Origin of the sequence: Bacteroides zhangwenhongii (assembly GCF_009193325.2) — a bacterium.
Lineage (GTDB): Bacteria > Bacteroidota > Bacteroidia > Bacteroidales > Bacteroidaceae > Bacteroides > Bacteroides zhangwenhongii.
The window spans coordinates 403,118-633,803 of record NZ_CP059856.1 but is presented as its reverse complement, the minus strand read 5'-3'; the positions used below and the strand labels follow the sequence as shown (position 1 = coordinate 633,803).

The 230,686-nt window shown below is 42.9% G+C and carries 151 protein-coding genes, 2 tRNA genes and 5 pseudogenes (2 of these 158 cut by a window edge); 90 read left to right on the top strand and 68 right to left on the bottom strand.

Features of this window, described 5'->3' with window-relative positions:
- The 8 genes and pseudogenes from GD630_RS02420 to GD630_RS02385 all read right to left on the bottom strand — a co-directional run.
- A pseudogene (locus GD630_RS02420) lies at window positions 1-458 on the bottom strand (MFS transporter); its annotated part reaches 307 nt to the left of the window's first position; the annotation flags it as partial.
- A 129-nt stretch (window positions 459-587) separates the two neighbouring features.
- Window positions 588-1,481, bottom strand: coding sequence for an alpha/beta hydrolase (locus GD630_RS02415; protein ID WP_143867378.1), 894 nt, complete (start codon window positions 1,479-1,481; stop codon window positions 588-590).
- A gap of 29 nt (window positions 1,482-1,510) precedes the next feature.
- Window positions 1,511-3,718, bottom strand: coding sequence for a beta-glucosidase (locus GD630_RS02410; RefSeq protein WP_143867381.1), 2,208 nt, complete (start codon window positions 3,716-3,718; stop codon window positions 1,511-1,513).
- 32 nt (window positions 3,719-3,750) lie between these two features.
- Window positions 3,751-5,313: a glycoside hydrolase family 26 protein gene (locus tag GD630_RS02405; RefSeq protein ID WP_143867384.1), complete on the bottom strand. Its 1,563-nt coding sequence runs from the start codon at window positions 5,311-5,313 to the stop codon at window positions 3,751-3,753.
- Window positions 5,314-5,337: 24 nt separating this feature from the next.
- Window positions 5,338-7,047: a DUF5018 domain-containing protein gene (locus GD630_RS02400; RefSeq protein WP_143867386.1), complete on the bottom strand. Its 1,710-nt coding sequence runs from the start codon at window positions 7,045-7,047 to the stop codon at window positions 5,338-5,340.
- Window positions 7,048-7,063: 16 nt separating this feature from the next.
- Window positions 7,064-8,707 (bottom strand): RagB/SusD family nutrient uptake outer membrane protein, encoded by a 1,644-nt coding sequence (locus GD630_RS02395; protein ID WP_143867389.1) that lies wholly within the window; start codon window positions 8,705-8,707, stop codon window positions 7,064-7,066.
- Window positions 8,708-8,717: 10 nt separating this feature from the next.
- Window positions 8,718-11,867: a SusC/RagA family TonB-linked outer membrane protein gene (locus GD630_RS02390; RefSeq protein WP_143867391.1), complete on the bottom strand. Its 3,150-nt coding sequence runs from the start codon at window positions 11,865-11,867 to the stop codon at window positions 8,718-8,720.
- 150 nt (window positions 11,868-12,017) lie between these two features.
- Complete coding sequence (locus GD630_RS02385) at window positions 12,018-13,163, bottom strand: XylR family transcriptional regulator (RefSeq protein ID WP_143867394.1); 1,146 nt, start codon at window positions 13,161-13,163, stop codon at window positions 12,018-12,020.
- Between the two features lie 234 nt (window positions 13,164-13,397).
- Between GD630_RS02385 and GD630_RS02380 the strand changes: the two genes are divergently transcribed.
- From GD630_RS02380 to GD630_RS02370, 3 genes are all read left to right on the top strand, one after another.
- Window positions 13,398-13,895, top strand: coding sequence for an HU family DNA-binding protein (locus tag GD630_RS02380; RefSeq protein ID WP_143867397.1), 498 nt, complete (start codon window positions 13,398-13,400; stop codon window positions 13,893-13,895).
- 300 nt (window positions 13,896-14,195) lie between these two features.
- Window positions 14,196-15,737, top strand: a complete 1,542-nt coding sequence (locus GD630_RS02375) for a glycine--tRNA ligase (RefSeq protein ID WP_007755582.1) — start codon at window positions 14,196-14,198, stop codon at window positions 15,735-15,737.
- Window positions 15,738-15,748: 11 nt separating this feature from the next.
- Window positions 15,749-16,327, top strand: a complete 579-nt coding sequence (locus GD630_RS02370) for an FKBP-type peptidyl-prolyl cis-trans isomerase (protein ID WP_143867399.1) — start codon at window positions 15,749-15,751, stop codon at window positions 16,325-16,327.
- A 36-nt stretch (window positions 16,328-16,363) separates the two neighbouring features.
- Here GD630_RS02370 and GD630_RS02365 read toward each other — a convergent pair whose 3' ends face one another.
- The gene (locus GD630_RS02365; RefSeq protein ID WP_143867552.1) at window positions 16,364-17,401 is read right to left on the bottom strand and encodes a LacI family DNA-binding transcriptional regulator; all 1,038 of its coding nucleotides are present in this window, start codon (window positions 17,399-17,401) and stop codon (window positions 16,364-16,366) included.
- Window positions 17,402-17,579: 178 nt separating this feature from the next.
- Here GD630_RS02365 and GD630_RS02360 point away from each other — a divergent pair, with 178 nt between their 5' ends.
- The 4 genes from GD630_RS02360 to GD630_RS02345 are packed head-to-tail and all read left to right on the top strand — an operon-like array spanning window position 17,580 to window position 21,800.
- Window positions 17,580-18,512: an aldo/keto reductase gene (locus GD630_RS02360; RefSeq protein ID WP_143867402.1), complete on the top strand. Its 933-nt coding sequence runs from the start codon at window positions 17,580-17,582 to the stop codon at window positions 18,510-18,512.
- Window positions 18,513-18,527: 15 nt separating this feature from the next.
- Window positions 18,528-19,451 (top strand): amidohydrolase family protein, encoded by a 924-nt coding sequence (locus tag GD630_RS02355; RefSeq protein ID WP_143867403.1) that lies wholly within the window; start codon window positions 18,528-18,530, stop codon window positions 19,449-19,451.
- Window positions 19,452-19,489: 38 nt separating this feature from the next.
- Entirely contained in the window at window positions 19,490-20,758 is a 1,269-nt protein-coding gene (gene fucP, locus GD630_RS02350; RefSeq protein WP_143867406.1) for an L-fucose:H+ symporter permease, read from the top strand.
- Between the two features lie 25 nt (window positions 20,759-20,783).
- Window positions 20,784-21,800: a zinc-binding alcohol dehydrogenase family protein gene (locus tag GD630_RS02345; protein WP_143867409.1), complete on the top strand. Its 1,017-nt coding sequence runs from the start codon at window positions 20,784-20,786 to the stop codon at window positions 21,798-21,800.
- A gap of 108 nt (window positions 21,801-21,908) precedes the next feature.
- On the opposite strand, the gene GD630_RS02340 is transcribed toward GD630_RS02345, so the two are convergent.
- Window positions 21,909-23,114, bottom strand: coding sequence for an ATP-binding protein (locus tag GD630_RS02340; RefSeq protein ID WP_143867412.1), 1,206 nt, complete (start codon window positions 23,112-23,114; stop codon window positions 21,909-21,911).
- A 257-nt stretch (window positions 23,115-23,371) separates the two neighbouring features.
- Between GD630_RS02340 and GD630_RS02335 the strand changes: the two are divergent.
- The 16 genes and pseudogenes from GD630_RS02335 to GD630_RS02265 all read left to right on the top strand — a co-directional run.
- Window positions 23,372-24,555 (top strand): annotated as a pseudogene (locus tag GD630_RS02335) (glycoside hydrolase family 3 C-terminal domain-containing protein); the annotation flags it as partial.
- Window positions 24,529-24,777 carry a fibronectin type III-like domain-contianing protein gene (locus GD630_RS21645; protein ID WP_455550316.1) on the top strand — a complete coding sequence of 83 codons (249 nt, stop codon included), beginning with the start codon at window positions 24,529-24,531 and terminating at the stop codon, window positions 24,775-24,777. The pseudogene GD630_RS02335 and the gene GD630_RS21645, both read left to right, overlap by 27 nt.
- A gap of 812 nt (window positions 24,778-25,589) precedes the next feature.
- Window positions 25,590-27,317, top strand: a complete 1,728-nt coding sequence (locus GD630_RS02330) for a glycoside hydrolase family 43 protein (RefSeq protein ID WP_143867414.1) — start codon at window positions 25,590-25,592, stop codon at window positions 27,315-27,317.
- A 67-nt stretch (window positions 27,318-27,384) separates the two neighbouring features.
- On the top strand, window positions 27,385-29,325 hold the full coding sequence (locus GD630_RS02325) for a glycoside hydrolase family 97 protein (protein ID WP_143867554.1): 1,941 nt from the start codon (window positions 27,385-27,387) through the stop codon (window positions 29,323-29,325).
- Between the two features lie 17 nt (window positions 29,326-29,342).
- Window positions 29,343-30,671: a glycoside hydrolase family 43 protein gene (locus GD630_RS02320; protein ID WP_143867417.1), complete on the top strand. Its 1,329-nt coding sequence runs from the start codon at window positions 29,343-29,345 to the stop codon at window positions 30,669-30,671.
- A gap of 50 nt (window positions 30,672-30,721) precedes the next feature.
- Window positions 30,722-32,305, top strand: coding sequence for a glycoside hydrolase family 43 protein (locus GD630_RS02315; RefSeq protein ID WP_143867420.1), 1,584 nt, complete (start codon window positions 30,722-30,724; stop codon window positions 32,303-32,305).
- 181 nt (window positions 32,306-32,486) lie between these two features.
- Window positions 32,487-34,220: a glycoside hydrolase family 43 protein gene (locus GD630_RS02310; protein ID WP_143867423.1), complete on the top strand. Its 1,734-nt coding sequence runs from the start codon at window positions 32,487-32,489 to the stop codon at window positions 34,218-34,220.
- 120 nt (window positions 34,221-34,340) lie between these two features.
- Window positions 34,341-37,490: a SusC/RagA family TonB-linked outer membrane protein gene (locus GD630_RS02305; protein ID WP_182505689.1), complete on the top strand. Its 3,150-nt coding sequence runs from the start codon at window positions 34,341-34,343 to the stop codon at window positions 37,488-37,490.
- A gap of 10 nt (window positions 37,491-37,500) precedes the next feature.
- Window positions 37,501-39,501 carry a RagB/SusD family nutrient uptake outer membrane protein gene (locus tag GD630_RS02300; RefSeq protein ID WP_143867429.1) on the top strand — a complete coding sequence of 667 codons (2,001 nt, stop codon included), beginning with the start codon at window positions 37,501-37,503 and terminating at the stop codon, window positions 39,499-39,501.
- Window positions 39,502-39,543: 42 nt separating this feature from the next.
- Window positions 39,544-42,378, top strand: coding sequence for a SusC/RagA family TonB-linked outer membrane protein (locus GD630_RS02295; RefSeq protein ID WP_143867432.1), 2,835 nt, complete (start codon window positions 39,544-39,546; stop codon window positions 42,376-42,378).
- 33 nt (window positions 42,379-42,411) lie between these two features.
- Window positions 42,412-44,199 carry a RagB/SusD family nutrient uptake outer membrane protein gene (locus tag GD630_RS02290; protein ID WP_143867436.1) on the top strand — a complete coding sequence of 596 codons (1,788 nt, stop codon included), beginning with the start codon at window positions 42,412-42,414 and terminating at the stop codon, window positions 44,197-44,199.
- A 26-nt stretch (window positions 44,200-44,225) separates the two neighbouring features.
- On the top strand, window positions 44,226-45,284 hold the full coding sequence (locus GD630_RS02285) for a DUF5627 domain-containing protein (RefSeq protein WP_143867439.1): 1,059 nt from the start codon (window positions 44,226-44,228) through the stop codon (window positions 45,282-45,284).
- A 19-nt stretch (window positions 45,285-45,303) separates the two neighbouring features.
- Window positions 45,304-47,502: an endo-1,4-beta-xylanase gene (locus GD630_RS02280; RefSeq protein ID WP_143867442.1), complete on the top strand. Its 2,199-nt coding sequence runs from the start codon at window positions 45,304-45,306 to the stop codon at window positions 47,500-47,502.
- 127 nt (window positions 47,503-47,629) lie between these two features.
- Window positions 47,630-48,943, top strand: a pseudogene (locus GD630_RS02275) (glycoside hydrolase family 5 protein); the annotation flags it as partial.
- Between the two features lie 33 nt (window positions 48,944-48,976).
- A complete protein-coding gene (locus tag GD630_RS02270; protein WP_143867445.1) occupies window positions 48,977-50,893 on the top strand; it encodes a sialate O-acetylesterase in 1,917 nt (638 codons plus the stop codon).
- Between the two features lie 7 nt (window positions 50,894-50,900).
- Window positions 50,901-52,289: a glycoside hydrolase family 43 protein gene (locus GD630_RS02265; RefSeq protein WP_143867449.1), complete on the top strand. Its 1,389-nt coding sequence runs from the start codon at window positions 50,901-50,903 to the stop codon at window positions 52,287-52,289.
- 21 nt (window positions 52,290-52,310) lie between these two features.
- Here the strand turns inward: GD630_RS02265 and GD630_RS02260 are convergent, their stop codons facing one another.
- The 10 genes from GD630_RS02260 to GD630_RS02215 all read right to left on the bottom strand — a co-directional run bounded on the left by GD630_RS02260 (window position 52,311) and on the right by GD630_RS02215 (window position 71,344).
- Window positions 52,311-56,330 (bottom strand): hybrid sensor histidine kinase/response regulator transcription factor, encoded by a 4,020-nt coding sequence (locus GD630_RS02260; protein ID WP_143867452.1) that lies wholly within the window; start codon window positions 56,328-56,330, stop codon window positions 52,311-52,313.
- A 158-nt stretch (window positions 56,331-56,488) separates the two neighbouring features.
- Window positions 56,489-58,921: a glycoside hydrolase family 95 protein gene (locus tag GD630_RS02255; protein ID WP_143867456.1), complete on the bottom strand. Its 2,433-nt coding sequence runs from the start codon at window positions 58,919-58,921 to the stop codon at window positions 56,489-56,491.
- Between the two features lie 232 nt (window positions 58,922-59,153).
- The gene (locus GD630_RS02250; RefSeq protein WP_143867458.1) at window positions 59,154-61,691 is read right to left on the bottom strand and encodes a glycosyl hydrolase 115 family protein; all 2,538 of its coding nucleotides are present in this window, start codon (window positions 61,689-61,691) and stop codon (window positions 59,154-59,156) included.
- Between the two features lie 261 nt (window positions 61,692-61,952).
- On the bottom strand, window positions 61,953-62,768 hold the full coding sequence (gene murQ, locus GD630_RS02245; protein ID WP_143867460.1) for an N-acetylmuramic acid 6-phosphate etherase: 816 nt from the start codon (window positions 62,766-62,768) through the stop codon (window positions 61,953-61,955).
- A 31-nt stretch (window positions 62,769-62,799) separates the two neighbouring features.
- Entirely contained in the window at window positions 62,800-63,651 is an 852-nt protein-coding gene (locus GD630_RS02240; RefSeq protein WP_143867462.1) for an ATPase, read from the bottom strand.
- 49 nt (window positions 63,652-63,700) lie between these two features.
- On the bottom strand, window positions 63,701-64,984 hold the full coding sequence (locus GD630_RS02235; RefSeq protein WP_143867464.1) for an MFS transporter: 1,284 nt from the start codon (window positions 64,982-64,984) through the stop codon (window positions 63,701-63,703).
- Window positions 64,985-64,999: 15 nt separating this feature from the next.
- Window positions 65,000-66,331 (bottom strand): SpoIID/LytB domain-containing protein, encoded by a 1,332-nt coding sequence (locus tag GD630_RS02230; RefSeq protein WP_143867466.1) that lies wholly within the window; start codon window positions 66,329-66,331, stop codon window positions 65,000-65,002.
- Window positions 66,328-68,793: a DUF4922 domain-containing protein gene (locus GD630_RS02225; protein ID WP_143867468.1), complete on the bottom strand. Its 2,466-nt coding sequence runs from the start codon at window positions 68,791-68,793 to the stop codon at window positions 66,328-66,330. The genes GD630_RS02230 and GD630_RS02225 overlap by 4 nt, the downstream gene beginning before the upstream one ends.
- Window positions 68,794-68,906: 113 nt before the next feature.
- Window positions 68,907-70,172, bottom strand: coding sequence for a lamin tail domain-containing protein (locus GD630_RS02220; RefSeq protein ID WP_143867470.1), 1,266 nt, complete (start codon window positions 70,170-70,172; stop codon window positions 68,907-68,909).
- Between the two features lie 164 nt (window positions 70,173-70,336).
- On the bottom strand, window positions 70,337-71,344 hold the full coding sequence (locus GD630_RS02215; RefSeq protein ID WP_143867472.1) for an aspartate-semialdehyde dehydrogenase: 1,008 nt from the start codon (window positions 71,342-71,344) through the stop codon (window positions 70,337-70,339).
- Window positions 71,345-71,544: 200 nt separating this feature from the next.
- Between GD630_RS02215 and GD630_RS02210 the strand changes: the two genes are divergently transcribed.
- Genes GD630_RS02210 through GD630_RS02200 form a run of 3 tightly spaced genes read left to right on the top strand, consistent with a single transcriptional unit; the run spans window position 71,545 to window position 75,061 of the window.
- Window positions 71,545-73,680 carry a cation:proton antiporter domain-containing protein gene (locus GD630_RS02210; RefSeq protein ID WP_143867474.1) on the top strand — a complete coding sequence of 712 codons (2,136 nt, stop codon included), beginning with the start codon at window positions 71,545-71,547 and terminating at the stop codon, window positions 73,678-73,680.
- Window positions 73,662-74,396, top strand: coding sequence for a tRNA threonylcarbamoyladenosine dehydratase (locus tag GD630_RS02205; RefSeq protein ID WP_143867476.1), 735 nt, complete (start codon window positions 73,662-73,664; stop codon window positions 74,394-74,396). The genes GD630_RS02210 and GD630_RS02205 overlap by 19 nt, the downstream gene beginning before the upstream one ends.
- An 8-nt stretch (window positions 74,397-74,404) precedes the next feature.
- Window positions 74,405-75,061: an ABC transporter ATP-binding protein gene (locus GD630_RS02200; RefSeq protein ID WP_143867478.1), complete on the top strand. Its 657-nt coding sequence runs from the start codon at window positions 74,405-74,407 to the stop codon at window positions 75,059-75,061.
- Window positions 75,062-75,244: 183 nt separating this feature from the next.
- On the opposite strand, the gene GD630_RS02195 is transcribed toward GD630_RS02200, so the two are convergent.
- Both GD630_RS02195 and GD630_RS02190 read right to left on the bottom strand, forming a co-directional pair.
- The gene (locus tag GD630_RS02195; protein ID WP_143867480.1) at window positions 75,245-76,159 is read right to left on the bottom strand and encodes a ComEA family DNA-binding protein; all 915 of its coding nucleotides are present in this window, start codon (window positions 76,157-76,159) and stop codon (window positions 75,245-75,247) included.
- A complete protein-coding gene (locus GD630_RS02190) occupies window positions 76,159-77,529 on the bottom strand; it encodes a sodium-dependent transporter (RefSeq protein ID WP_143867482.1) in 1,371 nt (456 codons plus the stop codon). Before GD630_RS02190 ends, GD630_RS02195 begins: the two co-directional genes overlap by 1 nt.
- A 103-nt stretch (window positions 77,530-77,632) precedes the next feature.
- Here GD630_RS02190 and GD630_RS02185 point away from each other — a divergent pair, with 103 nt between their 5' ends.
- Complete coding sequence (locus GD630_RS02185) at window positions 77,633-78,025, top strand: VanZ family protein (protein ID WP_143867484.1); 393 nt, start codon at window positions 77,633-77,635, stop codon at window positions 78,023-78,025.
- A 6-nt stretch (window positions 78,026-78,031) separates the two neighbouring features.
- Here the strand turns inward: GD630_RS02185 and GD630_RS02180 are convergent, their stop codons facing one another.
- Window positions 78,032-79,330 (bottom strand): UDP-N-acetylmuramoyl-tripeptide--D-alanyl-D-alanine ligase, encoded by a 1,299-nt coding sequence (locus GD630_RS02180; protein WP_143867486.1) that lies wholly within the window; start codon window positions 79,328-79,330, stop codon window positions 78,032-78,034.
- A gap of 92 nt (window positions 79,331-79,422) precedes the next feature.
- Between GD630_RS02180 and folP the strand changes: the two genes are divergently transcribed.
- The 7 genes from folP to GD630_RS02145 all read left to right on the top strand — a co-directional run bounded on the left by folP (window position 79,423) and on the right by GD630_RS02145 (window position 90,253).
- On the top strand, window positions 79,423-80,286 hold the full coding sequence (folP, locus tag GD630_RS02175) for a dihydropteroate synthase (protein WP_143867487.1): 864 nt from the start codon (window positions 79,423-79,425) through the stop codon (window positions 80,284-80,286).
- Window positions 80,276-81,040, top strand: a complete 765-nt coding sequence (gene cdaA / locus GD630_RS02170; RefSeq protein WP_007755507.1) for a diadenylate cyclase CdaA — start codon at window positions 80,276-80,278, stop codon at window positions 81,038-81,040. The genes folP and cdaA overlap by 11 nt, the downstream gene beginning before the upstream one ends.
- A 137-nt stretch (window positions 81,041-81,177) precedes the next feature.
- Window positions 81,178-83,517 (top strand): beta-galactosidase, encoded by a 2,340-nt coding sequence (locus tag GD630_RS02165; RefSeq protein ID WP_143867489.1) that lies wholly within the window; start codon window positions 81,178-81,180, stop codon window positions 83,515-83,517.
- 10 nt (window positions 83,518-83,527) lie between these two features.
- Entirely contained in the window at window positions 83,528-84,499 is a 972-nt protein-coding gene (locus tag GD630_RS02160; RefSeq protein ID WP_143867491.1) for a glycoside hydrolase family 43 protein, read from the top strand.
- A 39-nt stretch (window positions 84,500-84,538) separates the two neighbouring features.
- Window positions 84,539-86,998: an alpha-L-arabinofuranosidase C-terminal domain-containing protein gene (locus GD630_RS02155; RefSeq protein ID WP_143867493.1), complete on the top strand. Its 2,460-nt coding sequence runs from the start codon at window positions 84,539-84,541 to the stop codon at window positions 86,996-86,998.
- Between the two features lie 42 nt (window positions 86,999-87,040).
- Complete coding sequence (locus tag GD630_RS02150; RefSeq protein ID WP_143867496.1) at window positions 87,041-88,984, top strand: glycoside hydrolase family 97 protein; 1,944 nt, start codon at window positions 87,041-87,043, stop codon at window positions 88,982-88,984.
- Window positions 88,985-89,107: 123 nt separating this feature from the next.
- Complete coding sequence (locus tag GD630_RS02145) at window positions 89,108-90,253, top strand: AAA family ATPase (protein ID WP_143867498.1); 1,146 nt, start codon at window positions 89,108-89,110, stop codon at window positions 90,251-90,253.
- A gap of 667 nt (window positions 90,254-90,920) precedes the next feature.
- Here the strand turns inward: GD630_RS02145 and GD630_RS02140 are convergent.
- Both GD630_RS02140 and GD630_RS02135 read right to left on the bottom strand, forming a co-directional pair.
- On the bottom strand, window positions 90,921-93,401 hold the full coding sequence (locus GD630_RS02140; protein WP_143867500.1) for a glycoside hydrolase family 31 protein: 2,481 nt from the start codon (window positions 93,399-93,401) through the stop codon (window positions 90,921-90,923).
- An 84-nt stretch (window positions 93,402-93,485) separates the two neighbouring features.
- Window positions 93,486-96,077 carry a helix-turn-helix domain-containing protein gene (locus tag GD630_RS02135; protein ID WP_143867502.1) on the bottom strand — a complete coding sequence of 864 codons (2,592 nt, stop codon included), beginning with the start codon at window positions 96,075-96,077 and terminating at the stop codon, window positions 93,486-93,488.
- A 161-nt stretch (window positions 96,078-96,238) separates the two neighbouring features.
- Between GD630_RS02135 and GD630_RS02130 the strand changes: the two genes are divergently transcribed.
- From GD630_RS02130 to GD630_RS02110, 5 genes are all read left to right on the top strand, one after another.
- On the top strand, window positions 96,239-97,795 hold the full coding sequence (locus GD630_RS02130) for an ATP-binding protein (RefSeq protein ID WP_143867504.1): 1,557 nt from the start codon (window positions 96,239-96,241) through the stop codon (window positions 97,793-97,795).
- A gap of 230 nt (window positions 97,796-98,025) precedes the next feature.
- Window positions 98,026-99,282: a DUF2264 domain-containing protein gene (locus GD630_RS02125; RefSeq protein ID WP_143867506.1), complete on the top strand. Its 1,257-nt coding sequence runs from the start codon at window positions 98,026-98,028 to the stop codon at window positions 99,280-99,282.
- Between the two features lie 28 nt (window positions 99,283-99,310).
- Window positions 99,311-100,336 carry a glycoside hydrolase family 43 protein gene (locus tag GD630_RS02120; RefSeq protein ID WP_143867508.1) on the top strand — a complete coding sequence of 342 codons (1,026 nt, stop codon included), beginning with the start codon at window positions 99,311-99,313 and terminating at the stop codon, window positions 100,334-100,336.
- A 9-nt stretch (window positions 100,337-100,345) separates the two neighbouring features.
- The gene (locus GD630_RS02115) at window positions 100,346-101,641 is read left to right on the top strand and encodes an alpha-l-rhamnosidase (RefSeq protein WP_143867510.1); all 1,296 of its coding nucleotides are present in this window, start codon (window positions 100,346-100,348) and stop codon (window positions 101,639-101,641) included.
- A 4-nt stretch (window positions 101,642-101,645) separates the two neighbouring features.
- Window positions 101,646-102,779 carry a glycoside hydrolase family 88/105 protein gene (locus tag GD630_RS02110; RefSeq protein WP_052587983.1) on the top strand — a complete coding sequence of 378 codons (1,134 nt, stop codon included), beginning with the start codon at window positions 101,646-101,648 and terminating at the stop codon, window positions 102,777-102,779.
- Between the two features lies 1 nt (window position 102,780).
- Here GD630_RS02110 and GD630_RS02105 read toward each other — a convergent pair whose 3' ends face one another.
- Genes GD630_RS02105 through GD630_RS02090 form a run of 4 tightly spaced genes read right to left on the bottom strand, consistent with a single transcriptional unit; the run spans window position 102,781 to window position 105,838 of the window.
- Complete coding sequence (locus tag GD630_RS02105; RefSeq protein ID WP_143867512.1) at window positions 102,781-103,803, bottom strand: GNAT family N-acetyltransferase; 1,023 nt, start codon at window positions 103,801-103,803, stop codon at window positions 102,781-102,783.
- A 12-nt stretch (window positions 103,804-103,815) separates the two neighbouring features.
- Entirely contained in the window at window positions 103,816-104,733 is a 918-nt protein-coding gene (locus GD630_RS02100; RefSeq protein ID WP_143867514.1) for a DUF2156 domain-containing protein, read from the bottom strand.
- A gap of 56 nt (window positions 104,734-104,789) precedes the next feature.
- On the bottom strand, window positions 104,790-105,485 hold the full coding sequence (locus GD630_RS02095; RefSeq protein ID WP_143867516.1) for an LrgB family protein: 696 nt from the start codon (window positions 105,483-105,485) through the stop codon (window positions 104,790-104,792).
- Window positions 105,482-105,838, bottom strand: coding sequence for a CidA/LrgA family protein (locus GD630_RS02090; RefSeq protein ID WP_007763834.1), 357 nt, complete (start codon window positions 105,836-105,838; stop codon window positions 105,482-105,484). The genes GD630_RS02095 and GD630_RS02090 overlap by 4 nt, the downstream gene beginning before the upstream one ends.
- Before the next feature lie 197 nt (window positions 105,839-106,035).
- Between GD630_RS02090 and pta the strand changes: the two genes are divergently transcribed.
- The 4 genes from pta to radC all read left to right on the top strand — a co-directional run bounded on the left by pta (window position 106,036) and on the right by radC (window position 110,297).
- Window positions 106,036-107,055, top strand: a complete 1,020-nt coding sequence (gene pta / locus GD630_RS02085) for a phosphate acetyltransferase (protein WP_143867518.1) — start codon at window positions 106,036-106,038, stop codon at window positions 107,053-107,055.
- A gap of 26 nt (window positions 107,056-107,081) precedes the next feature.
- Window positions 107,082-108,281 carry an acetate kinase gene (locus GD630_RS02080; protein WP_007755020.1) on the top strand — a complete coding sequence of 400 codons (1,200 nt, stop codon included), beginning with the start codon at window positions 107,082-107,084 and terminating at the stop codon, window positions 108,279-108,281.
- Window positions 108,282-108,408: 127 nt separating this feature from the next.
- Entirely contained in the window at window positions 108,409-109,398 is a 990-nt protein-coding gene (locus GD630_RS02075) for a glycosyltransferase (protein ID WP_143867520.1), read from the top strand.
- A gap of 203 nt (window positions 109,399-109,601) precedes the next feature.
- Window positions 109,602-110,297, top strand: a complete 696-nt coding sequence (gene radC, locus GD630_RS02070; RefSeq protein ID WP_143867522.1) for a RadC family protein — start codon at window positions 109,602-109,604, stop codon at window positions 110,295-110,297.
- A 320-nt stretch (window positions 110,298-110,617) separates the two neighbouring features.
- Here the strand turns inward: radC and GD630_RS02065 are convergent, their stop codons facing one another.
- The 11 genes from GD630_RS02065 to GD630_RS02015 all read right to left on the bottom strand — a co-directional run bounded on the left by GD630_RS02065 (window position 110,618) and on the right by GD630_RS02015 (window position 136,089).
- Window positions 110,618-112,660: a polysaccharide lyase family 8 super-sandwich domain-containing protein gene (locus GD630_RS02065; RefSeq protein WP_143867524.1), complete on the bottom strand. Its 2,043-nt coding sequence runs from the start codon at window positions 112,658-112,660 to the stop codon at window positions 110,618-110,620.
- Window positions 112,661-112,873: 213 nt separating this feature from the next.
- Window positions 112,874-114,946, bottom strand: coding sequence for a polysaccharide lyase family 8 super-sandwich domain-containing protein (locus GD630_RS02060; RefSeq protein ID WP_143867526.1), 2,073 nt, complete (start codon window positions 114,944-114,946; stop codon window positions 112,874-112,876).
- Window positions 114,934-117,417, bottom strand: coding sequence for a glycoside hydrolase family 3 N-terminal domain-containing protein (locus tag GD630_RS02055; protein WP_143867527.1), 2,484 nt, complete (start codon window positions 117,415-117,417; stop codon window positions 114,934-114,936). The genes GD630_RS02060 and GD630_RS02055 overlap by 13 nt, the downstream gene beginning before the upstream one ends.
- A gap of 103 nt (window positions 117,418-117,520) precedes the next feature.
- Window positions 117,521-119,254 carry a BACON domain-containing protein gene (locus GD630_RS02050; RefSeq protein WP_143867529.1) on the bottom strand — a complete coding sequence of 578 codons (1,734 nt, stop codon included), beginning with the start codon at window positions 119,252-119,254 and terminating at the stop codon, window positions 117,521-117,523.
- A gap of 18 nt (window positions 119,255-119,272) precedes the next feature.
- Window positions 119,273-120,805: a glycoside hydrolase family 16 protein gene (locus GD630_RS02045; protein ID WP_182505687.1), complete on the bottom strand. Its 1,533-nt coding sequence runs from the start codon at window positions 120,803-120,805 to the stop codon at window positions 119,273-119,275.
- A gap of 51 nt (window positions 120,806-120,856) precedes the next feature.
- Window positions 120,857-122,521, bottom strand: coding sequence for a RagB/SusD family nutrient uptake outer membrane protein (locus GD630_RS02040; RefSeq protein WP_143867533.1), 1,665 nt, complete (start codon window positions 122,519-122,521; stop codon window positions 120,857-120,859).
- A gap of 11 nt (window positions 122,522-122,532) precedes the next feature.
- Window positions 122,533-125,541: a SusC/RagA family TonB-linked outer membrane protein gene (locus GD630_RS02035; RefSeq protein ID WP_143867535.1), complete on the bottom strand. Its 3,009-nt coding sequence runs from the start codon at window positions 125,539-125,541 to the stop codon at window positions 122,533-122,535.
- Between the two features lie 28 nt (window positions 125,542-125,569).
- Window positions 125,570-127,390 (bottom strand): RagB/SusD family nutrient uptake outer membrane protein, encoded by a 1,821-nt coding sequence (locus GD630_RS02030; RefSeq protein ID WP_143867537.1) that lies wholly within the window; start codon window positions 127,388-127,390, stop codon window positions 125,570-125,572.
- A gap of 12 nt (window positions 127,391-127,402) precedes the next feature.
- Entirely contained in the window at window positions 127,403-130,561 is a 3,159-nt protein-coding gene (locus GD630_RS02025) for a SusC/RagA family TonB-linked outer membrane protein (protein ID WP_143867539.1), read from the bottom strand.
- Window positions 130,562-130,728: 167 nt separating this feature from the next.
- Window positions 130,729-131,937 carry a glycoside hydrolase family 88 protein gene (locus GD630_RS02020; protein WP_143867556.1) on the bottom strand — a complete coding sequence of 403 codons (1,209 nt, stop codon included), beginning with the start codon at window positions 131,935-131,937 and terminating at the stop codon, window positions 130,729-130,731.
- Window positions 131,938-132,099: 162 nt separating this feature from the next.
- A complete protein-coding gene (locus GD630_RS02015) occupies window positions 132,100-136,089 on the bottom strand; it encodes a hybrid sensor histidine kinase/response regulator transcription factor (RefSeq protein WP_143867541.1) in 3,990 nt (1,329 codons plus the stop codon).
- A gap of 226 nt (window positions 136,090-136,315) precedes the next feature.
- Here GD630_RS02015 and GD630_RS02010 point away from each other — a divergent pair, with 226 nt between their 5' ends.
- The 5 genes and pseudogenes from GD630_RS02010 to GD630_RS01990 all read left to right on the top strand — a co-directional run bounded on the left by GD630_RS02010 (window position 136,316) and on the right by GD630_RS01990 (window position 145,148).
- Window positions 136,316-138,727 carry a polysaccharide lyase family 8 super-sandwich domain-containing protein gene (locus GD630_RS02010; RefSeq protein WP_143867543.1) on the top strand — a complete coding sequence of 804 codons (2,412 nt, stop codon included), beginning with the start codon at window positions 136,316-136,318 and terminating at the stop codon, window positions 138,725-138,727.
- A 21-nt stretch (window positions 138,728-138,748) separates the two neighbouring features.
- Window positions 138,749-139,747 (top strand): family 43 glycosylhydrolase, encoded by a 999-nt coding sequence (locus tag GD630_RS02005; RefSeq protein ID WP_143867546.1) that lies wholly within the window; start codon window positions 138,749-138,751, stop codon window positions 139,745-139,747.
- Window positions 139,748-140,260: 513 nt separating this feature from the next.
- Window positions 140,261-141,805: a sulfatase family protein gene (locus GD630_RS02000; RefSeq protein WP_143867547.1), complete on the top strand. Its 1,545-nt coding sequence runs from the start codon at window positions 140,261-140,263 to the stop codon at window positions 141,803-141,805.
- Window positions 141,806-141,815: 10 nt separating this feature from the next.
- Window positions 141,816-144,080, top strand: a complete 2,265-nt coding sequence (locus GD630_RS01995) for a glycoside hydrolase family 3 N-terminal domain-containing protein (RefSeq protein ID WP_182505686.1) — start codon at window positions 141,816-141,818, stop codon at window positions 144,078-144,080.
- 162 nt (window positions 144,081-144,242) lie between these two features.
- Window positions 144,243-145,148: pseudogene (locus tag GD630_RS01990) on the top strand (IS982 family transposase).
- Window positions 145,149-145,530: 382 nt separating this feature from the next.
- Here the strand turns inward: GD630_RS01990 and GD630_RS01985 are convergent.
- Window positions 145,531-145,878, bottom strand: a pseudogene (locus GD630_RS01985) (Arm DNA-binding domain-containing protein); the annotation flags it as partial.
- Window positions 145,879-146,294: 416 nt separating this feature from the next.
- Between GD630_RS01985 and GD630_RS01980 the strand changes: the two are divergent.
- Together GD630_RS01980 and GD630_RS01975 are read left to right on the top strand one after the other, a co-directional pair.
- Complete coding sequence (locus GD630_RS01980; RefSeq protein WP_007755015.1) at window positions 146,295-146,606, top strand: metal-sulfur cluster assembly factor; 312 nt, start codon at window positions 146,295-146,297, stop codon at window positions 146,604-146,606.
- A gap of 41 nt (window positions 146,607-146,647) precedes the next feature.
- On the top strand, window positions 146,648-147,412 hold the full coding sequence (locus tag GD630_RS01975) for a UDP-2,3-diacylglucosamine diphosphatase (protein WP_022276521.1): 765 nt from the start codon (window positions 146,648-146,650) through the stop codon (window positions 147,410-147,412).
- 135 nt (window positions 147,413-147,547) lie between these two features.
- On the opposite strand, the gene GD630_RS01970 is transcribed toward GD630_RS01975, so the two are convergent.
- From GD630_RS01970 to GD630_RS01950, 5 genes are all read right to left on the bottom strand, one after another.
- A complete protein-coding gene (locus GD630_RS01970; protein WP_143869013.1) occupies window positions 147,548-149,977 on the bottom strand; it encodes an alpha-amylase family glycosyl hydrolase in 2,430 nt (809 codons plus the stop codon).
- 26 nt (window positions 149,978-150,003) lie between these two features.
- Window positions 150,004-151,860, bottom strand: a complete 1,857-nt coding sequence (locus tag GD630_RS01965; protein ID WP_238482956.1) for a SusE domain-containing protein — start codon at window positions 151,858-151,860, stop codon at window positions 150,004-150,006.
- Between the two features lie 19 nt (window positions 151,861-151,879).
- Window positions 151,880-153,523, bottom strand: coding sequence for a RagB/SusD family nutrient uptake outer membrane protein (locus GD630_RS01960; protein WP_143869009.1), 1,644 nt, complete (start codon window positions 153,521-153,523; stop codon window positions 151,880-151,882).
- A gap of 12 nt (window positions 153,524-153,535) precedes the next feature.
- Complete coding sequence (locus GD630_RS01955; protein ID WP_143869007.1) at window positions 153,536-156,610, bottom strand: SusC/RagA family TonB-linked outer membrane protein; 3,075 nt, start codon at window positions 156,608-156,610, stop codon at window positions 153,536-153,538.
- A gap of 86 nt (window positions 156,611-156,696) precedes the next feature.
- A complete protein-coding gene (locus GD630_RS01950; RefSeq protein WP_007763856.1) occupies window positions 156,697-158,874 on the bottom strand; it encodes a glycoside hydrolase family 97 protein in 2,178 nt (725 codons plus the stop codon).
- 264 nt (window positions 158,875-159,138) lie between these two features.
- On the opposite strand from GD630_RS01950, the gene GD630_RS01945 reads away from it, so the two are divergent.
- Both GD630_RS01945 and GD630_RS01940 read left to right on the top strand, forming a co-directional pair.
- Entirely contained in the window at window positions 159,139-160,734 is a 1,596-nt protein-coding gene (locus GD630_RS01945) for a DUF6377 domain-containing protein (protein WP_143869005.1), read from the top strand.
- An 86-nt stretch (window positions 160,735-160,820) separates the two neighbouring features.
- Window positions 160,821-162,221: an alkaline phosphatase gene (locus GD630_RS01940; protein ID WP_143869003.1), complete on the top strand. Its 1,401-nt coding sequence runs from the start codon at window positions 160,821-160,823 to the stop codon at window positions 162,219-162,221.
- 85 nt (window positions 162,222-162,306) lie between these two features.
- Here GD630_RS01940 and efp read toward each other — a convergent pair whose 3' ends face one another.
- Entirely contained in the window at window positions 162,307-162,873 is a 567-nt protein-coding gene (efp, locus tag GD630_RS01935; protein WP_007763862.1) for an elongation factor P, read from the bottom strand.
- 191 nt (window positions 162,874-163,064) lie between these two features.
- Here efp and rpmH point away from each other — a divergent pair, with 191 nt between their 5' ends.
- The 7 genes from rpmH to GD630_RS01900 all read left to right on the top strand — a co-directional run bounded on the left by rpmH (window position 163,065) and on the right by GD630_RS01900 (window position 168,326).
- Window positions 163,065-163,226, top strand: a complete 162-nt coding sequence (gene rpmH, locus GD630_RS01930) for a 50S ribosomal protein L34 (RefSeq protein WP_005678985.1) — start codon at window positions 163,065-163,067, stop codon at window positions 163,224-163,226.
- Between the two features lie 142 nt (window positions 163,227-163,368).
- The gene (locus GD630_RS01925) at window positions 163,369-164,016 is read left to right on the top strand and encodes a PASTA domain-containing protein (RefSeq protein ID WP_143869001.1); all 648 of its coding nucleotides are present in this window, start codon (window positions 163,369-163,371) and stop codon (window positions 164,014-164,016) included.
- Window positions 164,017-164,041: 25 nt separating this feature from the next.
- Entirely contained in the window at window positions 164,042-165,115 is a 1,074-nt protein-coding gene (locus GD630_RS01920; protein ID WP_143869000.1) for an RluA family pseudouridine synthase, read from the top strand.
- A complete protein-coding gene (locus tag GD630_RS01915) occupies window positions 165,112-166,086 on the top strand; it encodes a D-alanine--D-alanine ligase (RefSeq protein WP_143868998.1) in 975 nt (324 codons plus the stop codon). Before GD630_RS01920 ends, GD630_RS01915 begins: the two co-directional genes overlap by 4 nt.
- A gap of 7 nt (window positions 166,087-166,093) precedes the next feature.
- Window positions 166,094-167,242, top strand: a complete 1,149-nt coding sequence (locus GD630_RS01910) for an acyltransferase (RefSeq protein ID WP_143868996.1) — start codon at window positions 166,094-166,096, stop codon at window positions 167,240-167,242.
- A complete protein-coding gene (locus tag GD630_RS01905; protein WP_143868994.1) occupies window positions 167,239-167,922 on the top strand; it encodes a NigD1/NigD2 family lipoprotein in 684 nt (227 codons plus the stop codon). Before GD630_RS01910 ends, GD630_RS01905 begins: the two co-directional genes overlap by 4 nt.
- A gap of 11 nt (window positions 167,923-167,933) precedes the next feature.
- Window positions 167,934-168,326 (top strand): rhodanese-like domain-containing protein, encoded by a 393-nt coding sequence (locus GD630_RS01900; RefSeq protein WP_143868992.1) that lies wholly within the window; start codon window positions 167,934-167,936, stop codon window positions 168,324-168,326.
- A 197-nt stretch (window positions 168,327-168,523) separates the two neighbouring features.
- Here GD630_RS01900 and GD630_RS01895 read toward each other — a convergent pair whose 3' ends face one another.
- The 3 genes from GD630_RS01895 to proB all read right to left on the bottom strand — a co-directional run bounded on the left by GD630_RS01895 (window position 168,524) and on the right by proB (window position 172,042).
- Window positions 168,524-169,480 carry a Rossmann-fold NAD(P)-binding domain-containing protein gene (locus GD630_RS01895; RefSeq protein WP_007763881.1) on the bottom strand — a complete coding sequence of 319 codons (957 nt, stop codon included), beginning with the start codon at window positions 169,478-169,480 and terminating at the stop codon, window positions 168,524-168,526.
- A 40-nt stretch (window positions 169,481-169,520) separates the two neighbouring features.
- The gene (locus GD630_RS01890; RefSeq protein ID WP_143868990.1) at window positions 169,521-170,777 is read right to left on the bottom strand and encodes a glutamate-5-semialdehyde dehydrogenase; all 1,257 of its coding nucleotides are present in this window, start codon (window positions 170,775-170,777) and stop codon (window positions 169,521-169,523) included.
- Between the two features lie 182 nt (window positions 170,778-170,959).
- Window positions 170,960-172,042, bottom strand: coding sequence for a glutamate 5-kinase (gene proB, locus GD630_RS01885; protein WP_007763888.1), 1,083 nt, complete (start codon window positions 172,040-172,042; stop codon window positions 170,960-170,962).
- A 105-nt stretch (window positions 172,043-172,147) separates the two neighbouring features.
- Here proB and GD630_RS01880 point away from each other — a divergent pair, with 105 nt between their 5' ends.
- Window positions 172,148-173,299: a pyridoxal phosphate-dependent aminotransferase gene (locus GD630_RS01880; RefSeq protein ID WP_143868988.1), complete on the top strand. Its 1,152-nt coding sequence runs from the start codon at window positions 172,148-172,150 to the stop codon at window positions 173,297-173,299.
- Here GD630_RS01880 and GD630_RS01875 read toward each other — a convergent pair.
- The 8 genes from GD630_RS01875 to ribD all read right to left on the bottom strand — a co-directional run bounded on the left by GD630_RS01875 (window position 173,268) and on the right by ribD (window position 181,889).
- Window positions 173,268-173,501: a DUF2007-related protein gene (locus GD630_RS01875; protein ID WP_143868986.1), complete on the bottom strand. Its 234-nt coding sequence runs from the start codon at window positions 173,499-173,501 to the stop codon at window positions 173,268-173,270. The genes GD630_RS01880 and GD630_RS01875 overlap by 32 nt on opposite strands.
- 75 nt (window positions 173,502-173,576) lie before the next feature.
- On the bottom strand, window positions 173,577-174,419 hold the full coding sequence (gene murI, locus GD630_RS01870) for a glutamate racemase (RefSeq protein WP_143868985.1): 843 nt from the start codon (window positions 174,417-174,419) through the stop codon (window positions 173,577-173,579).
- Window positions 174,420-174,529: 110 nt separating this feature from the next.
- On the bottom strand, window positions 174,530-175,045 hold the full coding sequence (locus GD630_RS01865; RefSeq protein ID WP_007754950.1) for an OmpH family outer membrane protein: 516 nt from the start codon (window positions 175,043-175,045) through the stop codon (window positions 174,530-174,532).
- A 56-nt stretch (window positions 175,046-175,101) separates the two neighbouring features.
- Window positions 175,102-175,617: an OmpH family outer membrane protein gene (locus tag GD630_RS01860; protein WP_143868983.1), complete on the bottom strand. Its 516-nt coding sequence runs from the start codon at window positions 175,615-175,617 to the stop codon at window positions 175,102-175,104.
- 23 nt (window positions 175,618-175,640) lie between these two features.
- Window positions 175,641-178,295 carry a BamA/OMP85 family outer membrane protein gene (locus tag GD630_RS01855; RefSeq protein ID WP_143868981.1) on the bottom strand — a complete coding sequence of 885 codons (2,655 nt, stop codon included), beginning with the start codon at window positions 178,293-178,295 and terminating at the stop codon, window positions 175,641-175,643.
- 30 nt (window positions 178,296-178,325) lie between these two features.
- Window positions 178,326-179,060, bottom strand: a complete 735-nt coding sequence (locus GD630_RS01850) for an isoprenyl transferase (protein ID WP_143868979.1) — start codon at window positions 179,058-179,060, stop codon at window positions 178,326-178,328.
- Window positions 179,061-179,086: 26 nt separating this feature from the next.
- Window positions 179,087-180,709 carry a DUF6242 domain-containing protein gene (locus GD630_RS01845; RefSeq protein WP_143868977.1) on the bottom strand — a complete coding sequence of 541 codons (1,623 nt, stop codon included), beginning with the start codon at window positions 180,707-180,709 and terminating at the stop codon, window positions 179,087-179,089.
- Between the two features lie 142 nt (window positions 180,710-180,851).
- Window positions 180,852-181,889 (bottom strand): bifunctional diaminohydroxyphosphoribosylaminopyrimidine deaminase/5-amino-6-(5-phosphoribosylamino)uracil reductase RibD, encoded by a 1,038-nt coding sequence (ribD, locus tag GD630_RS01840; protein WP_143868975.1) that lies wholly within the window; start codon window positions 181,887-181,889, stop codon window positions 180,852-180,854.
- Between the two features lie 54 nt (window positions 181,890-181,943).
- Here ribD and prmC point away from each other — a divergent pair, with 54 nt between their 5' ends.
- The 15 genes from prmC to GD630_RS01765 all read left to right on the top strand — a co-directional run bounded on the left by prmC (window position 181,944) and on the right by GD630_RS01765 (window position 197,218).
- Window positions 181,944-182,780, top strand: coding sequence for a peptide chain release factor N(5)-glutamine methyltransferase (prmC, locus tag GD630_RS01835; protein ID WP_143868973.1), 837 nt, complete (start codon window positions 181,944-181,946; stop codon window positions 182,778-182,780).
- Window positions 182,777-183,259: a regulatory protein RecX gene (locus tag GD630_RS01830; RefSeq protein ID WP_007763901.1), complete on the top strand. Its 483-nt coding sequence runs from the start codon at window positions 182,777-182,779 to the stop codon at window positions 183,257-183,259. Before prmC ends, GD630_RS01830 begins: the two co-directional genes overlap by 4 nt.
- A 78-nt stretch (window positions 183,260-183,337) precedes the next feature.
- On the top strand, window positions 183,338-183,976 hold the full coding sequence (gene pyrE / locus GD630_RS01825) for an orotate phosphoribosyltransferase (RefSeq protein WP_007754934.1): 639 nt from the start codon (window positions 183,338-183,340) through the stop codon (window positions 183,974-183,976).
- Between the two features lie 93 nt (window positions 183,977-184,069).
- On the top strand, window positions 184,070-184,480 hold the full coding sequence (locus tag GD630_RS01820) for an SRPBCC family protein (protein WP_143868971.1): 411 nt from the start codon (window positions 184,070-184,072) through the stop codon (window positions 184,478-184,480).
- Window positions 184,481-184,497: 17 nt separating this feature from the next.
- On the top strand, window positions 184,498-185,838 hold the full coding sequence (gene argH / locus GD630_RS01815; RefSeq protein WP_143868969.1) for an argininosuccinate lyase: 1,341 nt from the start codon (window positions 184,498-184,500) through the stop codon (window positions 185,836-185,838).
- 94 nt (window positions 185,839-185,932) lie between these two features.
- Window positions 185,933-186,005, top strand: a tRNA-Gly gene (locus tag GD630_RS01810).
- Between the two features lie 15 nt (window positions 186,006-186,020).
- A tRNA-Leu gene (locus GD630_RS01805) sits at window positions 186,021-186,105 on the top strand.
- A gap of 121 nt (window positions 186,106-186,226) precedes the next feature.
- Window positions 186,227-186,781: an RNA polymerase sigma-70 factor gene (locus GD630_RS01800; protein WP_007763904.1), complete on the top strand. Its 555-nt coding sequence runs from the start codon at window positions 186,227-186,229 to the stop codon at window positions 186,779-186,781.
- A gap of 57 nt (window positions 186,782-186,838) precedes the next feature.
- Window positions 186,839-187,825, top strand: coding sequence for a FecR family protein (locus GD630_RS01795; protein ID WP_143868967.1), 987 nt, complete (start codon window positions 186,839-186,841; stop codon window positions 187,823-187,825).
- Window positions 187,826-187,986: 161 nt separating this feature from the next.
- Window positions 187,987-191,310, top strand: coding sequence for a TonB-dependent receptor (locus GD630_RS01790; protein ID WP_143868965.1), 3,324 nt, complete (start codon window positions 187,987-187,989; stop codon window positions 191,308-191,310).
- A 15-nt stretch (window positions 191,311-191,325) separates the two neighbouring features.
- Window positions 191,326-192,966, top strand: a complete 1,641-nt coding sequence (locus GD630_RS01785) for a SusD/RagB family nutrient-binding outer membrane lipoprotein (RefSeq protein WP_117935555.1) — start codon at window positions 191,326-191,328, stop codon at window positions 192,964-192,966.
- Window positions 192,967-192,999: 33 nt separating this feature from the next.
- Complete coding sequence (locus GD630_RS01780) at window positions 193,000-194,121, top strand: glycoside hydrolase family 18 (RefSeq protein WP_117935557.1); 1,122 nt, start codon at window positions 193,000-193,002, stop codon at window positions 194,119-194,121.
- Between the two features lie 32 nt (window positions 194,122-194,153).
- Complete coding sequence (locus tag GD630_RS01775) at window positions 194,154-195,296, top strand: DUF1735 and LamG domain-containing protein (RefSeq protein ID WP_143868963.1); 1,143 nt, start codon at window positions 194,154-194,156, stop codon at window positions 195,294-195,296.
- Window positions 195,297-195,554: 258 nt separating this feature from the next.
- The gene (locus GD630_RS01770; RefSeq protein ID WP_143868961.1) at window positions 195,555-196,097 is read left to right on the top strand and encodes an RNA polymerase sigma-70 factor; all 543 of its coding nucleotides are present in this window, start codon (window positions 195,555-195,557) and stop codon (window positions 196,095-196,097) included.
- A gap of 149 nt (window positions 196,098-196,246) precedes the next feature.
- Window positions 196,247-197,218: a FecR family protein gene (locus GD630_RS01765; protein WP_143868959.1), complete on the top strand. Its 972-nt coding sequence runs from the start codon at window positions 196,247-196,249 to the stop codon at window positions 197,216-197,218.
- A gap of 363 nt (window positions 197,219-197,581) precedes the next feature.
- On the opposite strand, the gene GD630_RS01760 is transcribed toward GD630_RS01765, so the two are convergent.
- A complete protein-coding gene (locus GD630_RS01760; protein WP_182505685.1) occupies window positions 197,582-198,712 on the bottom strand; it encodes an ISAs1 family transposase in 1,131 nt (376 codons plus the stop codon).
- A gap of 310 nt (window positions 198,713-199,022) precedes the next feature.
- On the opposite strand from GD630_RS01760, the gene GD630_RS01755 reads away from it, so the two are divergent.
- From GD630_RS01755 to GD630_RS01730, 6 genes are all read left to right on the top strand, one after another.
- On the top strand, window positions 199,023-202,307 hold the full coding sequence (locus tag GD630_RS01755) for a SusC/RagA family TonB-linked outer membrane protein (RefSeq protein WP_238482955.1): 3,285 nt from the start codon (window positions 199,023-199,025) through the stop codon (window positions 202,305-202,307).
- 12 nt (window positions 202,308-202,319) lie between these two features.
- Window positions 202,320-203,921: a SusD/RagB family nutrient-binding outer membrane lipoprotein gene (locus tag GD630_RS01750; RefSeq protein ID WP_143867668.1), complete on the top strand. Its 1,602-nt coding sequence runs from the start codon at window positions 202,320-202,322 to the stop codon at window positions 203,919-203,921.
- A 42-nt stretch (window positions 203,922-203,963) separates the two neighbouring features.
- On the top strand, window positions 203,964-204,977 hold the full coding sequence (locus GD630_RS01745; RefSeq protein ID WP_143867666.1) for a glycoside hydrolase family 18: 1,014 nt from the start codon (window positions 203,964-203,966) through the stop codon (window positions 204,975-204,977).
- Window positions 204,978-205,001: 24 nt separating this feature from the next.
- Complete coding sequence (locus tag GD630_RS01740) at window positions 205,002-206,015, top strand: BT_3987 domain-containing protein (protein WP_143867664.1); 1,014 nt, start codon at window positions 205,002-205,004, stop codon at window positions 206,013-206,015.
- A gap of 11 nt (window positions 206,016-206,026) precedes the next feature.
- Entirely contained in the window at window positions 206,027-207,241 is a 1,215-nt protein-coding gene (locus GD630_RS01735; protein WP_143867662.1) for a DUF1735 and LamG domain-containing protein, read from the top strand.
- A gap of 124 nt (window positions 207,242-207,365) precedes the next feature.
- Window positions 207,366-209,717: a glycoside hydrolase family 3 N-terminal domain-containing protein gene (locus GD630_RS01730; RefSeq protein WP_182505684.1), complete on the top strand. Its 2,352-nt coding sequence runs from the start codon at window positions 207,366-207,368 to the stop codon at window positions 209,715-209,717.
- Window positions 209,718-209,913: 196 nt separating this feature from the next.
- Here GD630_RS01730 and GD630_RS01725 read toward each other — a convergent pair whose 3' ends face one another.
- The 9 genes from GD630_RS01725 to GD630_RS01685 all read right to left on the bottom strand — a co-directional run bounded on the left by GD630_RS01725 (window position 209,914) and on the right by GD630_RS01685 (window position 220,306).
- The gene (locus GD630_RS01725; RefSeq protein ID WP_143867661.1) at window positions 209,914-211,995 is read right to left on the bottom strand and encodes a BT4734/BF3469 family protein; all 2,082 of its coding nucleotides are present in this window, start codon (window positions 211,993-211,995) and stop codon (window positions 209,914-209,916) included.
- 733 nt (window positions 211,996-212,728) lie between these two features.
- Window positions 212,729-214,384 carry an AMP-binding protein gene (locus GD630_RS01720; RefSeq protein ID WP_007763940.1) on the bottom strand — a complete coding sequence of 552 codons (1,656 nt, stop codon included), beginning with the start codon at window positions 214,382-214,384 and terminating at the stop codon, window positions 212,729-212,731.
- 7 nt (window positions 214,385-214,391) lie between these two features.
- A complete protein-coding gene (locus tag GD630_RS01715; RefSeq protein ID WP_007763942.1) occupies window positions 214,392-214,946 on the bottom strand; it encodes a helix-turn-helix domain-containing protein in 555 nt (184 codons plus the stop codon).
- A gap of 47 nt (window positions 214,947-214,993) precedes the next feature.
- Window positions 214,994-215,767 carry a pyrroline-5-carboxylate reductase gene (gene proC / locus GD630_RS01710; RefSeq protein ID WP_007754833.1) on the bottom strand — a complete coding sequence of 258 codons (774 nt, stop codon included), beginning with the start codon at window positions 215,765-215,767 and terminating at the stop codon, window positions 214,994-214,996.
- Between the two features lie 139 nt (window positions 215,768-215,906).
- Window positions 215,907-217,028 carry an aspartate aminotransferase family protein gene (locus GD630_RS01705; RefSeq protein WP_007763947.1) on the bottom strand — a complete coding sequence of 374 codons (1,122 nt, stop codon included), beginning with the start codon at window positions 217,026-217,028 and terminating at the stop codon, window positions 215,907-215,909.
- A 13-nt stretch (window positions 217,029-217,041) separates the two neighbouring features.
- Window positions 217,042-218,010: an N-acetyl-gamma-glutamyl-phosphate reductase gene (argC, locus tag GD630_RS01700; protein ID WP_143867659.1), complete on the bottom strand. Its 969-nt coding sequence runs from the start codon at window positions 218,008-218,010 to the stop codon at window positions 217,042-217,044.
- Entirely contained in the window at window positions 218,007-219,215 is a 1,209-nt protein-coding gene (locus GD630_RS01695; protein WP_007754828.1) for an argininosuccinate synthase, read from the bottom strand. The genes argC and GD630_RS01695 overlap by 4 nt, the downstream gene beginning before the upstream one ends.
- Before the next feature lie 12 nt (window positions 219,216-219,227).
- Window positions 219,228-219,806, bottom strand: coding sequence for a GNAT family N-acetyltransferase (locus tag GD630_RS01690; protein WP_007754823.1), 579 nt, complete (start codon window positions 219,804-219,806; stop codon window positions 219,228-219,230).
- 26 nt (window positions 219,807-219,832) lie between these two features.
- Entirely contained in the window at window positions 219,833-220,306 is a 474-nt protein-coding gene (locus tag GD630_RS01685; protein WP_007763950.1) for an arginine repressor, read from the bottom strand.
- Window positions 220,307-220,542: 236 nt separating this feature from the next.
- On the opposite strand from GD630_RS01685, the gene rhaB reads away from it, so the two are divergent.
- From rhaB to GD630_RS01640, 9 genes are all read left to right on the top strand, one after another.
- On the top strand, window positions 220,543-222,000 hold the full coding sequence (rhaB, locus tag GD630_RS01680; protein ID WP_007763957.1) for a rhamnulokinase: 1,458 nt from the start codon (window positions 220,543-220,545) through the stop codon (window positions 221,998-222,000).
- A 45-nt stretch (window positions 222,001-222,045) separates the two neighbouring features.
- Window positions 222,046-223,302: an L-rhamnose isomerase gene (locus tag GD630_RS01675; protein WP_143867656.1), complete on the top strand. Its 1,257-nt coding sequence runs from the start codon at window positions 222,046-222,048 to the stop codon at window positions 223,300-223,302.
- Window positions 223,303-223,305: 3 nt separating this feature from the next.
- A complete protein-coding gene (gene rhaT, locus GD630_RS01670; RefSeq protein ID WP_007754791.1) occupies window positions 223,306-224,325 on the top strand; it encodes an L-rhamnose/proton symporter RhaT in 1,020 nt (339 codons plus the stop codon).
- 92 nt (window positions 224,326-224,417) lie between these two features.
- On the top strand, window positions 224,418-225,227 hold the full coding sequence (gene rhaD / locus GD630_RS01665; RefSeq protein ID WP_007754775.1) for a rhamnulose-1-phosphate aldolase: 810 nt from the start codon (window positions 224,418-224,420) through the stop codon (window positions 225,225-225,227).
- Between the two features lie 19 nt (window positions 225,228-225,246).
- A complete protein-coding gene (gene fucO, locus GD630_RS01660) occupies window positions 225,247-226,401 on the top strand; it encodes a lactaldehyde reductase (protein WP_143867653.1) in 1,155 nt (384 codons plus the stop codon).
- A gap of 144 nt (window positions 226,402-226,545) precedes the next feature.
- Entirely contained in the window at window positions 226,546-227,445 is a 900-nt protein-coding gene (locus GD630_RS01655) for an AraC family transcriptional regulator (RefSeq protein WP_143867651.1), read from the top strand.
- Between the two features lie 161 nt (window positions 227,446-227,606).
- A complete protein-coding gene (locus GD630_RS01650; RefSeq protein WP_143867675.1) occupies window positions 227,607-228,167 on the top strand; it encodes an RNA polymerase sigma-70 factor in 561 nt (186 codons plus the stop codon).
- Between the two features lie 84 nt (window positions 228,168-228,251).
- Window positions 228,252-229,229 (top strand): FecR family protein, encoded by a 978-nt coding sequence (locus GD630_RS01645; RefSeq protein ID WP_143867648.1) that lies wholly within the window; start codon window positions 228,252-228,254, stop codon window positions 229,227-229,229.
- Between the two features lie 156 nt (window positions 229,230-229,385).
- Window positions 229,386-230,686 carry the 5' portion of a SusC/RagA family TonB-linked outer membrane protein gene (locus GD630_RS01640; protein WP_143867646.1) on the top strand. The gene runs 2,068 nt beyond the window's last position, so 1,301 of the gene's 3,369 nt are visible here — the first part of the coding sequence; its start codon is at window positions 229,386-229,388; its stop codon lies off the right edge, out of view.

The window sequence follows — 230,686 nt, the reverse complement described above, 5'->3', positions numbered from 1 at the left end:
GCAAATTTGTTACATATCCCCATGATACTGATACGCCGGGCAGCACTGTCAATCGGACCGATAATGGTTACGTATGGATTGGCTGCTGTTTGCAGGATTGCCAAACCTGTTCCTATGGAAAACAAACCGATCAGAAAGATCTCGAATTGTCGGGCTAAAGCGGCCGGAACGAATATGAAAGCCCCCAATGCGGTTAGCATGAAGCCGTACATAATCCCTCGTTTGAAGCCTACTCTCTTTAACAGCACTCCTGAGGGAACGGCCATTACAAAATAGGCAATATAGAAAGCAAATGCTACAAAATAGGATTCGAAATGTGTCAGTTCGCAAGATATACGGAAATAAGGAATAAGTATGGAATTGACCCAAGAGACAAATCCAAAAATAAAGAACATTCCGGCGAGAATGGCTATTGAAATGTAGTAGGTCTTTTTATTTGAGGTATTATTGTTTTCCATTATTATAGATAAATTAGTTTACAGGGTTTTCTTATTTTCTATTTGCAAAGTTAGGTATGTAGAAGTGATGTTTTTAGAAGAAAAGCGAAAAGCTATATTCAAAAAACGTATTCTTATTGAAACAAATTCTCATTGTTTTAATTGACTATTTAAGAAATATATGATGTCATTGATATAATTAGTAGCAATATAACTATATTGTGCATGCCCTTTGCCTTCTAGTATTTGGAATCTGGAAATTGTGTCACCTATGTTTCTCATCCGTTGTTGGATGGCATGTCCATATTCAACACTGATAACATCATCGCAATCTCCATGAAATGTGAAAATAGGAGGTGCGGGGGCTGTGATCATACTTGGATTCTCCATAGCTCCCCAAAGATTAATAACTCCTTTTATTTTAATGAATGTAGGACATTCTACATAGGTCGTATGAAGGGCGGTTATTGCTCCGGCAGAGCCACCGCAAAGAAATACAGAATGAATATTCATGTTGTATTTCGTGGCATTCGTTTTCAGCCATTCCAATGCACTTATTGCATCCAAAGAAGCGTTCTTTATAGATTGTCTGATAAGTGGATGAAATTTGTGATTGACAGGTATTCCGTTTTTCATTTGCGATTCACATGATACCCCTTTATGGTGATGATATTTCATTGTGAGAAAATAGTTTATTGAGATAACGGCAAATCCCTTTTGAACAATAGCTTTGCAAATAGGATTAAGCCCGTTAGCCTCCACTTTATCTCCTCCGGTAAACCCTCCTCCATGTATGAATACAAAAACGGGGAATCCTTTCTTTGGCTTTTTTTTATCGGGTAGGTAAAGATCTAGCAGTCTGTCGGAAGAATGATCGTTTGGAGAAAGCTTTTTTCTTTGCAGCCCGTAGCGGATATCCTTGACGACTGTATAAGTTTGAGGCGTTCCCTGCTGTTTTTCCTGTGTTTCTTCAGCTTTTGTCATTGACAAAAATGCCAATAAAAAAATGTATATACACAATATTGCTTTTAAATAGCGATTCATAATGGATTTGTTAAAGTATAATCTTGATTCTACAGTTTTTCTAGCTTGAAATTTTTCTGTAATCTAATATCGCGGGAAGATGCACCAATCTGTATTGTAAAAGTGCCGGGATCTGCTTTCCAGCCTTTATTCTTAATATCATAATATTGTAGTGCACGCTTGGTTAGTTTAATCGTTACTCTTTGAGATTCCCCAGGTTGTAACGCTACTTTTTCAAATCCTTTTAATTCTTTCACTGGGCGTTGAACACTGCATTCCTGTTGATGTACATATAGCTGTGCAATTTCCTGGCCATATCGCTTACCGGTGTTGCTGACAGTGAAAGAAACATCGAAGGTATCATCTGCTTCATTCCATATCGGATTCATATCTAAATCTGAATATTCGAATGAAGTGTAAGAGAGACCGAAACCGAATTCGAATTGAGGCTTTATTTGGTATGTATCAAAGTAACGGTATCCTACCATGATTCCTTCTTTGAATCGGACGGTGTCATTTTTCCCAGGATATTCTCCAAAAATATGATCTGGCATATCTTCTAACTTTTTACACCAAGTTGTAGTCAGCTTGCCGGAAGGATTAACTTCACCTAATAAATTGCGTGCTAAAGCATTTCCTCCTTCCATCCCTGTAAAACTGCTGTAAAGTAATGCTGGAACTCGTTTTTGCCATTCTCCAAGTTCAATTGGACCTCCACTCGTTAATATCACTATTGTATTAGGGTTTACTTCAGTAATTCCATTTATCAGTTTATCCTGTTGGTATGGTAATTTAAGATTGGGTTTATCATATCCTTCACAGTCTGAACCATTCTCGTGATTAAGCCCTCCTACATAAATAACTAGATCTGCATTGGACGCAATGGAAATAGCTTCTTTATATAGAATCGGGTCGAATTTGTCAAATTCATTGGTAAACCAATGACCTATAGGATATACTTTATGATTGAGTTTATAGCCGGGAGCATATTCAATCTTGACTTTCCCATTGAAATAGTTGCGTATTCCTTCTAAAGGAGTAATTTCATATTTCGGTTTTAATTTGGTACTTCCACCACCGGCTGCGAATTTTTCTGTAGCATTGGCTCCTATGACCGCAACCTTCTTGTAAAGTGAAAGGTTCAGAGGTAATATATTATTGGAATTTTGCAATAGAATATATGATTCATCTGCTATTTTTAAAGCAGCTTTCTGGTGGGCAGGAGTGGCTAGTTTGGCCGCCATACCAGTGGTGTCATGGGATGTTTGTCCTATGATATCCAACCGAAGCATTAATTTTAATATATTACGAACCTTTTGATTAATAGCTTCTTCTGGAACTTCCCCGTTTTTTACTTTCTCCAATAAAGGGTTGGCTAGATAATATTCTTCAAAAGCATATTTTTTATTTCGCTTGACTTCTGTGCCCATTTCAACATCCATTCCGCACATTGCTGTATGAACTGTGTTATGCACGGCGTTCCAGTCGGATACTACCATTCCGTCAAAGCCAAGTTCCTTCCGTAGTAAAGTATCGAGTAGGTAAGAATTTTCCGTACACCATAGTCCACGTACTTTATTGTAAGCTGCCATTACAGATAGAGCACCTCCTTTTTGAATGGCTGCTTCAAAAGCTGGCAGATAAATTTCGTGTAGGGTTCGTTCGTCTACTTCGACACTAACTTTATATTGGTTGAATGCTTGACTGTTAAGCGCAAAATGTTTGACACAAGAAGCCACTCCCTGTGACTGTACTCCTTGTATATATGGAATAGCAAGTTCTCCACTTAAAAAAGGGTCTTCACTGAAATATTCCCAGTTTCTTCCATTTTGCAAAGAGCGGTGGATATTTACTCCGGGAGCCAGACTTACATGTTTGCCACGTGCTTTACATTCTGCTCCAAGAACTTCTCCATATAGTTTTGCCAAATCTCTATTCCATGTGGAAGCTAATGCCGTAAGAGCTGGCAGGTAAGTACATGAATCGTTGTTCCATTCTGCAGAAGTCCATCCGTCGGGAATAACTTCATGACGTACTCCATGTGGACCGTCGGAATATTGAAGGTCGGGAATGCCTAGTCGGGGTACTCCACCACTTGAGAACATTGTATTGCCATGTAACATTCCTATTTTTTCTTCTAAGGTCATAGCTGATAAAAGATTTTCGATTTGTTTATTCTCACAGGAAGATTTACTTCCTGTGAGACATGATGACAAACAAACGAGAAAACACAAACTATATGGAATTAATCTTTTCATTTTGTCAGATTTATACTTTAGTGATTTCTACTTTATTTTCTGCTTTCAAATTCTTGATATACTTCTGTTGGGATAGCATCTAACCAATATGGGTCCTGTACTAATTGCTTATATAATTCTAGTGCTTCGGGATCACTTTGGAGTCGTCGGTCTGAATTTTCAGTATTTGTATTTTCATGATTTTCCCAAATAACAGCCTTTACTCTCGGATATGCGGTTTTTATCTCAAACCATTCCCGTATCCATCGCTTGCGGTCACAACCGCCGGAATAACCTCCTTCGCTAATCATGATTGGCTTATCCGGAGAAATAGTATGTATATCCTTCATTAAAGTTAATGGATAACGTTTTTCTTCTGGGAAGGTTTCGCTTAATGATGGAGGATAGCAACTGACTCCCAACCAGTCTACATAAATGTCACCCGGATAGTAGTCTTTCATTTGGTTATCTGCAGTATTGGGCATACTGACACTGTTTGGGGACCAGACAAATACATTATATGCAGTTAAACCGAGTTGTTCAGCAATGTTGTACATACGCCTCCAAGCACGTACATAGTTTTTGGCATCTCTGAAATAAGATATCCATCCACCGTTCATTTCATTCATAGGACGAAACCATACAGGGCCCATGTCCTTCACAGACTGTGCTGTGACTTCAGTGAAGTAAGCTTTAAAAAAATCGTCCAGACTGCCTTGGGCAATAGGAGCTGACTTGGTGGGGGGAGTCCATCCATAAAGGAAGATACGTGATGTACCATTGAAGTTTTTACTCCAGTATTTTTCTCTTGCATCTTGCATTTCTGCAAAATTTCGTCCTTGCTCCATATTTTGATACCATAACATAATGGATAGCTGCTTCCCGACCATTTTTTCGAATAAGGTTACCGCACATGCATCAGTAATTCCTTCCCTGTCTTCAGGATCATAAGCGTATAATGGGCAGAAAGCACCATGGTAACAACCGTTTTTGGGAACGTATTTAGGATCTGTTTTATATTCTCCCATGACTTTGATTTCATCAATAGCTATTGCCACTCTTTCTCCAGCAGGAGGGACAAGAACTACTTTTACATATCTACATTCTGCTTTGTTTACAGGAATAGAACTCCAAATATGTTCTGTGGGTTCAACAGAAGTGAAGGTTGTACTATTAGGATTCTTTGTCCATGATTGATTATCTCTGCTGTAAGCTAAGGTGGCTTGTGAGGGTAGTTTCATACTGTAAAGCTGATCTGCAACGGCATGTATGGCAACCTCTTCGATTGTTCTTAAAGAACCAAGGTCTATCACTACCTCTACTGTTTGATTTTCCCAGCTAACAATGTAATCTTTAGGACTAGTACCGCCAATTTCCTCATCGGTCAGTTTACTTCCAGTACTCCAAGGAGTAATCGGGTATTGGTCTTGAAAGTTTTTGTGTGCCGTCGCATTCACTTTGTAAAATTTGCCGGCAGCAAAGTTTACTTTAGTTTGTACAATGGGTTCATCCGGTTGGTCAGGATTAAAGGTTACTTCTCCTGATTTGTAATCTTCAGCGTTGCAGGAAGCTAACGAGAGAATAAAAGCTGTGAAAATTATATTTTTGAGTCTCATATTTCTTGTTTTTCTGATTAATAATTACTGATCAATGCAATCATATTGTTTGCAAGCAACATATCCGTTAGCAAACATAAAGTAGACATATAGGTAATAACCGTCTTTGGAAGCTCTGAGAACCACATCACTGGCTCCTTCTGTATTCTGACCGTCATTTGCTATTCCACCGTATATTTTTGTTTCGCAGATTTCGATGGGAGTGGTTAGAGACTGAGTGCTTAAATCATACATATAGGCGATGTCACTTCCTGTTACAGCCCATGAGAAGCCATTGACTATTGTGTGGGCAACGTATGGAGTATTGTTAAATTCAATGTAATCTACAGCAGTGACAGGTCCATTGATTGAAGACGGCACTTCTTTTTTGGCTTTTATAGTATTGTCAGCGCCATTGAACCAGAGAAAATAACGTTTTTGGTCTACATCGTATTTGGCATAGCTAGCTAAGAAGTAATCGCTTTCAGTATTGCTTGGATCGGTGTAGATAATATCTGCTTGTTTGAACCAGGTATTGTAAACAAGAGATTTCATTTCAATAAATGTCGGAATTTGAGATTGCAGTACACCGTTTACTACCTGCCAACGTGCGAATTGAATTTTGCCATCTTTGTAGAATACGGGGGTTGTAATGAGTGCGTCTTTATCCAAGTTGCCTTGGATTGAGATGGACCATCCGAATCTTTCAGTTCCTGCTGTGACAGCTTTATAATCGATATATTTTTGGAATTGTCCATTTATACCGTTGGTTTTCCATACAGTAAACATAGTTGTACCATTAGGAGTATAATTACAGATAAGTATATTATTTGCATTGTCTGATGTCATGTAATAATTTCCGAAATCTCCTGTAACGGTGGTACTTATATCCATTTTACCGACAACTTCTCCGGATTGATTATTTAGGTAGATGGCTTCTCCATTACCTCTTTCATTGATGATGACGTAATCGTCAAGAATGCCCAAACTGGTTACTTTGTTTTTACTTGTAATTCCAATTTCAGATAATTTCTTTGCCCATAATAACTTACCACTGTTGGCACGAATGCCGGCTGCAATCTTATCAGGAACATTTTTCTTAATTGTATAGGTCAGGAAGTCTTTTCCGTTTTGAGCCACTACTTTTACAATTTGTTCTTGATCATAATTTAAAGACATATTTTGAAGATTGGGAGTACAAGTTGCTCCATGTGCTAATGTTATCTCGGCCACCTGTTCTCCAATGTCTGCTATGGAAATAATAGAAATGATATGGTTCTTTTCATCAATTACCCCCGTAAGCCCTTTTGACGGAATACTAAAGCGGTCTATGGTACATGCGTCATTTTTCCGGATTTCGGCTATGATTTTATATTTTTGGCTGGTATTTGCAGTTTGATCTTTTACTGTAATATAACAATCTTTTGTCAAGTCGAAATATCCCATTGACGGGGATATGATGATATTATTATCTACTTTCGCACTTAATTTGACTTTCTTTAGACATTCGTATGGTAATATATTATCAGATAATTTTGGATAATTATACGGAAAGACAATAGTTATAATTTGATTGGCGTAGTCAATCTCACCGGGAAAATTATTTTCCGTACTATACTCATAGGGGAAAGAAGCGGTGATACTATTTATTCCATAACGTTTTTCTGTATTGCTCGCTTCTTCGGGGCTATGGCAGGCACTGATTCCTGCGAAGAAAACGATTAGAACGATAACTAATACTATATTGTTTCTCATAATTATACTATTGGGGTTATTTCCATTCATCATATTGTTGAATCAGAGGGTTGTCTTTTAATTCTGCTGCCGGGACTGGCAATACATATTGTTTTTTTATAAATTTCCGGTCTTCTCCATCGCAATCTACATATTCATAGGTATTAGAACTTCCGGTAATTTTCAATCCATGTACGCGATAATTATTATACTCTATATGAGCAAGTTCCCAACGACGCATATCCCAAAATAGATGTCCTTCATAGGCAAGTTCTATTTTGCGCTCATTTCTATAGTCTTTAAACCATTCTTCTCCTGTTGATAATTTCTTTGGCAGATTAACATTTTTACGTTTTCGTACATCATTCATGGCAGATTGTGCCTCTCCAATTTTATTTAATCGATAGGCTGCTTCTGCTTTGTTTAATAAAACTTCGGCATATCGGATTTCCACCCAGGATTGAGAACTTTTGGTGTTTTCAATATCTGTTAATTTCTCATCCATAAGTTTTCTTAAAAAATATCCGGTTGTCGTTTTTCCATAAGTGTACACTTGTTCCCTATATGGAATGAAAACTCCGTTAGTTCCGTCAATGCTGCAATCCATCGTCTTGCCTTTCCATACAGAACCGCGATAAATAATAGTTGCATGAAAGCGTGGTTCTAGTTTGTCATAGGGAGGAGTTTCTGTTGTAGAACCGTGCCATTTCGACCAATCTACTTTTTTACCGTCTTTAGTTTCATACGCTTCCACCATTTCCTGGGTTGGAGTTCCTGGTGAAGCTTTCTCATAGCCATCACATGCCGGTACATAAAATTGGTCAAAGGTATGATTAGGACCGTTTTGCTTGTCATAGTCAAACTCTAGGATTGCTTCTTTATTGTTTCCTTTCCAAGCATCTTTGTAGTCATCCATTAAATCGTATTTATTTAACTTGATAACCTCATTCGCTGCGTCGTAAGCATCTTGCCAGCGTTTGGCATACAACATTGCTCTTGATTTAAAAGCATAAGCAGCTCCTTTTGTTATACGACCTTGATGATTGCTGTTCCATTCTTTGGGAAGATATTTAGCTGCGAAATCTAGGTCATCAGCTATAAATTGCCAAGTCTCTTCGGCACTACTGCGGGCTTTGCCGCCAACCGTCGGTAATGCATCGTATAGTATTACCCCTCCATGACGTTTTGCTAACTGAAAATATATAAATGCTCGGAAAAAACGGGCTTGTGCCTCCCAAATGTTATTTTGGTCATTAGAGAAAGTAGAATACTCTTTTTGTAAGGTTAGAAATTGATTTACTAGGCGTATATGCTCGTAAGCAGATCCGGAAACACCAGCCCATATGCTATATGAACAGCTTTCCGGAGAAATCATATTGGGATCCAATGCATAATTATTCGGAATCCCAGCTCTGGCGCCTATGGCATAGGAACCGTATTTTAGTGTTTCAGTCAGACTCTCAGTCAAACTTCCGGCAAACTGCACGTCACCAAATTGTCCATATTGGTGTAGGTATGGATAGAAACTATTTATGTATTTGTCAACTGATGCTTCGTCTTGCCAGACGATTTCGTCACTGACTGTTGATGTCTGTTTTACTCCGTCAAGCCAATCATTACAGGAACATAGAGTAAAAGCTAACATTAGCATTAAGCATGTATATGTTGATAATCTTTTCATATGAGTGTTTTTAGAAAGTTACTTTTAATCCCAATGTGTAAGTTCTTTGTTGCGGATAATATCCATTGTTGACTGCAGGAGATTCCGGGTCAATATTGTACTTGGATACCGCACTCCAAGTGAATAAGTTATATCCTTCTATATAGATCCGGAGTGCCTCTATTCCGGCAGGGGTTAACCATTTTTTAGGGAAGTTATAACCTATTTGTGCTGTTTTTAATCGTACATAATTACCGTTGCGATACCAAAAAGTTGAAGATATACTATTGTTGGTACTGCTAGGAGTAACTTCTAGGCGTGGAAAATCGGCATTCGGGTTTTCCGGTGTCCATGCATTTGCCACCAAAAAAAGAGGTGAATTTCCTCCTTGATAGAATGGACGGCTGAAAGAAGTGGCACCTTGTACCCATTTGGATCCTTCGGCTGTATACACTCCTGTCAAGGCGACACTACTACCAAGTCCCCATGAAAACAATAAGTCAAAATCGAATCCTTTCCAATTGCCGAATAAATTAAGTGAACCGGTATGTGTCGGTCTAGAACTTTTTCCAAAATATCCTTGGTCCTGTTCAAGAGTAATGATACCGTCTCCATTTAAGTCTTTGTATTTGATATAGCCGGGAAGTGCTTTGCGGTCTGGAAAAGTAGGAGAATCTTCGATTTCTCTTTCGCTTTGAAAGAGCCCTTCAGATATACACCCGAGTTTAGTCCCGATTTGTTTTCCGGTTAGTCTTTTATATTCTGGGGCATTGTCTGCATCACCTGCATATTTAAGCCATCTGCCATACGCATAAGACCAGATAAGCTTTGCTCCATAATTAAATGAATCTATTTTGTTATAATGTGTCAATGTTAGATCAAATCCTTTATAGTCTGCCTTGTCCACATTTCCTGTAGAAAAATAATATTTACCCATAGAGAGAGGATAAGAACCGGTGGTTTTTGATAATTTGTCATATTCATATTTGTAGAATACGTCTATTTCCAAGCCTAACAGCCCATTCCATAAAGTAGCATCCAGTCCAATATTATAATTTAAACATTGTGCCCAAGTCAAATTGGGATTGCCCAATACGGATGGATAGATGGACGACTGACTAGCTCCACCAATGACAACAGAATTTGCATTAACAGCCATTGTGTTTCTCCATTGAAATGCACTGATACCACTAGTTGCTGTTTTGCCGATACCTGCTCTTAATTTTAAATTGGTAATCCAAGGAATATGGAACCAATTTTCATTACTTACTCTCCAAGCCAATGAGGCACCTGGCAGAGTTACCCAGCGTTTATTCATTCCTCCAAACAGATAACTACCGTCATATCGTAATGAAGTTTCCAAATAATATTTGTCAGCGTAATTATAATTGATGCGTCCGACAAAACCTGCAACACGGGACTGTCCGCTTGCTCCATCTATGGTTGGGGCTTTATTTTCACCGTCACCTGTCAAATTAGTGATTTTCCCCAATTCATCCAACTGTAAATAATCTAATCCGTATCCAGTGGCATTAATTGAGTTCGTCTTTCGTTCTCGGGTCTCGGCAAGTAGCATGATACCTACTGTGTGTTTTCCGAACTGGTTGTTATAATTTACGCTTGTTTGAGTTGTGATATCATATCTTTTGGATGCGGCTTCTGCCAAACTTGCCGTATTTTTTAGTACGCCATAGCTCTTTTTGTAGGTAAGGTTGGTGGTGGTTGCATCAGGCATATTCATAAGCATCACTTCATAAGGCTTACTTAACATTTTACTCATCATATGCATCATATCATATGCACCTTGAAATTTAATACTTAATCCTTTTAACCAGGGAGCGTCGTATGTTAAGCTGAAATTGGATTGTATGTACGAATAGTTTTTCCTATTATATCCGGAATCGTAGATAGAGCCTAATGGAGAAACAGCAGAACCTGCCGCTAAACTAGCTACATTATATTCTTTTCCTTCAAAAGTATATGTTTCAGGCATATAGGGCACTGCCCAGATTGACTGAAGCGGTACATTCATATAGGCGTCTGGGTCTGCAGAGAAACGGGGCTCGTCTTTATCTTCTATGCGACCGGATATTCCTAAGGATAGGCTTAGCCCTTTTGTAATCTTTGCATCAATGTTAGACCGAAGGTTATATCTTTTATAATTATATTTGTCGATATTTCCTTTTTCTTCTAAATATCCGATTGAAGTAAAAAAATGTATTTTATCATTACCGCCAGAAGCTGATAGGTTGTGATGTTGCCGGGTACCTGTACCACACACTTTGTCATACCAATTTGTGTTTCCCCATCCATCAACACCCTCTCTCATTTTGCGAACCATTTCGGTAGTGAATATCTCACTGTCTCCTTGCATAACACGTGCTTTGTTATACCAATAAGCATACTCGGGACCATCCAGCCATCTCTGCTGTTCTGCATTTTGGCTGAAACCGATAGTTCCGGTATAGGTAATAGAAACTTTTTCAGATTTTCCCTTTTTGGTTGTGACAATAAAAGCGCCATTGGCATCTAAACCATAAACTGCCACAGAAGAAGCGTCTTTTAAAACAGAGATGGATTCTATTTCATTCGGGTCAATACCATTGAAATCTTCAGCAGTTCTTCTGATGCCGTCAATTACATATACAATTCCGCTTTGCCCGCGTACAGTAAGTGCCGCTTGGTCTGAACCAGGTTGTCCGCTTGCTTGCACTGCTGCAATACCGGACACACGTGAGCCTACCATGTTGCTGACGCTCATCGTTGGTGCTTTAAGTATTTCTTTGCTTGAAACACTGGAGACAGCACTGGTGAGGTCGGCTCGTCGTTGTGTTCCATAACCTACCACCACCACTTCTTCAAGGGATGCAATATCATCTTTCATGGTGATATTGATTTCTCGTTTGTTACCAATTTTAATCTCTTGGGTCAGCATTCCGATATAGGAAAAAATGAGTGTTTGGTTATGATTGGCATTGATTGTGTATTTACCATCAATATCGGTAATTGTACCAACATTAGTTGTCCCTTTGATAGATACAGATACGCCAGGTAATGGTTCATCATTACCATCTTTCACAAAACCTTTTATTACATTTTGCGCATAACTGTTAGTAATACACAAGAAGAATGTAATAACTAATAAGGTTAGCAACCTTGGGTTCCATCTGATTTTCTTCATTGCATGATAAATTTTTAAATATTAGATTTTTGATTTAAAAGATTTTTCCTCACAGTGATTCTTCTTTCGCTAATTAACGAAAACAAAGGTATGTTCTTTTAATAAGAGACTTAGGGGGAAAAACGAAAATCAATCTTCAAAAAACGAAATTTATAGTAGGCTACTCTTCTTTTGGCGATATTCAAGAGGTGAGCATCCTTTGTATTTCTTAAAGACGCGTGAGATATTATTATAATCCTTAAAACCTGCTTCTATGGCTAAATCGGCTAATGGGCGGTCGGTTGTGAGTAGTAAGTCTGCAAGATGATTACACCGGCAATTCAGTATATATTGATAGATGGAAGTGTTCAGTGCATTCTTGAATTTTACTTCGAAGTTTCTGCGGGATAGCGGAATGTTTGCAAGAAGGTTTTCTATAGTCAGGTCGGAATTATAATGACTATCTATATACTTCACCACCTCCAGGATATAAGGGTCTTTGATATTGTGCTTCTCCGTAGATTGTCGCAATTCGATGCGGATAGGGTTAATGACAATATTGAAAGTGCCCTCATGCTCTTTTTTTATTTGTTGATGAATAAGTCTGCCGATAGAATATCCACCTCTTTCTACTTCGAGTTCTATAGACGAAATGGGAGGGTCGGAGATATTACACATCAGTTCATCGTTATCCACGCCTAATAAAGCGATTTCTTCCGGAATCGGTATGTTTGTCATTCGGCAAGTTTCGGAAATGAACAGGGCATGTGCATCATCACAGCAAAATAAGGCAACAGGTTTGGGGAGTTCCTGTAACCATTGGCTGACTTCCATCCTTATTTCATCTTCCTGTTTATCAGATTCAAAACTGAAAAAGTCGCCTCCGATACGTTTCACTTCTTGGCGGTAGCCTTGACAGCGTTCATCGGACCAGACCACTCCTTTGATACCGAAATAGGCGAAATTCCGAAACATCCGTTTGGCAAAGAATTGAGCGGCCATCCTGCCCGTACCTTTATAATCGCCTGTCAGATTGGAGTAAGTAACGCTTCGGTGATGGTAGTTTTGCAATACAACAGGTATGTTCAGTTCTTTCTGCAAATCAATCGTATCATTGTTCCATTGCCCGATGATAGCATCCGCTTTCCATTCTTTGGCCCATTTCAAAATACCTTGTTCTCCATACATGGCACTGTAATAAGAAGGGAGGCGATAAAATAGCCAAGGGCCGTTCTCTTTGGAATATTGTACAAGACCTCGTAGCAGCTTTCTGTCGAACTCACTGGAATAGTCTATTAGCAGAAGTATTTTGATCATAGCTTTATATTTCTTACTTATATTGCAAGCATGGTGCAAATATAAATGAATATCTTTTGTTTTCCTATAATAAAGGCTTACTTTTGTAGAAAGAACAACTTGTATGACACCCGGATCTCGTGCTGTACGACATCCGGGTGTTGTTGTGCATGACATCCGGGTCTCGGTATGTATGACATCCGGGTGTCGTGCAACCAGTTATTGCTAAATAAATAAAGAAAGGAATATAAGCTTATGTCTATCCCTTATGTAGTGAGAAAGAAAGCGGATTTATCGTCCGGAGAGAGAAAAGAGTTATGGTATGGTGTGTCTAGTAAGATGCAACGAAGAGGCGGAGTGAAAAATAAAGAACTTGCAGTGCGTATGGCAAAGTCGACAGGTTTCCATCGTGGACAGATAGAAGGAATACTGTCGGAACTGGTTGAAAGTATTCAGGATTTGCTGTCTTCGGGACATTCGGTGACGATTGAGGGGCTTGGGACATTTCAGACGGCATTAACGAGTTCGGGATGTGAACTTCCGGAACAAGTGACACCAGGAAAGGTATCTATTTCGCGTGTGTACTTTGTTGCGAACTCCAAGTTCAGCCGGGAACTGAAGAGAACAAAGTGCATGCGTATACCTTTTAAATATTATATGCCGGAAAGTATGTTGACCAAAGAAATGAAAAAGGCGGATCGGGAAACGGAACTGGCGGAATTCGAGGTAGAAGAGCCGGAAATCGACGAATAATTAATTAAATATCCATATTGTTTTGTGAATTGAACGAAACTTGGCTATATTTGTTCAATGGTTAGAACAAAATGTTAAGAAAGTACTTGAATGTCGGCAATTATTGATAATAACATTTGATGACGAAGAACAGATTGAGCTAGAAGGATGTACGATCAAGGTAATACCGGTTTGGAAGTGGTTATTGGGTAAAGTAAGATAAATTAATACCCTCTCTGTCTTATTTATAAGATAAATCCCTATCTTTGTGGCACTTTTTACGAAAAAAGCAAATTCAAATTAATAGATATAGAAAAGAAAATGGCACAAGAAGACGTTTTTAAGAAGCTTGTATCGCATTGTAAAGAGTACGGTTTCGTATTTCCTTCGAGCGATATCTACGACGGACTAGGCGCTGTGTATGACTACGGTCAGATGGGCGTTGAATTGAAGAACAACATTAAGAAATATTGGTGGGACAGCATGGTGCTGTTGCACGAAAACATTGTCGGTATCGACTCTGCCATCTTTATGCACCCTACTATCTGGAAGGCTTCCGGACACGTAGACGCATTCAATGACCCTTTGATTGACAATAAGGATTCTAAAAAACGTTATCGTGCCGATGTACTGATTGAAGATCAGTTGGCAAAGTATGACGATAAAATCAATAAAGAAGTAGCGAAAGCTGCCAAGAAGTTCGGTGAAGCGTTTGATGAGGCTCAGTTCCGCTCTACTAACGGACGTGTATTGGAACATCAGGCTAAGCGTGATGCACTTCATACTCGCTTTTCAAAAGCTTTGAATGATAACAATTTGGAAGAACTTCGCCAGATTATCATTGATGAAGAAATCGTATGCCCGATCTCCGGTACTAAGAACTGGACAGAAGTTCGTCAGTTCAATCTGATGTTCTCTACCGAAATGGGTTCTACGGCCGATGGCTCTATGAAGATTTATCTGCGTCCGGAAACTGCACAGGGTATTTTCGTAAACTACCTGAATGTACAGAAAACAGGTCGTATGAAAGTTCCTTTCGGTATTGCACAGATTGGTAAGGCTTTCCGTAACGAGATCGTTGCCCGTCAGTTCATCTTCCGTATGCGTGAGTTCGAACAGATGGAAATGCAGTTCTTCGTAAAACCGGGAACAGAACTTGACTGGTTCAAGAAATGGAAAGAAATCCGTTTGAAATGGCATAAGGCACTTGGCTTCGGAGATGCAAGCTACCGTTATCACGATCATGATAAGTTGGCTCATTACGCAAATGCCGCTACTGACATCGAATTCCTGATGCCGTTCGGATTCAAGGAAGTGGAAGGTATCCACTCTCGTACTAACTTCGACTTGTCTCAACATGAGAAGTTCTCCGGCAAGAGTATTAAATATTTTGATCCGGAACTGAACGAGTCTTATACTCCGTACGTAATTGAAACTTCTATCGGTGTTGACCGTATGTTCCTCAGTATCATGAGTGCATCTTATTGCGAAGAACAATTGGAAAATGGTGAAAGCCGTGTTGTTCTGAAATTGCCTGCTGCTCTGGCTCCGGTGAAACTGGCGGTTATGCCGTTGGTAAAGAAAGACGGTCTGCCTGAAAAGGCCCGTGAGATTATTGATAATTTGAAATTCCATTTCCATTGCCAGTATGATGAAAAAGATAGTATCGGTAAGCGTTATCGCCGTCAGGATGCTATTGGTACTCCGTACTGTGTGACGGTCGATCATCAGACATTAGAAGATAACTGTGTGACATTGCGTAACCGTGATACCATGCAGCAGGAGCGTGTCGCTATCTCTGAACTGAATAATATCATTGCAGACAGAGTAAGCATCACTTCTCTATTGAAAACTTTACAATAAACCTTTGACGAATGAGTAAAAAGATCTATTTATTCTCCTTAGTATTGTTGGCTTTGACGTTTACCGCTTGTAGCGAAACGGAAGAGGCCGGACGTTATGACAATTGGCGTGCGCGTAGTGAGGCTTTTATTGACTCGATAGCCAATGTGTATGCTGGACAACGAAATGGCAGCATAACAGTCACGGATGAAAAAGAGAGACTTTATCCTTTTACGGATTTGACGAATGGGCAGACAATATATGCCAAGAAAAGAATTCCCAAAGACGACGTGAAGGATGAAGATAAACCTTTATATACTTCTAAGGTAAGTGCATATTATCGTATGTCTTATTTTAATGGTGACGTTGTTCAACAGAATTTTGCAGGAACAGAGCCTGACGAGTTTGATGTGCCTTCGGAATTCTTATTGAATGAAGTGATCTCAGGCTGGGGGTATACGCTAACTGAAATGACAGAAGGAGAATTTTGGACTTTGTATATTCCTTATCAAAGTGGATATGGTTCCGGTACAGGTAGCGATGGCTCTTTACAGGCTTACTCGGCACTAGTCTATGATGTAAAATTGGATAAGATTGTAGAACGATATTAATCTTCCCAAGAATAAGAAAAATAAATAAGGTGTTGGTCATAAGGGATACAACACCTTATTTGATTTTATACTACTTTCTCTCACCTGTAAATGAGTCGGAATGACCACTTGCTTGACAGCCTTATCTCCTTTAATCTGCTCAATCAATAGTCGGCAGGCAGTTTCTCCCATTTTATAAGTTTGATGGGACACAGCCGATAATTTAGGCTCTACGTAATTGGCGTGTTGTTCGTCCGTATATCCGATGATGGCAATGTCGTCCGGTATACGCAGTCCATGTTTTTTGATAACTTCCATAGCGGCAAAAGCTAAGGTATCATTCATGGCAAGTATGGCATCAGGAGGCTGGGGAAGCGACAGCAAGGTCTCTGTGGCAATTTTACCCTCCTCGTAATCAATCTTCCGGCAGACGACCAACTCTTTCTCGATGGGAATCCGGTTGTCACGTAGAGCTTCCAGATAACCATGCTTTCTTTTCTTGACGATGTCCAGATGATTCGCTCCACCTATAAACGCTACCCGTTTGCTACCATTATCCAGAAGATGTTGTGTTGCCATTTGAGCGGATTGCACCCCGTCCGCAACAACCGAAGAAAACTGTTCCGTCAGACAAACACGATCAAATAGAATAAGCGGCATATTGATATCTTTTAGTGCCGCAAAATGGGAATAGTCCGTAGTCTCCTGTGATAAGCAGGCGATGATACCCTCCACACGCATATTTACCAGGTTTTCAACGTTCCGTTTCTCATGTTCGTATGACTCATGCGATGTAGTGATAATCACAAAATATCCGTTGGCGATAGCCATATTTTCTATACCGTTCAAGATAGAGGCGAAGAAATGAGTTACGATATCCGGAACAATCACTCCGATGATACGCGGGGCATTTTTCCGTAAGCTCATGGCAAAAGGATTGGGACGGTAATTCATTTCTTTTGCCAGTTCCTTAGCCTTGGCGCAGAGCTCACGGCTGATTTCCGGGCTGTCTTTCAGTGCTCTGGATACAGTGGGAATCGATACTCCCAATGCTTGAGCGAGATCTTTGAGTGAAGTATGTTTCCGGTATTCCATTTGAAGGTCCTTTACTTTGATTCTTTTACAAAGAAAGCACATTCCCGGATAAATACGCATATCTGAAACAATATTTTTTACGTAAACCATTACGTTGCTTTTTAGTGGCTTTACCGCTATACGGAAATCATTCCTGACCTATTTTTGTCGCATACAAAACTATTTAAAACCTAAAAGTATGCAATACCATGAAATCGGAAAGACAGGGATGAAAGTGTCATCCCTTAGTTTCGGAGCCTCTTCCTTAGGAGGAGTTTTCCATGATTTAAAAGAACAAGAAGGCATTCAAGCGGTATTTACCGCCGTTGAATCGGGAATGAATTTTATAGATGTCTCTCCTTATTACGGACATTATAAAGCGGAGACCGTGTTAGGAAAAGCGTTGAAAGAGCTTCCGCGCGACCGTTATTATCTTTCTACAAAAGTAGGGCGTTATGGAAAAGATGGAGTGAACACCTGGGATTACTCAGCCAAACGGGTAACTGAGAGTGTTTACGAGAGTATGGAACGCTTACATATAGAGTTTATCGATTTGATAAATGTACACGATATTGAATTTGCCGATTTGAATCAGATTGTCAATGAGACATTGCCTGCCTTAGTAGCACTGCGTGAGAAAGGAGTGGTAGGCCATGTCGGAATCACAGATTTACAGTTGGAGAATCTGAAATGGGTAATCGACCACTCGCCAATCGGCACAGTCGAGTCCATTCTCAATTTTTGCCATTATTGTCTGTGCGATGATAAATTAGTGGATTTTCTGGACTATTTTGAATCCAAAGGAATCGGTGTGATTAATGCTTCTCCGCTTTCGATGGGATTGTTGAGCGAACGTGGTGTTCCTGCCTGGCATCCGGCTCCCCAATCGTTGGTAGAAGCCTGCCGTAAAGCAATGGAACACTGCAAAGCCAAGAACTATCCGATTGAAAAACTGGCTATGCAGTTCTCTGTCAGCAATCCCCGTATTGCCACCACCCTGTTCAGTACAACCAACCCGGAGAATGTGAAAAAGAATATCGCTTTCATTGAAGAACCGATTGATTGGGAGCTCGTTCGGGAAGTTCAGGAGATTATCGGGGAACAGAAACGTGTAAGCTGGGCAAACTCATAAAACGAACTTGTTGGTATGGACTACACAATCATTGATGCACATGCTCATTTATGGCTACGGCAAGATACAGTCGTAGACGGACTGCCTATTCGTACGTTGGAAAACGGACGTTCGGAATTTATGGGAGAGATTCGCCAGATGGTTCCTCCTTTTATGATAGACGGGGTGAATAGTGCGGAAGTCTTTCTTTCGAATATGGACTATGCACAAGTATCTGCCGCTGTTATCACTCAAGAATTTATTGATGGTATTCAGAATGATTATTTGTCGGAAGTCGTTTCCCGTTATCCCGATCGTTTCTTTGTTTGCGGTATGTGCGAATTTCGTAAACCGGGATTTCTGGAACAGGCAAAAGAACTGATCGCAAAAGGTTTTAAAGCCATCAAGATTCCTGCCCATCGTTTTTTGCTGAAAGAAGGAAGGGTGATGCTGAACAGCGAAGAGATGATGGAAATGTTCCATTATATGGAAGATAAGGGCATTCTGCTTTCTATTGATTTAGCCGACGGAGCCACACAGGTTCCTGAAATGGAAGAGATTATTCAGGAATGTCCGGATTTGCGGATAGCTATCGGACACTTCGGAATGGTGACTCGCCCCGACTGGAAAGAGCAAATCCGTCTGGCACGTCATTCCAATGTGATGATTGAATCCGGTGGAATCACTTGGCTTTTCAATGACGAATTCTATCCTTTTAAAGGAGCGATAAAAGCCATCCGTGAAGCGGCAGATCTGGTGGGAATGGAAAAACTGATGTGGGGCTCGGATTATCCGCGTACCATCACAGCCATCACCTACAAAATGTCTTATGATTTTGTGGTGAAGTCTTCTGAATTAACGGAAGAGGATAAAAGACTCTTTTTGGGAGAGAATGCCCGGAATTTCTATGGATTTACAGATCTTCCCGTGCTTCCTTACATCAAGAACATGTCCGAATGATTGAGAAAACAACCTTATCGTAAAACTATATTCATGCCATGAAAAAGAATACATATACAATACCTTTAGCTTTGGTTTTCTGCCTTTTCTTCTTGTGGGCGATAAGCAGTAATCTGCTTCCTACAATGATCCGGCAATTGATGAAGACCTGCGAACTGAATACCTTTGAGGCTTCTTTTACAGAGACAGCCTATTGGCTTGCCTACTTCATTTTCCCTATTCCGATAGCTATGTTCATGAAACGATACAGCTATAAAGCGGGAATTATATTCGGACTTATCCTGGCCGCTATCGGGGGGCTGCTCTTTTTCCCTGCTGCCCTACTAAAAGAATATTGGGCTTACCTTTGCATCTTTTTTATCATTGCCACCGGAATGTGCTTTCTGGAGACGGCTGCCAATCCGTATGTAACAGTGCTGGGCGCCTCTGAAACGGCTCCTCGCCGATTGAACCTGGCGCAGTCCTTCAACGGGCTCGGAGCTTTCATTGCCGCCATGTTCCTAAGCAAACTCATCCTTAGTGGGAATCATTACACACGGGAAACGCTTCCTGTAGATTATCCGGGTGGTTGGCAAGCCTATATCCAACTGGAAACGGATGCCATGAAACTTCCTTATCTGATATTGGCGTTACTGCTCATTGCCATAGCCGTTGTATTTGTCTTTTCAAAGTTGCCGAAGATTGGAGATGAAACAACCTCTTCAGATGCAATGGTGACTGATGCTAAGAAAGAAAAACTGATAGACTTCGGAGTATTAAAACACTCGCATCTTCGTTGGGGAGTGATTGCACAATTCTTCTATAATGGCGGGCAGACAGCCATCAACAGCCTTTTCCTGGTCTATTGCTGCACCTATGCGGGATTGCCGGAAGATACGGCTACCACTTTCTTCGGACTCTATATGCTGGCTTTTCTTCTGGGACGTTGGATTGGTACAGGCTTGATGGTGAAATTCCGTCCTCAAGATATGCTGTTGCTCTATGCCCTGATGAATATCCTCCTGTGCGGAGTGGTGATGATATGGGGAGGAATGATCGGACTATATGCGATGCTGGCTATCTCGTTCTTTATGTCTATCATGTATCCTACTCAATTCTCATTGGCTTTAAAAGGACTTGGAAATCAGACGAAGAGCGGTTCGGCCTTTCTTGTAATGGCGATCGTTGGTAATGCTTGTCTCCCGCAGTTGACGGCTTATTTCATGCATGCCCATGAACATATTTATTATGTAGCTTATTGCGTGCCGATGATTTGCTTTGTCTTCTGTGCCTATTACGGCTGGAAAGGTTATAAAGTAATCGATTAATAAAATTTTATCAAATACATATCAAATGAAAGCAGTTCAAATTATCAATCCCTCCGAAATGAAGGTGGTTGAACTGGAAAAACCGACCGTTGGAGCCGGTGAAGTATTAGTAAGAATCAAGTTTGTTGGTTTTTGTGGTTCCGACTTGAACACATTCCTGGGCAAAAATCCGATGGTGAAATTACCTGTGATACCGGGGCACGAAGTAGGAGCAATCATTGAGGAAATCGGTCCGGATGTTCCGGCAGGTTTTGAAAAAGGCATGAATGTGACCTTGAATCCATATACCAACTGTGGAAAATGTGCTTCTTGTCGCAATGGTCGTGTTAATGCTTGCGAACATAATGAAACATTAGGCGTGCAACGCAATGGGGTGATGTGCGAATATGCTGTATTGCCTTGGACAAAGATTATTCCGGCCGGTAATATCTCTTCTCGTGACTGTGCTTTGATCGAACCGATGAGTGTCGGTTTTCATGCCGTATCTCGTGCACAGGTGATCGACAACGAATTTGTGATGGTGATTGGCTGTGGTATGATTGGTATCGGTGCCATTGTACGTGCCGCTTTGAGAGGTGCAACAGTAATCGCTGTTGACTTGGATGACGAAAAGCTGGAACTGGCGAAAAAGGTAGGCGCTTCTTATGTGATTAACTCCAAGACAGAAAATGTGCACGGACGGATGCAGGAGATCACAGAAGGATTGGGGGCTGATGTCGTGATTGAAGCTGTTGGCAGTCCGGTGACTTATGTAATGGCGGTGGATGAAGTCGGTTTCACAGGACGGGTGGTTTGTATCGGCTACGCTAAAAGTGAAGTTGCTTTCCAAACGAAACTCTTTGTTCAGAAAGAACTGGATATTCGTGGTTCCAGAAATGCCTTGCCGGCAGATTTCCGTGCAGTCATCAATTATATGAAAGAAGGAAATTGTCCGGTAGAAGAGTTGATCTCGAAAGTTGCCAAACCTGAAGGAGCTTTAGAAGCTATGCAGGAATGGGCGGCTAATCCGGGGAAGGTATTCCGTATTTTAGTTGAGTTTTAAGTAGCTGTTTAGTCGGCTCTTATGATCTGGATTGCACGGAACAGAGATTTTTATTTGATCCGTGCAATCTGCATCTAAGAAGATGATCGATTGAGTTACTGCTGCAAGCTACTCCATTAAGAACTGGCGTATTGAACAGTGGCGTATCCCTTCATAGCTATTCCCGTTGAAGTTATCCTCTGTTATTACCATTTTAGGATAATTATCTTGTATTTTCAGTAGATTCCCGAATTCTCTTTCAGCGGTTTTTTCACTGTCTATTTTTAAGGCAACTTGTATGTAGAGTTTTTCTCCGTTTTTTTCTCCAATGAAATCAATTTCCTTATCTCCATAATAACCAACCTTTACTTCATATCCTCTGTATAAAAGATGGTTATAAACCAGATTCTCTAATATCTTGGCTTTGTCTGTAATGCGGTATCCAATAACAATATTGCGGATTCCCATATTTTCGAAATAATATTTCTCTCCTATTTCAAAGACACGTTTACCTATTAAATCATATCTTTCTACCCGGTGAATAAGAAAAGCGTTGCTTAGGTATTCTGTATAATTTTGAATTTGATTCACAGAAACCGTCGCATGTTGTGATTTTAAATAATCACTGATATTTTTAGCCGAGAACAGATTTCCTATGTTTTCGGATAAGAACTGGATTAACTTCTCTAAAAATAATGTGTTTCGTAGTTTATACCGACTGACTACATCACGAAAAACAATCGTAGAGTATACGCTTTTTAGATATTCATTTACTGTTTCGTCTTCGAGAGGAAGGTTCAACAAGTAAGGAAGCCCACCATAACGACTATATAGCTCATAGCTTTTTTCATTGTCAGTTAATCCATGAAATTCGAGGAATTCCAAATAAGAGAGACTGTATATTTTGAATTCAATATATCTGCCGCTTAAATAAGTTGCAAGTTCTCCTGAAAGCATATTGGCATTGCTGCCGGTAATGTATATATCGTTATCCTCATTGAGGAGAAGAGAACGAATCACTTTCTCAAATCCCGGAATGTCCTGTATTTCGTCGATAAATATATAGTTCTTGTCTTTCTTCTGACTTTGAGAAATGATGTAGGAATGTAAATCTTGGGCTGTTTGTAATGAACTGAATTCAAAGTCTTCCAGATTGATGTAAATGATATTAGCATTTGGCTCTTCACCTAAAATTTCTTCAATAAGTTGATAAAGGAGAAAGCTTTTGCCTACACGTCTCTGACCTGTCAGTACCTTAGCTACAGATTTCCGCATGAAAGGTTTTATCCGTTCGATATAGCCTTTTCTTTTTTTGAGAATTCTAGGAAAGTCCATCTTATTATAGGTTTTATTTGTATTTAAAACTTTTGCTAAGATAAGGAAAAGTTTTAAGTATACTTCAAACTTTTATTGGAAATCGGGAAAGTTTTAAGTCTATTTTAGTTCTGTTGAAATGTAATATCAGGAAATCTTGGCTTTTCTATGCGTATATGTAACACGAATACAAGTCTTTGATACATGATTATATATACTATTGGCTGAAATCCGTTAACTTTGCGTTGAAACAAGATAACCTACTAATATGTAATAACATGAATACAGGACTAAAATTTGCGCTTGGAGTATGCAGTCTCTCTTTGCTTTTTTCTTGCGCTCAAAAATTACCTTATCAAGACACTTCTTTAACGGCTGAACAGCGGGCGGAAGATTTATTGCCCCGATTGACTCTGGAAGAGAAAGTTGCACTCATGCAGAATGCCTCACCCGCTATTCCGCGTTTGGGAATCAAAGAGTATGACTGGTGGAATGAAGCGTTACACGGAGTCGGACGCGCAGGGTTGGCCACAGTTTTTCCCCAGGCTATCGGTATGGGGGCTTCTTTTAATGATTCGTTATTATATGAGGTTTTCGACGCTGTGTCCGATGAGGCTCGTGTGAAATCCCGTATTTTCAGTGAAAACGGTGTCTTAAAACGCTATCAGGGACTAACATTCTGGACGCCGAATGTAAATATATTCCGTGATCCTCGTTGGGGACGTGGACAGGAGACTTATGGTGAAGACCCTTATCTGACGGGACAACTGGAGATGGCCGTTGTTCGTGGTTTGCAGGGACCGGAGGATAGTAAATACGACAAACTGCATGCTTGTGCCAAACACTTCGCAGTCCATTCCGGACCGGAGTGGAACCGCCACAGTTTTGATGCGGAGAATATTGCTCCCCGTGATTTATGGGAGACTTACCTACCGGCTTTCAAAGACTTGGTGCAGAAGGCGGATGTAAAAGAGGCGACCGTACGGATATTGAACTTCCTGCTGTTCAGCGCGACTTGCTGAGGACCTTGAAGAAAGCTGGAAAGAAAGTAGTCTTTATCAATTATTCCGGTTCAGCCATCGGATTAGTGCCGGAATCAAATACTTGTGAGGCAATTTTGCAGGCGTGGTATCCGGGTCAGGCAGGTGGTACGGCTATTGTAGATGTACTGTTTGGAGATTATAACCCGGCAGGACGTTTACCGGTCACTTTCTATAAGGATGCCGGTCAGTTGCCGGACTTCGAAGATTATTCCATGAAGGGACGTACTTATCGATATATACAACAGCAACCACTTTACCCATTCGGGTATGGGCTGAGTTATACAACGTTTATTTATGGTGAGGCTAATCTGGGTAAGAATACGATTGGAAAAGGAGAAACAGCTATGTTAACTGTTCCGGTAAGTAATGTAGGGCAGCGGGACGGAGATGAAGTGGTTCAGGTTTATCTGCGATCTCCGGCAGATAAAGACGGCCCCCGTTATACCCTGCGTGCTTTCAAACGTGTCCATATTCCTGCCGGGCAAACAAAATCAGTAACTATTCCTCTTACACATGAGAGTTTCGAATGGTTTGATGAGGCGACTAATACAATGCATCCGGTGGCAGGTACTTATGAATTGCTGTATGGAGGCTCTTCCGATAAAAATAAATTGAAAGCGATAGTGATGAACGTGCAATAATCATACTTCCTGATTTTATCCAGTATATTGGAACTATCTACCTTCTACAACCAATATAAATTGAGCGCTGAATTCAAATTTAAATTCAGCGCCCTGCAAACGATTTTTCATTTTCATTTCTCATATTCTCATCATTTTATATAATATATAGATTATCAGGGAGATGCATTATGAGAAATACTTTCTAGAAATTCATTTCTCATACTTTTCTCCTATTTTAGTCCCGAAATCCTTTTATTCTCATCCTATTCTAGGGCATATCAAGGTATTTCTCATACTAAATGTTCTACTTCGCTTCTCTATCCAATGAGAAATATAGGAATACTGTACGCAAACCATTAATAGAAAAGTTTCTCTTCATTACCGACAAACATGTTTTTAGTTACCGGTAAAGTTGTTTTGCGCCTATTATAAACTATAAACGCAAGTTTTGTTTTTATAAATGAAGCTTGCAATTATAGATTGTAATTAGGGAAGAGTAAGTTTGTATACTGATCTACAGAAGTTTCCCCTTAATAGTGAACAAGTTTATTATTAATAGATTAGATTCTTTCTATTAATACTTATCGTGAAATCTTCTCATTCCATGGACAACTGTCCCTAGTTGTCTTTTCAATGCAACATTTCTCTTACCATTTTATGGATTTAAATGCTTGTGTAACACCAAGAAAGAAGAATGTTACATGTCTGTGATAAATGTAACCTCTATATAGAAGCCTGTATCGTGATTATTCAGATACGATGAAATCAAATCAATACATTTGCCATCACTACTATGGAACAGGAAATTATAGAAAATAAAAAGTGATAATATGAGAACATTAAAATTGATTTTGTCGGGCTGTCAATCCGTGGGCCTTGTCGTATTTATTATGCTGTTTTTTAATATGGAGGTGAGTGGCAAGGGTAAAATAACGAAAAATGCTCCTGTCTTTACGCAATTTATTTATCAGGGGGAGGATGCTATTTATCAAAACAATCCTTTAAAGCCGGGTGAGTTCTATAATCCTATTTTGCAGGGTTGCTATCCCGATCCGAGTATAACGCGGAAAGGTAATGATTATTATTTAGTATGCTCATCTTTTGCTATGTTTCCCGGGGTACCTATTTTTCATTCTAATGATTTGGTCAACTGGAAACAAATCGGTCATGTGCTGGACAGAACGTCACAATTAAAGGTTGAAGATTGCGGTATTAGTGCAGGTGTATATGCTCCTGCTATAAGATATAATCCCAATAATGATACGTTTTATATGATAACCACTCAATTTTCCGGTGGCTTTGGAAATATGGTGGTAAAGACAAAGAATCCGGAGAATGGTTGGAGTGATCCGGTCAAACTTCAATTTGAAGGCATTGATCCTTCTCTTTTCTTTGATGATAATGGCAAGGCATACGTGGTGCATAATGATGCTCCTGCTAAAGCAAATGAATGTTACTCAGGACACCGTGTCATAAAAATATGGGATTATGATGTGGAGAATGATAAAGTGGTTCCGGGATCGGACCGGATCATTGTCAATGGTGGCATCAATATAGAAGAAAAGCCAATATGGATTGAAGCTCCTCATATCTATAAGAAAGATGGACGTTACTATTTGATGTGTGCGGAAGGTGGAACCGGAGGCTGGCATAGTGAAGTGATTTTTGTAAGTGATTATCCGAAAGGACCTTATCTTCCGGCAAGTAACAATCCGATTCTCACCCAGCGTTATTTTCCTGCAAACCGGGTGAATAAAGTAGACTGGGCTGGTCATGCAGACTTAGTGGAGGGACCGGATGGAAAATATTATGGTGTATTTTTGGGGATACGTCCCAATGAGAAGAATAGAGTGAATACCGGACGTGAAACTTTTATTCTTTCGGTGGACTGGAGCGGAACATTTCCTGTTTTTGAGAATGGGCTTATTCCTATGAAACCTACATTGAAGATGCCTTCAGGAGTAGAGAACCAAACAGGGCAAAATGGTTATTTGCCTAGTGGTAACTTTGTCTTTAAGGATGATTTCTCCGATAAGACATTGGATTTTAGATGGATCGGTCTTAGAGGTCCTCGTGAGGAATTCGTGGATATTACCGGTAAAGGTTTGCGAATCATTCCTTTTACCACAAATATCAATGAAGTGAAACCTACTTCTACCTTGTTCTACCGCCAGCAGCATAATCAATTTACAGCGGCAGCGACAATGGAGTACAAACCGAAAAATGAGAAAGATTTTGCCGGTGTAACATGTTATCAGAATGAAAGATATCACTACGTTTTCGGTATTACTAAAAAAGAAAAAGACTATTATCTGATACTGCAAAGAACCGAAAAAGGGCAAACAAGTGTTCTAGGCGAGGTGAAGATAGAGATAGAGAAACCTGTGACACTGCAAGTAACAGCCAATGGAGATGATTATCGTTTTAATTATTCGACTGATGGCAAAAGTTTTATAAATTTAGGAGGAACCGTTTCCGGTGATATTCTTTCTACTAATGTGGCTGGTGGCTTTACAGGTGCAATGATCGGCCTGTATGCAACATCTGTTGGTAATTAATTAGAAACTTTATCATTCTGTAATTATGAAAATACATCCTTTGAAGAATCTAAAAAATAGAAATATGATGAAATTTTTTATAGCAATGGCTATGTTATTGGTTAGTAGCGTTGCGAGTGCAGAAGATAAACAGATAGCAAGTCCTGATGGGAAGCTGGTGGTAACAGTTTCGGATAGAGATGGGAGACCCTCTTATTCTGTTAGTTATGACAATGTTCTCTTTTTAGGGCCATCTCCATTGGGGATTGTTGCAAATATCGGAGATTTTTCATCCGGGATGTCGCTAGAGAAAAATGTTTCAATAAACGAAATAGATGAAACCTATGAGCTACCTTCTATTAAACAGAGCAAGGTTCATTATGTGGCGAATGAAGCTGTATTTTTGTTTACACAACAAGGGAAAACAGTTTATGATGTTATATTCCGCATAAGTAATAATGATATTGCTTTTAAATATAAGATGTATCCGCAAGGTGAGACACAAAGTTGCGTGATTAGGAAGGAAGCCACAGGATTTGCGTTTCCTGACGGAACCACCACTTTCCTTTGTCCGCAAAGTAAACCGATGGGGGGATTTGCCCGTACTTCTCCAAGTTATGAGACGTCTTATACAGCAGATGATGTCGCAGGGAAAAATGGCTGGGGAGAAGGATATACATTTCCCTGTCTGTTCCGTAATGGAGATAACGGTTGGGTGCTTGTTTCCGAAACGGGAGTAAATGGCGGATATTGTGCGAGCCGTCTGTTGGGACAAAAAGGAGGAGTATATACCATTGGATTTCCGCAAGAAGGTGAAGCGAATGGGAATGGTACGGTTTCTCCGGGGATAGCATTACCGGGCGAGACGCCTTGGCGTACTATTACTTTAGGTAAGACTTTGGCTCCCATAGTGGAGACGACCGTTCCTTTTGATGTTGTAAAACCGCTTTATCCGGCAAAAGGAGAGTATACGTATGGCCGGGGTTCATGGAGCTGGATTATCGGTATGGATGGAAGTACTAATTACAAAGAGCAACTCCGGTATATTGATTTCTCGGCAGCGATGGGGTATCAATCTGTGTTGGTCGATGCCTTGTGGGATAAACAAATTGGGCGTGATAAAATTGAAGAATTGGCTAAATATGGGAAGGACAAAGGGGTAGCTCTTTATTTGTGGTATAATTCGAATGGGTATTGGAATGATGCTCCGCAAACTCCGAGAGGTATTATGGATAATGCGATAGCCAGACGTAAGGAGATGAAATGGATGCAAAGCATTGGTATCCGCGGAATAAAAGTTGACTTTTTCGGAGGTGACAAGCAAATGACTATGCAGTTGTATGAGGATATCTTGGCGGATGCAAACGAGTACGGCCTTCTGGTTATTTTTCATGGATGTACTTTGCCTCGTGGTTGGGAACATATGTTTCCTAACTACGCATCGAGTGAAGCTGTGTTGGCTAGTGAAAATCTTCATTTCTCTCAAGGTAGCTGTGATCATGAGGCTTTTAATGCCACCCTGCATCCGTTTATCCGTAACACGGTAGGTAGCATGGATTTCGGAGGTAGTGCATTGAACAAATATTACAATGCGGATAATGCTCCACGAGGAAGTCGACGGGTGACATCAGATGTCTTTGCATTGGCTACGGCGGTTTTATTTCAAAGTCCGGTACAACATTTCGCTTTGGCACCGAATAATTTGACTGATGCTCCTGCGTGGGCAATTGATTTTATGAAAGAGGTCCCAACGACTTGGGATGAGGTACGTTTCATAGATGGTTATCCTGGCAAATACGTTATTCTTGCCCGTCGTCATGGAGATAAATGGTATATTGCCGGAGTAAATGCGCAGAAGGAAACACTGAAACTTAAAATTAATTTGCCGATGTTCTCCAATGGAGAAAAGGTGAGACTGTATGGTGATGATAAGGCATTGCAGGGTAGCGTAAAACAAATAGAAATAGGTAAGAAACAAGAATTGCAATTGGCCATTCCTTGCAATGGTGGAATATTAATAACCCAATAACTTTAAACTGATAGAATATGAAAAACTTGAATTTTTGGGGTGTATCACTCCTGTTGGTTATGATGGCTGTTTCGGGAACGGCACAAAATCCTATTATCCAGACAAAATATACCGCTGATCCGGCTCCAATGGTATATAATGATACCGTTTTTCTTTATACCACTCATGATGAGGATGATGCCGAAGGTTTCAAAATGCTGGACTGGCTGCTTTATACTTCTACAGACATGGTAAACTGGACGGATCATGGTGCAGTCGCTTCCTTGAAGAGTTTCAATTGGGTGAAGCGTGATAACGGTGCCTGGGCAGAGCAAGTCATCGAACGTAATGGTAAATTTTATATGTATTGCCCGATTCACGGTAATGGTATCGGCGTATTGGTATCCGACTCTCCTTACGGTCTTTTCAAAGACCCTTTGAATAAACCGTTAGTATGGCAAAAAGAGCATTGGGATGATATCGACCCTACCGTATTTATTGATGATGACGGGCAAGCCTATATGTATTGGGGCAATCCAAATGTCTATTACGTGAAACTGAATGAGGATATGGTTTCTTATTCGGGAGAAATCGTACAACTGGCTGATAAGCCGGAACATTATCAGGAAGGACCTTGGACGTATAAGCGGAACGGACATTATTATATGGCTTTTGCTTCAACTTGTTGCCCGGAAGGTATTGGCTATGCCATGAGTGACAAGGCTACCGGTCCATGGGTTACAGAAGGATATATCATGCGTCCTACGGAAAGAACCAGAGGCAATCACCCCGGAATTATTGATTATAAGGGGGACTCGTATGTGTTTGGCCTAAATTATGATTTGCTTCATCTGGAGACTTTCGATCATAAAGAGCGGCGTTCGGTATCTGTTGCAAAAATGCATTATAATCCGGATGGGACAATTCAGGAAGTCCCCTATTGGCAGGATACAAAACTGGAGCAAATCGGGACCTTTAATCCTTATCGCAGAGTGGAGGCTGAAACGATGGCTTGGGGGTATGGGCTGAAGACCGGGAATTTAGAGAATGGAGGTTTATATGTGACAGATATTGACAATGATGAATACTTGTGTGTGCGAGGTGTTGATTTTGGAGCAAAAGGGGCGAAGAAGTTTAGTGTCAGCGCTGCCTGCATTGAAAAAGGAGGAAATATTGAGATTCGTTTGGACGGTGTTGACGGACAGATAGTTGGTAATATCAGCATATCTTCTACAGGAGGAATGGATATCTATAAACTGATGTCATGCAAGATAAAGAATGCCAAAAGGGTGCATGATCTTTATTTTTGTTTTAAGGGAGAGAAAGGGAAGAAACTTTTCAATTTGGATTATTGGGAATTTAAATAGTTCCAATACACAGCAATTGTTTTTTAATTTTATATATCAAGAATATGGTCATGAGAAAACTGTTTGTTTTGTTTTTGTTACTACTATCCGGGATAATGGGATATGCAAGTGATACATTTCGTAATCCGGTTATTTATGCGGACGTTCCTGATATGTCTGTGATTAGGGTAGGTGATGATTTTTATATGATCAGTACTACAATGCATCTGATGCCCGGAGCGCCTGTCATGAAATCAAAAGATCTTGTAAATTGGGAAATTGTAGGTTATGTATTTGATAAACTGACGGATACTCCGAATTATGACCTGAAAGACGGTACTGTCTATGGACGGGGACAATGGGCGTCATCGATTCGTTATCATAATGGTAAGTTTTATGTATTCTTTTCCCCTAATGACAAGCCGCACAAAGGATATATTTATTCGACAACTGACCCGGCCGGTAAGTGGGAGTTGGTATCCCGTACACCGCATTTTCATGATGCATCTCTTTTCTTCGATGATGATGGTAAAGTGTATATTTTTTACGGGACAGGCTCTCTTGTTGAACTAAAGAGTGATCTTTCAGGAGTGCAACCCAATGGTGTCAATATGAAAATCTTCGAACGTGACGAGACGGAGAATGGACTGTTGGAGGGAAGCCAGGTGATAAAACATAATGGAAAGTATTATTTGTTGATGATTTCATGGCCGAGAAATGGCATCCGCAGAGAGGTATGTTATCGTGCTGATAATATAACCGGGCCATATAAAAAGAACGTGATTTTAGAAGATGCTTTTGATACGTATGGAGGAGTGGGACAAGGGAATATTGTTGATACACCGGACGGTCGTTGGTATGGCATGATATTTCAAGACCGTAACGGAGTGGGACGTGTTCCTACCTTGATGCCATGTCGTTGGGTAGACGGTTGGCCGATGCTGGGGGATGAAAATGGACATGTACCTTTGGTGATGGAGAAGCCGATTCAAGGCTATCCGGAAATCCCTTTGGTGGTAAGTGATGATTTTGATGTCTCCAAGTTAAAGCTTAACTGGCAGTGGAACCATAATCCGATGAACGATTTCTGGTCCTTGAGTGAACGTCCCGGTTACTTGCGACTTAAGACGGATCGGATAGTCGATAATTTGTATGCTGCTCCCAATACCATCACACAGCGTATGGAAGGACCTGCGTGTAGTGGAACTATTTCTATGGATATATCCCACATGAAAGATGGGGATGTCGCCGGATTTAGTGCATTTAACGGGGATTCGGGGTTATTGTCTATAATAATGGATGGAAATAAGAAATATCTCACAATGAGTACGAATGTTGTAGAATTGAATGATTCTGACAAAGCGATTCTGAAAGTTGACGCTGTTGAGGAAGAGCGGATAGGCTTGGATCAGAATATGATTTATCTGCGTATTGACTGTGATTTTAGTCAGCATCGTGATTTGGCTACTTTCTATTATAGTTTGGATAATCGCAAATGGATAAAGGTCGGACAGGATTTCAAAATGAAGTTTGATTTTACCAAGTTTTTTATGGGAACAAAGTTTGCCATATTCAATTATGCTACGAAAACGAAAGGTGGATATGTGGATATTGATTTCTTTCATTATAAAAAAAGTAGAAATGTAATACATTGATAATCAGTATGATTGTTTTACTGTGCTACAAGGGAAAAGATAGATGTAACATTGAAAATGAAGATGTTATTTTGGAAAAGAAGCTCGTAACATAATTATGTTTGTAGTTTTATGAGCTGGCATATCTTTGCAGAAAAAGATCAGTAATTCATATTTGATTATAAAGAAAATAAGAGGTATTATGAAGAATACACAGGTAATACAATTAATGTCAATCGTCCGGCTCTCCATATTTATGTTGGGGATAACAATGATGTCATGTAACTCAAAGAAAGAACAACAATTACCGGCTATTGGAAAATCTGTGGCTCTCTTTGATTATTTTTCCTATAAAGGAAATGATGATTTTTATATTTCCAATCCTCTGTCAGGTGAAGATTATTTTTATAATCCAATTTTGCCGGGATGGTATTCCGATCCTAGTGTTTGCACAAATGGAGAAGGTGATTATTTCCTGGTAACATCTACATTCACCTATTTTCCCGGTGTTCCTATTTTTCACAGCAAGGATTTGGTGAATTGGAAACAGATAGGACATGTGTTGAATCGTGCTTCGCAATTAGTGAAGATGGAAGGACAGAAAGTGAGTGGTGGTATTTTTGCCCCGGCTATTTCTTATAATCCGTATAACAAAACATATTATATGGTAACAACCAATGTAGGAGCCGGAAATTTCTTTGTTAAGACGCAAGACCCGTTTGGTGAATGGTCGGAACCCGTCATGTTGCCGGAGGTCGGAGGTATTGATCCTTCTTTCTTTTTTGATGAAGATGGTAAGGCATATATTGTTAATAATGATGAGGCTCCGGATAATAAACCTGAATATAGCGGACACCGTACTATACGCATACAAGAGTTTGATGTGAAGGCGGATAAGACGATCGGTCCCCGTAAAATTCTTGTAAACAAAGGAGCTCAACCGGCAGATAAACCAATTTGGATAGAAGGTCCTCATTTATATAAAATAAATGGAAAGTATTTCTTGATGTCCGCCGAAGGTGGAACGGGGAACTGGCATTCAGAAGTGATTTTCCGTGGTGATTCTCCGATGGGTAAATTTCTTCCATGGAAAAACAATCCGATTCTGACGCAAAGACATTTGAATTCTGACCGTCCTAATTCGGTAACCTGTGCTGGTCATGCAGACTTGATTCAAACAAAAGAGGGAGATTGGTGGGCTGTTTTTCTGGCTTGTCGTCCTATTAATAATCAGTTTGAGAATTTGGGACGTGAAACATTTATGATGCCGGTGAAATGGAGTGAAGACGGATTCCCGTACATGACACAAGGCGATGATTTAGTACCTATGATTGTAAAACGTGAGGGTGCGAAACGCGATACGACAGTTACTTATGGTAACTTCGAGTTAGTAGCGAACTTTGATTCTCCTGTACTTGACATGACTTGGATGACTTTGAGAGCTTCTGCATCCGATCTATATTCTTTGTCGGAAACACCCGGATACCTGACCTTGAAGTGTGCAGATATTAGCGCTACGGAAAAGAAAACTCCGGCATTTGTTTGTCGTCGGTTACAACATCATAAATTTGAATGTGCTACCCGTATGTTGTTCAATCCTTCTGACGATAAGGAAACAGCCGGAATGCTGTTGTTTAAAGATGAGACGCATCAATATTTTTTCTGCTTGAATAAAGTGGGTGAGAATAAAAATATTTCTCTGAAACAAATCGGTGAAAAGGAACAGACATTGGCTTCAGATGAAATAGACGCGGATACAAATGAGGTATATTTGAAATTAGTATCTCAAGGAATTGGTTACGATTTCTATTATTCTATTGATGGTGAAAAAAGCTGGAAACTGCTTTGTAAAGATGTAGATTCCAGTTATCTCTCTACTACAACGGCTGGTGGATTTACTGGTACTACAATCGGATTATACGCTACTTGCAAATAATTATTTTTTTTATATAAATCTAATACTAGTAACTATGAGTGGTATTTATAATGACGGCTAGTGCAATTAAAAAAAGAATGATGATTAGAAAACAATGTGGTTAATTAACATCTTAAACTAATGGTAATGAAAAATGTAACGAAGAAAATTCAAAAGATTCCTTACTTGTTTCTCCTTATGTTGTTTAGTTTTGTAACAGCACAAGCACAAAAAGAAATGACGGTGAGGGGAACAGTTCTTGACAGTAATGGTGAGACGATTATTGGGGCCTCAGTAGTTTTAAAGGGTAATAATTCAATAGGTACGATTTCAGATATAGATGGAAATTTTGTATTGACCGTACCCAATGAGAAGTCTACCCTTATTGTTTCGTATGTAGGAATGAAGCCACAGGAAGTAAAAGTGGTTTCCAAAGGTCTTATTAAAGTGGTGTTGGAAGATGATACTAAACAGCTGGAAGAAGTCGTAGTTGTAGGTTACGGACAACAGAAGAAAGCGAGTGTGGTAGGTGCTATCACGCAGACCACTGGAAAAGTATTGGAACGGGCGGCTGGCATTTCTGATATTGGTGCGGCGTTAACCGGTAACCTGCCGGGGGTTATAACGACTCAAAGCTCCGGTATGCCGGGTGAGGAAGAACCGAAAATCACAATACGTGGGACTAGTTCATGGAATAATAGTGACCCGTTGGTACTGGTGGATGGCATAGAACGTCCGATGAGCAGTGTGGATATTGCTTCTGTACAATCTATTTCTGTCTTGAAGGATGCTTCTGCAACTGCTGTTTATGGTGTGAAAGGTGCAAATGGTGTCATTTTAGTAACGACCAAACGCGGAACTGAGGGAGCTGCCCAAATAAACATTGCAGCCAATGCCACGATGAAGATACCTTCCAAACTTCCTAACAAGTTGGATTCTTATGATGCTTTGATGGCGCGCAATATGGCTATTGAGCATGAGTTGAGCTTGTATCCGGATTCATGGTCGTACATAAAGCCGCAGGCAATAATTAATAAGTATCGTAATCCGGCAAATTTGGAAGAAGCGGAACGCTATCCGAATGTGGACTGGCAGGATGTATTGTTCAAAGACTATGCGATGTCCTACAATACAAATGTGAATGTCAGCGGTGGTACTCGATTTGTAAAATATTTCGCTTCTGTCGATTATGTGCATGAGGGAGACTTGTTCGATGTATTTGATAATGGGCGTGATTATAATTCCGGTTATGGGTATGACAGAATTAATGTACGTAGTAATCTGGATTTCCAGATAACCAAGAGTACTGTTTTTAAGGTTAATGTAGCAGGTTCTAATGGATACAAGAAAACTCCTTATAATAATTCCAATTATGATAGTTCGGCCGACTGGTCGATTGCCCAGCAGTGGGCGGGGGCGTATAATATTGCTCCGGATGTATTCCTTCCAAAATATTCGGATGGTTCGTGGGGATATTATCCGAATATCTCGAATGTTACCAACTCTGCAGAAAATGTGTCATTGGGAGGTACGATGACTACCACTACTACACAGATAACAACTGACTTTGCATTGGAGCAGGATTTGAGCTTTATAACGAAAGGATTGAGTGCAAGAGCTATGGTTTCTTGGGATAATACTTTTGTAGAATGGAAGCGCGGTATCAATGACCTATATAACGACGCACAACATAAATGGATTAATCCGGATACAGGTGAGGTCAGTTATAAAAAGTCGTATGACAACAATACTGGTTTTGATTTTATGCAGGGTGTAATGTGGAATACGGAAGGTGGTGAAGTCAAGAATTGGGCGACACAGCGTAATCTTAATTATCAGGCACAATTAAATTGGGCCCGTAGTTTTGGAAAGCATAATGTTACCCTTATGGGATTGTTCAGTCGTCAGGAAACGGCTACAGGAAGTGAAATTCCTCACTATCGTGAAGACTGGGCATTCCGTACTACTTATAATTGGTCGGATCGGTATTTTATTGAATATAATGGTGCTTATAATGGTTCCGAGAAGTTCAGCAAAGAAAATCGTTTTGCGTTTTTTAATTCCGGTGCTATCGGATGGATGGTTAGTGAAGAACCGTTTATGAAATTCTTGAAAGAACGCAGAATTTTGGATATGTTGAAAATTCGTGCTTCTTACGGTGAAATTGGTGATGATAATGTAAAAACACGTTGGTTGTATATGAACCAATGGGCTTACGGCGGAACCTCGTCTTTGGATGTAGATCGTGGTGAAAGCCCATATACTTGGTATCGTGAATCAGCAGTAGGTAATTCTGATGTGCATTGGGAGAAAGTAAAGAAATTGAATTTTGGTATTGATTACTCGTTTTTGGATGGCTTGTTTGCAGGTAGCGTGGAAGTCTTTCGTGATAAACGTACTGATATTCTGGTGGGTGGAAGCGATCGGGCTATTCCTTCTTATTTTGGTACTACAGCAGTTACCGCTAACTTAGGTAAGGTTAGAACCAAAGGTTATGAGTTGGAACTTCGTATCAACAAGACATTTTCCAATAGGATGCGCGTTTGGGCTAATATGAGCATGACCCATGCGGAAAATAAGATACTTGAAAAAGACGATGCTCCATTGTTGGCTGGGTATCAAAAGGTGGCTGGTTATGCCATTGGTCAGAATAAGGCATATATTGATAATGGATATTTGAATTCTTATGACGATGTGATTGGTAGCCCGCAGCATGATACAAACAATTCACAACGTCTTCCCGGAGACTATTATATCGTCGATTTCAATGGTGATGGCGTAGTCGACAGCAAGGACCAAGCTCCTTACGGTTACTCTGATACTCCACAGAACACATATAATGCTACTCTTGGCTTTGAGTGGAAGGGATTCAGCGCTTTTGTACAGTTCTATGGTGTAAATAATGTGACTCGTGTCGTTCAGTTGACCAGTTTCGGCAGTCAGATGAATACGGTGTACGACCAGGGTAGTTGGTGGTCTGAGGCTGGCGATGCGGCCGATGTTGTAACTCCGCGCTGGTTGTCAAAGGTGAGCGGTTACAGTAATGGTACGCAATACTATTATGACGGTTCTTACATTCGTCTGAAAAATGCAGAGATAGCCTATACCTTTACAGATGGATGGGTGCGAAAACTCGGGGTGAAAAATTTGAAGATTTACTTAAATGGAAACAACTTATGGGTATGGTCTAAGATGCCGGACGACCGTGAATCGAATTATGCAGGTTCGGGCAATCAAGGGGCGTATCCTACGGTGAAACGTTTCAACTTAGGTGTTAAATTTACATTATAATCAAAGTACTATGAGAAAAATATATAGAACTCTTTTATGCGGTAGCTTATTGCTCTTCTCGTTGGGATTTTCATCTTGTGAGGACTATCTGGACAAGGAAGCTGACTCTACCGTGTCTGAAGAAGAAGCATTTAAGAACTTTAGGAATTTTCAGGGGTTTATCGAGGAAATATACAACTGTATTCCTGATAAGGAGAAGAACAATTATACTACTTCCTGGAACTGGGGAGATGATGAAATATTCAACCCGGAAGGTGACAGCCACATGACGCATCAGGTCGATTTGGGTAACTTCCGTGCATGGTCTACCAATAATCAATGCTGGCTCTATCGTACCGGCAGTGATCCTACGGCTACTTATCATCCGAACAGTGACGGCAATGCTAAGTTTAAACATTCACTGTGGCCACATGCATGGTATTGTATACGTAAGGCTAACATTGGCATCGCTAATCTAGAAAGGTTAACGGAAGCTACGGATGAGGAGAAAAATCTGATTGCCGGTCAACTTTATTTTTTCCGTGCATGGTGGCACTTTGAAATGATGCAATATTTTGGCGGATTGCCCTATATTGATACAGTCTTATCTGCTACAGAGAAAATGTCTTTGCCACGTCTGAGTTATCAGGAATGTGCGGATAAAGCGGCAGCCGATTTCCGTATGGCAGCGGATTTGCTTCCTATTAATTGGGATAACACAACTGTTGGCAAACAAACCGCGGGTAAGAATGATTTGCGTATCAACAAGATTATGGCATTAGGCTATCTGGGCAAGAATTATCTTTGGGCTGCCAGTCCTTTGATGGAGCATGGTGCGCAGCTAGGTGGAAGCAATACTTACAATTACAATACAGAATATGCAAAAAAAGCTGCAGAGGCATTCGGAGAGTTACTGACACTTGTCGAAAGCGGGCAGACGCAATATGCATTGGCGCAGTTTGATTATAGTGATATTTACAATCATACCAAATCGGCATCTGCTTCTGATAGTTATTCTGAAATATTCTATACTACTGGTCAGAACTGGAAAATGCCGGGTACTACAGAAGCTATTTTCCGTGGTCCGTCCGAAGACTTCAACGGTAGTAACTGGAATATGACCAAATTGTGGGGACCTAAAATTTATGGTTTGGTTGAACATGATAATATCATTCACCAGCCTACCGCCAACTATGTGAATTTGTATGGTATGGAGAACGGTTTGCCATTGAGTGAAGATGAAACAAAATCCGGTTTTAGAAAGAATTTTCCATTTAGAAATCGTGATGCCCGTTTTTATCATGACATAGTTTTTGACGGATTCCATTATGTCAATGCAGCTATTCCTGAAGCAGACAAGGAATTCTTGCGCTATTGCACCCTGTATACGGGTGGAGCTATGAGAGCCGTGGCCAATGCCAGCCGTACCGGCTATTTCATCCAGAAATTAGTACCGCATCAGGCTAATAAATATGATGGGCTCTATAATTGGTCGGGTAACCTGCATACATACTTACCTTACATGCGTTTGGCGGATATTTATCTGATGTACGCTGAAGCTTGTGCGGCAGTAGATGGTGCTGCAGGTAAATCTACGAATTTTGGTAAAACGGCCGAAGATGCGATCAATACTTTGCGTAAACGTGCGGGAGTAGGCCCTGTTGGTGGAGGAGAGCCGGGTGATGAAAAAGGTACTCTTTGTCCGGAATATATTTCTAATTCCCAGAAATTTATGGATGAAGTTCGTCGTGAACGTGCTGTCGAGTTGTCTTTCGAAGGTTTCCGCTTTAACGATTTGCAGCGTTGGTTGCTGCTGACCGAAGAACCCTATACTATTAAGACTTCACAAGAATTCGAACGTGTAGAGAATGAAGACTTTTATAAGAATAATGATCCGGCAGAGGCAGAAGTGAGAAACTTCCGTGAGGTGACTATTTTGAAACGGGTATTTGGAACGAAGCATTACTGGTTCCCCTTATTGGATAATGACGTGTATCTGTATGCTGAATTCCCGCAGAATCCGGGATGGTAATTCCTTATGGTTACTGAATGTATAATTATAAATGAATAAACAATGAAACATATATATAGAAGACTCATTCTCAGTGCAGTGCTTGTTTTTCCGGTTGTTATTTCTACCGGTGCACAAGAGTTGGCAGGGGATAATGCAAGTTCGCTGCAAAACGATTCGTTGGTGCAGGTAGCTTTCCGAAAGGTTTCTCAGAGCAATTTATTAGGAGGTGTCTCAGTAGTAAATGTAGAGGAATTGACGAAGAAAAATTACAATACATGGAGCTTGACCGATATGCAGGGATATGTCGGTGGTTACAATGGAAACTCATTGTGGGGAATGGATGAAAAGCTGATATTGGTGGACGGGGTACCTCGCAATATTGATTATATTTCTCCTACGGAAATCAGCCAAATAACCTTTTTGAAAGGTGCGCAAGCTGTGGTGCTCTATGGTAGTCGTGCGGCTAAAGGAGTAATTATGATTACAACCAAAAGAGGTAAGAGTACGGACCTTCAAGTAGATGTACGTGCTAATACAGGGTTTTATGTCGCAAAGAGTTACCCCGAATATTTAGGTTCGGCCGAATACATGACTCTTTATAATGAAGCACGTGCCAATGACGGGCTCGGTACTCTCTATAGCGCGGAAGATATTTACCATTATGGATCCGGTGAGAATCCTTATCGTTATGCTAATGTGAATATGTATTCGTCGGACTATATCAAGAAGGCATATAATCGTTCGGATGTTACAGCCGAAATTTCGGGTGGCAATCATCGTGCCCATTTTTATACGAATATAAATTATCTTCGTTCCAATGACGTTTTCAAAATCGGTGAAGCGAAGCATAATGGGACCAATGGTTTAAATATTCGCGGTAACGTAGATTTGACATTGAATGACTTTATTACAGCTTATGTGAATGCTAAAGTATCTTTCTATTCACGTCGTAGTGCCAATGGCTCTTATTATTGGAGTGCGGCATCTACATTGCGTCCCAATCGTATTTCTCCGTTGATTCCGTTGAGCTATATTGATGCAAATGCAGCCAGTGCATGGGATTTGGTGGCGAATAGCAATAATATAGTTGATGGAAAATACTTTTTGGCAGGAACACAATCTGATATGACAAATGTATTTGGCGATTATTATGCTTCAGGTTATAGCAAAGCAACAGATCGTTCGTTCCAGTTTGATGCGGGAGTGAACATTGGTTTGGACAAGGTGTTGAAAGGACTCTCTTTTCATACTCGGTTTTCTGTAGATTACTCTACTGCTTATATCACTTCTTATAATAACAGCTATGCCACATATGCTCCTACCTGGTCTAATAATGGGGGGAAAGATATTATTGTCGGTTTGACAAAATACAATGAGGATAAGAAGTCTGGTGTGCAGAATATCAGCGGCAGTTCGGATAACCAGACTGTTTTATTCTCCGGTCAGTTCGATTACGAGAACACTTTTAATGATGATCATCATTTGGCTGCCATGTTAATAGCCTCCGGTTATCAACAAAGTTATTCAGGAGAATATCATAAGACAAGCAATGTAAATTTGGGCATGCAGTTGGGATATAACTTCCGCAATAAATATTATGCCGATTTTGGTGGGGCTGTTATACATTCTGCAAAGTTGGCTCCGGGACATCGTAATGCTTTCTCACCTTCTTTGACATTGGGCTGGAGATTATCCAACGAGAGCTTTCTGGAAAAATCTCCGGTAGTGGACGAACTGATGTTGAGTGTGTCTGGCAGTATCTTGAATACGGATTTGGGAATTGACAACTATTATATGTATGATGGTTATTACAACCAATCAGACGGTGCATGGTGGGGATGGCGCGAGAGTGTATCACTACACTCTACTAACTCTAAACAAGGGGCGAATGAAGACTTGAGCTTTATCAGGCGTAAAGAGCTTTCTGTTAATCTGAAAACTTCTTTATGGAACCGGATGATAACAGCGGATGCATCTTTCTTTGTTAATTCAATCGAAGGTAAAATCGTGACTTCTACTACTCAGTATCCGGAGTATTTCTTCACTTATTATCCGACCGCTTCGTTTCGTCCGTACATCAACTACGATAATGACCGTCGCATGGGATTTGATTTCAACGTAAACTACAACAAACGTTTCGGTAAGGTTGATTTTACAGCGGGCGTTACCGGAACTTACTATACAACGAAAGCTACCAAGCGGGATGAATTGCATCAGGATAAATACCAATACCGTAAAGGATATGCTGTTGACGGTATTTGGGGATTACAGTGCATCGGATTCTTCAAGGATGAGCAGGACATCATAGATTCTCCTGAACAGCGTCTTGGCGGTACAATAAGACCGGGTGATTTGAAATATGTAGATCAGAATAATGACGGTATAATTGATGATAAAGATCAGGTTTATCTGGCTCGTGGCGGTTGGTATGGAGCTCCCTTGGCGTTGGGTATAAACTTGACTGCTAAATGGAAAGGATTAACTTTCTTTGTATTGGGTACAGGTGAGTTTGGCGGACATGCCATGAAAAACAACGAGTCTTATTATTGGATATCCGGTGAAGATAAATACTCGGCAGTAGTCCGGGGGCGTTGGACTCCGGAAACGGCAGCAACAGCTACTTATCCGCGTTTGACTACAGAAAGTGGAACTAATAACTTTTATTCTTCCGACTTCTGGATGTATAAGACGGATGCTTTCCGTTTGGCAAAAGTACAGGTCACGTATGACCTGCCTTCCAAGTGGTTTAAGAATAGTTTTGTTCATGGAGTATCCGCATATATCAGCGGTTCTGATTTGCTCACAATATCCAAGGAACGCAAGGCGCTGGAATTGAATGTTGGCTCCAGCCCGCAATGCCGCTTCTATAATTTAGGTGTGACTGCAACTTTCTAATACAGATTATTTCAATAATTAAAGAACGAAATTATGAAAAATATATTCAAATTATTGGCTTTCTTACCTCTGCTGACTGCTTGTGACGATTTGTTTGAACCGGCACTGGAGAACAACAGAGATCTTGAGGCTATGTATAAAGAACCGAGCTATGCGCAGGGTATACTTGCGAACGCTTATATTATACTTCCTTACGAAACTTCACCTACAAGTGACTTGGCTACGGATGATGCTGTGACTAATGAGATTTCCAGTAACTATCTGCGAATGGCTACAGGTTCCTGGACTGCCAATAATAATCCGGTTTCCCAGTGGCAGAATCGTTTCAATGCTATCCAGTATATCAATCTTTTTTTGGAGAATGTAGATAAGGTAGAATGGGCAAAAGATGAACGTATCTCTACCATGTTTCTTGATCGTTTGAAAGGAGAGGCTTATGGGTTGCGTGCACTGCATATGTATTATTTGTTACGTGCACATGGTGGCAAGATTGCGGACGGCACATTGATGGGAGTACCTATTATTTTGAAATCGGAAGGACCGGATGCGGATTTTAATCATGCTCGTGCCACTTATTCCGATTGCGTGAAGCAAATAATGGAAGATGCCGGTAAGGCTATCGAATTATTGCCGCTCGATTATAAGAAATTTGCAGATAGTGAGATACCGGAAAAATATAAAAACATCGGTGTGACGAATGCGAGTGATTATCGGCGTGTTTGTGGTGAAGAATATAGAGGGTTGATGAGCGGACGGATTGCATTGGCAGTCCGTGCACAAACGGCTCTGTTAGCTGCCAGTCCGGCATTTCAAAGCGGGTCGGGAATGACTTGGGAACAAGCTGCCGATTATGCTGCTGAAATTATAGAGAAAGCTAACGGTGGCGGCGGCTGCGGGCTGGATGCAGATGGATTGGAGTGGTATACACTTGCGGATAAAGATTATGGAACGGGCGGCAGTCCCGCTGAGGTTATTTGGCGTAGTAGTACAGATGATAATAATACATTGGAAACAGCTAACTTCCCTCCATCACTTTACGGAAACGGTCGTGTCAATCCTACCCAGAATCTGGTGGATGCCTTTCCTATGGCGAATGGTTACCCTATTTCTGAAACATCAGGCAATTACAATGCAGAAAACCCGTATGATAACCGTGATCCGCGTTTGGCAAAATACATCGTTTACAATGGTAGCAAGCAAGGTCCTAGTGATACGGAAATTATTACAGGGACTTACGGTACGAATACGGACGTTGTGAATAAGGAAAGCGGAAAGTCTACTCGTACAGGTTATTACTTGCGGAAACTATTGCGTAAAGAGTGTAACCCTAATTCACAGTATAATACAAAGAAGAAGCATTATACGGCACGTATCCGTTATACAGAGATGTTTCTGATTTATGCGGAGGCGGCTAATGAGGCTTGGGGACCACAGAATAATCATGGACATCTTTTTAGTGCTTATGATGTAATCAAAGCCATTCGTACGCGTGCCGGTTTAGGTCTGGATAATGGAGATGCTTATTTGGAGAGTATAAAGGATAATAAAGACAAGATGCGTGAACTAATCCGTAATGAACGCCGTATCGAACTTTGTTTTGAGAATTTCCGTTTCTGGGATTTACGTCGCTGGAATGTTGATTTGACCAAACTGAATGAAACTGCTCTTGGGGTGGAAATAAGCAAGAGCGGTTCTATAATGAACTACTCTCCGCTTACGGTAGAGAAAAGAAAGTATGAGGAGTATATGATTTACGGGCCAATACCTTTTGCTGAAGTAATGAAGTGGAGCAATCTGGAACAGAATGCCGGTTGGAAATAATTGTAAAATAATAAATAATGAAGCATATGAAATTAATTAAATTAATATTTGCCATGTCAGTTGGAGTTTTTGTTTCATGGACGATGACATCCTGTGAAAATCAAGATAATGAATTTCCTGATTATGAGGGCGGCACTTCAGTCTATTTTGCAACCCAGTATCCGGTGAGAACGTTGGTTATGGGTGAAGATGAGTATGATACGACGTTGGACAACGCTCATAAATGTAAGATTAATGCTACTATGGGCGGTGTTTATGCTAATAAGAAGGATATCACGATAGATATTGAAGTAGACAATACATTGTGTGATAACCTTTATTACTCGTACACTTCTACATCTGAGAATGTGCCGGTAAAAGCTATGCCTTCCAATTACTATACATTATCCGATGATAAGATCACTCTGAAGAATGTATTGATGGATGGTGTGGAAGTCTCATTTACTGATGCTTTCTTTGCTGATCCCGAAGCGCTGACCGCTACCTATGTCATACCTTTGGTAATGACAGGTGTGACTAATGCTGACCGTATTTTGAATGGTACTTTGTCCGAAGGGGCAGAAGCCGTCAGATGTAATTCGTCAGTGTGGTTGGTGCAACCACAGGATTATGTACTTTATTGTGTGAAATACATCAATAAATGGACTGGTAAGTATCTGCGTCATGGCGTGGACAAAGTGACAGAAAACGGGACAACTACCGAGAATGATCGTCATAACGAGTATGTAGAAGATGATGAAATATGTCAGACTGTAACAAAATCCTTGACTGAAACCATTCTTACAGTTACTACCAATTTGGGGACAACGGACAATCCGCGTAATATCAGTTATAAGTTACTGCTGGCTTTTAATGGCGATGAATGTGTGGTTTCCGGGTTGGACGGCGTTACGGCTACTGGTACAGGTAAGTTTGTTCAAGACGGTGAGAAGAATAGTTGGGGCAATAAAGATCGTGATGCCATTTATTTGAAGTATACTGTGGATTTCAGTAATGGATTAAAGTTTGAAACAGAAGATACATTGGTTGCGCATAGTCGTGGTGTGGCAAGAGAAGATTTTACGCCGGTCTATGTGAAGAATTAATCGTTAAATCTAGAAGAATATGAAATACTATAATAGAATTTTACTGCTTGCTATGGTTGTCGGAATAACTGTATCTTGTGCGGATGCGCTTTTTGCGGACTACAAGACGGAGAAACCGGAGAGTCTGAAAAAGTATGAGTACTTGAACGAATATGGTGATTTGAAAACATATATTGATCGTATCTCCCATCCCGATTTCAAGTTGGGAACGGGAGTCACGGTGAGTGACTTCTTGAAGCAAGATTTGGTTTATACTTTGACTGTCAATAACTATGACGACGTGACGGCTGGTAATGCCATGAAATATAGCTCCTGTGTAGATGCCAAAGGAAATATGGATTTCGGTACAGTCAAGAAGTTTGTGAAAACTGCTAAAGAAACGGGAATCAGTATTTACGGGCATACGCTCTGTTGGCATTCACAGCAGCAAAATGCTTATTTGAATGGGCTGATTGCGGATAAAGAACCGGAACCGGTTCCTGGTAGTTCAGAAATCGCACTTCATATAAAAACCTCGAAGCCTCAAGCGAATGTATGGGATTGGGAATTGTATTATGATTTGGATGAAGCATTAATAGCAAATCAAGAATATACTATAAGTGTGCGGATGAAGGCTTCTTCGGCTATAACCTTTCCGTTCTGGCCGGGGAAGAAAGATGGGACTGACACTCAATATGGTGCAGGGACCTTTTCAGCGGGTGAGCAATGGTCAACTAACACATTCACGTTTACGCCTTCTGCTGATATAGATAGGTTACGATTCTGTTTCGGTTTGTTTGGCGGTGATTTGTATTTTGATGATTTAACATTGACTGCCGCGGGCTCTGATAGGAATTTGATTATAAACTCTACTTTCGAAGAAAGCAAAGATTTGTCCCGATGGAGCAAAGCGAGTTGGATTGATTTTACCTATGGTATAGAGGAGGTTCAGGAAAGTGGATCCGTGTTAACTAATGTATATATATTAGAGGATGACTTTTCAAGTGGAACAGCTATGATGGGGTGGGGAAATAATTCGACTCGGCAGGTGATTGACGGAGTACATCAAATGACAAATTCGTCGGAAGTAAATCCTTGGGAAGCACAGGCTGGCTATGATTTTTCAGCTCCTTTGACAGAAGGGACTACCTATTTCTTAAAGATGAAGATTAAAGGCAGTGTAGCAGGTAGTATTGGGGCGGCCTTTCAAAAACCGGACGGATTTGCCGGGCGTGGTGACTTCCCTTCTATACCAATTACAACAGAATGGGAAGAAGTTACTGTATTTACCAACTGCACGGGAGATGCGGCTACTCGTATTCTTTTTAATTATGGGAAGTATGTCGGTACCATCTATATTGATGATTTGTCTATATATTGGCAGAAATCGGGTAATACGATTCCTCTGACTCCGGAAGAGAAAGAAGAAATCCTAACGAACGAATTGGAGCGTTGGATTAAAGGTATGTTGGAATCTTGCGGTGGTTATGTTAAGGCATGGGATGTCGTGAATGAACCTATTTCCGGAAAAGATTCGGATGGGGATGGCTATTACGATCTTCAGTCAGCTTCTCAAACAGATGATAATGGTGTTTCCGGTGAAAACTTCTATTGGCAGGATTATTTGGGTGATGATTACGCCCGTATTCCGATTAAGTTTGCGCGTAAGTATTTTGCGGAGTCCGGTGGTAACCCTGATGAGTTGAAGCTTTTTATTAACGACTATAATCTGGAATCCGACTGGGATCAGAATAAGAAGTTAAAGAGCTTGATACATTGGATCGAACGTTGGGAGTCTGACGGGGAAACAAAGGTGGACGGTATCGGTACTCAAATGCATGTGTCTTACTATATGAATCCTGCTACTCAGGCTAGTAAGGAAAACGCCATTATCAATATGTTTACCCTGTTAGCTTCTACCGGTAAGCTCATAAAGATCACAGAATTGGATATGGGTATTGTCGATGCAGCTGGTGAAACGATACTGACAGAGAATCTGACAGACGAAATGCAGCAGAATATGTCTGATTTCTATCAGTTCATTATTGAGAAATATTTTGAGATTATTCCAGTGGCACAGCAATATGGCATCACTCATTGGAGTCCGACAGACAGCCCTTCTGAAAACTCCTTCTGGAGAAAAGGACAACCAATTGGTCTGTGGGATTTGAATTACAATCGCAAACCTGTCTATGTTGGTTTCCTTGAAGGTTTGAAAAATGGTACTGCCAGTAAATAAATGAGATAGAGAACTATCATGTAGTTTATGCTGATTTAGATTAGGCACGCTCGTCCGGATAGCGGAGTCTCTCGATAGAGCTCCGCTATTATTTTAAATAGATGTAATTAAATAGATTGATGAAATTATGAAAAGAATAATAGGTATATTAACTTTGTCTTGTCTGTTGTTTTCTGCTTGTGGCAAGGATGAAATTCCGCAAGAGGAAAACGAAAAAAAAACAGAAGAAACAACACCCGGTGATGATACCGGCGGTGATGAATCGGATGATGATCCTGATTCTCCGAAGCTGGTTGTTCCTTTACATGTAGAGGGACGTTATCTGAAAAATGAACAAGGGAAAATTGTCAACTTGCATGGATTTACGCAGACTTATAGTCCTTATTTTAATAACAACGCATGGAGTAATTATGATGTAAGCAGTTGTCTTAGCTATAACAAAAGTATGGTGGATAAAATACTGGCTGCCGGATGGAAATTTAACTTTGTACGTCTGCACATGGATCCTTATTGGAGTGATGATACTACGTTGCCTTATGTGCGTTATGAAGGACATGAACGTTTCTCGGAAACACGTTTCAAGAAGTACCTGAAAGAGTTATTTGTCCCGATGGCGGAATATTTTATTTCTAAAGGGATGTATGTGGTGATGCGCCCGCCGGGAGTTTGTCCACATGCAGGTGATACTGAAGATAACAGGTATCTAGGTATAGAGTTGGGAGATTCTTATCAGGAGTTTCTGCTGAAAGTATGGGACATTGTATCGCAGAATGCTGTTGTGAAGAATAATCCCGGGATTATGTTCGAATTGGCTAATGAACCCGTTCATATAAAAGGTACAGACGGTAAATATGGTGGTGACGGTGATGCTTGCTTCATCAATATGCAAAAGTATTTTCAGGCGATTGTTGATAAAATACGTGGAAATGCTTGTAACAATATCATTTGGGTACCCGGATTGGGCTGGCAATCTCAGTATAGTGGCTATAAAGACCATCGTATCGAAGGAGAAAATATTGGTTTTGCCGTACACTGTTATCCGGGCTGGTATGGAAGTGATGCCGAACAGGACAGTGGTGAAGGAAATGGCTCCTCTACAGGAGGGGGATATGAACCTTTCCAACGTGGTTGGGACAAGCAAGTAGGTCCGGTAGCTAGTTTTGCTCCTGTCATGGTGACTGAGATAGACTGGGCACCGAAGAAATATGATGCAACATGGGGGAAAAGTATTACGGGAGTGGCGAAAGGCGAAGGTTTTGGAGCTAATTTCAAATACATAGCCGATCAATCCGGCAATGTTTCCTGGCTGTTCTTTACTACAAAGTCTCATGAACTGGCTGCTTTTAAGGATGTAGCGGGTGAACCGGGAAACTATACTTTTTTGAATGATCCGGAAGCGTGCCCGTGGGCTATTTATCACTGGTTTAAAGAGTATGCCGAAATGGATGAATAATAATATCAGTTTTGTTACAAGATGAAGAAGATTATATTATTAAGTTGTTTATTATGTGCAGGCATATTTGCCTTTGCACAAGACCCGAATTTCCATATTTATCTTTGTCTGGGACAATCCAATATGGAAGGGTATGCAAAGATCGAGGCCCAGGATACGTGCAATGTCAATGAACGCTTTCTGATGATGGCGGCTGTTGATTGTCCGTCTTTGGGACGTGTCAAAGGACAGTGGTATAAGGCTATTCCTCCGTTGGTACGTTGCCATACAGGGTTAACACCGGCCGATTATTTCGGACGTACGTTAGTGGAAAGGCTGCCTGATAATATTAAGGTAGGTGTCATCAATGTAGCTGTAGGTGGTTGCAGGATTGAACTGTTTGATGAGGAGAATTGCGAAGAGCATATTGCCTCTCAACCGGAATGGCTGAAAAATACCGCGAAAGCGTATGGTAATAATCCTTACCGTAGACTAAAGGAATTGGCTGTAGAAGCACAAAAAGCGGGAGTGATTAAAGGTATCCTCTTGCATCAGGGCGAGTCTAATACTGGTGATAAAGAGTGGCCTCAAAAAGTAAAGAGAGTCTATGAGAATTTGTTGGGGGATTTGAATCTTCAGGCAAAGGATGTTCCCTTACTGGCGGGAGAAGTAGTGCATGCCGACCAGAATGGCAGATGTGCAAGTATGAATGAGATAATCAATACGCTGCCACAGGTGATTCAGACTGCGTACGTGATTCCTTCTTCGGGCTGTCCTGCCGCAGAAGATAATTTGCATTTCACGGCAGAAGGATACAGAAAATTGGGAGTGCGGTATGCCGAGAAACGACTCCTTTTGTTAGAGAAAGAACCAAACTCCGGGATTACTACCGAACCGGCGTCCACTAATATTCCGGGATATGACTATCCTCGGGTGGATAAAGAGGGGCGTGCTCATTTTCGTTTCTATGCTCCGCAGGCTACCAAGCTACAAGTGGATTGTTGCGGAAAGAAGTATGATATGTGGAAAGATGCCGGAGGACTCTGGACAGCAACGACCAACCCTCTGCCTGTAGGATTCCATTATTATTTCCTGATTGCAGACGGGGTGTCGGTAACAGATCCTTCCAGTTATACGTTCTTCGGTTGTTGCCGTATGGCAAGTGGCATCGAAATCCCTGAAGGTGAGGAGGGGAATTATTATCGTCCTCAACAGGTACCTCACGGGCAGGTTCGTTCCTGTACGTATTACTCCGAAACGCAGAAAGAGTTCCGTCGGTGTATGGTATATACGCCGGCAGAGTATGCAACTCATCCGAAGAAGCGCTATCCGGTATTGTATCTGCAACATGGCATGGGTGAAGATGAAACCGGCTGGAGCACGCAGGGAAAGATGAATCATATTATGGACAACCTGATTGCATCCGGTCAGTGTGTGCCGATGCTCGTGGTGATGGATAGCGGTGATGTGGAAGCTCCGTTCCGGCCGCGTCCGGGAAAAGATATGAACGAGGAGCGGGCTTTGTATGGCGCCACCTTTTATGACGTTATTCTGAAAGACCTGATTCCTATGATAGACCGGACATTCCGTACGAAAACTGACCGCGAACACCGTGCTATGGCAGGACTCTCGTGGGGAGGACATCAGACTTTCAATACGGTTCTGCCTCATCTCGATAAGTTTTCTTATATCGGAAGTTTCAGCGGGGCGATTTTCGGTCTGGATATGAAGACTTGTTTTAACGGAGTGTTTGCGGATGCGGACAAGTTTAATAAGAAAGTGAATTATTTCTTTCTCGGCTGTGGCACGGAGGAACAAATGGGAACAAAGAAAATGGTGGATTCACTCCGGAAACTGGGTATCGAGGTTGATTATTACGAATCGCAAGGCACAGCGCATGAATGGCTCACGTGGAGACGTTGCCTGAAAGAATTTGTACCACATTTATTTAAACACTGAAAATAGCATGAAAATGAAATCTACATTTATCGCAGCCACATTGTTGCTCGTTTCGGTTATGACCGAAGGAGGACTGTCGGCACAAAACCCGATTGTGCAAACTTGCTTTACTACAGACCCGGCTCCTATGGTGCACGACGGCACCTTGTATGTGTATACGGGACACGATGAAGACAAGGCTGATTTTTTCTGGATGCAGGAATGGCGTGTGTATTCTACCAAAGATATGGTAAATTGGACTGACCATGGTTCTCCTCTTGCTATTGAATCATTTGCTTGGGCGGACGACCGTGCCTGGGCAGCACAGTGCATCGAACGTAATGGTAAGTTTTATTGGTATGTCTGTTTACACTCTAAACTGACCAATGCCATGGCAATCGGTGTGGCGGTAGGCGATACGCCTGTCGGTCCTTTTAAGGATGCCATCGGTAAACCCCTTCATGACGGAAGCTGGGACTATATTGATCCTACGGTCTTCATTGATGATGACGGTCGTGCTTATCTGTATTGGGGAAATCCCAATATCTATTATGCAGAACTGAATGACGACATGATTTCCTTGAAAGGTGAAGTGGGCAAACTGGAACAGACTATTGAAAGTTTCGGTGCACCCAATCCGGAAAAGCGTGTCAAAGGTGTTAAGTATAAAGATACTTATACTGAAGGTCCATGGCTTCATAAACGGGAAGGAAAATACTATCTTCTTTATGCTGCCGGAGGTGTACCCGAACATATTGCCTATTCCATGAGTGACGGACCTCTTGGACCGTGGAAGTATATGGGAGAAATCATGCCTTTACAGGATACGGGCTCGTTTACCAACCATTGTGGGGTGATAGACTATAAAGGCAATTCCTACTTTTTCTACCATACAGGTAAACTGCCAGGTGGCGGAGGCTTCGGGCGAAGTGCAGCGGTGGAGCAGTTCAAATATAACGCTGACGGCACTTTCCCGATTATTAATGCTACCCGGGAAGGGGTGTCACCAGTAGGCACGCTCAATCCTTACGAAAGGGTGGAAGCTGAAACAATCGCTTTTTCTGAAGGAGTGAAGTCCGAGCCAAATGTGAAAACCGGTATATATATATCTGAAATTCATAATGGAGACTATCTAAAGGTACGTGAAGTGGATTTCGGCAATAAATCTCCCAAACGGTTTACAGCTACCGTTGCCAGTGCCCTTCGTGGCGGGACACTTGAAGTACGTACAGACAGTATAAGCGGACCATTAATTGCGGAACTGACTATTCCTTCAACGGGAGGTTGGGAATGCTGGAAAACATTGCAGGCTGATATTGTAAAACCGGTCACAGGAATACAAGATATTTATTTTGTATTCAAAGGACGTAAAGGCTGTAAACTGTTTAACTTTGATTGGTACAAGTTTAACAGATAAACATGCTAGAGAGCAGTTGGGTTACTCTTCTTTTTTACTCAACTGCTCTTTCATATACATTGAAGGCGGCATTCCATACAATTCTTTGAATGTTGTCGAGAAATTATTAGGATCAGTGAATCCTGTTAACATGGCTATCTCGGATATGGTATGCTGTTTTTCGGACAATAGACGAGCGGCTTCTTTTAAACGTATATTACGTATAAAGTCACGGGTTGTCTGGTTGGTGAGCTCCTTGAGTTTCCTGTGAAGATGTACGCGGCTGATACCTACTTCGGTGGTGATTGTCTCTATTGTCAAGTTAGGGTTACTGATGTTTTCATTGATCACTTTCATAATACGTTCCATCAATTTCTCATCGGGTGATTTCACTTCTAGTTTCTGAACCTTGTTCTCCAGGTTTTGCTGGCCTGTAAATACTTTGCGTAACTGCTGTCGTGTATTAATCAGATTTTCTACAGTCTTTTGCAGAATTTCGATATTGAATGGCTTCATGATATAGGCGTCGGCTCCTGTATTCAGACCTTCAAGGTTGTCTTCTTCCCTCGTTTTCGCAGTAAGCAAAATGACTGGGATATGGTTGAGGTTTACATTTTGCTTGATCTTCCGGCATAAGGTGAGTCCGTCCATTTCGGGCATCATGATGTCACTAATGACTAAATCCGGAGCCTTTTTAAATATTTGCTCTAATGCTTCTTTACCATTACGGCTTTCCATGATATGAAATTTGTCCCCAAACTCCTTCGCTATATAATTTCGGATTTCTTCGTCGTCTTCTACAATTAATACGCGATATTTAGTTTTTACCCTGACTTTCTTTTCTTCCTCATTTTCTATAATGGAAGAGATGACAGGAACAGTTGGTACGGTAACTGTTACCTTTTGCTTATTGTTGTCAACTTCTTCAGGTCGTAGATGCTTGTTACCCAACGGTAATCGGATAATAAAACGGCAACCCGGTTGTTCTTTATTATTTTCTACATAGATAATTCCATGATGTAATTCCACTAATGAACGAGTCAGATGTAATCCTATTCCTGTTCCGCCTTTCGGATTCTGTTGGCTGTTACGGATCTGATAGAAACGTTCGAAGATATGTTCTTTTTCCTGTTCATCGATGCCTGTTCCGGTATCCGCGATAATTATTTCGGCATATTGTTTCAAGGGATCGGGCAGTGTATTATCTTCTCCCGTACGGATGGTAATATCTATGTTTCCTTTTTCAGGAGTAAACTTGAAGGCATTAGACAGAATATTCAGGATAATCTTATCAAAATTACCTGTGTCTACCCATACATTCAGTTCCCGGAGCGTACTGTGAAGTTGTAGCCGGATATTCTTTGTATTTGCCTGTTGACTGAAAGTTGTACATAAATCCTCAATAAAAGGAATAATGTTGGTTTCCCGGAACATCAGGAACATTTGTCCTTTATCAATTTTCCGAATATCCATTAGTTGATTGACAAGATTCAGAATACGTTCCGCATTTCTGTAGATAATATGATATATTTTCAGGCGTTCATTGTTGTCCTCATTCTTAATCAGTTTCTGTAGAGGGCTGATGATTAGAGACATCGGAGTGCGTATCTCATGAGAGATGTTGATAAAGAACTGCAATTTTGCTTCATTGATTTGTTCGGCATGGATATGTTGCAGCATTTCCTGATGCATTCTGTACCGATGTCTGATCTGAAGAATAATGATAAATATAATGGTCAGTAATAATAAGGAATAGATAACTTTGGCCCACCATGAAGCATACCATGCAGGAGATATAAAGATGGTAATTTCTTTTATATTTGAATACACAGTGTTGTCTTTTGCTCTGATTTTAAAGTTATAGGTACCGGGTTTCAGATTGCTGAATGAGATACGGTTTACACCTTTGGGCAAACTAATCCATTTTTCATCGTTGATAGAATAAAGGTAGTTGATGTGTTCGGGGGCATTTAATTCCAGAGTGGCAAACTCGATACTGAACACATTGTCTTTATGGGATAGATAAAACTCTTTTGCGTTGAATACAGGGCAGTTGATAATATTGTGAATACCGGATTTCATTCCTTTTCTAACCGGATTGTTATGCAGGAAAAAGTCGGTAATCCGGATATTCCATGTTTTTGCCGGATTGATAATGTCTTGCGGATTGAAATAGGTGATACCATTCATTCCGCCAAACCAGATAATACCTTGTTTATCTTTGAAGGAGGCATTCTTGTAGAACTCATTTCCCTGTAATCCGTCGCTGACATAATAATTGATAAATTTGTTGTTTTTCTTTTGGAATTGGGAAATTCCGGCATTGGTGCTTATCCAAAGAAAATCTTTTCCATCTCCTTGTATGGCATATATTGTATTACTGGGCAATCCGTCTGCAGTAGTATAAGTGGTTAGTTCTTTCGTATTTTTATTCCAACCGGATAATCCTTCGGAACTGCCCAACCAGACAACTCCTTCGTCATCTTCAAAGATTGAATAAATAACATTTTGTGAGAGTATCTTATGACTTTGAAAATCAGGACTGTCAAGGTCTATACAGTTGACGCCGTCATAAGTTCCGACATACAGTTTATTATCATCGGAATAGTGCAGACAACCTATCCATTCGTTGATTAGAGATGTCTGAGATTGTACGGATGTAAATTCTTTCGTTTTCAGGTCATAGTAGAACAAACCGAATCCCATTGTCGCAATCCAGAGACGCTTGTTTTTATCTTCTGCGAAATCATATACACGTTGTATATAGTTGTTGTTCTTATCTACCAGTTTGTACTGGTAATCGCATAATCCTGTCTGTTTGTTCAGCTTTCCCATACCGTTGATAAAGGAGCCAATCCACATATTGTGTTCGGAGTCTTCATACAATTTAATAACAGTTGAGGGTACTGAATGAGGATGGGTGGTGTGTGAGAAATGTTTTGCCGGTTCTAATTTTTCTGTAAGGGCATAAATACCGTCGTTATCCGTTCCTATCCATAAAGTTCCGTTATTATCTTTGCAGAACGAAGTAATACAACAGGAGCCTATGCAATTTTTATCTGTTGATTTATGTCCGATATACTTAAAGCTGTTGGTGCGGGCCGGAATTAATATAACTCCTTTCTGATAAACAGCTAGCCATAAGTTACCCGAATTGTCCTTTAGAATGGAGTGTATTTTTGAGTTTCCCGAATCGAAATAATTATTGTCAAACTTGTATTCGGAGATTTCGTGTGTTCGGATATTATAAATGGCTACTCCCTTGCCGTCAGTGCCGATATACAATTCATTGGGTATACCGGAATAAAGGAAGCAAACAGGAAGTTCTCCTTTCTCTTTCAAATCGACCGGAACAAAGGTTTTACGTTCTTTATCGTAAATGAATAGTCCTTTTCGTATACTTCCTACATAAATGTTGCCTCGTTGATCCTCACATATACTTTTGACGTATCCGTTGTCTTTAGACAAGTGTAACGTAAGCTGATTGTCGGGAGTGAGTTGATATACTCCTTCTTCCCCTTTTGCCATCCATACATTTTGTTTTTTATCTTCAAACAGGCTTCCGGGTGAAGTGACTGCAATATCGACTTTCCGGACAGTCAACAGATGGTCTTTGATGTCCAGCTTGCACAACACATTTCCGGATACCCATATCTCTCCGTTTTTTCGCTCGATGAAAGAATTAATGTTGCTTTCAAGCGTTTCTCCGGTATCTTCCAATTTGGCAAGTGGAGTAAAATTGTCCGTGGCCGGATCATACATTTGAATTCCTATATATGTGCCGATAAGCAAATGACCTTTGCTGTCTTCAAAAACAGTACGAACAAAATTGTGGGCTAACGAATGTTCGTTATTGGGCTCATGTTTGTATATGGTAAATTTAGCACCGTCATAACGGTTCAGACCATCTTCTGTTGCAATCCAAATGAAACCGTTCCGGTCTTGATATATTTGATTAATCAGACTACTGGAGAGTTCTTTGTCAGTAGTGAATAACTTAGGAGATTGTCCATTGCATAACAAAGAAAACAATAATAATAGAAAAGTGAATACATTTTTCATAGTTATAGATCGTTGTTTGTTGTACAAAGAAAACTAAAAACCTAAATATAACCTAATAAAAAATGAATATTTTCATTAGGCTCCGGGAGTACAATCGGATGTTGTAACATCGTTTGTAAATAATGTAACATGAGAAAAGATTTATCCCTTCTTCTGTATTATTGTTTTCCTTCGATTGTATTTACAATATAGGTTTTACCCGCCTTTGTTTCGATGTCATATTCATAAACCTTCTGCAGTTTGGGAGATTGCGCACTTACCCCTTTGGCTACAAGAGGTTGCTTGATAGGAGTGGTGGCGAATAATCTATTTGAGCACTCTTTCCCGTTTACTTGTTTTAAGCCTTTCCCTTTCAGGGGAACATAAGACCGGATGCGGAGCGTACCGCCTATATTCGACCGGATGATCGCTTTATTTAACACATTGTTTTTCCAGTCCATATCAACAGTAAAGTTTCCACGTGCCACCAGCCCCTTCACACTTCCTTCTTCCCATGCATCAGGCAATGCCGGCAATAAATGTACGGCACCGTCATGACTTTGGAGCAACATTTCCGCTACTCCGGCTGTATAACCGAAATTACCGTCAATCTGGAAAGGCGGATGGGCATCCAGCATATTGGGATAGGTACGCCCGTTCGGATATTCTTTAGCCAAGTGATCGTTGGGCAATAGTTGAATCATATTTTTGATGATTTGGAAGGCATGGTTTCCATCCAGCATACGTGCCCAGAAGTTGACTTTCCAGCCGATACTCCAACCGGTAGCCTTATCACCGCGTTGAAGCAATGTGTTTCTTGCTGCCTGGAATAACTCGGGATTTGAGTATGGAGAAATTTGATTACTCGGATATAGCCCGTACAAATGTGAAATATGACGGTGCTCGTCCTTGGGATTGTCAATATCTTCAAGCCATTCTTGTAGTTGGTTATGTTTTCCTATTTGCATAGGTGGCAACTTCTCTAGTGTTTGTTTGAGGGAGTCTTGGAAAGAAGGGGCTTCACCAGCGATGTATGAAGCCAATAAGGTATTATGCAGTGCATCAAAAGCAATCTGGTTATCCATGGTGCATCCGGCAGTGATGGGACCGTGTTCCGGCGACACAGAAGGCGACACTACCAACCATTTATACACTGGATGTTCTACCAAGAAATCCATGTAGAACTGCGCTGCTCCTTTCAGGATGGGATAATACTCTTTCAGGAACTCTTTATTTCCTGTAAAGAGGTAATGTTGCCAGATATGTTGAGCTAACCATGCGCCGCCGCTAGGCCACATGCCGGCTGCTGCAAAATCGACTACACCACAGATTCTCCATAAGTCAGTGTTATGATGTGCCACCCATCCCCGACAATCATACATGGTTCGGGCTGTTTCTGCTCCTGTGACGGATAAATCTTTCAACATAGAGAATAACGGACTATGTGTTTCACTTAAATTAGTGACTTCTGCCGGCCAATAGTTCATTTCTGTATTGATATTGATGGTGTATTTACTATCCCAAGGTGCATGAGTACTGTTATTCCATATACCTTGCAGATTAGCCGGTTGCCCACCCGGTTGCGAAGAAGAAATCAGCAGATAACGTCCATAATGGAAAAGTAGAGCTGCCATTGCCATGTCTTCCCCATTTCCGAAGTTTTCAATTCGTTTGGGAGTCTCCAGTTGGGAAGCTTTGCCTGCCGGTAATGTAAGGCGTACACGGTCAAATTGTTTTTTATAATAAGCGATATGGTTTTTGAGAGCTTTTTCGTAAGGTATTTGCATTGCTCTTTTCAGATATTCGCTGGTTCGGTGGGATTCATCGGCGCTGACATCCTGGTAGTTTACGTAGTTGGTTGCTGCCGATATATAAAGGGTGGCTTCTGTTCCTTCATTTATTTGGAGAGTATTTCCTGTCGGGCGGAGAGTGCCATTCGTTTTTACTTGGATTTGACATTCTGCCCGTAGTGCAGCTTTCAAACCTTCCTGCTCTTTCCCTTGACAGGTGACGGTCAGCTGATCATTCTGAACATTCACCTTATGTACTAGAGGGCAGTTATATGCAATAGTAAAGTTCAGTGCATTCGCTTTACTTGCTTTGATATGCATAATAATGACATCATCAGTAAATGAAGCAAAAGTGGTGCGGGTATAAGTGACGTCATCCACTTGATAACGGGTAGTTGTCGTTGCATTCTCTAGGTTCAGATCGCGGTAAAAGCCGGATGCATTTTGGGGTTCCGGAAATTCCAGATAAAGGCTACCTAATGTCAGATAGCTCATTCCGTGTTGCTGGGTTAAGAAGTTGGCGTCAATGAGTCTTTGCGCTTCCTTGTTTCTCCCTTCAAAAATCAGTTTGCGTACAACCGGTAGCACATGTACGGCATTCGGATTATTATTGTATGGAGAACCTGCCCAAAATGTTTCTTCGTTGAGTTGTAATTCTTCGCGTTCGATTCCGCCATATACCATGGCTCCAAGACGGGAGTTACCAATAGGGAGAGCTTCCGACCAATTTTGCGCAGGTTGACTATACCACAGTTTCAGGTCCTGTCCTGAAACAAGGTTGCTTATTAATAGGAATAATACAAAAAAAGTGTTTCTGTTCATATTATATGGATTTGTAGCAAAGGTAGCTCATTTCCCAATACAAAAGGCAAAAAACTGTTTCTGAAATCTACCTTGGAAGTAACTTCTTTCCATATAAATGTTACTAATATATATGGTGTATGTTCCACAGGATAAAATAATAGGCTGATAATAAGAACTGCAAAATTTGTATGTGAATACAATCAGTGATGTAGTTATTTACTCATCCCTGCATTGATTGGATTGAGCTTTTTTATCTACTTTCTCTCTTACTTTTCGATTCGTTCATAAACAGATAAGATTTCTTATAGCCTCCGTAGTCTACGATTAGCTTTTCCAGCACGATGCCCGGATCAAGAGGTTTGAAAGTGATTGTTTGCATACCGTCTGATGTATTCGGTACATTCAGTTTTGCTTTTTTCTCAACGATGCGTCGTGTGACTGTCGGATAGTATATGCTGTATACATTTTCAGGAAGCTCGTTTAAGTTATGATTGAAATTGATCGTCTGATCCTTTCCTCCTTCAAATCCGATACTATACTCATGTCCTTTGCGATCGTGGAAAGCAAGAGTTGATTTTACTATCACATGGACAGTCACCTTGTCAATTCCTTTAGGCAACTTTATCTTGTAGGAGATAGAAGCTCCGTCAGTTGGTTGTGTGTAAGGCATCAGAGCCATGCCACTAAGGGTACGCCCCATATAGGGAATCACTGTCCATTCCGTATCAGGCGCTGCTTTAGCGCTGTAGTAATGTTCGGCTTCTATGGCTATATATCCGTCTTGTCCGGTGAAGACGTATCCGCCGACAGCCTTTTCCGGATTTTCGATTCGGTAGATTTTAGGCAGTGTATCAGCGGGGAAGTTATCATTCCATGAGGTATAACCGATATGTTTCTGAATCATCATATTCTTCCATTTGCCGCCGGACATAATGTTGTTATAATCGTCACTCAACGCTTTATCCCGTGCAAAAGCCTGTTCCACTTTATCTGCCCATTCGTTAGCTTGCGGATTGTTTTCTTTGTACAATTTATGGTTTATGGCTTGTGCATAATACATTTCGTACAGGTTTGCCATGGCTTGAACGGGGAAGAGGATTAATTGCTTGTAGGCATCTTTATATTCCGGTTTCAGTGATATGTATTGTCTCAAAGCTTCCGCTTCCAGTTTCAGATATTCGTCGGAAACCTGCTTCCATTCACCGGTCTCCAGGTTATAAGTATTCCGGTCGAGCATTTCTCCCGTCACGCGGCCGTTGTATTTGCTGTACAGGTTTAAGATTCGCATGGCTTCATCCGCCTGGTCTTCGCCAAACTGCTGTGCGCAGAAACGACGGGGATGCTCCAGCAAGTTGGAGACGTTGAATTGCTTGGGATTCCATGCCATATCCATGAAGAGCGTGATCGGATATTCCATTGGTTTCAAATCGCCTACATTCAGTATCCACAGCTTTTCTACTCCGTAATCGTATGTGAGTTGAAGTTGCTCCCACATATTTTGTATAGGGGTTACGTTCAGCCATTTGGAGTTTCTCGGAGCACCTACGTAGTCTACATGGTAATACATGCCCCAACCGCCCGGATGCTTACGTTCCTTGGCATTTGGCAGGCGGCATACATTGCCCCAATTGTCATCACACAATAGCATGATAACATCATCGGGCACACGCATACCTTTATCGTAATAATCCAATACTTCTTTATACAACGCCCATACTTGCGGAGTCTCTTTGGCCGGACGTTTGGTGACTTCTTCAATAATCTTGCGCTGATTCTTGACTACATTCTCCAGAAGTTTCACATTGGTGCTTTTACTCATGGCTGCGTCACCGTCTCCGCGCATACCGATGGTTACGATATCTTCTGTACCCTGCATCCGTTCGATGCCTTCACGGAAAAACTGATCGATCACTTTTTGGTTAGTTGTATAATCCCATGCACCATATTCTTTGCGCTTGCGTGACCATTCCTGATGGTTGCGTGCCATCGGTTCGTGGTGGGACGTGCCGATAATGACTCCCATTTCACTTGCTGTTTTACTATTCTGCGGGTCGTCAGCATAGAAAGCCCAGCTCCACATGGCCGGCCAAAGGAAATTACCTTTCAGGCGTAGTATCAGTTCACACACCCGTGCATAAAAACGATGGTCGCCATAGTTGGTGCCGTATGTGTGTTTTACCCATCGGGTAAGACACGGCGCTTCATCATTCAGAAAGATACCGCGATAGGTTACGGCCGGCTCTCCGTCCGAGTATTGTCCGGGTTTAATATATACATTTGCTTGTTTCATGACGGGGACATCTGCCCACCAATACCAGGGAGATACTCCCATCTGTTCAGAAAGCTCGTAGATACCATAAATAGTGCCGCGTCTGTCGCTGCCGATGATAACTACCGCTTCATCTATTCCCTCACAAGGATTGGCGATGACTTGCAGGATGTATTTTTCATTTTTTCCATCCAATTCCTTTTTGTCTATTTTTCCTGCTGACATCAGCTTCTTTATAAAAGGAGTGCCATAAGTACCTGCAATGATACACTGTTTCGAACTTGTGCCTGTTAAGAGTTCGGGCTTTTTTCCGCATACCTGCAGTATGTCTTGTTGAAGATTGCCGGCAGCAATCATTACCCCTTTGTCTTCGGAAGAATCTATGTATATCGGACAAGGAACTCCGTTGGCAACCAACGGAAAATGATTACCGGCCGGTGTGAATATTACAAATTGTTCAGCGGCAAATGCCGCTATACTCACAACAGAGAGGTAGAAGAATAGAAATAACTTTTTCATGGTTTCAATATTTAATAATTTGTGGTTAATTATTTATTATTCCACTTGTATTGTGACACGATGCAAAGATAGTTGGTATTGATAAGAACGGGCTTTTGGTATGTTACAATTATTTATACTGTTGATACCTATCGACTTTTTGGGGAAGTTTTTTCTTTAGAAATAATATGAGGGAGTGTGAACAAACAGATTTGCTCAATAAATATTTTTGATTTTGTTTCAAAATCTTTTTATCTTGTATGTGTGGGGGCTTTAGTGTGCTTAATAGTCTTTTGAGTGTTGATAAGCGTCAATCACTTTTTTAACCGAACCGTATAACAGCAACAATTTTTGTGCATGGTCATGATCTAATCCCAGTTCCTCCATAATCATTCCGGTTCCTCTTTCTACCAGTTTATGATTGCTAAGCTGCATGTTTACCATCTTATTTCCTTTCACCCGTCCGAGTTGAATCATTACCGACGTACTAATCATGTTCAGAATCATTTTCTGTCCGGTGCCTGATTTCATTCTCGAACTTCCCGTGACATATTCCGGACCGACAATCATTTCGATGGCGACATCTGCTTCTGCCGCCATCGGAGAATCCGGATTGCTGGTGATGCAACCTGTCAGGATGCCATGCTTGCGGGCTTCCCGTAAGGCACCGATTACATAAGGGGTAGTGCCCGAAGCGGCAATGCCAATCACGGTGTCTTTGGGGTTGATATGATATTCGGTAAGTTCTTCCCATCCCCGGCCCATATCGTCCTCGGCGCCTTCTACCGGATTGCGCAGGGCGGTATCTCCACCGGCTATCAATCCGATAATCCAGGTAGGAGGCATTCCGAATGTCGGTGGTATCTCCGAAGCGTCCAGTACTCCCAAGCGACCACTGGTGCCTGCACCCATGTAAAAGATACGTCCACCCTGTTTCATGCGGGGCACAATCTGGTTGACGAGCAGTTCGATTTGTGGAATGGCTTTTTGAACGGCTAACGCTACCTTTTGGTCTTCCCGGTTAATGTCTTCTAATATTTCCCGTACGGACTTCTTTTCCAGATTGTCGTAGAGCGACGGTTGTTCGGTTATCTGCATATTGATAATGGTGATTGACTAAAAATATAAATTACAAGGATTGAGATGAAGCGGTATGATATAAAATTAATCCCTCCATCGGACTTTGCAGAATCTTTCCGATTCTGATTCCTGTCTCTTGTGCAGCTTCTTGTAATATCTCCTTGTAGCAGTGAGCCACTGATCCGATAAAGTGTGTAGGATACTGCGTGTAATCATATTGCATTACGTTTCTTCGGAAGAAAGCAATAAAACTGCCAAGCACTAATTGTCGTATCCCCGGCTCTTCCAGATGTTGCGCTATAAAAGGGGACAGACTTGCCAGAAAACGATTCGGGAAGGGCTGACGGTAAACCCGGTCGATGATTTCGGGAGCTGTCAGGTCGAATTGTTTTAGAAATGCTTCTTTGATGGCAGGCGAAAGTTGATTCTTCAGAATGTCTCCCACCAGTAATTTGCCAAGAACGGCTCCACTTCCCTCGTCGCCCAGGATAAAGCCTAAAGGGGAGATGTTGTTGACAATCTCTTTTCCATCATAGAAACAGGAGTTGGAACCTGTTCCCAGAACACAGGCAATGCCTGCTTCATGGCCGCATAATCCACGGGCAGCAGCCAACATATCCGAGTAGGCTTTGATATTTCCAACAATAGGTAAACTGTCGGCTATCGCCCGTCGGAGAACGGGAGCTTTCTCGGGTGTACAACCTGCACCATAGAAATAAACGGAGTTGATGGTCCCTTCCGGCAATTGTGGCAGGAGGGAATGTGTCAGCTCTTGCTGAATTTCTTCTTCTGACTGGAAGAAAGGGTTAAGCCCTTTCGTTCCAATCCGTTTGATAGGTGTGCCGTTGAGGATGACACACCAGTCGGTCTTGGTAGAACCACTATCTGCAATAAGTATCATATCTTACTATCTATTTTTCAGTTTAATACGTTCAATGATTAAGTGGGTTTTATTGTTTCTTCCCAAAAGATTCTTCCAGTCGGTTGCGAATCAGGAAAGCGGCAATAATACCGGGCAGGGTGCAAATACAAACCCATATAAAGAAATGGGTATATCCGATATGTTCCTGTATCCATCCTGCCGGCATACCCGGAAGCATCATTCCAAGCGCCATGAAGCCGGTTCCGATGGCGTAGTGGGCAGTTTTGTGCTCACCCTCCGCAATATAAATCAGATAAAGCATGTAAGCGGTAAAGCCGAAGCCATACCCTAGTTGCTCGATGGCTACGCAACTGGCAATCAGTATCGTATTATCCGGAGTAGTGGCTGCCATCCACACATATAATAGGTCGGGAATATTGATGGCTAATGCCATGGGTAATATCCACTTCTTGAAACCGTCACGGGAAACGAGAAAACCGCTGATAATTCCTCCCATTAGCAAAGCTATGACACCTATGGTTCCGTAGATCATTCCGACTGTTGCCGTAGATAAAGCCAGTCCTCCTTTTTCAGCGGTATCCAATAGAAAGGGAGAAGCTATTTTGGCTAGCTGCGATTCTCCCAATCGGTAGGTGAGCAGGAAAAAGAACATGAGACCCAGGTGTTTCTTTTTGAAGAAAGTGACAAAAGTCAGGAGAAAGTCTTCTAATAGCTTACCTGCCGTGAGTCCGGGACGTTTGACATCGGAATCGGGATGGGGGAGGATAAAGCGATGGTACAAAGTAAGAGCCAGGAATAATCCGGCCAAGAGGTAAAAAGTGATGCTCCATGCCAGAGGTATATTGCCTTGAGAGGTTTCCAACCATCCTGCCAGCATGACGAGAATTCCTTGCCCGAAAATATTGGCGAGTCGGTAGAATGTGTTTCGGATGCCTACAAAGAAAGATTGTTCCTTGTTGTTGAGGCCGAGCATATAAAAACCGTCTGCTGCGATGTCATGCGTAGCCGAACTGAATGCCAATAACCAAAAGAAAGCAAGAGTGAATTGTACGTAATGTGCCGTTGGGATAAAAAAGGCGATGCCTGCAAATCCGGCGGCGATGAACCCTTGCATGGCGATAATCCAGGAACGTTTCGTTTTTACCAGATCGACGAATGGACTCCATAACGGTTTGATAGTCCAGGGAAGATAAAGCCAGGAAGTGTATAAGGCTATTTCGGTATTGGATAATCCCAGACGTTTGTACATGATGACGGCAATAGTCATTACCGCTACATAAGGCAATCCTTCTGCAAAATAGAGGGTTGGAATCCAACTCCAGGGATTTCTTTTTATAGTGGGTGTTGTCATGGCATTCGTTTGATTTTATTTATATTGTTTTTCAAGTGTACTACCGGGGTAATAGTGAGATAGTATTTCTTCATACTTATAACCTTGTTCTCCCATCACGGCGGCACCGATTTGGCAAAGTCCTACTCCGTGTCCCCAGCCGGCTCCGGTGAGGATAAATCGGGAAGGAAGTTCATCTCCGTACTCCTTGTCTACTACAAAAGCGGAACTGTAAAGATGGGAAGTCGATAGAGTGCGGCGTATCTCCAACTCTTTTCCAATGATGAGTGTTCGTAAGGTTCCTACAATCTTTAGCCGGACAAGACGTCCGGATGTTCCCCGTTCTACAGGAATTAAATCAATGATTTGTCCGAAATCAATTCCTGAACGTTGATGAATCAGTTCTGAAAGCTCCTGTTGCGAATAACAGACTTTCCAACGATAGAAGTCTGCTGTTTCCTGATCGTAGTTGTTTAATACTTGACTTAGGATTTTCTTATCCTGTGTATTACAGAAAGCAACAGGCGAGGTACGTATCCATTTATCAGCTTCCGCCTCTATGGTCAAATCGGGAAGTTGTTTTTCAGTCTTGCTATCCCGTTGTCTGATTAGATAAGGGTGCTTAACGTTTTCCCAACAATTTTGGAACTCTTCAAAAGCTCCGCCACAACATTTAGAGAAACGGGCATCACAAATCGCTCCTTTATACATCAGTACTTCCCCCCGCGTGGCAGAGACTGCTTCGATGGCTTGTGGTGTTGAGGCTCGGGTAATTCCCTGATAACGCTGGCAATGATCGTCGGCACATACATCGAAATTCTTATGTGCTTCATGGTCATACCATTTTATAAGTTGAGAGTTGAGAATGGAGAGTTGAGAGTGGGCTGCGCTGTCCGGCTGCAGAGTAACTCTCCACTCTCCATTCTCAACTCTCAACTTATTAACTAGCCAGCTTCGGGAGATGACGGCGTGAGCCTTTAGTAGTTCCAAAGAAGCTGTTGCGCTCATTTCTGATGAAATGACACTGATGAGGTATTCCTCAATGGAAATCACATTGATGGCGGTTAGTTGTTCTCCTTCGACGATGATCTTTAATTCCCCTTTGAATTTTTGGACTTCTTTGCGTTCCCAATGGAAGTTGATTCCGATGGTCACATCTTTCAGTTCAAAGAAAGCATGTGCACTTTGTTGGGGAGTGAAAGATAATTCATTATATTCTTTCCCTTGCCAATGAATCTTCCCATCCCAGTAAATAGCCTTTTGCATACCGGAGCTTTCTGTTCCGTCGGAAGAGATAAATTTTATAGGGAAAGAGAATTCAATCTCTTTCCCGGAAAGAATACCAACTGCTATTTGAGGCTCTGTCATAAGGCGGCTTTAATGCGTTCTATTATTTCTTGTAGTTTTTCTTTAGATATGGATACTTCCCGATAGATATCATATACCTTTTCAGGAGTCAGTTTCTCCATATCCTCTTCACGTACTATAGGGAATATGCCGTTCATTTCAGCAATAGCAGGACTGATGAGAATTTGTTCCTCTCCTTTTGCGTAATAGCAGTCAGGGCGATGTTTGCTGCGTAAGAAGATAACACAACTGTAAGGGTGTTCGGCTACTGACTCAAATTCATCATCGTAGAACTTTCTAAAATCCTCTTTGGTGCGTTCCAAACCATACCAGGCAAGAATATTCATCATTGGTTCTTTTCCGTTATTATTGGAGGCTAAAATGTCGTAAATCAGATGAAAGGTTTTTGACATTGTTTCCTTATCTTCCGCCTGAATCCTGATGAAACAGCACGGGAAATCTTTATAATAAATTTGCACCTTATCGTCATCTATTAATAATATGCGATCGTAATATGGTCCTCGCATAGTTTCCTCTTTACTGCAAGCTTGAAAATGGGCATGATCGGGAGCGGAAGCTCCACATTCCGGTCCATTATACATAAGGAAGTATTCTTTCATTATGTCGGTGAGTTCTATCATATCTTTAAAACGCCCGGCTATGGATTGCGATTTGTGTTCCTTATCTACAATTGTAAAGTGGTGTTTAAATATGGGATATGGATTAACCAGTATCTGATAATTCCCATAACTGATGAACTCTTGTTCCTGCGGTCGGTTTGTTTGGCAGAGGAAGCAAGGCCGTGAGTGAATGGAGACAGTATCTGTCTGTGCGGCAGCCGAAAGAATACGTTTCGGATTAAGGAATAGTTCCGCACTTAAACAATTGTTACCAAACCATTTGGATATTTCTTTTGTTCGTGGTCGATACTGTTCCAGTGCTTGGTAATTCTCTTTGGCTAGTTCCCAAGAAAGAGTTTGCTTTTGGAATAACTGTTCGATTCTTTGCTGAATTTTCTCTAGTGTCGTTTCTTGTTGCAGAATGCGCTGTTCCAATTCCCACGTACGAAGTCGGTCTTTATATAGATTATTCTGGTTGATTTTCTCAACAGGCAGTGCGGCATCCGAATTGCCGTCCCAACGGCGGCAAAGGTAAATCACGTCGTATATTCTGCCTATCTGATAATCGTGTGAAATTTTCAATCCAAGGGCATAATCTTCTCCATAGCTTGTGTTCGGGGCTTTGATTTCCCGAAGAATGGGCGTGTAGAATGCACGGGGAGCTCCCAGGCCGTTGATACGTAATGCATTATTTCGTCCGTTGTCGGGCGTCCATTCCTTATGATCGATGATGCCGGGGGCAATTTCCTGCATATCAAAGTTAGTCATCATATAAGTGCCGATTACCATTGCACATTTCTGTTTATAGAAAGTATCAATGATGATTTGCAGGCTATGTTCGTCTTTATACACGTCATCGCTATCAAGTTGGACGGCAAACTTTCCGCATTTCTCGTGATGGATACCTATGTTCCAACATCCGCCTATACCAAGGTCATCTCTTTCGGGAATGACGTGAATCAGCCGCTTGTCCGAACTAAGTTCACGGAGAACTTCACTGGTTCCGTCTGTCGAATGATTGTCGATGACAATGACATTGAACGGAAAGGTCGTTTGCTGGTCCAGTGCCGAGCGTACGGCATCTTTGACTGTGCGAATACGGTTGCGTACGGGTATAATGACAGAAGCTTCATACTCAAAAGTGTGGGAAGAGAAGTCTACGGGATGGAAGATAGGATAAAGATATCCGCCAATTTCCTTCAAATGGTTGGTGCATGCCTGTTCCATTTCAATCTGTACCTGACGGTTTTTAGGGTCTACATAATCGAACTGCTTCTCACCGCTTTTCCGCTTGTCACTTTCTACTTCGGTATATAGATATTCGTTGATATGTACCAGTTTGCTCTTTTGGGATATTTTGAGTCTCAAATCATACAAGCCTGCATATTGATATTCCTCTTCCGTATTTTCTATAACTTCCTTGAATGCGTTGGCATTGAACAGTAATACCGAGCCGAAATTGAAGTCGTCACGCAGGCTGCCGGGTTGGTAATCAATGACCGGAGCAGGTTTTTGCACACCGTCCATCTGTTGGTAATGGTCTGCATATGCCATGCCAGCATGGGTCATTTCCATTACTTGAACCATTCTTTCAAGAGCGAACAGACCTATTTTTAGTGCGGTGCGTTTGGTATAAAGTAAAGTATATGCTTTATCAGAATGTTCTGCAATAGCCCGCATCGCTTGTGTAGACTGCATTTTCTCTACAGAAATGAGTTCGCATCCGGGAATACAGACATTGGTAATTGGTGATGCCAATAAATAAATTTTGTCTACCAGCGTCGATGCACGTAACTCCTTAACTGTTTGCACAGTTTCTTCCAACCGGCTGAAAGGAAGAAAACAGTTGATTGTTGTTTTCATTATTTTACTTCTTGTTTTGTAGTATGAGTTGTGTAAGATGTTTCTTATATATTTATCATAAACTTGTTTACTTTGCTACAAATGTAGGGAATTTATCATAGATATATATACTCTTACATATTTTTTATTCCAGGAGTTCCGCCGGTCGTATGTTTAGAGGAACGCCAATTCTTGTTGAGTGAAGGCAGTTCCGGGGATTTCTTTTCGAGTGAAATGCCGATAGTTTTGGATTTGTCGGTATCGTGCATTCCGTCCCAGAAACGACAAGTGTCAAATGTATGTCCTTTCCCAGTTTTGGGGGTGCTGGACAGTGCGAGATAGCCTCCTTCATTATCAAGTGCCGGGAATTTGGATATTTCTATTAGGTTCTCTCTATCGACATTGTGTTTTTGAATAATCTTGCCGGGATATTTAGAAAAGCAAAGATATCCTTTGGATGCAATGATCAGGGGTTGGGAGGAAGATTCATTTTGTAACGTAGTGGTACTGTACACTTTGCCGTCTTCATGCATCTTATATAAAAAAAGCTGTGGCAACACAATAGTCTGTTCAGTCGGATTATAGAGCTCTATGTATTCGGCACCGTCTGTGGCATTATCATACATTATCTCATTAAAGAGGAGCATACCTCTGACATCTTCCGGTAGTTCGGTAATATCCGGCTCTTCGGAATCCGGTTCGTCGGGAGTATTGTCGGGGTCGGTCGTTGTCTCTACACCGTTGGATAATCGTACATGATGGAATGTGAAGCCTTTACAGCGGGTTTTGGTGTAAACACAATAAATTCCCGAACAAACGGAACCTTGTATGCCGGTATCTTTCACTTGCTTTTCCAATGTATATCCGTCTTCGGATTCCAATCGTGTCCAAAAAGTCCAATACCCATTATTATCGCATTCTACTTTTATGTATAATTGGGGGGAGTTATTACCCTTCATCACTTCCCGACCCGAAGCCAGCAGCTTGGGCTGGTCTCCATTCTGACGATAAAGTGTCACATTGTCTTTTGCTCCTCCTATTTGTATAAAATACCCGTTTAGGCTACCGGAGAGAGTGTTGGAAGAAGAGGTCAGATAAAAACGTGCATAGTTATTGGCGGATGGGTTGAATGTAAGGTGAACTCCAAACTCCCAGCGGGTATTCTTTACTGACGTGGACGGTATGGTGACATAGGCTGTTCCACTATTTTCTGCCGGATCATTCAGATGGACTCCTTCTTTAGAATTGATAGTGAATTTATCTGTTTCTCCTTCCCAAGAAAGTCCGGAAGTTGCCGTATCTTCTCCTTCTGAATCTTTTTCATCATCGGCAGGAAGTGAACAATTATAGAATATGGAAATGAACAGACCTAAAAGTGCAAACACTTTGTAAATTCTCATACGGTTTAATTCTTAGATGATAATTAATGCTTGAACCGTATTTGTTTGTGTATAACGCAGAGGCAATTGCGGCTTAAATTCTATTTTGTGAATGCAAAGGTATATAAAAAGTCCGGTTTCAAGGGCGAAACCGGACTTTTCTTTCTTAAATCACCTTTTATGATTTAGACATTCTTTACTTTAATCAGATATTCTGCGATCTGTACTGCGTTCAGTGCTGCACCTTTCTTGATTTGGTCACCTACAATCCAGAAAGTCAATCCGTTTTCATTTGTCAGGTCTTTGCGGATGCGTCCCACATAAACCGGATCTTTCCCAGCCAGGAATAACGGCATCGGGTACTCTTTTTCCGCAGGATTATCCTGAAGCACCAGGCCGTCTCCCTTAGCGAATGCTTCGCGGGCTTCTTCGATAGAAATAGGGCGTTCGGTTTCTACCCAGATACTTTCAGAGTGAGCACGTAGTGCAGGAACACGTACGCAAGTCGCGCTGACTTTAATATCTGAATGCATGATTTTACGTGTTTCGTTATACATCTTCATCTCTTCTTTCGTATAACCGTTTTCTGTGAACACGTCGATCTGAGGTATGAGGTTGAAAGCCAATTGGTATGCAAACTTTTCTACTGTAACAGGTTCATTTGCCAATACTTGGCGATATTGCTCGTACAATTCGTCCATAGCGGCAGCACCGGCACCGCTGGCTGCCTGATAGGTAGATACGTGCACGGTTTTTATATGAGAAAGCTGTTCGATGGCTTTCAGTGCGACAACCATTTGGATTGTTGTACAGTTGGGGTTGGCAATGACACCGCGTGGACGCTCCAATGCGTCTTCGGCATTTACCTCAGGCACTACCAAAGGTACATCCGCATCCATACGGAAAGCGCTGGAGTTGTCGATCATCACAGCACCGTATTTAGTGATGGTCTTTTCGAACTCTTTGGATGTTCCTGCACCGGCAGAAGTGAAAGCAATGTCTACCCCTTTAAAGTCATCGTTGTGTTGTAAGAGTTTCACCTCGATCTGTTTACCGCGGAAAGTGTAAGTTGTTCCGGCACTACGTTTAGAACCGAACAAAACTAACTCGTCCAACGGGAAGTTTCTCTCATCGAGCACGCGCAGGAATTCCTGTCCCACGGCTCCGCTTACGCCAACAATAGCTACTTTCATCTTTTTCTTTTGTTAAATGTGAATACTGTAATTTCCTTTCTATACTGTTTAATAGGAAAGATTAGACTGCAAAATTATAACAATTTGTCATATAAACCGCATTTTTGTCGAAAAAATATTATTTGAATCTATCTACTTATGAATTGGAGGTATGCGAACTTTTTTGTTCCTTTGTAGTTGAATTCCTAAAACCACAGTCTATGAACCTGTTTGATCTCAATTTAACGTTGCCAATTTCTGATCCGACTTGGGTGTTTTTTTTGGTATTGATTATTATTCTTTTTGCTCCGATGATTCTCGGACGGCTTCATATACCTCATATTATAGGCATGATTCTGGCGGGGGTACTGATTGGAGAGCATGGCTTTCATGTGCTCGACCGTGATAGCAGTTTCGAACTGTTCGGTAAAGTCGGGCTTTATTATATCATGTTTCTCGCCGGTCTTGAGATGGATATGGAGGATTTTAAGAAGAACCGGACGAAAAGCGTTGTATTCGGCTGGCTCACCTTTCTGATTCCTATGGGGTTGGGTATATGGAGCAGTATGAGTCTGTTGGGCTATGGTTTTCTCACTGCCGTACTGTTGGCAAGTATGTACGCTTCCCATACGTTGATCGCTTATCCTATTATCAGTCGTTACGGATTGTCACGTCTGCGCAGTGTCAATATAACTATTGGCGGTACTGCTGTTACCGTTACCCTTGCTTTGATTATTCTAGCCGTTGTAGGCGGAATGTTTAAGGGAACTGTGGATGGTTGGTTTTGGGCGTTCCTGGTTGCTAAAGTCGCTTTTCTCGGATTTTTGATTGTTTTCTTCTTCCCCCGTATCGGCCGCTGGTTCTTCCGGAAGTATGACGATAGCGTGATGCAGTTTGTGTTTGTGTTGGCAATGGTCTTTCTGGGTGGTGGATTAATGGAATTTGTCGGAATGGAGGGTATCTTGGGAGCCTTTCTTGCCGGATTGGTCTTAAATCGGCTGATTCCTCACGTTTCTCCGTTGATGAACCGCTTGGAGTTTGTCGGAAATGCGTTGTTTATACCTTATTTCCTGATTGGTGTCGGAATGATTATTGATGTGAGAAGTCTGTTCACCGGTGGGGAAGCATTGAAGGTGGCAATTGTAATGACAGTGGTAGCTACTTTCAGTAAGTGGCTGGCAGCATGGGCTACGCAGAAGATTTATCGGATGCAGCCGAATGAACGGAGTATGATATTCGGTCTGAGTAATGCACAGGCAGCAGCCACATTGGCGGCGGTATTGATCGGACACGAAATCATTATGGAGAATGGAGAACGTTTGCTGAATGATGATGTGCTGAACGGTACCGTAGTGATGATTCTCTTTACTTGTGTCATCAGTTCTTTGGTGACGGAGCGTTCTGCCCGCCGTTTTGCTTTAGACGAAAATGTGCAGTCGGAAAAAGAAGGGGTGAAAAATAATAATGAACAGATATTGATTCCGGTTGCCAACCCGGATACGATTGAAGACCTCATCAATCTGGCATTGGTCATAAAGGACGTCAAACAGAAAAATGGGTTGATAGCATTGAATGTAATCAATGATAATAATAGCTCGGAAAAGAAAGAATTACAGGGAAAACGTAATCTGGAAAAAGCAGCGATGATTGCTGCGGCTGCCGACGTTCCTGTCACTATGGTCAGTCGTTATGATTTGAATATTGCTTCGGGAATTATCCATACGATAAAAGAGTATGAGGCTACGGATGTGGTGATCGGTTTGCACCGGAAAGCTAATATCGTGGATTCTTTTTTCGGGCATTTGGCGGAAAGCCTGCTGAAAGGTACGCATCGCGAGGTGATGATCGCAAAATTCCTGATGCCGGTGAATACCTTACGCCGGATAAATATTGCCGTTCCTCCAAAGGCGGAATATGAGACCGGCTTTGCAAAGTGGGTGGAGCATTTCTGCCGTATGGGAAGCATTCTAGGATGTCGTGTGCATTTCTTCTCGAATGAACGGACATTGATGAGGCTTCAGCAACTTGTGAAAAAGAAATATGTAGGTACTCCGACCGAGTTTTCTACATTAGATGAATGGGATGATCTTTTGCTATTAACGGGACAGGTTAACTATGACCATCTGTTGGTTGTTATTTCCGCCCGTCGGGGATCTATCTCTTATGATCCTTCTTTTGATCGTTTGCCGTCACAGTTGGGCAAATATTTTGCAAATAATAGTTTGATTATTTTATATCCCGACCAATTCGGTGAACCGCAAGAGATCGTGTCTTTCTCCGATCCTCGCGGGCATAATGAGTCTCAGCATTATGAGAAGGTCGGTAAATGGTTCTATAAATGGTTCAAGAAAAGCTGATGGAAAAAGACGACTGGCAACAAAGAACGGAACTTCTTTTGGGAGAAGAGAAGATGAATCGTATCCGGAACTCTCACGTATTGGTCGTGGGGCTGGGGGGAGTGGGAGCTTATGCGGCAGAAATGATTTGTCGTGCAGGGGTCGGACGAATGACGATTGTAGATGCCGATACAGTGCAGCCGACTAACCTGAACCGTCAGTTACCTGCATTGCATTCCACTTTGGGGATGTCGAAGGCGGAAGTGCTGGCTACCCGGTATAAAGATATAAACCCCGATATCGACCTGACCGTTTTACCTGTTTATCTGAAAGATGAAAATATACCGGAGCTATTGGATGTCGGCAAATATGATTTCATAGTGGACGCTATCGATACCATCAGTCCGAAGTGTTTCTTGATTTATGAGGCGATGAAACGGCGGATCAGGATTGTTTCCAGTATGGGAGCAGGGGCAAAAAGTGACATTACGCAGGTACGGTTTGCCGATCTTTGGGATACTTATCATTGCGGATTGAGCAAAGCGGTGCGGAAACGGTTACAGAAAATGGGGATGAAACGTAAACTCCCGGTTGTGTTCAGTACCGAACAGGCTGATGCAAAGGCGGTGTTGCTCACAGATGACGAACAGAACAAGAAATCGACTTGCGGAACGGTCAGTTATATGCCTGCTGTGTTTGGATGTTATCTGGCGGAATATGTCATTAAAAGATTATAAAAGCTATTATGATAAAGTTAGAAGGAATAACGAAGAGCTTCGGTTCATTACAAGTACTGAAAGGCATTGATCTTGAAATCAATAAGAGTGAGGTTGTCAGCATTGTAGGTCCTAGTGGAGCGGGTAAGACAACGCTGCTGCAAATTATGGGTACTTTGGATGAACCGGATACCGGTCTGGTACAAATCGACGGAACTGTGGTCAGCCGGATGAAGGAGAAAGAGTTGTCTGCATTCCGTAACAAGAATATTGGTTTTGTCTTCCAGTTCCACCAACTTCTTCCGGAGTTTACGGCGTTAGAGAATGTGATGATTCCTGCATTCATTGCAGGCGTGTCCTCAAGGGAGGCAAACGATCGTGCCATGAAGATTCTGGATTTTATGGGGCTGGCAGACCGTGCCTCCCATAAACCGAATGAACTGTCGGGAGGAGAGAAACAGCGGGTGGCTGTGGCGAGAGCCTTAATCAACGATCCGGCTGTAATTCTGGCGGACGAGCCTTCCGGAAGTCTGGATACTCAAAATAAAGAAGATTTACACCGCCTGTTCTTTGATTTGCGAGATCGGCTGGGTCAGACTTTCGTGATCGTTACCCATGATGAGGGACTTGCTAAAATCACTGACCGAACGGTTCATATGGTGGATGGTATGATTAAAAAAGATTAATTAAAGAACCTAACTTCTAAAAATGTATACCAAAAAGGTGGAGTATTGCAGGTATTCTATCTTTTAGTTATATATTTATAGTCGCTTCTCTACAGAAGTCTGTGAAGATGATAGTAGAGTGTTTGTTTTGTTTGTGTGTGATGCATTCTTGTCTGGTGTGATAGGAATGCATCTTTCTTTTAATTAATCATAACAGATATAGGGCTCTATCCGTTCAAGGTCGGCAGAAGTGAATTCTTCATAGAGTGATAACTGTTTCAAGCTCTTTAATCTTCCTTTCTTTTTCCGGTACTCTACAATCACTCTTGCCTGATAATAATTGATATACGGATGATGCATCATTCGTTCTACGCTTGCCTTGTTCAAATTGATACGGTGTATCTCATCGGGATTGATTGAGAACCATGGACGAAGCTTTTCTACCTTTAGATGAATCTCTTGCAATTGCTCTATTCTATAAAAAGCTCCCAGCCTCTTACGGTAATTTACAATCATCCGGGCGATACTACTCCCGACTCCCGGAATCTTTTTAAGTTCGGTTGTGTCTGCTTGGTTGAGGCTGATAACAGTACCAGACTGATACTTGAATACCGTGTCTTTTCGTACGTTTTGTATGGTGAGCAATCGTACTGTATCTTTTGGGCGGATCTTCTCTGCAATCCGGATGTAGGGAAGAAGAGTCTGATATTGTTCTTCCTCCAGCCCATATATTTTCCGGAAATCCTCCGGATGTCGGAATATCCCCTGTTTTCTTCGATAGTTCAGAATATTCTTTGCCATCCATGCCGGTAGACCGAGAGAGAGGAAAGTCATGGAATCAGCAGTGTTCGGATCGAATGCGAAAGGAGTGATTTCTTTCCTTACGGATGGCCGGGAAGTCGGATTTTTCGACTTTTTGTGAGACTCCACTTCTTCGAGAGAAGCGATGAACTCATTATATTCTTTCTGAAATTTCTCTTGTTTCAAGGTGTCTACCTCTTTCGGACGATTGAAAAGAGGGAAGAGGTTGGGGAGTAAGAGTACCCCTAAAATAAGAACGACAAGGACGATAATGCCTTGTCGTTCGGTTTTAGTGAAATAAAAAAAGTCTTTCCACATTATAGTTTGATGAATCCTAGCTCATTGATGAATATTAATGTAATAGCGATTGGTGCGATATATTTTAATATAAAGACAATCAGTCGGTATACGGGAATTTTAAGTGTACCGTTGTTGGTAATTTCCGACCATACCACTTTCTTGTCGAGATACCATCCGGTAAAGAGAGAAATGCACAGTCCGCCGAGGGGAAGCATGAGTTTGGCTGTTACAAAGTCGAATAGGTCGAACATCCCCAAGCCAAAAACAGTGAACTCTTTTGTCACTCCCAATGATAATGAACAGAATACTCCGAAGAATATGCATCCGCCGGTCACAAGTTTTGCCGCTTTCCCACGGGAGAATTTGAATTCTTCATGCAGATAGGCTGTCACCACTTCGTGTAGGGAAATAGTGGAAGTCAATGCTGCCATTGCCAGCAATGCGTAGAACATTACAGAGAATATATATGCCAATATAGGTACCCCGCTAAATGCTTGTTGGAATACGTTCGGTAGTGTAATGAAAATAAGGCTGGGACCGGATCCCGGTTGGATTCCGACGGAAAAGGCGGCCGGGAAAATGATAAATCCGGCTAGTATTGCTACGAAGGTATCGATAATACCCACGCTGAAAGCCGTTTTAGTCAGATTTGTCTCTTTACTGAAGTAGGAAGCGTATGTACAAAGGCAACCCATTCCCAGACTAAGGGAAAAGAAGGCTTGTCCCATAGCACTCAGAAATACATTGCCGTCCACTTTGCTGAAGTCCGGTTTCAAAAGAAACTCGATACCGGCACCGGCGCCCGGCAGTGAAACAGAGCAGCCTACCAATATAAGAATAATGATGAAAAGTGTGGGCATCATTATCTTGGAAGACTTTTCAATCCCTTTTTCCACCCCTTTTACAATGATGAAGTGGGTAATTAGCAAGAAGGAAACCAGCCAGACCACCGGTCGCCAGGGATTGCTGGAAAACTGTTGGAAAGAAGTGATGAACTCTTCGGGAGTTTTCCCCGCAAAACCATTTGAAGCAGCTTCAAATATATATTCAAGTGTCCATCCGGCTACTACCGAGTAATAACTGAGGATCAGAAAACCTGCCAATACACCCATACGGCCTACCCAACGCCAATGTGTATCGGGTGCTAATTTCTGATAAGCTCCTGCTGTGTTGGCTCTTGAACGACGGCCTATCAGGAATTCGGCAATCATAATGGGAAGCCCCAAAAGCAAGACACAGCCTAAGTAGATCAATATAAAGGCGGCTCCCCCATGATTTCCTGTCTCGTAAGGGAATCTCCATATATTCCCCAGCCCTACTGCCGAGCCTGCAGAGGCAAGTATAACGCCTAATTTACTACCGAAGTTCGCTCTATCATTTTTTGTCATAAATCTTGTTTTATCTTACAAATCGTTATAAAATACACGTATTAAAGTGCAAATATAGAAAATGATACTTATATTTGTGCTGAAACTGTAATTTTATTTAGATATGCTATCTTATATTAAGAAATATCCGATCTCGCTTTTTATTATCCTGACAGTGATTTACCTGTCATTCTTTAAACCGCCTAAGACAGATTTGAATGAAATACCTAACTTGGACAAATTAGTGCATATTTGTATGTATTTCGGTATGTCGGGGATGTTATGGGTGGAGTTCTTGCGTGCACATCGCAGAGATAATACTCCGATGTGGCACGCATGGTTAGGTGCATTTCTCTGTCCCATCCTCTTTAGTGGCGCGGTGGAGCTGATGCAAGAATATTGTACCACCTATCGTGGAGGAGACTGGCTGGACTTTGCAGCCAACAGTACAGGGGCTATTCTGGCCAGCCTGGTAGCCTATTATGGGTTAAGGCCGAGAATGAAAAATAGGAAATGAAGAATCTTACAAATGTTCTACCGTTGAACTAAGTTTGATTCCGTTGGAACCTTTGATGAGAATCGTATAGCCTTTGGGCTTTTGGGTTTCCAGTTCCTTGATAACTTCCTGTACGTTTGCGTAGGTCTTGAAGTTATGCTGTGTTGCTGCAAACTGTTCTCCAACAAGCCATACTTGCTCGAAGTTACTATCTTTAATGTAATCCACAATTTTCTGGTGTTCGATGTTGCTTTCGGCACCTAGTTCGCGCATATCTCCCAGTAGCAGCATTTTGTGGGGAACTGCCATATTGCGGAAGTTCTGCAGGGCAGCCATCATGCTAGTCGGATTGGCATTGTATGCATCGATAATCAACGTATTGTCTGTTGTCCGTTTGAGCTGCGAACGATTGTTTTGTGGAGTATATCCGGCTAGGGCTTCATCGATCTTTTGCGCTTCTACTCCGAAAAAATGTCCGATAGTTATGGCGGCTAAAGCATTGGGGAAATTATATTCTCCGATTAGCTGTGTCTGTATCCGGTGGATTTCGTTCCCGTTTCCCGCTTTCCATTCAAAAGTCAGATAAGGTGAATTATCGGTGATACGTCCATTGATATACAGTCCATCTTGTGTTCCGTAATAAATCCGATCTAGCTCTTCGGACATATTCATCAGATAGGGATTATCGTGGTGGATGAAGATGGTGGAATTTTCTTTCTTGCGAAGGAAATCGTATAATTCTCCTTTGGTTTTGATGACTCCTTCAAACGAGCCGAAGCCTTCCAGATGGGCTTTGCCCACATTCGTTATGATGCCGTAATCAGGTTCTGCTATTTCGCAGAGAAACTTGATTTCTCCCGGATGATTGGCTCCCATCTCAATCACAGCGAGGTCGTGCTCCGGTTTTAGACGGAGCAGAGTAGTCGGCACGCCGATATGATTGTTCAGATTTCCTAGCGTATAGAGTACGTTATGTGCTTGGCTAAGTACGGTAGATATCAATTCCTTTGTAGTCGTTTTTCCGTTTGTTCCGGTGATACCGATTACTTTGGTACCGAGTTGGCGACGATGGTAGTTGGCAAGTTGCTGCATTGTTTGCAGGCAATTGTCCACGAGTATATAGCGTTGGTCGCCTTCTACGGCATATTCGCCTTCATCAATAATTGCATACGCGCATCCGGAGTCCAATGCAAACTTGGCAAATGCATTACCGTTGAACGACTCACCTTTCAAGGCGATAAACAAAGAACCGTCCGGGCAGTTCCGGCTATCAGTAGTTACTGATTGGCATTCCAGGAAAATCTGGTAAAGAGCAGAAAGTTTCATAACCTGATCTTTTATTTAAAAACGCTGCAAAGATAGGTTATTCTTTCGGATTATTTCTCTACATTTGCAACAATCTAAAAGGAATACGATCAATGATAAAGCCAATGTCTCCTATTTATATAAATGTAAAAGGGCGGTTGCTTGACCTCGCTACTCCGCAAGTAATGGGGATTCTGAATGTAACTCCCGATTCTTTTTATTCCGGTAGCCGGATGCAGACTGAAGAAGAAATAGCCGCCCGTGCCCGGCAGATTCTGGATGAGGGCGCTTCTATTATTGATATAGGCGCTTATTCTTCGCGTCCGAATGCCGAACATATCTCTGCCGAAGAAGAGATGCGCCGACTTCGTACCGGGTTGGAAATCCTGAACCGGAATCATCCGGAGGCTATCATTTCCGTAGATACATTTCGGGCGGAGGTGGCAGAACGCTGTGTGAAGGAATACGGAGTTGCTATTATCAATGATATAGCAGCCGGTGAGATGGATGACAGGATGTTTGCAACAGTAGCCGAATTGGGAGTACCTTATATTATGATGCATATGCAGGGAACTCCGCAAAGTATGCAGAAAGAACCTCATTATGAGAATCTGATAAAGGAAGTTTTCTTGTATTTTGCCCGTAAAGTGCAGCAACTTCGTGATTTGGGAGTGAAGGATATCATCCTCGATCCGGGATTCGGGTTCGGTAAGACACTGGAGCATAATTATGAACTGATGGCGCATCTGGAAGAGTTCCACATCTTTGAACTTCCGGTACTAGTGGGAGTTTCCCGCAAATCTATGATTTACAAACTGTTGGGAGGCACTCCGCAAGACTCATTGAACGGGACAACCATATTGGATACTGTGGCGTTAATGAAAGGAGCGCATATTTTGCGTGTACATGATGTGCGTGAAGCTGTGGAAACAGTTCGGATCGTTGAAAAAATAAAAAAGGAGAGCCATGTTTTTTGATATTGGAATAAAAGATTTTATAGATGTCCTACTGGTCGCATTTCTGTTGTATTACACATACAAACTGATGAAAGCTTCCGGTTCCATTAAGGTTTTTACCGGTATTCTTGTTTTTATCTTGATTTGGCTGGTGGTGACCCAGGTGTTGGAAATGAAACTGCTTGGCTCTATCTTTGACACATTGATGAGTGTCGGTGTGATAGCTTTGATTGTTCTTTTTCAGGATGAGATACGTCGCTTCTTGTTGACTTTAGGCTCTCATCGCCATGTCAGTGCATTGTCACGGTTGTTTAACGGTTCGAAGAAGGAATCGTTGAAGCATGATGATATTATGCCTGTTGTAATGGCTTGTCTGAGTATGGGCAAACAAAAAGTCGGCGCATTGATTGTGATTGAGCATAATACTCCTTTAGATGAGATAGTCCGTACAGGGGAGGTGATTGATGCGGCAATCAACCAACGGCTGATTGAAAATATCTTCTTCAAGAATAGTCCCTTGCATGACGGGGCGATGGTTATCAGTAAAAAGCGTATTGAAGCGGCGGGATGTATTCTGCCGGTTTCCCATGATTTGAATATTCCGAAAGAGCTTGGTTTGCGTCACCGTGCGGCTATGGGAATCTCCCAGCAATCGGATGCCCATGCTATCATTGTTTCCGAAGAGACCGGAGCTATCTCCGTAGCTTATCGCGGACAGTTCTATCTTCGCTTGAATGCGGAGGAACTGGAAAGTCTGTTGACGAAAGAAAATTGAATTTGATTGCTAGTAGGCTGCTAGTAGGCTGTTTTTGCTTTATTTCCACCCCTTTTTGAATGATAATTATGCCTTTTCTTTTAGGTGAATCGCCTACCTTTGCCGTATACTATTAAAATTCTATTTTTGAATAAACCATGAAAAACAGATTAATTGCTTTACTGGTACTTTTTACAGTTACTTTTTTCGTTAGTAGTGCACAGGCACAAACCACTGCCCGTAAGTTTGAGGCAGGCAAGAACACTTTTCTGCTGGACGGAAAACCATTTGTGGTGAAGGCTGCCGAGTTGCATTATACCCGTATCCCGCAAGCTTATTGGGAACACCGTATAGAGATGTGCAAAGCGTTGGGAATGAATACGATTTGTATTTATATTTTCTGGAATATCCATGAACAGGAAGAAGGTAAATTCGACTTTACCGGACAGAATGACATTGCTGCTTTCTGTCGTGCGGCACAGAAACATGGTATGTATGTCATTGTCCGTCCCGGTCCGTATGTCTGTGCGGAATGGGAGATGGGAGGACTTCCCTGGTGGTTGCTGAAGAAGAAGGATATAGCTTTGCGTACACTCGATCCTTATTATATGGAACGGGTCGGTATCTTTATGAAAGAAGTGGGCAAGCAACTGGCTCCGTTGCAGGTAAATAAAGGTGGAAATATCATAATGGTTCAGGTAGAGAATGAATATGGTTCTTATGGAATCAACAAACCATACGTATCTGCCGTCCGTGATTTAGTGCGTGAGTCTGGCTTTACCGATGTGCCTTTGTTCCAATGTGACTGGAGCAGTAACTTCACAAATAATGCACTCGACGATTTGATCTGGACTGTGAATTTCGGTACGGGAGCCAATATCGACCAGCAATTTAAGAAATTGAAAGAGCTTCGCCCCGAAACTCCGTTGATGTGTAGTGAATTCTGGAGCGGATGGTTCGACCATTGGGGACGGAAACATGAGACACGTCCTGCGAAAGATATGGTGCAGGGCATTAAGGATATGCTCGACCGAAACATCTCTTTCAGTCTGTATATGACTCACGGAGGAACGACATTCGGACATTGGGGAGGTGCGAATAACCCGGCTTATTCCGCCATGTGCAGCTCATACGATTATGATGCTCCTATCAGTGAGGCGGGATGGACTACCGAGAAGTATTTCTTGCTTCGTGATTTATTGAAAAACTATCTTCCTGCAGGGGCTGCATTGCCGGAAGTTCCTGCCGCTCTGCCCGTAATGGAGATTCCTGAGTTCCATTTTACGAAAGTGGCTCCGCTCTTCTCTAATTTGCCGGAAGCGAAACACTCAACGGATATCCAGCCGATGGAACGGTTTAATCAGGGATGGGGAACGATTCTGTATCGTACGACCTTGCCGGAGGCTGTTGCTGTCGGTACGGTCCTCAAGATTACAGAGGTACATGATTGGGCGCAGGTTTATGCCGATGGCAAGCTGTTGGCGCGTCTGGATCGTCGTAAGGGAGAGTTCACAACAACGCTGCCTGTATTAAAGAAAGGTACGCAACTGGATATTCTCATAGAAGCGATGGGGCGTGTCAACTTTGATAAATCCATTCACGACCGTAAAGGAATCACAGAAAAGGTGGAACTTATTTCAGGAAATCAGACAAAGAAATTAAAAAACTGGACAGTGTATAACTTCCCGGTAGATTATTCCTTTATTAAAGATAAGAAATATAATGAAACCAAACAGTTGCCGACTATGCCAGCCTATTATAAAGGTACTTTTAAACTGGACAAAGTTGGAGATACTTTCCTGGATATGAGTACATGGGGTAAAGGTATGGTTTGGGTGAACGGTCATGCGATGGGACGTTTTTGGGAAATCGGTCCGCAACAAACACTCTTTATGCCGGGTTGCTGGCTGAAAAAAGGAGAGAATGAGATTCTCGTTCTTGATTTGAAAGGTCCTGCCAAAGCTTCTATCAAGGGTTTGAAGAAGCCAATTCTCGATGTGCTTCGTGAAAAAGCACCCGAAACACACCGCAAGGATGGCGAGAAGCTGAAACTGACAGGTGAGAAAACAGTATACGAAGGAGCTTTCACTCCTGGTAACGGCTGGCAGGAAGTACGATTTGATACTCCGGTGAAAGGACGCTATTTCTGTCTGGAAGCGCTTTCTCCGCAAGCGAATGATAATATCGCAGCGGTGGCGGAGTTTGATGTATTGGGGGCCGACGGTAAACCTGTGTCCCGCGAGCACTGGAAGATCCGTTATGCCGACAGTGAGGAAACACGTAGCGGTAACCGTACGGCTGACAAGATATTCGACCTGCAGGAGTCGACTTTCTGGATGACAGTAGACAATGTTGCCTATCCTCACCATTTAGTGATCGACTTGAGTAAAGTGGAAACGGTAACCGGTTTCCGCTATCTGCCCCGTGCCGAAAAGAATTATCCGGGTATGATTCGTGAATATCGTATATATGTAAGACCTGTGGATTTCAACTATTAGAGAATATCAAATGAATATGAAGAAATATATCACCCTCTTGGCACTCCTTTTCATAGGAGTGCTGACTGGCTACTGCCAGCAATCCGCTTATCTGTTTGTTTATTTTACAGGCAATCGCATGAGTGAAGAAGCCGTCCGGATGGCTGTCAGCCTTGACGGATACAATTATAAAGCCTTGAACGGGAATCAACCGGTACTTGATTCCCGTGTGATTAGTTCAACAGGTGGAGTACGTGATCCTCACATCCTCCGTTCTGAAGATGGAAAGACTTTCTATATGGTCGTTACCGATATGGTATGTGGAAACGGATGGGATTCTAACCGTGCCATGGTGTTGCTGAAATCGAAGGACTTGGTTCACTGGACTTCTAATGTTGTAAACATCCAAAAGAAGTATCCCAATCAGGAGAATCTGAAACGGGTATGGGCGCCGCAGACGGTTTATGATAAAGAAGCCGGGAAATATATGATATATTGGTCAATGAAACATGGCAACGGTGCGGATATCATTTATTATGCGTATGCCAACAAGGATTTTACGGATATAGAAGGTGAACCGAAACCTCTGTTTCTACCGGCAAACGGAAAGTCATGTATCGACGGGGATATTATTTATAAAAACGGACTTTACCATCTGTTCTATAAAACGGAAGGCAATGGAAATGGAATCAAAAAGGCGACCACTCCTTCTTTGACTTCCGGACAGTGGAAAGAATCGGATGGTTATAAGCAACAGACCAAAGAAGCCGTAGAAGGTTCGGGCATTTTCCCTTTAATAGGGACGGACAAATATATCCTTATGTACGATGTATATATGAAAGGTAAATACCAGTTTACGGAAAGTACCGACCTCGAAAACTTTAAAGTAATAGACCATGCTGTGAGTATGGACTTTCATCCGCGTCACGGTACTGTGATACCCATTACCGGAAAAGAACTGAAACGCTTGTTCAAAGCGTATGGTAAGCCGGTAGGTCTTTAAGCTTCGGTAGGTTGATAATCTTAATGAAATGTATATACCATGAGAAAATTATTCCTGTTTTTAGCTGTTCTGTTTGTGACGTTTCAGCAAGTCACTTTGGCTGCAATCAGAGAAGTGGCGAGTACCCCCGATTCTGTTTATCTCTTTTCCTTTGCCACTTCCGGTGATGACGGACGTAGCGGACTACGTTTTGCGTGGAGTATGGATCAAGAGAATTGGTTTGAGGTCGGTCGTAATTACGGCTATCTTCGTTGTGATTATAGCCGTTGGGGATCGCAGAAGAAAATGCTTGACCCTTGTTTGAAACAATCGTCCGAAGGCGAATGGATTTGTACATGGAAACTGAATGACCGTGACGGATATGGGCAAGCTACCTCTAAAGACTTGATTTACTGGACCAGCCAGAAATATCCCCGTACCACTCCGGATTTTGAAGGAATGAGAGTAAAAGCGATGGTTGCGGGAGAAGAGCAGAAAGGAAGTATCAACCGGGTAACTTGGGAGTTGGTAGAGGGGCTGAGCAAGCACTATGACTGGAATCAATATCGGAATTCATTATATGGAGAACGTCCGGTGCAGGATGGTGAACGTTTTGCCGGCTTGAAACCCGTGCAGGCAACGGTCACTGTGCAACCGGAACGTGCAAAAGAGATCAGTGAACTATTGTTGGGGGCTTTCTTTGAGGATATTAACTATTCGGCAGATGGCGGTCTTTATGCGGAACTGATTCAGAATCGTGATTTTGAATATGATCCTTCAGACAGGGAAGGGGATAAGAACTGGAACAATACTCACTCGTGGGCGCTGAAAGGAGAAAAAGCGGGCTTTACTATTGATACAGAAGATCCTATCCATCCCAATAATCCGCATTATGCTGTGTTGGATGTGGAGCAACCGGGCGCGGCTTTAGTCAATGCCGGATTTGACGGTATCGCGTTGAATATTGGTGAAAAGTATGATTTTTCCATGTTCGCCCGTGTGCCGCAAGGTAAATCCAATAAATTGAAGATTCGTTTGGTAGATGGAGAAGGGAAGGTATGTGGAGAAGCTTCTCTGTCTGTGTCTTCCCGTCAATGGAAAACATATAAAACGGTGATTACTGCAAAAGTGACTGCGGATACGCACCTTGAGATTATCCCTCAATTGGCAGGAGAACTGAATCTGGATATGGTTTCCCTGTTTCCACAAGATACCTTCAAAGGACGTAAGAACGGTCTCCGCAAGGATTTGGCTCAGACGATAGCGGATATTCATCCCCGTTTCATCCGTTTCCCGGGTGGTTGTGTGGCTCATGGCGATGGTTTGAAGAATATTTATCAGTGGAAAAATACGGTAGGCCCGTTGGAAGCAAGAAAGGCGCAACGTAACCTTTGGGGATATCACCAGAGTATGGGATTGGGATACTTTGAGTATTTTCAGTTCTGCGAAGATATTGGTGCGGAACCGCTTCCGGTATTGGCTGCCGGTGTCCCTTGCCAGAATTCTGCCTGTCACGGCAACTTGGGAGGAGGGCAGCAAGGCGGCATTCCGATGAGCGAAATGGGAGCTTACATTCAGGATATTCTTGATCTGATAGAATGGGCAAACGGTGATGCGAAGAAGACAAAGTGGGGAAAGGTGCGCGCTGAAGCAGGCCATCCGAAACCTTTCAATCTGAAATATATCGGCATCGGCAACGAGGACCTTATCACCGATATCTTCAAAGAACGCTTCACGATGATATTCAATGCCATCAAAGAAAAATATCCGGAAATGATAGTTGTAGGTACGGTAGGACCGTTCAATGAGGGCACGGATTATGTGGAAGGATGGAAGCTGGCGGACAAACTAGGTGTTCCGATGGTGGACGAACATTATTATCAGTCTCCGGGATGGTTCCTGCATAATCAAGACTTTTACGACAAGTATGACCGCAGCAAGAAAACAAAAGTATATCTCGGAGAATATGCCACTCACATACCGGGACGGAAAGCAAATATTGAAACAGCTTTGACGGAAGCTCTTTATCTGGCCTCTTTGGAACGGAATGGGGATGTAGTACACATGACTTCCTATGCTCCTCTTCTCGCCAAAGAAAGACATACCCAATGGAATCCGGATTTGATTTACTTCAATAATCGGGAAGTGAAGCCTACTACCGGTTATTATGTTCAGAAGCTTTACGGGCAGAATGCCGGGAGCGAATATTTGCCGTCTAAAATTGTTTTAGACAATAAAGACGATAAGGTGAGGAAGCGTTTTGCTTCTTCCATTGTTCGTGATTCGGCAAGCGGGGACGTGATTGTGAAACTGGTGAATCTGCTTCCGGCGGAGGTAAATACGAATGTGGATCTCTCCGGAATCGGTGCGGTACAACCTTCTGCGAAGAGAACCGTATTGACCGGTAAGCCGACGGATACTCCGTTACCTGTTGAAGACAGAATACAAATTGCAGAGAAGTTTGATTGTAATCTGCCCGCCTATTCTTTTACGGTGATCCGGATACAGAAGGCGAATTAGTGGAAAGTAAACTGACATATCCCTAATACCATAGTAATGATTATGAAGAAACTGATAGGAACAGTATTGGCAAGTTTCTGCCTGACCTCTCTGGTGGCGCAAGATATAGTGATGGACGGACCGGATGGGAAATTACAATTAGCGGTATTTGCTTCTTCGGAGGCGAAGCCTGCTTATTCTATTGTTTATAATGGAAAGACAATGCTGGAGAAATCTCCTTTGGGAATGACCACCAATATTGGTGACTTTACAAAGGGGATGAAACTGACAGGACATTCCGTCACTCCGATTGATACCGTTTATAATCAGAACCGTATCAAGACATCACAAATACACTATCAGGCGAACGAGCTGATTTGTAATTTTGAGAATCCCAAAGGACAGAAAATGAATGTAACCTTCCGTATTGGCAACAATGACGTAGCGTTTCGATATAGTTTGCCTCGCCAGAATGGAAAAGGAAGTGTGACGGTGACTGCCGAAGAAACCGGTTTCCGTTTTCCACAGCAGACTACTACCTTCTTATGTCCGCAAAGCGATGCCATGATAGGTTGGAAACGAACAAAACCCAGTTACGAGGAAGAATATAAAGCGGATGCGCCTATGAGTGAGCGTTCGCAATACGGACATGGCTACACATTCCCTTGCTTGTTCCGTATCGGAACTGATGGTTGGGCATTAATCAGTGAGACGGGAGTAGACAGCCGTTATTGCGGTTCACATTTGAGTGACGTGACTGAAGGTAGTCTATATACAATAGCTTTTCCGATGGCGGAAGAAAATAACGGTAACGGAACTTCTGCTCCGGCGTTTGCCCTTCCCGGTGCCACTCCTTGGCGTACCATAACTGTTGGCGAGACCTTGAAACCGATTGTGGAAACGACTGTCACTTGGGATGTGGTACATCCTCTTTATGAAACGAAGCATGATTATCGTTTCGGACGCGGCACATGGAGCTGGATTCTCTGGCAGGATGACAGTATCAACTACAACGATCAGGTCCGCTATATAGATTTTGCTTCCGCAATGGGTTATGAATATGTATTGATTGACAATTGGTGGGATACAAGAATCGGTCGTGACCGCATGAAATCTCTAGTGGAATATGCACGGAGCAAAGGAGTGGAACTCTTCTTGTGGTATAGCTCTTCCGGCTATTGGAATGATATTGAGCAGGGACCGGTGAATCGCATGGACAATACCATTATCCGCAAACGTGAAATGAAATGGTTGCAGAGTCTTGGAGTGAAAGGAATCAAAGTAGATTTCTTTGGTGGAGATAAACAGGAGACGATGCGTCTTTATGAAGATATCTTGAGCGATGCTGACGATCACGGTCTGATGGTAATCTTCCACGGCTGTACCATCCCTCGCGGATGGGAACGTATGTACCCCAACTATGTAGGCAGCGAGGCTGTGCTCGCATCCGAGAATATGGTTTTCAACCAACACTTCTGTGATGAGGAAGCTTTCAATACTTGCCTGCATCCGTTTATCCGCAATACGGTAGGTTGCATGGAATTCGGCGGTTGTTTTCTGAACAAACGGCTGAACCGCAACAATGACGGAGGAACTATCCGCCGTACTACTGATATATTTCAATTAGCCACTACGGTACTGTTCCAGAATCCGGTACAGAACTTTGCGCTTGCCCCTAACAACTTGAAAGATGTTTCTCCTGTTTGTATGGACTATATGAAAGCGGTTCCTACCACATGGGATGAGACACGTTTCATTGACGGGTATCCGGGAAAATATGTAGTCTTGGCGCGTCGCCACGGTGACACCTGGTATCTGGCGGCTGTGAATGCCGGAAAAGAAATCGTAAAGTTGAAACTGGATTTAGATATGTTTGCCGGAAAAACCGTCTCTCTGTATAAGGACGATAAAAAAGGAGAACCTCAACTTGTACCGTTGAAAGTAAAAGAGAATGGTAAAGTGCAGCTGGAAATCCTTCCACAGGGAGGTGTTGTATTGGTGAATTGAATCGTTACGGGATCATAAGGGAAATGATTCTCCGGCAAAAGTTTGGTAGAATCAATATTTATAGCGTAATTTGTGTAGCACAAAAAGTGCTACAACAATTACGCTATAAATAATTGCTTGAATATGAATGACGTAAATAATCCTTTTTTGATTTATGCCTATGCTGGTCCTAAGTATTTCTGTGATCGGATAGAAGAGACGGAACATTTGATTTCCGCTTTACGGAATGGAAGGAATGTGACCTTAATGAGTCCTCGCCGTATGGGTAAGACCGGATTAATACAGAACGTTTTTCATCAGATACGACGGGATTATCCGGAGGCAGTCTGTTTTTACATGGATATTTTTTCTACGACATGTCTGGATGACTTTATCATTCAGTTCGGGCAGACTGTGATTGGTAAATTAGATAATTTATCGCAGAAGACGTTGGCGGCAATCAGTGGCTTTTTTAAAAGTTGTCGTTTAGTATTTTCCCCCGATGTCTTAACGGGAGTGTCGCAAGCGACTCTTGATTTTCAACCTTCCCAGGCACAAGCGACATTAAAGGAGATTTTTGATTACCTGGAACATTCGGGAAAGGAATGTTATATCGCTATTGATGAGTTTCAGCAGATCACTGAATATCCGGAAAAAGGGGCAGAAGGCTTGTTGCGCTCTTACATTCAATTTTTACCTCATGTACATTTTATTTTTTCAGGAAGTAAACAACATCTGATGGCAGAAATGTTCGGTTCAGCGAAACGTCCTTTTTACCGGAGTACGGAAAAGATGAATCTGACATCCATCCCTTTAGAGCATTATTCTCTTTTTGCCATACGTTGGATGCAGGCCGGAGGAAAAGATTTGAGTGATGAACTTTTTCAGATGATTTATCAACGTTTTAATGGGCATACATGGTATATACAGTATGTGCTGAACCGACTTTATGAACAAAAGGAGCCCGTCTTGAATGAAACTATCTTTGAGAAATGTTTGGCGGATATAGTTCGTTCTGAGGTGGATGAATACCAGCGTTTATATGGTATGCTGACCGAGAACCAGTCTACTTTGTTGCGTGCTATCGCTCGGGAACGATTTGTAGCAGCTATTAATAGCTCTATATTTATTAAGAAGTATGGATTGAAGGGTTCGAGTAGTATTAATGCGGCTCTTAAGTTTCTGGTTAATAAAGAATATGTGTTTAAGGCAGAAGAGGGATATTGTGTATACGACCGTTTTATGGAGTTGTGGTTACAGACATTACCTTACGCCGGTATACTAAAATAATCATTTCGAGGAAATGCCCTTCACCCTTCACAATGCCCTGTTCATCGGTGTTAGCGGGTGAAGGGCAGGCCTTCACCTTCCTTTCACCTGTCTCTAATCTCCATTTTCATCAATGTCTATGTTCATGTATGCCGACTGTTGGTCTGATGTATATTGACTATTAGTCCACTGGATGCGGTATCTTATAGATCAACTTCTTCTTTATAAGCACTAAAGTTCCTGTCTATAGGAGCAAACTTTCTTTGGACTATAGATAAACTATAAACGAAGGCTTTGATTATAAAAACGAAGCCTTCGTTTTTATAAATGCAAGCTTTGTTTTTATAAACGCAGGTTCCGTTTATAGATTGTAATTAGTGAAAAAGAACTTTATATACGGATGAAGGGAAGTTTAGCTATAATGGTAAGGAAGTTTGTAGCCAATGAAGCGGAGACGTGTTGCTGATACTTTAGGGAGTTTGTAGAGTAGAAACAAGTGAAAGCTGAAAAGAGATGAAGGCTGGGTGAAAGGTAGGTGAAGACCTGCCCTTCACCCGCTAACGCCGATGGATAGGGTATCGTGAAGGGTGAAGGGCAATCTTGTAGATTTGAGTGATAAGTGTTTTAGAAATATTTTTTACTATGTCTACTTATGGTATTGGGTAATTCCGGAAACCGGCTCGAAACTTTATAATTTTAAGTCTACTCTCTTTCCCCTATAAGAAACAGATTGATCGAATGTCGTAGCATCACCGTCACCACAACCTTTTCCCGGTTCTACAATGATAATATTGAATTTACGATTCTTCAGCATTCCTTTGTAGTTACCTTGCCGGTCGTTAATCGTCAGGGTGCGGTCTTTATCATTCCATTTCATGGCAATGGTAGTGTATGCTCCCTTTTCGTAATTGTAGTTGTCGAACTCATCTTCGTAAAGAGTAAATTCAGCGTCGGCACCCGGATAAACGCGAAGTGTCAGATTATCCCATTTCTTTTCGGTGGAATATTGTACAGCCGGTCCCCAGGGTAGGATAGAACCTGCACGGACATAGACCGGCATGATGTCGATAGGCACTTCACGCTGGATGGTTTGTCCGCCTTTCAGGCTTTTTCCGGTCCAGAAATCAATCCATTGGGCACCTGCGGGTAGATAAACATCTGTCTTTCCTATCTTATTCATATTCTTCTGGTAGCCGTTCTGTTTGTCGTCCTGCCATGTATAAAGCGAATCAGTTACGGGGCGGACAAGGAAATTACGGCCAAACATATACTCTGTATCCATCTCAAGTACTTTCTTATCTTTAGGAAAATCCATCATGAGTGGTCGGATGATGCTGCCCGCTTTGTTGGTAACTTCCCATGAAGTGCTGTAGAGATAGGGCAAAAGGCGATAGCGCAGGTGAGTATATTTTTCGAGTGCGTCATACGCCCAGTCTCCTTTCTTGCCGAACTGGTATATTTCCACAGCTACCGGACTGGAATTGTGTGAACGCATGATCGGCTGGAATGCTCCCCACTGATACCAGCGCACGTGCAATTCATGATAAGCGATATTGTGTACATTATTGTTATATTTCCATGCGAAGAAGCCGCCTAGGTCGGTATTCCAGTATGGTATGCCGCATAGTGAGTAATTCAGTCCTGCCGCCAATTGTTTTTTCATCACTTCCCAGGTAGAGACTACATCACCGCTCCATGAATGTGATGCATAACGTTGTTGTCCCAGGAAAGACGAACGTGTGAGCAGGAATACTCGCTTGTCGGAAGTGGTAGCACGTTGATGTTCGTATACACCTTTGTTGGACATCAAAGGAAAAGCGTTGTGCACTCTGCGGAATGAACCCAGATAAGTGGGGGTATCGAAATCTTTGTCCTTGATTTCCAGATGATCCGGCTCGGTAGAGTCGAGCCACCAGCCATCCATTCCGAGATCGAAGATATTCTTTTTCATTTCTGCCCAATACATATCGCGTGCTGTCGGATTGAACGGGTCGTAAGGTTTTACTCCGGCTTTGGGAGGCCATGTCTCGAAGTGAAGCAATGCTTTCAGGCTATCCATTTTCTGGTACATCTCTGTCCACGGACCGAACGAGGCCCATACTGAAATCATGATATGTGCATTCTGTTTATGTACATAGTCGATCATTTCTTTCGGACTTTTGATGCGTGGCGTTCCATAATTAGCATTTCTGTCTTCTCCGTTCGGGAGGAATTTCATGTATTCCGGATCACCCATTTTGTTGATATAGCGTGGGTTTTGGAATTTCATCGAGTTCCAGTTTTCGTTGCATCCCCAATATTGCCAGTCTTGGATGATACCGTCCAGAGGTACTTTCAGTTCACGGTACTTGTCTACTACTTCGCAGAGTTCGTCCGGACTTTTATAGCGTTCGCGGCATTGCCAGAATCCCAGTGTCCAGAGCGGATAGAGCGGGGCCTGACCGGTCAGCTCGCGCACTCCGGCTATTACACCGTCTGCATTGCCACCGTAAATGAAATAATAATCAGCGCAATCGCCTACTTCCGAGTCGAACGACATCTCTTGCGGATTGTCGAGGAAAGTAGTAGGAGAGTAATTATCCCAATAAAGGGCATATCCTTTGACGGAATGAATAAACGGAATACAGATACTCATATTTTGATTGCGGAGGAGTAGTTTCTGGTTACGTTGGTTCACTTTACCCGTCTGCTGCTGTCCCAATCCGTAGATTACTTCGTCTTTATCCAGCAAAAAAGCCTGGCGGACATTGAAAGACGGAACACCTGCATCATTGAAAGGAGTGAATTGTGTTCCGTAATCCTTGTCCGTCAACAGACGTTGGCCGGACGAATCGAAAAAATGGATACCACCAGTCTCCGGGTTCACTTCCACTTGGATAAGACGGCTGCTTAATGTCACATTTTTCCCCTTTTCACCGAAAGAAACAGGAGTCGACTCGGGCGTTTTGACAATGACCAGACTTTCTTTATTGCAAGATTTCTGACTGGGCGTCTTATAAACCCTGACAATGGAGGGTGAATAAAACTCTACGTTGACATCCATCCCCTGTGTGGCACACTTGATGCCTTGTGAGGTACGCTGTACATTTTGTGCTGTACCATTGCCTGCTGCAACCATTGTTGCACATACAAGCAAGAAACCGGCTTTTCTAATAAGATTCATTTTCATGGTTTTTTTAAGTGCTTTATGATGCAGCAAAAGTAGGGCAGAGGCAAGTAAAACGGACAACAATCAGGTTGAAACAAACAGTAATCACGTTGATTTCTTCGCTTTTTCGGCATATTCTGACGGGCGGCATCCATACATTTCCTGAAAACATTTGCTTAAATAACTGGAACTGCTAAAACCTGTGTTTTCCGCAATTTCTGTAATACTTAGCTTGCCCTCTGTTATCAGTTGTGCTGCCCGTTGCAGGCGAATGTTACGGATAAAGAGGCTGGGAGACTGATCGAGCATAGTCACCAGTTTGCGGTATAATCCCGTTCGCTCCATACAGAGGTCGCGGCTTAGTTGCTCCACCGAATAGCCATTGACGTGCAGATTCTGTTCCACCAGTTTGATGGCTTGTGCCAGAAATGCAGATTCTTCCGTGTCCTGTTGCTGATGGTCGGGAGACGTTTCTTCTATGCCACAGGTTAGAGAATTATTTTGTTCGATCAGGTTGCGGATACGGAGTAATAGAATCTCTTCTTTATGCTTGCGTTCCATTTCCTTTCTGCTCCAATAGATATACAATCGGATACCGGTGAAAGCAATCAGTAATAAAATGACTGCATACAGGATATAAGCCGTGCTTGTTTTCCACCACGGTGCATGGATGGTTAATTTTATAGCTGTCACTTTGCCGTTCCACTGAAGAGGATTGTCCGAGGCCATGACTTTGAATGTATAATCTCCCGGTGGTAAATTGGTGTAAACAGCTTGAAGAAGACCTTTCCCCACAGTCGCATTTCCCTGTCTTCCTGCAAATGTACTCATCCATTGCGGGTCGATACCTTCCAGTTGATAACGGTAGTATGTGCGTTCATGATTGATATAATTCAATGCCGAAAATTCGAAAGTCAGGAAGTTTTGGTTATAGTCCAGTTCGATTTCGGTTGTATAAGGAGCAGCCTTGGACAGGATGATGCGGTTGCCATATTCTTTTCCTGTATTCACTTTTTCTCCATACAAGCGTAAGGCTGTGAAAACCGGCGGATCAGGAAGCATCGGATGAATGGAGTCCTTGTCGGGATGGAATATGCTAAAGCCATCAATACCACCCAAATAGAGAGTGCCGTCGGAAGAACTGAATACGGCATCTTTTATGTATTCGCCGTCCAAAGCACCGTCCAACTGATTGAACCGGGTGAAACTGATGTTCTTATTCTCCGGATTTATGTGGATGCGTGTGACACCGTTACTGGTCGTTACCCAGATGTCTCGATATTTGTCCTCAATAATGCCCTGGATAAAGTTATTGCTCAATCCGTTTTCACGATAGAAGATACGTGGGATAGAGTCGTTTTCGCTGGTAAAAAGTTCCAGCCCGTCAGGAGTTCCTGCCCATGTCCAGCCGCGTGTGTCGGTATATAATGTATTGTATACTTTATTTCTGAAATGATGGTTCTTGTTGGGGTTCAACCGATTCAGTATTTCAGGAGAGACAGACGGGATAGCTGCTGACTTTAATACATAGGATTTTTGTTCATTAGCTGTCAGTCGATAAATTCGGGAATGAGCTTTCAGATAGATATTTCCATCTTTATCTTCGGCGAAAGATTCAATATTGATTTCTTCTTCCGGGGAGACGGGAAATGCATTGCGACCTATATGAGTCAGTTTATGCATGGACGGGTGATGATATAATAAACCCCGATTGAAAGTTCCGAGCCATAACCCTCCTTGTCGGTCTTGAAAGACAGTGCTGATTTCGGTAGAGACAATCTGTCCGTTTCCGGTTTTCAATAGGGGGATGTATTTTTGTGTTCCTGTGTGGAGGTCAATCATCCAAAACCCGTGAACGCAACTGATATAGGCTTTCTCACCATTAGGGGTAATGATAAGGGTGTTGAGAGTATAGTTCTGTTCGAAGAGTTTTTTCCATGTGCGCTCGTGGCTATTGAAATAGAATAAACCGCCTTTACGCCCGTTGCGTAGTTGATAGAAGCCGTCTGCGCTTTTGACGACGAGAGAAGTATTTTGATATTCAGCTTGTTCGGATGCAGGATAAGCGGCTATATTGTATACTGTTTTTTGGTCGGCTATGTGGTAACAGGACACTTCGCCTGTGTCATAGAATAAATATAGGGAGGTACTGTCGGCATTCAGGTCCTGCAATTTTCCGGAATACTTGTCGGGCAAGGTTATACGGGTCTTGTTGTTTAATTCCAGTAATTCGTTAGCTATGAGTAGCCAGATGTGTCCTGAATCGTCTACAAAAAGGTCTTCTACGGGGGCTTGTATCTCTCTGTTCTTAAAGTAAGCATCTAAATCAGGAATGTATTCCTCTCTGTACAGGTCAATGCACATCAGTTTGTGAGTATCTTTAATCCATAACAGAGAATCCCCACTCTGGTAAATGCGGTAATGCCCGTTATATTGGTTTAATGGATATACGTATTCCGTGGTGCGGTGAAGATAGCTGAAATGTACACCGTCGTATAAATTTACATTACCGCTGGTGGTGAATACCATTCTTCCGTCGGTCAATTGGAGGATATAACGTATTTGGTTATCACTCAATCCTTGCGACGCATTGATGGTGGTGAACAGGAATTCACCGGCATATATGAACGGTGTCATCCTGAAACAGAAAAATAAGCAGAGCAGAATCCGTATGTTTCTCAAACTATTGGTAGTCATGGCTATTTCGATCTTACAAAGGTAATTGTTTCTTTCGGAAATAGAGAGGATAGAGGGAATAATTATGATATAATCATTCCTAATCTTTTAACATCCTTCACTTTGTCTACGCGAGGAAATCGTTTATCTTTGCGTAGTGAATACTTAAATACCATCCCATTATGATTTACCCCATAGGAATACAGAACTTTGAGAGTCTGATAAATGACGGTTATGTGTATGTGGACAAGACGGCGTTAGTCTATCAAATGGCTACTACCGGACGTTATTATTTTCTTAGCCGTCCCCGACGTTTTGGGAAGAGCTTGCTTCTTTCTACGCTGGAAGCTTATCTGAGTGGTAAAAAGGAACTTTTCAAGGGACTTGCCATCGAGAAGCTGGAACATAAATGGGAAGAACATCCTATTCTTCATCTTGACTTGAATACTGCCAAATATGATGCGATGGATAGCTTGAATCATGTTCTTGATGACAGTCTCAAAAAATGGGAAGAGATATATGGCACCTTTCCTACAGAAGTGACCTTCGCCTTGCGCTTAAAGGGAATCGTAGAACGTGCTTACGAAAAGACTGGTCATCGTGTAGTTATTCTTGTGGATGAATACGATAAGCCTATGTTGCAGGCTATCGGTAATGAGACATTACAGGCGGAATATCGTAGTACGCTGAAAGCTTTCTACTCTGTACTTAAAACACAGGATCGTTATATCAAACTTGCTTTCCTTACAGGTGTGACGAAATTCGGCAAAGTGAGTGTATTCAGTGACTTGAATAACCTGAATGATATCTCTATGGATGACCGCTATATCAATATTTGCGGTATCACAGACGGAGAACTCCACGAATACTTTGATAATGATGTGGCGCTGTTAGGTGAAAGAAACGGGTTGGCAAAGAAGGAATGTTACACGAAACTGAAGGAACAGTACGATGGTTATCATTTTGACTACAAAACCGAAGGACTTTATAATCCTTTCAGCATCCTCAATACTTTAGCTAAAATGAAGTTTGCCAATTATTGGTTTGAAACAGGCACACCTTCATTCCTTGTTTATCTGATGAAGAATTCGAATTACCAGTTGGACAAGCTAACCGAAGAGCAAGTTCCCAGTGACTTTTTGAATAGCATTGATTCCATGTCACGCAATCCTATTCCTGTCATTTATCAGAGCGGATATCTCACGATAAAGGGGTATAATGAAGAATTTGATATCTACCGGTTGGGTTTTCCAAACAAAGAAGTGGAGAGTGGTTTCATTAAATATCTGATACCTTTTTACACACCGGTAGAAGAAGAAAAGACGGGATTTTTCATCACTAACTTTATCATGGATATACGTCGTGGTGCTCCTGAAAGTTTTATGCAGCGAATGCAATCCATGTTTGCCGATACTGACTACAAGATAACGGGGAAGATGGAACTTTATTTTCAAAATGCGATGTATTTGGTGTTTAAAATGTTGGGCTTTTATACCGACGTAGAACGTACCACTAGTAATGGGCGTATAGACATTGTGTTGAAAACCAAAGACTATATTTACGTGATGGAACTGAAACTTGATGGTAGTGCCGACGACGCTTTACGTCAGATAGAGGAGAAGGGTTATGCTCTGCCCTTTACCAAAGACCCCCGCAAGTTATACAAGATAGGCGTTGACTTCTCTTCCGAGACACGAGGTCTTAAAGAGTGGAAAATAATCCCTGATGCTGATGCATAGCGCATTATGAAAAGTATAGTTGGTCATTGAAATATGCAATAATGGATAGGTGGAAAGTGGAGTAATGTCGTATTATATATAGTGGCAATGAGATTCATTTGCGAAAAGATAGCCTTATAAAAGCTTTTCATACGAATAATGGTCTTTTTGTATCCCTTTTTGACGTAAAATTGGACTCTATTTATCTAAGTATGGAGTACCTTTGTAGACGAAAAACCTAAAATAGTATCATGAATTTGAATAGACATTACTTACTACCGTTGCTGATAGCAATGTTGTTGATCCCTGCACAGGATCTGTCTGCGAAAAAGAAAAAACAAGTAAAAGAACCGACCGACCGCGAACTGTGGGCGGGAGTATTATATCGAATGGCTGAACCCGTGCTTAGTAATATGAGTGAGGGCAAGTTGCAACAGAACATGTTGGTAGAGTTGAGTCCGACATGGGATGGACGAAATAAGAATGTCACTTATATGGAGTGCTTCGGGCGTTTGATGGCAGGACTGGCTCCCTGGATTTCATTACCGGATGATGATACAGTGGAGGGAGCTCAACGTAAACAGTTGTGCGAATGGGCGTTAAAGAGTTATGTGCAGGCTGTAGATCCGGAAAGTCCCGATTATTTGTTATGGAGAAAAGAGGGGCAGACGTTGGTGGATGCAGCCTATATTGCAGAAAGTTTCATAAGAGGATATGATGCCTTGTGGGTTCCGCTGGACAGTATCACAAAACAGCGTTATATTACTGAATTTACACAGCTTCGCCGAGTAGATCCTCCTTATACTAATTGGTTGCTTTTTTCTGCTACGGTAGAATCTTTCTTGCGTAAGGCTGGTGCAGCTAGTGATACTTATCGCATTGCTTCGGCCCTGCGTAAAGTGGAGGAATGGTATGTCGGTGATGGCTGGTATTCGGATGGTAAGGATTTTGCTTTCGACTATTACAATAGTTTTGTGCTCCATCCTATGTATATAGAACCGTTGGAGATTATGACAAATGCCGGCAAGAATAAAGTGTGGAATATGCCGGACTGTGATTATAAACGTGCAGTCAAACGAATGCAGCGTTTCGGAATTATTCTGGAACGGTTTGTTTCTCCGGAAGGGACTCTCCCTGTATTCGGTCGTTCTATCACTTATCGTACGGGAACTTTGCAACCACTGGCGTTGCTGGCATGGAGAGAGTGGCTTCCTGAAGAATTATCGAACGGACAAGTACGTGCAGCTATGACGGCGGTTATTAAACGGATGTTCGGTGATGACCGTAACTTTAATGAAAAAGGGTTTCTGACTTTAGGATTCAATGGTAAACAGCCGAATATATCAGATTGGTATACTAATAATGGCAGTTTATATATGGCGTCACTCGCTTTTCTTCCGCTGGGGCTTCCCGCCAGTCACCCGTTTTGGACATCACCTGCTGAGGATTGGACAAGTAAGAAAGCCTGGGAAGGAAAAGACTTTCCGAAAGATCATGCCGTTCATTAAAAGAAATTAACCGATAATTATTTTGTATATGATTAGATTATTATTGCTGATTGTAGTTGGTATAGGAGCTTTCCCTCCGATATCAATACAGGCTCAAAAGAATACGAGTTTTATCCCCGGACAAGTTTGGAAAGATACGGACGGGAATCCGATCAATGCCCATGGTGGTGGACTTCTATATCATAACGGCACTTACTATTGGTATGGCGAATACAAGAAAGGGAAAACCATTTTGCCTGACTGGGCTACGTGGGAGTGTTATCGTACGGATGTGACCGGAGTAGGTTGTTACTCTTCTAAAGACTTGCTGAATTGGAAATTTGAGGGTATTGTACTTCCGGCAGTTAAAGACGATCCGAATCATGACCTGCATCCCTCCAAAGTATTGGAACGTCCGAAAGTGGTTTATAATAAGAAAACGGGCAAATTTGTAATGTGGGCCCATGTGGAAAGTGCTGATTACAGTAAGGCTTGTGCCGGAGTGGCAGTTTCCGATTCTCCTGTCGGTCCGTTCGTTTATCAGGGAAGTTTTCGTCCGAACAATGCGATGAGCCGCGATCAGACTGTTTTTGTGGATGATGACGGACGTGCTTATCAGTTTTATTCTTCAGAAAATAATGAAACGATGTATATCAGCCTTCTGACTGATGATTATCTGAAACCGAGCGGACGTTTTACACGCAATTTCGTAAAAGAATCGAGAGAGGCTCCGGCAGTATTTAAATATAATGGTAAATATTATATGTTAAGCTCCGGTTGTACTGGCTGGGATCCTAATATAGCCGAGATCGCAGTAGCCGATTCGATTATGGGAACATGGAAGACAATCGGAAACCCTTGTACGGGACCGGATGCGGATAAAACGTTTTATGCCCAGAGTACTTATGTCCAGCCCGTTGTCGGAAAGAAGGATGCATATATTGCCATGTTCGACCGTTGGAAGAAGAAGGATTTGGAAGATTCCCGTTATGTATGGCTGCCTGTGTTGGTAAAAGATGGGAAAATAACTATCCCTTGGCATGAAAAATGGAACCTTTCTATCTTTGACAAATAAAAAATAAATATGAAACGGATACTGCTACTACTTTGCGGAATAATGCTTGTCCCTGTTATTGCCTGTTCCCAGCATCTGGTTGAAGTGGGAAAGGGGTATAGCTGTACTTCGATCAATACGACGGTCTTTCGGAATAATTCGCTGGTTACACACGGTGATGAACAATATATCAGTTATTACGATAACGATGGCTATCTGGTACTTGGAAAGCGGAAACTGGATTCGGAACAATGGACATTACATCGCACCCAATATCAGGGAAATGTGAAGGATGCTCATAATATAATTAGTATGATGATAGATGGAGAAGGATACATACACGTATCTTTTGACCATCACGGACATCCATTGAATTATTGCCGGAGCATTGCTCCCGGTTCTTTGGAACTGGGGGATAAAATGCCTATGACCGGAGTTGACGAAGGAAATGTCACCTATCCGGAGTTCTATCCTTTATCCGGAGGAGATTTATTGTTTGTTTACCGCTCCGGTTCTTCGGGTCGTGGAAATCTGGTAATGAACCGTTATTCGCTGAAAGAACATAAATGGACTCGTGTGCAGGATATATTGATCGACGGGGAAAATAAACGGAATGCCTATTGGCAGTTATATGTTGATGAGAAAGGGACGATTCATCTTTCATGGGTATGGCGCGAGACTTGGCATGTGGAAACAAACCATGATATTTGTTATGCCCGTTCTTTTGATAATGGGGTAACTTGGTATAAGACGAGTGGAGAACGATATGAACTCCCGATCAAATTGTCCAATGCGGAGTATGCCTGTCGGTTACCTCAAAACTGTGAGTTGATAAATCAGACGAGTATGAGTGCCGATGCGGGAGGAAATCCGTATATAGCTACTTATTGGCGGGAACCCGATAGTGATGTTCCTCAATACCGCATCGTCTGGAATGATGGGAAGATGTGGCATCAACGGCAGATAACCGATCGCCGGACACCTTTTACCTTGAAGGGCGGAGGTACGAAAATGATCCCTATTGCCCGTCCGCGTATTGTGGTAGAAGGTGGAGAAGTCTTTTATATTTTCCGTGATGAGGAACGAGGAAGCCGTGTGTCGATGGCACATACGACTGATGTGGGTACCAGTAAGTGGACGATAACGGATCTGACGGATTTTTCGGTGGATGCCTGGGAACCCTCTCATGATACGGAACTTTGGAAAAAGCAGCGGAAACTGCATCTCTTTGTACAACACACCCGTCAGGGAGACGGTGAACGCACAGCGGAAATTGAGCCTCAAATGATATATGTATTGGAAACGAATATGGATACAAATAAATAAAGATATGAAGAAACTATATGCAACTCTTTTTTCTGCACTCTTTCTAGGCGGTGCAATCTGTGCAAGTTGTACGGATAAGAAGGATGCTTCTGCTGAAGAAGTGATAAACACCATTCATAAAGTGAATAATTATTGGCAGACGAATCATCCGGAACACGGACGTTCTTTTTGGGATAATGCCGCCTATCACACCGGAAATATGGAAGCTTATTTTTTGACTAAGCAGCCGGAGTATTTGGAATACTCGAAAGCCTGGGCGGAACATAATGAATGGAAAGGTGCAAAATCAGATCATAAGGAAAACTGGAAGTACAGTTACGGTGAAAGTGATGATTATGTGCTTTTCGGTGACTATCAGATTTGTTTCCAGACGTATGCCGATCTCTATAATCTGGAACCGGATACACAGAAAATAGCCCGTGCCCGCGAAGTGATGGAATATCAGATGAGTACCCCCAATCATGATTATTGGTGGTGGGCAGATGGCTTATATATGGTCATGCCGGTCATGACAAAGATGTATAACATTACTAAGAATCCGCTCTATTTGGAGAAACTGCATGAATACCTCGCCTATGCTGATAGTATTATGTATGATGAAGAGGCCGGACTTTATTACCGGGATGGAAAATACGTGTATCCTAAACACAAGAGTGTGAACGGTAAAAAGGATTTCTGGGCACGTGGAGACGGCTGGGTATTGGCCGGATTGGCAAAAGTCTTGAAAGAACTTCCTGAAACAGATAAGTATCGTCCGGAATATATAGATCGTTTCCGTACCCTGGCTAAGTCGGTTGCTGCTTGTCAACAGCCGGAAGGTTACTGGACACGCAGTATGCTCGACCCGCTACATGCACCGGGACCGGAAACCAGTGGAACGGCTTTCTTTACCTATGGTTTACAATGGGGAATCAATAACGGTTTCCTGGATGCTGCAGAATATCAGCCGGTGGTTGAAAAAGCATGGAAATATCTCTCAACAGTTGCTTTGCAGCCTGATGGCAAGATTGGTTATGTGCAACCGATTGGTGAGAAAGCAATACCCGGTCAGGTCGTAGACGCAAACTCTACTTCGAATTTTGGAGTAGGTGCGTTTCTATTGGCAGCTTGCGAACGGGTTCGTTATTTGAATAAATAATTTAATTCATCATCAAGCTCATATATGGCTTTAACGGCTGAAGTATTCTATTGGTTAATTCACTAATATTCATTCGTATATGTGCACCGGGCAGTCGCTCGGTGCTATACATACACTTTCCTTTGCGTAAGTAATAATAACCGTTATTTACAGGCAATTGTTTGTCCGATAATTCCAACTGCATTTCATCTTCAGGAAAAGCTGCGGCATAGATTTGCAGCACTTCTTTGGCATTGATGATACGTGCCATACCTAGCGGATGTTGAGGCTGTTTATCTTCAGGAGGCAATAGTTGAACCATGCGCTTGCATCCTGTATGTTGCTTGATAGCGTGCAGTAGACTATACTCTACATCTTTGTTCTCAGCCAAAAGTTCATTAATAATGATACTCTCCTCTCTTCTATAGATAAAGGCTATCCCTCTTATTTCATATTCTTGTCTGGCTAGAAAGAGCATTCCGTTGCTGACGGAGAGGTCTTCCATGATAACTTGAAAGTCCTCCGAAGTGTGTTGGATGCAACAAGAGTGTTCGGACAACTTCTTGTTTAAATAGGAATATACCTCATCTTGATATTCCACGATGATTTCAATGTTGATATCTTTAGAAGGAGAAGGAATAACCTCAGATAAGGCTATTGTTTTCGTAGAGTATTTGAATACTGAAGCATATCCCATGTGGGCATAATAGTCGAACAACCAAGGCTCTGCCGGTATCAATGTGCTGAAGTGTACCTCATTGCGTAACATTCGGGCAAAAGACTGGGATAAAAGCTCGCGCATGACCCCTTTGCTTCGGAAATCGGGATGAGTGCAAGCACCTGAAATATAAGAAGTTTGTACGGTCTTTCCACAGAAAGTCATCGGATAAGGAAGCATCTGAAGTGCCGAAACTACCTTGTCGCCATTTTGGATAACAGCATTTACCTCGTTCTTATAGCGGAGTCTGAAATACAGATCAATAAATTCTTCGCTATCTTGAAAGCAGATTCTCCATAAAGCTTTTACTTGTTCTTTAACTATCATGTTCGCCGAATATTACCATTTAACCATATCCATCGGATGACTCTTAAGACAAGCCATATACTTCTCCAAGATGGTGACCGGCTGATAAGATAATTTGGCTTTGCGTAAGCCTTCGATACCTAAATCCTCTTCCCGGTTGATATAAATATACTGTTCGGGGATTCGATTGGCAAATTCATAATTGATCATGGCGTATGCGCCATCAATGGTAGTGTCTGCTTTTTCCACGTGCACTCCGAAGGTTTCATGATTGATAGGCATACCGAAAGTAAATGCCACGATCTTGCCGTTCACGCGCAGGATACCTCCTGTCAAACCGAGCGCTTCGAAGTTGTGAAGAGCGTAAACCAATGCGCGGCGTTCATTGCCTGTCCCTTCCTGCTGGTCACAATTATTCACTTTACACCATTCGGCCTCCAAGTCCAAGCATTCCCGGATGCGGTCCGGAGTGATCGGAGCATATTCATAATCCGGATACGTGTTACGAAACCGGTTGATATGATTTCTCTTTGCCTGAAATTTTTTGCCTTTTAATGTAGACAGGTCACTCCGCAGATAAATATAATCCGCATAATCACGGTCTTCCGTAAATGTGAATTGTTCCGGGAGGATAGTCTCAAGCTCTGCACGCATATTGGCGCATACTCCCAGCATACAGAAGGGCTGGTTCTCCTTACCTGCATCCTCGATCAATTCTTTTAGAGCTGCTTTCAGGTCTCCTGTTCCTACCGGCATCATATACGCCAATTGTTCTCCGGCCCAGAATTTGAAAACTAAAAAGTTGTCGACTACTGCGAATTGAGTATTATATAAGAATCTCCAACTGCAAAGATTAGAGAACGACAGGTCGCAGTTACGTCGATTACTTTTCATTGTGAATGAGGTAATCGTGTCTTTGTCTGCTAATGTGATATCTTGAAATGGAATCATAAAGTTGCATTTTGCGTTTAACTCTTTATATAACGGATAATCAGGATATTTTGTTTTTATAGAATACCTAATAATCGAAGGATGGTAGGTGTTAATAATGCTGTGAATATACCATTCAGCGTCAGTCCCAGGCTGGCGTATGCTCCATATTTGCTACTGATATCCATTGCAGTGGAGGTTCCGACGGCATGGGCGGCTGTTCCCATGGAGAGACCTTGTGCAATAGGGCTGCCTACGTGCATGATTTTCATGGTCTTAAAGCCACAGATAGCTCCCAAGAGACCTACTGCCACTACAACTGCCGCCGTTAGTGACGGAATACCGCTGATGGCTTTGGTTACTTCCATCGCAATCGGAGTAGTAACCGATTTCGGAGCCAGTGACAGGATTACCTCTTGTGAGGCTCCCATAAATTTCGCAATCAGTACAACTGAAATAACTCCGACGATGCAGCCTGCCAGTTGAGACAGTAGAATAGGCAACAACTGCTTTTTTATCATTTCCAGTTGGAGATATAAAGGTACGCCTAAAGCCACAACGGCCGGGCGTAGCCAGAATTCGATCAGATGTCCTCCTTTATTGTATGTCTCATAAGAGATATTGGTCATTTTAAGGAAGATGATTAACAGTGCGATGGTCAGCAATATAGGATTTAATAATACCAGTCCTGTTTTCTTCTGAAGCAGTTTGGCAAAGAAGAAAATCCCGAAGGTAATGGCCAGCAGGAAGAAATTATTTTCTAAGAAGCTCATTTGGTCTTATGTGTTAAGTTGATTTTACGGACGATCTGATGTACCCATCCCGTTACGACAAGTACAAGTGCGGTACTGACAATGGTAGCTATCACAATCGGCCAGAATTCAGCCGCGATTACATCGAAGTACAACATGAGCGCCACACCGGGCGGAACGAAAAAGAATCCTAAGTTAGCAACCAGAAAGTCGGACAATCCCTGTACCCAGTGCAGTTTAATCCAACCTAATTTCAAAAAGAGGGTGAGTAGCAGCATTCCGATAATGCTGGAAGGAAGTTTGATTCCTGTAAAGTAAACGATTAGTTCACCCAAAGCCAAACAGCCAAATAAGATGGCACACTGACGTATCATATACTAATAACCTATTGATTTTGTTTGAAAACGCTGCAAAGGTATGAAAAATAGGAGTACAGTGTTAAATATTATAATATTTTAGATGTGGGGGAGAAAAATGGACTAAATTGTAATGTGGATATTACAAAATTGACTACTTTTGCACCGCAAATAACAAATTGTAAGCAGGTTTTATAATAATATTCAATATATCTATGCTCAATTTAATCAACCAAATCGTTGCGCGTGCAAAAGCAGACCGCCAACGTATTGTTCTTCCTGAAGGAACTGAAGAACGCACATTGAAAGCTGCCAATCAGATTTTGACAGACGAAGTTGCTGACCTTATTTTGCTGGGTAAACCGGCTGAAATCAATGAGCTTGCTGCAAAATGGGGCTTGGGAAATATCAGCAAGGCTACTATCATCGATCCTGAAACTTCTCCGAAACATGAAGAGTATGCACAGTTGCTGTGTGAGTTGCGCAAGAAGAAAGGGATGACTATCGAAGAGGCTCGTAATTTGACAAACGATCCTTTGTTCTATGGTTGTTTAATGATTAAGAGCGGTGATGCTGACGGTCAGTTGGCAGGTGCCCGCAACACTACCGGTAATGTATTGCGTCCTGCTTTACAGATTATCAAGACTGCTCCGGGAATCACTTGTGTATCAGGCGCAATGTTGTTGCTGACACATGCTCCGGAATGCGGAAAGAACGGTATTTTGGTAATGGGTGACGTAGCGGTAACTCCGGTTCCGGATGCTAACCAGTTGGCTCAGATTGCTGTTTGTACAGCACAGACTGCTAAGGCTGTTGCCGGTATCGAAACTCCGAAAGTTGCTATGTTGAGCTTCTCTACCAAAGGATCTGCTAAACATGAGGTGGTGGACAAAGTGGTAGAGGCTACAAAGATTGCCAAAGAAATGGCTCCGACTCTCGACTTGGACGGAGAAATGCAAGCTGATGCAGCTCTTGTTCCTGAAGTAGGTGCAAGCAAAGCTCCGGGCTCACAAGTTGCCGGACAAGCAAATGTATTGGTTGTGCCGAGTCTGGAAGTTGGTAATATCTCCTACAAATTAGTTCAACGTTTGGGACACGCCGACGCAATCGGCCCGATCCTTCAAGGTATCGCCTGTCCGGTGAATGACTTGTCTCGCGGTTGTTCTATCGAAGATGTATATCGTATGATTGCTATTACAGCTAATCAGGCTATCGCAGCAAAAGCTAACCATTAATCACTAACCCGTTAAACACTGAATACATGAAGATTCTGGTATTGAACTGCGGAAGTTCATCTATTAAATATAAATTGTTCGACATGACCACTAAAGAGGTGATTGCTCAAGGTGGTATCGAGAAAATCGGTCTGAAAGGATCATTCCTTAAACTGACTCTGCCGAATGGAGAAAAGAAAATCCTGGAAAAGGATATTCCGGAACATACAGTAGGAGTAGAGTTTATTTTGAATACATTGATTAATCCTGAATATGGGGCAATCAAGTCTTTGGAAGAAATCAATGCGGTAGGTCATCGTATGGTGCACGGAGGTGAACGTTTCAGTGAGTCTGTATTGCTGAACAAAGAAGTATTGGAAGCTTTTACGGCTTGCAATGACTTGGCTCCGCTTCACAATCCTGCCAACTTGAAAGGCGTGAATGCCGTTTCCGCTATTCTTCCTGACATTCCTCAGGTAGGTGTATTTGATACAGCGTTCCATCAGACTATGCCTGACTATGCATATATGTATGCTATTCCTTATGAATTGTATGAAAAGTATGCAGTACGCCGTTATGGTTTCCACGGAACTTCCCACCGTTATGTTTCAAAGCGTGTATGCGAGTACTTGGGCATAACTCCGGAAGGAAAGAAGATCATTACTTGTCATATTGGTAATGGTGGTTCTATCGCTGCTATCAAGGATGGTAAGTGTATGGATACTACGATGGGATTAACCCCGTTGGAAGGCTTGATGATGGGTACTCGTAGCGGTGATATCGATGCCGGTGCAGTAACTTTTATCATGGAAAAAGAGGGCTTGAATACAACCGGTGTTTCTAATTTGCTGAACAAAAAGAGCGGTGTACTGGGAGTTTCAGGCGTATCAAGCGATATGCGTGAATTGGATGCGGCTTGTAAAGCCGGCAATCCGAAAGCAATTCTTGCTGAAAAAATGTATTACTATCGTATTAAGAAATACATCGGTGCTTACGCTGCTGCATTGGGTGGTGTGGATATCGTATTGTTTACAGGTGGTGTTGGTGAGAACCAGTCACTGTGTCGCGAGGAAGTATGCAAGGGATTGGAATTTATGGGTATCGAGATCGATAAGTCTGTCAATGATAAGATTCATGGTGACGAAGCTGTAATCTCAACTCCTGCTTCTAAAGTGAAAGTTGTAGTAATTCCGACAGATGAAGAGTTATTGATCGCTTCTGATACAATGGATATCCTGAAGAAATAAGTTCATAAACTCCGGATATAGAAAAGGCGGCTCGGTGACGAAGCTGCCTTTTTTATTAGCTATCTTTCATGGTTCTCGTTTTTTTTACCTTACTTTGTATCTTGAAATAGAGCCATAACCGATTGATATGCGTTACTCCGTTATAATTCCCGTTTATAATCGTCCCGACGAGGTGGACGAACTGTTGAAGAGTCTGACTACCCAGCATTTCACAGATTTTGAAGTGATTGTGGTAGAAGACGGTTCATCTGTTCCCTGTAAAGAAATAGTAGACCGATATACGGATAAGTTAGATATAAAATATTTTTTTAAATCTAACTCCGGACCGGGACAGAGCCGTAATTACGGGGCAGAACGTAGCGAAGGAGAATACCTTATTATATTGGATTCTGATGTCATCCTTCCCGAAGGCTACTTCGATGCGGTAGAGAAGGAGCTTGCCGCTTCTCCTGCCGACGCTTTTGGCGGCCCCGACCGTGCACACGATTCTTTCACTGATATTCAGAAGGCAATCAACTATTCCATGACCTCTTTCTTCACGACCGGAGGCATTCGTGGCGGAAAAAAGAAGATGGACAAATTCTATCCCCGTAGTTTTAATATGGGAGTTCGCCGGGCAGTGTACGAGGCTTTGGGAGGTTTTTCAAAGATGCGTTTCGGTGAGGATATTGATTTCAGTATCCGTATATTCAAAGGTGGTTACATCTGCCGTCTTTTTCCTGATGCCTGGGTATATCATAAACGTCGGACTGACTTGAAGAAATTCTTCAAGCAGGTGCATAACTCCGGCATTGCCCGTATTAATCTTTATAAGAAATATCCGGATTCTCTGAAACTGATACATTTGCTTCCAGCGGTATTCACATTGGGAGTAGCACTTCTATTATTAGGAACCCCCTTCTGCCTCTTCAGTTTCATGCCGATCATTCTCTATGCATTGCTCGTATGCGTTGATTCTACTATTCAGAATAAAAGTCTGTCTATTGGCGTTTATTCCATTGCCGCTGCATTTATACAGCTTATAGGCTATGGTACAGGCTTTTGGCGCGCATGGTGGCAACGTTGCATCAGAGGGAAGGATGAGTTTGAGGCTTTCCAAAAGAATTTTTATAAGTAGACTCTTTTGTCTTGTTTACTGTGCCGCTTATTTTTGCTTCAAAGAAAAGTTGTCTGACATCCGGGTCTTGGTATGTCTGACACCCGGGTGTCAGACAACTCATTCTAGCATTAAAAAAAGAAGATGCTTATAATCAAATTCCTTTCCGTTACCTCTATCATTAAATAAAATAAGCCTATCTTTACACTCTCAAAACATTGCAAATGGAAAGTGGACACAAACTATCCATCAACCAATGGGCACTGGAGGACCGCCCAAGGGAGAAAATGATGGAGAAAGGAGCAGCAGCATTGAGTGATGCCGAACTACTCGCTATATTAATCGGCTCCGGAAATACGGAAGAGAGTGCTGTTGAACTGATGCGACGCTTGCTTCTGTCTTGTGATAATAATCTTAATTCCTTGGCAAAATGGGAAGTCTGCGACTATTCCCGTTTTAAAGGTATAGGACCGGCGAAGAGTATTACGGTGATGGCTGCATTGGAACTTGGAAAACGAAGGAAACTGCAGAGTATAAAAGAAAGGCCTCAAATCACCTGTTCAAAAGATATTTATGATATTTTTCATCCTCTGATGTGCGATTTGGAACAAGAAGAATTTTGGGCTCTTTTGTTGAATCAGGCAACGAAACTGATTGATAAAGTGCGCATCAGTACTGGTGGAATAGATGGAACTTACACTGACGTACGTACGATCTTGCGGGAAGCTTTGTTACAAAGGGCCACGCAAATAGCTGTTGTGCATAATCATCCATCAGGAAACATTCATCCGAGTCAACCGGATAAAATTTTGACAGAACATATTCGTAAAGCCGCCGACACAATGAACATTCGTTTGATAGACCACGTTATCGTTTGTGAGAGTCAATTCTATAGTTTTGCAGATGAAGGACTGCTTTAAATGAATTTATTCTTATATTTGTGATAGTCAGAAGTATTAGAACCAGCAAACGGTCACCATTTGGGACGTAACTTTTAATCAAAGGGTGTGTAAAAATTCAATTTTTGAAAATATGAACTTATAATTTGAACATCCTAAAAGACTAAATAAAGGGTTGTATCATTACTCAAAACAGAGTTTGATACGACCCTTTTAAATTTTATAGTTATAATTTATAACTTTTCGAAGTGGTCATTTTAGTTTTGATACGCCCTCCAAAAGTTATTTTTTAAGGGTTGACTAATTAACCATTCCAGTCCTGATTTAGATTTTAGAGTAGATTAATATTTGGAAGTGTTAAAAGGTCCTTTAGTTATGAATTCCCCTTTTTTAGCATGAATAATATATGTTCCAGGCTTCGATATAGCTATGAAATTCTGCCCTTCTATTAGTATATCAGTGGGATGATAAGCACTCACATAACATAAATCTTTGATAATAACCGCTTGCGCTTCCTGGTCATTGCGTATCACATGGATGGACTTATTGTCGAAATCTTGTACTTTCTGCTGTGTGGTGGCTGGAAGTGTCAGATAAATATAGGATGCGGGCACATCTTTACGATGTTTTAAATAGATAGAAAACAGGTCGCTTTTCAGAATTTCAGGTTTGTACATTCCCATGAAATCTTTCCATTGCCCTTCTTTGTTCTCGGTGACAGCTATGCAGGTATCTGCCTGTAATATAATATACCCTGTATTATCATGGAAGAACCGTTTCTTATCTTCCGACCAGACTTTGCCCTTGCCGAATCGTTGGTCGATAGATGTAATTATGGCAGCTGTACTGTCGGCATGAATGTTACTTCCCATACATAGTATATAATCATCGGTAAATATCCATGCTTTGTTTGCTTCCAGTTTGTTGCGTTTCAGTTGCATGGCTGTGATTCCTGTATTTTTATAGCTGACTCCTCCAACGTAGGAACTGTGATTACGCGAATTGTTGTCATTTGATTTTGAAATGGGAGCATTGCTCTCATAAGTGGTAATTCTGGGAATTTTTCTCCAGTCCCAAAAAGGAAAAATATTGTGATATTCGTCACCGCGTACGTAAGTATATAGTGAACCGTCGGCCATGTAATACCCTTTCAAATTATCTTCGTTCACTGCCTCTCGACCGATGACTCTGTCCGAAGCCATACGTACGGAAGCCATCCATTTGTGCGTACGGTGGATTGTGTAATCTGATTCCCAAAAATATTTGTTTCCTATGAATTCATTGGAGATCTGTGAAAATACAGAATTACGACGAATCATTTTTTTTATTTTCCGGGCAACTTCCGGTTCACTACTTTTCATTAACGAATATGCAGTGAAGAGTAGATAGAACCCCTTGTCAATATCTGCATTTCGGAATAACTGTCGGTTAAGTCCGTTTACATCCCAATAGCCTTGCCATACAATCCATTGATAACCTTCTAAAAGGAGAGAAGTGAGAATATTTTGTTGTTCTTTAGAGAAAGCAAGGGAAGTTCCTGCGAATAATTCCGAATAGAAACTCATGTTGGAGAGAAATGACAATCCGTAATTTCCGAACTGTTGTTGTGGTCCATGTTGATGAAAACTCCAGTCGGCTTTGATCCCTTCTCGTTGTCCGAGGATTATTTCGGAAGCGATGACTTCTCGCGCTTCTTTGGTCAAATTCCAGTCGTTTGTTAATAAAGCTCTGATTAGAACATTCCCTGCTCTCCAAACTTTATTTTGCCCTGTTCCACTGAAGGATGCATTGTCCATTACTTTGATTGCATCCCGTTTTTCCTGTTCGCTCATTTCATCCTCGAATAGTAAGAATGCGGGGCCAAGAGTACGTGGAATACCGATTTGGTTGTACCACCAGTTTTTGCATACCAATCCTTGACTGAACCAGAAATTCATTGTCCGATGAATAGCATCAGTCAACCGGTATGTTTCTGACGGTTTGAGAACTTGCCGTTTCTGGTAGTAATATTTGGTGAGTTTCAGAATCCGTTCTGTGTGTATTTTCGGTTCCCATCCTGAACGTTTGCTATCTGCGTAGTTGATATCTCCCCATGAACCGTCTGTACGGAGCGTGTTTGTCAACTGTTCGATTTCTTCGGGAGAAATAGGATACAGTTGTTGCAGTTCAATCACATTCTGGTCGGAAACTTCTTTTTCGGGCGGAATCATTGATAGCTTTTTGAGCAGTACTTCCTTGCCTTTGTCTTTTCCGACAATTGCGTTAATATAATTTCTTTTAATCAAACTCACTGAATCGTTGATTCTTTCCTGTGCATTGAGTGAAGATTTACATTGCAAACATAGAAACAACGATAGATAAATGTAATGGATAGTAGTTCTCATATTTTTATTGCATTATTTTTTACGGATAAATAATCAGCCCTTTATATGGCTTTTAAACATATCATATTTGCAAACTTCTTGTCCATATATTGAGTCGTTTATTGCCAATGTCACAGGCTTTCCCCAAGTTTTAAAATCAGTTGTTGATATATAGCAGGGCTTATAGTTGTTGCCTCGGAAAAACAAATATGTGCGATTCCCTTACTTTTTAATTTAACCTTTATTTATTTCTTTCACGACGGATTTGCCAGCCATTTCGCCTTGCGGCAATACGAAATTCGTGACGCTCTTGCCTCCTCCTTTGTGTGTCAGCGTAACGTTTATCTCTTTCAGTTCCACCGACTCGCATTGGGGATTGGCAACAGCCATTGTGCCTTTTTTCTCGTTCCAGACCACCACACAAGGAGCGTCTACAGCTATCGAATGGTCAGCGTCTATCGCCAACGTCCCCGGTTGATAGAACACAGCTTCCGTAATGTCCGATTTCTTGTTGCGCACTGCCTGTAGTATCTCTGTGTTTGCAAGTATCGCGATGGGATGTCTGTTCGCGTATCTGTCCGCAGCCTTGGCGGAGGTGTGCCTGGGCTTTACTATATAGGCATATTGCTCGTTGGCGGGCCTTGCTCCGTGGTCAATGTTGAGGCTGAACAGTTTGTTCATGCACCCTATTCGGAACTTTGATTGCGGCCTCAGGTTGAAATAGGCAACTCCTCCGTGCATCACCCAGTCCACATTGGAGGGTTGTGCCTCTTCTGTTACCACATGGCTTTTGCCTTTTGCACTGTACGTCACCTTCCCATCCATGTTGGTCTGATTCAGGGTGGTATAAATTGGGGCTTCCCTTTCTTCTGCGCTTATACCGCTTCCGAGACATACATATTCGTTGTCAAAGTAGAACCATGCCTTGTGGGCTTTCACTCCGCGACGCTCCAATATCATTCCGCAGGCACCATATGTGCCATCATCGGCACCACCAGCGTAGGCGTGCGTGTTTCCCCCATTCTCTCCCCAAAGAGGAATGGGCAGGGGCTTGTCGTCCTGCTCGGCGGTGATGCCCGGAAACTGACGGACGTTCATTTTCTTGAAGAAATCTCCTTCATACTCCTTACCGGTGACAAAGAGATAGTTCACTCCGTTACTACTGCAATAGTTCAACTCGCCGTCTCCATTCCCCGCTTCATTACCTACTGTGCGGGTGGAGGTCATTCGTGAAGAGGTCATATATCCCTTTCTGCGATGCACCATATAGTCAAATCGCCAGAACATCCGGTTGCCTTCTAAACTGTTCTCGCCATGAATACGCTTGGAGACAAGGCGTGTTTTGGGAGAGGTATTGCTCAACTTGTTCAATCGGTCTGCCAGATTTTCTGTATCCTTTGCCCCACTTGTCGAAGAAATAAAGCGACCGGCATGATTGGGGTCGTGATGTCGGTTGAAGAAGATCCACTGTACACCGTTTATAAACAACTCTTCTATCAGTTTGACTCCTATGGCTTGAAATCGTGTGCCGTCGCAGAACTCTAAATAATAAATCACGGAGTTCACAAATTCTTTCCCGTAATTGGCAAAATAGAGTTGCCTTCCACCGCCACAATGTTGGGCGAACAGATAATCAGTCAAGATGCCATTTTGTGACTGGATGGTTAACAATTCGGACATGATATTCTTAAATTCGATCATTACCTTCTCATCTTCATTCAAGACAGCGGCGGCAAATGCCCCCATCACTATGTCTGCCCCATTGGCTCCCTCTTTTCCCAAGTTGTTTCTTTTCCCAAGCTTATATTCAAAATAGAGATAATCGGTCACCTTTTGAAACAAGGATGCATTTTCTTTGATTTCATTTGCCATTAATACTACACTAATCGACAGCTCCTTAGGATAGGCAATGGAACGAAACCACCAGTTTTTAGCTCGATGGTCTTTTTCTATCCAGAATGCCAGTGCCTTCAAATAGTTCGACTTCAGGGTTTCGTTGTGATAATATAGGTTTTTCGGATGCGTATATGCGGTAGCCATACCAATAATATTCTTGACATGTTGCCTGGGTTCGCCCCCTGTCGATTGGTAATTGATGTCTTTGAAACTTCCATCGGCAGACAGTTTGCCCAATATATTTTCTACGCTTTTCGTTGAGGGATTGTGCGAATAAGCGGTAAACATTCTGTTGTAGATGGTTTCAAAGTCGGACGTGGCATGAACTTGTGCGAGACCTCCTAAACATACCATCATCATGCAATATATGCTGAACAGTGCTCTCATTCGTTTATCTTTTATTTCTTCCATTTTTTACGTTTGTCTGGGTCGTGCATCATTAGCTTATACGTGTCTTGAGGCACTACCTTGCTCTTTTTTTGATACGTCCGCTTGCCATCGCCTATGACAAAGAAACTATCCACTAATCTTATATTTTCGATAGATGAGCCTATCATGACACTGAATTCCCCCGGCTCGATTACCTTTTCGTTCTTCTGGTTGATGAGTATCAGGTCGTCCGGTACAATGCTGAAATTGACAATTTTAGATTCGCCCGGTTGCAAATGGATACGTTCAAATCCACGGAGTACTTTTTCGTAAGCCGTGGTGGAGCTGATGACGTCGTTGATATAGAGTTGTACCACTTCATCGCCCGCTACATTCCCGGTGTTGGTAATACGGCAAGAAACACGCACATTCCCGGTCTTTGTATATATGCTGTCCAACTTCATGTCGCTGTATTCAAATGTGGTGTACGAGAGGCCGTGACCAAAGCAATACAGTAATCCCGCTACTCCCGCACCATTGGCAGGCTCGTCATTTGACCCCGGTTTGCAAGGAATGTTCATGGGCAATTGTCCTACCGAACGCGGCCATGTGCTGTTCAACTTACCACCAGGATTATACTCTCCTAACAAAGCCTCAGCAATTGCCATACCCCCTTGTGCTCCGGGGTAGGGAGCCGCAAGAATGGCAGAAGCATATCGGTCAGCATAGTTGATGGCGGCAGGGCGTCCCCAAATCAAAACCACAACTACCGGTTTGCCCGTAGCTATCACAGCTTTCAACAGTTCTTCCTGGCGTCCCGGCAAATCCAAACTGCTACGGGTACGATTCTCTCCGGATGTGGCGATTCCATCTCCCAATACCAGCACAGCCACATCGCTTTGGTTGGCCAAGGCCACGGCTTCATCAATACCTTTTTGTTCGGATGCAGAAATAGGTTCAGGGAAAATTTCCGTCTTTGGCCATCCTTCATTGACCAACTCTACGCCTAAGGTATAATTCACTTCGATGCCCTTGCGCGCTCCCAACTCTTTTAATCCGTCATATACGCTGACAAACTTATAATCAGCAGGACCATAATGGGTGGGCACATAATTGCAGGTATTCGCGTTCGGTCCGATCAATGCGATTTTCCGTACATTGTCGGCAAAAGGCAAGGTCTTGTCGTTGTTTTTCAACAGCACTAGGCACTCTTTTGAAGCGCGTAACGCGGCTTGGAGATGTTCGTCGCATTTCAATACCTGTTGCGCCTTCTCTGCATCTCCGGTATAAGGATTGTCGAAAAGACCAATCCAAAATTTCACATACAACACTTGCGACACTAATTCGTCCAGTTTCTCTACCGGAAGACGTCCTTCTTTCACTAATGTACGGATATGGTTGATGTATATGTCGGGAGCATCAAAACGAGTACGAACATTCAGCCCGGCTTCCAAAGCCTTCAGGGTAGCTTCCTCGAGATCTTCACTTACATAGTAGAAATTGGACAAACGTTCGATGGCATAGCTGTCGGACACCACATAGCCTTTGAACCCCATTTCCTTACGTAACTTATTGGTCAGGAACTCATAACTTCCCGCCATAGGATCGCCGTTGTAATCGTTCAACGCACACATCACTCCCAACGCACCGGCCTCCGCAAAGACTTTACGGAAAGGATATTCGTGTATGTAATACATTTCGGAAGGAGTGATATGCGGATCTGTACGAGAGAAGTTCTGCCGTGCTCCCTTGCAATCTCCATAACCTACAAAGTGTTTGGGAGAAGATACCACGTGTTGCTCTTGAATACCCTTTGCCATACCCACACCTAAGCGTGCCACCAAATAGGGATCTTCACCGATGCTTCCTTCAAAGCGCCCCCAACGTTGATCGCGCACCACGTCCAAGATAGGTGCGTACACATTGGTATATCCCAATGCACGTGCCTCTTTTCCCTGCACTACACCTTGTAGGTAGGCCAACTCTTTGTCCCACGTACATCCCAAGGCATTCATCGATGGAAAACTGGTGGCATGGCGGGCTGCCAATCCTCTGATGCCTTCGTTGGTGAAATCAACGGGAATCCCCAAGCGGGTATATTCCACAAAGAAACGTTGAGTCTCACGGATGGTTTTTGCCATGTCGTATGGAGTCTTGTTTTCTTCAATCTTTTCGTGGGAGATAAACTCGTCAAGATTGCAAATTCCGTCTTTCAACACCATATTCCTCCATTCGGCTGTAGGCAGACTGTCCTTCAAACACTTTTTATAACCATAGTAAGTGGCAAGTTGATTAGACTTCTCTTCCATAGTCATCTGGCTTAACAGATCAGCGATACGTTTCTCTATCGGTTGTGCTGGGTCTTCGTACACGTCTTTTTTTCCGTTTTTGTTGAAATCTATCCAACTTTTGTGGTAGATTTTGTTTTTGGGAGGATAAATTTTAGTAGATTGTGCACCGACTGTATTGATATTTAATACTAATAGAAAAAAAAGCATCAATTTTATATCCATAATAGTGAAATTGTCTTTTAGTTATAAATTTAGGAGATAAAGAAGGGGGAGACTGAAACGCTTTGATAGAAAGATATTCATCTCCCCTCTAAGACAGTTGATTTTACTCTTTAAGCACAACAGGATACAGCGTACCGCCTGTAGGATTCGGATATTCTTGAACTTTTCTGAAATTGTTGTATTTCTGTTCATCGTTATAGCCGTTTTCCCAAGGGCCGATATAAAGTTCGTCGTCCGACCAAGGCGTGTTGCCTCCACGGTTCTCTTCCAGACATCTGTTGCGGTAGATGAAGTTCTTGCCGCCCACATGGTGCTGGTTAGACCATGGGCCCATGATGGCTGTATAGTTAGTGCTTAATGTTTTCGGTACCATAATCCGGTTGTGTTCTACCAAGTTGTCGCCACCGTCGTTGACGTGGAACGAGAATTCCTGACGAATGTCGTTCTTATAGAACACATTGAACTTGGATGTTGGATTCTGCATCGTGACGTGACGGATGTGCGTCACCTTGCAACCGGTAATCAGGTGATGGTCACCGTCGATGAAGAAGTACCCCTGAGCGCCCCCATCTTTATTGTAGGCACCGTCCATCTCGACATCGCGGACAGTGTTTTTGTATCCGTTCATCCAAATCGGATGAGAAGCACTGTTCACAATCTTCACATTGTCTACGTATGAATTACGTATATATCCTCCTTTGTCATTACCGGTCATATCAATCATTTTATGTCCGCCCTTGTCCTTCAAGGTTTCTTTCATCAGGCTGGGGTCGGGGTCTGTAGTAGTCCAGTCACCCTTTAACGTCAGATTGCGAACGCCACTGCCATTTGCATTATATAATGACACATTACCGTCATCCTTTATCTTGATAATCACTCCGTCACGGCTTTCGCCCACCAAGGTGCAACTTGAATATATGCGTACACTCTTATTGAATACATATTCTCCGTTTTTCAGATAGATGATTCGTTGGCGGTACTTATTTCCGGTGTTGTTAATGTAATCCAAAATATCGTCTACAGAAGTACCACCCTCGAACTCCTTGATTTCGCGACCGTCGGACATGATAGTTTTCAATGAAGGAATACCGCCTTGCACACCGGCATTCATCCATTCCGTTATCTTGGCTTGATAGATGGGGTCTACACGAGTCATGTCGAATGTCACGTCCGGGTCGCCCACACGTACTTTCGTCTCCCACGGTTCACACTGCGACACCCGATAGGTCTTGATTTTCTCTTTTCCCGATGTGTTTTTCAGCGTAACGGTAGCCATCCGGACAATACCTGTTTCATTCGGTTGGATAGTGGCTTTCACCTCTACGCCTTCCTTGTTTGCGTTTCCATTCTCCTTGTCGAATGTAATCCAATCTACATCGGTGCTCAGCACCCACGGTTCGTTTGTTGCCACTTGAATCATGCGGTCTTCGCCTTCCGGCGCAAAGTCAGCGGGCAAGCCCTTCACGTTAAACGCATACGACTTTTGGTGCACCTCAATGATATGGTTATTCAGGATGGAAGGAGAATGCACGCCAATCTTCGCCATGCGGTCTTCGCCCGTATGGTTGTCGTCCACCGACACCTTTACCTGGATGTAACCTTCTTCTTTCTCCGTCTCCACTTTACACCAATCGCGGTTGCTCTTCACGGAACTGTTTATGGGACTCTTCACCGTGAAGGTGATGGGATACTGTTCTGTAAGTTCGGCAGTCACTTCGTATATGCCTTCTGCCTCTATCTCAAACTTGATAGTCTCGTTCGCTGTGTCATCGTCATTGCACGAGGTCAATGGCAGCACCAGAGCTGCCATTGCTACATATTTGAACATTGTTTTCATTCTACGTTTTTTTATGATTTAATTTGCTTTTTCCAATACAAATTCGTCAAACCAGAATTGGACAGGTTCGCTTGAAACCAATTTGCAACTGGTTGCACCAAATTCTCCTGTAGTATGAGGCTTGAACACCAATCTCACCAATCCGTCTTTTAAATCATTTTCAGGAATATCCAATGTAATGGAATATTTCTGCCATGTATTTCCCACATATTCCAACATGGTTGGATAGAGAGAACCGGAACCCTGTTTGATAACTGTTTTGCCATTCTCATTCGCCAACGTCTTATAATTTCTGTAATCCTTAACCGAAACATCTGCCAAAGTGAAACTTAATACAAATGACGATACCGGCTTATCGCTTTTGACATAGAAACTCAACGTATGTTTGCCGACAGAAACACCATCAAAAGTCAATCCCACATCTGTACTCCACCAATTAGGTATTTTCGGACTCTTAAAGCTCAACGAGTGCTTGGTATTGTTTGCTCCGTTTGCATCATCCACAAAGAATTCAGTGCCGGCACCTTCTAGTACATTCCAACGATTCCGATACTCCAGCATCCTTTCGTTTTCCAACTTCCATCTTGGTACTATTACAGGTGCCTCCGTATCGGAATAGGCTGTTTCCAAATCACCGTTCTCTATCAGATTGACAGTTTTTCCCTCTTTATCTTCGTCATCTTTCTCCTCGCTATCTCCATTGTTAATCTTCGCATAATAACGAACGTATTCCACTTCCATCTGGGCAGGGAAGACGGTCTCGTCAATTTCCCACTTCCCCCCCTGTGTACCACCGACAGCAAGGTTCATCGTTAGATAGAACGGTTGGTCGAAAGGCCATTGCTTGTATGAATCCGATTCCTGGTTCCGCTGGTAGGTCAGTACGACCTTATTGTCGAACAGGATTTCGATGCTGTTCTTTTCCCAAACCACAGAGTAGAGGTGGAATTTGGAATCCAGCGTGTTGGAGCTACACGAAGAAGCCGGACGTTCGTCCACTTTGTCCAGCGTGTTTTGCGTATGGATGGTCTGATACACCGAATTGTGCTCGTCTTCATCTCCCCACACATACTCCATGATGTCGATTTCGCCATAACCGTCTTCATACACGTTTTCCGTAGGTATCAACCGAAAAGCCGGAAGTATTCCCCGTCCTGTAGGTATTTTAGCGGCAATGTCAATACGTCCGTACTGAAAGTCTTTTTTCATTTGCGATTTCACCGAAGCCGAAGAAAACTCAAAATGATAAGGGGCTCCCATTCCGTCAGTACCATCGTGCGGGTCTTTGAACGCGTGTAGCAGCAGTTTCCCATCTTCCACCCGCGAGTGGCTCAGATCTGCCTTCTTGTAATCCTGAAGTTCTTCATTGCGTTGATAACCCTCTTCGTAGCTCCACACTTTATCATCGGGCAGTCCGTCTTCTTCAAACTCTTCTGCCCATGCCAGTTCATAACCGTCATACTGCACAGCGCGCTCCAACGTATGCGTCGGGCAGTTCACCGTGATTTCATCGGTGCATGCTCCCAACATCAGGGAGCATGTTATTATCATTGTATTTAGTTTCATAGTCTATAACTAATATAAATAACTCTATAAATTTTCTTACCAACCCGGGTTCTGAGTCAGATTGTCATTGACGAAGCTCTCCTTTTGAGGAATGGGATAGAGATACATCTTGTTCTCCCATACACGGTTCTGTACAAGCTCTTTCTGATAGGTGCCGTTCTGCTTTTTCACCCCATAGATATTCTCCACAAGATTGCCTTCTTTCCAGCGACGGATGTCCCAGAAACGATGATCTTCGAAAGCCAGCTCAATGCGGCGCTCTTTCTTCACCAATGTCCTGAATTTGTCTTTATCCGTTTCCGTATATGCAGGCATGCCTGCAGCCACGCGCACCTCGTTCAGCGCTTCCAACGCCGATTTCTTGCAATAATAGTCGGTGTACGTCGGTCCTTGCCATTCGTTCAGCGCTTCCGCATAGTTCAGCAGAATCTCCGCATAGCGGAACACCGGATAGTGATGAGGCTTCTTCACCGGTGTCACCGGACTCAGCGACACCGTCTCGTTCATCAGTTTCTTCAAGTAGTAGCCGGTGGTAGTGGCTCCTTCGATGGGCATACCGTTCTTGCCGCCTTCCAGCGGTTCCACCACCTGTCCCATATACTTCATGCCATCGCAGATGACGTTCAGATAAAGACGCGGGTCGCGGGTCGGCTTCCCTTTTTCATCGTAATACATCTCCTCCACATGCTTCGGATTGTTCCAATCGAACGGTTCACCGGTGAGGAAGTCAAACTCGTCCACCAAGTTTTGTGTCGGTGTGTTTCCACCTTTGGCTCCTTCAAAGCCCATTGGCAGGTTGCGTGCCTCGAACGTATTACTTTCTCCGCCTCTCACTTCCCAAATCAGCTGTTTGGAGTTGAGTACTCCATTGCCGCCATCTTTATGATATAGCGGGTCTTCGGTGATTTTAGGCATCGAATAGAGCTTCAAGGCAATCACATCATGGGCGGCCTTGGCGGCAGCTTCCCATTTGGCGGAAGCGTTTCCGTCGCCGGCAAACAACGGGCTTGCCGCATAGAGCAACGCCCGCGAACGGATGGATAAAGCTATACCTTTAGTGATGTGTCCGGTTTCACCGAACAGCTCGTTTTGGTTTAGCACTAGGTCGGGCAACAGGCGCTCGATTTCACTGTTCACAAACGCGATGATGTCATCGAACGAACTCTTCTCTACTTGGTTAATTTCATCCAGCGCATACGTACGGGTCATCAAAGGCACATCCCCATAGCGTTTTGCCAGCTCAAAGTGGTAGTAGGCACGCAGCACTTCCACCTCTTTCATATAAGCACGTACCTTTTTGATGTTGTCGGCATAGTTCTTGTCCCATTCATACCGCTTGAGGTTCTCTTCCGAGAAGTTTTCCATCAGCGAGTTGGCATCGTGAATCACCTGATAGAACTCGCTCCAACGGTCGTCTACCAACTTGATAGGACTCCAGGCGTTGGAATAGATGTACCACACCGCATTGTTGGTCCATGTGTACACCGCATTGTCTGTGGCGGACTCTCTCAACGCATCACTGATTTTCCCCCAATCGGATGGTACCGCGCGATACACACCGTTCACCATGCGGGTAACATTGTCAAAATAGGCGTATGCTTCCTCTTTGTCCATGCCCGACGACTCGTCGAAATCGAGAAAATCACATCCTGTCAATGCAAGGGAAGCAAACAATATCGTATAAATCTTCTTTAGTTTCATTGTCATCTTCTTTAGAAATTAATATTTACTCCGAAATAGACCGAAGTCATGTCCGGATAGTTGATAGAGAAATCCTCACAGTTCATGTAACTGATGTGATCCAAAGAGAACAGATTGTTGGCACGTGCATAGATCTGGAGGTTGTCCATCTTCATGGCGTTCACCCATTTCTTCGGCAGGTTGTAGTACACGTTCAAGTTGCGTAGCTTGAAGTAGGATCCATTTTCCAACCACTGTGTACTGTTGCGGAAGTTGTTGGCATTGTCAAGCGTAGTCAGGCGAGGTACATTGGCAATGTCTTCCGTTCCCTCTCTCCAGCGAATCTTGTCTTTCAGGTACCAAGTGGAGAGGTTGCTGTCGTTGTTGCGCAACGGCCAATAGACGCTCTTCACATTCAGCATCTTGCTGATTTTGCCCGTTCCTTGGAAGAAGGCGTCGATGCCGAATCCCTTGTACTCGAATCCAAAGTTGATGCCGTAGTAGATACGGGGTAACACGCTTGAATAACCGATTTTCACCACGTCATAGTCGTCGATACGTCCGTCGCCGTTCTGGTCTTTATATTTGATGTCACCCGGGCGAACCTCGGAGAACATCTGTTTCGGACTGTTCTTGATGTCTCTCTCATCGCGAAAATAACCGATGGCTTCCAATCCGTAGCACTGATAATAGGCATCCCCCTTTTTATACAGATACTCATATGGCTGATAGCCCTCACCGTTCTCCTCAATTTCTGTTTTTAGGAACGAGAAGGTGCCTCCTGCGTAGTAGTTAAAATCTTTCCCTGCCTTGTCTTTCCACATAGCCGACATGTCGAAACCTTTGGAGTTCATGCGGCCGATGTTCTGCTGCGGAATGCCGGTTCCGATGACTGCCGAGAACAGGTTGTCGCTGATGGTCAGTATGTCCTTGCGCTTGTCGTAGAAGCCGTCGAATGTCAACGCTAAGCGTTGGTTGAAGAATTGGGCGTCCAATCCAATGTTGTATTTGTCTGCCAACTCGATAGTCAGATTGTCGATGGGCAGCGCACCGGGATGTAATCCGCCTCCATTACCGGGATTCACCGGCGGGTTCTTCACCTGGAATCCACCACAATTTTCCCAATACCGCTCGTCTAAGTCGTAGTCGATGTTGTCATTGCCCGAACGTCCCCAAGAGACACGCAGCTTCAGAAAGTCGACAAACGTGGTGCTTTTCATGAATTTCTCATTGGACAATACCCAGGCTGCCGAAACCGCAGGGTAGGTACGGAACTTGTCGCCATCGCTCAGCACGCTGGTACCACTGTGGTTCACCACCACGTCCACCATATAGCGGTCGTTGTAGTTGTAACCACCGGTGAAGATGAACGACTGACGCTTGCGGGTATTGTTGCGTCCCATCGGGGTATACGACTCTTGGCTGTACTGCAACGTGCCGTTCACAGCATGGAGACCGAATGTGCGGTCATAGCCCACCCTGGCATCCACCACAGCGCGGATAAACTGACTGTTGAGCCAACCATTGTCGATAGAGAGGGCGCTGTCGTCGCCAAACTTGGCACCTTGTGTCTCATATTCGCCCATGGCCGGCAGATAGAGCGGGGTCTTTACCTCATATACATAGTTCTTGCTACCTATATCTCTGTACACCGCATCGTTGTCATACGCCACGCCTACTTCGGCACGTAGTCCCTTTGTCAGCAACGAGAAGTCTTGTTGGATCCGCATGTCTGCCTGAAGCATACGACGGTCAGTTCTGTAATAACCCACGTCAGCAATCTGGGCTATGGGGTTCTTCTTGAACAGATGGTCACCTCCCCATATGTTGGTGCTGGTGCGTACGGGGAATGCAGCCGATGGCACATGATAAAGCGCAGAGAAGATATCCTCTTCCGACTTGTTCGGGCGATTCTCTTCACGCAGCAAACCGAAAAGCGATACAGAAGCCTTGGTGTAAGGAGTAACGTCCACATCCAGGTTGATACGGGCATTGAGGTCATACTTCTTCATCTGCGAGTTATAGCGCTCCGAATAGTCGGTCAGTTTTTTGTCTAAGATACCATAATCGTTCTTATAGTTGATGGAACTGTAGTAGCGCATCCGTTTGCCACCCCCTCTGAAGGCGATGTTCAACTGGTTGTTGACGCTGTGGTTGCGTAGCGCCTCTTTCTGCCAGTCGGTGTTGGCAAAAAGATCGCGATTAGTGCCATATTTGAAAGCGTCCAACGCCGTCTGGTCATACTGCAATGGCAGTCCGTCATAATAGAGTGCCTCGTTCTTCATCATGGCGTAGGTGTAACCATCTACGAAATCCGGCTGGTTGATAGGAAGCCCGATACCGTGGGTATAATTGATGTCGATGTCCACTTTCTCATGTACACCGCGCTTGGTGGTGATGACAATCACACCGTTGGCGCCGCGTGTGCCCCACAAGGCCGTGGCAGCACCGTCTTTCAGCACTGATACGCTCTCCACATCATTCAAGTTCAGGTATTTGATGTCGCGGGGAATGCCGTCTACCACAATCAGCGGGTTGCGACTGGTAAGCGAACCTCCGCCGCGCACCATCAGTTCGGCTGTATCGGTCCATCCGGTGTTCTGTTTCACAATGAGTCCCGGAATCAGTCCGTAGAGCACATCGCTGATGTTCTTTGTCGAGTTCTTTTCAAGCATCTCTCCCGAGAGGGTAGAGATAGCTTGCGTACGACTCACATCTGTCCGCAGGATGCCTTGGTTGTTACTCCGCAAGTCAAAATCGCCCAACGAAATCGTCATGGATTCTCCGGTCACCCACACTCTGCGTAACTGTCCTTCGGCGTATACCACCTCGATGCAATCTCCTTTTTGGGCTTCAATGGAGAACACACCGTTATCGTCCGTTATCGTCTTCTTTGAGGGGTCGCCCAGCAAAGAGACCGATGCTCCCAACACTGGCTGCTGTTGCTGATTCTTGATCGTACCTGTCAGGGTGTGTTGTCCCATAGCCGAGAGGGAGAACATGCAGGCGATACTTAAAATCGAAATATATTTCTTTTTCATTTTATTAGCAATAAAAATTAATATTCAATTATTCCCAACCCGGATTCTGAATCAAACCGTATTTTTTATTAATCTCATTCAAGTTTATGGGGCAAAGATAATAACGATTGTCCCATTGGGCTGTCCACACACGTTGGTTGACGGCCTCTTCCTTGATTTCATAGCGGAACACATGCGTTTTCGGATCTTTCACATCCTCCTTTTTCTCGCCATCTTTCAGCCATGATTTCAATCTTCTGCGCTTCAGGTTGGTAAGGTAGTCGTTGTGTTTCCAACGGGCAATGTCGTAGTGGCGTACCTCTTCGTAGCCAAACTCTAAGGCACGTTCTTTCAAGATAGCTTCGCGCAGTGGCTCGCCGGGAGCAACAGCTTCGGGAGTCAGTTCCCACATGTCCACACGTTCGCGCACCATGTTGATATAGTCGTAAGCGTTGTTGCCAAATTCATCTTTCTCTTTTGCTTTGCCCAATTCGTTCATCGCCTCGGCAATGTTCAGATAGATTTCCGGCAGACGCATCAACGGACATTGATAGAATTTGCCGCTCAATTCGTTTCTGATGTCTTGAATAAACTTGCGCTGTGCCACACCGAAATATCCTAAGTTACCCCAGCCATCCGGTCCGGTCCCCCCCATATCTTGCGCCACTTCGCGTCCGCCTTCATAAATCTCAGCCTTACGTCCTCTGAACTTGTCCCCGGTCACAATCAATGTCTCATAAAGACGGGGGTCGCGTACCTCATTGCCTTTGGCATCAAAGAAAGGATGTTCGCGGTGTACGGGATTGTCCCAGCTGAATTCGCCTCCGTCTTTCATCTGGAACATATCCGCATAGTTCAACAGCGGATTACATACTCCAAAACGGATTTGTGAAATTGCCTTTGAATTGTGATCCCATTTAATCCAGCGGTGGCTGGAGATCAGCACTTCACCATTGTAGCGGTCGAAATACCCGGAACAGAAGTCTTGACGCGGATTGCCGGTATTCACCAATTTATAGCGGTTGTTGTTCTCGCGGATAAACGCTAGGCCTGCATCCAAGGCATCCTGCCAACGCGACTGATCGTAATTGCCATACCACACATAGTGTTTGTCGGCAGCTTCACCCTCTTTGTAAGGTTTGTCACTGTTGAACAACGGACTTGCCACGAAAGTCAGCAAGCGCGATTTCAATGCGTAGGCTCCCGCCTTGTGCATACGCCCGTCATCAGCCGAAGAGACTTCCCATGTCAACAGGGTTGCGGCATCGTCAATCAGTTTGCATATCTTCTGCACGCTCTCCTCTACGGTCATGCGGGTCATATGCATATCATCGTCGGGCTTATAGGCATGGTCTATCCAAGGCATTCCGCCCAAATTGCGCAACATATTCATATAATGATAGGCAATAATCATCATCGCCTCGCCTTTGCGCACGTTTTTCTCCTTCTGCGTCATGTCAGGCACACGGTCTACATTTTCCAAAAAGATATATGCTTGGCGGATGCCGTAGGTGGCAGAAAATTCGCCATGCTCTTCGTTGTAGGACAAGCTATAAGCCGACCTTTCCGATCCACTTGCCGTTATATTCCCTTGATGGTATCCGTTTCCGCCCGATTTAATTGCATCTGCCAAGTCCGTAATTGACTCTAAAGCACACCAACCCAAACGGTTGTTGTGTGGCTGGTAGTCAGGCAGCGAGTGGTACACCTGGTTCAGCGCCTGTTCGGCATACACCTTTTTGGCATACACGCTGTCGATGTTCATTTCATTGCTCAAAGGCTTCTCCAAAAAGTCATTGCCAAATTTCAAATCATCACACCCTACCAAGAGTAATGATAAGATTACTATAGTTTTGAACTGTTTATACATAATGTCTTTAGGTTAGAAAGTTAAGTTTACACCAAGGTTATAAATCTTCACTACCGGATAGGTGTCATGATACTGGTTGGGGTTCGATTCAGGGTCCATAATGTCAAACTTGTCGAAGGTCAACAGGTTGTAGGCCGTAAACTTCAAGCCAAGCTGCTGGATACCGAGTTTCTTCAATGCGGGATAGCCCGTGAAGTTATAACCGAACGTTAGGTTCTTCAGTTTCAAATAGTTACCATTCTTCACAGTCATAGTAGATTGTTTATAGTTGTGTGTCGCACTGTTCACAGACAAACGCGGAAGTTTGGCGGTGGCAGCAGTCTCTTTGGTCCAACAGCCATCTACCTGATACATCATCAATCCACGTCCCTCAGTGTTGAACGGTTTGCAGAACTCTTCGGACAACACCAACGAGCGTTCTGCCGCTCCCATCCAGTTCATAGAGAAAAAGAAGCCTTTGTAGCTGGCGCCCATGTTTAGACCGAATACATAGTTCGGGCGGGTGGGGTAACCGATATTCTGCTGGTCATCATCATTGATTTGTCCATCCTTGTTCAAGTCCACATATTTCACGTCACCCGGATGGACAACGGCCTGCGGTTTAGCAAGACCTTCCTTCAACGTACCTTTGTCGGGGTCGATAAAGTCGTCCGCCGAATAGAAACCGTCTGCTACATAACCGAATATAGCTCCCACCTGCTTACCTGTGCGCCACAGGTAAGGTTCGTTCGGCTCTACCTCATCCTGAAAGATGATCTCATTCTTGGCGTAAGACATGTTTCCATTGATATAATAGTCGAAATGTTCGTCCACACGGTCGTTCCAATTCACTTCGATTTCATATCCCTTGTTTTTCACTTTACCCATGTTCACCACTGGCAGCAAGTCCTTGGTCAACGAGGTCATTCCCGGAATGGTTTTACGTGCAATCAGAATGTCCTTACGGTCTTCTCGGAATACGTTGACGCTCAATTTCAAGCGGCTTTTCAAGAAGTGCATATCCACACCATAGTTCTGTTTCAACGAAGTCTCCCAGGTCACATCTGGATTACCCAAACGGTTCTCTACGGCACCCTTCAATGGAATTGAAATATCCTTACCGAAACTATAGCCCCATTTGTAACCTTTCCAGTCGCTCATCGGATCGCCCAACTTATCCACACTGTAGCTGTCCGGCAAGTAGAGGAAACGGCTGTTGTTCATGTTATCGTTACCTACCAAACCGATGGAGGCACGCAATTTCAGGAAGTCGAACACATGCTGGTTCTTCATGAATTTCTCTTCCGAGATAATGTAACCCAACGACAGCGCCGGGAAGGTGCCAAAACGCTTGTCCGGAGAGAAGTTTTCGGAACCGTTGTAACCGATGTTAAACTCTGCCATATAGCGTGACTTGTAGTCATATGTGACGCGTCCCACCAAGCCAACATAGGCTGTAGGGATAAATCCGAATTGCTTGGGATAGTATTTCTTGCTTTGGTTGTAGAGTAATAATCCGGTCACATTGTGGTTGCCGAACTTGCGGTTATAGCGCAAGCTTGCCTCCATATACCAGTCGCGTGCACGCTCTATTTTCTCCTCATAGCTATATTTGCTATTTGTACCTTCTATCAGATAGATAATGTTGTTGCTAAAATCGGGGTCATCGACCGGCATACCGGGATTCTCCAATTCCGACTGGAAATAGGGTATGTAGACCTCATGATTTTTCTTTCTGATTTTAATGAACGAGTAGTCTGTGTTGTAAGCGGCCTTCACCTCGGCAGAAAGTCCTTTGGTCAGGAAATCCAATTTCTGGACAAGGTGCAAGTCGAGGTTCATCGTGTTCTTCACATTTTTTTTATATCCCTCCATATATTTGCTCAATGGTTCCCCCATCTTTATATCCCTGTATCTATTGCCTTGGCTGATTACATGATGTCCGTCCACAAATCCTGGGCTGCTGAACGGCTGCGACCAGTTGATTGTTTTCCAAACCTCACTATTGGAAGGCTCGTTCTTGTCGCCTACCACACCACCGATACCTATTTTCAGGATAGTGGTCTTGGTGATATCCATATCCAAGTTGGCACGATAGTTGTAACGGCTGTATTTGTAGCCCATATTGTCTTGCCCGAAGTCTTTGAACAAACCGTCTTGGAACATATAGCCCAAAGAAACGAAATAGCGTACCTTCTTGGTTCCGCCTGACATATTCAGGTTGTGCTGGGTCTGCACCGCCACTCTGTTTGTCATATAGTCGCGCCATTTCACATTGGGATACATGATAGGCGAGTCGCCCAAGCGAAAACGTTCAAGCGCATACTCATCGAACACCTCTTGACGACCATCGTTCCGTTCCTGTTGGTTGAACATCATGGCGTAGGTATAGCTGTCCGCTGTCTCCAAGGTGCGGGTAGGTGTCTGGATACCTACAGAAGATGTTACGGAGATTTTGGTCTTACCTTCTTCACCGCGGCGGGTGGTGACCAATACAACACCGTTGGCACCGCGCACACCGAACACGGCAGTGGCGGATGCATCCTTCAGCACAGTGATGTTTTCAATTTCATTTGGGTCCATCTGGAAAAAGCTGCGCTCCACACCGTCCACCAAGATTAGCGGAGTACCGCCATCTTCGGTCAACGAACCCACACCGCGCACAAAGATTTTCGGGTCTTCGGCTCCTGGCTGTCCACTGCTCTGCACTGATGACAGACCAGTAATCTTACCGGCCAGCGAGTTGGCTACACTGGAGTTGGGCGACTGCAACAAAGCGTCTGTCTTCACCGAGGAGATGGCACCGGTCAGCGTCTCTTTCTTCTGCACGCCATAGGCAACCACCGTCACTTCTTCCAACTCGTTAAACGTCTCTTTCAAGACAATCTTAACACTCTTCCTGCCTTGCAAAGACACCTCCTGGGTTTCATATCCGATGTACGAAACCACCAAATGAACCTTAGCGGCGTCAGCCACCGTAATTCTAAAGTTTCCATCCACATCCGTCACGGTTCCGGTTGAAGCACCCTTCACTTGAATGGTTGCTCCAATGACCGGCTCGTTGGTCGAATCCATTACTTTACCCGTAACAGACATCTGCTGCCCATAAGAAAAAACAGCAGAAAACAGCATCAATAGCAGTACACTTGTCTTTCTCGACCTGTACTTGCTTAGCCTTTCAGTCTTGTTCATAATTAATTAGATTTGTACACATAAGAACAGTGTGATTAATAAAAAATTGAAAACAATCTTGATACCCTAAAAAGAACTCTCCATTGAAAACTGATACAAATAGATTGAACAAACACAACAGGAACGACATATTATACAAACGAAATGTTCGTTTTGTACAGACTGCGTTATTTTTCACTTTTACGTGCCAAGGCTTCCAGAAAATAATAGTCGGCATAATTGAGCGGCACATTTACCTCGGCATTGTGCGGTATGCTTCCCACCGAATGCATCAGGATAAAGTTGCCGTTTGTTCCTATTTCGGCACGATAAGCAGGGGTACTTAATGTCTGTACAATCCAGTCGGCTGTCTCCCTGTATTTCTGTTCAGGTGCGTAGGTGTACAATTCATACAGGGCAGAAGCGATAACGGCTGCCGACGATACATCTCGAGGTTCGTTAGGAATGTTGAGTGCATCGAAATCCCAATACGGAATCAAGTCCTGCGGAAGATTCTTATGTGTGAAGATAAACTCGTAGACGTTACAAGCTTGTTTCAAGTATTCGGGATTATGGGTGTAACGGTAACACATCGTATATCCATAAATAGCCCAAGCCTGCCCGCGTGCCCAAGCCGATTCGTCGGCATAGCCCTGAGCGGTTTGTCTGCTGCGTACTGTTCCGCTTTCCAAATCATAGTCCACCACATGATAGCAACTGTTGTCGTTGCGGAAGTGGTTCTCCAACGTCCGGTCGGCATGACTCACCGCTATATTATAATAGGTAGAATCGCCCGAAAGCGCAGTGGCCTCGAAAAGCAGCTCCAAGTTCATCATATTGTCGATGATGACCGGACACTCCCAGCCGCGCTTGCTTTGCCATCCGCCGGTCACATCCCACGACTGAATGACCCCGGCATTCGGGCGGAAACGGGTACTAAGCGACTTGGCTGTCTGAACAATGACAGGTGCATATTCCTTGATTCCCGCAAAACGCAATCCGTTGAGGTAGCTGCAACCTATCATGAAACCTACATCATGATGATTGGTGAGGTATTGGATTTCCTCCAACTTTTCTGTGTACTTTTCAGCAAGAGACTTCCACTTTTCATCGTTGCTCAATTTATACAGATACCACAAAGAACCGGGAAAGAAGCCGCTCCGCCAGTCGGCGGGATTGATATACACCACTTCTCCCTTGGCGTTGGTGTAGCCGGGAAGCTTGCCTCCATTCTCATCCGCTGCTTTTGCCATCAACGCATATTGCGAAGCTGCGTTGACCACATTATCAGCTACCAGTTCTTCCTGTTCATTAGAAGAGCCGGCACACCCCGACAGTCCGGACAACACTAATCTGGAAAGGATGAAACTAACGATTGTTTTTTTGTTGAAACACATATTCATATCATATCCTATTTTAAAACTACACAAATGTAGGATGGATATGACAAACAGAACCGTATGTTATATACAAATAATCCGACCTATTATACAAAAACGCATTCAATCGGCAGATGTACGAAATAGTACCTTAACGCATACAAAACAGTACGTTGATATTTACTTATCCCCTCTCTTCTGCCGACGATATTCCTGAGGCGTAATGGTGTATTTCTCTTTAAAGCATCGGGTAAAATGGCGGGGAGATCCAAAGCCAAGCCGGTCGGCAATCTCCGAGATACTATATTCCTTGTTGTTCAGCAACATCACGGCAGCACGTTTCAGGCGGATAGTCAGGATAAACTCCAAAGGTGTCTGTCCGGTGATGGCCTTCATCTTGGAGAACAGCTTGGTGCGCGCCATCCCCAACTCGCACGCTAATACATCAACACTAAATTCTACATCGTCCATGTGTTCTTCGATCACCTTCATCACGCTGTCGACAAAAATTTTGTCCATGTCGTTTGTTGCCAGAATCTGCGGTGATGCCTGCGGCTGGTGCGTGAATTTCTCCTGCAACAAGAGGCGGTTATTTATCAAGTTGTTACAACGCGACAAAAGAATGTCGATATTAAACGGTTTTGTGACGTAATCGTCTGCTCCTGTTTTCAATCCCTCGATGGTATGTTCCGGCGCCGTGCGTGCTGTCAATAATATAATAGGTATATGACAAAGCTCCATATCTTTCTTCACTACCTGACATAGCTCTATACCCGACATCTCAGGCATCAGCACATCGCTGAGAATTAGATCCGGCTGAACGGTACGTACTTTGTCCAATCCCTCTTTTCCGTCGGAAGCCGTCTCTATCTGATAGAATGTCTTGAAAATCTCTGTCAGCATTTTCCTCAATGCTTCATTGTCCTCCACAATCAGTAATTTGTACTTCTGCTCCGGTTGCGCAACCGATTCTTTCGCCTCTTCCGTAAAAGCCGAATCCGACAGAATGGGACATTGCTTTTCCCCTACAGCCGGTTCCATCACTCTTTCTTCACCTGCCTGAAGCTCTTCTTCCGTAAAGTGACTGTTGCCCTTCTTCAGATGAATGGAGAAAGTTGTTCCCTCGTCCACCTTACTCAGCACTTCGATGCTACCGTGATGCAGTTCGATGATTCCTTTGGCAAAAGAAAGCCCTATCCCCGTCCCTGTGGAGAGTCCCTGTTTCGTCTGATAAAAACGTTCGAATATCTTCCTTATATCTTCGGCGGAAATTCCTCTTCCAGTATCAGTCACCTCTATCACCACCTCCTCGATGCGGTTGCGTATGGAGATAGAAATGGTACCCTCCTTCGGAGTGTACTTGAAAGCGTTTGAAATCAGATTGTTCATCACCTTCCGCATCTGCCGGGCGTCATACCAGACTTGGATGTCATCGTCCGACTTCTCGAACCTGAGGCGGATATACTGCTGCTCAGCATACTCCTGAAACGACGAATAAATCTCGTGCAGGAAATCAACCATGTTGTATCTGCCCACCTTAATAGTCATGTAGCCTTGCTCTTGCTTACGGAAATCGAGCAATTCACTAATAAGCTCACGCATCTGAATACAGTTCCTGTAGATTCCCGACAGACGGCTGTGTATCGGTGTCGCAAAGGAATGGAGGCGTAACAGCATCTCTACCTGCCCGATAATCAACGTCAACGGAGTGCGGAACTCATGGGAGATGTTCGTAAAGAAACGCAGTTTCGCCTGATTCATCTCCTGAAGGTCCTCGACATACTTCTCTTCATACTTGAGCGCCGCTTGTAGCTTGATGCGCCGCTTATAGCTTTTCACAATGCTATACAAAAGCGTAAGTCCCAACAGCCAATAAAGTAGATAAGCCCATGTTGTCCGGTAGAAAGGCGGAAGCACCCGAATGTCTATCTTGCTCTCCGACACCAGCTCTCCATTCCGCCTGACAGCTTTAGCTTTCAGGACATATTTGCCAGGGCTTAAGTTGGTATAAGAGACCAAATGCTGTTCGTTCATCTCTGTCCATTCCGTAGAAAAGCCTTCCAGATAATAGAACAAGCGGTCGCTATTGAAAGGCAGATAGTCGGAAAGCGCATATCCAATACTAAACATATTCTGTCCCGGATGCAGAACCAGTTGGTCTACCATCGGCAACCGACAAGAAAAAACGCTGTCGGGGAGTTCTTCACCATTCACCATGAAACTGCTGGGCATCAAGGTATAGTCACGCGCCAAATGCCGTATGCTCTCGACATCGAATGCAAAGAGACCGTTTAGTCCTCCGACAAAGACTTCACCGTCAGCCGACTGATAGAGCGCATTCTCCTTAAGAGAAACTTGCGGCAAGTTGTCGTAGTTTACACACGTATGTGCCCGACAGTCAAACACCGAAATACCTTTATCCGTAGTGAGCAACAGACGGTTTTGAGGAATCTCACACACATTGTACACTCGATTGCTTATCAGCCCGTTCTGCTTTTGATTGAAATTCTCAAAACTGTTCGTCTCTGGATGATAGCTATCGATGCCGTTGTCGCTTGTACAGAACCACAACTTACCCTCGCTGTCCTCATATACGGCATTTATGTTATTACTGCTAATGCTATTCGGCAGTACGTGATTACGCTTGTACTGTTTAAATTGGCCGGTTGCAGACTGATAGGAACACACTCCATTGTTCAGATTGACAATCCACAATGTTCCCCGCCGGTCTATCCATAAATTGATAGCATACTGGCAAAAACTATGCTCCTTCTCATCTTGCAAAAGACGGGTACATCGAGCATCAGCAGGATTGAAAAGCACAATGCCATTGTAAGTGGCCAGCACCAACTCGTCCTTATACGGAAGAATATCCTGAATAATATCGGAAGGAAGAGAGTTCGGGTCCGACTGGTGATGGCGGTAATGGGTAAACTTTTCCGTCTTTAAATCTAACTTGTTCAGTCCACCCATGTGCGTCCCTATCCACAGTACCTCTTCCTTTTCATCATAGTAGACAGCCTTCACATTGTTGTGAGAGATTGATTTTCCCGTGCCGTCTGCCATATATCGCTTAAAGTTCTGCCGCTTGGGGTCATATTTGTTCAGTCCTCCGCCTTCGGTCCCTATCCACAGATTGCCGTTCACGTCTTTCACCATTCTGCTGATGATGCCGGAGCTAAGTCCGTCTTTTTCTATCAAAGAGGGCAGATATTCCCTATATATCTGTTTCTGCGGATGAAAATAGTTGACACCTCCATAATAGGTCCCCGCCCAAATGTTCCCCTGTCTGTCGCAACACAGTCCCCAAACGGAAGAGTGGGTGAGGCTGTTGGCAGTCTCTTTCTTTTTATATTGTATAAAGCAGTTATCGCTCCGGCGGTATTGCGTGATTCCTTCGAATGTGCCAATCCAGATATCGCCCTGCTTGTCCTCAACGCAATGATGGGTGAAATTGGAAGTCAGCACAGCATTATTCGGTGTGTTGCGGTAATTCACGATCTCCCCCTTACTGATGCGATAAAGTCCTTTACCACCACGACTGCTGCAACACCAATAGTCGCCCCGGCTATCTTTGAAAATATCGGAAATAGATGTATCGGGTATCAGTTTTTTTAACGTTTTCCGTCCGGTAAGCAGATACAAGCCGAAGTCTGTTCCCATTAAAATGGAATCATTGTCCACATAAAAACAGCCGATGCTTGCTTTATCGATAAGCCGGTAGAGAGAGTGAAACCGCTGTCCGTCGTATTCCAAAAGTTCATTACCCCAAGCTGCGTACAGTTTTTTGTTAAAAAAGAGAAAAGAAAACCTATATGTCGATAGGGTTGTAAACGTCTCTGTCGCTATATGCACGGCAGAAACGCCATTTTGGGTTCTGACATACACGGTATCGGAATCGGCATCGCCCACTATTTGATTTGCCACGTTGCCGGACAAGCTGTTCGGATTGTCTATTTGCTGATAGTATGTCCGAACCCGATTGCCATCATACAAGTTCAGCCCATTGTTCGTCCCCAACCATATTATTCCCTCCTTATCCTGATAGATGGATGTGACGGAATTGTTAGAAAGTCCATGGTCGACAGTCAAATGCCTGAAAGAGATGCCCTGGGCTTTACCAGCGAAACAAATCGCACACAACATGAGTACACATAGATATATTCTCATAAATAAGATTTAATTTTAAAGTTAACAGCCACAAATCGGTGTCAGTCATTGCTAAACAACGCGACAAAAATAGATATTTATTTTTCATTTTCATACCCTCCCATACATTTATGTACAAAACTGACACATTCGGGCGGTAGTTGTGTACATAACAGCCCTATTTGTCTCTCTCGTCCGTTATATCTTTGCGGTGATAAACAACTATAATTTCTTTAAAAAGTATATCATGAAACATCGTTGCATTTATTTTTGGGTGTTTTCTCTTTGCTGTATATGCACTGTATCGAGAGCACAGAACAAAGAGGCACAGTGGTCAATAGACAACTATCACCACTATTACGGAGAAGCAAGAAAAGTAAGCTCACCGGAGAAAGAAAAATTCATCAAAGAGTTCCGGTTGAAACTGCAACAAGAGAATCTTTATTTCAACAGAAAAGGCAATATGGACAAGCAGGAGCTGAACAAGCTGCTCCAATTGTTGCAACCCGACGGTAAATTCTCCGACTTGGACGACAGCCAAATCGGTCCGGGCAAGGACGGAAACCAGGCAAACAGCGGAGGCGTCATCACAGAAGCCTACCAGCGTCTTTGGTTCCTGGCAAACGCATTTAAGGAAAACAAGCTTTCGCAAGAAAAAGACAGTCGTACATGGAAAGCGTTGCTGAAATCCATCGTACACTATGGCAACCTCGAGATCTCCCGTCCCAACAACTGGGCGCGTTTCCACGCTTCCTGTTTCGCACTTCCCAAATCGGCTTCGGGCATCTACTTCTGCCTCTTGCAGCAGATGGACATCGCTGAAGCGGGGGGAGCGGAAGACAAAGACTTGGTGGCGGCAGCTGACATGCTAAAAATCATCACCCTGCAATCGTGGACACAACCTGTGCGCAACGATGATACCGACCTCAACGTGGTGCAGGTGGAGCGTTTCCGCAACCACGTGTGGTGGGTAGGCGGCAACGGATTGGGAACGCACGGCTACCGTGCCGTATATCAGGCAGCTTTCATCTACCGCTCCATCCCGATGCTCGACCTGCTGGCGGAAGTGTGCCAACGAAGCATCGCAACCACTTCGCAAGCCACCTACCACACCTCGTTCTGGAACGAAGGCTTCACCGCCGACGGTGCCGGCTGGGGACACGGAGTGCAGTGCCTCATCTGGGGATATCCCATCCATGGCACGTCTGGAGCACTGGAGATGCTGGGGATGCTGAAAGACTCTCCATGGAAGACAAAGTTGACCCGTGGAAACGTGGAAGCACTGATGAACTATTTCCGTGGAGGAAACTTCTACTATTATAAAGGATACACCACCCCCTGCTTAGACCGCAACTCGATGGCATACGCCCCCGAATCGCACACCATCCCTTACCGCGGACTGCTGAGCATGCTGCTGTCCACCTGGAGAGAGTCCTTCACCGATGAGGAGGTGAAAGAACTGGAACTGCTGCAAAAAGAGGTGGAGAACAAAAATATACGAATGGAAGCCTACGACGCTTACAACGGAACGCACTATTTCTTCAACAACGACGACTTGGTGAAGAAGAACGACGACTATTATATCATGGTGAACATGGCATCCGTGCGTTGCGACGGCATAGAGAGCGCACACACCTTTGCCGATGCCTACAACTTCTACACCACCGACGGAACTACCTTCTTTGAAAAGACGGGTAACGAATATAAGTCTGTGTTGGGCGGTTTCGACGTGACCGCCATGCCGGGATGCACCGCCCGCGAGGGAATGGAACGGCTGACGCCCGTGACCAACTGGCGCGGATATACCAGCAAGCACAACTTCGCCGCCGCAGCGACAGCGGGTGGAGAGAATGCCGTGGCCGGCTACATCTTCGAGAAGATGAACGGTTCGGAAAGAGAGGGCGTAAACGACAAGGGAGACAGCGAAGGGATGAACGCAGTGCTCTATGGGGTGAAGGCATACAAGTCCTACTTCATGCTGGGCGACTACATGGTGGCACTCGGAGCAGGCATCACCAATCTCGACCCCAACCAGCCGGGAACCATCCGCACCACTATCGACCAGACGGCACACACCGGCGAGGTGTACACCCACAAGGTGAAAGGCACGAAATGGATTGTGCAGCAAGGGAAATTCGCCTACTCTGTGTTGCCCGAATATCAGAATAGAATGCACGACGTGTGCGAACAGAAGAAAGCCGACTGGGTCAAGATGAACGTATCGAACCGCAACAAGAAGGACCTGCCACAGACGGCAGACATCTTCCGCATCTGGATAGACCACGGACAAAAGCCGGTGAACGACAGCTACGGCTACGTGGTATATGCAGGCAAAGGCGAGCCGAAAGAGGGCTATCCCTTCAAGGTGTTGCGCAACGACACCCTGGTGCAGGCTGTGGAAAGTGCTGACAAGAAGGTGATAGAGGCTGTGTTCTACACCACCGGCGAGACGCTGAAAGCATCACGTATCACGCTGTCGGTTTCCGCCCCTTGCACGGTATTGGTGGAAAAGCAAGGAGAAAAGACGCAAATTACCGTGACTGACGCCTGCATGGACAAGGAGTGCAAGGAAATCCGTGTGACATTGAACGGCAAGAGCCTGAAATGCCCCATGCCGCAAGGCGAACGGACAGGAGCACCTGCTACAGTATGGCTATAATTAACTACTAAAAAACTCAAAATGTACAAATTAGGAAAAAGCATGGTGGCAGCGGCATTACTCGTCGCTGCCTGCCAACCTTCATCAAAAGTGAAACAACAAGAAGAGGCTGCAACAGACAGCATTGTCAACCCCATCATCACCTGCCGCTACAGCGCCGACCCTTCGGCACGGGTGTTCAACGACACGTTGTACATCTACCCGAGCCACGACCGCGACGAGGCGCAATGGTGGGACATGGAAGACTATTACGTCTACTCCACCACCGACATGAAGACGTTTAAGGACGAAGGCTTGGTGTTCGAGCCACTGAAGCAGACCACCTGGGCGAAACGGTATTGCTGGGCACCGGACTGCGTGGAGAAAAACGGCAAATATTATCTCTACTTCCCAACCGACCAAGACCACATCGGAGTGGCAGTGGGAAACACCCCTGTAGGCCCTTTTGAGGATGCACTCGGCAAGCCGCTCATCAGCCGCACAAGCCTGGGAGTCGTTGCTCCGCGCGACTATATCGACCCCGCAGCATTCATCGACGACGACGGCACACCGTATCTGTTCGTCGGACAAAACGCTCTGAACATCATCCGCCTGAACGAAGACATGATTTCGTATGAGGGAGAGCCGGTCATCTTGGACAACGAAAAGCAACTCCCCTACTTCTTTGAAGCCATCTGGATGCACAAATACAAAGGAAAATATTATCTTTCCTACTCCACCGGACCTCACATCGAAGGGAAAGCACCCCAGATTGGTTATGCCATGGCAGACAACATCATGGGACCTTATGAATATAAAGGCATCATCCTGGAACCTGTGAGCAGCGGCACGAACCACCACTCCATTGTGAAATACAAAGGACAGTGGTACCTGTTCTACCACACTTCCCAACTTGCCTTGGAGAATATCCCCGCCGATTCTCCGGATAGAGAGTTTATCCAATGGCGACGTTCGGTATGCGCAGCACCTCTACACTACAATGAAGACGGCACGATTCAGCCCGTCACAGTAGTCGAATAACTGATAAGGAGAGCATCATTCACCACAGAAGACACGGTGAACACAGAGAATGGCTTGCAGCACAGGTTTTCATATTCGTCCGCCAGAAGTTCTATATATAAGAATTTTCAATGCAGCGAATAAGAATTTTGAGTGCAGTAAACTATAATAGTTTATGCACTCGGGTAGTTATCCCGTTGCAAGGTGACCATTGTCACCTTACAACGGGATAAATGTCACCTTATAAAATGACATTTGTCACCGCATAAGGTGACTATCTGTGTATGAAGAGACAAAAAAACTATAAAGATACAAAATTAATCGGTGAAAAGCAAGAGCAGGCATAAGCATTTAATGATTAACGTACTTTTGAGTACAACAGATGGTATTGTTTTGTACATATTGCCAATAATCTCGTTGCGTACATTCTTATCCCCTTTTTTGTACAGAATGTCGGGTCGTATTTGCTTTTTACGGCTACATTTGTTTTTATAATTCATTATAAACCCATAATTCATTATAACCTCATCAAATATGAAACATCTGAATCTGTTTTTAGGTGGATTGTCATTAGTTGCCACAGGAGCTTATGCACAATCCCAACAACAGCAAACGCACCCCAATGTAATCTATGTATTTCCCGACCAATTCCGCAACGATGCATGCGGATTCTGGAAGCAAGATGATTTTAAAAAGTATAGAAAGGCAGAAGGAGATCCTACCATTACTCCCAACTTAGACAAATTTGCAAGAGAATCGTTGGTGCTGACTTCCGCGCAAAGCAATAATCCGGTAAGCAGCCCGCACCGCGCCATGTTGATGACAGGCATGTATTCGGCAGAAAAGAACGGAGTGCCCGTCAATTGCAACACCGGCTCTCCCAACAGCAGTCTGAACCCTGAGGCTATCACCATAGGCGATGTGTTCAGCCAGGCAGGTTACGATTGTGCCTATATCGGCAAGTATCATCTGGATACACCCACACCCAACGACCCCAACAATCCGGGACACTATGTCAATGCAAAGATGCCGGTATGGGACGCCTATACCCCTAAAGAACGTCGGCACGGTTTCAACTACTGGTACTCTTACGGGACTTTCGATGAGCACAAGAACCCGCACTATTGGGACAACGAAGGGCACAAGCATGAACCACACGAATACTCGCCGGTGTATGAAGCGAAAAAGACCATCGAGTATATGAAGAACACGAACAACGTGCGCGACCCGAAAAAACCATTCCTCATCATGGTGGGCATGAATCCGCCCCATAGTCCGTACAATTCATTCAAGGACTGCATGGAAGAGGACTATAATTTGTATAAGGATATACCGATGGATGCCCTTATACGTCCGAATGTGACAAACAAGCATCTGCCCAAAGTGAAATCCACACCCTACTATTTTGCCAATGTGACAGGAGTGGACCGCGCCTTTGGCATGATTCTGGATGCCTTGAAAGAGTTGGGATTGGAAGAGAACACTATCGTTGTGTTTGCCTCCGACCACGGTGAGCTCATGTGCAGCCACGAACTGCCCAGCGAGGCGAAAAACATGCCGTATGCCGAGGCGATGAATATCCCGTTCATCGTGCGCTACCCCGGAAAGATAGCCCACCGGGTAGACCCCTTGCTGCTTTCCACTCCCGACATCATGCCTACTCTCTCCGGACTAGCAGGAGTGGAGAAATTCGTTCCGTCGGATGTGCAGGGTAAGAACTACGCAGAACTGTTTTTCGATGCTAACTCGTTGATAAAACGCCCGACAGGAGCGTTGTATATGAAAAACGGATTTGGAAAGAAAAACCAAAAGGGTGAGAATTTAGGATATTCTGTTGTGGCACGAGGGATAAAGACTGCCAAATACACCTTGGCCTTTACCATTACAAAGGAAAATAAAATCAACAAAATGTTCTTTTTTGATGATGAGAAAGACCCCTATCAGCTCAATTGCCTGCCACTAAAAGGCAACGAGAAGATTGTGAAAGAACTCGGCAAGGAGTTGGGACGCCAGTTGAAGGCTATTGACGACCCGTGGTATAAGGAGAAAATTCTTAAAGACTTAATCAGTTATAAATAATATGATCACCATGAAATTTAGACATTTATTAGCGGCATCGCTATTCATCACATCGGGAAGTTTACTTGCCCATCCAACAGGCAAGAAACCATTACCTTATCAGAATTCCCAATTATCGGTGGATGAGCGGGTGGAGGATTTAATCAAGCGAATGACATTGGAAGAGAAAGTCTACCAAATGTCAGCGCTGCGTTTGGGAGAGGGCGACGAGATATTCGAGACAAGCGGAGAATATTCTATGGAGGATATCCGCCGGAAATTCGGAAAACATGGAGTGGGTTACTTGAGTTGCCCCACTACAGATATGCCTGCCCCCAAAGCGGTCATCACAGGAAACCAAATACAAAAGATTGCAGTGGAAGAGACCCGCTTGGGAATACCCGTCATGATTGATGCGGAGGCTATACATGGCTGCCGTGCTACAGGCGCCACTTCTTATCCGCAGTCGATAGCGCTGTCCTGCACCTGGAATGTGGACCTAATGGCACAAATAGCCGATGCGATTGGTCGGGAAACCTATAGCCGTGGTATTAATCAGGTGTTGTCGCCTACATTAGACCTGGCACGCGACCCGCGTCACGGGCGTATGGAAGAGTGTTATGGTGAAGACCCTTTCTTGGCTTCACGCATGGGTGTGGAATTTATAAAGGGGGTGCAGAAGAACGGTGTGGTTTGCAGTCCCAAGCATTTCCTTGCCAACTTCGTGACAGACGGTGGACGCGACTCGGGCAATGCGGGAATGAGCGAGCGTGAATTGCGCGAGATACACATGAAGCCTTTCCGGGCTGCCGTGGAGGAAGCGGGCGTGAAGTCGTTGATGGCTGCCTATAATTCGGTTGATGGTGTGCCGTGCTCCGCCAATCGCTGGCTACTGACAGACGTGTTGCGAAACGAATGGGGATTTGATGGCTTTGTGGTGTCGGACTGGAGTGCGGTAAGCCACGCTCATGGTCATTTGAAGATAGCCCCGACGCAATTGGAGGTTGCTGCTTTGTGTGCAAAAGCAGGCATGGACGTGGAGCTGCCTCGTATCAAATCGTATGCGAAGTTAGCCGAGATGGTGAGACAAGGGAAGATAACGGAAGAGGAAATAGATACAAACGTCTGTCATATCCTGCGTGTGAAATTTCAAATGGGACTATTCGAACATCCCTATGTGGATGAGAAGTTGGCGGAGAAGTTGTGTGACGCTCCGCAATTCCGCAACTTGGCACGCGAAGCCGCACGGCAAAGCATCGTATTGCTGAAAAACGAAAAAAAACGGCTTCCGCTGAACGGTGTGCGTAAGTTGGCGGTAGTAGGTCCTAATGCCAATGTGGTACAGTTGGGCGGTTATTCAGCCAAGGGTGTAAAAGGTGTCAGTCCGCTCGAAGGAATTAGAAATGTCTTTGGAAAGCAAATGGAGATTTCATACGCTAAAGGTTGCGACCTAACCGGCAATGATACGTCCGGCTTTGCGGAAGCGGTGAAGTGCGTACAGGAGGCCGATGCCTGCGTCATGGTGATGGGCGGTGCCAACTGGACTACCGGCGGAGAGACGAGAGACCGCAACAATTTAGATCTGATGGGAATGCAAGAGGAACTGATTCTTGAAATCGGTAAGACAGGCAAACCGCTGATAGTGGTGTTGGTGGAAGGACGTCCGGTGACAATGACTCGTTGGATGGATAAGGCTGATGCCATTGTCATGATGTTCTTTGCCGGCGAGGAAGGCGGCAATGCCTTGGCGGAAATCCTGAGCGGGAAGGTCAATCCTTCGGGAAAACTGACGGTTTCTTATCCGCGCCATACAGGAGATTTGCCTATGTGTCTGCTGCACCGTCCTTACGGCCGCGAGGGCAACATCGTAGAGTATGGACAGAACGCCATGCCTGCGAGCCGCTACTTCCCGTTGTATCCGTTCGGTTACGGCTTGTCGTACACCACATACGAATATAAGAACCTGCGCATGGAGAATGACAAACTGGCGAAAGATGAGGATATTCATTTCTCCATAGATGTCACCAATACGGGGAACATGGATGGCGATGAAACTGTTCAGGTCTACCTGACTGATTTATATTGTCGGATTACCCAATCGGAAAAGCAACTCAAAGCGTTCCAACGGGTGCATGTTCCTGCCGGACAGACGAAAACCGTTTCGTTCACGTTGCCCTACTCGGCACTCTCTTTCCTAAACGAACGCCTGCAACCGGAGGTGGAAACGGGAGAATTTGAATTGTTAGTGGGATCGGACTGTATGCGGGGAGCGACTCAACGCTTTTGGGTACAGTGACAAGATTAAAATCGATAACTAATTTTATGATTCATATCAATAAATTATTATATTAACGTGGGTTCGATATAAGCAAATAAATATTTCTCTGAAAATTAGGAACATAGCGATAAAAGTATTAAATTTATAGTGCTAAATTATAACATTTAAACGATTATCACTATGTTCCCAGAGTCCAAAGTTACAGAGATTTATTGTATGGCAGATGATTTTAGCAAAGAATTTGCATTGCAACAAGAAAAATATATGGTTGAAGACAAGAAACATCAGCACCGTAACAAGCCTAACCGGATGAGCGATGCTGAAATTATGGTTATTCTTATCCTGTTTCATTCGGGCGGTTTCAGATGCTTCAAGCATTATTATAAGGAGTATGTCTGCAAACACCTGACACACCTGTTTCCCAAACGTGTATCCTACAACCGCTTTGTGGAACTGTAAAAGGAAGTGTTGCTTCCACTGACCATTTTTATTAAGAAGGTTTTGCTGGGCACCTGTACGGGCATCAGTTTTGTCGACTCCACTCCCTTGCGTGTCTGCCGCAACCAGCGGATACTGATTCACAAGACCTTTGAGGGACTTGCCGAACGTGGAAAATGTTCCATGGGATGGTTCTTCGGATTTAAGCTTCATCTGATAATCAACGACAAAGGGGAGATACTGAACTTCATGTTTACTCCGGGCAATGTGGATGACCGCGAGCCCCTGAAACAAGGAAAATTTTTGGAAAATATAAAAGGAAAGCTATGTGCCGACAAAGGGTATATCGGACAGGCCTTGTTTGAGAACCTCTTTCTTAATGGCATACAGCTTGTCGCCAAGGTAAAGAACAATATGAAGAACTCGCTGATGAGCATAGCCGATAAGATTCTGCTGAGGAAGAGAGCCTTGATTGAAACGGTCAACGATGAATTGAAGAATATCGCGCAAATAGAACACTCAAGGCACCGGTCCTTCAACAACTTCATCGCCAATGCACTATCAGCCATTGCCGCTTATTGCTTCTTTGAGAAGAAGCCTGCCATTGATGTGAGTGTTATCAATGACAGGCAACTAAATTTGTTTTGAATTATATCGAACTCACGTTATATTATTAGTGTCCGATAAACGTGTTTAACCTCCCACTCTGAGTGGTTTTATTCTTTGATAACTCCTATTTCAGGGAATATGTCGGCCGTCAGAGGAAAATAAAAGGTCAAATAAGACTTGTTGGTTTTACTGGACATCAATAAATTAAGCAGTTACAATTTATTGACAATGAAAAAAATAAAATGTGTTTACTCCTGCTTTTTCAAAAAGAACTTCAAAAGGACAATTGGGACTTGCGGCTTATGATGATATTCCCAAGAAGATATATTTGTTGTTGTGTATCGGAAACGTATATTATGATAAAGCTCAAACATGCAAAGATGATACTTGCAGTTTGCTTTTACCTGAACTACATCCGAACAATAAACGTGCGGAAGTAGCTCAATAGCGTTGTCTGTTCACCCGCCATACCCAGCAGACTTTTGACATCCCCGGTAGTCACACCGTCACGGACAGCCGACTGTTCCGCATAGACACCCAACGCCATCGCACGGATTTCATCCAGCCGGTTGTTGATATCCTTTGCCTTCACGCTTTTGCCCGAAGCACGTCCCGAGTTCCACATCAACTGCGGCACACGGAACTTCACGCTAAAAGCCGCTTCAGAATACTTGCCGATGTTCAGCCTTGCCATTACAGGACACATTCCATTGGCATCCGCCTCGCTCTTTTTGAGGTAGAACGACACCTTGACATTTGCTTGATTTATAATTTTTTACTTTGTTAGCAAAATTACCGGATATCGAGCAAATGAATGGCATGACGAATATAGCGGAACATGGAAAAAAGCCCTATGCATGACATTCAGAACCTGTATTTTCTCCTTTTTGCGAAAAAATATTAACTTTGTATTCGCAAAATATGAGTGAAACAGCGTTCTTTACAGTGATGTCAGGAGTAGTACAAAGACCTTTTTCCGTACTGCTTTCGACCTTGAATCGGCAACGGATAAGTAGCAATTTATTTTCCTAACTCCTCCGAAACGGGTCAAAACCCCATAATGGACGAATATAGGTAAAGCCTGCATATCTCCCTTTAATTCCATAGTTTGCATTATTCCTGCGAAATCCATCCGTATGTGAGCGAGTTTTTTTATATTTGCATTATTATTAACGGAAAGAACCTATGGAAAAGATTGAAATAGAAGAAAAGATTGTAGCTATGCTAAAAACGGTGTACGACCCGGAAATCCCGGTAAACGTATACGATCTTGGACTGATTTATAAGATAGATGTCTCCGATAATGGAGAAGTAGTACTTGATATGACACTGACCGCCCCTAATTGTCCGGCTGCTGATTTTATCATGGAAGATATTCGTCAGAAAGTGGAATCGGTGGAGGGAGTGACTTCGGCTATCATAAATCTGGTGTTTGAACCGGAGTGGGACAAAGATATGATGAGTGAGGAAGCGAAACTCGAACTAGGCTTTCTCTAGTGATGAGTGACAAGCTGACTATAACTAACAACTCAAAGCCTATGAAGAACGTTTATTTCCTTTCCGATGCGCATTTGGGGTCCCGCGCCATTGAACATGGTCGCACACAAGAGAGACGCCTGGTGAACTTTCTCGACAGTATAAAACATAAGGCTTCTGCCGTTTATTTGCTGGGAGATATGTTCGATTTCTGGTATGAATTCCGTTTGGTAGTTCCTAAGGGATATACTCGTTTTCTAGGAAAGATCTCCGAACTTACGGACATGGGTGTGGAAGTTCACTACTTTATAGGCAATCATGACATTTGGTGTGGAGATTATCTCACAAAAGAGTGTGGTGTCATTATGCACCGTGAACCGTTGACTACCGAAATCTATGGGAAAGAATTCTATTTGGCTCATGGTGACGGATTGGGTGATCCGGATAAGAAGTTCAAATTACTTCGCCGAATGTTTCATAGTACGACTTTGCAAAGAATGTTTTCTGCTATTCATCCTCGTTGGAGTGTGGATCTGGGTTTGACATGGGCCAAGCATAGCCGACTGAAACGGATTGACGGAAAGGAACCGGATTATATGGGGGAGAATCAGGAACATCTGGTTTTGTATACCAAAGAATATCTGAAGAGCCACCCGAATATCAACTTCTTTATATATGGGCATCGCCATATTGAACTGGATCTCATGTTGAGTGCAACTTCCCGTGTGCTGATTCTCGGGGATTGGATTAATTTCTTCTCGTATGCGGTATTCGATGGAGAGAATCTCTTTCTGGAGGAATACATCGAAGGAGAGACACAGGTGTAATTGATCTTGTTTTGTTTAGACGCAGATTAACGCAAATTATCGCAGATTATTAAGATTATTCTTTCGGGAAATTATTCTTATTTATCTGCGATAATTTGCGTTAATTCTATGTTTAATCTATTCTACTTAAGCTGTTTATTCAGGTCTGAAACTTGTTCCTAAGAAGAAATTGTGTGGTTCGACCGTTATATTACCTGATACTTCGTCACCGGTCATGTAATTGTACTTGATGTTAGAACCCAGAGAATAGTTGGTGGTATCATCTCCAAAATTTCCTACGACTACGAGTTCTTTATCATTGTATTTCAAACTGATGGTGCGGGGTGTGTTCCCTGTCCAATTAGCAGTTTCTACTTTCCATGAGAATGTTGCATTTTGCCCGAACAAATCCGCGTGCGTTTTGCGTAAATCTAGTAGTTTAGCATATACATCATACAAACTTTTGCGTGCAGGTTCATCATAATATTCCCAATGTAACGGCTTCTTTGCTGTTTTTTCATCTTTTTCACCAAGTGTTTCGTCATAACCTAATTCACCGAATTGCCAAATCATTTTAGGACCCGGAACTGTGAAACAGAAGGCAGCGTTGGCGGCAAGCTGGTTCATGCGGGTAGTAAGATCTGTTTGTATTTTTCCGTTTCCATACACTTGGGCTTTATAGGCTACACGTTCTTCATCATGACTTTCCATGAAACCTACCCATCCGCCAAAATGGATACTGTTTCCGCCACTTTGTATCAAATTGCTAAAGGAACTGCGATCTGAATACCCCATCCCTGATTGATAGTAGCCTTCATCATGTGTGTTACTTCCTTTACGCCAACACTGTATGCCTGCTAAAGCTAATACGTTTTCTTCTGCCCAATCAGTCCAGTGCTCGCAAATCATTACTGCTTCTGGAGATACGGATTGGATAGCGTTGTAATAATCCCGTAGAATGCTGATACGTGACTCATCGTAACCTGAAACGTCCGTATCTTTATTTCCGTTTTGTGTGAACCCTTTAGTCAAGTCAAAACGGAAACCATCGATATGATATTCGTTAATCAGATATTTTAGATTACGTTTTACAAAGTCTCGTACCAATGGACTTTCGTGGTTGAAGTCGTGGAATACATTGAAAGCATGACGGGCTTCAACATTGAACCATGGGTTATTCTCAGCAGTTCGGTTATTTTTCGAATCCCAATACAGATGGGCAAAAGTGTTGCTACCTGTAGCATGGTTGTAAACAACATCAAAAAGTACTGCGATACCTCTTTTGTGGCATTCGTCAATAAATCTTTTGTACATCTCAGAAGTACCGTAGGCTTTATCAAGTGCAAAATAGAAGGTTGGATTGTACCCCCAACTGTCATTACCTTCAAACTCCTGTACGGGCATTAGTTCGATGGCGGTAATACCTAACCTTTCCAAATAATCGAGTTTCTGCATCGCTCCCTGTAGATCTCCGGTTTCGGTGAAGTCACGCAAGAGTAACTCATAAATCATCAGATTGTTCTTATCTGCTATTTTGAAATTGTCGTGTGCCCATGAATAGGAATCTTTCTGTATCTTGAATGTTGAAACAACTCCGGCCCCTTTCGTTGGATAGATACGTTGGGACGAAGGATAAGTGGATTCCGGAATATAGGAATCGCTGCTTGCATCGAGAATCTTCTCCGTATATGGATCGGCTATACGTAGTTCTGTATCTTTTTCTCCTTCTACAGAACTCTTTTTTCCCAGATAATATTGGAATGCGTATTCTTTGGTTGGCTCAAGACCGCTTAAAGTAGTCCACCAACATCCCGCTGATTCGTCATAATACATTTGAGAGTTTTCATCATTGCTGCGTTTCCAATTATTGAAGTCTCCCATGACATAAGCATAATCGTAATAACGGTTGCCGTCTTTGTCTTTCTCATACAGTACCAAAGTTACTGTATGATTGTCGATAATATTAATACCATGTTGCAGTCCGGAAGGCATTGACTCTAGCTTTATCTCACCCGGAGTAAAGCTGTTGTACTTATCATCCTCAATATCGACAAAGGTATCTTCTTCTATTCCTTTTTTGCCATCGGTAGTACGGATAATCAGTCCTAACTGTTCAATAGGAGTTGAACCGCTTCCGAACCAATCGCGTATTGTAGGTGAGAGGGTGATTTTCCATACATTCTCCTTTACACGAAACATTTTACATTTTTCGGTATCTTCTGTCCAAGCAGCCGGTACATACATCCAAGTACCTTCCGAATATACACCGGCATGGAGATAGCACGCTTCTTGATAACCCAATAACGGGCATTCTTTTTCTCCTTCTGCCAACTCTTTACCTTCTGCATAAAAATAGATATCCAAAGCTTCGTCCGCATTGGGTAACTCGTTTGTTTCGGCTTTGGGATTCAGGTTGAAACCGAATTTCAGCAGGCTTATGTCAATGTCATCCTCTACAATAGGTTCTTCCTCTTCTGCTTTTGTCAGGAGGCTCAGTTTGTCGGAGTCTGTCCACTCGTCACTGCATGAGCTTATATAGGGCGCAGTGAATAGCAGTAATAATATATATATCAAATATTTCTTCATAAAGCTTTTCTTTTTTGATGGATGGGTTATTCTTTAATGACTATTACGTAAGGAGTCGGTTCGTTGAAATACCAACGTATCTCGTAATTGCCGGTTTGGCTTACGGTAAATTGGCTTTCGTCGGTAACATCCGTTTCGAAATGTCCTTCGGTATTTTGTGGAGTCACTTCCATGTTCAACATCTGTGAACGTATTTGCCACGTATTTCCGGCTTGCATCTTCACTCCTTTCTTTTGTAAATACCATTTTTTATTACTTTCATCATAAACGATTTCCATTTTGGACTCATCACTGAAAGAATAATTGTTATGTTCACCTAATAACATCCATGACTTTTCTTCATTGCTCATAGTGAGACGACCGTTGTTTGGATTAAATTCTACGGTGTAGCTGGTATTGTTGTTACCGCCGTAAGAAGTGATATTTTTGCTGTCGTTACCTAGAGTCAAGATTCCACTATTGATTGGAGCTCCCCAATTTCTACCATTCCAATTGGGTTGGTCTGTGATTTTCCACCCTTCATAAAGATTTTTTGCAATAATGTGTCCTTTGTACGAACCACTTTCTGTTTTATATAGCTTTTGAGTTTGATCGTGTTTCCAAGCACAGTATTCTCCTACTAGATAGAATACTTCCGGTGTATTCTCGCTATTATCATAAGTCATCGCTACAGTTTTTGCTTCTGATAATACTCCTGTCTCAGTATTGCCGAAATAAGCTCTTACCCGAAACTCTATCTCCTGTTCTGCACTAAGCGTTACTGCATTATGTGCTATTTTTAGGTATTTGATGGCCTTACTTAAGATTGCATTGTTTATATCTAGGTTTGTACTGGTCAAACCGCTTTCCAATATTGCTTTTTGTGAGAATTCTGCGTCTTTTATATCCATTTCCACTTGGTATTTAGCTCCTTCTACAGCTTCCCATGCTAGAGAATAAGAAGTGCCGGAAGTTAAATCCATATTTTCCGGAACAGTAGTGAATGTCGGAGTAGCTACATACGGAGTGATGCTGATAGTCAGAGGTTCGGAAGCCAACGCTTTGATATATCCGCTCTTAGTAGCTGAAACAGAGAGGTTGATTTCTGTTTTTCCTACTTCCTTACTATATTTTGCCAATAGACTGACAAGTGCATCATTCAGATCTTGGTGAGTCAGATTGTATGAGGTTTCTTGAGTAGTCTTGACAGTCACTTTCTTACTCCAATTATATTCCGTGTTTGTTTTGGGCAGATTTATTTCTATTGCATAGCTGATACTTGCATTATCACCCAAATAAGCCTGTTGCCACGTTAAGGGTAATGCCGTTTCTTCTTTCTGACCGGCCGCTAAAACTAGTTCGCTAATGTCTGTTGATGTGATGACCGCTGCTTTGTAGCCTGTATTTTCATTGTCGTATGGAGTGACAGTGGAAGAAACGATATTTGAAACAAGAGGAGCTTTCGCCTCTGAAATGACAGAGGTTACACGAAATTCCAGATGAACGGTTTCTATGGTGTATATTCCTGCTTCACCAGCATAATTCTTGAATAGAGACAGTACATAGTCATTCAACTCTTTATTCGTAAATGAAACAGTCGAGTTATTGCCTACCAACGAAGATAAGATTACTTTTTTATCTCCGAAGTTGTTTTCGCCTTTTATATCCATCTCCAGATTGTTCGTGATCGATGCATTATATCCCATTTGGGGTACACTCCACTTGAACGTCAGTGCAACTTCATTTTGTTGAAGCGGGTTGATGGTATATGTTTCCGGTAAAGCCTCCAATACAGCAGGCTGAGCCTGTCCGTCGCTATAATAGGCTTTGTCTAAGTCACTTTCACAGGCTTGTAATAAACAAGCTGCGATCAGTATACCTATATATCCGTATATTGTTTTCATGTATATTCTGATTTTTAGATTAATAACCTTCGTTTTGTTGTAAATTACCATTAACGCTGATATCGCTTACAGGTATGGGGAAAAGATTGTAGCGTTTGTCTACACCTACTCCGGTGATAACTCCTCCTTTTTCAGCCCACGTATAAGTATTCGAGGTAAACAGTCCGTAACGGATTAAATCGGTACGGCGGGTGGCTTCCCAATAAAGTTCACGACAACGTTCGTTTAAGATATTTCCAAAGTTTACGCTGGCAGTGCTTCCATTAATGGATGCGGAAGCCTTCAACCAAGCTGCATCCACTTGGCTATAACCGGTTTTGGCACGTTTGCGCAAGTCCTGTATGTATGTCACAGCTTGGGATTCGCTTCCCCCTTCTCCACCACGGGCTACGGATTCCGCATACATCAGATATACATCAGCCAGACGGAATAGTGGAAAGTCTGTGTCAGGGAATACGGAATTCTTTCCCGGAGTACCGTCACTGTTCAGGTTCGTGAATTTGAATACCGACCAACCTTCTGTGGTAAATGTACCGATAGATGAGGTTTTGATATCCAATGAACGTCCTGTGCTATAAAAGATGGCACGGTTGTCGTGTGAATTTAAATTGTCGGCGGTCCAGGCTGATTCTTCCGCTTCATATTCGAACGCACGTATCAGATTTCCTGTAGAGCGGAAGCCATCCCATCCACCGTTGCATCCGTAGTTGACAACAGTGCCTTCGCTACTTGAACGCGAGCCGACAATGATAGCTCCTATTCCATAGGACTGAGTAGTGTTGCCGTCAGCCAATACCGGGAAAATGATTTCTTTTCTGGCATTGGTATTTTCTCCGTTGTCTGCCATAAAAAGTTCGGCATAATTGTCTGCCAATGAATAGTCATTACTGCCCAGAATATGTTTGCAATAAGTGATACAGTCAGTATAACGGGGTGTTCCTGTATAAACTTCGGCATTGAGATACATACGTGCCAATAGGAACTCAACGGTATGTTGATCTGCACGTCCGTATTCGTCTGTCTGTTCGGGAAGGAGACTACGAATAGCAGTAAGTTCCTTTTCTAGCCAGCTGAATAGGTCTTTGCGATTGATTTGCTCCGGTAGCGTCGAGGTTGTTTCTTCTGTGACAAAAGGTGGATTGGCAAAAGCATCCATCAGCACGTAGTAGGCTAAAGCACGGCAGAAACGTGCTTCGGCACGATAACGTTCCCGGTCTACTTCGTCGGGGGCATTGTTCAGTTGTTTCAGAAAATCATTTGCAATACTTACGATGTACATAGAACGGTGGTAAAGCCCTTCCATTGATTCCACCTTAGCTGTATTCCAGGATAACCCGTTAACTTGCGGTACCCAGCTATCCGACCAGGCGCATTTTACTTCGTCTGTAGTACTTTCTTGCAGTGTCCACCAACAACGCAGGAGTACTGTGTTACCGGCATTCAAATCACTCAAATCCGAAGAACCCGCATCTTTTTGTCCGGAGAGGGCCCATACCGAATAGATCTTTTTCAATCCCTGTGTGTAGCTTTCGGGAGTAGAATAGGCGTCTTCGGCCGTCATGATATTCGGATCGAGAGGCATCACGTCCAAATCACCTATACATCCGCCGAATAAAATGAGGGCGGAAACCAATATGATCGATTTTATAGAATAGAATTTCATAATGCTGACAGATTAAAAGTTAAGATTGATTCCGAGAGAGAACGTGCGTGGACGTGGCCATAGACTTTGATCAATGGCGTTGCACTCTGGATCGAGTCCGGAATACTTGGTGATAGTAAACACATTCTGCACCGATGCGCTGATCCGACCGGATAACTTGCTGGTGAACAAATTCTTGAAGGTGTATCCCAAAGTAATGTTATCCATCTTCAGGAAAGAAGCATTTTCCAAAAAGAGATCGCTTGCTTTTTGCTCGGTAGAACTGGTGAGAGTGAATCCGGTGCTTTCTACTGCCGATTTATAATAATTGGTGATAAATCCTTGATTGGAGAAAGCATTCAGTGAACCGTTGTCCGCTGCACTGGCGTTGTAGACATAGTTCCCGATACTGGCACGGAGATTGAAGCCCAGATCCCAATTCTTATATGTAAACTGCGAACTCAGTCCCATGTATACGTCCGCCATCGGACTCTTTTTAGTCATATACCGGTCGTCATTCGTAATCTGTCCGTCGTTATTGCGGTCTACCACTGCGTTTTGTACCGGTTTTCCATTCTCGTCGTATACCTGTTGGAAGAGCCAGTAAGTGGAGGGGGCATAACCTACCTGGTGCTTTTGTAGTACTGTGCCACTACCGTATGAAGCAGAACCGGCATTGATGCCTTCATAATCCGGATTGTAGGTAGCGGTCAACTTAGTAATTTTGCTGGTGTTCCAAGTCACGTTATAGCCTAATTCCCAAGAGAAATCTTTAGTCTGTATAGCTACGGCATTGATATTGAATTCCAAACCTTCGTTTTTCATAGATCCCACGTTGGCTGTTATCATATTGGTAAAGTTGCTTCCTGCCGCTACGCTGACTGTGTTCAATAAATCTTTCGTACGCTTCTGATAATATTCGATACTACCGTTAATACGATTGTTCAGAAATCCGTAGTCGATGCCGACATTGTATGTCGCAGTCTGTTCCCATTTCAAATCGGGGCTGTACCCATCCGGTTTCAGTAGATATGAACCCATATATTGTGAAGTCGTATTGTTACCCAGCGAGTAGTTAGTGATATAGAGATAATCGGTAATCTCCTGCTGACCGGTGACACCATATCCTACACGCAGTTTCAAGTTGGACATAATATCACGTGCCTTTTCCATAAACGGTTCGTTGATAATACTCCATGCCAATGCTGCGGAGGGGAAGAGTCCCCAACGGTTGCTCTTGCTGAAACGTGAGGAACCGTCCTGACGTAACGTTGCAGTGAGCAAATAACGTTCTTTGAAGTTGTAATTCAGTCGTCCGAAGAAAGAAACCAGATAATTTTCCCAAGGTGAGGGAGTGTTATTGTTTTGTATGTAACGTCCTTCATCGTCGTTATAAGTCCATCCTTCTTTAGTTCCCAGGTTTTCGGTAACATTTGATTTGTAAATGCTCAAGTCTCTGTAATAGAAATGTTGCCAGGAATATCCGGCCATTACATTGATATTGCTTTGAATGGATTCTATGTTTTTGGCGTAGTTCAAATAAAAGTCCAGCAAATGGTTGCGGCGCAGATTGTTCCAGTCATTACCACGTCCGATATTCTTGAAATCACTGTCTTTGGCTGTTTGGAAAGAACCGGGAACGGTATAGTTTCCACCTGTGCTTTTTGCTACGTCATAACCTACGTTCAAGTTGGCATGCAAATCTTCTAATCCGTGTATTTTATAATCTAACTGGATATTGCCGAGACTTCGTTTAGTAGTTCCCGCATTGTCCACATCGTAGAGTAAAGATAACGGATTGGCGGAAGAAAGCGTGTTGGGAGTATTCTTGCCGGTACTCCAGTTCCAATAACCGTTATAGTTATATAAATTACTACCGTATGTAGGGTCTTCTGTGTCAATACCATAGATTGGTTTGGTAGGGTCAAAGAAAGCAGCTGCCCCTACTGCTCCCGAATCAGCAAAACGATTTTTGTTAATCGTTCCTTTTACATTGATATCCACACTCAAATGATCATCAAAGAACTTCGGACTTAGATTGACAGATGCGGTGTATCTTTCATACTTGGATGTCTTGATTGTACCTCGTTCATTGTTGTAACCTAAAGACACGCGGAAAGGCATGAATCCTGCTTTTCCTGCTACGGATATATTTTGGTCTGTGCTCAAACCACTTTGATAGATAGCATCCTGCCAATCGGTAGACTGTGAGGGGTAGAGATTAATCAGATTGCGTGCTGCATCGCCTAAAGCGGTGCCTTCGGCATATTGGTTCGTCACTGCCTGGCGGAACTCGTCTGCATTCATCGTTTCAAAACGCTTATAAGGATCTTTGAAAGTATAACTGCTGTTATAAGTTACCTTGATTTTTCCTTGTGTCCCTTTCTTGGTAGTGATGATGATAACGCCGTTTGATGCACGTGAACCGTAGATGGCGGTTGCTGATGCGTCTTTTAATACGGTAAAAGTTTCTATATCATTCGGATTAATGGTCGATAAAGCATTCGGTGTACCCGGAGCTGAATTGTTGGCTACAGGGATTCCGTCTATGACGATTAGCGGGTCATTGCTGGCATTCAGAGAAGAACCGCTACGGATGCGTAGCGTAGAACCTGAGCCCGGACCACCGTCACCTTGAGCGACTGCCAATCCCGGAACTTTTCCCATGATCAATTCTTCGGGTGAAGTGACTGCACCTTTGTTCATCTCTTCAGCTTTAATGGCAACGACTGATCCGCTCAAGTCTTCTTTCTTAACGGAGCCATATCCGATGACCACTACGTCGTCCAACTGTTTTGAATCATCTTTCAGAGCAACTTTCATTTGTGCTGCGGCCGGTAATTCCTGTGTCTTATATCCGATGAAGGAAATGACAATGATGTCTCCTTGCTTGGCCTGTAATTTAAACTTCCCATCCAGATCGGTAATGGTGCCATTGGTAGTACCTTTAACTACTACATTTGCTCCGATAACTCCCTCTCCGGTGGTACCGTCCTGGACGAGTCCACTTACTGACAGGTTTTGTGCAACTGCCTGTACCGTAAACATAATGGCTACTAAAAATAGCAGCATTATTTTACCCGGTTCATTCATTTTTTTTGTTTTCATGTTATTAAATAAGTTCGTCAAAAATAGTACTTCTATATGAATACCTATTGAAAACTATGGAATCTTAATTAAACTTGTTTAAGGTCTTATTTTATCTCTTTGACTGAGATGGCGTATCCTCCGCCTATTGCAGCTTTCAGTGTAAGTTTGCTTTTGTTGTTTATTTTCTTTTTTGTGATAACGTATGCTTGCGGATTTTTGTCCCAACTTGCATCTTTAGCGTCAGCATAAATGGTAGCTTCATATTTTTTCCCAGGTTCGAGGAAGTCAAAGCTTAATTTAGACTCATGTCCCTTTTCTCCGGCAGTGCAACCTATATACCAGTCATTCGTTCCTTTGGCACGACGGGCTATCGTGATATATTCTCCTGGTTCCGCTTCCAGATATTTACTTTCATCCCAATCAATAGCTACATCCTTGATAAATTGGAAAGCATCCATGAAACGCTCGTAATTTTCAGGAATATCAGCGGCCATCTGCAATGGGCTGTACATAGTTACATACAATGCCAGTTGGCGGGCGATAGTAGAGCGAACCTGAGAATTATTAGCCGGATTCATTTTGTTGCAATGTGTTTCGAAGATTCCCGGAGTATAATCCATCGGTCCTCCAACCAGACGGGTGAATGGAAGGATTGTAGTATGGTATACTTTGTTGCCTCCGAATGACTCATATTCTGTTCCACGAGCGGATTCATTACCGATCAAGTTCGGATAAGTGCGGCAGATACCTGTCGGGCGTACTGCTTCGTGAGCATTCACCATAATCTTGTAGTCTGCTGCTTTCTTCACCGCATACAGATAATGATTATTCATCCATTGTCCGTAATGGTGCTCGCCACGGGGAATAATATTGCCGACATAACCGCTCTTTACAGAGTTATAGCCGTTATCCACCATAAATTGATAAGCTTTATCCATATGACGTTCGTAGTTACGGGCTGATGCGGAAGTTTCATGGTGCATCATCATTTTGACACCTTTACTTGCGGCATAACGATGAATCTCTTTTACGTCGAAATCGGGATACGGAGTGACGAAATCGAATACATAATCTTTGCTGTTACCGAACCAGTCTTCCCAACCTTCGTTCCATCCTTCTACCAGTACTGCGTCAAAACCGTTGGCGGCAGCGAAATCGATATAACGTTTTACATTAGCGGTGTTAGCGGAATGTTTGCCGTTAGGTTTGGTTTTTGAATAATCTGTTTCACCCAGTTTTACACTAGTCAGCTCATCGGTATAGGCCCATGAGCCCTTTCCGGTTATCATATCCCACCACACACCGATATATTTCACAGGTTTTACCCAAGAGGTTGCATCCGGCAACTTGCATGGTTCGTTCAGGTTGAGAGTAATACGGGATGCAAGGATGTTGCGTGCATCATCACTGACAATGACAGTACGCCATGGTGTATGGCAAGGTGTCTGCATATATCCTTTGTCCCCTTTTGCATCCGGAGTCAGCCAAGATTCGAATATCATGTTTTTATCGTCCAGGTTGAGGTGCATACAAGAATAATCGATGAGAGCTGCCTCGTGAAGGTTGATGTAAAGACCATCATCCGTTTTCATCATAAGAGCAGTCTGCACACCTGTCGGTGAGAAAGGAGTTTGAGACGAATTGGGAGTGATTGCCTGTTTCATCAACCCTCTGATTTCCGATAAGCGGGAGATAGTATAATCATATTCCTGCGTATCATAATCGCCCGGTATCCAAAAAGCGGTATGGTCGCCTGACATGGCAAACTGGGAATGTTCTTCTTTAATAACGAAATAATTCAATGATTTTTGTTGAGGGAACTCGTAACGGAATCCCAGACCGTCATTGAATAAGCGGAAACGGATCAGGATGGAGCGCTCATTCATCGGCTGGTATAGTGTCACTGCCAATTCATTATAATGATTACGGATTTCTTTTTCTTCTCCCCATACCGGTTGCCATGTTTCATCGAATGTATCGGTCTTTGCATCCTTTAGTTCAAAACCGTTATAAAGATTTGTTTTTGAGTCAAGTTTGGTGAGATCTCTACGGTCTACCCAGTCGAAGTCTGTCCGGGTATTGTCTTCTTTCTTTAATTCTAAACCTAAAGTACTGGGTTTGATAACCGTTTTGCCTTTATAAATCAAATCGTACGTTGGAGCACCTTCCTTGTTTACCTGAAAGGTCATTACCAGATTTCCATCCGGTGAAGTCAGTTTCTGCTGCGCATTCGTTATAAATGAAATACAGAGGAATGCAATGAGTAAAAGATTCTTTTTCATTTTATTTATTGGTATTAAATTGTAAGCTAACTAATGTTTCTACTCCTTTTTATTTCGGATGTTGCAAATGTAGCGACCTATTGAATCGGAAGAGGTGTCTAGAATAAAAATATAACCGCTTTATGATTTTATTTAATTGATTATCAATTATATATTATTGTTTGGAATCGGCGAAAATATAAGTGGAAATTAAATAGTTTGGCTTATCTATTTCATTGTGATTACTATATTCATTATATTTGTGACATCTTTAAAAAGTAACCTATGAGAAATATAGCCTATTGTGTATTGTCTTTTCTTTTGGTTGGTTCTGTTTCAATGTTTGCAAAACAGACAGATAATGTGGCAGCTCTTAAAAAGCTGGACGACATCATAAATAAAAAGGAGACTTATCAGATTCAGAAAGAAAAGGAAATTGAAGGCTTGAAGTTGCAATTGGCTCATTCAAATGCCTCTGCCGACAAATATCGTCTATACGGTTCCTTATTTGATGCTTATCTTCATTATCAGGCTGATTCTGCCCTTCATTATATAAATAAGAAACAGCAGGTGCTTCCGCAACTGAATCGTCCTGAATTGGACAATAAGATTATTATTGATCGTGCAACGGTATTAGGGGTAATGGGAATGTATATTGAAGCTATTGAGGAATTGGAGAGGATGAATCCGACGAAGCTGGACAAAGAAACCTTGTTGGCTTATTATCAGACTTATCGTGCTTGTTATGGTTGGCTGGCTGATTACACCACTAATAAGGAAGCGAAAAAGAAATATCTCGAAAAAACAGATTTATACCGGGATTCTATTATTAGTGTAATGTCACCGGAAATCAACAGAACGATTGTTCTGGCAGAGAAATGTATCGTCAGTGGTAAGGCGGATACTGCTTTGGTGATACTTGATGAGGCTTTGAAAGAGGCGGTTGACGAACGGCAGAAAGTGTATATCTACTATACATTGTCTGAAGCGTACGGTATGAAGAAGGATTCTGAGAAAGAAGTTTATTATCTCATATTGACAGCTATTGCAGATTTGGAATCTTCGGTCAGGGAGTATGCCTCTTTGCAAAAGTTGGCACATCTGATGTATGAACTAGGGGATATTGACCGTGCTTATAAGTACTTGAGTTGTTCGATGGAAGATGCCGTAGCCTGCAATGCCCGTTTGAGGTTTATTGAAGTGACGGAGTTTTTCCCGATTATCGATAAGGCTTATAAGTTGAAAGAAGAGAAAGAACAAGCCGTTTCCAGAGCGATGCTTATTAGTGTCAGTATGTTGTCTTTATTTCTTTTGATAGCTATTTTCTTTTTGTATCGCTGGATGAAGAAACTGTCTGCTATGCGTCGTGATTTGAGTTTGGCTAACCGGCAGATGTTGGCTGTGAACAAAGAACTGGAGCAGACAGGCAAGATAAAAGAAGTATATATCGCCCGTTATTTGGACAGATGTGTGAACTATCTGGATAAGTTGGAGATGTATCGCCGCTCATTGGCTAAATTGGCTATGGCTTCCCGGATTGAGGATTTGTTTAAGGCTATAAAGTCCGAGCAGTTTATCAAAGATGAACGAAACGAGTTTTATAATGAGTTCGATAAGTCTTTCCTGAAACTTTTTCCGAATTTCATTTCCGCTTTCAATGATTTGTTGGTAGAGGAGGGACGGATATATCCGAAATCTGATGAACTGCTGACTACCGAACTTCGTATTTTTGCTCTTATCCGTTTGGGAGTGGTAGACAGTAATAAAATTGCTCATTTCTTGGGTTACTCATTGGCGACGATCTATAATTACCGTAGCCGGATGCGCAATAGGGCCGCTGGAGATAAGGAACGGTTTGAACAGGACGTGATGAATTTATAATATTATTTGTTTTGTAACATCAGAAATAGCTTTTTTTATACCTTTGTAGGTGGTACTAACTAATCTAATAATAAATTTACTAAAGAATGAAAAAGTTAATCTACACATTGTTCTTTGTCCTTATTTCCGTTGTGGCCAACGGTCAGGCAAAGTATGTATTCTATTTCATTGGAGATGGGATGGGAGTCAACCAAGTGAATGGTACGGAGATGTATCAGGCGGAACTTCAGAACGGACGTATCGGCGTTGAGCCTTTGTTGTTTACTCAATTTCCGGTTGCCACGATGGCGACTACTTTCTCTGCAACTAATTCCGTGACCGATTCTGCCGCCGCAGGTACTGCGTTGGCTACAGGAAAGAAAACCTATAATCACGCTATTTCTGTGGGGGAAGATAAGAATGCGATTCAAACCGTAGCTGAAAAGGCGAAGAAAGCCGGTAAGAAAGTCGGTGTCACTACTTCTGTCAGTGTTGATCATGCTACCCCTGCCGCATTCTATGCGCACCAACCGGATCGTAATATGTATTATGAGATTGCTCTTGACTTGCCGAAAGCTAATTTTGACTTTTATGCAGGTGGCGGATTCCTGAAACCGACAACTTCTTTTGATAAGAAAGAGGCTCCAAGCATTTTCCCTATCTTTGAAGAAGCCGGATATACAGTGGCACGTGGTTACAATGACTATAAAGCAAAATCAGCTAAGGCTGAAAAGATGATTCTCATTCAGGAAAAGGGGGCTAATCCGTCATGTCTGCCTTATGCCATTGACCGCAAAGAGGATGATCTGACGCTGGCGCAAATTACGGAAAGCGCTATCGACTTTCTGACTAAAGGCAAGAATAAAGGCTTCTTCCTCATGGTGGAAGGCGGAAAGATTGACTGGGCTTGTCACGCGAATGATGCAGCTACCGTATTCAATGAAGTAAAAGATATGGATAACGCTATCAAAGTGGCTTATGAATTTTATAAGAAGCATCCGAAAGAAACACTGATAGTCGTTACTGCCGACCACGAAACTGGTGGTATCGTATTGGGAACCGGAAAATATGAACTGAACTTGAAAGCATTGCAATCTCAAAAACATTCGGCTGACGGACTTTCTCAACGTATCAGTGAACTGAGAAAAGCCAAAGGTAACAAAGTAACTTGGGAAGATATGAAAGAATTTCTTGGCAATGAAATGGGATTCTGGAAACAATTACCTATTTCTTGGCAACAAGAAAAGAAGTTGCACGACGAATTTGAAAAGTCATTCGTGAAGAATAAAGTGGTGTTTGCCGAGAGTATGTACTCGAAGAGCGAGCCTATGGCTGCTTGTGCCAAACAAGTTATGGATGAGATCGCGATGGTTGGCTGGGTGAGTGGCGGACATTCTGCCGGTTTTGTACCTGTATTCGCTATTGGAGCCGGTTCACATTTGTTCGGTGAGAAGATAGATAATACTGAAATACCGAAGAGAATAGCCAAAGCGGCGGGATATAAATAAGAATGCCCGTGCAAAGCACAATAATAAAGAAAGCCGGAAGTTCAATTGAGCTTCCGGCTTTCTTTATTATTGTGTTCTATGTAACTTATGCTTTTACACGTCCTACGTATGAACCGTCGCGAGTATCGATTTCGATTGTTTCACCTTCGTTGATGAATAAAGGAACACGTACTGTTGCTCCTGATTCTACGGTAGCAGGTTTCAATGTATTGGTAGCAGTGTCACCTTTGACGCCCGGCTCTGTATAAGTAACCTTCATCTGTACCTTGATCGGCATATCCGCATACAATACGGTTTCGGTAGAAGCGTCGGAAACAACATCCAATACTGCACCTTCAAGCAGGAAGTCAACACCGTTAATCAAGTCGTGAGCGATAGGATGCTGGTCAAAAGTTTCCTGATTCATGAAGATATAATCTTCTCCTTCTTTATATAAGAACTGATAAGGACGACGTTCTACACGTACGTCTTCCAATTTTTCACCGATGTTGAAACGACGTTCGAGAACGTAGCCGCTAACTACATCTTTCAGTTTAGTACGCATGAAAGTGTTACCTTTACCAGGTTTTACATGCAGGAATTCTATACAGAAATAGAGCTTTCCGTCCATACGGATACAGGTTCCGTTTTTGATGTCTTGAGCATTAATCATACTGCTATTCTTCTTATTATATTATTGTTATTTAATTGTTTTCGTCGGAAATCGAGTGCAAAAGTAATCTAAATCAGTAAAAAACACAAAAACTTTTGAGCAAAAATGAGTTATCTCTTGGTTAATTTAAAAAAAGTGCCTATTTTTGCAGCCCGATTACGTAGAATAATAACATAAAACAAGATACAAAAATGAAAAGAACATTTCAACCCTCTAACAGAAAGAGAAAGAACAAACACGGTTTCCGTGAGAGAATGGCGTCTGCTAATGGTCGTAGAGTATTGGCTGCTCGCCGTGCAAAAGGCAGAAAGAAACTGACTGTTTCTGATGAGTACAACGGACAGAAGTGGTAATCACTTTTATCTATCATCAGGGAAACAAAAAAGGCGGGGAATTTAATCTCTGCCTTTTTGTTTATAGCAAACTTTTCATCACCTCTTTTTTATAAATTCAACTATTTTGTCGTATCTTTGGCGCATATAAACAGCAATGCGTATGACTATTAGAGAATTCTTTTCTTTTAAAACAAATAAATTTTTCTGGTTGAATATTGCCGCTATGATTGTGATAGTGGCAGTCATGGTATTCGGCGTGCTGAAATGGATTGATGCATACACACATCATGGTGAATCGGTACTTGTTCCCGATGTGAAGGGGATGAGTGTGGAGGAGGCGACAAAGATGTTCCGGAATCATGGATTGGTATGCTCGGTTTCTGATACGAGATACGTTAAGGATAAGGCTGCCGGTATCGTGCTTGAACTCAAGCCGGGAGCCGGTGAGAAAGTAAAAGAAGGCCGTACGGTCTATCTGACAGTGAACACGCTGGATGTTCCTTTGCGTATGATTCCTGATGTTGCGGACAATAGCTCTCTTCGTCAGGCGCAAGCCAAACTGTTAAGTGCCGGTTTCAAACTGAATCAGGTCCAGTTAGTGAACGGTGAAAAGGACTGGGTGTATGGCGTGAAGTATCAGGGAAGGCAACTGACCGCCGGAGAAAAGATTCCTATGGGAGCTTCTTTGACACTGATGGTCGGTGATGGGGCAGGGAGCATGGAGAAAGACTCCACCGATGTTGCTGTGGATACAGAAATTCCTGTGACATCAGAATCATCTTCCACACAAGAAGATAACTGGTTTTAATGGATAACTAACAGAACAGACTCACATGATAGAGGAAGAACTTCCGGATGAACTGGAGAACGATTTGGATGATATAGAACCGGTCGGTGACGAGTCCCAACTTTACGAACACTTCCGGGTGGTGGTAGATAAGGGGCAGGCGATGGTCAGAATCGACAAATATCTGTTCGAACGTATTGTCAATGCTTCGCGCAACCGTATTCAGAAGGCTGCCGAAGGAGGATTCGTTATGGCCAATGGCAAGCCGGTGAAAAGTAGCTATAAAGTAAAGCCGCTGGATGTTATCACGGTGATGATGGACCGTCCGCGTTACGAAAATGAAATTATCCCGGAAGATATTCCCCTTACTATCGTTTATGAAGATCCCTATTTGATGGTGGTGAATAAGCCTGCCGGACTGGTAGTGCATCCGGGACATGGGAATTATCATGGCACTTTGGTCAATGCGCTTGCCTGGCATATGAAAGATAATCCCGATTATGATGCGAATGATCCGCACGTGGGACTTGTTCATCGGATCGACAAAGATACTTCGGGGTTGTTGGTGATTGCCAAGACACCGGACGCCAAAACAAATCTGGGAAACCAATTCTTTAATAAAACTACCAAACGTAAATATCGCGCCCTGGTATGGGGGATTGTGGAGCAGGATGAGGGAACAATCATCGGGAATATAGCCCGTAACCCGAAAGACCGAATGCAGATGGCAGTGATGTCCGACCCGACAGTTGGCAAACACGCTGTGACTCATTATCGTGTGTTGGAACGCTTGGGATACGTCACGCTTGTGGAATGTATCCTGGAGACGGGACGTACTCATCAGATCCGTGTCCACATGAAACATATCGGACATGTGCTGTTCAATGACGAACGCTATGGGGGGCACGAGATATTGAAAGGTACTCATTTTAGTAAATACAAACAATTTGTAAATAATTGCTTTGACACTTGTCCCCGACAGGCTTTGCATGCTATGACGTTGGGGTTTGTGCATCCCGTCACTGGTGAAGAGATGCATTTTACTTCCGAACTTCCGGATGACATGACCCGGCTTATCGAGAAGTGGAGAGGCTATATAAGTAATAGAGAATTAGAATGAAACGCAACATTGCTATCGTAGCAGGAGGTGATACCTCTGAAATCGTAGTTTCCCTGCGTAGCGCACAGGGTATTTATTCCTTTATAGATAAGGAGAAGTATAATTTGTACATTGTAGAGATGGAAGGCCGTCGCTGGGAAGTACAATTACCGGATGGTAACAAGGTTCCGGTGGACAGAAATGATTTTAGTTTTACGAACGGAACGGAAAAGGTAGTGTTCGATTTTGCTTATATTACGATTCATGGCACACCGGGTGAGGATGGTCGTCTGCAGGGATATTTTGATATGCTGCGCATTCCGTATTCCTGTTGTGGAGTATTGGCGGCTGCTATTACATACGATAAATTTGCCTGCAATCAGTATTTGAAGGCTTTTGGCGTACGTATTGCCGAATCGTTGCTGCTGCGTCAAGGACAGTCGGTTTCCGACGAAGATGTAATGGAGAAGATCGGTCTGCCTTGTTTTATCAAGCCCAGTCTGGGAGGTTCGAGCTTTGGCGTTACAAAAGTGAAGACAAAAGAACAAATCCAGCCTGCCATTGTTAAAGCTTTCGGAGAAGCGGAAGAAGTGATCGTTGAGGCATTTATGGAAGGTACGGAGCTGACTTGCGGTTGCTACAAGACGAAGGAAAAGTCGGTTATCTTCCCACCTACGGAAGTCGTTACCCACAATGAATTTTTCGATTACGATGCCAAATATAACGGTCAGGTAGATGAAATCACTCCTGCGCGTATCTCTCCGGAACTGACCGGACGCGTGCAGAAACTGACTTCGGCTATCTATGATATATTGGGCTGTTCCGGTATTATCCGTGTGGATTATATTGTGACTGCCGGTGAGAAACTGAATCTTCTCGAAGTGAATACGACTCCGGGAATGACTGCTACAAGCTTTATTCCTCAGCAGGTGCGTGCAGCCGGGCTGGATATAAAGGATGTGATGACTGATATTATCGAAAATAAATTTTAATCACGTTATGGACCTGACAGAGTTTAATGAGATTCGTCCTTACAATGATGAGGAACTTCCTCAGATCTTTGAGGAATTGATTGCTGATCCGGCTTTTCAAAAGGCTGTTACCGGAGTTATACCTAACGTTCCATTCGAACTGCTGGCACAGAAGATGCGTGCTTGTAAGACAAAACGTGAATTTCAGGAAGCGTTCTGTTATGGCATTTTGTGGAAGATTGCGCAGGAACATACAGATTCTTTGACATTAGACCATTCGCGTATACCGGATCATAATATAGCCTATACTTATATGTCGAACCATAGGGATATTATCCTTGATTCGGGCTTCCTTTCCATCTTGCTGATTGATGAAGGGATGGATACCGTAGAAATTGCCATCGGTGATAATCTGCTGATTTACCCGTGGATTAAGAAATTGGTGCGTGTCAATAAATCATTTATCGTTCAGCGTGCACTGACTATGAGGCAGATGTTGGAATCGTCAGCGCGAATGTCGCGCTATATGCATCATACTATCTCGCAGAAGAAACAATCAATATGGATTGCCCAGCGTGAAGGGCGTGCAAAAGATTCCAATGACCGCACACAGGACAGCGTCTTGAAAATGCTGGCGATGGGTGGTGAAGGTGATGTGATAGACCGTCTGCTGGAAATGAATATTGCTCCCCTTGCTATATCCTACGAATATGATCCCTGTGATTTTCTGAAAGCGCAGGAATTCCAATTGAAGAGAGATGTGGAAGGGTATAAAAAAACAACGCAGGACGATTTAATCAATATGAAAACCGGTCTTTTCGGATACAAGGGAAGAGTGCATTTTCAAGTTGCTCCTTGTCTGAACGACGAGTTGTTGCGCATGGACCGTTCTTTGCCGAAACCGGAACTGTTTGCCCGTATTTCCGCTAGTATTGACCGGCGTATTCATAGTAACTATCGGATTTATTCCGGAAATTATGTCGCTTACGACTGGTTGAATGGTTCCACAACGTTTGCTGCCAACTATACGGAAGAGGAGAAGCTGCGGTTCACAAACTATATTGACCAACAACTGGCTAAGATAAACATTCCGAATAAGGATGAAGACTTCTTGCGTGAGAAGTTGTTGTTGATGTATTCCAATCCGTTAGTTAATTATTTAGCCGCCTGCCGATGAAAATAGGAAAGTTATATATGATCTGGTTGTGGGGATTACTCCTCCTGATGGCTGCCTGTGGTGATGATGACTATTATTATCCATCGGTAAAAATGGAATTTGTTACGATAGAAGCGGGTGATGATGGCAGGATACGGACACTTATTCCCGATAAGGGGGATATATTACCTGTTTCGCAAGATCTTACGGGGTCTACGATTTCTCCGAATACCTCCAGACGTGTAATGAGTAACTATGAAACGATGGAGGAAGGGGCTAAAATTTATTCTTTGCAGTCGCTCCTCACACCGACTCCTAAACCGAAGGACGATCCGGCCTTTAAGGATAAGGAAGGTAAAGATCCGGTAGAGGTTGTCAGTATTTGGCTTGGACGGGATTATTTGAATATGATTCTTAACTTGAAAGCCAGTACCGGAAAAGGACATATTTTTGGCATAATTGAGGATAAGTCAGAACTGGAAACAATAGGATCTGTGGATATGTTGTTATATCATGATGCGGATAGTGATGAAGAATACTATAACCGGCGTGCTTATATTTCTGTTCCTTTAAAGCAATATGCGGAATCGGAACATCCTGCCGATGGGATTAAGATTAAATTCAGGTATTACACATACGGCAAGGAAGCCGATGTGATAGAGGATTACGAATTTGAGTATACTCCGGGTAAGACTGAATAATATAGAATAATATGCTTAAAATGAATCAATTGGTCGTGGGAATGCTTTTATTTCTTTCTTCTCTTTTCTCTTGTCAGCAGAAAGGAAATTTTGAGTCAATGAATGTAGAAGATTTCGATACGCTCATTCAAGATGAGGGTATGCAACGTCTGGATGTCCGTACATTGGCCGAATACTCGGAAGGACATATCGCAAAAACGATTAATATTAATGTGATGGATGACTCCTTTTCTTCGATGGCTGATTCTTTGTTGCAGAAAGACAGACCGGTGGCTGTATACTGCCGTAGTGGAAAGCGTAGTAAGAAGGCAGCGGCTATTTTGAGTAAGAAAGGATATAAAGTCTTTGAGCTTGATAAAGGATTTAATTCCTGGCAGGAAGCTGGTAAGGAAATAGAAAAGTGATGCAAGAAGAGAGTCATAATGAATGATAAAACGCAGATTAACGCAAATTATCGCAGAAATAATTTAATGAGTTGTTGATTAACCTATCAATATAATTGAAATAATCTGCGATAATTTGCGTTTTGATACTATCTTTTCTTGTCGGGGAGTATCCTCTTTAATAGCTGTATTGAAAGATTGCCTTTATGGCATTTCTGTTATTTCAATCCTTCCAATAGCCTCTTCAGAACGACGGTTGCCGAGATTTCACGGTTGGCCGCTTCCGGAATGACAATTGATTGCGGACTTTCAATCACGTCGTCTGTCACAATCATATTTCTACGAACCGGCAGGCAATGCATGAAATAAGCATTGTTGGTCACCGCCATTTGACGGTCGCTAACTGTCCAGTCACGATCCTTACTCAATATCTGTCCGTAGTTATCCCCCGTATAGGCTGCCCAGTTCTTTGCATATATGAAATCCGCTCCTTCGAACGCTTTCATCTGGTCGTACTCAACTTTGGCGTTACCCACGAATTGGGGATCCAGCTCGTATCCTTCCGGATGAGTGATGACAAATTCGTAATCTGTGGCGTTCATCCATTCTGCAAACGAGTTAGGAACGGCTTGCGGCAATGGACGGGGATGCGGTGCCCAAGTCATGACTACTTTGGGACGTGCTGTTTTCTTGTATTCCTCGATAGTGATTAGGTCGGCGAAACTTTGTAGCGGATGGCGGGTTGCTGCCTCCATCGAGAAAACCGGACGACCGGAATATTGAATAAATTGATTTAGGATTGTCTCTTGATAATCGAAATCACGGTCTTCGAAGCGTGCAAAAGAACGCACTCCGATCACATCGCAATAGCAGCCCATTACAGGGATCGCTTCCAGCAAATGTTCCGGTTTGTCTCCGTCCATAATTACACCACGTTCCGTTTCCAACTTCCAGGCACCTTGATTGATGTCAAGCACCATTACATTCATTCCCAGATTAAGCGCGGCTTTCTGTGTACTAAGGCGGGTGCGCAGACTGGAGTTGAAGAAGATCATCATCAATGTCTTATTCTTTCCAAGTTCTACATATTTGAAGCGGTCCTTCTTAATCTCAAATGCTTCTTCAATGGCCGATTTCAAGTTGCCAATGTCCTGTACACAAGTAAATTTCTTCATATCATTTAATTTTTAATTCTCAATTTTCAATTTTCAATTCTCAACTTCTTCTCGTTTGTCCGTCCCCTTCAATGACCCATTTGTAAGAAGTGATTTCTTCCAGTCCCATCGGACCGCGTGCGTGCAGCTTCTGCGTGCTAATACCTATTTCTGCTCCCAAACCGAATTGTGCGCCGTCAGTGAAGGCGGTAGATACATTGGTGTACACACAGGCTGCATCCACTATCTTGATAAACAAGGCTGCACGCTCCTTGTTCTCCGTAACGATGCATTCACTATGCTTGGAACTGTTTTCCTGGATGTGTCCCAGTGCGTCTTCAAAGCTTCTGACCGTTTTGACGGCCATTTTGTAGTCAAGGAACTCTGTTCCGAAACTTTCATTTGTTGCAGATTGTAAGAGTTCTGCAGGGTAGTGGCCTTCCAATGCTTGGTAAGCTTGTGGGTCGGCATAGATAATTACATGGCTGTCTTTCAGCTTTTCGCAGAGTTTGGGAAGGTCGCTCAGTCTTTTCTCATGCACAATGACGCAATCCAATGCGTTGCATACGCTGACTCTGCGTGTCTTGGCATTGTGGATAATATCTGCTCCTTTCTTTACCTCTCCGAACTCGTCAAAGTAAGTGTGGCAAATGCCTGCTCCTGTCTCAATGACCGGGATTTTGGCATTATTGCGTACAAAATTAATCAAATTACTGCTACCTCTGGGAATAATCAGATCAACATAGCCTACAGCATTTAGCAATGCGGCTGTTGCTTCCCTGTCGGCTGGCAACAGTTCTACGATATGCGGATTTATATTAAAACTTCTCAGTACTTCGTGAATCACACTGATGATGGCACGATTGGAACAGGCGGCATCGCTTCCTCCTTTTAATATGCAGGCATTTCCACTTTTCAGACAAAGAGAGAATACATCAAAACTGACATTGGGACGTGCTTCATAGATTATTCCTATGACACCGAAAGAAACACTGATTTTTGTCAGCTTCATCCCGTTGGGTCGCACAGTCTCTTTCAGTATTTTGCCTAGAGGAGAGGGGAGCGTAGCTACATTGCGTGTATCTGCTGCGATACCTTTCAAACGCTCTTCCGTCAATTTCAACCGGTCGTACTTCGGATCATTCTGGTCCATCCGTGCAAGATCCTTTTCATTCTCTGCAAGAATGAACGGTGCTTTTGCAATTGCCGCATCGGCCACTGCATTTAAAATCTGATTGATGGTATCATCGTTCAGTAAAGCCAATTCTCGGCTTGCTGCCTGTACGGCAGCAAAGGTTTCGTTTAAATCTGTAGTCATTTGCTCCTTTTTTGCATTAAATAGAAAGATAAACAATGCAAATATAGTGAATGATGTGAATAAAACCTGTTGAAAACAGAAATAAATGTTGTGCCTAGGTTATAATTGTAATAGCCTTTGGAGTGTATATTTTTATTGTGATGAGAAAATATCTCATCATGTTGAGTATTTAAACGCGATTATTATTCAATATATAAATAATCATAGTGTACAACAGGCTTCTTTCCATGCTTTCCGATAACCTCTTTGGCTTGCTGGGAGTCACAGTTTGCTTTTCCTACACCCACTTGGTTTCCTTGAAAGTCTATGATACGGACGATATCGTCTTTTTCAAATTCCCCTTCGATATGAGTGATACCTATCGGGAGAATACTGACTGCTTTCTCCGAACTGAGTACCTCAGTGGCACATTCGTTGATGTGAATTTCTCCTTTGGCAAAGCCTTCACTATGCGCGATCCACTTCTTGACACTGGATACCGGTTCGCAAGAAGGAATGAAGCGGGTGCAAAGAGTGCTTTCGGGGTGTTCTAACAAGTCTACCAAGATGTTGTCACGTTTACCATTGGCGATGATAACCGTAATTCCTTCATCGGCTACTTTGCGGGCGATATTTGTTTTCGTCAGCATACCTCCTCGTCCGAAACTGGACTTGCTTGCTTGAATATAGTTGGATAGATCTTTCCCATGACCGATTTCCCGGATAACGGAAGAATCGGGATCGGACGGAGAGCCGTTATAGATTCCGTCGATGTTGCTTAAGATGATAAGCGTCTGCGCATCCATCATAGAAGCTATGAGTCCGGACAATTCGTCGTTGTCCGTGAACATGAGTTCACTTACGGAGATAGTATCATTCTCGTTGACGATAGGAATCACATTGTTTTCAAGCATTACCGTCATACAGTTTTTCTGATTCAGGTAATGGCGGCGCGTACTGAAACTTTCTTTCGTAGTCAGCACTTGTCCGACGGTAATTCCGTGCTCACGAAAAAGTTCGTAATAACGGTTGATCAGTTTGGCTTGCCCTACGGCAGAGAATAATTGTCGTTGGTCTACACTATCGAGTTTCTTCTGCGGATGTACCTCGCTACGTCCGGATGCAACGGCTCCAGAAGAAATAAGGATGATTTCTACACCGGATTTATGTAGTTCCGCTATTTGGTCAACAAGTGCAGACATACGGGTTACGTCCAATGTTCCGTCTCGGCGTGCCAAAACATTACTACCCACTTTTACTGCGATTCGTGTAAATTCCTGTTTCATCTTTGCTAACGATTTGAAAGCACAAATATAGAGCTTTTTGTCGATATGTTACCAAAACAGCCTAAAAAGAATTATCTTTGCAGCCGGATAGAGAAAAGAAAAACAATGAAACATACAAATCCGCAAGTAGAACAGATGACCTCCTTCATCGTAATGGATGTGTTGGAACGGGCAAACGAGTTACAGAAACAAGGTATTGACATTATTCATTTAGAAGTAGGCGAGCCCGATTTTGATGTGCCGTCTTGTGTTGCAGAGGCTGCGAAAGCTGCTTACGATCGGCATTTGACTCATTACACCCATTCTTTGGGAGACCCTGAGTTACGTCGGGAAATTGCAGCTTTTTATCAGAAAGAATATGGAGTGGCGGTTGATCCGGACTGTATCATCGTGACTTCCGGTTCTTCTCCCTCTATTCTTCTTGCCTTGATGTTGCTTTGCAATCCGGAGAGTGAAGTGGTTCTTTCCAATCCGGGATATGCCTGCTATCGGAACTTTGTGCTGGCGGCTCAAGCCAAACCTGTTTTGGTGCCATTGTCCGAAGAGAAAGGATTGCAATATGATATAGAAGCTATCCGCAAATGTGTGAATCAGCATACTGCCGCTATTTTTATCAACTCACCTATGAACCCGACGGGGATGTTATTGGAAGAAAGTTTCTTGAAAGAAGTAGCGGCTTTGGGAGTTCCTGTCATTTCAGACGAGATTTATCATGGCTTGGTGTATGAAGGGCGTGCACATAGTATTCTCGAATACACGGATCAAGCATTTGTGCTGAATGGATTTTCCAAACGGTTTGCCATGACCGGACTGAGGTTGGGGTATCTCATCGCACCGAAATCTTATATGCGTTCATTGCAGAAGTTGCAACAGAATCTGTTTATCTGCGCATCCAGTATTGCCCAGCAGGCGGGAATTGCAGCTTTACGGCAGGCGGATTCGGATGTGGAACGTATGAGGCAGGTCTATGATGAGCGTCGGAAATATATGATTGCCCGTCTTCGTGAGATCGGATTTGAGATTAAGGTGGAACCTCAAGGGGCATTTTATATTTTCGCCGATGCACGTAAATTTACTACCGACTCTTATCGCTTTGCATTCGATGTACTCGAGCATGCGCATGTCGGTATTACTCCCGGAGTAGACTTTGGTACAGGAGGGGAAGGATACGTACGTTTCTCCTATGCCAACTCGTTGGAGAATATCAAGGAAGGACTCGACCGTATTAGTCGCTATCTTTCTCGTTCCGGGCTCTGATAAGCTCTGTGGCGGCCTCATATTCCTCCTCTGTGACAAGGATAGAGACAGCAGGAGCGATATAGGGGGCCAGCGTTCCCATAATACCGTCTTTGACAACGCAACGAATGTCATTGCTTTCCAATAAACCCTTGATGATTTCAGCTTCCCACGGGGAGCCGGAGAACACCTCTATTGACTTGCTATAATCCTTTTCTTTCATGATCTTATGTATTAAGGGTTGCTATCTACAAATATAACAAAAAAGAAAGACAAATGGTTATCCTTCAATTAAAATTTATTCAAGCGTGATGTGTTTAACACGGATTTGCTGTTGGAGGAAGGTGGAAGCTGATTCAGTGAACTTCTCTTCCGCCTCTGTCGTGTAAAACGAGCAGTTCCCGTTTTTCGTACATTTCTCGTCCATTTCCGGATGTCTCCTCAAATAGTCTTTCAGACTTTGAGCTACATATTCGCCTTGCGAAATCACGCTGATATGTTCCGGAATGTATTGCCGGATTTTGGGTAGGAGTATGGGGAAGTGCGTGCATCCGAGAATCACGGTGTCTATTAGCGGGTCTTTTGTCAGTAGTTGGTCTATGTATTTACGGATAAAGTAATCGGCTCCTTCGTTTTGTGATTCATTGTTTTCCACCAACGATACCCACATCGGACACGCTACTCCGCTCACCCGGATATCCGGAAATAATTTATGTATCTCCAACGGATAAGATTCGGACTTTACAGTACCCGCTGTAGCTAATATGCCGATATGCTGGTTTTGGGTGATATTTCCGATACATTCCACTGTAGGACGGATTACTCCGAGTACGCGGCGAGCCGGATCTATATTGGGAAGATCGTTCATTTGAATGCTACGCAAAGCTTTGGCTGACGCAGTGTTACACGCTAATATGACCAGATGACATCCCATGTCGAATAGTTTGCTTACGGCTTGCCGGGTAAACTCGTATACGACCTCAAAAGAACGTGTCCCGTATGGAGCACGGGCATTGTCTCCCAGATAAATGTAATCGTATTCCGGAAGTACCTCTCTTATTTTATCTAAGATGGTCAGCCCGCCATAGCCGGAGTCAAATACTCCGATAGGACCGGGAGCATGGGATAAATGTTGATTCATGACATACAGTATTTATGTACGCAAATGTACTCCAAAAAAAGGGAACGAGAAAGAAGATTAATCTTCTTTCTCGTTCCCTTTTTTATATTTTTGCTTCTTGGAACTCTCTTTTATTTGATTCCAAGATTTGCTTTCACCTTATTAGTCAGGTTGATACTTTGCGCTTCGTTTACATAAGGTATTGAAGTTCTAGCAAGGTCGAAGATGTAGATAACACCTTCAGCAGCACCTACCGCTTTGATGGCATCATCCAGTTTCTTGTAGATAGGAGCCATTGCGTCAGTCTGAGCTTTCTGCATCTGCTGCTGAGCGTCTTGCTGGAATTGTTCCTGTCTCTGCATCATGTCCTGCAACTCTTTTTGTCTTCTTTCAGCGATGTTAGCCGGAAGAGAGTCTTTGGCCATAGCCTGTTGGAATTCCTGATATTTTTTGTTGAATTCTTCCTGAGTTCTTTGAAGTTCGGCAGTCAGTTGTTTTTCTAATGTCTGGATATCATTTTGTGCCTTCGTAAATTCCGGCATTACAGTGATAATCTCCTGCGCATTAATATGACCGAATTTCAGGTTCTGTGCAAATACACCCATTGGGAGTGCAAGCAACATTACAAGTGCAATTTTTTTAAGCATAGTTCTATAATTTATTTGAATGATTTTTAGTTATTTCCGGATGCAAATGTATGAAATTAATTTGAATATCCTAGTTTTCTTAGTATTTCATCGCTAATATCGATGCGCGGATTGGCAAAAATGATGCCTGCCGCAGAGGCCCTGTCGACTACCAGATCATATCCATATTGTTGTGAAATGGCTTTTACCGCTTCGTAAATATCATCCTGAATTGGAGTGATCAGCTTGTCTCTCATCTTGGCCAATTCACCTTCCGGACCGAAATAGTTGCGCTTCAACTCGGCAGCCGCTTTTTCTTTGGCTACGATTTCATCTTCTTTCTTTGTCTTTTGAGCGGCAGAGAGAGTGGAGGATTTCGCTTGATAATCCTGAAACATCTTCTGAGCTTCTTTTGCCAAAGCTTCTACTTCGCTCTGGTATTTTTTCGTAGCTTGTTGCATTTGCTCGTTAGCGCTTTGAGCGGGCGGAATATTTTTCATGATATATTCCGTATCGATCAGTGCAAATTTTTGTGCGTTGGCTGCCATACTGACGGCAACCAGCATCATGATTAATAGAACAGACTTTCTCATAACGTTTAGTTTTTGGTGATACATTAGAATTCTTGTCCTAAGATAAAGTGGAATTGGCTTCCTCCATATTGTTTAGAACCTAATACTTGGTCGAAACCGTAACCCCAGTCAATACCCATCATACCAATCATCGGCAGGAAGATACGAACGCCGACACCGGCGGAACGTTTCAAGTCGAACGGATTGAATTTCTTGATATCATGCCAAGCATTACCGGCTTCCAAGAAACCTAACACATAAATGTTAGTACTTGTTTCCAGCATGAGCGGATATCTTAATTCAATTCCGAGACGTGCATAAGCGTAACCTTCCGAACCGTATGGTGTCAATGAACTGTTTTCGTAACCACGTAAGGCAATACTTTCGGTTGCATAAGTTGAATAACCGGTCATACCGTCACCACCAACGTCGAATGTACCGAACGGTGACTTTTTGAACTCGTTGTAGTGTCCCAACAAACCGAATTCCGTACGGGTCATCAATACAAGACATTTCGGATGTGCAACCGGGTCCATCAACGGAGTATATGTTTTGCCTTTGAATTTCCATTTGTGGTATTCTACCCATTTATGAAGCTTGTTCATATTGTCTTGAGTAATGGTTCCTGTTTCAGGATTGCTGTAATATCCTTTATAGTCTTTGCCGTCCATTAATGAGTAAGGCGGTGTGAACTGTACTGACAATGAGAAATCCGAACCCGAACGCGGGAAGATTGGGTTGTCAATAGAGTTACGTGCCAAAGTCAATGAAAGGCTGAGGTCATTACATTTACCGTTCGTTACCGGGAAGTACTGCCAGTCTTTCAAATTGTAACGTTGGTAAGCCAACTCGGCAGAAAGGGTGAAATAGTCATCCGGCCATTTCAGACGTTTACCCCAACCAACGGAAAGTCCCCACATCTTGATCGACTTGTCGGGGTCATAATAGTTTTCGTAGTTGTTGTAATTACCATAGTTGTACATACCATAACCGCCATAACCGCTATACATACTGTTATAGTAGTTGTTAAAGTAGCTGGAGTTGTAGTAACGGCTACTGATATCTGTCTGTACGGAGAAGAACGCCGAAACAGAGAATGAGTTCGGACGTTTGCCGCCAAACCAAGGATCGAAGAATGAAATACTGTATGATTGGTAGTATTTGGCATTCGTCTGTCCGCTGATAGTCAGTGTTTGTCCGTCACCTTGCGGCAGGATACCGCGATAATTCTCACCCGGATGCAGCAAGTTGGCAACAGAGAAGTTGGTGAACTTCAGACTCAGTTTACCGATAATACCCGTTTGTCCCCAACCGGCAGAGAATTCCACCTGGTCATTGGCTTTGGAAGTCAACGGCAGGCCTATATCAACCGTTCCGTTCATCGGGTCCGGTTGAATATCCGGCTGAAGTTTTTCGGGGTCAAAGTGTCCCATCTGCTGGATTTCACGCAAAGAACGCATCAAGTCTTCTTTGCTGAACAACTGTCCCGGACGGATACGAAGTTCACGACGGACTACATTTTCATACAGACGGTCGTTACCGCTGATGTTGATCTTATTGATAGTAGCCTGACGGCCTTCATAGATTCTCATTTCCAGGTCGATAGAGTCGCCTACAATGTTCACTTCTACCGGATCGAGGTTGTAGAACAGATAACCGTTGTTGTAGTATAAGTTACCGATAGCGTCATCATCTGTAGAGATACGTTCGTTCAGCAACTTTTGGTTGTACACATCTCCTTTTTTCATACGCAGAAGGAAGTCCAACTGTTCTGAAGGATACAGTGTATTACCCACCCAAGTCACGTTACGGAGATAGTATTTCTGACCTTCGTCGATATCGAGATAAACATTAACTGTTTTCTCGTCGTATTGTGAGATACTGTCTTTTCTGATAACTGCATCACGATAACCCAGCTCATTATATTTGTCAATGATAAGTTGCTTATCCGCTTCATAGTTTTCCGGTACGAATTTCTTCGTGCGGAACAAGTTACGAAGTTTCCCTTTTTCATTGGTTTTCTTCATTACTCGTTTCAGCTTGGAAGCTTTGATTGCCGTATTTCCAACAATTTTGATTTCGTGAACTTTTACTTTCTCTTTCTTGTCAATGTCGATGTCCACAATTACTTGGTTCTCGCTGGAAGGATCATCTTTTTGTGCGATGATAACTTCTGCATTCTTAAAACCTTTATCGTCAAAATAGCGCTTAATCAATGTCTTGGCCCGGTCTACGGTATTCGGTGTAATCTGCATACCCTTCACCATTCCCAACTTACCTTCCAAATCGGTACGCTCTGACTTCTTAACGCCATGATAGCGTACCTCAGAGATTCGGGGACGCTGTGTCAGACTGATTTTCAACCAGATTTTGTTGCCTTCTATCTTTTCGGCTGTGATTTGTACGTTTGAGAACAAGCCATGACGCCAATAACGCTTGATTGCTCCGGTGATTTCGTCACCCGGCACAGTAATTGTTTGTCCTACCGACAGACCGGATAGTCCAATCAATACATAGTCTTCATAATTCTTCACGCCTTCGACCTTGATATCCGCTATCTCATACTTTTTGGGTGTTCCAGAGTATAAGATGACAGGTTTCGAGTCTTCATCAGTGTTGGCATTTTGCGCAATACCTGTTGTTGCAAAACTGAACAGGCAGATAAACGTTATGAATATAAAGGAAATACGATAATGCATTTATGTTATAATTTGATGTTTCGAGTTATATTAGCTGATTTGTTCACTGGTTTTACCGAATCGTCGTTCCCGCTGTTGATATTCGCAAACGGCTTTATAGAGTTCTTCTTTGTCGAAATCCGGCCAAAAGATGTCACAAAAATAAAGTTCCGAATAAGCACATTGCCATAACAGGTAATTGCTTAGTCGGATTTCGCCTCCCGTGCGGATTAATAAATCCGGATCGGGCATAAAATTAGTATTCAGATGTGATGCGATGCATTCGTCTGTTATCTGTTCAGGAGATAAATCTCCTTCTTTAATCTTCGTAGCTATTTGTCGGACTGCTTCGGTTATTTCCCAGCGTGAAGAGTAGCTAAGTGCCAACACTAGACACATTCCCGTGTTTTTTGCGGAATGATCTATGCATGATGTTAAACTATCCTGGACTTCAACCGGCAATTTCTTTAAGTCACCGATTACATTGAAGCGGAGATTGTTTTTCATCAATGTCTCTTCCTTAATAGAATCCAGCAATAGATTCATCAGTGCCGTAACTTCCTCTTGCGGACGATTCCAGTTCTCGGTGGAGAAAGTATACAAAGTGAGGTACTTGATTCCCAGACGGGCTGCATCTTCGGTAATTCTCTGTACCGTTTCTGCGCCTGCGTGGTGACCGTAAGTACGTTCTTTTCCCCGTTGCTTTGCCCATCTTCCGTTGCCATCCATGATGATGGCTACGTGTTGGGGTATCCGAGTTTTGTCTATTTGCTCTATATAGGACATTTTTCTATTTTAAACGTATGCGTTTATTATTGACCTGCATGCTCGGGATCCTTATCAAACCATAATTGGTTTAAGCGTGCACGCCAGATTTCTGAATCATGACTGTATTGAACATTTTCTTCTTGTTTAATACTTATATTATCTTCTTTACCGAATATGAATATTAAATAATTATTCGCTCTGCCTAAGCCATCTTTTGTCATATCTACTACCATAGAATAGTTAGTTCTTCCTCTAAACTCAGGGAATTTGATAGGATCATATCCATTATTTTCCTTAGACCAATCTTGATATGGAAATGAGAATTTCTTATTAGCTTTTTTCCAATCACGACCAGACTGAGAAACATAGAATGAATCAAATTCATTTCCAAATAAATAGAATTGAGAATTATAATGAATAATAGTAGGATTGTTTAGCTTAGGACAATATGAATTGCTTGAACCGGCAGGGAGGTCCACCCATCTGCTTATTATTATGTTCACTTTGACAGGCTCGTTGGCTTCATCTAAAACGAGCTGTCCATCTGAACTTAGTTGCTCAACTTCCAACTTTTCCTCTGAATATCCCCATGCAACGGCTATTTCGACATCTTTTCCATCATCGGATATAGTGGTCGCCTTTTCTGATTCACCAATCAAAAGAACACCTTCTGTTCCATTGCGGTTCTCATAATTTGTATAAGAGGTAATTATATTCGGGAATAATTTTACTTCTTTTTGATTTAGATACTCTTTATGCTTATCGTATGCTGCATAGTCTTCGTCTATCCCATTAGTACTAGTAGAGAATACGTACTTCTCATCGCTAACCTTCTTAATATAACTAATTTTGTCTTTAGTTTGGTCAATGTTATCTTTGATAGGAGCTAAGAAAAGTTCAATACCAGTTAAAGTGGTTAATTTAGTCCAAGTGATTCCATCTTCTGATGTATAAGCTGTTACTGTATTATCGGACTTAAATGTAGCATATAACTTGTTTTTGAATTCAATGATCGAAGTGGGCAAAGTGGTTATGCTACTTTCCAATCCTGCTAATGAATTGGCAGTAGACCAATTGTTTAATTCATTGACAAAGTTCTTGTATACTTTTAATTCGTTATCAGTTTCTGCATAAGTAAGAATGTGTGCACCTAGAATAATGGATCTTTGACGCTTGATATTGATATTATTATCTGCTTCTCCGACATATCCCCAACTTAAAGAATCCGGATCATGCTTGTGCACTCTGACATCAATAGTATATGTCTTTACTTTGTCGGGTGCTATTCCCGCCAATGCCTCAGTAGACCATACCTTAATTTCTAATTTTTTGCGGAGGTCTAGTGAGTCGCTGATATTGATAATGGAGTCTCTTCCTTCTTTGTCTTTCATAGTGACAACACCGGAAGCAGTCGTCAGAGTCTTAATCAATATTCTATCGATAATCGTATCTGCATGAACAGGAAGTGAATCTTGATTATAGATCAGACCTTTTTGCTGGTCAATAGTGAACTTGTAGGATATTCCATAGCCTATTGTATCAAGTTCAAATGCATGTATAGTTGCATCCGGGCTATATTCTATGTCATTATCGTCATCAAGGCATGACGTTATAACGAATGACACCATGAAAAAACTCGCAATGAATGATAAAAACTTTATTCTCATTTGAAAGATTGTGTTTATTTACAAGTTGCAAAAATAGAAACATTTTTCCCGATAATGAACATTACAGGTAAGTTTTATATAAAATTATAGATAATAACACTGTTTTTATCGACGTAAAACTCCCTGAATAGGACTATTTTAGCTAAATCCGATGAACATAATACCAAATTTGTCTTCCGAAGTGTTCTTCGGTCGAGTAACTAAAATTATTGCTTATTTCAGGTGCTTTAACACCGGAATATAACCGCTTGGGGCACTTCTCTATATAAGCTTCATCCCATAATTCATTGTCAATGAATGATTGCAGCAGTTGGCTTCCGCCTTCTACCAACAATGATTGTATATTTCGTTGATATAACTCTTTCATAATCTGGTTCAGAGGGTTATGAGCAAAATCAATAGTTATATAGCTGACACTCTTTTCTTCCGGATGTTCTTTCTCTGTGAAAACTAATGTCGGGACCTCTCCGTTGAATATTTGCAGATCATTCGGAAGAGAAAGGTTGCAGTCTAAAACAATACGTATAGGGTTACGTCCATACCAGTTGCGTACCGTCAGAGAGGGATTATCCAGCAAGGCTGTCCGTCTTCCTACCATAATAGCTGTATTCTCCGCTCTTTTTTTATGTACCAACATTGACGTAAGAGGGGAGGAGAGAAGGACAGGATTCCCATCAATTCGCTCTATGTCAATGAATCGGTCGGCCGATTCAGCCCACTTAAGAGTAATAAAAGGTCGGCGGAGCGTGTTGAAAGTGATAAAACGGCGGATCAGATGCAGGCATTCTTCTTCCAGCACACCGACTATAACTTCCCGCCCGGCATTCTGTAGTTTCTGAATCCCTCGTCCGGCTACTTTGGAAAAAGGATCCCGGCAACCAATGACGATACGCGGAATTTGCTTTTCGATAATCAAGTCTGCACAGGGAGGTGTTTTACCATAGTGGGAACAAGGCTCCAGACTGACATAGATTGTCGAACGTTTCAATAAAGACTCATCCTTGACGGAGCGGATTGCATTGACTTCGGCATGCGCTTCTCCGCAACGGACATGATAACCTTCACCGATAATGCGCCCGTCGCATACGATAACAGCCCCTACCATCGGATTGGGTGCTACGTTGCATAACCCGTTCTTTGCGAGCTCAATACAACGTCTCATGTATTTTTCTTCTTCCATTTTGGTACTCTTCGCTATATTATTCTTACTTTTGCACTCCGAAACTGTAAATGTATGAATCGTATCTCCACCCGCATTCGCCAATCTCTGCGTGATATCTATCCGCCGGAAGAGCTTAAAGCCCTTACGATGATGATTTGTTGCGATATGCTCGGGTTCGATCCGCTCGATATTTACTTGGGCAAAGATATGATTTTATCCGAATGCAAAGAGCGTGAATTAGAAAACATTATATTCCGTTTACAGAAAAATGAGCCGATACAGTACATTCGCGGCTTTGCGGAATTTGGTGGGAGGAAGTTCAAGGTGGCTCCGGGGGTGCTGATTCCCCGTCCGGAAACTGCGGAATTGGTAGATTGGGTCGTCAATGAAAATCCGGGGGCACATCACCTATTAGATATAGGTACGGGAAGCGGATGCATTGCAATTTCTCTGGATAAGAGACTTCCGGATGCCGACGTGGAAGCTTGGGATATTTCGGAAGAGGCATTAGCGATAGCCCGGACAAACAACGAAGAACTGGAATCCCGAGTGCTGTTTCGGCAAAGGGATGTTTTATCTGACGATTGGGAAAAGACACCGTCGTTTGATGTCATTGTAAGCAACCCTCCTTATGTCACTGAGGCGGAGAAAGATGAAATGGAAGCTAATGTGCTCGATTGGGAACCGGCACTGGCTTTGTTTGTTCCCGATGACGACCCGTTGCGGTTTTATCGCAGGATTGCCGCTCTGGGGCGTGAGTTGCTTCTGCCGGAAGGAAAACTTTATTTTGAAATCAACCGGGCGTTTGGCCGGGAAATAGCATATATGCTTGAAATGAACCAATATCGTGGTGTTCGTGTTATAAAAGACATATTTGGAAAAGATAGAATAGTTACAGCTAACCGATGAGTGCACAATTAACAGACGAAGAGGCTTTAAGTCGTGTAGCCTCCTATTGCTCTACTGCCGAGCATTGCCGGGCAGAAATAAATGAGAAGTTACAACGTTGGGGGATAGCCTATGATACCATAGCGCGTATTCTTGACCGGCTGGAATCGGAAAAGTTCATTGATGACGAACGTTTCTGCAGGGCTTTTGTGAATGATAAATTCCGTTTCGCCAAGTGGGGGAAGATGAAAATAGCGCAAGGACTTTATATGAAGAAGATTCCATCCGACGTAGCATGGCGTTATCTGAATGAGATTGATGAGGAGGAATATCTTGCTGTCCTTCGTGGACTGCTGGCCTCCAAGAAAAAAAGTGTCCATGCGCAGGATGAATATGAACTGAATGGAAAGCTGATGCGGTTCGCTATGAGTCGTGGGTTTGAACTGAAAGATATCAGGCGTTGTATCGATGTTCCCGATGAAGAGGAACAGGTGGAGTGAAAAAATAAACGGATTCTTCTTTTTATTCTCGTTCTATTTCTGTACTTTTGCGGCAAATAATTAATAGTTAGTTTAGTTATGAAAAACTTAGAGAGACTATTTGCGGAGAAACTGTTGAAGATTAAGGCTATTAAACTTCAACCTGCTAACCCTTTCACTTGGGCTTCTGGATGGAAATCCCCCTTTTACTGTGACAACCGTAAAACTCTGTCCTATCCTTCTCTTCGTAATTTTGTGAAGATTGAAATTACACGTCTGATATTGGAACGATTCGGACAGGTGGATGCGATTGCAGGTGTGGCGACTGGTGCTATTCCTCAAGGAGCTTTGGTTGCTGATGCATTGAATTTACCGTTCGTATATGTTCGTTCTACCCCGAAAGACCATGGATTGGAGAACCTGATCGAAGGTGAACTTCGTCCGGGTATGAAAGTAGTAGTAATAGAAGATTTGATATCTACCGGCGGCAGTAGTTTGAAGGCTGTAGAGGCGATTCGTCGCGATGGCTGTGAAGTAATTGGTATGGTTGCGGCTTATACGTATGGCTTCCCGGTTGCTGAAGAAGCATTTAAGAACGCTAAAGTGACCTTGGTGACATTGACCAACTATGAGGCTGTGCTTGATGTTGCTCTTCGTACAGGTTACATTGAAAAAGAAGATATCCAGACACTGAACGAATGGCGTAAAGACCCTGCTCATTGGGATGCTGGTAAATAAGACTTTTTTGGTTAAATATATGTCAGTAAAAGAACTCTTCGGACAATATTTGCCCGGATGGTTCTTTTTTTGTTTTTATACAAATAGAATATTATGACTAAATTTGAGAGTAGTGTCAAGGTGATACCTTACAGTCAGGAACGGGTGTATAACAAGCTTTCGGATTTGAGTAATCTGGAAGCCATTAAAGACCGTTTGCCGCAAGATAAGGTGCAGGATTTGAGTTTTGATTCGGATACATTGAGTTTTAGTGTTTCTCCTGTTGGAAAGCTGACACTGCAAATCGTTGAACGTGAACCTTCTAAATGTGTGAAGTTGGAGACAACCAACTCACCGCTTCCTTTTAATATGTGGATTCAATTAGTGGCGGCCGGTGAGGAAGAATGCAAAATAAAGGTTACTATCGGGATGGATATCAATCCGTTTATGAAAGCGATGGTGCAGAAGCCCCTCCAGGAAGGTTTGGAGAAGATGGTTGAAATGCTGTCGATTATAAATTATTAATTCAAGTATTAATTGGTATGGCACAGAAACTTTGGGAGAAATCCGTGCAGGTAAATAAGGATATCGAACGCTTTACGGTGGGACGCGATCGTGAAATGGATCTTTATCTGGCCAAGCATGATGTGCTCGGCTCTATGGCGCACATCACAATGCTCGAAAGTATCGGTTTGCTGACGAAAGAAGAACTGGAGCAGTTGCTGGCTGAACTGAAAAATATTTATGCTTCAGCGGAGAAAGGTGAATTCGTGATAGAAGACGGTGTGGAAGACGTACATTCGCAGGTGGAGTTGATGCTGACTCGCCGTCTGGGAGATATAGGAAAGAAAATTCATAGCGGCCGTTCGCGTAACGACCAGGTGCTGTTGGATCTTAAACTTTTTACCCGCACGCAAATCAGAGAAATAGCCGAAGCGGTAGAACAACTTTTCCATGTATTGATTCGCCAGAGCGAACGTTATAAAAATGTTTTAATGCCGGGATATACACATCTGCAGATTGCCATGCCCTCTTCTTTCGGACTATGGTTCGGTGCTTACGCTGAAAGCCTGGTGGATGATATGCTGTTTCTGCAGGCTGCATTTAAGATGTGCAACCGTAATCCGTTAGGTTCTGCTGCCGGATATGGTTCTTCGTTCCCGTTGAACCGGACGATGACAACCGAGTTGCTCGGTTTCGACTCTATGAATTATAATGTGGTATATGCCCAGATGGGACGTGGCAAGATGGAACGTAATGTTGCGTTTGCGTTGGCCACGATTGCCGGAACAATCTCCAAATTAGCTTTTGACGCTTGTATGTTCAACAGCCAGAACTTCGGATTTGTGAAGTTGCCCGATGATTGTACTACGGGTTCCAGCATTATGCCTCATAAGAAGAATCCGGACGTGTTTGAATTGACACGTGCCAAATGTAATAAGTTGCAATCGCTTCCCCAACAAATCATGATGATTGCCAACAATCTGCCTTCCGGTTATTTCCGTGACTTGCAGATTATAAAAGAGGTCTTTCTTCCGGCTTTCCAGGAATTGAAAGACTGTTTGCAGATGACAACTTACATCATGAACGAGATTAAGGTAAATGAACATATCTTGGATGATGACAAATATCTGCTCATTTTCAGTGTGGAAGAAGTGAACCGTTTGGCACGCGAAGGTATGCCTTTCCGCGATGCATACAAAAAGGTCGGTCTGGATATTGAAGCAGGTAAATTCTCGCATAGTAAGGAAGTACATCATACACATGAAGGAAGTATAGGCAATTTGTGCAATACAGAGATCTCTGCATTGATGCAGCAAGTGGTCGATGGATTCAACTTTTGCGGGATGGATAGAGCAGAGAAAGCGCTGCTTGGAAGATAAAATGAACTTTCGGAGGATAGTTTTTTAAAACTTTCCTCCGAAAAGATTTGGCAGAAACAAGTAAACTACTTATCTTTGCACCCGTTGAAAAAATGCGGAAATAGCTCAGTTGGTAGAGCATAACCTTGCCAAGGTTAGGGTCGCGAGTTCGAGTCTCGTTTTCCGCTCTTCTTTGAAAGGATGCTCGAATGGTGGAATCGGTAGACACGAGGGACTTAAAATCCCTTGGCCATTGCGGCTGTGCGGGTTCAAGTCCCGCTTCGAGTACGAGTATTCTTTTTTTGAAAGGCTTTATGAATATAGATTCATGAAGCCTTTTTTGTTTTTATGGGTGTACTATGTACGGCTAATTTGACTTTACCGTTAACGCTGAAAAAATACTAGAGATATGGAAAATAACGATAAGCAGATTGAATTAAAGTTTCAGAGGTTCTTTATTGCTAACTTCCCTAAAGTAAAGAACTTTGCCCAAATGCTGCTTAAGTCGGAAGCTGAAGCAGAGGATGTGGCACAAGATGTTTTCTGTAAACTCTGGTTACAGCCGGAATTGTGGTTGGACAATGACAAGGAGCTGGATAACTATATCTTCATAATGACTAGGAATATTGTTCTGAATATCTTTAAGCATCAGCAGGTAGAGCAGGATTATCAGGAGGAAATCATGGAAAAGACTCTTCTTTATGAGTTGACGGAGAAAGAGGAAGTCTTGAATAATGTCTATTATAAAGAGATGCTTATGATTGTTCAGCTCACTTTAGAGAAGATGCCGAAGCGTCGGAGGATGATATTTGAACTTAGTCGTTTTAGAGGGTTGAGCCATAAAGAAATAGCCGACAAATTGGAAGTTTCCATTCGTACAATAGAACATCAAGTATATTTAGCTTTAATAGATTTGAAGAAAATTCTGCTCTTATTTATCTTTTTCTCAAATATTTTTAAGTAGTATTTGCGAGGCGGTTGTATTTAGTGTATAAAGCCAAAAAAAGAAAGAAGAAGATTCATGAAAAATTATGTTCAACAACTTGTAGAACTATTCGGGCATAACGATTATTCAGCCGTTACACGAAAGAAAGTGCAACAATGGCTGGCCGACGAAGAGTATGCTGCCGAAAAGCGAGAAGCGCTTCGTGTGCTTTGGGAACAAGTTGATGAGAAGGAAATGCCGGACGGAATGCAACAGTCAATCCGGCGGATACAGCAGAGTGTAGGAATTCAGCCTGTTAAATCAACTGGTAATTATCAGTTGCTTATATGGAGAGTTGCAGCTATTCTCTTATTTGCTATTTCATCCGTATCGGTCTATTTGATGTTAGGGAGAGAGCATTTGGAAAAAGACCTGGTAGAATGTTATATACCGACAGCGGAGATTCATGAACTCACTTTGCCGGACGGCACCCGCGTTATGCTGAATTCCAAAAGCACGCTGTTATATCCGGAGCGGTTTGATGGAAAGACGCGAAGCGTGTATTTGATTGGAGAAGCTAATTTTAAAGTACATCCGGATAAGAAACATCCTTTTGTTGTCAAAGCCAATGATTATCAAGTTACTGCTTTAGGTACTGAATTTAATGTAAATGCTTATCCGGAAAATAGCGAACTGATTGCTACCTTGCTGGAAGGTAGTGTGAAAGTTGAATTCAATAACTTGCTGTCCAATATTATTTTAAAGCCTAGTGAACAGTTGGTATATGACAAACATACGAAAGCTCATAATCTGCGGATGCCTGAGATAGATGATGTGACGGCATGGCAACGTGGGGAACTGGTTTTTAGTAATATGCATCTGGAAGATATTTTTACAAGTCTTGAACGCAAATTTCCTTATGCCTTTGTATATAGCCTTCATAGTCTGAAAAAGAATACATATAGTTTCCGCTTCTCCAAGCAGGCGAATCTGGAGGAAGTTATGAGGATTATATCGCAAGTTGTAGGAAATGTAAACTATGTTATCAAGGGAAATAAGTGCTATGTAACTAGTAAAGAATAAATATATTGTAGAACCTTTTAACTTTAATACGTAATGCAAAAAAATACCCGGAAGGAATGGCCGTTCCTCCCGGATATGAAATCAATCTCTTTTAATATTAGCGTAATATTGACGCTATTCTGAATGATCCTAGAATAATAACCAATTAACTAATACTAAAGATGCTACAAATCTACGAAAAAATAGCAGAAAAAATAGCTCATAAGCGGGTCTTTCTCACTTTTTTAAGTCTTATTCTTATACAGACTTTCGCTTTGGCTCAAAATGATAGTAAAATAACTATCCAGCAAAAGAACATCACTGTCATTGATGCCTTAAAGACTGTGGAAAAACAGTCCAAAAAGTCTATAAATTATAGTGATTCCGAATTAAAAGGAAAAGTAATAGCCCAGTTAAACTTGCAGAATGCATCCCTCGAAACCGCACTCGATACCATCTTAAAAGGGACAGGCTTTTCATTCCAGATTCAAGGTAACTACATCATAATAACTGAAAAGAAGCCTGTAGTTACGCAAACCCTTAAAAATATCAAAGGAAAGGTTACCGATGAAAGCGGTGAACCGTTGATTGGAGTAAATATATCTGTGGATGGTAGTTCTACAGGTACGATTACCGATTTCGATGGTAACTTTACGATCAAAGCGGCAGAAAAATCAACTCTTAAAGTATCTTATATCGGATATGCTACACAGACAATTCCTGTCTCCAAGAAAGATTTTTATCCGGTTGTAATGAAGCAGGATACCGAAGTGCTCGATGAAGTTGTTGTGACGGCATTAGGTATCAAACGCGCAGAAAAGGCGTTGTCTTACAATGTACAACAAGTCAAGGGAGATGCTTTGACTACGGTAAAAGATGCTAACTTTGTAAACTCGTTGAACGGTAAGATAGCCGGAGTGAGTATTAACAAAAGCGCTAGTGGAGTCGGTGGTGCTACTCGCGTAGTGATGCGTGGTGCAAAATCTATCGAAGGTGATAACAATGCTTTGTATGTGGTGGATGGTATTCCTTTGTTCAATACCAATATGGGCAATACCGACAGTGGTATTATGGGTGAAGGTAAGGCCGGAACGGAAGGTATAGCTGACTTCAATCCCGAAGATATTGAAAGCCTTTCTGTTTTGAGTGGTCCTTCGGCTGCTGCACTGTATGGTAGTAGTGCCGCTAACGGTGTAATTTTGATTACCACTAAAAAAGGAAAAGAAGGAAAACTTTCAGTGCAGTTCTCTTCTTCTTCAGAATTCAGCAAAGCTTATATGACTCCTGAGTTTCAAAATACGTATGGAAACAAAAAAGATATGTATGAAAGCTGGGGTGAAAAACTGCTGACTCCTACAAGTTATGATCCTAAGAAGGATTTCTTTAATACCGGAACAAACTTTATTAATTCGGTTACGTTGACCACAGGTACGAAATCGAATCAGACTTTTGCTTCTGTTTCTTCTACCAATTCCAAAGGTATTGTGCCTAATAATGAATATGAACGTTTGAATTTCACAATCCGTAATACGGCAACTTTCCTTAATGATAAATTGCAACTCGATTTAGGTGCGTCGTATGTGAAACAGAAAGACAAGAATATGGTATCGCAAGGACAATATTGGAATCCGGTGATGGCCGCCTATTTGTTCCCTCGTGGTGAAGACTTTGATGGGATTAAGTCATTCGAACATTTCGATGAAAGCCGCCAACTTCCGGTTCAGTATTGGCCGGTGGCAGATCCGGTATATGCTTCACAGAACCCTTACTGGACTGCTTATCGCAATGTAGCTACGAATGAAAAGAGTCGTTATATGTTCAACGTAGGGTTGACTTATAATATTACCGATTGGTTGAATGCGGCAGCCCGTTTCAGAATGGATGACACACATGTATTGTTTGAGCGCAAGATTTACGCCTCATCCGACGATAAATTTGCGGAAGGAAAGAAAGGACTGTATGGATACAATAACTATGAAGACCGTCAGGAATATGCCGACTTTATGTTGAACGTCAATAAGCATATAGCTGATTTCAGTATTTCTGCCAATGCGGGTTGGAACTATTCTAACTATTGGGCATTGGAGAGAGGATACAAAGGAACGTTGTTGGGAGTACCCAATAAATTCGCGGCTTCCAATATCGATCCGGCTAATGGCCGTATCTCAGAAAAAGGTGGTGATAGTCGTGTACGTAATCATGCTGTTTTTGCCAATTTGGAACTCGGTTGGAAGAGTATGCTTTATTTGACGCTGACCGGACGTAATGACTGGAACTCACGTTTGGTGAATACCGATGAAGAATCTTTCTTCTATCCCTCAGTTGGTTTGTCCGGAATTATTTCCGAGATGGTCAAATTGCCCGAATTTATCTCTTACCTGAAAGTTCGCGGTTCGTATACGGAAGTCGGTGCGCCTGTATCCCGTTCGGGACTGACTCCGGGTACGGTAACTACCCCTATTGTGGGTGGTGCATTAGATCCTACCGGTATCTATCCGTTTACTGATTTCAAGGCGGAGCGCACAAAGTCATACGAATTTGGATTAAGTCTGAAATTGTGGAATAAATTAAGTGCGGAAGTAACTTATTATCATTCCAATACATACAATCAGACCTTCTTGGGCGATCTTCCCGAATTTACCGGATACAAGCAGATTTATTTGCAAGCCGGTAATGTGGAAAATCGTGGTTGGGAGGCTTCATTAAGCTATTCCGATCAGTTTAAATGCGGACTGGGAATCTCTTCAACATTGACATTCTCTCGTAATATAAACGAGATTAAGGAGATGGTTGAAAACTATCATACAGATTTGATGGATGAGCCGATTAATATTCCGGAGGTTTTGAAGGATGGTGGTCGTGTCATCTTGAAAGAAGGCGGAAGTATCCACGATATTTATGCCAACACCTTCTTAAAGAAAGATCACTTGGGATATGTTGAGGTAAAGAGCGACGGAACCTTTGGAATGGAAAAGGGTGAACCCGTTTATTTGGGAAAAACTTCTCCCGATTTCAATATGGGATGGAGCAATATGTTGACATACAAAGGCTTTGGACTCGGATTCCAGATCAACGGACGTTTTGGTGGCGTGGTGACCTCTTCTACAGAGGCATTGCTCGATCGTTTCGGTGTGTCCAAACGTTCGGCTGAGGCTCGTGAAGCAGGAGGCGTATTGTTGAAGGGACAAGGTCTGGTAGACGCGAAGTCTTATTATCAGATGACAGGTACGGGAAATTATGAAACTTCCGGTTACTATGTATACAGTGCCACCAATATTCGTTTGCAAGAACTTACCTTTAGCTATACTATGCCTAATAAGTGGTTTGGTAACGTGTTGAAAGATGTTACAGTTTCGTTTATAGCCAACAATCCTTGGATGTTGTATTGCGAAGCCCCGTTTGACCCGGAACTGACTCCTTCTACCAGTACTTACGGACAAGGTAATGATTATTTTATGCAACCGAGTGTTCGTAGCTTTGGTTTCGGTATTAAATTTAAATTATAATACACCTTCTTTATTATGAGAAAAATGAATCAGTTTAAACTATTAGCGGTGATATGCGCAATGGCGCTATTTGCCTCATGCAATTTTGAAGAAATCAATACCAACCAATTTGAGATGAGCGACGGAGAAGGTGCGATGGATGGTTTTGAAGTCGGAGGGCTGATTACAGCTATGCAACGGACAGTGATTCCCGTAGGCACACAGGCTGATGATACAGATGTTATCAATGAATATCAAATAGCTTATCATCTATCGGCCGATAATTGGAGTGGATTTTTTGGCGAGAACAACAGTAACGGTTGGAACGCAGGTAGTAACAATACTACTTATTATTTGTTGGACAATTGGATAAAAGCGACCTATACACAGTCCTATACCAATGCTCTTGATCCTTGGAAGAAATTGAAAATAGCGTCCGAAAAAAATGGTACGCCCGAAGTCTTTGCTTTGGCTCAAATTCTGAAGATTTCCGCTTGGCACAAGACACTTGAAAGTTTCGGTCCGATGCCTTATTCTCATGCGGCGGACGCTACAATGAACATTCCATTTGATTCGGAGAAGGATGTTTATGAAGCTATGTTTCAGGATTTGACTGCTGCCATTGCCGTATTGACGGAAAAAGCTGAAAATGGGGTGAATGTGATGGGAGCTTATGATGCGGTATATGCCGGAGATGCTACTAAATGGGTGAAATACGGCAATTCGCTGATGCTTCGTTTGGCTATGCGTGTCCGCTTCGCTAATGCGGAACTGGCGAAAAAATATGCTACTCAAGCAGTAAATCATTCTATCGGTGTGATGACGGCTAAGGATGATGCGGCCCAAATGAGTCAAGGAGCAGGCATGACTTTCCGCAACAACATTGAATGGCTGGCAGGCAACTATAATGAAGCTCGTATGGGTTCTTCCATTTTTTCTTATCTGATGGGATATGAAGACCCGCGTTTGAGTGTTTATTTTTTGCCGATGGATGGTAATACCTCTTATGGTGTTGAGGCTTTCGACGGAAAAACATATCAAGCGGTACCGGCAGGGCATGCCAATGCGCAGAATGATATCTACAAATCTTGCTCAAAGCCCAATATTCAAAGTGGGACTCCTACATATTGGCTGCGTGCGTCGGAAGTTTATTTTTTGCGTGCGGAAGCAGCTTTAGTCTGGGAAGGTTTCGGCAGTGCGGATTCATGGTATAAACAGGGCATTGATATGTCTTTTCAGGAGAATGGCGTGACCGATCCTGTAGATGATTATATGAATTCCAATTTGTCACCTCGGGCATTTGTGTTTTCTCATTATCAGTATGGGCAAACACTTTCTGCTCCGTGTGAGACTACTGCCAAGTTTGAAGGAACAACTGAGCAGAAGTTGGAAAAGATTATGATTCAGAAGTGGATTGCTTTGTTTCCTAACGGACAGGAAGCGTGGACGGAATGGAGAAGAACCGGTTATCCGAAGTTGAATGTCATTAAGACTTTGAAAGGAGCAGTGCAAGGCGCAACTCTTGAGGGCGGTATTCGCCGTATGATTTATCCCACCAGTTTTTCTCAGACTAACGAGGGAAAGGCTATCTATGAAGCAGCCTTGAAGTTGTTCAATAACGGTGCCGGTGGCGAAGATAGGTCTTCTACCCGTTTGTGGTGGGATTGTAAGAGATAACCTACATGTATCATTTTAATACAGATGAAAAATATGAAATCATTAAGAAAATTGTTATATATCATTCCATTGACAGGCATGATGGTAACTTCTTGCATGGATGTGGAGAATATTGAGATAGACCATATAGGCGGGTATGCCACAATGAACAATGCGGAGAGTGAGGCATATTATGCCAATCTGCGTGCCTATAAGGCGACTGCCTGGAATTACAATCGTCCCGTAGCTTTCGGATGGTATTCCAATTGGGCGCCTGCTGGAGCTTATCGAAGAGGATATCTTTCTGCTATGCCCGATAGTATGGATTTTGTTTCTATGTGGAGTGGCGCTCCAGGACGTTATGAAATTACTCCGGAGCAGAAAGCTGATAAAGAGTTTGTGCAAAAGGTGAAAGGAACGAAACTGTTGCAGGTAAGTCTGCTTTCTTATCTTGGTAAGGGTGCGACACCAAATTCGGTATACCTCGAAGTGGAAAAACAAGCGGAGGAAGAAGGCTGGTCGGCGGCTCAATTGGAAACGGCGAAGAAACAAGCCCGTTGGAAATATTGGGGATTTGAAGGTCAGTTTGAAAGTGAAAACCATTATGCATGTCTGGCGAAGTTTGCCAAAGCTCTGTGCGATTCTTTGTATGCAAACGAATGGGACGGTTATGATGTAGACTGGGAAATCGGTAGTGGTGTGTTTGATATGGATGGCACATTGAGTCAGAACAAGCATTTGATTCATTTGGTTAAAGAGATGAACAATTATATTGGCCCGAAAAGCGATCCGGAAGGTAAAGGACATAAAATGATCTGTATTGATGGAAATATTTATGGGCTTACCAGTGAATTGGATGAGTATGTCGATTATTGGATTATACAAAGTTATGGTAGTTCCAACCCCAATTTAGATGGTTATGGCGTTGATCCTAAGAAAATAATCTGTACAGAAAACTTTGAAAAGTATGCCACAAATGGAGGGCAATTGCTGAGGCAGGCTGCTGCTATGCCGCGGAAAGGTTATAAAGGTGGAGTAGGAGCTTATCGCTTCGATAATGATTATGACAATACGCCAAATTATAAATGGATGCGTCAGGCTATTCAAATCAATCAGCGGGTTTTCAATGAATGGAAAGAGAAACAAAACGAAGCGGAAAATAAACCGCAGGAATAAGTGGATTTATAAAATTCTAAAACAGTAAAAAGATGATGAATAAACATATATTCTATTATTTGATGGTAGGTAGTATGGCATTATTGTTGGGCGCTTGCAACGACAGCATGAATGACCTGCTGGAGCCTAAGGTTTATTTCGAAAGCAAGGAATATAATTTCTCGGTGGAAGATGAGATGGATGTAATGACATTTGATCTGGTTTCAAGACTTTCGTCAGCAACTTCCTCTCAGGTAGACGTATCATATAGTGTAGCCGAACCAAGTGTAGTAGACGAATACAATGCAAAGTATGGCACAAATTATGAGATGCTTGATGTTTCGCAGGTAAAGCTAAGCAGTACGACATCTTCTATTTCGAGTGGAAAATTGTATGCGGATAATGTAGAAGTCGAACTTTCCGGGTTGGAAGCCTTGAAAGCCGGGAATTCGTATGTTTTGCCTATGCGGGTGAATTCGTCTTCAGTGTCTACCCTTTCCGGAACAAACATTGCATATTTCTTTTTCTCCAAACCATTGAAAATTACCAAAGCTGGTAACTTCAATAATCACTATATTTCTGTGAAGTTCCCTGTCGGTACTTTCTTCTCGTCATTCACTTACGAAGCATTGATTAATGTGGATTATTTCCTCGATAATAATACGATTATGGGAACCGAAGGTGTGATGATTCTCCGTATCGGTGATGCAGGAGGAGGAATCACTCCTAAAGATTATTTGGAAGTGGCCGGCGGACAGAACTATCGTGTAACGAAACCGTTGTTAACAAATCGTTGGTATCATGTAGCGTTGACTTATGATCAACCGACAGGAAAAACAGGCATTTATGTAAATGGTGAGAAATGGGCTGGTTCAGATTGGGGTATTGACGGTTTTGATCCGAATTCAGATATGGGTTTTTATATTGGTAGAATCTATGGTTTCAAATGGGGTGAACGTCCATTCCATGGTAAAATGAGTGAAGTCCGTGTTTGGAGTGTAGCCCGTACGGAAAATCAACTTAAGCAGAATATGCTGGGTGTTGACCCTGCTTCGGAAGGCTTGGCACTTTATTATAAACTAGACGGATCGGAAACTCAGGAAGGTGGAGTTATCAAAGATGCCACAGGGCGTATAAACGGTACTACAAATGGAATTACCATTAAGACGCTAGATGCTCCGATAGCTATCAATTAATGGAACACACAAATTTGTGAGAGTTTTTGCTCTTTGCATTTTTGAATATGAATGAAAGCCTGCTTACTGAAAAGATAATATTCTTTTGGTAAGCAGGCTTCTTTTATTGATGTTGGCGTGCATTATATCAGGGCATTTCTTTTCTTCTTTACAAGAAAAAGGTATTTTAGCCAAATTTAAATTTTTCCTAAAAAGTTTTCTTGTTATAAGTAAAATATATTTCTTTGCAGCATTTAATACTTATGGATATACTGGCGAATGGCTCAAATCAACTTCAACTCGATATATACTGCTTATTATAGGAAAGCCTTCCTATTTACCTTGTCCTATGTCCATAATGACTTAGTAGCAGAAGATATTGTTTCGGAAGCCATTATCCATTTATGGGAACTAAGTAAAGAACGGGAAATCCCAAGTGTTGAAGCGATCTTAATTACTTATATTCGCAGTAAATCACTCAATTACCTGAAACATATACAAGCACAGGAGAATGTTTTTCAAACTTTGCTTGATAAGGGACAGCGTGAATTGGAAATTCGTATATCAACATTGGAAGCCTGTGACCCGAAGGAAATATTATCAGAAGAATTACGGGCAAAAGTGCACGCATTACTGGAGAGCATGCCGGAAAAAACTCGTACTGCTTTCATCCGCGATCGCCTGGATGGAAAATCCCATAAAGAAATAGCCGAAGAACTGGGCATTAGTGTAAAAGGAGTAGAATATCATATCGGCAGAGCAGTTAAAATACTGCGTGATAATCTAAAAGATTATGCTCCATTCCTTTTCTTTTTCATCTGAAAAGAAGGAAAAGACCTCCTTATTTGCTATTTTTTTAAGCAATAACAAAAAAAATCACATTTCTTACTAGGGAATCTCTTTAGTGAGTGGTATTCTTAATGAAAGGGGAATAATACCCCTATTCTCATTACTCATAAATTATTTATTGTATGGATCAGGAATTACTATTAAAATATATTGCAGGCAAGGCATCCCAAAAGGAAAAGGAAGACGTTGCTGCATGGATTGATGCAGATGCAGCCAATCTTAAAGAATTCATTTCTCTTCGTAAGAGTTATGATGCATTCATTTGGCAAGATACAGGCGCATTCTCAAAGAAGACAAAAAAAACAATTTCATTGCATCCTGTTACACAACGAATCTTGCGGATTGCGGCAGTGTTTGTCGTAGCTTTCGGATTAAGTTATGCAATGATACAGATTCTCCAAAAAGAGGATATAGAAATGCAGACAGTTTACGTGCCAGCCGGACAACGTACATTGGTTACACTTGCTGACGGAACTACAGTATGGGTAAATGGAAAAAGTACATTGACTTTCCCGAGCCATTTTTCTTCCCGTACACGTACTGTGGAACTTGATGGAGAAGCCTATTTTGATGTCCGGAAAAATCCGGAAAAACAGTTTATAGTTTCTACCGCTCACCAGTCTGCCATAAAAGTTCTGGGTACAAAATTCAATGTAAAGGCATACAAAGAAGCAGATGAGGTAGTTACTACTTTAGTTGAAGGGAAAGTTAATTTCGAATTCAACAACGCCAGTCAACAACCTCAGTATATTGTGATGGCTCCGGGACAGAAGCTGGTCTATTATTCTCATAATGGAAAGACGGAACTCTATACGACTTCCGGCGAGAGAGAACTTTCATGGAAAGATGGTAAAATCATTTTCCATCAAACGTCATTACGGGATGCACTGGATATCTTGGCAGATAGATACAATGCCGAATTTGTCATACAGGAGAATGTACCTCGTGACGACTCATTCTCCGGAACATTTACCAACCGGAATCTGGAACAGGTACTTAACTTTATCAGTGCCTCCTCGAAAGTTCGTTGGCGTTATCTGAATAATAACGCAGATGCCGGTAAAGAGAAAATAAAGATAGAGATATTTATTTAGTACTAAAAGATAAAAACCTTAATTCCCAAAAACTTATTGCCATGAAAAACAAAGATCCCTAGCAACCAAAAAAAAATACGGGATGATATTGGCCGTATCCTCCCGTATGAGCTTCAGTAATTGTGAACCTACTTGTTTCCCGACAAGTATAACTACCAATTTTCTAATTAAACTCGTTACAAATTTATGCAAAATTATTGTATCGTCCAATTTCTTGGAGGATTAAAGTCTATTAGACGCACGGCTTTTTCATTTAAGCTTTGATTTAGGGATATAATCTCCCTACCCATGCCAGTGCGGCATGGGAGCTAATCCAGTTGTTGATAATCAATAATTTACAAATATATCAAATCTAAATTTTTCTCATTTTTGAGCCAGAAAATGTAACACCTTAGTGAAGCTTACCGATAATTCCCTTGTTATCTCAGCTGTACCTTTTCGCTTATCTGATATTTTTTTCCTTCTGTTCTTCCAAACAGCAATCAGTGCCAAGACCATCCTTTGAATTGTGTCGAGGTTTCTAGCCGCCCGTTCAGCCTTACGCTTTATACTATCCTGCCGGAGGTTTCGGTCAAGATCCCAGTGCATGCTTTCAATAGCCCAATGCTGTTTGGTTATCTGACTAAGCCGCTCTGCACTGCTATCCAGGCTTGAAATGTAGAGTCGCTGTTCAGATGTAGTCTTGCCATCAGACTTTTTCTCGGTAGATGTGAGTATTTCTATAACAGTCAAATTGCCATTCCATTTTTCCTTGTCGACAATAAGTTCTTCCCCACGGTATATACGGCATATCCTTGACTCAATCCTGCCGTGTTCCAAGTATGGACCTTCCTTGTAGACATCAGTGGGGGTGGCGGTCTTTATAGAGTCTTCAAGGCCATAACGCAAAGATCTTTGATTCGCCTTGAGTTCGATCACGAAGTCTGCTCCCTTATCTCTAATCTTGTCTATTATTACCTTTTGGAATGACATGGCATCTGCTGTGACCACACATCCTGACACGTCTAGTTTGTCCAATAACCGGGGCACGGATTTGATTTCATTACTTTTCTCCTTGCAAACATCAGTAGCCAGAGTAAAGCCCGAACCAAGTGAGTATGCAGATACGATATCAGGGTTACGTCCGTTCTCGTACAAGGTACCTCGCATGGCCTTGCCATCAATACAAATGATATCAGTTGCCGAAGAGGATATTTCCTTGCGGAAAACGTCTGCAAAAGCAGACATTCGGTCAGCCATCTTTTCATCGTCTATGCTTTGAAACACACGGCAAAGCGTAGCTTCTGACGGCAAACCATATGGAAATAGCCCTTTCGCCTGCAGGCGTTTCAAGTGGCGTTTGCCAAATTGAAGTATTTCAGCTCTGGTAATACACTTGCTGAGCCTCCCCAATATGACAAGCATGAGTATGTCTTCAAGTTTGTGTTTGAAGTTTCCCCTGCTTGTTCTGCGGTATTCAGGGACTGAGGATACAAATTTTCTCAAATGAGTCATGATGCTGCCACGAAGACAGTCAAGGTGTTTTTTCTTTAGTGGTATTGTACGTAAAAACTTGTATATCAATAAAATAAATCGTATTTTTGCTATCGCAAAAACAAAGGCGGAAGACAATATTAACACCATATCTTATTGAATTCCGCCTAAAAAAAATAAAAATGAACGATAAGAAGAAACACCTAAGGCGGTGCTTCCGCATCGCTGCGCACGAATATAAGGAATTTTACTGCAATAACAAGCGATGAACAATATTTCTTAAATGAAAAAGCCGTGTATTAGACGGACCTTAAAGGAAATATCATTGGCTATGAAATTACTATTTATACTCCTTATTTGTTCAGCCGGACTAGCGTATGCATCAGATGGATATGCGCAAAAAACTTCTATCACTTTACGGGTTAACGATTGTACTATAGAAGAAGTGCTGCACAAGATTGAACGTGAATCAGGATTCAGCTTTTTTATAAATAGCAAGAATCTTAACCTTAATCGCCGGGTATCGGTTTCAGCTTCCGAGAAGAATATTTTTCAGGTGTTGGAACAGGTCTTTGCAGGTACAAATGTCGAATATAAAATATTGGATAATAAGATTGTACTGACGGCTAAAGAAACGAAAGTAACTCAACAAAAAACAAAACCCGTTGCAGGTACGGTAAAAGACAAGAATGGCGAACCGCTGATTGGGGTCTCTATTATGGAGAAAGGAACCACTAACGGAACGGTGACCGATCTTGACGGAAACTATACATTGACCCCACAGACTGCCAGCCCGGTATTGCTATTCTCATATGTGGGTTATCAGAAAAAGGAATTACCCGTCTCCGGTCCGGTATTGAATGTCACCTTGGAAGATGATTCGCAAGTGTTGAACGAAGTGGTGGTTACCGCTCTTGGTATTCGTAAAGAGGCGAAAGCACTGTCTTATAATGTCCAAGAAGTTTCTGCCAGTGAAATTGTCGGTGTCAAGGATGCCAATTTCGTAAATAGTTTGTCCGGTAAGATAGCAGGTGTTGTCATCAATTCCAGCTCATCCGGTATCGGTGGTGGAGCTAAGGTAGTGATGCGTGGTGCGAAATCTCTTTCCGGAAATAATAACGCCCTGTATGTAATCGATGGTATTCCGATGCCTTCATTGGAAACGACACAACCGGACGACTTTATGACCGGTATGGGCCAATCCGGTGACGGTGCTTCCATGATTAACCCCGAAGATATTGAAACTATGTCTGTGTTGAGTGGTGCTGCCGCTTCCGCACTCTATGGTAGTGATGCCGCCAATGGTGTTATCATGATTACCACAAAGAAAGGATCGAAAGATAAGCTTCGTGTCAACTATGCCAATAATACCTCATTCTTCAATCCGTTTGTAACTCCGGAATTTCAAAACACTTATGGTGCGACTACGGGAGAAATAAGAAGCTGGGGACAGAAATTGGGACAAGCCAGCAGTTACGACCCGTTGGACTTCTATCAGACTGGATGGAACGAAACCAACTCTTTGACCATCAGTAATGGTAATGAGAAGAACCAGATATTCCTTTCTATGGCTGCTACCAATGCGGCAGGTATTGTTCCGAACAATACGTTGGATCGCTATAATTTCACTATCCGTAATACGACTAGCATGCTCAATGATCGTCTGCGTCTCGACCTAAGCGCAAGCTATATGAATGTGCGTGAACAGAACATGGTGTCACAGGGACAGTATTTCAATCCGATTGTTCCTATCTATCTGATGTCGCCGAGCTATAGTTTGGAAATGCTTCAGCAGTTTGAAATGTACAACGAAGCCCGTAACTTCAAAACACAATACTGGCCTTGGGGTAATCAGGGTATTGCCATGCAGAACCCCTATTGGATTGTCAATCGCGACAATTTTATCAATCACAAGAACCGTTTCCTCATGAGTGGAGGTTTGAGTTTCGAAATTATGAAAGGCATTACATTAGGTGCGCGTGCCAAAATGGATTATACGTCGGCTCTGTACGAAAAGAAATACGCTGCATCTACCGATAATATTTTCTGCCAGAAATTTGGAGGATATTATAAAGGTGATGCATCCACTCGTCAACTTTATGGCGATGTGATGCTGAATATCGACAAATATTTCGGCGACTTTTCACTGACCGCTACACTAGGTACCAGTATTCAGGATGTCAACTACCAGTATTACGATGTAGGAGGTAGCTTGAATTCTGTGGCAGATGGATTTACAATGCTCAACCTGATGCAGTCTGCCGTGAAATTCCAGCAGGATGGCTATCACGATCAGACGCAATCTATCTTTGCTACAGCGCAGCTGGGTTGGAAGAGCAAACTCTACTTGGACGTAACAGGACGTGTTGACTGGTCGTCTGCTTTGGCATGGACCGATACGAAGTCGGTTGCTTATCCGTCGGTGGGTGTTTCTGCTATCTTGACAGAGTTACTACCCATCAAGAACAATGTGCTTACCTTCTTGAAGGTACGCGGCTCATACAGTGAGGTAGGTAATGCCCCTACACGCTACATTGCTTATCAGACTTACCCATACGAATCGGCTTCTCCCGTCACGGCTACCACATATCCCAATACGGATATCAAGCCGGAGCGTACCAAGGCTTGGGAAGTCGGTTTGCAGTCTCATCTTTGGAATGATAGATTGGAGCTGAACGTTTCTCTCTATAAGACATCTACTTACAACCAATTATTCAACCCATCGATTTCCGCTTCTTCCGGTTATTCTTCTATTTATATCAATGGCGGACAAGTGGATAACAAAGGTATTGAGGCAAGCCTGACATTAAACCAGCCGCTCGGACCGGTAAAATGGAACTCTACCTTTACTTATACCATCAATCGCAATAAGATTAAAAAACTGTTGAAACCGACTACTTTATCAAGTGGAGAAGTTGTCAAACAGGATATGATGGATTTGGGCGGATTGGAAATTGTGAATTCGCGTCTCTTTGAAGGTGGCTCTATTGGTGACTTGTACGTGACTGCACTTCGCACCGACTCCCATGGATATATTGACGTAGACTATGTCAACAATACAGTAGCTATAGACAACAAGGCGGGCGAACGCCAGGACGGATGGATTTATGCCGGTAACTCGCAAGCTAAGTATATGATGGGATGGCGCAACTCATTCTCATGGAAGGGTTTGACATTGAGCTGTCTGGTTAATGCACGTATTGGTGGTATTGTTGTCTCACAGACACAGGCGATGATGGATGCTTACGGTGTTTCTACAGCTACTGCTGAGGCACGCGACTTGGGCTATGTGCTGATTGACGGTTATAAAGTACCCGCTGTACAGAAGTATTATAGCACTGTAGGAAGTGGTGTCGGCTCTATGTATGTTTATAGTGCGACAAACGTTCGCCTTGCAGAGTTGTCTCTCGGTTATGATATCCCTGTTCAGAAGTGGGTTCCTTGGATACAGGGCATGAATGTAGCCTTTACGGGACGTAACCTGCTGATGTTCTATTGCAAAGCTCCTTTTGACCCTGAACTGACGGCAAGTACAGGCACGCATTTCAGCGGAATGGACTACTTTATGTTGCCGAGCTTACGCAATTTAGGTTTCTCTGTTAAACTCAATTTCTAAAGAATCGATAAGATGAAACATATATTAAAATGCATGAAAGTGTTCAATGGTGTGTTGCTTGCCGGAGGCTTGTTGTTTACCGCTTGTACCGACCATTATGAAAGTTGGAATATCAATCCGAATGAAGTAACTCCCGAGCAGATGGAACGCGATAATCTCCTGACGGGAGCCTATTTCACGCAGATGGAAAGAGGTATTTTCGTAGTAGGTAAAGACAAAGGTGGCTTGTTTGAGGAGACTCAAATGCTGACCGGTGATATTTTTGCCAGCTACTGTGCTCCTATTAAAACATGGAACTATGCCGGAGAGCAGGACAACGATTGTTACAAACTCTATCCGCAGTGGTACAACTCTCCGTTTAGCACCGCTTATACAGAGGTGATGCAGCCATGGCGGAAAGTCGTGGATTGTACTAGTGGAACATCCCCCGCACGCGCTATGGCTACTATTGTCAAGGTGTTCGGTATGAGTCGTATTACAGATAAGTATGGTCCCATCCCTTATTCAAAGTTTGGTACTGGCATTCAAGTAGCCTACGATAGCCAAAAGGATGTATATTATCGTTTCTTTGAAGAATTGTCAAATGCCATTGAGGTGCTCACCAGCTACAACAGTCGTACTTCCGAGCCTTACTTGGAAGACTATGACTATATTTACAATGGTAATGTGGCGAATTGGATAAAGTTTGCTAATACTCTCCGTCTCCGTCTGGCAATGCGTATTTCTTATGTGGATCAGACAAAGGCCCTGGATGAAGCTAAAGCAGCAATAGATCATACTATCGGGTTAATGACTTCCGTTAGTGACAATGCCGTTTTGAAACAGTCAGTATCCTTCTCTTTCATCAATGAGTGGTGGGAAGCATTTGAAAGTTTCAATGATTTTCGAATGAGTGCCACTATGGATTGCTATTTGAAAGGCTTACAGGATCCGCGTTTGGCATCTTACTTCAAGGTTGCGAAGAAGGATGGAGCATATCATGGAGTCCGTAACGGACAAACCAGCCGTAGTCAGGGCACTTTGTCTGAAGCAGCGTCTAGCATGAACGTAGGACAGGCTAGCTCTATTATCTGGATGGATGCCGCTGAAACATATTTCCTTTTGGCTGAAGCTAAACTGCGTTTAAACTTGGGAGATAAGACTGTGAAGGAATATTACGAAGAAGGTGTGAAGACCTCTTTTTCCTCCAAAGGTGCTTCCGGTGTGGAGAGTTATCTTGATAATGATGTAAATGTACCGTCAATTTCATTCATTGATCCGACAAACGGACGTAATACCGATGTAAGTCGTATGGTTTCGACTTTGACTGTGAAGTGGGATGAATCGGCTTCTGACGAGAAGAAACTCGAGCGCATTATGGTGCAGAAATGGATTGCTCTTTTCCCGGACGGGCAAGAAGCGTGGAGCGAGATGCGGCGTACTGGTTATCCCGGCATTGTGACTATCAACACAAATGCTTCCGGTGGAGAAGTTGCCACTGGAGAGCTTATCAGCCGTTTGAAGTTCCCTACGAAGGAATATTCTGACAATGGCGAGAACACACAAGCTGCTGTTTCCCTGTTGAAAGGTACGGATATTGCCGGCACACGCCTTTGGTGGGATGTGAAAAGGTAATCAGATATATAATGTAGAACAATCTAACTAAGTAATCAGAATATGAAAACAATGAAATACATATTGGCCGCACTGACTGTGGGCGGTATGATGGCCTCATGTAATACAGACATTGAGTCGTTGACCATTCAGCGACCGCTGACTTACGACGACCAATACTACCAGAACTTACGCGACTACAAAGCGAGCGAGCACGAAATTGCTTTCGGATGGTTTGCGCAGTATGGAGCGCAGAACTCTGCCGCTGTTCGTTTTATGGGATTACCTGACAGCCTTGATATTTGCTCTATGTGGGGTGGCATTCCGGCAACAGAAAATACGGAGATTTGGGAAGAAATCCGCTTCGTGCAGAAAGTGAAAGGAACCAAGATGCTTTGTGTGGCAATCACCCGTATCGATGCGGAAACAGATGACCATGCTTTCAAGCAGGCTTACAATGAAGCGAAGGCAATGCCGAGTGGCGAAGAACGGACTGCCGCACTCAATCGTTCTTTTGAAATGTATGCCGAATATTTCCTCGATCAGGTATTTCTGAACGATCTCGACGGTTTTGATGCGGACTATGAGCCGGAAGGTGACTTCTTGAGTGACTCTAACTTTGAATATTTTTACAAACACATGGCAAAGTACATGGGACCGAATCCGGACATCACTAAGGAAGAACGTTTACAGCTCATCGAAGAACGCTATGGCAAAGAAATCGCTTCACAGGAAGGTATCTGTGATAAAATGCTCAATATCGACCAGACCAGTACCAGCATGACTAGCCTTATCCCGTATAGTAACTATTGCTTCCTTCAAGCTTATAGCGGTGGTACGGGAGCAGGCGGATGGCCTGATGAAAAAGTGGTGTACTGTTGCAATATGGGTGATAACTGGCAGGGAGATATGCAGTCTATGTACAACCAGGCACGCTACAAGCCCGCGAATGGCAAACGTAAAGGTGGCTTTGGCGCATTCTTTATCCATCGTGACTATAATGTACATGAATACAACCCTGAACCTTACTATCGGTTCCGTCAGTGTATTCAAATACAGAATCCGGCTATCCATTAATTAACCTTTTAATGAAAGATGACAATGAAAAGTAGAAAAAATCTATTTTATATAGGTATGTTCGCCCTCTGTGGCATCGGTCTTGCCGCTTGTGGTGACGATGAGGCTTATGATGTCTATGGTGATCCTTTTAACCGGGTATATACATTGGACAATTCCAGTGCATATAAGATTGTGCAGACTCCCATTGGCACAGTCAGCAACGTAGACTTTAAATGGTCGGTAAAATGCTCGAAGAAAGCGGAAGGTATCATTAAGGTGGCGGTGGAAGTGGACAACTCTCTGATTGCTGCCTATAATGAAGAGCATGGCACCGAGTTTGAAGCTATGCCCGCCGAAGCCATTGTACTGGAAAATGCCGAGATGACTATCCCTGCCGGGGAAATGGTCGTCGCTGACATGGTGCATGTGAAACTGACGGATGACGCTAGCGTACTTTCTACGCTTAAGAGTGAAAAGGGATACATCATTCCTTTGCGTCTGGCATCAGCGGAAGGCCCTAATACGGAGTTGAGTACCAATATGATAGCACCTTCTTTCCTGACCATTACCGTAACGGAGGATAATATGAACCATGAAGCGACCAAATATACCGGTACCGGTACATTGGTGGCTGACCAATCCGGCTGGACGGCGACAACCAATGGAGCTGTTCAATCTTGGTATGATCCTATTGAGTCGATTTTTGATGGGAATTATCAGACCTATTGTTACATGACTAATCGTTCTGGGGAACTTCAATTGGACATTGACATGGGAAAGCCGTACTCTTTTGATGGCATTAAGATGACAACTTCCGGATACGATTACGAAACTTGGGAAGAAACAGAAGCCGGTGCATTTTCTGCAGGTATGACTGTCAGTACAAGCGATAACGGTACAGACTGGAAGTCGCAAGGAGAGGTTGAAGGCGATGCGGAGGCTTGTGTCTTTTATGCCCCGTTAACTGCCCGGTATATTCGGATTTCCGTTCCCAATGCCGGAGGTTGGTATGGTGCGACTTTACAGTGTGGCGTATTTAATGTTTATGCTAAATAATAATTAAAACCATGAAGAAATATACACTTTTATCTTTATTGGCTTTGTTGCTCTGTGTATCAGGCTGCAAGACCGAACCGGATTACAGTGATGCCGTTTACATGACCGGTACGCTGACTTCATCGAACGTAAAATTCCTGGTAGAGGGGCAGTCTACTTTAGGATTGACCGTGACCTCCACTGATAAAACGGAAACCGATGTGACGGTAGGCGTACAGGTGGCTCCCCAACTACTGGAATCTTTCAATGCCTCTACCGGGCGCAACTGTCAAATGCCACCCGAAGGCAGTTATAGCTTTGAAGCAGGTGAAGTGATAATTCCTGCCGGACAAAACCAGTCTACACAAATCAAAGTGACTGCTGATTCCGAGAAATTACAGGAAGGTGTATCTTACTGTCTTCCCGTAACTATAACTTCCGTTTCAAACAGTGATCTGAAAGTTATGGAGAGTTCCCGCACTGCTTATGTCATGCTTACCAAAGTGATTGAAATTAAAGCCGCCTATTTGGCACGCCGGGGATATTTCAATATTCCTTCGTTTGGTGATCAGGAAAATAGTCCGGTGAAAGCACTCGGGCAGATGACATTGGAAATGAAAGTGCTTCCTAAGTCTTTCCCGGTTGGGCAGGAAAATAATGCCAGTGGCATTAGTTCATTATGCGGATGCGAAGAAAACTTCCTCTTCCGTTTTGGTGACGGCGCCGGTAATCCTGTGAATAAGTTGCAGTTCGTGAAAGGTTCCATCGGTACAGCATCTCATCCCGATAAGAAAGATCACTATGAATCGTGGGTAGAAAAGGAATTTCCTACCGGACATTGGTTGCACTTTGCTGCTGTATACGACGGTCAGTATCTCCGTCTTTATTTGGACGGTGAGCAAATCCATTTCGTAGAGACCAAGAATGGTGGAACTATTAATTTGAGTATGGCTTATGATGGTCATACATGGAATGATGCATTCTCCATTGGCCGTTCAGCAGGTAATGCCCGTTTCTTTGATGGTTACATAAGCGAATGTCGCGTATGGAATGTGGCACGTACATCGGCACAGATTGAAGATGGCGTTTGTTATGTGGATCCCACTAGCGAAGGGCTTGTTGCTTACTGGCGTTTTAATGGAGAAACGCAGGATGATGGTACGGTGCTTGATATGACAGGTCATGGTCACAATGCAGTGCCCGGTGGAACTATCACCTACGTAGACAACCAGAAATGTCCGTTCTAAAAGAGGTAAGATAGAGGTTGTTCTTTAGTACGATGAAGTCTGCTGTCGAATCGGTTTTGCTGCAAGGTATTACGAGGGGATGGCAGACTTCTCTTTTAAGTAGCTAAGTTTATAAAAAATAGTTATGCTAAATAGAATCAGTAAATCACTATTGCTTACGGCTATGATGACAGGAGTTTCTTATTCCTTTGCACAGCAGCTTCCGGCAGTAGCCTATAAAAATCCGACTTTGCCCGTAGAAACAAGAGTTGCGGATTTACTATCCCGTATGACATTAGAAGAGAAAGTCGGTCAACTCCTTTGTCCTTTGGGTTGGGAGATGTATGAAATCAAAGGTAACGATGTGCTCCCTTCTGATAAATTCAAACAACTCATAAAAGACAGAAATGCCGGAATGCTATGGGCAACCTATCGTGCCGATCCGTGGACAAAGAAAACATTAGCAACCGGGCTGAATCCCGCATTGGCTGCAAAGGCAGGAAATGCCTTGCAAAAATATGTGATGGAGAATACCCGTTTGGGGATTCCCTTATTCCTGGCAGAAGAAGCACCGCACGGCCACATGGCGATTGGTACAACCGTTTTTCCTACCGGAATCGGGATGGCTGCAACTTGGTCACCCCAACTGATAAATGAGGTAGGTAAAGCAATCGGCAAAGAGATACGTCTTCAAGGCGGACATATCAGCTATGGACCTGTGCTCGATTTGGCCCGTGATCCCCGTTGGTCTCGCATGGAAGAAACTTTTGGTGAAGACCCTGTATTGACGGGTGAAATAGGAAAGGCGATGGTGGCAGGATTAGGTGGTGGAGATTTGTCACGTCCATACAGCACGCTGGCTACCCTCAAGCACTTCCTCGCTTACGGTATCTCGGAAAGCGGACAGAACGGGAATCCCTCTTTTGCAGGTATGCGTGAACTGCATGAAAACTTTCTGCCACCATTTAGACAAGCTATCAATGCCGGAGCATTATCCGTAATGACTTCGTATAATTCGATGGACGGTATCCCTTGTACAGCCAATCATTATCTCCTGACCGAACTTCTACGGGATGAATGGAAGTTTAAAGGGTTTGTCGTTTCCGATCTATACAGTATCGAAGGCATTCATCAAAGCCATTTTGTTGCTTCTACAATGAAAGAAGCGGCTGTAATGGCCTTATCTGCCGGGGTCGATATTGATCTGGGGGGCGATGCCTATATGAATCTTATGGATGCGGTGAACCGGAAGGAAATAAGTAAAGAAATCCTTGATGCAGCCGTGAGTCGTGTACTTCGATTAAAATTCGAGATGGGATTGTTTGAAAATCCTTATGTGGATCCCGGAAAAGCGAAGAAAGAAGTTCGTAGCAAAGAATACGTTACTCTGGCACGCCAAGTGGCACAAGCCTCGATCACCTTATTGAAAAATAAACACTCGCTGCTTCCATTAGACAGGAGTATGAAAGTTGCACTGATCGGACCTAATGCCGATAACCGCTATAATATGTTAGGAGATTACACCGCTCCGCAGGAAGAAGAAAATGTGAAGACCGTACTGGATGGAATCAGAGCAAAACTTTCTTCCTCACAGGTGGAATATGTGAAAGGCTGTTCCATTCGTGATACCGTGACGTCTGATATTGAACAAGCCGTTGCAGCCGCCCAGCGTTCCGAAGTCGTTATTGCTGTGGTAGGAGGCTCCAGTGCCCGTGATTTCAAAACCAGTTATAAAGAAACAGGTGCGGCCATTGCTGATGAAAAGACAATCAGCGATATGGAATGTGGTGAAGGCTTCGACCGTGCAACGCTTTCTTTATTAGGAAAACAGCAGGAATTACTCAAAGCCTTGAAAGCTACCGGAAAACCATTAATAGTAGTTTACATTGAAGGGCGTCCTTTGGATAAAAACTGGGCATCAGAAAATGCAGATGTACTGCTGACGGCCTATTACCCGGGACAAGAAGGGGGGAATGCCATTGCTGATGTTTTATTCGGTGAATTTAATCCGGCAGGACGATTACCATTCTCTGTGCCCCGTTCCGTCGGACAGGTTCCGGTATACTATAATAAGAAGGCTCCCCAAAGCCATGACTATGTAGAAATGTCTGCTTCTCCGCTTTATTCTTTCGGATATGGCTTGAGTTATACCACTTTTGAATATTCAGATTTACATCTGTCGGCTCTGACACCACACTCTTTCGAAGTTTCATGCAAAATCCGGAACACCGGAAAGTACGATGGTGAAGAAGTTGTTCAACTTTATTTGAGAGATGAATATGCTTCAGTAGTGCAACCGTTGAAGCAATTGAAACACTTTGCACGCCTCTTTTTGAAGTGTGGAGAAGAACAGGAAGTGAAGTTTATTTTGTCCGAAGAGGATTTTGCACTTGTCGATCGGAATTTGAAAAGGGTGGTAGAACCGGGAACTTTCCAAGTAATGATCGGTGCTGCTTCTGATGACATCAGATTACAGACGAAAGTGGAGATAAAATAGGAGATACTCTCTATTCATCTATGAAACAAAAATATCAAATTTAGATCTCACAGTGATTTGTACCTGTTTTATTGTCAAATTGTCAATATAATATCTAAACGGATGAATATCAATGCTATAGTGTCTGACAATAGCCACTGAAAACAGGCTGACAATAAAAGATATCAACTTCTATTGTCAGCCTTGCTTTTGTATCCTATAATATCTTTACTACCTGATATACAGTACCTTTATAAGTATGTTTCGAGGCAATTCCGCACTTTTGAAGCATTCTTCCGAAGTGATATACTTTGTTGTCGGACAATGAAATGCCGCTTTTCTTCTTCAAGTAATTCAGTATTTCTACCGGAGTAAAGAATTCTCCTTCCTCTCCCTCTTGTGGAGCTCTAAAGTATTGATAAAACAGTTGGATCATAGCCGGTGTTTGTTCAAACTCACGGTTGTTCTCGGTCATAATCTGCTCGTCTTCACTATTAAACCAATAACGCTCACCATGAGAAATTTCGTGCATGGCTTGCGCATAAAGCTGTTCATAATCTATCGGCTGTGTAGTGTCGATGTTTCCTGTCACTTCAATACAGATAAAGCGACGGCTCCCCGAAGGGTCGGTCAGCAAATCCTTCTGATTGCTTGTACCGATAAATGAAGCATACCGTTGTAATTCAAGCACCGAGCGGCCATGTGGCTTTCGAAGGTTGACCACCGGTTTTTGGAGAATATGTTTCAGAAACCCCTGTTGGGTCAGCGTAATCTGATCGAACTCATCAATGTTGATGAGCGCAAAACGATTCAGATACAGTTCCGCATCCCGTTTCTGGCTGAAATCAATACTGTCCGTATAGTAAGCCCGGAGTGCAGGAGGAATCATTTCACGGCAAAAAGTAGATTTATGAGTTCCTTGTGCTCCCACTAATATAGGCGATGTACTATTGGCATACATTTTATTTACTCCCCTCCAATGCGAAACCATATTAAGGAACCAGCGATGAAAAAGTAATTCCCAATGCGGATTATTGCAGGGAACCCTGTTGGCTAACGCATGGATACGGTCTTTTCCATCCCAATGTGGCAGGTGAAACAGAAACTCCTCCAACGGATTATAGATAGGCACACGGTTGGAGTGCAAGTAACGGTCTATGTCCCTGTCCCATACTCCGATTCCTTCGGATTGCGCATCCAGCATAATGCTGTTTTGTGCCCGTTTGTCGATGGGATGGAAATAGAACCGGAACGAGAAACGCTCCCGGTATTCCACCTCCCCGATTTGCGTATTGTAACGGAACTCATAACGACGGTTCATAAATTCATCCATTTGCAGGCTAAGGCGTTGCTCTTTGGTCAGACAGTTGCTTTTCGGCACTCCCTTACATTCCTTATATACGTTTCTTATCATTTCACGTACCAACATTGGATTCTTTCTTTTGTTATAACGGATGATGGTGCGTCTGGTTGCCTCCTCTTCCGGAATGCCTGAGTAGTAGCAGTTCTCGGCAAGCGGGACTATTAATATTTGCAAATCATCATCCCGATGCCAGGCTTGGTCCATTTCTTCAAAGGTCTTTCGCAATGCCGCTTCATAAAGCAGTGCCACTGTATCCTCCGTATCATATCCCGGCAGGGCACGATTCAATGGCGATGCTTCTGTGCTCGATTTCTCATGATAAGTCATCTCGCCGGGCATACCGATAGGCTGTGAAAGATAGAAAGGAACAGGGGTGGGACGATAAATCAAGTCCGGATCATAGCTAAGACGTGAGAACTGTTCCAGTTTCGGCTCTTTTAGCAGAATATTGAAAGGGAGTTGAGGCTGATAACATTTGATGGCTAGTCGATAAGCATGTGCTTGAAACACTTCGGCTTCTTCCGCTGTTTGCGGCAAAGTGCCGTCCGGTCGGGTGAAGCAAGTCCATATCTTGACACTTTTGCCGCTTGCTCCCATGAAAGCCAGCATTGTCTGAGGAAGTTCGGCAGCCTTTTGCTTCACAATCTCCACTTCTGTTTTTCCGGCTAACGGACCGACGGTCAGTTCTACAATCCCATTGTAGGTTTTCATTTGTCTCACTCCGTTCACTCGCCCGAAAGCTGCGGCAGGAATCACTCGCGGCAATTTGCTTGTGAGTGAACAAGGTTCGTCGGGTAGAACAAAATGCAGGGCTTGGCGTAGTTCGGATACCGGGTGGAGCTTGGTCTCTCTTTTCATTTTCTCTATCAACAGGTCGATGTTTACCACACTTAATGCTTCCGTATCTCCATTTTCCCTGATTTGTGTAATTTTCATTTCTATTTATCTTAAATTTTATAGAGTTGTAAGTGTTTGTTTATAGGTTTCAAAGGTACGGATAAGGTACTTGTAAAACAAGCTATTTGGCTTTTATCATGATAAAGAATAAGCTTTTGGAGGATAAGAAGCGGATATACTTCCACTATCACACGGATGTATTTCCATTTGTGTGCCGATATAGTTCCGCTAAGGTATCGGTGTCTTTAGTTTGTCACGGCCGTGGTGAGATCTCTCCACGTCTGTGATGAGTTCCTACCACGGCTGTGGGAAGATCTCACCACGGCCGTGACAAGTTGGCAATGTCGGTGCATTAGTATAAATGAATAGGCTGACAATAGAAGTTCTAGCTTCTTATTGTCAGCCTATTGTCAGGGCTTATTGTCAGCAGGTAAGCGGTTGATAATCATTGCGCTATTCAAGAAAAAACGTCAGCTGACAATAAAAACCTTCAAATTAATATGTAAACCTAAAACCTAATGAAACCTTTCTACTTGTAATCATAATCTTTAATAATATAATAGTGCGTTGTGCTTGATTTTACTGTGGCAAAGATAAGTCAGAAAGATAAAATAGAAGTGCAATTTTGTTTCATATATGGTATACAAATGATTCATTGAATCAGAATTTATATAAATTGGTCAGTTTGTATCATTGTTCACAAAAGAAATCCTCCTTCACTTGCCTAAAGACAGTTGAAGGAGGATTTTATCGATGAATAGGGCTTTTTTACCTATTTCTCATCATTCTTACGAATTTCTACGCGACGAATCTTACCGCTGATTGTCTTCGGAAGTTCATCGACAAATTCAATCACACGCGGATACTTATAAGGAGCAGTCACTTTTTTTACATGATTCTGCAATTCCTTAATCAGTTCTTCACCTGCACGGGCTTTGTAGTCTTTCGAAAGAACAATCGTAGCTTTTACTACCTGTCCGCGAATCTCGTCCGGTACACCGGTGATAGCACATTCAATGACTGCCGGATGCGTCATCAAAGCGCTTTCTACTTCGAACGGGCCGATACGATAACCGGAACTTTTGATAACATCGTCCGCACGGCCTACAAACCAGAGGTAACCGTCTTCATCTTTCCAGGCAACGTCACCGGTGTAGTAAATACCGTCATGCCAAGCTTCGCGAGTACGTTCCGCATCACGATAGTACTCTTTGAAGAGACCGATGGGTTTACCTTTGCTGGTGCGGATTACGATTTGTCCTTGTTCTCCGGCTTCAACAGAACGACCTTCGTGGTCTATCAAGTCAACGTCATATTGAGGATTCGGCAGTCCCATGCTTCCCGGTTTCGGTTCCATCCATGGCATCGTGGCTACGGTCAGTGTTGTTTCAGTCTGCCCGAAACCTTCCATTAGTTTGATACCAGTCAATTTTTTGAAGGTATCGAATACGGCCGGATTCAATGCTTCGCCTGCAATGGTGCAATATTTGAGTGAGGACAAGTCGTATTTCGTCAGGTCTTCATGAATCAGGAAGCGGAAAATGGTGGGAGGTGCGCAAAGTGAAGTGACATGATAGTCGTGTATCTTTTGCAGGATATCTCCGGGAGTAAATTTCTCGTGGTCATAAACGAAGATATTCGCTCCGGCAATCCATTGTCCGTAGAGCTTTCCCCAAACAGCTTTTCCCCAACCGGTATCGGCGATGGTAAGATGGAGGCTTTCCTCATTCAGATTGTGCCAGAAACTACCGGTTACGATATGTCCCAACGGATAGGTAAAGTCATGTGCTACCATTTTGGGCTCGCCGGTCGTGCCGGAAGTAAAATACATCAGTGAGATGTCATCATTGGTATTGGCATGGCGGGGACGTACGAACGGAGCTGCATTCTCAATTCCCTGATGGAAATCCTCGAAACCTTCGGGAATCTCAGGACCGACGCTGACCAGCTTCTCCACAGTGGGACAGTCGGGCATAGCCTCCTTGATATGTTGGAGAATCACTCCTTCACCGGCAGCCACAATCATTTTGATATCGGCGGCGTTGCAACGGTAGACTATATCTTTCTTTGTCAGCAGGTGAGTGGCGGGAATGACGGTCGCTCCCAGTTTATGAAGTGCGATAATGCTATACCAGAACTCATAGCGACGTTTTAAAATCAGCATTACCATATCTCCGCGTCCGATACCCAGACTTTGGAAATAAGAAGCCGTCATATCCGTATAACGTTTCATGTCGGCAAATGAGAACTGTCGGCTTTCGCCTTTGTCGTTTGTCCAAAGCAGGGCTTTCTTGTCGGGTTGCTCGGCAGCCCAAGCATCCACTACGTCATAACCGAAGTTGAAATTCTCCGGGACGTTTATTTTTAAGTTCTTGATGAAATCCTCTTGTGAGGCAAAGTTAGTCTTTGCTAAAAATCTTTCTACCATGATATTGTTACATAATTACAGCCAGAAAACGTACCGTTTTGCCGTCGAGCGCTTTCATGCCATGTGGAAGTTTGGAGTTAAAATAAATGCTGTCTCCTTGATTAAGGATAATTTCTTTCCCTTCGATGTTGATAAGCATACGACCTTCAATCACAAGGTTGAATTCTTGTCCGTTGTGCTTGTTGTAATGAATCGGCTCGTCATCACCTTTCGGCTCAACGGTCACGATGAAGGGATCGGCGGTGCGGTTCATGAATCCGGAAGCCAATGACTGGTATTTGTAGGCTTTCGTACGTTCTATACTGACACCTTTGCCTGCACGGGTTACGAAATAACTGCTCATCTTGGGTTCCTCACCGAACATCAGCGCATCAAGGGCTATGTTATAAGTGCGGGCTATCTTTTGCAGCATACTGACGGAGATGTCGTAGTCGCCTGTTTCTGCGAGCCGGTATTCTTCGGCGGATATGTCACTGTCGCGGGCGATGTCCTCAGCGGTCAATTCCAACACATCCCGCAATCCACGGAGACGTTCTGCTATTTGTTTAATCTGGTCATTCATGTTATTTAGTGATTAGTTTGTTAGTGATTAATGATTTGCAGCAGCCATTATTTGCTGGCCTTCATGGCTTTAATGATAGCGGAGGTGAAACCGTTATGTTCCAGCTCGTTGATTCCTTTGATGGTGATTCCTCCCGGAGTAGTCACTTTGTCGATTTCCACGCTGGGATGAGTATCATTATTCAGAATCAATGAGGCGGCTCCTTTCAGAGATTGTGCCACCATAGTCATGGCGTCTTTCGGACGGATACCCATTTCGATACCCGCTTGCATGGCTGCCTGAACGTATTTCAGAACGTATGCGATACCGCAGGAAGCCAACGCTGTAGCGGCTGTTATTTTGTCTTCGGGGATAAGCATGACTGTGCCCATCTCGCTGAATAGCCGGAGGATGAACTTGTCTTGTTCGTCATTTGTATTGCGGGCGGCAACGAGTGTCATACTTTCCAGTTCGCTGATGGCGGTGTTAGGGATGAGGCGGAACATCGGCATTTCCGGTACTACCACATAATGTGCCAGCTCTTCAAAACTGATTCCTGCAGCTACGGATATAAGTATCTGCTTGCCCTTCAGCTTCAACTCGCGCATTACCGGCTGCATAAACCAAGGCTTTACGGCGAGGATAACGATGTCCGCTCCCGTTGCCGCTTCCGCGTTATTGTGAGTTGTAGAGATGTTCGGAAATTCTTTCTTCAGCTGTTCCAGCTTGCCGGCGCTGGGGTTGGATACGATAATGTCCGAATCTTCTATCAGACTTCCTTTTGCCAGACCACGGGCGATAGAGCCACCCATGTTGCCTGCACCGATAATAGCTATTTTCATACGACGCTTGTTTTTAATGAATTGTTACAGACAAAGGTAACGGTTAATTGCGAAAAAACAAAAAGCAGCCCGGATAAGAAATAAAATTCTGAGGTAGGCTGCTTTTTATCGTTGGCTGTTTATTAATCAATATGAACGGTTAGAGTACTTTTTTGAACCGGGCGAGGAATTCGTCGGCCTCCTCCATACTGAGACAGAGAGGGGGAAGCAAGCGAAGTACATTCGTGCCGCTTGCGCCGGTAAATACATGTTCGTCATAAATGAGACGGCTACGCAGCTCTTTGATCGGTTCTTCAAATTCGAGTCCGATCATGAGTCCGCATCCGCGCACTTCTTTGATTTGCGGGAATTTCTTAAGTTCTTGCAGCAGGTAGTTACCAACCTTAGCCGCATTCTCTACGAGATTCTCCTGTTCGATGACGTCCATTACGGCAAGAGCCGCAGAACAAGCGAGATGGTTTCCGCCAAAAGTCGTTCCCAGTTGTCCGTATACAGGTTTGAACATCGGGCTGATTAAGACGCCTGCCATCGGGAAACCATTTCCGATTCCTTTGGCTACAGTGATGATATCCGGCTTGATGTCACAATATTGATGGGCGAAGAATTTACCGCTACGTCCGTATCCGCTCTGAATCTCGTCGAGAATCAGTATCGTTCCTGTTTCGCTGCAGGCTTTGCGGAGTTCCTGCATAAATTCAGTGGTCGGTATCTTGATACCGCCTACCCCTTGAATTCCTTCAATGATAACAGCACAGGTATCTCCTTTTGACAATTCTTGCTTCATCGCATCGATGTCGTTCAGAGGGAGATAGGTCACGTGACCGTTATTGTTGATAGGTGCGATAATCGACGGATTGTTAGTAGCTTCTACCGCCAGAGACGTACGGCCGTGAAACGCCTTGTTGAAGGAAACGATTTTGGTACGTCCGTTATGGAACGAAGCCAATTTCAGAGCGTTCTCATTGGCTTCCGCGCCACTGTTGATAAGAAACAGGCTGTAGTCTTCGTAGCCGGAGATTTTTCCCAATCGTTCGGCTACCTGTTGTTGCAGCTTGTTGATGACGGAGTTTGAATAGAAACCCAAGTTTGCTACTTGGTTACTGACCATTTCTACATAGTGCGGATGTGCGTGTCCGATGGAGATAACGGCATGACCTCCATAAAGGTCCAGATATTCCGTGCCGTTTTCATCCCAAACGTGACAACCCTTCCCTTTGACTATGTTGATATTATATAAAGGATATACGTCGAATAATTTCATAATTCTGTTATTTTTAAAAAGCACTCGGCTTTAAACGTAGGCCTACGGTTTCTTCCAGATTGAACATCAGGTTCATGTTATGAACAGCTTGTCCACTGGCGCCTTTCAGCAAGTTGTCGATACAAGAGATAATCAATAGCTTGTCGCCATGCTTTTCCAGATGTATCAGACATTTATTAGTATTGACGACTTGTTTCAAGTCAATATTCTTGTCTACGATGTGTACAAAGGAGTCTTTGGCATAATATTCTTCATACATACGGACAATCTCTTCCTGTGATACTTTGGTCTTTACTACCAGAGTGGCAAAGATACCGCGTGGAAAGTCGCCCCGGTACGGGATGAAATCAATCTCTGCATCGAAACTGTTCTGCAATTGCTTGAGTGACTGCTTGATTTCCGGTACGTGCTGGTGTTCGAATGCTTTGTACACACTCATATTATTGTTTCTCCAGCTGAAATGACTGGTAGCTCCCGGTTTTACGCCGGCTCCGGTACTTCCTGTAATGGCATTTACCATCACGTCGTCTGTCAACATCAGATTCTTGGCAAGCGGAAGCAAGCCAAGCTGGATACAGGTTGCAAAACAACCGGGATTGGCTACGTGCTTCGCCGTACAGGTGGCGCGGCGGTTCAGTTCCGGCAGTCCGTAGATGAAGTCATGATCGTCACTTTTGATGCGGTAATCCATGGAAAGGTCGATAATCTTCAAGTCTTCCGGTATGTTATGGCTTTCCATGAATTTCTTTGTGTCACCGTGGGCAGTACAGAAGAAGAGAACATCGATTTCGTCCAAAGGCAATTGATCGGTGAATCTCAGATCTGTCTCACCGTACAATCCTTCATGTACGTCGGTGATTTTGTTTCCGGCATTACTGCTGCTGTTGATAAATACGATTTCGGTTTCCGGATGGTTGAGTAGCAGACGGATTAACTCGCCTGCTGTATATCCTGCGCCACCAATGATTCCTGCTTTAATCATATCTCTTCGTCTTTATGGTTATTATAGTAAACACGCAACGGAGTAGAAGTCACTTTGATAAAGCCTTTGGCGTCTTCAGCCGTCCAGCCTTTCTGCATCTCACCGTATTCTCCGAATTTAGTCTTAACAAGGTCATCTTCGGATTCTACGCCTACGGTAGAGAAAGAAAGCGGACGAAGTTCGAGGATGGCCGTACCGTTTACGTTGCGTTGGCTTTCCTGCAACATCGCTTCGATATCACGCATGACCGGTTCCAAATACTGGCTTTCGTGCAGGAACATACCATACCAGTTGGCTACCTGATCTTTCCAATATTGTTGCCATTTGCTCAATGTATATTTTTCGAGGAAACGGTGAGCGCCGATAATCAACATCGGAGCGGCAGCTTCGAATCCTACGCGGCCTTTGATACCGATAATCGTGTCACCTACGTGCATATCACGGCCGATACCGTAAGCTGCGCCAATCTCTTCCACTTTCTGGATAGCCTTGATCGGGTCGTCAAACTTCTCGTCGTTGACAGCCTTCAGTTCGCCTTTCTCGAAAGTCAGACGGAGCTGTTCGCTTCCTTCTTTCTGAACGTGTTTCAAGTAAGCCGATTCCGGCAGTCCTTGTGCGGAATCAAGAATCTCGCCGCCACAAATGGAAGTACCCCAAAGGCCTACGTTATAAGAGTATTTCAGTTTGGTGAAGTCTGCGCTGAAACCATGCTTGTTCAGATAGTCTATTTCCTCCTGGCGGCTCAATGCCATATCACGGGTTAATGTGATAATCTCCACGTTCGGTGCCAGCACTAAGAAAGTCATGTCGAAACGGATCTGGTCGTTACCTGCTCCGGTAGAACCGTGAGCGATGGCGTCCGCACCGATTTCATTGGCATAGCGTGCAATTGCCAATGCCTGGAAGATACGTTCGGAACTTACCGAGATAGGGTAAGTGCCGTTGCGCAGTACATTACCGAAAACCATGTATTTCAGACTCTTCTCGTAGTATTCCTGAGTGACGTCCAGCGTTACATATTTCACAGCTCCCAGTTTGTAGGCGTTCTCTTCGTTCGTCTTTAGTTGTTCTGCGCTGAAACCGCCTGTATTGGCACAAGCTGCATATACTTCGTAACCTTTTTCTTTGGCGAGGTACATGACGGTGAACGATGTGTCCAGTCCGCCGCTGAATGCCACCACTACTTTTTTCTTCTTTTCTTCCATAGTGTGTATATTTTAAATGTTATTTCTTTCTTGTTCTTTTTTTATGTTCCGTGGGTCTGTCGGATCATACAGCATGGCTGTGCAGATACAGAACTTACGGTTCTTGGCAACCAATATGTCGTGGTTGATACATCCTTCACATCCTTTCCAGAAAGCTTCGTCGTCTGTCAGCTCGTTGAAAGTGACAGGAACGTAGCCCAGTTCCGTATTCATCTTCATTACGGCCGCACCGGAAGTCAGACTGAATATTTTCGCTTTCGGCCATCGGAGGCGTGCCAGTTGGAAAGAAGCCTGTTTGATACGTTTTGCCAGTCCCAAACCACGGAAATCCGGATGAACGATCAGACCGGAAGTTGCTACATATTGCTTGTTCCCCCATGATTCGATGTAGGTAAATCCGGCAAATGTCTCTCCACAAAGTGCGATAATCGCTTTTCCTTCTTTCATTTTTGTCGCTACGTATTCGTGGGTACGTTCTGCGATTCCTGTTCCGCGTACTGCGGCAGCCTTTCTGATAGTGTCCAAAATAGTGTCAACGTAAACCTCGTGTGAGGCGTCGGCTACCATAACATCTATTTGCTGAGTGTCCATTTCTTTATTATATAATATAGGTATAATTATTCGATATTCGGGATGACGACTGCCAAAAGCTGGCGTATCTTGCTTGGGGCAACTCCTTCACGCAAAACTAACATGATTGTGTCGTCACCGGCAATGGTTCCCAGAATGTCACTGAACTCATTGTTGTCAATGTCGTATGCCATGCTGCTTGCATAGCCGGGACGGGTACGGATGACGGCAATGTTGCCGGAAAAATGTAAAGAGATAAATCCGTTGCTGCGCAACATTTCACCGGCGCTTTGGTCGGTGGAACGTTTATACATGATGTTGTTGGGCAATACATATACATACTTTCCGTTCATACTGGCAGCCTTGGCTACTTTCAGTTGTTTCAAGTCGCGGGAGAGGGTGGCCTGTGTCAGTTCGTAGCCTTCGCGGTTCAACTCTTGCAGCAGTTCTTCCTGCGAACCGAGCTCCTTGCTTGAGATAATCATTTTGATGGCATCTAACCGATTTGCTTTCTTCTTCATTGTATATTTATTCTAAGAATGGCGCAAAAGTATGCAATATTTCGGAGAAAAGATGCATAAAACCAAAGTTTTTTTGCATAAAAGTGAAAAAAGTGCTAAACGGAAGGAAACGGGGATGTTGTTTTGTGTCAAAATGTATATCCTTTCAATCAAAATGCGTAAGGGACAGGAGGAAGGAATCGTCTATCTTTGCCATGTAGGTAAATGGATACCTTAAATATATAGTACAGAATACCATGAAACAGAACTTTTTTGCAGTCGACCTGGGCGCAACGAGCGGCCGTACAATCTTAGGAACTTTCATTGAAGGCGGATTGAATCTGGAAGAGATTAATCGTTTTCCTAACCATCTGATTGAGGTGGGTGGTCATTTCTATTGGGATATTTATGCATTATATCGCCATATTATTGACGGACTGAAGTTAGTTGCCCGCCGCGGTGAATCTATAGCCTCTATCGGCATTGATACTTGGGGGGTGGATTTTGTGTGTGTCGGAAAAGACGGAAACCTGCTCCGTCAGCCATACGCGTATCGTGATCCGCACACGGTGGGAGCACCGGAAGCCCTTTTTTCACGTATATCCCGTAGTGACGTTTACAGTAAAACGGGAATTCAGATAATGAATTTTAATTCACTTTTTCAGTTGGATACTTTACGCCGTAACCATGACAGTGCATTGGAGGCGGCAGATAAGATTCTGTTTATGCCGGATGCGTTGAGTTATATGCTTACCGGAGAAATGGTGACGGAATATACGATTGCTTCGACAGCACAGCTGGTGAATGCGCAGACACGGCGTCTGGAACCGGAGTTGCTGAAAGCGGTTGGACTGAGCGAGAAGAATTTCGGCCGTTTTGTATTCCCGGGCGAGAAAGTCGGGGTATTGACGGAAGAAGTACAAAAAATAACAGGACTGGGGGCAATCCCTGTCATTGCAGTAGCCGGTCACGATACGGGTTCTGCGGTTGCCGCCGTTCCGGCATTGGACCGTGACTTTGCATATTTGAGTAGCGGAACTTGGTCACTGATGGGAGTTGAGACAGATAGTCCGGTGATTAATGCTGAAACGGAGGCGTTGAACTTTACCAATGAAGGCGGTGTGGAAGGCACTATCCGTCTGTTGAAGAATATTTGTGGAATGTGGTTGTTGGAGCGTTGCCGTCTGAATTGGGGGGATACAAGTTATCCTGAATTGATCGGTGAGGCGGATGCGTGTGAACCGTTCCGTAGTTTGATTAATCCGGATGATGATTGCTTTGCAAATCCTGCTGATATGGAAAAAGCCATTATTGAATATTGCCGGGCTACCGGACAACCGGTTCCGGAGAAACGCGGACAAGTGGTGCGTTGTATCTTTGAAAGTCTGGCTTTGCGTTATCGTCAGGTTTTGGAAAATCTGCGTTCACTCTCTCCACGACCTATAGAAACATTGCACGTGATTGGCGGAGGTAGTCGGAATGACTTGCTGAACCAGTTTACGGCCAATGCTATCGGAATTCCTGTGGTGGCAGGACCGTCTGAGGCGACAGCCATCGGTAACGTGATGATTCAGGCTATGGCTGCAGGTGAAGCAACGGATGTTGCCGGTATGCGCCGGTTGATCCATAGCTCTATTCCGTTGAAAACTTATCAGCCGCAGGATACGGAAGCATGGGATGCGGCTTATATCCACTTTAAAAATTGTGTTCGATAATTAATTAGATAACCGACAGAATAATCATTTTAATAAAAGAATATCATGAAAAAAGAAGAACTGATTCAGAAAGCGTATGAAATTGCTGCGGAACGTTATGCGGCAGTAGGTGTAGACACCGAGAAAGTATTGGAAACTATGCAGGATTTTCACCTGTCACTCCATTGTTGGCAGGCTGATGATGTGACCGGATTTGAAGTGCAGGCAGGTTCATTGACCGGAGGTATCCAGGCAACCGGTAATTATCCGGGCAAAGCTCGTAACATTGATGAGTTGCGTGCCGACATCTTGAAAGCCGCTTCTTATATTCCGGGTACTCACCGCTTGAACTTGCATGAGATATACGGAGATTTCCAAGGCAAGGTGGTTGACCGCGATCAGGTAGAACCGGAACACTTCAAGAGTTGGATTGAATGGGGTAAGGAACATAACATGAAGCTTGACTTCAACTCTACTTCTTTCTCTCATCCGAAATCGGGCGATTTGTCACTCTCCAACCCTGATGAAGGTATCCGTCAGTTCTGGATTGAACATACCAAACGCTGTCGTGCTGTTGCGGAGGAAATGGGTAAGGCACAGGGTGATCCGTGTATTATGAACCTTTGGGTACATGACGGAAGCAAGGATATCACTGTAAACCGTATGAAGTATCGTGCGTTGCTGAAAGATTCTTTGGATCAGATCTTCGCTACAGAATATAAGAATATGAAGGATTGCATCGAATCTAAGGTGTTCGGTATCGGTCTGGAAAGCTATACGGTAGGTTCCAACGATTTCTATATCGGTTACGGTGCTTCTCGCAATAAGATGATCACTTTGGATACCGGTCACTTCCACCCGACAGAAAGCGTAGCTGATAAAGTATCTTCATTGTTGCTTTATGTTCCCGAACTGATGTTGCACGTAAGCCGTCCGGTTCGTTGGGATTCAGACCACGTTACTATCATGGATGATCCGACTATGGAACTGTTCAGCGAAATCGTTCGTTGCGGTGCTTTGGACCGTGTACATTATGGTCTTGACTATTTCGACGCTTCCATCAACCGTATCGGTGCATACGTGATCGGCAGCCGTGCCGCACAGAAATGTATGACCCGTGCTTTGCTCGAACCGATTGCGAAATTGCGTGAATACGAAGCAAACGGACAGGGATTCCAGCGTCTGGCTTTGCTTGAAGAAGAAAAAGTGTTGCCTTGGAATGCAGTTTGGGATATGTTCTGCTTGAAGAACAATGTTCCTGTAGGTGAAGATTTCATCGCAGAAATCGAAAAGTACGAAGCCGAAGTAACTTCTAAACGATAAGTTATGGATATTTTAATCGGCTTGTTGATTATAGCCATCGGTAGCTTTTGCCAGTCCAGTTCATATGTACCTATTAAAAAGGTAAAGGAGTGGAGCTGGGAAAGCTTCTGGTTGATACAAGGTGTATTTGCCTGGTTGGTGTTCCCATTCTTGGGCTCACTGCTGGGCGTACCGCAAGGAGGCAGTCTGCTCGACTTGTGGGGAGCGGGAGGTGCCGGTATGAGCATCTTTTATGGTATATTGTGGGGAGTAGGAGGATTGACTTTCGGACTTTCCATGCGTTATCTGGGGGTTGCGCTAGGGCAGAGTATCTCGTTGGGTACTTGTGCCGGTTTCGGAACTCTTCTTCCAGCTCTTTTTGCAGGCACAAATTTATTTGAAGGTAACGGGTTGATTCTGTTGTTGGGTGTTTGCATCACATTGGCGGGTATCGCTATTATCGGCTATGCCGGTAGCTTGCGTGCACAAAACATGAGTGAAGAAGAAAAACGTGCTGCCGTAAAAGACTTTGCGCTGACAAAGGGGTTGTTGGTTGCCCTCCTGGCCGGTGTCATGAGCGCTTGCTTTGCCTTGGGGTTGGATGCGGGAACTCCTATCAAGAATGCGGCTCTAGCCGGTGGAGTGGAAGGGCTTTATGCCGGTCTTCCGGTAATCTTCCTGGTTACTCTTGGCGGATTTCTGACGAATGCCGCTTATTGTCTGCAACAGAATGTGGCTAATAAGTCAATGGGTGACTATGCCAAAGGAAAAGTGTGGGGCAATAATCTGGTGTTCTGCGCCTTGGCAGGTGTGTTGTGGTATATGCAATTCTTCGGATTGGAAATGGGTAAAAGTTTCTTGACAGAAAGTCCTGTGCTGTTGGCTTTTTCCTGGTGTATACTGATGGCATTGAATGTAACTTTCAGTAATGTTTGGGGAATCATTTTGAAGGAATGGAAAGGAGTATCAAATAAGACTATAACTGTGCTGATAGCTGGTCTGATCGTACTTATCTTCTCATTAGTGTTCCCAAATTTGTTTTAAAATTTATAGGTACGGATTACAGAGATTACGCAGTTTTTTTATAACTTGCGGCGAAATCTATGTAATCCGTATACAATTAAAAAATATATATAATGAAATCAATTTTAGAGAATCGTCCGGCACTTGCCAAAGAGGTAAATAAGGTGGCTGAAGTTGCCGGCTATTTGTGGCAGAAAGGATGGGCTGAACGTAACGGTGGTAATATCACTATTAATATCACAGAGTTTGTAGACGATGAAATCCGTCAGATGAAACCGATCAGCGAAGTAAAATCTATCGGTGTGACTCTTCCTTATCTGAAAGGATGTTATTTCTACTGCAAGGGAACTAATAAGCGTATGCGTGATTTAGCTCGCTGGCCGATGGAGAATGGTTCGGTTATCCGTATTCTGGATGACTGTGCCAGCTATGTGATTATCGCTGATGAGGCGGTGGCTCCGACATCGGAATTGCCTTCTCACCTGAGTGTGCACAATGACCTGTTGAGCAAAAACTCTCCTTATAAAGCATCTGTGCATACGCACCCGATTGAGCTGATTGCCCTGACACATTGTAAGAAGTTCCTGGAAAAAGATGTGGCTACCAATATGTTGTGGAGCATGATTCCCGAAACAAAGGCATTCTGCCCGCGTGGCTTGGGTATCATTCCTTATAAATTGCCTAGTTCTGTAGAACTGGCGGAAGCTACCATTAAGGAGTTGCAGGATTACGACGTTGTGATGTGGGAAAAACATGGCGTATTTGCAGTAGATTGCGATGCGATGCAGGCATTCGACCAGATTGATGTGTTGAATAAATCTGCTTTGATCTATATTGCAGCCAAGAACATGGGCTTCGAACCGGATGGTATGAGTCAGGAACAGATGAAGGAAATGACTGTTGCTTTCAATCTTCCTAAATAAAATAAACCAATAAACAACCATGAATCGCATTATTTTAAATGAAACTTCTTACTTCGGTGCAGGCTGCCGGAGTGTAATTGCTGTAGAAGCAGCCAGACGTGGCTTTAAGAAAGCTTTTTTTGTAACGGATAAGGATCTGATCAAGTTTGGTGTGGCTGCCGAAATCATTAAAGTGTTTGACGACAATCAGATACCTTACGAACTTTATAGTGATGTAAAAGCCAATCCTACTATTGCTAATGTACAGAACGGAGTGGCTGCTTACAAAGCTTCCGGTGCAGACTTTATCGTTGCTTTGGGCGGCGGATCTTCTATTGACACTGCTAAGGGCATCGGTATTGTTGTGAACAACCCGGATTTTGCGGATGTGAAGTCTTTGGAGGGTGTGGCTGATACCAAGCATAAAGCGGTACCTACTTTCGCACTGCCTACTACTGCCGGAACGGCTGCCGAAGTTACTATCAATTATGTGATTATCGATGAAGATGCACGTAAGAAGATGGTGTGTGTAGACCCGAACGATATTCCTGCTGTGGCTATCGTAGATCCTGAGTTGATGTACTCCATGCCGAAGGGGCTGACTGCTGCGACGGGAATGGATGCCTTGACTCATGCCATCGAAAGTTATATTACTCCGGGTGCTTGGGCTATGAGTGATATGTTTGAATTGAAGGCGATTGAAATGATTGCACAGAATTTGAAGGCGGCTGTGGATAACGGCAAGGATGTGGCGGCCCGCGAAGCAATGTCGCAGGCACAATATATTGCCGGTATGGGATTCTCGAATGTTGGTTTAGGAATCGTTCACTCGATGGCTCATCCGCTGGGTGCATTTTATGATACTCCTCATGGGGTAGCCAATGCTTTGCTGTTGCCGTATGTGATGGAGTATAATGCTGAATCTCCGGCAGCTTCAAAATATATCCATATTGCGAAAGCAATGGGAGTAGACACCACTGGAATGAGTGAAGCAGAGGGAATAAAAGCAGCTATTGAAGCAGTGAAAGCACTCTCTATCAGCATCAATATACCGCAGAAATTGCATGAAATCAATGTGAAGGAAGAAGATATTCCTGCATTGGCTGTAGCAGCTTTCAATGATGTTTGTACGGGTGGTAATCCTCGTCCGACTTCAGTAGAAGACATCGAAGCTCTGTATCATAAAGCATTCTAAATCTCATCATAATAAAATTAGTTTTTGTATAAACATCCGGAGATACTTAAAGGTACACTCCGGATGTTTTTTTGTACCCTTGCGTGTGTTTTCTAAAAATAATTCCTATTTTTGTCCAACTCAATTACGTGAAAACACACTGATATGATCGAGGATAATAGTTTAGGATTAGAATTTAAATATCTGATTGTAAATGACATGGACCGGAAATTTGGTCTATGGGTAAATACCGTCGGCTATCAGTCTATTCCTCCTGATTCACCTTACCCGTTGAAAGAACATCCTTCCGGTTACTTTTTTAATGCGGAAAAGGGAAGAGTACTTCGTGAATACCAGCTAGTTTATATTACGAAGGGGCGCGGTTTGTTTTCATCCGATTCAACTTCCGAAAAGCAAGTTTGTAAAGGCCGGTTGATGGTGTTGTTTCCCGGGCAATGGCATACGTACCGTCCGTTGCGGCAGACGGGTTGGACGGAGTATTACATAGGCTTTGAGGGACCAATGATAGATGCCATCGTTAATGATGCTTTTTTGTCGCAGGAGCAGCAAATATTGGAAATTGGTATTAATGAAGAATTGGTTTCCTTGTTCTCCCGTGCTCTTGCTGTAGCTGAAGCGGATAAAATTTCCGCGCAACAATACCTTTCCGGGATTGTGCTTCACATGATAGGTATGATTCTCTCCGTCTCCAAGAATAAAGTTTTCGAGATGAGTGATGTGGATCAGAAGATAGAACAGGCAAAAATCATCATGAATGAAAATATTTCCGGTAATGTAGATCCGGAAGAGTTGGCGATGCGGCTTAATATCAGTTATTCATGGTTTCGACGTGTTTTCAAGGAGTATACAGGTTATGCTCCTGCCAAATATTTCCAGGAATTGAAACTTCGTAAAGCCAAACAAATGTTAGTAGGAACTTCCCAATCCGTGAAAGAGATTTCTTTTTTCCTGGGTTTCCAGTCTACCGAATATTTTTTCTCTTTTTTCAAGAAACGTACAGGGCTTACTCCGCTGGAATATCGTTCGTTCGGGCGGGAAGAATAAAAATATTGGCGTTTAAGGATTGTTTAATGGGAGAGGAAATATGAAACTGGGGATTTGAATAATATTAAGTGTTATAAATCGGTTTTAAAATTATATTTATTTTGGTTGCATTGAATCTTTTATTCCCTTATATTTGGCAATATAAAACTGATTGAATGGGAATGATACAAGAAAAACAACCTGTTGATTTTGAGCAAATTTATATTGCTTATTTTTCCAAGATGAAGCATTTTGCTAAGGAATATGTTCTATCGGATGAAGATGCCGAAAACATTGTGCAAGATGTTTTTGGAGAACTTTGGGAACGAAAAGAAATACTGGAACTGCCAATTAATATTATAGCTTATCTTTTCACTGCTATTAAAAATCGATGCGTTGATTTTTTACGTCGGAAAATATTAATAAAAGATATTGAGGATAAGTTGCAAGAAGAGTACCGTCTCACTTTACAAGCGAAGTATTACTCATTGGAATATCTAGACTTGGACATCTTGGAGGAAGAAAGTATAGAACAAATTTTATCAAAGGCGATTGATGCACTGCCAGAGAAATGCCGGGAAATTTTTATTAAAAATAAAATCGAGGGTAAAAAGCAAAAAGAGATTGCTGCAGAATTAAATATCTCTATAAATACGGTTGAAACGCAGATGGGAATCGCTTACAAGAAACTTAAAACTGAACTGAAAGACTATTTTCCCCTTTTCCTTTTTTTACTTTATTGATGATTGAAATAAAAAAAAAGTTTTTTCTTTTAGCGGATTTTTTCTGTTGGTTCGTTTATATAATGAACTCAGAAGAAATAAAAGATGGACGAACGAATATTGAAATACTTTCAAAATGAATTGGATGCCGCTGAAAGACTAGAACTTCTGCGAGAGATCAGGAAAGATGATATCTTAAAAAAGCAATTTAGCGAGTATCAAAACCTATGTGCTTTGATAAACCTGTCTTCGTACGGTGAGAATATTGATGAGGGAAAAAATAAATATAGTTATTTTAAGCAATGGATTGCAACAAGAAAACGTCATCAATTTCTGATTAAGTTAATGAAATATGCGGCAGTTGTTATACTCGTGATTGTTTCTACATGTTGGTTGACATTATGGACTTCTTCAAGTTTGCTGGATGATAGTCTTCTTGCAGAGACTAATACATTATATGTACCAGCAGGACAGCGTGCCTGTATCACCCTGCAGGACGGAAGCCTTGTCTGGCTTAACGCACAGTCTACTTTAATTTATCCTTCACATTTTTCCGGATCGGAGCGAAAGGTACAGATTATGGGAGAAGCCTTTTTCGAGATAGCTAAGAATGAAAAGAAACCATTTTATGTAGTTGCTCAAAATGCAGAGATGCAAGTACTAGGGACAAAATTTAACGTATATAGTTATCCTGAAACCGGGATAACCCGAACGAGTTTGGTTGAAGGAGCAGTACAAGTGAGTTGCGACAATAGTACTGAGAAGGTTGTTTTAAAGCCCAATGAGCAGGTGACAGTAGAAAATGGGAAAATGACTGTTGAACTTATAAAATTTCCCGATGCTTTACTTTGGAAGGAGGGGATATATAGCTTTAATAATGAACGTTTGATTGATATTACCAAAAAACTCGAATTGTATTATGATGTAAAGATTGTTGTTTCTAACCAATTATTGAGAGATATCAGATATACATGTAAATTCAGGCAAAGAGATGGCATTGATGAGATACTGAAAGTTATACAACAAATTCACCACTTTAAAATAAATAAAGATAAAGAGAAGAATACTTTTACATTAAACTAATAACGATTGTCGAATCCTTAAAAAATATGAATGCCATGAAAACATAAATTTAATGACCTTTAGAAAATGAAGGCGACAAATGTACCACCATTTGTCGCCGGATGAAAGTAAACACATGAGTCAACTTAGTATTCACTTTATACATTGTACAAAGATATGAAAATAAATCCTTTGTTATCACTCTTTATTGTCAAAAACCAATGCATTAAAGATTATTTTAGAATTATGAAAATCTCATTCTTTTTCTTATTTGTGTGTACCTTCCAACTAATGGCGGTAAACGCAGAAGCTCAAAATGCTATAATAAAAGTTGCATCTAAGTCTTTGTCTATAGCGCAGTTGATATCGGAAATTGAAAAACAAACAGACTATTTGGTGGTGTACAGCAACCAGGAAATAGATGTAAATCGTACGGTAGTAATGCAGAATGTATCGGGGAAAGTTGTAACTTTTCTGGAAGCGGCTTTTGCTAAGACAAATATAAAATATCAATTTAATAATGATTATATAATGCTGTCTATTAGTAAGGCTGATAAGGTGCAACAACGAGTTCAGAATATAACAGGTGTTGTAAACGATGAAAAAGGAGAGCCTGTTATAGGTGCTAATATAAGTGTTATAGGTCAATCAATAGGTACAATAACTGATATAAACGGACGATTTGCAATTAACGCTACTTTGGGAAGTTCTATACAAATTTCCTTCATTGGTTTTAAATCGCAAATCGTTACTGCAGACAAGAACTATTTGAACATAAAGCTGATTGATGATACAATGACTCTTAGTGAGGTCGTTGTTGTCGGTTATGGAACAAGTACCAAGAAAGATCTTACCGGTGCTGTTGGTATTGTAAGTGGTGAGATGATAGAGAACCGACAGGCTGTACAGATTTCGAATGCATTGCAAGGTGCGGTTGCCGGATTGAATGTAACTCGTAATTCAGGAGCTCCAGGTAGTGGTGGAACGATTCGGGTACGTGGGAATACGACTATTGGAAACAATGATGCTCTTATTATAGTTGATGGTATACCGACCGATGATATTAATAATATAAATCCTAATGATATAGAGAATATCTCAGTTCTTAAAGACGCTGCTGCCAGTTCTATATATGGTTCTCGTGCTGCTGCTGGGGTTATATTAGTCACAACTAAACGGGCAAAATCAGGGCAGGCTACTTTCAATTATAACTATGAATTTGGTATTGAAAAACCGACAGAGATGCCTGAGTATGTAGATGTTGTACGTTATATGCAGTTAGTAGATGAAAGGCAGATGAATGATGGAGGTTCCTCGGTATATGGTTCCGATTTTATTAACAGTTATTGGAATAATCATTTGCAGGATCCGGACTCTTATCCTGCCACGGATTGGCAAGATGTTATTTATAAGAAACAGGCTCCCAGGCATCGGCATGAGTTTACTATGACTGTGGGGACGGATAAAGTGAAGACAAA

What these genes read in the sequence shown, in the direction of transcription:
- GD630_RS02415 (WP_143867378.1), bottom strand. Translation starts at nt 1,481, where the DNA reads ATGAATCGCTATTTAAAAGCAATATTGTGTATATACATTTTTTTATTG.
- GD630_RS02410 (WP_143867381.1), bottom strand. Translation starts at nt 3,718, where the DNA reads ATGAAAAGATTAATTCCATATAGTTTGTGTTTTCTCGTTTGTTTGTCA.
- GD630_RS02405 (WP_143867384.1), bottom strand. Translation starts at nt 5,313, where the DNA reads ATGAGACTCAAAAATATAATTTTCACAGCTTTTATTCTCTCGTTAGCT.
- GD630_RS02400 (WP_143867386.1), bottom strand. Translation starts at nt 7,047, where the DNA reads ATGAGAAACAATATAGTATTAGTTATCGTTCTAATCGTTTTCTTCGCA.
- GD630_RS02395 (WP_143867389.1), bottom strand. Translation starts at nt 8,707, where the DNA reads ATGAAAAGATTATCAACATATACATGCTTAATGCTAATGTTAGCTTTT.
- GD630_RS02390 (WP_143867391.1), bottom strand. Translation starts at nt 11,867, where the DNA reads ATGAAGAAAATCAGATGGAACCCAAGGTTGCTAACCTTATTAGTTATT.
- GD630_RS02385 (WP_143867394.1), bottom strand. Translation starts at nt 13,163, where the DNA reads ATGATCAAAATACTTCTGCTAATAGACTATTCCAGTGAGTTCGACAGA.
- GD630_RS02380 (WP_143867397.1), top strand. Translation starts at nt 13,398, where the DNA reads ATGTCTATCCCTTATGTAGTGAGAAAGAAAGCGGATTTATCGTCCGGA.
- GD630_RS02375 (WP_007755582.1), top strand. Translation starts at nt 14,196, where the DNA reads ATGGCACAAGAAGACGTTTTTAAGAAGCTTGTATCGCATTGTAAAGAG.
- GD630_RS02370 (WP_143867399.1), top strand. Translation starts at nt 15,749, where the DNA reads ATGAGTAAAAAGATCTATTTATTCTCCTTAGTATTGTTGGCTTTGACG.
- GD630_RS02365 (WP_143867552.1), bottom strand. Translation starts at nt 17,401, where the DNA reads ATGGAATACCGGAAACATACTTCACTCAAAGATCTCGCTCAAGCATTG.
- GD630_RS02360 (WP_143867402.1), top strand. Translation starts at nt 17,580, where the DNA reads ATGCAATACCATGAAATCGGAAAGACAGGGATGAAAGTGTCATCCCTT.
- GD630_RS02355 (WP_143867403.1), top strand. Translation starts at nt 18,528, where the DNA reads ATGGACTACACAATCATTGATGCACATGCTCATTTATGGCTACGGCAA.
- fucP (WP_143867406.1), top strand. Translation starts at nt 19,490, where the DNA reads ATGAAAAAGAATACATATACAATACCTTTAGCTTTGGTTTTCTGCCTT.
- GD630_RS02345 (WP_143867409.1), top strand. Translation starts at nt 20,784, where the DNA reads ATGAAAGCAGTTCAAATTATCAATCCCTCCGAAATGAAGGTGGTTGAA.
- GD630_RS02340 (WP_143867412.1), bottom strand. Translation starts at nt 23,114, where the DNA reads ATGGACTTTCCTAGAATTCTCAAAAAAAGAAAAGGCTATATCGAACGG.
- GD630_RS02330 (WP_143867414.1), top strand. Translation starts at nt 25,590, where the DNA reads ATGAGAACATTAAAATTGATTTTGTCGGGCTGTCAATCCGTGGGCCTT.
- GD630_RS02325 (WP_143867554.1), top strand. Translation starts at nt 27,385, where the DNA reads ATGAAATTTTTTATAGCAATGGCTATGTTATTGGTTAGTAGCGTTGCG.
- GD630_RS02320 (WP_143867417.1), top strand. Translation starts at nt 29,343, where the DNA reads ATGAAAAACTTGAATTTTTGGGGTGTATCACTCCTGTTGGTTATGATG.
- GD630_RS02315 (WP_143867420.1), top strand. Translation starts at nt 30,722, where the DNA reads ATGAGAAAACTGTTTGTTTTGTTTTTGTTACTACTATCCGGGATAATG.
- GD630_RS02310 (WP_143867423.1), top strand. Translation starts at nt 32,487, where the DNA reads ATGAAGAATACACAGGTAATACAATTAATGTCAATCGTCCGGCTCTCC.
- GD630_RS02305 (WP_182505689.1), top strand. Translation starts at nt 34,341, where the DNA reads ATGGTAATGAAAAATGTAACGAAGAAAATTCAAAAGATTCCTTACTTG.
- GD630_RS02300 (WP_143867429.1), top strand. Translation starts at nt 37,501, where the DNA reads ATGAGAAAAATATATAGAACTCTTTTATGCGGTAGCTTATTGCTCTTC.
- GD630_RS02295 (WP_143867432.1), top strand. Translation starts at nt 39,544, where the DNA reads ATGAAACATATATATAGAAGACTCATTCTCAGTGCAGTGCTTGTTTTT.
- GD630_RS02290 (WP_143867436.1), top strand. Translation starts at nt 42,412, where the DNA reads ATGAAAAATATATTCAAATTATTGGCTTTCTTACCTCTGCTGACTGCT.
- GD630_RS02285 (WP_143867439.1), top strand. Translation starts at nt 44,226, where the DNA reads ATGAAATTAATTAAATTAATATTTGCCATGTCAGTTGGAGTTTTTGTT.
- GD630_RS02280 (WP_143867442.1), top strand. Translation starts at nt 45,304, where the DNA reads ATGAAATACTATAATAGAATTTTACTGCTTGCTATGGTTGTCGGAATA.
- GD630_RS02270 (WP_143867445.1), top strand. Translation starts at nt 48,977, where the DNA reads ATGAAGAAGATTATATTATTAAGTTGTTTATTATGTGCAGGCATATTT.
- GD630_RS02265 (WP_143867449.1), top strand. Translation starts at nt 50,901, where the DNA reads ATGAAAATGAAATCTACATTTATCGCAGCCACATTGTTGCTCGTTTCG.
- GD630_RS02260 (WP_143867452.1), bottom strand. Translation starts at nt 56,330, where the DNA reads ATGAAAAATGTATTCACTTTTCTATTATTATTGTTTTCTTTGTTATGC.
- GD630_RS02255 (WP_143867456.1), bottom strand. Translation starts at nt 58,921, where the DNA reads ATGAACAGAAACACTTTTTTTGTATTATTCCTATTAATAAGCAACCTT.
- GD630_RS02250 (WP_143867458.1), bottom strand. Translation starts at nt 61,691, where the DNA reads ATGAAAAAGTTATTTCTATTCTTCTACCTCTCTGTTGTGAGTATAGCG.
- murQ (WP_143867460.1), bottom strand. Translation starts at nt 62,768, where the DNA reads ATGCAGATAACCGAACAACCGTCGCTCTACGACAATCTGGAAAAGAAG.
- GD630_RS02240 (WP_143867462.1), bottom strand. Translation starts at nt 63,651, where the DNA reads ATGATACTTATTGCAGATAGTGGTTCTACCAAGACCGACTGGTGTGTC.
- GD630_RS02235 (WP_143867464.1), bottom strand. Translation starts at nt 64,984, where the DNA reads ATGACAACACCCACTATAAAAAGAAATCCCTGGAGTTGGATTCCAACC.
- GD630_RS02230 (WP_143867466.1), bottom strand. Translation starts at nt 66,331, where the DNA reads ATGACAGAGCCTCAAATAGCAGTTGGTATTCTTTCCGGGAAAGAGATT.
- GD630_RS02225 (WP_143867468.1), bottom strand. Translation starts at nt 68,793, where the DNA reads ATGAAAACAACAATCAACTGTTTTCTTCCTTTCAGCCGGTTGGAAGAA.
- GD630_RS02220 (WP_143867470.1), bottom strand. Translation starts at nt 70,172, where the DNA reads ATGAGAATTTACAAAGTGTTTGCACTTTTAGGTCTGTTCATTTCCATA.
- GD630_RS02215 (WP_143867472.1), bottom strand. Translation starts at nt 71,344, where the DNA reads ATGAAAGTAGCTATTGTTGGCGTAAGCGGAGCCGTGGGACAGGAATTC.
- GD630_RS02210 (WP_143867474.1), top strand. Translation starts at nt 71,545, where the DNA reads ATGAACCTGTTTGATCTCAATTTAACGTTGCCAATTTCTGATCCGACT.
- GD630_RS02205 (WP_143867476.1), top strand. Translation starts at nt 73,662, where the DNA reads ATGGTTCAAGAAAAGCTGATGGAAAAAGACGACTGGCAACAAAGAACG.
- GD630_RS02200 (WP_143867478.1), top strand. Translation starts at nt 74,405, where the DNA reads ATGATAAAGTTAGAAGGAATAACGAAGAGCTTCGGTTCATTACAAGTA.
- GD630_RS02195 (WP_143867480.1), bottom strand. Translation starts at nt 76,159, where the DNA reads ATGTGGAAAGACTTTTTTTATTTCACTAAAACCGAACGACAAGGCATT.
- GD630_RS02190 (WP_143867482.1), bottom strand. Translation starts at nt 77,529, where the DNA reads ATGACAAAAAATGATAGAGCGAACTTCGGTAGTAAATTAGGCGTTATA.
- GD630_RS02185 (WP_143867484.1), top strand. Translation starts at nt 77,633, where the DNA reads ATGCTATCTTATATTAAGAAATATCCGATCTCGCTTTTTATTATCCTG.
- GD630_RS02180 (WP_143867486.1), bottom strand. Translation starts at nt 79,330, where the DNA reads ATGAAACTTTCTGCTCTTTACCAGATTTTCCTGGAATGCCAATCAGTA.
- folP (WP_143867487.1), top strand. Translation starts at nt 79,423, where the DNA reads ATGATAAAGCCAATGTCTCCTATTTATATAAATGTAAAAGGGCGGTTG.
- cdaA (WP_007755507.1), top strand. Translation starts at nt 80,276, where the DNA reads ATGTTTTTTGATATTGGAATAAAAGATTTTATAGATGTCCTACTGGTC.
- GD630_RS02165 (WP_143867489.1), top strand. Translation starts at nt 81,178, where the DNA reads ATGAAAAACAGATTAATTGCTTTACTGGTACTTTTTACAGTTACTTTT.
- GD630_RS02160 (WP_143867491.1), top strand. Translation starts at nt 83,528, where the DNA reads ATGAATATGAAGAAATATATCACCCTCTTGGCACTCCTTTTCATAGGA.
- GD630_RS02155 (WP_143867493.1), top strand. Translation starts at nt 84,539, where the DNA reads ATGAGAAAATTATTCCTGTTTTTAGCTGTTCTGTTTGTGACGTTTCAG.
- GD630_RS02150 (WP_143867496.1), top strand. Translation starts at nt 87,041, where the DNA reads ATGAAGAAACTGATAGGAACAGTATTGGCAAGTTTCTGCCTGACCTCT.
- GD630_RS02145 (WP_143867498.1), top strand. Translation starts at nt 89,108, where the DNA reads ATGAATGACGTAAATAATCCTTTTTTGATTTATGCCTATGCTGGTCCT.
- GD630_RS02140 (WP_143867500.1), bottom strand. Translation starts at nt 93,401, where the DNA reads ATGAAAATGAATCTTATTAGAAAAGCCGGTTTCTTGCTTGTATGTGCA.
- GD630_RS02135 (WP_143867502.1), bottom strand. Translation starts at nt 96,077, where the DNA reads ATGACTACCAATAGTTTGAGAAACATACGGATTCTGCTCTGCTTATTT.
- GD630_RS02130 (WP_143867504.1), top strand. Translation starts at nt 96,239, where the DNA reads ATGATTTACCCCATAGGAATACAGAACTTTGAGAGTCTGATAAATGAC.
- GD630_RS02125 (WP_143867506.1), top strand. Translation starts at nt 98,026, where the DNA reads ATGAATTTGAATAGACATTACTTACTACCGTTGCTGATAGCAATGTTG.
- GD630_RS02120 (WP_143867508.1), top strand. Translation starts at nt 99,311, where the DNA reads ATGATTAGATTATTATTGCTGATTGTAGTTGGTATAGGAGCTTTCCCT.
- GD630_RS02115 (WP_143867510.1), top strand. Translation starts at nt 100,346, where the DNA reads ATGAAACGGATACTGCTACTACTTTGCGGAATAATGCTTGTCCCTGTT.
- GD630_RS02110 (WP_052587983.1), top strand. Translation starts at nt 101,646, where the DNA reads ATGAAGAAACTATATGCAACTCTTTTTTCTGCACTCTTTCTAGGCGGT.
- GD630_RS02105 (WP_143867512.1), bottom strand. Translation starts at nt 103,803, where the DNA reads ATGATAGTTAAAGAACAAGTAAAAGCTTTATGGAGAATCTGCTTTCAA.
- GD630_RS02100 (WP_143867514.1), bottom strand. Translation starts at nt 104,733, where the DNA reads ATGATTCCATTTCAAGATATCACATTAGCAGACAAAGACACGATTACC.
- GD630_RS02095 (WP_143867516.1), bottom strand. Translation starts at nt 105,485, where the DNA reads ATGAGCTTCTTAGAAAATAATTTCTTCCTGCTGGCCATTACCTTCGGG.
- GD630_RS02090 (WP_007763834.1), bottom strand. Translation starts at nt 105,838, where the DNA reads ATGATACGTCAGTGTGCCATCTTATTTGGCTGTTTGGCTTTGGGTGAA.
- pta (WP_143867518.1), top strand. Translation starts at nt 106,036, where the DNA reads ATGCTCAATTTAATCAACCAAATCGTTGCGCGTGCAAAAGCAGACCGC.
- GD630_RS02080 (WP_007755020.1), top strand. Translation starts at nt 107,082, where the DNA reads ATGAAGATTCTGGTATTGAACTGCGGAAGTTCATCTATTAAATATAAA.
- GD630_RS02075 (WP_143867520.1), top strand. Translation starts at nt 108,409, where the DNA reads ATGCGTTACTCCGTTATAATTCCCGTTTATAATCGTCCCGACGAGGTG.
- radC (WP_143867522.1), top strand. Translation starts at nt 109,602, where the DNA reads ATGGAAAGTGGACACAAACTATCCATCAACCAATGGGCACTGGAGGAC.
- GD630_RS02065 (WP_143867524.1), bottom strand. Translation starts at nt 112,660, where the DNA reads ATGAGAACTACTATCCATTACATTTATCTATCGTTGTTTCTATGTTTG.
- GD630_RS02060 (WP_143867526.1), bottom strand. Translation starts at nt 114,946, where the DNA reads ATGGAAGAAATAAAAGATAAACGAATGAGAGCACTGTTCAGCATATAT.
- GD630_RS02055 (WP_143867527.1), bottom strand. Translation starts at nt 117,417, where the DNA reads ATGGATATAAAATTGATGCTTTTTTTTCTATTAGTATTAAATATCAAT.
- GD630_RS02050 (WP_143867529.1), bottom strand. Translation starts at nt 119,254, where the DNA reads ATGAAAACAATGTTCAAATATGTAGCAATGGCAGCTCTGGTGCTGCCA.
- GD630_RS02045 (WP_182505687.1), bottom strand. Translation starts at nt 120,805, where the DNA reads ATGATAATAACATGCTCCCTGATGTTGGGAGCATGCACCGATGAAATC.
- GD630_RS02040 (WP_143867533.1), bottom strand. Translation starts at nt 122,521, where the DNA reads ATGAAACTAAAGAAGATTTATACGATATTGTTTGCTTCCCTTGCATTG.
- GD630_RS02035 (WP_143867535.1), bottom strand. Translation starts at nt 125,541, where the DNA reads ATGAAAAAGAAATATATTTCGATTTTAAGTATCGCCTGCATGTTCTCC.
- GD630_RS02030 (WP_143867537.1), bottom strand. Translation starts at nt 127,390, where the DNA reads ATGTATAAACAGTTCAAAACTATAGTAATCTTATCATTACTCTTGGTA.
- GD630_RS02025 (WP_143867539.1), bottom strand. Translation starts at nt 130,561, where the DNA reads ATGAACAAGACTGAAAGGCTAAGCAAGTACAGGTCGAGAAAGACAAGT.
- GD630_RS02020 (WP_143867556.1), bottom strand. Translation starts at nt 131,937, where the DNA reads ATGTGTTTCAACAAAAAAACAATCGTTAGTTTCATCCTTTCCAGATTA.
- GD630_RS02015 (WP_143867541.1), bottom strand. Translation starts at nt 136,089, where the DNA reads ATGAGAATATATCTATGTGTACTCATGTTGTGTGCGATTTGTTTCGCT.
- GD630_RS02010 (WP_143867543.1), top strand. Translation starts at nt 136,316, where the DNA reads ATGAAACATCGTTGCATTTATTTTTGGGTGTTTTCTCTTTGCTGTATA.
- GD630_RS02005 (WP_143867546.1), top strand. Translation starts at nt 138,749, where the DNA reads ATGTACAAATTAGGAAAAAGCATGGTGGCAGCGGCATTACTCGTCGCT.
- GD630_RS02000 (WP_143867547.1), top strand. Translation starts at nt 140,261, where the DNA reads ATGAAACATCTGAATCTGTTTTTAGGTGGATTGTCATTAGTTGCCACA.
- GD630_RS01995 (WP_182505686.1), top strand. Translation starts at nt 141,816, where the DNA reads ATGAAATTTAGACATTTATTAGCGGCATCGCTATTCATCACATCGGGA.
- GD630_RS01980 (WP_007755015.1), top strand. Translation starts at nt 146,295, where the DNA reads ATGGAAAAGATTGAAATAGAAGAAAAGATTGTAGCTATGCTAAAAACG.
- GD630_RS01975 (WP_022276521.1), top strand. Translation starts at nt 146,648, where the DNA reads ATGAAGAACGTTTATTTCCTTTCCGATGCGCATTTGGGGTCCCGCGCC.
- GD630_RS01970 (WP_143869013.1), bottom strand. Translation starts at nt 149,977, where the DNA reads ATGAAGAAATATTTGATATATATATTATTACTGCTATTCACTGCGCCC.
- GD630_RS01965 (WP_238482956.1), bottom strand. Translation starts at nt 151,860, where the DNA reads ATGAAAACAATATACGGATATATAGGTATACTGATCGCAGCTTGTTTA.
- GD630_RS01960 (WP_143869009.1), bottom strand. Translation starts at nt 153,523, where the DNA reads ATGAAATTCTATTCTATAAAATCGATCATATTGGTTTCCGCCCTCATT.
- GD630_RS01955 (WP_143869007.1), bottom strand. Translation starts at nt 156,610, where the DNA reads ATGAAAACAAAAAAAATGAATGAACCGGGTAAAATAATGCTGCTATTT.
- GD630_RS01950 (WP_007763856.1), bottom strand. Translation starts at nt 158,874, where the DNA reads ATGAAAAAGAATCTTTTACTCATTGCATTCCTCTGTATTTCATTTATA.
- GD630_RS01945 (WP_143869005.1), top strand. Translation starts at nt 159,139, where the DNA reads ATGAGAAATATAGCCTATTGTGTATTGTCTTTTCTTTTGGTTGGTTCT.
- GD630_RS01940 (WP_143869003.1), top strand. Translation starts at nt 160,821, where the DNA reads ATGAAAAAGTTAATCTACACATTGTTCTTTGTCCTTATTTCCGTTGTG.
- efp (WP_007763862.1), bottom strand. Translation starts at nt 162,873, where the DNA reads ATGATTAATGCTCAAGACATCAAAAACGGAACCTGTATCCGTATGGAC.
- rpmH (WP_005678985.1), top strand. Translation starts at nt 163,065, where the DNA reads ATGAAAAGAACATTTCAACCCTCTAACAGAAAGAGAAAGAACAAACAC.
- GD630_RS01925 (WP_143869001.1), top strand. Translation starts at nt 163,369, where the DNA reads ATGACTATTAGAGAATTCTTTTCTTTTAAAACAAATAAATTTTTCTGG.
- GD630_RS01920 (WP_143869000.1), top strand. Translation starts at nt 164,042, where the DNA reads ATGATAGAGGAAGAACTTCCGGATGAACTGGAGAACGATTTGGATGAT.
- GD630_RS01915 (WP_143868998.1), top strand. Translation starts at nt 165,112, where the DNA reads ATGAAACGCAACATTGCTATCGTAGCAGGAGGTGATACCTCTGAAATC.
- GD630_RS01910 (WP_143868996.1), top strand. Translation starts at nt 166,094, where the DNA reads ATGGACCTGACAGAGTTTAATGAGATTCGTCCTTACAATGATGAGGAA.
- GD630_RS01905 (WP_143868994.1), top strand. Translation starts at nt 167,239, where the DNA reads ATGAAAATAGGAAAGTTATATATGATCTGGTTGTGGGGATTACTCCTC.
- GD630_RS01900 (WP_143868992.1), top strand. Translation starts at nt 167,934, where the DNA reads ATGCTTAAAATGAATCAATTGGTCGTGGGAATGCTTTTATTTCTTTCT.
- GD630_RS01895 (WP_007763881.1), bottom strand. Translation starts at nt 169,480, where the DNA reads ATGAAGAAATTTACTTGTGTACAGGACATTGGCAACTTGAAATCGGCC.
- GD630_RS01890 (WP_143868990.1), bottom strand. Translation starts at nt 170,777, where the DNA reads ATGACTACAGATTTAAACGAAACCTTTGCTGCCGTACAGGCAGCAAGC.
- proB (WP_007763888.1), bottom strand. Translation starts at nt 172,042, where the DNA reads ATGAAACAGGAATTTACACGAATCGCAGTAAAAGTGGGTAGTAATGTT.
- GD630_RS01880 (WP_143868988.1), top strand. Translation starts at nt 172,148, where the DNA reads ATGAAACATACAAATCCGCAAGTAGAACAGATGACCTCCTTCATCGTA.
- GD630_RS01875 (WP_143868986.1), bottom strand. Translation starts at nt 173,501, where the DNA reads ATGAAAGAAAAGGATTATAGCAAGTCAATAGAGGTGTTCTCCGGCTCC.
- murI (WP_143868985.1), bottom strand. Translation starts at nt 174,419, where the DNA reads ATGAATCAACATTTATCCCATGCTCCCGGTCCTATCGGAGTATTTGAC.
- GD630_RS01865 (WP_007754950.1), bottom strand. Translation starts at nt 175,045, where the DNA reads ATGCTTAAAAAAATTGCACTTGTAATGTTGCTTGCACTCCCAATGGGT.
- GD630_RS01860 (WP_143868983.1), bottom strand. Translation starts at nt 175,617, where the DNA reads ATGAGAAAGTCTGTTCTATTAATCATGATGCTGGTTGCCGTCAGTATG.
- GD630_RS01855 (WP_143868981.1), bottom strand. Translation starts at nt 178,295, where the DNA reads ATGCATTATCGTATTTCCTTTATATTCATAACGTTTATCTGCCTGTTC.
- GD630_RS01850 (WP_143868979.1), bottom strand. Translation starts at nt 179,060, where the DNA reads ATGTCCTATATAGAGCAAATAGACAAAACTCGGATACCCCAACACGTA.
- GD630_RS01845 (WP_143868977.1), bottom strand. Translation starts at nt 180,709, where the DNA reads ATGAGAATAAAGTTTTTATCATTCATTGCGAGTTTTTTCATGGTGTCA.
- ribD (WP_143868975.1), bottom strand. Translation starts at nt 181,889, where the DNA reads ATGGAAGAAGAAAAATACATGAGACGTTGTATTGAGCTCGCAAAGAAC.
- prmC (WP_143868973.1), top strand. Translation starts at nt 181,944, where the DNA reads ATGAATCGTATCTCCACCCGCATTCGCCAATCTCTGCGTGATATCTAT.
- GD630_RS01830 (WP_007763901.1), top strand. Translation starts at nt 182,777, where the DNA reads ATGAGTGCACAATTAACAGACGAAGAGGCTTTAAGTCGTGTAGCCTCC.
- pyrE (WP_007754934.1), top strand. Translation starts at nt 183,338, where the DNA reads ATGAAAAACTTAGAGAGACTATTTGCGGAGAAACTGTTGAAGATTAAG.
- GD630_RS01820 (WP_143868971.1), top strand. Translation starts at nt 184,070, where the DNA reads ATGACTAAATTTGAGAGTAGTGTCAAGGTGATACCTTACAGTCAGGAA.
- argH (WP_143868969.1), top strand. Translation starts at nt 184,498, where the DNA reads ATGGCACAGAAACTTTGGGAGAAATCCGTGCAGGTAAATAAGGATATC.
- GD630_RS01800 (WP_007763904.1), top strand. Translation starts at nt 186,227, where the DNA reads ATGGAAAATAACGATAAGCAGATTGAATTAAAGTTTCAGAGGTTCTTT.
- GD630_RS01795 (WP_143868967.1), top strand. Translation starts at nt 186,839, where the DNA reads ATGAAAAATTATGTTCAACAACTTGTAGAACTATTCGGGCATAACGAT.
- GD630_RS01790 (WP_143868965.1), top strand. Translation starts at nt 187,987, where the DNA reads ATGCTACAAATCTACGAAAAAATAGCAGAAAAAATAGCTCATAAGCGG.
- GD630_RS01785 (WP_117935555.1), top strand. Translation starts at nt 191,326, where the DNA reads ATGAGAAAAATGAATCAGTTTAAACTATTAGCGGTGATATGCGCAATG.
- GD630_RS01780 (WP_117935557.1), top strand. Translation starts at nt 193,000, where the DNA reads ATGAAATCATTAAGAAAATTGTTATATATCATTCCATTGACAGGCATG.
- GD630_RS01775 (WP_143868963.1), top strand. Translation starts at nt 194,154, where the DNA reads ATGATGAATAAACATATATTCTATTATTTGATGGTAGGTAGTATGGCA.
- GD630_RS01770 (WP_143868961.1), top strand. Translation starts at nt 195,555, where the DNA reads ATGGCTCAAATCAACTTCAACTCGATATATACTGCTTATTATAGGAAA.
- GD630_RS01765 (WP_143868959.1), top strand. Translation starts at nt 196,247, where the DNA reads ATGGATCAGGAATTACTATTAAAATATATTGCAGGCAAGGCATCCCAA.
- GD630_RS01760 (WP_182505685.1), bottom strand. Translation starts at nt 198,712, where the DNA reads ATGACTCATTTGAGAAAATTTGTATCCTCAGTCCCTGAATACCGCAGA.
- GD630_RS01755 (WP_238482955.1), top strand. Translation starts at nt 199,023, where the DNA reads ATGAAATTACTATTTATACTCCTTATTTGTTCAGCCGGACTAGCGTAT.
- GD630_RS01750 (WP_143867668.1), top strand. Translation starts at nt 202,320, where the DNA reads ATGAAACATATATTAAAATGCATGAAAGTGTTCAATGGTGTGTTGCTT.
- GD630_RS01745 (WP_143867666.1), top strand. Translation starts at nt 203,964, where the DNA reads ATGAAAACAATGAAATACATATTGGCCGCACTGACTGTGGGCGGTATG.
- GD630_RS01740 (WP_143867664.1), top strand. Translation starts at nt 205,002, where the DNA reads ATGAAAAGTAGAAAAAATCTATTTTATATAGGTATGTTCGCCCTCTGT.
- GD630_RS01735 (WP_143867662.1), top strand. Translation starts at nt 206,027, where the DNA reads ATGAAGAAATATACACTTTTATCTTTATTGGCTTTGTTGCTCTGTGTA.
- GD630_RS01730 (WP_182505684.1), top strand. Translation starts at nt 207,366, where the DNA reads ATGCTAAATAGAATCAGTAAATCACTATTGCTTACGGCTATGATGACA.
- GD630_RS01725 (WP_143867661.1), bottom strand. Translation starts at nt 211,995, where the DNA reads ATGAAAATTACACAAATCAGGGAAAATGGAGATACGGAAGCATTAAGT.
- GD630_RS01720 (WP_007763940.1), bottom strand. Translation starts at nt 214,384, where the DNA reads ATGGTAGAAAGATTTTTAGCAAAGACTAACTTTGCCTCACAAGAGGAT.
- GD630_RS01715 (WP_007763942.1), bottom strand. Translation starts at nt 214,946, where the DNA reads ATGAATGACCAGATTAAACAAATAGCAGAACGTCTCCGTGGATTGCGG.
- proC (WP_007754833.1), bottom strand. Translation starts at nt 215,767, where the DNA reads ATGAAAATAGCTATTATCGGTGCAGGCAACATGGGTGGCTCTATCGCC.
- GD630_RS01705 (WP_007763947.1), bottom strand. Translation starts at nt 217,028, where the DNA reads ATGAAATTATTCGACGTATATCCTTTATATAATATCAACATAGTCAAA.
- argC (WP_143867659.1), bottom strand. Translation starts at nt 218,010, where the DNA reads ATGATTAAAGCAGGAATCATTGGTGGCGCAGGATATACAGCAGGCGAG.
- GD630_RS01695 (WP_007754828.1), bottom strand. Translation starts at nt 219,215, where the DNA reads ATGGAAGAAAAGAAGAAAAAAGTAGTGGTGGCATTCAGCGGCGGACTG.
- GD630_RS01690 (WP_007754823.1), bottom strand. Translation starts at nt 219,806, where the DNA reads ATGGACACTCAGCAAATAGATGTTATGGTAGCCGACGCCTCACACGAG.
- GD630_RS01685 (WP_007763950.1), bottom strand. Translation starts at nt 220,306, where the DNA reads ATGAAGAAGAAAGCAAATCGGTTAGATGCCATCAAAATGATTATCTCA.
- rhaB (WP_007763957.1), top strand. Translation starts at nt 220,543, where the DNA reads ATGAAACAGAACTTTTTTGCAGTCGACCTGGGCGCAACGAGCGGCCGT.
- GD630_RS01675 (WP_143867656.1), top strand. Translation starts at nt 222,046, where the DNA reads ATGAAAAAAGAAGAACTGATTCAGAAAGCGTATGAAATTGCTGCGGAA.
- rhaT (WP_007754791.1), top strand. Translation starts at nt 223,306, where the DNA reads ATGGATATTTTAATCGGCTTGTTGATTATAGCCATCGGTAGCTTTTGC.
- rhaD (WP_007754775.1), top strand. Translation starts at nt 224,418, where the DNA reads ATGAAATCAATTTTAGAGAATCGTCCGGCACTTGCCAAAGAGGTAAAT.
- fucO (WP_143867653.1), top strand. Translation starts at nt 225,247, where the DNA reads ATGAATCGCATTATTTTAAATGAAACTTCTTACTTCGGTGCAGGCTGC.
- GD630_RS01655 (WP_143867651.1), top strand. Translation starts at nt 226,546, where the DNA reads ATGATCGAGGATAATAGTTTAGGATTAGAATTTAAATATCTGATTGTA.
- GD630_RS01650 (WP_143867675.1), top strand. Translation starts at nt 227,607, where the DNA reads ATGATACAAGAAAAACAACCTGTTGATTTTGAGCAAATTTATATTGCT.
- GD630_RS01645 (WP_143867648.1), top strand. Translation starts at nt 228,252, where the DNA reads ATGGACGAACGAATATTGAAATACTTTCAAAATGAATTGGATGCCGCT.